General features: G+C 51.3%; 193 protein-coding genes, 6 tRNA genes, 2 rRNA genes and 1 other RNA gene (2 of these 202 cut by a window edge). 133 read left to right on the plus strand and 69 right to left on the minus strand.

What is annotated here, in order from left to right; genetic code table 11:
* From KFE80_10665 to rfbD, 27 genes are all read left to right on the plus strand, one after another.
* Positions 1 to 1,286 (plus strand): 23S ribosomal RNA (locus tag KFE80_10665) (it extends 1,592 nt beyond the left edge of the window).
* Positions 1,287 to 1,456: 170 nt separating this feature from the next.
* Positions 1,457 to 1,572, plus strand: a 5S ribosomal RNA gene (gene rrf, locus KFE80_10670).
* Between the two features lie 610 nt (positions 1,573 to 2,182).
* A complete protein-coding gene (locus KFE80_10675; GenBank protein UTW46702.1) occupies positions 2,183 to 3,001 on the plus strand; it encodes a sulfite exporter TauE/SafE family protein in 819 nt (272 codons plus the stop codon).
* Positions 2,991 to 3,974: a bifunctional biotin--[acetyl-CoA-carboxylase] ligase/biotin operon repressor BirA gene (gene birA / locus KFE80_10680; protein UTW44843.1), complete on the plus strand. Its 984-nt coding sequence runs from the start codon at positions 2,991 to 2,993 to the stop codon at positions 3,972 to 3,974. The genes KFE80_10675 and birA overlap by 11 nt, the downstream gene beginning before the upstream one ends.
* A complete protein-coding gene (locus tag KFE80_10685) occupies positions 3,974 to 4,678 on the plus strand; it encodes a type III pantothenate kinase (protein ID UTW44844.1) in 705 nt (234 codons plus the stop codon). Before birA ends, KFE80_10685 begins: the two co-directional genes overlap by 1 nt.
* 10 nt (positions 4,679 to 4,688) lie before the next feature.
* Positions 4,689 to 5,117 (plus strand): hypothetical protein, encoded by a 429-nt coding sequence (locus KFE80_10690; protein UTW44845.1) that lies wholly within the window; start codon positions 4,689 to 4,691, stop codon positions 5,115 to 5,117.
* A 57-nt stretch (positions 5,118 to 5,174) separates the two neighbouring features.
* Positions 5,175 to 5,250: transfer RNA gene (locus tag KFE80_10695), tRNA-Thr, on the plus strand.
* 145 nt (positions 5,251 to 5,395) lie between these two features.
* Positions 5,396 to 5,479 (plus strand) — tRNA-Tyr (locus KFE80_10700).
* A gap of 309 nt (positions 5,480 to 5,788) precedes the next feature.
* Positions 5,789 to 5,862 (plus strand) — tRNA-Gly (locus KFE80_10705).
* 54 nt (positions 5,863 to 5,916) lie between these two features.
* Positions 5,917 to 5,992, plus strand: a tRNA-Thr gene (locus tag KFE80_10710).
* A gap of 136 nt (positions 5,993 to 6,128) precedes the next feature.
* A tRNA-Trp gene (locus KFE80_10715) sits at positions 6,129 to 6,204 on the plus strand.
* A gap of 63 nt (positions 6,205 to 6,267) precedes the next feature.
* A complete protein-coding gene (gene secE, locus KFE80_10720) occupies positions 6,268 to 6,651 on the plus strand; it encodes a preprotein translocase subunit SecE (protein UTW44846.1) in 384 nt (127 codons plus the stop codon).
* Positions 6,652 to 6,675: 24 nt separating this feature from the next.
* On the plus strand, positions 6,676 to 7,209 hold the full coding sequence (gene nusG / locus KFE80_10725) for a transcription termination/antitermination protein NusG (protein UTW44847.1): 534 nt from the start codon (positions 6,676 to 6,678) through the stop codon (positions 7,207 to 7,209).
* Between the two features lie 128 nt (positions 7,210 to 7,337).
* A complete protein-coding gene (rplK, locus tag KFE80_10730; protein ID UTW44848.1) occupies positions 7,338 to 7,769 on the plus strand; it encodes a 50S ribosomal protein L11 in 432 nt (143 codons plus the stop codon).
* Complete coding sequence (gene rplA / locus KFE80_10735) at positions 7,770 to 8,465, plus strand: 50S ribosomal protein L1 (GenBank protein ID UTW44849.1); 696 nt, start codon at positions 7,770 to 7,772, stop codon at positions 8,463 to 8,465. It abuts the gene before it with no gap.
* A gap of 281 nt (positions 8,466 to 8,746) precedes the next feature.
* On the plus strand, positions 8,747 to 9,274 hold the full coding sequence (gene rplJ, locus KFE80_10740) for a 50S ribosomal protein L10 (GenBank protein UTW44850.1): 528 nt from the start codon (positions 8,747 to 8,749) through the stop codon (positions 9,272 to 9,274).
* 64 nt (positions 9,275 to 9,338) lie between these two features.
* Positions 9,339 to 9,719, plus strand: coding sequence for a 50S ribosomal protein L7/L12 (rplL, locus tag KFE80_10745; GenBank protein UTW44851.1), 381 nt, complete (start codon positions 9,339 to 9,341; stop codon positions 9,717 to 9,719).
* Positions 9,720 to 9,930: 211 nt separating this feature from the next.
* Positions 9,931 to 14,010, plus strand: a complete 4,080-nt coding sequence (gene rpoB, locus KFE80_10750; protein ID UTW44852.1) for a DNA-directed RNA polymerase subunit beta — start codon at positions 9,931 to 9,933, stop codon at positions 14,008 to 14,010.
* 83 nt (positions 14,011 to 14,093) lie between these two features.
* Positions 14,094 to 18,320: a DNA-directed RNA polymerase subunit beta' gene (gene rpoC / locus KFE80_10755; protein UTW44853.1), complete on the plus strand. Its 4,227-nt coding sequence runs from the start codon at positions 14,094 to 14,096 to the stop codon at positions 18,318 to 18,320.
* Between the two features lie 327 nt (positions 18,321 to 18,647).
* Complete coding sequence (gene rpsL / locus KFE80_10760) at positions 18,648 to 19,022, plus strand: 30S ribosomal protein S12 (GenBank protein UTW44854.1); 375 nt, start codon at positions 18,648 to 18,650, stop codon at positions 19,020 to 19,022.
* Between the two features lie 103 nt (positions 19,023 to 19,125).
* Positions 19,126 to 19,596, plus strand: coding sequence for a 30S ribosomal protein S7 (gene rpsG / locus KFE80_10765; GenBank protein UTW44855.1), 471 nt, complete (start codon positions 19,126 to 19,128; stop codon positions 19,594 to 19,596).
* Between the two features lie 95 nt (positions 19,597 to 19,691).
* Positions 19,692 to 21,797: an elongation factor G gene (fusA, locus tag KFE80_10770; GenBank protein UTW44856.1), complete on the plus strand. Its 2,106-nt coding sequence runs from the start codon at positions 19,692 to 19,694 to the stop codon at positions 21,795 to 21,797.
* 70 nt (positions 21,798 to 21,867) lie between these two features.
* Positions 21,868 to 23,091 carry an elongation factor Tu gene (tuf, locus tag KFE80_10775; protein UTW44857.1) on the plus strand — a complete coding sequence of 408 codons (1,224 nt, stop codon included), beginning with the start codon at positions 21,868 to 21,870 and terminating at the stop codon, positions 23,089 to 23,091.
* Between the two features lie 167 nt (positions 23,092 to 23,258).
* Positions 23,259 to 24,329 (plus strand): dTDP-glucose 4,6-dehydratase, encoded by a 1,071-nt coding sequence (rfbB, locus tag KFE80_10780; protein UTW44858.1) that lies wholly within the window; start codon positions 23,259 to 23,261, stop codon positions 24,327 to 24,329.
* 44 nt (positions 24,330 to 24,373) lie between these two features.
* Positions 24,374 to 25,252: a glucose-1-phosphate thymidylyltransferase RfbA gene (rfbA, locus tag KFE80_10785; GenBank protein ID UTW46703.1), complete on the plus strand. Its 879-nt coding sequence runs from the start codon at positions 24,374 to 24,376 to the stop codon at positions 25,250 to 25,252.
* 1 nt (position 25,253) lies between these two features.
* Positions 25,254 to 25,790 (plus strand): dTDP-4-dehydrorhamnose 3,5-epimerase, encoded by a 537-nt coding sequence (gene rfbC, locus KFE80_10790; protein UTW44859.1) that lies wholly within the window; start codon positions 25,254 to 25,256, stop codon positions 25,788 to 25,790.
* Entirely contained in the window at positions 25,787 to 26,656 is an 870-nt protein-coding gene (rfbD, locus tag KFE80_10795; GenBank protein UTW44860.1) for a dTDP-4-dehydrorhamnose reductase, read from the plus strand. Before rfbC ends, rfbD begins: the two co-directional genes overlap by 4 nt.
* On the opposite strand, the gene KFE80_10800 is transcribed toward rfbD, so the two are convergent.
* The 4 genes from KFE80_10800 to KFE80_10815 are packed head-to-tail and all read right to left on the minus strand — an operon-like array spanning position 26,649 to position 30,979.
* On the minus strand, positions 26,649 to 27,953 hold the full coding sequence (locus tag KFE80_10800) for a hypothetical protein (GenBank protein ID UTW44861.1): 1,305 nt from the start codon (positions 27,951 to 27,953) through the stop codon (positions 26,649 to 26,651). The two genes, rfbD and KFE80_10800, sit on opposite strands and share 8 nt — an antisense overlap.
* Positions 27,954 to 28,004: 51 nt before the next feature.
* Positions 28,005 to 28,799, minus strand: coding sequence for a polysaccharide biosynthesis protein (locus KFE80_10805; protein ID UTW44862.1), 795 nt, complete (start codon positions 28,797 to 28,799; stop codon positions 28,005 to 28,007).
* A 5-nt stretch (positions 28,800 to 28,804) separates the two neighbouring features.
* Positions 28,805 to 30,319: a hypothetical protein gene (locus KFE80_10810; protein ID UTW44863.1), complete on the minus strand. Its 1,515-nt coding sequence runs from the start codon at positions 30,317 to 30,319 to the stop codon at positions 28,805 to 28,807.
* A gap of 15 nt (positions 30,320 to 30,334) precedes the next feature.
* Complete coding sequence (locus tag KFE80_10815) at positions 30,335 to 30,979, minus strand: polysaccharide biosynthesis/export family protein (protein ID UTW44864.1); 645 nt, start codon at positions 30,977 to 30,979, stop codon at positions 30,335 to 30,337.
* Positions 30,980 to 31,402: 423 nt separating this feature from the next.
* On the opposite strand from KFE80_10815, the gene KFE80_10820 reads away from it, so the two are divergent.
* From KFE80_10820 to KFE80_10915, 20 genes are all read left to right on the plus strand, one after another.
* Positions 31,403 to 32,551, plus strand: a complete 1,149-nt coding sequence (locus KFE80_10820; protein UTW44865.1) for a glycosyltransferase — start codon at positions 31,403 to 31,405, stop codon at positions 32,549 to 32,551.
* Positions 32,552 to 32,697: 146 nt separating this feature from the next.
* Positions 32,698 to 37,371, plus strand: a complete 4,674-nt coding sequence (locus tag KFE80_10825; protein UTW44866.1) for an LLM class flavin-dependent oxidoreductase — start codon at positions 32,698 to 32,700, stop codon at positions 37,369 to 37,371.
* Positions 37,372 to 37,462: 91 nt separating this feature from the next.
* Entirely contained in the window at positions 37,463 to 43,963 is a 6,501-nt protein-coding gene (locus KFE80_10830) for an SDR family NAD(P)-dependent oxidoreductase (protein UTW44867.1), read from the plus strand.
* 39 nt (positions 43,964 to 44,002) lie between these two features.
* Positions 44,003 to 44,986 carry a glycosyltransferase family 2 protein gene (locus tag KFE80_10835; GenBank protein ID UTW44868.1) on the plus strand — a complete coding sequence of 328 codons (984 nt, stop codon included), beginning with the start codon at positions 44,003 to 44,005 and terminating at the stop codon, positions 44,984 to 44,986.
* A gap of 36 nt (positions 44,987 to 45,022) precedes the next feature.
* The gene (locus KFE80_10840) at positions 45,023 to 46,021 is read left to right on the plus strand and encodes a glycosyltransferase (GenBank protein UTW44869.1); all 999 of its coding nucleotides are present in this window, start codon (positions 45,023 to 45,025) and stop codon (positions 46,019 to 46,021) included.
* Positions 46,021 to 48,219 carry an NAD-dependent epimerase/dehydratase family protein gene (locus KFE80_10845; protein ID UTW44870.1) on the plus strand — a complete coding sequence of 733 codons (2,199 nt, stop codon included), beginning with the start codon at positions 46,021 to 46,023 and terminating at the stop codon, positions 48,217 to 48,219. The genes KFE80_10840 and KFE80_10845 overlap by 1 nt, the downstream gene beginning before the upstream one ends.
* Before the next feature lie 37 nt (positions 48,220 to 48,256).
* Positions 48,257 to 49,162, plus strand: a complete 906-nt coding sequence (locus tag KFE80_10850; GenBank protein ID UTW44871.1) for an NAD(P)-dependent oxidoreductase — start codon at positions 48,257 to 48,259, stop codon at positions 49,160 to 49,162.
* Between the two features lie 83 nt (positions 49,163 to 49,245).
* A complete protein-coding gene (locus KFE80_10855) occupies positions 49,246 to 50,445 on the plus strand; it encodes a glycosyltransferase family 4 protein (GenBank protein UTW44872.1) in 1,200 nt (399 codons plus the stop codon).
* Positions 50,438 to 51,571, plus strand: coding sequence for a Gfo/Idh/MocA family oxidoreductase (locus KFE80_10860; protein UTW44873.1), 1,134 nt, complete (start codon positions 50,438 to 50,440; stop codon positions 51,569 to 51,571). Before KFE80_10855 ends, KFE80_10860 begins: the two co-directional genes overlap by 8 nt.
* 9 nt (positions 51,572 to 51,580) lie before the next feature.
* On the plus strand, positions 51,581 to 52,876 hold the full coding sequence (locus tag KFE80_10865; GenBank protein UTW44874.1) for a glycosyltransferase family 4 protein: 1,296 nt from the start codon (positions 51,581 to 51,583) through the stop codon (positions 52,874 to 52,876).
* Positions 52,877 to 52,884: 8 nt separating this feature from the next.
* Entirely contained in the window at positions 52,885 to 54,390 is a 1,506-nt protein-coding gene (locus KFE80_10870) for an O-antigen ligase family protein (protein UTW44875.1), read from the plus strand.
* On the plus strand, positions 54,387 to 56,024 hold the full coding sequence (locus KFE80_10875; protein UTW44876.1) for a cellulose-binding protein: 1,638 nt from the start codon (positions 54,387 to 54,389) through the stop codon (positions 56,022 to 56,024). The genes KFE80_10870 and KFE80_10875 overlap by 4 nt, the downstream gene beginning before the upstream one ends.
* A 38-nt stretch (positions 56,025 to 56,062) precedes the next feature.
* Complete coding sequence (locus KFE80_10880; GenBank protein UTW44877.1) at positions 56,063 to 57,163, plus strand: acyltransferase; 1,101 nt, start codon at positions 56,063 to 56,065, stop codon at positions 57,161 to 57,163.
* A gap of 277 nt (positions 57,164 to 57,440) precedes the next feature.
* Positions 57,441 to 58,553 (plus strand): DegT/DnrJ/EryC1/StrS aminotransferase family protein, encoded by a 1,113-nt coding sequence (locus tag KFE80_10885; GenBank protein ID UTW44878.1) that lies wholly within the window; start codon positions 57,441 to 57,443, stop codon positions 58,551 to 58,553.
* 51 nt (positions 58,554 to 58,604) lie between these two features.
* Positions 58,605 to 59,855: a glycosyltransferase gene (locus KFE80_10890; GenBank protein ID UTW44879.1), complete on the plus strand. Its 1,251-nt coding sequence runs from the start codon at positions 58,605 to 58,607 to the stop codon at positions 59,853 to 59,855.
* Between the two features lie 35 nt (positions 59,856 to 59,890).
* Positions 59,891 to 61,939 (plus strand): acyltransferase, encoded by a 2,049-nt coding sequence (locus KFE80_10895; protein ID UTW44880.1) that lies wholly within the window; start codon positions 59,891 to 59,893, stop codon positions 61,937 to 61,939.
* Positions 61,936 to 63,507: a GMC family oxidoreductase gene (locus KFE80_10900; GenBank protein ID UTW44881.1), complete on the plus strand. Its 1,572-nt coding sequence runs from the start codon at positions 61,936 to 61,938 to the stop codon at positions 63,505 to 63,507. Before KFE80_10895 ends, KFE80_10900 begins: the two co-directional genes overlap by 4 nt.
* Before the next feature lie 46 nt (positions 63,508 to 63,553).
* Positions 63,554 to 64,294 (plus strand): SDR family oxidoreductase, encoded by a 741-nt coding sequence (locus KFE80_10905; GenBank protein UTW44882.1) that lies wholly within the window; start codon positions 63,554 to 63,556, stop codon positions 64,292 to 64,294.
* 53 nt (positions 64,295 to 64,347) lie between these two features.
* Positions 64,348 to 65,730: an oligosaccharide flippase family protein gene (locus tag KFE80_10910; GenBank protein UTW44883.1), complete on the plus strand. Its 1,383-nt coding sequence runs from the start codon at positions 64,348 to 64,350 to the stop codon at positions 65,728 to 65,730.
* Positions 65,731 to 65,736: 6 nt separating this feature from the next.
* Complete coding sequence (locus KFE80_10915) at positions 65,737 to 66,900, plus strand: glycosyltransferase family 4 protein (protein ID UTW44884.1); 1,164 nt, start codon at positions 65,737 to 65,739, stop codon at positions 66,898 to 66,900.
* 49 nt (positions 66,901 to 66,949) lie between these two features.
* On the opposite strand, the gene KFE80_10920 is transcribed toward KFE80_10915, so the two are convergent.
* On the minus strand, positions 66,950 to 68,020 hold the full coding sequence (locus tag KFE80_10920; GenBank protein ID UTW44885.1) for a T9SS C-terminal target domain-containing protein: 1,071 nt from the start codon (positions 68,018 to 68,020) through the stop codon (positions 66,950 to 66,952).
* Between the two features lie 233 nt (positions 68,021 to 68,253).
* Between KFE80_10920 and KFE80_10925 the strand changes: the two genes are divergently transcribed.
* Together KFE80_10925 and KFE80_10930 are read left to right on the plus strand one after the other, a co-directional pair.
* Positions 68,254 to 69,495: a glycosyltransferase family 4 protein gene (locus KFE80_10925; protein UTW44886.1), complete on the plus strand. Its 1,242-nt coding sequence runs from the start codon at positions 68,254 to 68,256 to the stop codon at positions 69,493 to 69,495.
* Positions 69,496 to 69,514: 19 nt separating this feature from the next.
* Positions 69,515 to 70,561 (plus strand): acyltransferase, encoded by a 1,047-nt coding sequence (locus KFE80_10930; GenBank protein UTW44887.1) that lies wholly within the window; start codon positions 69,515 to 69,517, stop codon positions 70,559 to 70,561.
* Between the two features lie 2 nt (positions 70,562 to 70,563).
* Here the strand turns inward: KFE80_10930 and KFE80_10935 are convergent, their stop codons facing one another.
* From KFE80_10935 to KFE80_10950, 4 genes are read right to left on the minus strand one after another with little or no spacing between them, the layout of a single operon-like run.
* Entirely contained in the window at positions 70,564 to 71,739 is a 1,176-nt protein-coding gene (locus tag KFE80_10935) for a glycosyltransferase family 4 protein (GenBank protein ID UTW44888.1), read from the minus strand.
* Entirely contained in the window at positions 71,736 to 73,502 is a 1,767-nt protein-coding gene (locus KFE80_10940; protein ID UTW44889.1) for a phospholipid carrier-dependent glycosyltransferase, read from the minus strand. The genes KFE80_10935 and KFE80_10940 overlap by 4 nt, the downstream gene beginning before the upstream one ends.
* Before the next feature lie 29 nt (positions 73,503 to 73,531).
* Positions 73,532 to 73,894: an EamA family transporter gene (locus KFE80_10945; protein UTW44890.1), complete on the minus strand. Its 363-nt coding sequence runs from the start codon at positions 73,892 to 73,894 to the stop codon at positions 73,532 to 73,534.
* 3 nt (positions 73,895 to 73,897) lie between these two features.
* Complete coding sequence (locus KFE80_10950; GenBank protein UTW44891.1) at positions 73,898 to 75,340, minus strand: UbiA family prenyltransferase; 1,443 nt, start codon at positions 75,338 to 75,340, stop codon at positions 73,898 to 73,900.
* 312 nt (positions 75,341 to 75,652) lie between these two features.
* On the opposite strand from KFE80_10950, the gene KFE80_10955 reads away from it, so the two are divergent.
* The 34 genes from KFE80_10955 (at position 75,653) to KFE80_11120 (ending at position 100,123) form a co-directional block, all read left to right on the plus strand.
* A complete protein-coding gene (locus tag KFE80_10955) occupies positions 75,653 to 77,512 on the plus strand; it encodes a hypothetical protein (GenBank protein ID UTW44892.1) in 1,860 nt (619 codons plus the stop codon).
* A 389-nt stretch (positions 77,513 to 77,901) separates the two neighbouring features.
* Positions 77,902 to 82,275: an Ig-like domain-containing protein gene (locus KFE80_10960; GenBank protein UTW44893.1), complete on the plus strand. Its 4,374-nt coding sequence runs from the start codon at positions 77,902 to 77,904 to the stop codon at positions 82,273 to 82,275.
* A gap of 122 nt (positions 82,276 to 82,397) precedes the next feature.
* The gene (locus KFE80_10965; GenBank protein UTW44894.1) at positions 82,398 to 83,150 is read left to right on the plus strand and encodes a hypothetical protein; all 753 of its coding nucleotides are present in this window, start codon (positions 82,398 to 82,400) and stop codon (positions 83,148 to 83,150) included.
* A 262-nt stretch (positions 83,151 to 83,412) separates the two neighbouring features.
* Positions 83,413 to 83,724 carry a 30S ribosomal protein S10 gene (gene rpsJ / locus KFE80_10970; protein ID UTW44895.1) on the plus strand — a complete coding sequence of 104 codons (312 nt, stop codon included), beginning with the start codon at positions 83,413 to 83,415 and terminating at the stop codon, positions 83,722 to 83,724.
* A 115-nt stretch (positions 83,725 to 83,839) separates the two neighbouring features.
* Entirely contained in the window at positions 83,840 to 84,472 is a 633-nt protein-coding gene (rplC, locus tag KFE80_10975; GenBank protein ID UTW44896.1) for a 50S ribosomal protein L3, read from the plus strand.
* An 11-nt stretch (positions 84,473 to 84,483) separates the two neighbouring features.
* Entirely contained in the window at positions 84,484 to 85,101 is a 618-nt protein-coding gene (gene rplD / locus KFE80_10980; protein UTW44897.1) for a 50S ribosomal protein L4, read from the plus strand.
* Positions 85,098 to 85,394 carry a 50S ribosomal protein L23 gene (gene rplW / locus KFE80_10985; protein UTW44898.1) on the plus strand — a complete coding sequence of 99 codons (297 nt, stop codon included), beginning with the start codon at positions 85,098 to 85,100 and terminating at the stop codon, positions 85,392 to 85,394. Before rplD ends, rplW begins: the two co-directional genes overlap by 4 nt.
* 13 nt (positions 85,395 to 85,407) lie before the next feature.
* The gene (rplB, locus tag KFE80_10990; protein ID UTW44899.1) at positions 85,408 to 86,232 is read left to right on the plus strand and encodes a 50S ribosomal protein L2; all 825 of its coding nucleotides are present in this window, start codon (positions 85,408 to 85,410) and stop codon (positions 86,230 to 86,232) included.
* A gap of 26 nt (positions 86,233 to 86,258) precedes the next feature.
* On the plus strand, positions 86,259 to 86,537 hold the full coding sequence (rpsS, locus tag KFE80_10995) for a 30S ribosomal protein S19 (GenBank protein ID UTW44900.1): 279 nt from the start codon (positions 86,259 to 86,261) through the stop codon (positions 86,535 to 86,537).
* 18 nt (positions 86,538 to 86,555) lie between these two features.
* A complete protein-coding gene (gene rplV, locus KFE80_11000) occupies positions 86,556 to 86,885 on the plus strand; it encodes a 50S ribosomal protein L22 (protein UTW44901.1) in 330 nt (109 codons plus the stop codon).
* Between the two features lie 10 nt (positions 86,886 to 86,895).
* Positions 86,896 to 87,591 carry a 30S ribosomal protein S3 gene (gene rpsC / locus KFE80_11005; GenBank protein UTW44902.1) on the plus strand — a complete coding sequence of 232 codons (696 nt, stop codon included), beginning with the start codon at positions 86,896 to 86,898 and terminating at the stop codon, positions 87,589 to 87,591.
* Between the two features lie 12 nt (positions 87,592 to 87,603).
* Positions 87,604 to 88,017, plus strand: coding sequence for a 50S ribosomal protein L16 (gene rplP, locus KFE80_11010; GenBank protein ID UTW44903.1), 414 nt, complete (start codon positions 87,604 to 87,606; stop codon positions 88,015 to 88,017).
* On the plus strand, positions 88,017 to 88,208 hold the full coding sequence (gene rpmC / locus KFE80_11015) for a 50S ribosomal protein L29 (protein ID UTW44904.1): 192 nt from the start codon (positions 88,017 to 88,019) through the stop codon (positions 88,206 to 88,208). The genes rplP and rpmC overlap by 1 nt, the downstream gene beginning before the upstream one ends.
* Before the next feature lies 1 nt (position 88,209).
* The gene (gene rpsQ, locus KFE80_11020; GenBank protein UTW44905.1) at positions 88,210 to 88,473 is read left to right on the plus strand and encodes a 30S ribosomal protein S17; all 264 of its coding nucleotides are present in this window, start codon (positions 88,210 to 88,212) and stop codon (positions 88,471 to 88,473) included.
* A gap of 32 nt (positions 88,474 to 88,505) precedes the next feature.
* A complete protein-coding gene (gene rplN, locus KFE80_11025) occupies positions 88,506 to 88,874 on the plus strand; it encodes a 50S ribosomal protein L14 (protein UTW44906.1) in 369 nt (122 codons plus the stop codon).
* Positions 88,875 to 88,910: 36 nt separating this feature from the next.
* A complete protein-coding gene (gene rplX / locus KFE80_11030; protein UTW44907.1) occupies positions 88,911 to 89,225 on the plus strand; it encodes a 50S ribosomal protein L24 in 315 nt (104 codons plus the stop codon).
* A gap of 15 nt (positions 89,226 to 89,240) precedes the next feature.
* Complete coding sequence (gene rplE / locus KFE80_11035) at positions 89,241 to 89,780, plus strand: 50S ribosomal protein L5 (protein ID UTW44908.1); 540 nt, start codon at positions 89,241 to 89,243, stop codon at positions 89,778 to 89,780.
* Positions 89,781 to 89,791: 11 nt separating this feature from the next.
* A complete protein-coding gene (gene rpsN / locus KFE80_11040; GenBank protein ID UTW44909.1) occupies positions 89,792 to 90,097 on the plus strand; it encodes a 30S ribosomal protein S14 in 306 nt (101 codons plus the stop codon).
* 12 nt (positions 90,098 to 90,109) lie between these two features.
* Positions 90,110 to 90,502 carry a 30S ribosomal protein S8 gene (gene rpsH / locus KFE80_11045; protein ID UTW44910.1) on the plus strand — a complete coding sequence of 131 codons (393 nt, stop codon included), beginning with the start codon at positions 90,110 to 90,112 and terminating at the stop codon, positions 90,500 to 90,502.
* A 12-nt stretch (positions 90,503 to 90,514) separates the two neighbouring features.
* Positions 90,515 to 91,048, plus strand: coding sequence for a 50S ribosomal protein L6 (rplF, locus tag KFE80_11050; GenBank protein UTW44911.1), 534 nt, complete (start codon positions 90,515 to 90,517; stop codon positions 91,046 to 91,048).
* 8 nt (positions 91,049 to 91,056) lie between these two features.
* On the plus strand, positions 91,057 to 91,407 hold the full coding sequence (gene rplR / locus KFE80_11055; GenBank protein UTW44912.1) for a 50S ribosomal protein L18: 351 nt from the start codon (positions 91,057 to 91,059) through the stop codon (positions 91,405 to 91,407).
* 11 nt (positions 91,408 to 91,418) lie between these two features.
* A complete protein-coding gene (rpsE, locus tag KFE80_11060) occupies positions 91,419 to 91,931 on the plus strand; it encodes a 30S ribosomal protein S5 (protein UTW44913.1) in 513 nt (170 codons plus the stop codon).
* A 55-nt stretch (positions 91,932 to 91,986) separates the two neighbouring features.
* Positions 91,987 to 92,178: a 50S ribosomal protein L30 gene (gene rpmD / locus KFE80_11065; GenBank protein UTW44914.1), complete on the plus strand. Its 192-nt coding sequence runs from the start codon at positions 91,987 to 91,989 to the stop codon at positions 92,176 to 92,178.
* A 2-nt stretch (positions 92,179 to 92,180) separates the two neighbouring features.
* Entirely contained in the window at positions 92,181 to 92,618 is a 438-nt protein-coding gene (gene rplO, locus KFE80_11070; GenBank protein ID UTW44915.1) for a 50S ribosomal protein L15, read from the plus strand.
* Between the two features lie 75 nt (positions 92,619 to 92,693).
* Complete coding sequence (secY, locus tag KFE80_11075; protein UTW44916.1) at positions 92,694 to 94,010, plus strand: preprotein translocase subunit SecY; 1,317 nt, start codon at positions 92,694 to 92,696, stop codon at positions 94,008 to 94,010.
* 36 nt (positions 94,011 to 94,046) lie between these two features.
* Positions 94,047 to 94,163: a 50S ribosomal protein L36 gene (rpmJ, locus tag KFE80_11080; protein UTW44917.1), complete on the plus strand. Its 117-nt coding sequence runs from the start codon at positions 94,047 to 94,049 to the stop codon at positions 94,161 to 94,163.
* Positions 94,164 to 94,304: 141 nt separating this feature from the next.
* Complete coding sequence (rpsM, locus tag KFE80_11085) at positions 94,305 to 94,661, plus strand: 30S ribosomal protein S13 (GenBank protein UTW44918.1); 357 nt, start codon at positions 94,305 to 94,307, stop codon at positions 94,659 to 94,661.
* A 20-nt stretch (positions 94,662 to 94,681) separates the two neighbouring features.
* The gene (gene rpsK, locus KFE80_11090) at positions 94,682 to 95,074 is read left to right on the plus strand and encodes a 30S ribosomal protein S11 (protein ID UTW44919.1); all 393 of its coding nucleotides are present in this window, start codon (positions 94,682 to 94,684) and stop codon (positions 95,072 to 95,074) included.
* A 15-nt stretch (positions 95,075 to 95,089) separates the two neighbouring features.
* Positions 95,090 to 95,710, plus strand: coding sequence for a 30S ribosomal protein S4 (gene rpsD, locus KFE80_11095; GenBank protein UTW44920.1), 621 nt, complete (start codon positions 95,090 to 95,092; stop codon positions 95,708 to 95,710).
* A gap of 61 nt (positions 95,711 to 95,771) precedes the next feature.
* Positions 95,772 to 96,764: a DNA-directed RNA polymerase subunit alpha gene (gene rpoA, locus KFE80_11100; protein ID UTW44921.1), complete on the plus strand. Its 993-nt coding sequence runs from the start codon at positions 95,772 to 95,774 to the stop codon at positions 96,762 to 96,764.
* A gap of 53 nt (positions 96,765 to 96,817) precedes the next feature.
* On the plus strand, positions 96,818 to 97,216 hold the full coding sequence (gene rplQ / locus KFE80_11105) for a 50S ribosomal protein L17 (protein UTW44922.1): 399 nt from the start codon (positions 96,818 to 96,820) through the stop codon (positions 97,214 to 97,216).
* A gap of 142 nt (positions 97,217 to 97,358) precedes the next feature.
* Positions 97,359 to 97,979 carry a hypothetical protein gene (locus KFE80_11110; protein UTW44923.1) on the plus strand — a complete coding sequence of 207 codons (621 nt, stop codon included), beginning with the start codon at positions 97,359 to 97,361 and terminating at the stop codon, positions 97,977 to 97,979.
* Entirely contained in the window at positions 97,969 to 98,715 is a 747-nt protein-coding gene (locus KFE80_11115; protein UTW44924.1) for a WecB/TagA/CpsF family glycosyltransferase, read from the plus strand. The genes KFE80_11110 and KFE80_11115 overlap by 11 nt, the downstream gene beginning before the upstream one ends.
* Positions 98,705 to 100,123, plus strand: a complete 1,419-nt coding sequence (locus KFE80_11120) for a mannose-1-phosphate guanylyltransferase/mannose-6-phosphate isomerase (GenBank protein UTW44925.1) — start codon at positions 98,705 to 98,707, stop codon at positions 100,121 to 100,123. Before KFE80_11115 ends, KFE80_11120 begins: the two co-directional genes overlap by 11 nt.
* Before the next feature lie 10 nt (positions 100,124 to 100,133).
* On the opposite strand, the gene mce is transcribed toward KFE80_11120, so the two are convergent.
* The 9 genes from mce to KFE80_11165 form a co-directional block, all read right to left on the minus strand.
* Positions 100,134 to 100,538 (minus strand): methylmalonyl-CoA epimerase, encoded by a 405-nt coding sequence (mce, locus tag KFE80_11125; protein ID UTW44926.1) that lies wholly within the window; start codon positions 100,536 to 100,538, stop codon positions 100,134 to 100,136.
* Positions 100,535 to 101,518, minus strand: coding sequence for a methylmalonyl Co-A mutase-associated GTPase MeaB (gene meaB / locus KFE80_11130; GenBank protein ID UTW44927.1), 984 nt, complete (start codon positions 101,516 to 101,518; stop codon positions 100,535 to 100,537). Before meaB ends, mce begins: the two co-directional genes overlap by 4 nt.
* The gene (gene scpA, locus KFE80_11135; protein ID UTW44928.1) at positions 101,518 to 103,668 is read right to left on the minus strand and encodes a methylmalonyl-CoA mutase; all 2,151 of its coding nucleotides are present in this window, start codon (positions 103,666 to 103,668) and stop codon (positions 101,518 to 101,520) included. The genes meaB and scpA overlap by 1 nt, the downstream gene beginning before the upstream one ends.
* 54 nt (positions 103,669 to 103,722) lie before the next feature.
* The gene (locus KFE80_11140) at positions 103,723 to 104,535 is read right to left on the minus strand and encodes a symmetrical bis(5'-nucleosyl)-tetraphosphatase (protein UTW44929.1); all 813 of its coding nucleotides are present in this window, start codon (positions 104,533 to 104,535) and stop codon (positions 103,723 to 103,725) included.
* A 26-nt stretch (positions 104,536 to 104,561) separates the two neighbouring features.
* A complete protein-coding gene (gene apaG / locus KFE80_11145) occupies positions 104,562 to 104,936 on the minus strand; it encodes a Co2+/Mg2+ efflux protein ApaG (GenBank protein UTW44930.1) in 375 nt (124 codons plus the stop codon).
* A gap of 80 nt (positions 104,937 to 105,016) precedes the next feature.
* On the minus strand, positions 105,017 to 105,835 hold the full coding sequence (rsmA, locus tag KFE80_11150) for a 16S rRNA (adenine(1518)-N(6)/adenine(1519)-N(6))-dimethyltransferase RsmA (protein UTW44931.1): 819 nt from the start codon (positions 105,833 to 105,835) through the stop codon (positions 105,017 to 105,019).
* 151 nt (positions 105,836 to 105,986) lie between these two features.
* On the minus strand, positions 105,987 to 106,970 hold the full coding sequence (gene pdxA / locus KFE80_11155) for a 4-hydroxythreonine-4-phosphate dehydrogenase PdxA (protein ID UTW44932.1): 984 nt from the start codon (positions 106,968 to 106,970) through the stop codon (positions 105,987 to 105,989).
* Complete coding sequence (locus tag KFE80_11160) at positions 106,970 to 108,274, minus strand: peptidylprolyl isomerase (protein UTW44933.1); 1,305 nt, start codon at positions 108,272 to 108,274, stop codon at positions 106,970 to 106,972. The genes pdxA and KFE80_11160 overlap by 1 nt, the downstream gene beginning before the upstream one ends.
* Before the next feature lie 16 nt (positions 108,275 to 108,290).
* Positions 108,291 to 110,963 (minus strand): LPS-assembly protein LptD, encoded by a 2,673-nt coding sequence (locus KFE80_11165; protein ID UTW44934.1) that lies wholly within the window; start codon positions 110,961 to 110,963, stop codon positions 108,291 to 108,293.
* Between the two features lie 182 nt (positions 110,964 to 111,145).
* On the opposite strand from KFE80_11165, the gene KFE80_11170 reads away from it, so the two are divergent.
* The 3 genes from KFE80_11170 (at position 111,146) to KFE80_11180 (ending at position 113,294) form a co-directional block, all read left to right on the plus strand.
* Positions 111,146 to 112,189 carry a phosphotransferase gene (locus KFE80_11170; GenBank protein UTW44935.1) on the plus strand — a complete coding sequence of 348 codons (1,044 nt, stop codon included), beginning with the start codon at positions 111,146 to 111,148 and terminating at the stop codon, positions 112,187 to 112,189.
* Between the two features lie 5 nt (positions 112,190 to 112,194).
* The gene (locus KFE80_11175) at positions 112,195 to 112,905 is read left to right on the plus strand and encodes a nucleotidyltransferase family protein (protein UTW44936.1); all 711 of its coding nucleotides are present in this window, start codon (positions 112,195 to 112,197) and stop codon (positions 112,903 to 112,905) included.
* An 89-nt stretch (positions 112,906 to 112,994) separates the two neighbouring features.
* The gene (locus tag KFE80_11180) at positions 112,995 to 113,294 is read left to right on the plus strand and encodes a VanZ family protein (protein ID UTW46704.1); all 300 of its coding nucleotides are present in this window, start codon (positions 112,995 to 112,997) and stop codon (positions 113,292 to 113,294) included.
* 21 nt (positions 113,295 to 113,315) lie between these two features.
* Here the strand turns inward: KFE80_11180 and KFE80_11185 are convergent, their stop codons facing one another.
* From KFE80_11185 to leuS, 4 genes are read right to left on the minus strand one after another with little or no spacing between them, the layout of a single operon-like run.
* Positions 113,316 to 114,044, minus strand: coding sequence for a DUF1223 domain-containing protein (locus KFE80_11185; protein UTW44937.1), 729 nt, complete (start codon positions 114,042 to 114,044; stop codon positions 113,316 to 113,318).
* Positions 114,045 to 114,104: 60 nt separating this feature from the next.
* On the minus strand, positions 114,105 to 115,154 hold the full coding sequence (locus KFE80_11190; protein ID UTW44938.1) for a DNA polymerase III subunit delta: 1,050 nt from the start codon (positions 115,152 to 115,154) through the stop codon (positions 114,105 to 114,107).
* 6 nt (positions 115,155 to 115,160) lie between these two features.
* On the minus strand, positions 115,161 to 115,664 hold the full coding sequence (locus KFE80_11195; GenBank protein UTW44939.1) for a hypothetical protein: 504 nt from the start codon (positions 115,662 to 115,664) through the stop codon (positions 115,161 to 115,163).
* A gap of 37 nt (positions 115,665 to 115,701) precedes the next feature.
* Positions 115,702 to 118,296 (minus strand): leucine--tRNA ligase, encoded by a 2,595-nt coding sequence (leuS, locus tag KFE80_11200; protein ID UTW44940.1) that lies wholly within the window; start codon positions 118,294 to 118,296, stop codon positions 115,702 to 115,704.
* 295 nt (positions 118,297 to 118,591) lie between these two features.
* Here leuS and KFE80_11205 point away from each other — a divergent pair, with 295 nt between their 5' ends.
* The 6 genes from KFE80_11205 (at position 118,592) to KFE80_11230 (ending at position 126,015) form a co-directional block, all read left to right on the plus strand.
* Positions 118,592 to 120,019: an efflux transporter outer membrane subunit gene (locus KFE80_11205; GenBank protein UTW44941.1), complete on the plus strand. Its 1,428-nt coding sequence runs from the start codon at positions 118,592 to 118,594 to the stop codon at positions 120,017 to 120,019.
* On the plus strand, positions 120,019 to 121,074 hold the full coding sequence (locus tag KFE80_11210) for an efflux RND transporter periplasmic adaptor subunit (GenBank protein UTW44942.1): 1,056 nt from the start codon (positions 120,019 to 120,021) through the stop codon (positions 121,072 to 121,074). Before KFE80_11205 ends, KFE80_11210 begins: the two co-directional genes overlap by 1 nt.
* Positions 121,075 to 121,089: 15 nt before the next feature.
* Entirely contained in the window at positions 121,090 to 124,179 is a 3,090-nt protein-coding gene (locus tag KFE80_11215; GenBank protein UTW44943.1) for an efflux RND transporter permease subunit, read from the plus strand.
* Positions 124,179 to 124,613: a two pore domain potassium channel family protein gene (locus KFE80_11220; protein UTW44944.1), complete on the plus strand. Its 435-nt coding sequence runs from the start codon at positions 124,179 to 124,181 to the stop codon at positions 124,611 to 124,613. The genes KFE80_11215 and KFE80_11220 overlap by 1 nt, the downstream gene beginning before the upstream one ends.
* Before the next feature lie 81 nt (positions 124,614 to 124,694).
* On the plus strand, positions 124,695 to 125,561 hold the full coding sequence (locus KFE80_11225; protein UTW44945.1) for a polysaccharide deacetylase family protein: 867 nt from the start codon (positions 124,695 to 124,697) through the stop codon (positions 125,559 to 125,561).
* Positions 125,562 to 125,643: 82 nt separating this feature from the next.
* A complete protein-coding gene (locus KFE80_11230; GenBank protein UTW44946.1) occupies positions 125,644 to 126,015 on the plus strand; it encodes a CbiX/SirB N-terminal domain-containing protein in 372 nt (123 codons plus the stop codon).
* Between the two features lie 7 nt (positions 126,016 to 126,022).
* On the opposite strand, the gene lnt is transcribed toward KFE80_11230, so the two are convergent.
* The 5 genes from lnt to KFE80_11255 all read right to left on the minus strand — a co-directional run bounded on the left by lnt (position 126,023) and on the right by KFE80_11255 (position 130,524).
* Positions 126,023 to 127,492: an apolipoprotein N-acyltransferase gene (lnt, locus tag KFE80_11235; GenBank protein ID UTW44947.1), complete on the minus strand. Its 1,470-nt coding sequence runs from the start codon at positions 127,490 to 127,492 to the stop codon at positions 126,023 to 126,025.
* Between the two features lie 95 nt (positions 127,493 to 127,587).
* Positions 127,588 to 128,427 (minus strand): CBS domain-containing protein, encoded by an 840-nt coding sequence (locus KFE80_11240; protein UTW44948.1) that lies wholly within the window; start codon positions 128,425 to 128,427, stop codon positions 127,588 to 127,590.
* 26 nt (positions 128,428 to 128,453) lie between these two features.
* Complete coding sequence (gene ybeY, locus KFE80_11245; protein UTW44949.1) at positions 128,454 to 128,936, minus strand: rRNA maturation RNase YbeY; 483 nt, start codon at positions 128,934 to 128,936, stop codon at positions 128,454 to 128,456.
* The gene (locus KFE80_11250; protein UTW44950.1) at positions 128,933 to 129,973 is read right to left on the minus strand and encodes a PhoH family protein; all 1,041 of its coding nucleotides are present in this window, start codon (positions 129,971 to 129,973) and stop codon (positions 128,933 to 128,935) included. Before KFE80_11250 ends, ybeY begins: the two co-directional genes overlap by 4 nt.
* An 86-nt stretch (positions 129,974 to 130,059) precedes the next feature.
* Positions 130,060 to 130,524 (minus strand): Lrp/AsnC family transcriptional regulator, encoded by a 465-nt coding sequence (locus tag KFE80_11255; GenBank protein UTW44951.1) that lies wholly within the window; start codon positions 130,522 to 130,524, stop codon positions 130,060 to 130,062.
* A 124-nt stretch (positions 130,525 to 130,648) separates the two neighbouring features.
* Between KFE80_11255 and KFE80_11260 the strand changes: the two genes are divergently transcribed.
* The gene (locus tag KFE80_11260; GenBank protein UTW46705.1) at positions 130,649 to 132,382 is read left to right on the plus strand and encodes a PLP-dependent transferase; all 1,734 of its coding nucleotides are present in this window, start codon (positions 130,649 to 130,651) and stop codon (positions 132,380 to 132,382) included.
* A 49-nt stretch (positions 132,383 to 132,431) separates the two neighbouring features.
* On the opposite strand, the gene miaB is transcribed toward KFE80_11260, so the two are convergent.
* Positions 132,432 to 133,790, minus strand: coding sequence for a tRNA (N6-isopentenyl adenosine(37)-C2)-methylthiotransferase MiaB (gene miaB / locus KFE80_11265; GenBank protein ID UTW46706.1), 1,359 nt, complete (start codon positions 133,788 to 133,790; stop codon positions 132,432 to 132,434).
* A gap of 167 nt (positions 133,791 to 133,957) precedes the next feature.
* Between miaB and creD the strand changes: the two genes are divergently transcribed.
* Positions 133,958 to 135,355: a cell envelope integrity protein CreD gene (gene creD, locus KFE80_11270; protein UTW44952.1), complete on the plus strand. Its 1,398-nt coding sequence runs from the start codon at positions 133,958 to 133,960 to the stop codon at positions 135,353 to 135,355.
* 54 nt (positions 135,356 to 135,409) lie between these two features.
* Here the strand turns inward: creD and KFE80_11275 are convergent, their stop codons facing one another.
* Positions 135,410 to 135,688: a SelT/SelW/SelH family protein gene (locus tag KFE80_11275; GenBank protein ID UTW44953.1), complete on the minus strand. Its 279-nt coding sequence runs from the start codon at positions 135,686 to 135,688 to the stop codon at positions 135,410 to 135,412.
* Positions 135,689 to 135,803: 115 nt separating this feature from the next.
* On the opposite strand from KFE80_11275, the gene KFE80_11280 reads away from it, so the two are divergent.
* Positions 135,804 to 136,139 carry a DUF1820 family protein gene (locus KFE80_11280; GenBank protein ID UTW44954.1) on the plus strand — a complete coding sequence of 112 codons (336 nt, stop codon included), beginning with the start codon at positions 135,804 to 135,806 and terminating at the stop codon, positions 136,137 to 136,139.
* A gap of 24 nt (positions 136,140 to 136,163) precedes the next feature.
* On the opposite strand, the gene KFE80_11285 is transcribed toward KFE80_11280, so the two are convergent.
* Complete coding sequence (locus KFE80_11285) at positions 136,164 to 136,772, minus strand: transglycosylase SLT domain-containing protein (protein ID UTW44955.1); 609 nt, start codon at positions 136,770 to 136,772, stop codon at positions 136,164 to 136,166.
* 71 nt (positions 136,773 to 136,843) lie between these two features.
* On the opposite strand from KFE80_11285, the gene KFE80_11290 reads away from it, so the two are divergent.
* On the plus strand, positions 136,844 to 137,797 hold the full coding sequence (locus tag KFE80_11290) for a virulence RhuM family protein (protein UTW44956.1): 954 nt from the start codon (positions 136,844 to 136,846) through the stop codon (positions 137,795 to 137,797).
* 52 nt (positions 137,798 to 137,849) lie between these two features.
* On the opposite strand, the gene KFE80_11295 is transcribed toward KFE80_11290, so the two are convergent.
* Positions 137,850 to 138,296: a VOC family protein gene (locus tag KFE80_11295; GenBank protein UTW44957.1), complete on the minus strand. Its 447-nt coding sequence runs from the start codon at positions 138,294 to 138,296 to the stop codon at positions 137,850 to 137,852.
* A 273-nt stretch (positions 138,297 to 138,569) separates the two neighbouring features.
* Here KFE80_11295 and KFE80_11300 point away from each other — a divergent pair, with 273 nt between their 5' ends.
* Positions 138,570 to 138,770: a hypothetical protein gene (locus KFE80_11300; protein UTW44958.1), complete on the plus strand. Its 201-nt coding sequence runs from the start codon at positions 138,570 to 138,572 to the stop codon at positions 138,768 to 138,770.
* A gap of 23 nt (positions 138,771 to 138,793) precedes the next feature.
* Here the strand turns inward: KFE80_11300 and KFE80_11305 are convergent, their stop codons facing one another.
* On the minus strand, positions 138,794 to 139,276 hold the full coding sequence (locus KFE80_11305; protein UTW44959.1) for a flavin reductase family protein: 483 nt from the start codon (positions 139,274 to 139,276) through the stop codon (positions 138,794 to 138,796).
* 58 nt (positions 139,277 to 139,334) lie between these two features.
* On the minus strand, positions 139,335 to 139,817 hold the full coding sequence (locus tag KFE80_11310; GenBank protein ID UTW44960.1) for an Lrp/AsnC ligand binding domain-containing protein: 483 nt from the start codon (positions 139,815 to 139,817) through the stop codon (positions 139,335 to 139,337).
* 169 nt (positions 139,818 to 139,986) lie between these two features.
* On the opposite strand from KFE80_11310, the gene pepQ reads away from it, so the two are divergent.
* Together pepQ and putA are read left to right on the plus strand one after the other, a co-directional pair.
* The gene (pepQ, locus tag KFE80_11315; protein ID UTW44961.1) at positions 139,987 to 141,330 is read left to right on the plus strand and encodes a Xaa-Pro dipeptidase; all 1,344 of its coding nucleotides are present in this window, start codon (positions 139,987 to 139,989) and stop codon (positions 141,328 to 141,330) included.
* Positions 141,331 to 141,461: 131 nt separating this feature from the next.
* A complete protein-coding gene (putA, locus tag KFE80_11320) occupies positions 141,462 to 145,367 on the plus strand; it encodes a bifunctional proline dehydrogenase/L-glutamate gamma-semialdehyde dehydrogenase PutA (GenBank protein ID UTW44962.1) in 3,906 nt (1,301 codons plus the stop codon).
* 35 nt (positions 145,368 to 145,402) lie between these two features.
* On the opposite strand, the gene KFE80_11325 is transcribed toward putA, so the two are convergent.
* The 4 genes from KFE80_11325 to KFE80_11340 all read right to left on the minus strand — a co-directional run bounded on the left by KFE80_11325 (position 145,403) and on the right by KFE80_11340 (position 148,599).
* On the minus strand, positions 145,403 to 145,792 hold the full coding sequence (locus KFE80_11325) for a DUF971 domain-containing protein (GenBank protein UTW46707.1): 390 nt from the start codon (positions 145,790 to 145,792) through the stop codon (positions 145,403 to 145,405).
* A gap of 93 nt (positions 145,793 to 145,885) precedes the next feature.
* A complete protein-coding gene (hslU, locus tag KFE80_11330) occupies positions 145,886 to 147,211 on the minus strand; it encodes an ATP-dependent protease ATPase subunit HslU (GenBank protein ID UTW44963.1) in 1,326 nt (441 codons plus the stop codon).
* Between the two features lie 128 nt (positions 147,212 to 147,339).
* Complete coding sequence (gene hslV / locus KFE80_11335) at positions 147,340 to 147,879, minus strand: ATP-dependent protease subunit HslV (protein UTW44964.1); 540 nt, start codon at positions 147,877 to 147,879, stop codon at positions 147,340 to 147,342.
* 99 nt (positions 147,880 to 147,978) lie between these two features.
* Positions 147,979 to 148,599: an arylesterase gene (locus KFE80_11340; GenBank protein UTW44965.1), complete on the minus strand. Its 621-nt coding sequence runs from the start codon at positions 148,597 to 148,599 to the stop codon at positions 147,979 to 147,981.
* Here KFE80_11340 and KFE80_11345 point away from each other — a divergent pair.
* Together KFE80_11345 and KFE80_11350 are read left to right on the plus strand one after the other, a co-directional pair.
* Complete coding sequence (locus KFE80_11345) at positions 148,598 to 149,302, plus strand: ATP-binding cassette domain-containing protein (GenBank protein ID UTW44966.1); 705 nt, start codon at positions 148,598 to 148,600, stop codon at positions 149,300 to 149,302. The two genes, KFE80_11340 and KFE80_11345, sit on opposite strands and share 2 nt — an antisense overlap.
* On the plus strand, positions 149,299 to 151,746 hold the full coding sequence (locus tag KFE80_11350; protein ID UTW44967.1) for an FtsX-like permease family protein: 2,448 nt from the start codon (positions 149,299 to 149,301) through the stop codon (positions 151,744 to 151,746). The genes KFE80_11345 and KFE80_11350 overlap by 4 nt, the downstream gene beginning before the upstream one ends.
* A gap of 102 nt (positions 151,747 to 151,848) precedes the next feature.
* Here the strand turns inward: KFE80_11350 and KFE80_11355 are convergent, their stop codons facing one another.
* A complete protein-coding gene (locus KFE80_11355) occupies positions 151,849 to 152,976 on the minus strand; it encodes a hypothetical protein (GenBank protein ID UTW44968.1) in 1,128 nt (375 codons plus the stop codon).
* Positions 152,977 to 153,061: 85 nt separating this feature from the next.
* Between KFE80_11355 and KFE80_11360 the strand changes: the two genes are divergently transcribed.
* Together KFE80_11360 and KFE80_11365 are read left to right on the plus strand one after the other, a co-directional pair.
* Positions 153,062 to 153,847, plus strand: a complete 786-nt coding sequence (locus KFE80_11360) for an alpha/beta fold hydrolase (GenBank protein ID UTW44969.1) — start codon at positions 153,062 to 153,064, stop codon at positions 153,845 to 153,847.
* A 115-nt stretch (positions 153,848 to 153,962) separates the two neighbouring features.
* Complete coding sequence (locus KFE80_11365) at positions 153,963 to 156,476, plus strand: esterase-like activity of phytase family protein (protein UTW44970.1); 2,514 nt, start codon at positions 153,963 to 153,965, stop codon at positions 156,474 to 156,476.
* Positions 156,477 to 156,551: 75 nt separating this feature from the next.
* Here the strand turns inward: KFE80_11365 and KFE80_11370 are convergent, their stop codons facing one another.
* The 3 genes from KFE80_11370 to rpmE all read right to left on the minus strand — a co-directional run bounded on the left by KFE80_11370 (position 156,552) and on the right by rpmE (position 158,514).
* Positions 156,552 to 157,268, minus strand: a complete 717-nt coding sequence (locus tag KFE80_11370; protein UTW44971.1) for a porin family protein — start codon at positions 157,266 to 157,268, stop codon at positions 156,552 to 156,554.
* Between the two features lie 221 nt (positions 157,269 to 157,489).
* Entirely contained in the window at positions 157,490 to 158,290 is an 801-nt protein-coding gene (locus KFE80_11375; protein ID UTW44972.1) for a thermonuclease family protein, read from the minus strand.
* A gap of 8 nt (positions 158,291 to 158,298) precedes the next feature.
* On the minus strand, positions 158,299 to 158,514 hold the full coding sequence (gene rpmE / locus KFE80_11380; GenBank protein ID UTW44973.1) for a 50S ribosomal protein L31: 216 nt from the start codon (positions 158,512 to 158,514) through the stop codon (positions 158,299 to 158,301).
* 141 nt (positions 158,515 to 158,655) lie between these two features.
* On the opposite strand from rpmE, the gene KFE80_11385 reads away from it, so the two are divergent.
* Both KFE80_11385 and KFE80_11390 read left to right on the plus strand, forming a co-directional pair.
* Positions 158,656 to 160,854 (plus strand): primosomal protein N', encoded by a 2,199-nt coding sequence (locus KFE80_11385; protein UTW44974.1) that lies wholly within the window; start codon positions 158,656 to 158,658, stop codon positions 160,852 to 160,854.
* Positions 160,855 to 160,961: 107 nt separating this feature from the next.
* Complete coding sequence (locus KFE80_11390) at positions 160,962 to 161,615, plus strand: SPOR domain-containing protein (GenBank protein UTW44975.1); 654 nt, start codon at positions 160,962 to 160,964, stop codon at positions 161,613 to 161,615.
* A gap of 43 nt (positions 161,616 to 161,658) precedes the next feature.
* Here the strand turns inward: KFE80_11390 and KFE80_11395 are convergent, their stop codons facing one another.
* Positions 161,659 to 162,273: a trimeric intracellular cation channel family protein gene (locus tag KFE80_11395; GenBank protein ID UTW44976.1), complete on the minus strand. Its 615-nt coding sequence runs from the start codon at positions 162,271 to 162,273 to the stop codon at positions 161,659 to 161,661.
* 112 nt (positions 162,274 to 162,385) lie between these two features.
* Between KFE80_11395 and KFE80_11400 the strand changes: the two genes are divergently transcribed.
* Positions 162,386 to 164,428, plus strand: a complete 2,043-nt coding sequence (locus KFE80_11400) for a bifunctional metallophosphatase/5'-nucleotidase (protein ID UTW44977.1) — start codon at positions 162,386 to 162,388, stop codon at positions 164,426 to 164,428.
* Positions 164,429 to 164,476: 48 nt separating this feature from the next.
* On the opposite strand, the gene KFE80_11405 is transcribed toward KFE80_11400, so the two are convergent.
* Entirely contained in the window at positions 164,477 to 165,382 is a 906-nt protein-coding gene (locus tag KFE80_11405) for a LysR family transcriptional regulator (GenBank protein UTW44978.1), read from the minus strand.
* 132 nt (positions 165,383 to 165,514) lie between these two features.
* On the opposite strand from KFE80_11405, the gene KFE80_11410 reads away from it, so the two are divergent.
* From KFE80_11410 to KFE80_11420, 3 genes are read left to right on the plus strand one after another with little or no spacing between them, the layout of a single operon-like run.
* Positions 165,515 to 165,979 (plus strand): nuclear transport factor 2 family protein, encoded by a 465-nt coding sequence (locus KFE80_11410; protein ID UTW44979.1) that lies wholly within the window; start codon positions 165,515 to 165,517, stop codon positions 165,977 to 165,979.
* Between the two features lie 28 nt (positions 165,980 to 166,007).
* A complete protein-coding gene (locus KFE80_11415) occupies positions 166,008 to 166,652 on the plus strand; it encodes a glutathione S-transferase (protein ID UTW44980.1) in 645 nt (214 codons plus the stop codon).
* A gap of 30 nt (positions 166,653 to 166,682) precedes the next feature.
* Positions 166,683 to 168,695: a pyridoxamine 5'-phosphate oxidase family protein gene (locus KFE80_11420; protein UTW44981.1), complete on the plus strand. Its 2,013-nt coding sequence runs from the start codon at positions 166,683 to 166,685 to the stop codon at positions 168,693 to 168,695.
* A gap of 57 nt (positions 168,696 to 168,752) precedes the next feature.
* Here KFE80_11420 and fabA read toward each other — a convergent pair whose 3' ends face one another.
* The 10 genes from fabA to KFE80_11470 all read right to left on the minus strand — a co-directional run bounded on the left by fabA (position 168,753) and on the right by KFE80_11470 (position 179,509).
* Positions 168,753 to 169,280 carry a bifunctional 3-hydroxydecanoyl-ACP dehydratase/trans-2-decenoyl-ACP isomerase gene (gene fabA, locus KFE80_11425; protein UTW44982.1) on the minus strand — a complete coding sequence of 176 codons (528 nt, stop codon included), beginning with the start codon at positions 169,278 to 169,280 and terminating at the stop codon, positions 168,753 to 168,755.
* Between the two features lie 119 nt (positions 169,281 to 169,399).
* Positions 169,400 to 169,475, minus strand: a tRNA-Phe gene (locus KFE80_11430).
* A gap of 88 nt (positions 169,476 to 169,563) precedes the next feature.
* On the minus strand, positions 169,564 to 169,836 hold the full coding sequence (locus KFE80_11435; GenBank protein UTW44983.1) for an oxidative damage protection protein: 273 nt from the start codon (positions 169,834 to 169,836) through the stop codon (positions 169,564 to 169,566).
* 8 nt (positions 169,837 to 169,844) lie between these two features.
* Positions 169,845 to 170,882, minus strand: a complete 1,038-nt coding sequence (gene mutY / locus KFE80_11440) for an A/G-specific adenine glycosylase (GenBank protein ID UTW44984.1) — start codon at positions 170,880 to 170,882, stop codon at positions 169,845 to 169,847.
* A 95-nt stretch (positions 170,883 to 170,977) separates the two neighbouring features.
* Positions 170,978 to 173,104: an AsmA family protein gene (locus tag KFE80_11445; protein UTW44985.1), complete on the minus strand. Its 2,127-nt coding sequence runs from the start codon at positions 173,102 to 173,104 to the stop codon at positions 170,978 to 170,980.
* A gap of 133 nt (positions 173,105 to 173,237) precedes the next feature.
* Entirely contained in the window at positions 173,238 to 175,316 is a 2,079-nt protein-coding gene (locus KFE80_11450) for a TonB-dependent receptor (protein ID UTW44986.1), read from the minus strand.
* Between the two features lie 97 nt (positions 175,317 to 175,413).
* Positions 175,414 to 175,809: a hypothetical protein gene (locus tag KFE80_11455; protein UTW44987.1), complete on the minus strand. Its 396-nt coding sequence runs from the start codon at positions 175,807 to 175,809 to the stop codon at positions 175,414 to 175,416.
* Between the two features lie 148 nt (positions 175,810 to 175,957).
* A complete protein-coding gene (locus tag KFE80_11460; GenBank protein UTW44988.1) occupies positions 175,958 to 176,875 on the minus strand; it encodes a radical SAM protein in 918 nt (305 codons plus the stop codon).
* Between the two features lie 190 nt (positions 176,876 to 177,065).
* Positions 177,066 to 177,857 (minus strand): universal stress protein, encoded by a 792-nt coding sequence (locus KFE80_11465; GenBank protein ID UTW44989.1) that lies wholly within the window; start codon positions 177,855 to 177,857, stop codon positions 177,066 to 177,068.
* Between the two features lie 104 nt (positions 177,858 to 177,961).
* Positions 177,962 to 179,509 (minus strand): AbgT family transporter, encoded by a 1,548-nt coding sequence (locus tag KFE80_11470; GenBank protein ID UTW44990.1) that lies wholly within the window; start codon positions 179,507 to 179,509, stop codon positions 177,962 to 177,964.
* 311 nt (positions 179,510 to 179,820) lie between these two features.
* Between KFE80_11470 and ssrA the strand changes: the two genes are divergently transcribed.
* From ssrA to KFE80_11495, 5 genes are all read left to right on the plus strand, one after another.
* Positions 179,821 to 180,174: a transfer-messenger RNA gene (gene ssrA / locus KFE80_11475) on the plus strand.
* 198 nt (positions 180,175 to 180,372) lie between these two features.
* Positions 180,373 to 181,980: a hypothetical protein gene (locus KFE80_11480; protein UTW44991.1), complete on the plus strand. Its 1,608-nt coding sequence runs from the start codon at positions 180,373 to 180,375 to the stop codon at positions 181,978 to 181,980.
* A gap of 561 nt (positions 181,981 to 182,541) precedes the next feature.
* On the plus strand, positions 182,542 to 184,944 hold the full coding sequence (locus KFE80_11485) for a DUF2075 domain-containing protein (GenBank protein UTW44992.1): 2,403 nt from the start codon (positions 182,542 to 182,544) through the stop codon (positions 184,942 to 184,944).
* Between the two features lie 49 nt (positions 184,945 to 184,993).
* The gene (locus KFE80_11490) at positions 184,994 to 185,989 is read left to right on the plus strand and encodes an HNH endonuclease (GenBank protein UTW44993.1); all 996 of its coding nucleotides are present in this window, start codon (positions 184,994 to 184,996) and stop codon (positions 185,987 to 185,989) included.
* A gap of 80 nt (positions 185,990 to 186,069) precedes the next feature.
* Positions 186,070 to 187,197: a hypothetical protein gene (locus KFE80_11495; protein ID UTW44994.1), complete on the plus strand. Its 1,128-nt coding sequence runs from the start codon at positions 186,070 to 186,072 to the stop codon at positions 187,195 to 187,197.
* A gap of 91 nt (positions 187,198 to 187,288) precedes the next feature.
* On the opposite strand, the gene KFE80_11500 is transcribed toward KFE80_11495, so the two are convergent.
* From KFE80_11500 to katG, 5 genes are all read right to left on the minus strand, one after another.
* Positions 187,289 to 188,335: an HlyC/CorC family transporter gene (locus tag KFE80_11500; protein UTW44995.1), complete on the minus strand. Its 1,047-nt coding sequence runs from the start codon at positions 188,333 to 188,335 to the stop codon at positions 187,289 to 187,291.
* 205 nt (positions 188,336 to 188,540) lie between these two features.
* Positions 188,541 to 188,912 (minus strand): VOC family protein, encoded by a 372-nt coding sequence (locus tag KFE80_11505; GenBank protein ID UTW44996.1) that lies wholly within the window; start codon positions 188,910 to 188,912, stop codon positions 188,541 to 188,543.
* A 153-nt stretch (positions 188,913 to 189,065) separates the two neighbouring features.
* Complete coding sequence (locus KFE80_11510; GenBank protein ID UTW44997.1) at positions 189,066 to 189,353, minus strand: XRE family transcriptional regulator; 288 nt, start codon at positions 189,351 to 189,353, stop codon at positions 189,066 to 189,068.
* The gene (locus KFE80_11515) at positions 189,350 to 189,700 is read right to left on the minus strand and encodes a type II toxin-antitoxin system RelE/ParE family toxin (protein UTW44998.1); all 351 of its coding nucleotides are present in this window, start codon (positions 189,698 to 189,700) and stop codon (positions 189,350 to 189,352) included. Before KFE80_11515 ends, KFE80_11510 begins: the two co-directional genes overlap by 4 nt.
* Positions 189,701 to 189,815: 115 nt before the next feature.
* Positions 189,816 to 192,050, minus strand: coding sequence for a catalase/peroxidase HPI (gene katG, locus KFE80_11520; protein UTW44999.1), 2,235 nt, complete (start codon positions 192,048 to 192,050; stop codon positions 189,816 to 189,818).
* A 265-nt stretch (positions 192,051 to 192,315) separates the two neighbouring features.
* Between katG and KFE80_11525 the strand changes: the two genes are divergently transcribed.
* Positions 192,316 to 194,370 carry a dihydrofolate reductase gene (locus KFE80_11525; GenBank protein ID UTW45000.1) on the plus strand — a complete coding sequence of 685 codons (2,055 nt, stop codon included), beginning with the start codon at positions 192,316 to 192,318 and terminating at the stop codon, positions 194,368 to 194,370.
* A 371-nt stretch (positions 194,371 to 194,741) separates the two neighbouring features.
* Here KFE80_11525 and KFE80_11530 read toward each other — a convergent pair whose 3' ends face one another.
* The 4 genes from KFE80_11530 to epmB form a co-directional block, all read right to left on the minus strand.
* Positions 194,742 to 196,448 (minus strand): hypothetical protein, encoded by a 1,707-nt coding sequence (locus tag KFE80_11530; GenBank protein ID UTW45001.1) that lies wholly within the window; start codon positions 196,446 to 196,448, stop codon positions 194,742 to 194,744.
* A 210-nt stretch (positions 196,449 to 196,658) separates the two neighbouring features.
* Entirely contained in the window at positions 196,659 to 198,779 is a 2,121-nt protein-coding gene (locus KFE80_11535; protein UTW45002.1) for an EAL domain-containing protein, read from the minus strand.
* 72 nt (positions 198,780 to 198,851) lie between these two features.
* Complete coding sequence (locus KFE80_11540) at positions 198,852 to 200,579, minus strand: hypothetical protein (GenBank protein UTW45003.1); 1,728 nt, start codon at positions 200,577 to 200,579, stop codon at positions 198,852 to 198,854.
* A gap of 223 nt (positions 200,580 to 200,802) precedes the next feature.
* The gene (gene epmB / locus KFE80_11545; protein ID UTW45004.1) at positions 200,803 to 201,819 is read right to left on the minus strand and encodes an EF-P beta-lysylation protein EpmB; all 1,017 of its coding nucleotides are present in this window, start codon (positions 201,817 to 201,819) and stop codon (positions 200,803 to 200,805) included.
* A gap of 52 nt (positions 201,820 to 201,871) precedes the next feature.
* On the opposite strand from epmB, the gene efp reads away from it, so the two are divergent.
* Positions 201,872 to 202,444 carry an elongation factor P gene (gene efp, locus KFE80_11550; protein UTW45005.1) on the plus strand — a complete coding sequence of 191 codons (573 nt, stop codon included), beginning with the start codon at positions 201,872 to 201,874 and terminating at the stop codon, positions 202,442 to 202,444.
* Positions 202,445 to 202,532: 88 nt separating this feature from the next.
* Positions 202,533 to 203,480, plus strand: a complete 948-nt coding sequence (gene genX / locus KFE80_11555) for an EF-P lysine aminoacylase GenX (protein UTW45006.1) — start codon at positions 202,533 to 202,535, stop codon at positions 203,478 to 203,480.
* A 2-nt stretch (positions 203,481 to 203,482) separates the two neighbouring features.
* Here genX and trmY read toward each other — a convergent pair whose 3' ends face one another.
* From trmY to KFE80_11570, 3 genes are read right to left on the minus strand one after another with little or no spacing between them, the layout of a single operon-like run.
* On the minus strand, positions 203,483 to 204,076 hold the full coding sequence (gene trmY / locus KFE80_11560; GenBank protein ID UTW45007.1) for a tRNA (pseudouridine(54)-N(1))-methyltransferase TrmY: 594 nt from the start codon (positions 204,074 to 204,076) through the stop codon (positions 203,483 to 203,485).
* A gap of 6 nt (positions 204,077 to 204,082) precedes the next feature.
* Positions 204,083 to 204,856 carry a hypothetical protein gene (locus KFE80_11565; protein ID UTW45008.1) on the minus strand — a complete coding sequence of 258 codons (774 nt, stop codon included), beginning with the start codon at positions 204,854 to 204,856 and terminating at the stop codon, positions 204,083 to 204,085.
* Positions 204,856 to 205,902 (minus strand): 3-deoxy-7-phosphoheptulonate synthase, encoded by a 1,047-nt coding sequence (locus KFE80_11570; GenBank protein ID UTW45009.1) that lies wholly within the window; start codon positions 205,900 to 205,902, stop codon positions 204,856 to 204,858. The genes KFE80_11565 and KFE80_11570 overlap by 1 nt, the downstream gene beginning before the upstream one ends.
* 146 nt (positions 205,903 to 206,048) lie before the next feature.
* On the opposite strand from KFE80_11570, the gene KFE80_11575 reads away from it, so the two are divergent.
* The gene (locus KFE80_11575; GenBank protein ID UTW45010.1) at positions 206,049 to 207,446 is read left to right on the plus strand and encodes a sodium-dependent transporter; all 1,398 of its coding nucleotides are present in this window, start codon (positions 206,049 to 206,051) and stop codon (positions 207,444 to 207,446) included.
* Positions 207,447 to 207,550: 104 nt separating this feature from the next.
* Here the strand turns inward: KFE80_11575 and KFE80_11580 are convergent, their stop codons facing one another.
* Positions 207,551 to 208,798: a PAS domain S-box protein gene (locus KFE80_11580; protein ID UTW45011.1), complete on the minus strand. Its 1,248-nt coding sequence runs from the start codon at positions 208,796 to 208,798 to the stop codon at positions 207,551 to 207,553.
* Between the two features lie 189 nt (positions 208,799 to 208,987).
* On the opposite strand from KFE80_11580, the gene KFE80_11585 reads away from it, so the two are divergent.
* From KFE80_11585 to KFE80_11605, 5 genes are all read left to right on the plus strand, one after another.
* The gene (locus KFE80_11585; protein ID UTW45012.1) at positions 208,988 to 209,947 is read left to right on the plus strand and encodes a cytochrome-c peroxidase; all 960 of its coding nucleotides are present in this window, start codon (positions 208,988 to 208,990) and stop codon (positions 209,945 to 209,947) included.
* Positions 209,944 to 212,175 carry a PAS domain-containing protein gene (locus KFE80_11590; GenBank protein UTW45013.1) on the plus strand — a complete coding sequence of 744 codons (2,232 nt, stop codon included), beginning with the start codon at positions 209,944 to 209,946 and terminating at the stop codon, positions 212,173 to 212,175. Before KFE80_11585 ends, KFE80_11590 begins: the two co-directional genes overlap by 4 nt.
* 16 nt (positions 212,176 to 212,191) lie before the next feature.
* Positions 212,192 to 213,370 carry an HDOD domain-containing protein gene (locus KFE80_11595; protein UTW45014.1) on the plus strand — a complete coding sequence of 393 codons (1,179 nt, stop codon included), beginning with the start codon at positions 212,192 to 212,194 and terminating at the stop codon, positions 213,368 to 213,370.
* Positions 213,363 to 214,502, plus strand: a complete 1,140-nt coding sequence (locus KFE80_11600) for a response regulator (GenBank protein ID UTW45015.1) — start codon at positions 213,363 to 213,365, stop codon at positions 214,500 to 214,502. The genes KFE80_11595 and KFE80_11600 overlap by 8 nt, the downstream gene beginning before the upstream one ends.
* Positions 214,503 to 214,627: 125 nt before the next feature.
* Positions 214,628 to 215,146 carry a TlpA family protein disulfide reductase gene (locus KFE80_11605; protein ID UTW45016.1) on the plus strand — a complete coding sequence of 173 codons (519 nt, stop codon included), beginning with the start codon at positions 214,628 to 214,630 and terminating at the stop codon, positions 215,144 to 215,146.
* Between the two features lie 79 nt (positions 215,147 to 215,225).
* On the opposite strand, the gene gatB is transcribed toward KFE80_11605, so the two are convergent.
* The 3 genes from gatB to gatC are packed head-to-tail and all read right to left on the minus strand — an operon-like array spanning position 215,226 to position 218,424.
* Positions 215,226 to 216,671 carry an Asp-tRNA(Asn)/Glu-tRNA(Gln) amidotransferase subunit GatB gene (gene gatB / locus KFE80_11610; protein UTW45017.1) on the minus strand — a complete coding sequence of 482 codons (1,446 nt, stop codon included), beginning with the start codon at positions 216,669 to 216,671 and terminating at the stop codon, positions 215,226 to 215,228.
* Entirely contained in the window at positions 216,668 to 218,137 is a 1,470-nt protein-coding gene (gene gatA, locus KFE80_11615; protein UTW45018.1) for an Asp-tRNA(Asn)/Glu-tRNA(Gln) amidotransferase subunit GatA, read from the minus strand. The genes gatB and gatA overlap by 4 nt, the downstream gene beginning before the upstream one ends.
* The gene (gene gatC / locus KFE80_11620; GenBank protein ID UTW45019.1) at positions 218,137 to 218,424 is read right to left on the minus strand and encodes an Asp-tRNA(Asn)/Glu-tRNA(Gln) amidotransferase subunit GatC; all 288 of its coding nucleotides are present in this window, start codon (positions 218,422 to 218,424) and stop codon (positions 218,137 to 218,139) included. The genes gatA and gatC overlap by 1 nt, the downstream gene beginning before the upstream one ends.
* Positions 218,425 to 218,662: 238 nt before the next feature.
* Here gatC and KFE80_11625 point away from each other — a divergent pair, with 238 nt between their 5' ends.
* From KFE80_11625 to KFE80_11670, 10 genes are all read left to right on the plus strand, one after another.
* Positions 218,663 to 219,697: a rod shape-determining protein gene (locus tag KFE80_11625; GenBank protein UTW46708.1), complete on the plus strand. Its 1,035-nt coding sequence runs from the start codon at positions 218,663 to 218,665 to the stop codon at positions 219,695 to 219,697.
* 144 nt (positions 219,698 to 219,841) lie between these two features.
* Positions 219,842 to 220,678 carry a rod shape-determining protein MreC gene (gene mreC, locus KFE80_11630; GenBank protein ID UTW46709.1) on the plus strand — a complete coding sequence of 279 codons (837 nt, stop codon included), beginning with the start codon at positions 219,842 to 219,844 and terminating at the stop codon, positions 220,676 to 220,678.
* Complete coding sequence (gene mreD, locus KFE80_11635) at positions 220,675 to 221,154, plus strand: rod shape-determining protein MreD (protein UTW45020.1); 480 nt, start codon at positions 220,675 to 220,677, stop codon at positions 221,152 to 221,154. The genes mreC and mreD overlap by 4 nt, the downstream gene beginning before the upstream one ends.
* On the plus strand, positions 221,154 to 221,750 hold the full coding sequence (gene maf, locus KFE80_11640; GenBank protein UTW45021.1) for a septum formation inhibitor Maf: 597 nt from the start codon (positions 221,154 to 221,156) through the stop codon (positions 221,748 to 221,750). Before mreD ends, maf begins: the two co-directional genes overlap by 1 nt.
* Positions 221,751 to 221,853: 103 nt before the next feature.
* A complete protein-coding gene (rng, locus tag KFE80_11645) occupies positions 221,854 to 223,347 on the plus strand; it encodes a ribonuclease G (protein UTW45022.1) in 1,494 nt (497 codons plus the stop codon).
* A gap of 78 nt (positions 223,348 to 223,425) precedes the next feature.
* Positions 223,426 to 227,343, plus strand: a complete 3,918-nt coding sequence (locus tag KFE80_11650) for a TIGR02099 family protein (GenBank protein UTW45023.1) — start codon at positions 223,426 to 223,428, stop codon at positions 227,341 to 227,343.
* Between the two features lie 2 nt (positions 227,344 to 227,345).
* Positions 227,346 to 228,164 carry a carbon-nitrogen hydrolase family protein gene (locus tag KFE80_11655; protein ID UTW45024.1) on the plus strand — a complete coding sequence of 273 codons (819 nt, stop codon included), beginning with the start codon at positions 227,346 to 227,348 and terminating at the stop codon, positions 228,162 to 228,164.
* A gap of 400 nt (positions 228,165 to 228,564) precedes the next feature.
* Positions 228,565 to 229,497 (plus strand): hydroxymethylbilane synthase, encoded by a 933-nt coding sequence (hemC, locus tag KFE80_11660; GenBank protein ID UTW45025.1) that lies wholly within the window; start codon positions 228,565 to 228,567, stop codon positions 229,495 to 229,497.
* Positions 229,494 to 230,300 carry a uroporphyrinogen-III synthase gene (locus KFE80_11665; GenBank protein ID UTW45026.1) on the plus strand — a complete coding sequence of 269 codons (807 nt, stop codon included), beginning with the start codon at positions 229,494 to 229,496 and terminating at the stop codon, positions 230,298 to 230,300. The genes hemC and KFE80_11665 overlap by 4 nt, the downstream gene beginning before the upstream one ends.
* A gap of 30 nt (positions 230,301 to 230,330) precedes the next feature.
* Positions 230,331 to 230,686, plus strand: partial view of a uroporphyrinogen-III C-methyltransferase gene (locus tag KFE80_11670; protein ID UTW45027.1) — the start only. It continues 1,069 nt past the right edge of the window; only the first 356 of its 1,425 coding nucleotides appear in the window; its start codon is at positions 230,331 to 230,333; the stop codon falls past the right edge of the window.

Raw genomic sequence — 230,686 nt, forward strand, 5'->3', positions numbered from 1 at the left:
GGTGGTCAGGTAGAGAATACTCAGGCGCTTGAGAGAACTCGGGTGAAGGAACTAGGCAAAATGGTACCGTAACTTCGGGAGAAGGTACGCCGGTTTTGGTGATGGGACTTGCTCCCTAAGCTGAGGCTGGCCGAAGTGACCAGGTGGCTGCAACTGTTTATCAAAAACACAGCACTGTGCAAACACGCAAGTGGACGTATACGGTGTGACGCCTGCCCGGTGCCGGAAGGTTAATTGATGGGGTTAGCACTTGTGCGAAGCTCTTGATCGAAGCCCCGGTAAACGGCGGCCGTAACTATAACGGTCCTAAGGTAGCGAAATTCCTTGTCGGGTAAGTTCCGACCTGCACGAATGGCGTAATGATGGCCACGCTGTCTCCACCCGAGACTCAGTGAAATTGAAATCGCTGTTAAGATGCAGTGTACCCGCGGCTAGACGGAAAGACCCCGTGAACCTTTACTACAGCTTTGCACTGAACTTTGAGCCTATTTGTGTAGGATAGGTGGGAGACTTTGAAGCGTGGACGCTAGTCTGCGTGGAGTCGCCCTTGAAATACCACCCTGGTATGTTTGAGGTTCTAACCCAGGTCCGTTATCCGGATCGGGGACAGTGTATGGTGGGTAGTTTGACTGGGGCGGTCTCCTCCCAAAGAGTAACGGAGGAGCACGAAGGTACCCTCGGCATGGTCGGAAATCATGCTATGAGCGCAAAGGTAGAAGGGTGCTTGACTGCGAGACAAACTCGTCGAGCAGGTACGAAAGTAGGTCTTAGTGATCCGGTGGTTCTGTATGGAAGGGCCATCGCTCAACGGATAAAAGGTACTCCGGGGATAACAGGCTGATACCGCCCAAGAGTTCACATCGACGGCGGTGTTTGGCACCTCGATGTCGGCTCATCACATCCTGGGGCTGAAGCCGGTCCCAAGGGTATGGCTGTTCGCCATTTAAAGTGGTACGCGAGCTGGGTTCAGAACGTCGTGAGACAGTTCGGTCCCTATCTGCCGTGGGCGTTGGAGATTTGAGGAAAGCTGCTCCTAGTACGAGAGGACCGGAGTGGACGAACCTCTGGTGTTCGGGTTGTTTCGCCAGAAGCATTGCCCGGTAGCTATGTTCGGACAGGATAACCGCTGAAAGCATCTAAGCGGGAAGCCTCTTCCAAGATGAGATCTCCCTGGGAACTTGATTCCCCTAAAGGGCCGTTAAAGACTATGACGTTGATAGGCGGGGTGTGGAAGCGTTGTGAGGCGTTGAGCTAACCCGTACTAATTGCCCGTGAGGCTTGACCATATAACTGAGGCTGCTGATTGCAGTGACGTTCGGACAAGCATGTAGAAAAGCAAAAGACACGCAAGAACGAAAGACACAGACAGTAAAAGCTTAAGAATCTGCCACCCTATTTGGACATGGCACAACGCAGTCATACAGACATAAGACGACAGCCAATCCAAGCCAGTTTTCCTGGCGACCATAGAGCATTGGAACCACCTGATCCCATCCCGAACTCAGTAGTGAAACGATGTATCGCCGATGGTAGTGTGGGGCTTCCCCATGTGAGAGTAGGTCATCGCCAGGATTTAATTTAAAACGCCTCAACCAGAAATGGTTGAGGCGTTTTACTTTGTGCCGGAAACACCACCGCGGGCTGGCGATGACCAACGGCAATGGCTCGGTGCATCCATGCACCTCGGGCTGCGCCCGTCAAAGACGCCCAAATCCGCTTCCTGCGGATTTGTCGCCAGGATTTAAATAAAAACCCCCAGTCGCACAGCGGCTGGGGGTTTTTATTTATATGCCCAACGACCTTCTACCCCGTTAAAGCAAGCCGAAGGCTTGCCATGTGACAAAATCGTCGGGAACGATTTTGGGCGCTGTAGCGAAGCGCAGGCGGGCGCAGCCCGAAGGCCAGGATGGCCTGAGTCATTGTAGGTCATCAGATCCGAACTTCCTTAGTGGTACTATGTCTGCCTGCGGCTGTGCAAAAAGGCCTCCTGCCTTTTTGTCCCCATGTGAGGCACTTCGTAGCTAGAAACTTAAAAAAGCACAGTCATTTTAATGCCTTGTTAATTTCCAACCGCTGATTCCATACCGTAAACTTCCTTCTTTTGTTGGGTTGGGGAAAGCGTCATTAACGCCATTGTTTTTTTATTCAGAATTGCGCCCTATCAGTGCTGTGAGGTTCAGTGATCGAAGGCTTACTGCTTTACGTCATTCTGGGCATTGTCGCTGGCCTGATAGGTGGTCTGTTTGGGCTCGGTGGCGGGGTGGTAATCGTTCCCTTGCTGATTATCTCTTTTACTGCCCAAGGTTTTGATGCTGAAATACTGACTCACTTGGCCATTGGCACATCGCTGGCGACGATTGTGGTTACTTCTATTAGTGCTACCTGGGTGCACCATCAAAAAAAAGCGGTGCTGTGGCCGGTGTTTGTTCAGTTGGCGCCGGGTATTGCTATAGGTGCTGTTCTGGGAGGTGTCATTGCGGCAATGCTTTCCGGCGTGCTGCTGCAGCTGGTGTTTGGGTTGCTGATGGTGGCAGTGGCGATTCAATTTGGCTTGGGGGTCAAGCCCCATGCACACCGTGAACTTCCTGGTGGCTGGGTAAATGGTGTGGCGGGTAGTGTTATCGGGGTTCTGTCTGCGCTGTTTGGCATTGGTGGTGGCTCTCTAACGACGCCTTATTTGTTGTGGTGCAATGTTTCCGTTCACCGCTCTATTGCCACCAGTGCCGCCTGTGGATTGCCAATTGGCTTGTTTTCCGCATTCAGCTTTATGGCTGCTGGCTGGAGTATTACATCTCTGCCGCAAGGGGCTGTTGGCTATATCTATTTGCCGGCTTTTATTGGCATCTCTTTGGCGGCTACGGTCAGTGCCCGCTGGGGTGCACAGCTGGCACATCGTTTGCCAGCACTGCTGTTGAAGCGGCTGTTTGCTTTGGTGATATTTGTATTCGGTGTGCGCTTTATCTGGCTTAATGGTTTGGCCTTGTGGGGTAATGGTGGTTGATTCAACAGATAATTTGATCGCGGTATTGGCAGATGGCCAGTTTCATTCTGGCGAGGAGCTGGGTACCCAGCTTGGTGTAAGCCGTACAGCGGTCTGGAAGCAAGTGCAAAAACTCGTAGAACTTGGATTGGATGTAGAAACAGTCAAAGGGCGCGGCTATTGCGTACCTGGCGGTATCGAGTTGTTTTGCAAGCACGGCATATTGTCAGCGTTGTCAAAGGGGGCCAAAGAGCAGTTAAGCCAATTGGATATTCTGAGTAGCACTGATTCCACCAACAGTGTTGCCCGGCTACGGGCGGAGCATAATGATGCTAGCGGCTATGTGGTGCTGGCGGAGCAGCAAACCGCCGGGCGCGGCCGGCGTGGGCGCCGATGGGTGAGCCCGTTTGCCCGTAACCTATACCTTTCTGCAGTTTGGGGGTTTGATGGCGGAGCGGCTGCCCTGGAAGGGCTAAGTTTGGCCGTTGGTGTCGCAGTGAAGCGCGCTTTGGCTACTTGTGGTGCTGTTGAGGCGGAGCTTAAGTGGCCCAATGATGTGCTTTATAAGGGACACAAAGTTGCGGGCATACTGTTAGAAATGATTGGTGATCCAGCGGGTTTTTGCCAAGTTGTCGTGGGAATAGGGGTGAATATTAATATGCCTGCGAATCAGGTATCAGGTATTGATCAGCCCTGGACTGACCTTAGCAAGGTATGTGGCAAGTCGATATCCCGCAATCAGGTGGCGGCTAGCCTACTGGATGAATTACTGCCGATGCTGGCGAGTTATCACCAGCAGGGTTTTGCCCGCTATCGTGATGAATGGCAAGGCAGCGACGCTTTTCGTGGCAAGCCGGTAGAGTTGATTACTGCTAATCGATCAGTAGTTGGCACAGCCAGCGGTGTTTCTGAGGCAGGTGCTATCGGCTTGAGGGTTGATGGAGAGTTACATTACTTTAATGGCGGTGAAATCAGCTTGAGGAGTGCCAGTTAATGGCGGTTATGGATATTGATATTGGCAATACCCGGGCGAAGTGGCGTTGTGGGGAGCAGCGAGGTGCACTGGTAAATGGTGGAGACTGGGAGGATTCTTTTTCTGGCTTGGTTGAGGGCCCTGAGCGCGTGCGTGTGGCCAATGTCGCCGGCAAAGATATCGAAAGTGGGCTAGCTCAGTGGGTGATGAACCGTTGGGGTCTTGAGTTAGAGTTGGCGGTAACCAATAGCCATGCGGCAGGTGTGCAATGTGGTTACCCGGATCCTGGCCAGCTAGGAGTCGATCGCTGGTTGGCAGTGTTAGCGGCTTCCCGTGAAAGTAGTGGTGACACTGTTATTGTCAGCGCCGGTAGTGCCATAACTGTGGATTTGTTGAATGAGCGCCGCCAGCATCTGGGGGGCTTTATCGTTCCAGGTTTGGAAATGCAGCGCAGGGCGCTTTTTTCAGGTACCAGCCAGGTCAAAGTTGAAAGTTTGTGGAAAAACGCAATTACAGATCCTGGCAGTAGTACAGCTCAGGCGGTTATCAATGGCTGCCTTAAAATGGCAATACAATTGATACAGTGCGCACGGCAAGAGTTGAATTCCAGTGCCCCTGTTTTCCTGGGAGGCGGTGATGCTCAATACTTGTTGCCCCACCTTAATGGTCAGGTTTTCCTCAAGGAGGAAATGGTATTGGATGGACTGTCGGTGTTGATGCCCTAAGGAATGCAGTATGCGTTGGCTATTTGCCATTTTGATGTTGATGAACGGTGTAGCGCTTTACTGGTTTTCATCGCAGCAACCAGCTTCTACTCCTCAGCCGGCTTCTCTTAATGAAGCATCTGGACTCATATTGTTATCAGAGCGGGAGCCCGGTGATCTCCAATTATCCGGTGAGTGTCTGGTTGTTGGGCCTGTTCGTGAGTTGGAATTAATCGAGTCGTTGTCCGGTGGTTTGAGTGACTTGGGTGTGGCTCACCAACGCTGGTCTTTAGCTCCATCTGGTTTGGCCGAAGAACAGGAGTACTGGCTTCAATTTGCCGCTTCCCTGCAGGCGAAAGTCGGGCGGCGCCTGTGGTTTGATATCCTCTCAAAAAGCCCAAGTACGGAAATTTTGCAAAAAAACTGTGCGGTGGTTGCTTCGCACGGCGACTTCCCATAGAATCCCGCCTCCGTTTATGCGCAGAGCCCAAAACTCAGGGCTGTTGAAACGGTTTTAGCTGGTGTAGCTCAGTTGGCAGAGCAGCTGACTTGTAATCAGCAGGTCGTAGGTTCGACTCCTATCACCAGCTCCATTTTTTATAGCGCTTTGAAGCACTTAGGTGTTGACAGGGTGTGGTTGGATAAAGAAAATGTCCGGCCGTTTTTGCTGGGCTTCCTTGGGTTTGAGTGACCAAAAGGGCTTGCTTGGCATTGAAGCAGTTTTTTTGAAGTAAGTTTGCTGGGGTTCCCGAGTGGCCAAAGGGATCAGACTGTAAATCTGACGCGAAAGCTTCGGTGGTTCGAATCCACCCCCCAGCACCATATTCGAAGGACAAATGCTGAAAAGCAGTGAACGGGATGTTCAGGGTCGGTAGGTCTGTTAGTGGATTTGAACCTGGTTCGACAAATTTGCAGGAGCAAATTTGAGCAGCGCACAGCGCTGACCCGCAGGGCGTAGAGCAGGATGCCCGGAGTAATCCACCCCAGGATGGGGTTTGGTAAAAGATTTTATGCTACGGCTCCCGAGTGGCCAAAGCGATCAGACTGGCTTTTTATGCGCCGCAGGCGCTCTGACGCGAAAGCTTCGGTGGTTTGGAGTAATCCAGCCCAGCACCATTTTAAGTAAGTTCGGCGGGTATAGTTCAGTGGTAGAACGTCAGCCTTCCAAGCTGAATATGCGGGTTCGATTCCCGCTACCCGCTCCAGTTTTCTCTGTATAGAGAGGCTGGAAGGAAGCAAGACTTTTTATACAGGTTAATGCTCTTGTAGCTCAGTTGGTAGAGCACACCCTTGGTAAGGGTGAGGTCGGCAGTTCAAATCTGCTCAAGAGCTCCAGATTTTCCCGCGAAGCAATAGGCTTCGCTGGGATTTTTTGGCACTTAAAAATTTGTCTGAGGTGGCAAATGCTGCCCAAGTAACTGATTTTTAAGGGTTGGGCTTGGCGTCGAGTGATGCCAGGTAATTGCTTTACAGGCCAGTAGTTCAATTGGTAGAGCGTCGGTCTCCAAAACCGAAAGTTGGGGGTTCGAGTCCCTCCTGGCCTGCCATAGTTTGTTGCAACACAGAGTTGCAAGGTAAGCGACCATAGACAGCGGAGTGCGAAAGCGTTGATGAGCGCAGCGAGCGAAGAAAAGCAGTATCAATTGGACGGACTGAAGTGGCTATTGGTGGTTGTCCTTTTGGTGGCGGCTATCGGTGGCAACTATTACTTTGCCAATTTGGCTGAAAGTGACCCCGGCCTGCTTTATCGAGTGCTGGGTGTGCTGGTTCTGTTTGGCCTCGCCGGTGTTGTGGCGGCGCAGACTGCTAAAGGGGCTGGCTTTGTCGCCCTTTTCCGTGGTGCCCGCACTGAGCTACGCAAAGTGGTATGGCCTACTGCCCAAGAGCGCAACCAGACGACGTTAATGGTGTTGGCGGTTGTGATTGTTATGGCGCTGCTGCTGTGGGGCTTGGATGCACTGTTTGGTGCATTGGCCAAGCTGGTGATTGGCTAAGGTTCATCTAGATAGGAATTGAATATGGCCAAGCGTTGGTATGTGGTACACGCCTATTCCGGCTACGAAAAGAAAGTGGCAGGTTCGCTGAAAGAGCGCATTGAGCTGCATGGCATGGAAGAGCAGTTTGGCGAAGTGCTGGTGCCCACCGAAGAAGTGGTGGAAATGCGCGGCGGTCAAAAGCGTAAGAGCGAACGCAAGTTTTTCCCCGGTTACGTGCTGGTGCAAATGGAGCTCAGTGACGATACTTGGCACTTGGTAAAAGAAACCCCTCGAGTGATGGGTTTTATTGGCGGCAAGGCGGATCGCCCTGCGCCGATTACTGAACGTGAAGCGGAAGCCATTCTGCAACGTATGCACGATTCGGAAGAAAAGCCAAAGCCCAAGACCATGTTCGAACCGGGCGAAGTGGTGCGCGTTATCGATGGCCCTTTCAACGACTTCAATGGTGTTGTTGAAGAGGTCAATTACGAGAAGAGCCGCTTGCATGTGGCGGTATCTATCTTTGGTCGCACCACGCCGGTTGAGCTGGAATTTACTCAGGTCGAAAAAACCTGAGCCTGAAAAACTGAATTTTAAATGCTTCGCCGAATGGGTCGGTGGAGCGGGGAGCCTGAGACGGCTCTGTTTTGCGTTTTGGCGCAGGGCGGGGTTTGAGGCGCTAATCACCCATCTGGAGTGAAACCATGGCTAAAAAAGTCGAAGCTTATATCAAGCTGCAAGTAAAGGCCGGTCAGGCCAACCCAAGTCCCCCTGTTGGTCCTGCGTTGGGTCAGCACGGTGTAAATATCATGGAATTCTGTAAGGCGTTCAACGCTCAGACTCAAGGCATCGAGCCCGGTCTGCCAGTTCCTGTTGTGATTACTGTATACAGTGATCGCAGCTTCACTTTCATTATGAAGTCGCCGCCTGCCGCTGTACTGCTGCGCAAGGCTGCTGGCATCAAGAAAGGCAGCGGTCGCCCCAACAGCGACAAAGTGGGCAAGGTGACCCGCGCTCAGCTGGAAGAAATTGTAAAAACCAAAGAAGCCGATCTGACAGCTGCCGATATGGACGCTGCAGTTCGTACCATTGCTGGTTCTGCCCGCAGTGCTGGTATCGAAGTGGAGGGTGTGTAAATGGCCAAGTTGTCTAAGCGCCAGCGCGCTATCCGTGAAAAAGTAGAGATTGGCAAGCAGTACCCAATGGCCGACGCTGTTTCCCTGCTGAAAGAGCTGTCTACCGTGAAGTTTGCCGAAACCGTTGATGTGGCGGTGAACCTGGGTATTGACCCCCGTAAATCCGACCAGGCTGTTCGCGGCGCAACTACCCTGCCTAACGGTACCGGTAAAGACGTTCGCGTTGCTGTATTCACCCAGGGTGAAGCGGCTGAAGCGGCCAAAGCGGCCGGTGCCGACATCGTTGGTATGGAAGATCTGGCTGAGCAAGTGAAAGGCGGCAACCTGGACTTTGACGTGGTGATTGCTGACCCCGCTGCTATGCGTGTTGTCGGTGCCCTGGGTCAAATTCTCGGCCCTCGCGGCCTGATGCCTAACCCAAAAACTGGCACCGTAACCCCCGATGTAGCCACTGCGGTTAAAAACGCCAAGGCCGGTCAGGTTCGTTATCGCGCCGACAAAGCCGGTATTGTTCACGGCGGCATTGGCCGAGTGAGCTTTGAAGAAGCGGCTCTGAAAGAAAACCTGGAAGCGCTGATCGCTGACCTGAAAAAGGCCAAGCCCGCTTCTGCCAAAGGTGTGTATTTAAAGAAAGTGACCCTGTCCACCACCATGGGCCCAGGTATCACTATCGACCAGTCTTCTCTGGAAATCTAAATTTTTTAGGAAAGAGAAGCGTAAAGAACTTTGGGGCTTGCCTTTTGTTGTTGCCCTTCCAGGGTAAAAGGCGGGCCGTCAAAGACCGTAGGTGAGGCGCAGATCAGCAGTAGCTTCTTTATGAGAAGTTTGAACCGCAACTCTTAATTTCCTACGCAGACGTGTGACCCAAATCAGCATTCTTGTAACGTAAGTTGCAGTTTAAGAACGCTGGATTTGATCACCGAAAACGGGGTTGGGAATGTTCCCAATCTTTAACTTCAAATCCAGGAGAGAAATAAGTGGCTATTGGACTCGAAGACAAAAAAGCGATCGTCGCTGATGTTAACGAGACTGCAGCTAACGCGCTGTCACTGGTAATTGCCGACGCACGCGGTGTGTCTGTCGGCGCTATGGACGCCTTGCGTAAGCAAGCTCGCGAGAATGGTATCAACCTCCGTGTTGTACGTAACACTCTGGCGAAGCGCGCTATCGAAGGTACTGAGTTTGAATGTATCTCTGAATCACTGAAAGGCCCCAGCCTGTTTGGATTTTCCATGGAAGATCCAGGCGCTGCCGCTCGACTTTTCAAAGACTTCGCTAAAGAAGAAGAAAAGTTTGAGGTTAAGGCCCTGTCTGTAGGTGGCAAAGTGCTGGACGCCGGTCAAATCGACGTTCTGGCGAAAATGCCAACTCTGGAGCAGGCCCTCGGCATGCTGGCCAACGTTATGTTGGCGCCGGTTACCAAAGTGGTTCGTACCTTCAACGAAGTACCCAGCAAGGTTACTCGTGTTGTTGCAGCTGTTCGCGACCAAAAAGAAGCCGCCTGATTTATTTATTAAGTCGGCAGCTTTTTGTTAACAAACTTTTTTATATTTTTTAGGAGAATGAGTAATGGCTCTTTCTAAAGACGATATCCTGAACGCAATCGCCGAAATGTCCGTAATGGACGTTGTTGAGCTGGTTGAAGCCATGGAAGAAAAATTTGGCGTTTCTGCCCAAGCCGCTGTTGCAGTTGCTGCTGCTCCTGCCGCTGGTGAAGGTGGTGAAGCCGCTGCTGAGAAGACTGAGTTCGACGTAGTTCTGTCTTCCGCTGGCGACAAGAAAGTAAACGTGATCAAAGCCGTTCGCGCTATTACCGGTCTGGGCCTGAAAGAAGCCAAGGCTATGGTTGACGGTGCACCTTCTGCGGTTAAAGAAGGCGTTTCCAAAGACGACGCTGAAGAAGCCAAGAAGCAGCTGGAAGAAGCTGGCGCAGTTGTCGAGCTCAAGTAAGTTCGACTCTGTGTACGCGGCCTAACTTGTTTTAGGCGCGAGGCTGGTGGGCATTTTGCCCACCGGCCTTTTCCCGCTTCAGGCAGGGCACTTTTTGTCCACCTCTGAAGCGGCGATATTCAAGACGTTATGGCAGTGATGCGGTAACGAATGGGCTCGGCCACTGAGGCCGGACTCTACACAAGCACAGTAGTACGTACGGGGAATGCAGATGCCTTACTCATATACTGAGAAAAAACGTATTCGCAAGGATTTCGGCAAGCTGCCGCAGGTAATGGAATTGCCATACCTGTTGGCCATTCAGCTGGACTCCTTCCGCCACTTCACACAATTAGGCCTGCCCGTCGAAGAACGGCAGAAAACCGGTCTGCACGCCGCTTTGAATTCCGTATTCCCCATTGTCAGCTACTCTGGCAATGCCGCACTGGAATACGTTGACTACCAGCTGGGCAAGCCCGTCTTCGACGTGGAAGAATGTAAACTGCGTGGCGTTACCTACGCTGCCCCGCTGCGGGTGAAAGTGCGCCTGGTGATCTACGACAAAGAGTCGTCCAACAAAGCCATCAAAGACATCAAAGAGCAGGAAGTCTACATGGGCGAAGTGCCCCTGATGACCGACACCGGCACCTTTGTGGTCAACGGCACCGAGCGGGTAATTGTTTCCCAGTTGCACCGTTCCCCCGGCGTGTTCTTCGACCACGACAAGGGCAAGACGCACTCCTCCGGTAAATTGCTGTACTCCGCGCGTATCATCCCTTACCGCGGTTCCTGGCTGGACTTTGAGTTCGACCCCAAAGATCTGGTGTACGTACGTATCGATCGCCGTCGCAAACTGCCGGCGACCATTCTGCTGCGCGCCCTAGAATACAGCTCCGAAGAAATTCTCGACCTGTTCTTCGACACCACCAACTTCAGTGTGGATCTGAAGAAAGAAGTCTTCAAAATGGAGCTGGTGCCTTCTCGCCTCCGTGGTGAGATTGCCGCTTTCGACATTAAAGCCGGTAAAAAAGTACTGGTTGAGCAGGGTCGTCGTGTTACCGCGCGCCATATTCGCGAGTTGGAAAAAGCCGGTACCACCGAGCTGGAAGTGCCCAACGATTACCTGTTGGGTCGTGCCCTGGCGAAAGACATTATCAACAAAGAAACCGGTGAAGTGCTGCTGGAATGCAACACCGAAATTACCGCCGAAGTACTGACCCAGCTGGCGGAAGCGGAAGTAACCGCCATCGAAACCCTGTACACCAACGACCTGGATTGCGGCTCCTTTGTGTCTGATACCCTGCGTATCGACCCGTCTCGCACCCAGCTGGAAGCGTTGGTAGAAATTTATCGCATGATGCGTCCGGGCGAGCCCCCCACCAAAGAGTCTGCAGAAGGTCTGTTCCAGAACCTGTTCTTCAGTGCCGATCGCTACGATCTGTCTGCAGTTGGCCGCATGAAGTTCAACCGTCGCCTCGGTCGTGAAGACGAAACCGGCGGCGGTGTACTGGATCGCGAAGACATTGTTGCTGCACTGAAAACACTCATCGATATCCGCAATGGTAAAGGCACAGTCGACGACATCGACCACCTGGGTAACCGCCGTATTCGCTCTGTGGGTGAAATGGCCGAAAACCAGTTCCGTATCGGTCTGGTTCGCGTTGAGCGCGCCGTGAAAGAACGCCTGTCCATGGCGGAATCTGAAGGCCTGATGCCTCAGGACATGGTCAACGCCAAGCCCGTTGCTGCGGCCATGAAAGAGTTCTTTGGTTCCAGCCAGCTGTCCCAGTTTATGGACCAGAACAACCCGCTGTCTGAGGTAACTCACAAGCGTCGTATCTCCGCGTTGGGCCCAGGTGGTCTGACCCGTGAGCGCGCTGGCTTTGAAGTGCGTGACGTACACCCAACTCACTACGGTCGTGTATGTCCTATTGAGACGCCGGAAGGTCCAAACATTGGTTTGATCAACTCTCTGGCCACCTACGCTTGCACCAACAGCTACGGCTTCCTGGAGAGTCCGTACCGCAAAGTGGTCAACGGCAAGGTCACCAAAGACATCGAATACCTGTCCGCCATCAACGAAGGCGAGACCGTGATTGCCCAGGCCTCTGCTGAAGTGGACAGCAAAGGCAAGCTGGTGGAGGAACTGGTTTCCGTACGTCACCAGGGCGAATTTACCGTTAAGCCGCCGGTGGACGTTCAGTATCAGGATGTATCTCCGCAGCAAGTTGTGTCTGTGGCGGCGTCGCTGATTCCGTTCCTGGAGCACGATGACGCCAACCGCGCCCTGATGGGGTCGAACATGCAACGTCAGGCGGTGCCGACTCTGCGTGCCGACAAGCCTGTAGTGGGCACCGGTATGGAGCGTTTTGTGGCCCGCGATTCCGGCGTATGTAAGGTGGCCAAGCGCGGCGGTGTGATCGAAAGCGTTGACGCTGGTCGTATTGTGGTTCGCGTTAGCGATAAGGAAGTAGACGCCGGTGACGCTGGTGTGGATATCTACAACCTCACCAAATACACCCGCTCCAACCAGAACACCTGCATCAACCAGCGCCCCATTGTGCGCACCGGTGACAAAGTTGAGCGTGGCGACATTCTGGCCGACGGCCCGTCCGTTGACTTGGGCGAACTGGCCCTGGGCCAGAACATGCGCATCGCGTTTATGCCCTGGAACGGCTACAACTTTGAGGATTCCATTTTGGTATCCGAGCGCGTGGTAAAAGAAGATCGCTTTACTACCATCCACATTCAGGAACTCACCTGTGTGGCTCGCGACACCAAGCTGGGTTCTGAAGAGATTACCGCGGATATCCCCAATGTAGGCGAATCTGCTCTGTCTCGTCTGGACGAGTCCGGCATCGTGTACATCGGTGCTGAGGTAAATGCTGGCGACATTCTGGTGGGCAAGGTAACGCCAAAAGGCGAAACCCAGCTGACTCCGGAAGAGAAGCTGCTGCGCGCCATCTTCGGTGAAAAAGCCTCCGACGTAAAAGACACTTCCCTGCGTGTGCCTTCCAGCACCAAGGGCACAGTGATCGACGTACAGGTATTCACCCGTGATGGCATCGAACGTGACGCCCGCTCTCTGGCCATCCAGAAAGCCGAGCTGGATCAGTTCCGCAAAGACTTGAACGACGAATACCGCATTATGGAAAACGCCACTTTCGAACGCCTGCGCTCTGCGCTGGTGGGCAGCAAAGTGGTGAAAGCACCCGGCCTGAAGAAGGGCGACGAGCTCACCGATGCGGTAGCCGCCGATTACGACAAAGACGCCTGGTTCAGCGTGCGTATGGCCGATGAGGCTCACAACGAGCAGCTGGAACGTGCCGAAGAAGGTTTGAAGGAGCGTCGCGCCATTTTGGACGACCGCTTTGAAGACAAGAAAGGCAAGCTGGAAACCGGCGATGACCTGGCGCCTGGCGTACTGAAAATCGTCAAGGTGTACCTGGCGGTTAAACGTCGCATCCAGCCCGGTGACAAGATGGCCGGTCGCCACGGTAACAAAGGTGTTATCTCGGTAATTATGCCGGAAGAGGATATGCCTCACGACGCCAATGGCGAGCCGGTAGACATCGTTCTCAACCCGCTGGGTGTACCGTCTCGTATGAACGTGGGTCAGGTACTGGAAACCCACATGGGTCTGGCTGCCAAGGGTCTGGGTCGCAAGATCGACAACATGATTAAAGAGCAGAAGAAAGCCGCTGAACTGCGCGAGTTCCTGCAAGAGATTTACTCTTCTGGCGCCAGCGCTGCCCCGGCGGATCTGAAGAAGCTTAACAACGGCGAAATCATGGAGCTGGCCAACAACCTGCGCGGCGGTGTGCCTATGGCCACCCAAGCGTTTGACGGCGCCAAAGAAAGCGAAGTGAAAGAGCTGTTGAAGCTGGCTGACCTGCCGGAATCCGGTCAGATGACCCTGTTCGACGGCCGTACTGGTGACGCCTTCGAGCGCCCGGTAACCGTTGGCTACATGTACATGCTCAAGCTGAACCACCTGGTGGACGACAAGATGCACGCCCGTTCCACCGGTTCTTACAGCTTGGTTACCCAGCAGCCGCTGGGTGGTAAGGCGCAGTTTGGTGGCCAGCGCTTCGGTGAGATGGAGGTGTGGGCACTGGAAGCATACGGTGCCGCTTACACCCTGCAAGAGATGCTGACTGTGAAGTCCGATGACGTGAATGGTCGTACCAAGATGTACAAAAACATCGTGGACGGTGACCACCGCATGGAGCCGGGCATGCCGGAATCCTTTAACGTACTGGTTAAAGAAATCCGCAGCTTGGGCATCAACATCGAGCTGGAGAGCGAATAAGCCCAGGCTTGTTCACGCTTAAGAATATAGCCCCCGCTACTTAACGTAGCGGGGCAACTAGACTACCCACTGGAGGAAAGACCTTGAAAGACTTACTGAATCTTTTGAAGTCTCAGGACCAAACTGGCGAATTCGACGCAATCCGTATCGGCCTGGCGTCACCGGACATGATTCGCTCCTGGTCGTTTGGCGAAGTCAAAAAGCCGGAAACCATTAACTACCGCACCTTTAAGCCGGAGCGCGAAGGCCTGTTCTGCGCCAAGATTTTTGGCCCGGTTAAGGACTACGAGTGCCTGTGCGGCAAGTACAAGCGCATGAAGCACCGCGGTATCGTGTGTGAGAAGTGTGGCGTTGAAGTTACCCTTGCCAAAGTGCGTCGTGACCGCATGGGCCACATTGAACTGGCTTGCCCGGTTGCCCACATCTGGTTCCTGAAATCCCTGCCGTCTCGTATCGGCCTGCTGCTGGATATGACCCTGCGCGAAATCGAGCGGGTGCTGTACTTTGAATCCTATGTTGTGGTCGATCCGGGTATGACCACTCTGGAGCGCGGTCAGCTGCTCAACGACGAGCAATACTTCGAAGCTCTGGAAGAGTTTGGCGACGAGTTCACCGCTCTGATGGGTGCCGAGGCTATCCAGCAGCTGATGAAAGACATCAGCCTGGAAGACGATATTGCCGAGCTGCGTGAAGCGATTCCCGCCACCAACTCCGAAACCAAGATTAAGAAGTACTCCAAGCGCCTCAAGCTGCTGGAAGCCTTCTACAACTCCGGCAACAACCCGGAGTGGATGGTGATGGAAGCACTGCCGGTTCTGCCGCCGGATCTGCGTCCGCTGGTACCGCTGGACGGTGGCCGTTTTGCCACGTCTGACCTGAATGACTTGTACCGCCGCGTGATCAACCGTAACAACCGTTTGAAGCGCCTGTTGGAGCTGAATGCCCCAGACATTATCGTGCGCAACGAAAAGCGTATGCTGCAGGAATCTGTAGACGCACTGCTGGATAACGGCCGTCGCGGCCGTGCCATCACCGGCTCCAACAAACGCCCGCTGAAATCTCTGGCCGATATGATCAAAGGTAAGCAGGGTCGCTTCCGTCAGAACCTGCTGGGTAAGCGCGTGGACTACTCCGGCCGTTCCGTGATCGTGGTTGGCCCCACCCTGCGCCTGCACCAGTGCGGCCTGCCCAAGCGCATGGCTCTGGAACTGTTCAAGCCGTTTATCTTTGCCAAGCTGGAAGGTCGTGGCCTGGCCACCACCATCAAAGCCTCCAAGAAAATGGTGGAGCGTGAAGAGCCCGTTGTTTGGGACATCTTGGACGAAGTAATCCGCGAACACCCGGTACTGCTGAACCGTGCACCGACCCTGCACCGTTTGGGTATCCAGGCGTTTGAGCCAGTGCTGATTGAAGGTAAAGCCATTCAGCTGCACCCGCTGGTGTGTGCCGCCTATAACGCCGACTTCGACGGTGACCAGATGGCGGTACACGTACCGCTGACCCTGGAAGCCCAGCTGGAAGCCCGCGCGCTGATGATGTCTACCAACAACATCCTGTCGCCCGCCAACGGTGAGCCCATTATCGTACCGTCTCAGGACGTGGTTCTGGGCCTGTACTACATGACTCGCGAGCGCATCAATGCCAAGGGCGAAGGCACCCTGTTCACCGACGTGAAAGAAGTGTCCCGCGCTTTCTACAGCAAGCAAGCTGACCTGCAAGCTCGCGTAAAAGTACGTATCGACGAAGTCACCTTCGACGAAGACGGCGAGCGCCAGGAGCGCAGCTTTGTGGCGGACACCACCGTGGGCCGTGCCCTGTTGTGGGACATCGTGCCCCAAGGCCTGCCGTTTGAGTTGGTGAACAAGGCGATGGTGAAGAAAGCCATCTCCAGCATCATCAACGAGTGCTACCGCCAGGTTGGCTTGAAAGATACGGTTATCTTCGCCGACCAGCTGATGTACACCGGTTTTGATTTCTCCACCAAGTCCGGCGCCTCTATCGGCGTGAACGACTTTATGATTCCCGACGCCAAGGCGGAAATCATCGGCCGTGCGGAAGACGAAGTGAAAGAAATCGAAGCCCAGTTTGCTTCCGGCCTGGTAACCCAGGGCGAGAAGTACAACAAGGTGGTGGATATCTGGTCTCGCGCCAACGACCTGGTGGCCAAGGCGATGATGGAAGGTATTTCTTCCGAAACCGTCACCAATCGCGACGGCGACGACGAAGATCAAGATTCCTTCAACTCTGTATTTATGATGGCCGACTCTGGCGCCCGGGGTTCACCCGCACAGATTCGTCAGCTGGCGGGTATGCGTGGCCTGATGGCCCGTCCGGACGGCTCCATTATCGAGACGCCCATTACCGCCAACTTCCGTGAAGGTTTGAACGTACTTCAGTACTTCATCTCCACCCACGGTGCCCGTAAAGGTCTGGCGGATACCGCCCTGAAAACCGCCAACTCCGGTTACCTGACCCGCCGTTTGGTGGATGTGGCTCAGGACGTGGTTGTGGTGGAAGACGACTGTGGCACCAACAAAGGTCTGTTGATGACGCCGGTAATTGAAGGCGGCGACATTATCGAATCTCTGGGTGATCGTATTCTGGGCCGTGTTGTGGCGCAGGACGTGCTCAAGCCCGGCAGCGACGAAATCGCTCTGCCTGCGGGCACTATCATCGACGAGAAGTGGGTTGAACGCATCGAAGCCCTGGGCATCGATGAGGTTCTGGTTCGCTCACCGATCACCTGTGACACCCGCTACGGCATCTGTGCCGAGTGTTACGGTCGCGACCTGGCCCGTGGCCACAAGGTCAACTCCGGTGAAGCGGTGGGCGTTATCGCCGCCCAGTCCATCGGTGAGCCCGGTACTCAGCTGACCATGCGTACCTTCCACATCGGTGGTGCGGCGTCCCGTGCTTCGGCAGTGGACAGCATCCAGGTGAAGCAGGAAGGTGTAGTTCGCCTGGTGAACGCCAAGGTGGTTGAGCGCGAAACCGGCGAGCTGGTTTCTGTGTCCCGCTCCGGCGAGCTGGCGTTGGCTGACAAAAACGGTCGCGAGCGCGAGCGTTACAAGCTGCCTTACGGTGCTGTGATCAAGGTGAAAGAAGGTGCCTCTGTTGCCGCTGGTGACGTGGTGGCCAACTGGGATCCGCACACTCACCCGATTATCTCGGAAGTATCCGGTAAGGTGCAGTTCTCCGGTATGGAAGATGGTCTGTCTGTTCGTCGCACTACTGACGATATGACTGGCTTGACCAGTACCGAAGTGCTGGACCCCAACGAACGCCCGGCGGCTGGTAAAGACCTGAAGCCTCTGGTGACTCTGCTGGATGATAAAGGTAAAGAGTTGTGCTTCCCGAACTCTACGGTTCCGGCGCACTACGCGCTACCTGCCAAGGCGATTGTGATGTCCACCGACGGTGGCCAGATCGGCGTTGGTGAGGTGATTGCCCGTATCCCGCAAGAAAGCGGCGGTACCAAGGACATCACAGGTGGTCTGCCCCGCGTGGCCGACCTGTTCGAAGCCCGTAAGCCGAAAGACCCTGCCATTCTGGCGGAAATCTCCGGTACCGTGAGCTTCGGTAAAGAGACCAAAGGCAAAAATCGTCTGGTTATCACACCTAAAGACGGTCAGCCGTTGCCCGATGGCAGCACCCACTACGAAGCACTGATTCCCAAGTGGCGTCAGCTGGGCGTGTTCGAAGGTGAGCACGTGGAGAAGGGTGAGGTGATCCCTGAAGGTCCGGATAACCCCCACGATATTCTGCGCCTGCTGGGTGTGGACGCGCTGGCCAAGTACATCGCCAACGAGGTGCAAGACGTTTACCGCCTGCAAGGTGTGGGCATTAACGACAAGCACATTGAGGTGATTGTTCGCCAGATGCTGCGCAAGGTGGAAATCACCGATATGGGCGATTCCCCGTTCGTGAAAGGCGAGCAGGTGGAGTTCAACCGGGTGATGGAAGTGAACGAGCAGCTGGAGCTGGACGGCAAGATTCCCGCCAAGTTCGAGCGCCTGTTGCTGGGTATCACCAAAGCGTCGCTGGCCACCGAATCGTTTATCTCTGCGGCCTCCTTCCAGGAGACCACCCGTGTACTGACCGAAGCTGCCGTAACCGGCAAGCAAGATGGTCTGCGTGGCCTGAAAGAGAACGTGGTTGTGGGTCGTCTGATACCGGCTGGTACCGGTCTGGCGCACCACAAACAGCGTCGCGCCGAGCGCGAAGCGGAGCAGGCCGAAGGTCTGGCCGTAACCGCCAGCGATGTGGAAGCAGCGCTGAGCGAAGCACTGAGTTCCAGCGGCGAAGAGTGATTCGGAGCCCATCGTCATTCCCGCGAAGGCGGGAATCCATTGGGTTTGGAGTGTAGTGTAGAGCGTTAACCCTCGCGGGATACGCAGCAAGTACATCCCTGTATGCTCGTCGACAGCATCCCTGCTGTCGGCGATCCCGCAAGGGCCAACACTCTACACTTGAAAGTGCCTTCCGATTCGCTTGACGTCCGGTAGCGGTGTCATTAGAATGCCGCTCCCGCCTGTAGCCCCCCCAAAGATATTGTGGGGTCAGGGGTTATTTGTGTTGGGTTTTTAAGAACAGTCTATTGTTAAATAGACAATATTTAAGGTTTTGGAGTTTATTTAATGGCAACGATCAACCAGTTGGTTCGTAAGCCGAGAAAACGCAAAGTAGCCAAGAGCGACGTACCGGCCCTGCAGGCCTGCCCGCAGCGCCGCGGTGTGTGCACTCGCGTCTACACCACTACCCCGAAAAAACCAAACTCTGCACTGCGTAAGGTTTGCCGTGTTCGTCTGACCAATGGTTTCGAAGTAACTTCGTACATTGGCGGTGAAGGCCACAACCTGCAGGAGCACAGCGTGGTATTGATTCGCGGTGGTCGTGTTAAAGACTTGCCGGGTGTTCGCTATCACACCGTTCGTGGCGCCCTGGACACCTCCGGTGTTGAAGGACGTCGTCGCGGCCGTTCCAAGTACGGAGCCAAGCGTCCTAAGTCTTAATGACTTGACGACAGATAGCTATTTAATGCGTACCTCGCGTACGAATAACTAGTAAGGCCGGGTCAGGCATATGTGCCCGGACTAACCTGAAGAGAGCAAAGACATGCCAAGAAGAAGAGTTGTCGCCAAACGCGAAATTCTGCCGGATCCTAAATTCGGCAACGTAACCCTGGCGAAATTTATGAACCACGTAATGGTCAGCGGCAAGAAATCCCTGGCTGAGCGCATCGTATACGGCGCGCTGGACACCGTGGAAAACCGTGCTAAGAAAGACCCCATCGAGGTGTTTGAAGAGGCGCTGGAAAACATCGCTCCATCGGTAGAGGTTAAATCTCGCCGTGTGGGTGGTGCTACCTACCAGGTTCCCGTAGAAGTGCGTCCTGCCCGTCGTACTGCACTGGCCATGCGTTGGCTGGTGGACTACGCGCGCAACCGCAGCGAAAAATCCATGGCCCAACGTCTGGCTGGCGAAATTGTAGACGCCTCCCAGAACAAGGGCGCCGCGGTGAAGAAGCGTGAAGACGTTCACCGTATGGCCGAGGCCAACAAGGCCTTCTCCCACTTCCGGTTCTGACGACTGTTATCGAACAGGTTTTGGGCTTTTCACAAAAAGGTGGCTATTTAGCTGCCTTTTTGTGACTTAAGAATCCACAGAAATAGAGAAAAATAGTGGCTCGTCAAACTCCAATCAGTCGTTATCGCAATATCGGTATTTGCGCGCACGTGGATGCGGGCAAAACCACGACGACTGAGCGCGTGTTGTTCTACACCGGCTTGTCTCACAAGATCGGTGAAGTGCACGACGGTGCCGCTACCATGGACTGGATGGAGCAGGAGCAGGAGCGGGGAATCACCATTACCTCGGCTGCAACAACTTGCTTCTGGGCTGGCATGCAGCAGCAGTTTGACCAGCACCGCATCAATATTATTGATACGCCGGGGCACGTGGATTTCACCATTGAGGTGGAGCGTTCTCTGCGGGTTCTCGATGGTGCGGTGGTTGTACTTTGCGGTTCCTCCGGCGTGCAGCCGCAGACGGAAACCGTATGGCGCCAGGCCAACAAGTACGAAGTCCCGCGTATGGTGTTCGTCAACAAGATGGATCGCGCCGGTGCCGATTTTATGATGGTGGTCGACCAGCTCAAAGAGCGTTTGGGGGCCACCCCCGTGCCGTTGCAAATGACCATTGGTGCGGAAGACGAATTTAAAGGTGTAGTCGACCTGGTCAAGATGAAGGCCATCCTGTGGAACGAAAGTGACATGGGTATGACTTTCGACTACGCCGATGTGCCCGCTGACCTCGTGGATCAGTGCGAGGAAATGCGCGAATTCCTGGTGGAATCCGCCGCAGAAGCCAGCGATGAGCTGATGGATAAGTATCTAGAAGGGGAAACCCTGACAGAGGAAGAGATTAAAGCCGGTATTCGCCAGCGCACTCTGGCCAATGAGATTGTGCCAGTGTTGGGTGGTTCTGCTTTTAAGAACAAAGGCGTGCAGGCGGTTCTGGATGCGGTAATTGAGTACTTGCCGTCGCCGGAAGAAGTAAAAGCCATTGAAGGCGTGTTGGACGATAAAGCGGAAACTGTCGCTACCCGTGAAGCCGACGACGGTGCGCCCTTTGCGGCGCTGGCGTTTAAAATCGCCACCGACCCCTTTGTGGGCACGCTGACCTTCTTCCGGGTGTACTCCGGCACCTTGAAATCCGGGGATATGGTTTATAACCCGGTGAAGGGCAAGAAAGAGCGCGTTGGCCGTATGGTGCAAATGCACTCCAACAACCGCGAAGAAATTAAAGAAGTACTGGCGGGGGATATTGCCGCTGGTATTGGCCTGAAGGACGTCACCACTGGTGATACGTTGTGCGCTTCGGAGTCGGTCATCACTCTGGAACGTATGGAGTTCCCAGAGCCGGTGATCTCGGTAGCGGTAGAGCCGCGCTCCAAGGCAGACCAGGAAAAAATGGGTGTTGCCCTGGGCAAACTGGCTCAGGAAGACCCGTCGTTCCGCGTCAAAACCGACGAGGAAACCGGCCAGACCATTATTTCCGGTATGGGCGAATTGCACCTGGATATCCTGGTGGATCGCATGCGTCGGGAATTCAGCGTCGAAGCCAATATTGGTAAGCCGCAAGTGGCCTACCGGGAAATGATTAAAAACACCTGCGAGATTGAAGGCAAGTTTGTGCGTCAATCCGGCGGTCGAGGCCAATACGGTCACGTGTGGGTGAAATTTGAGCCTGGCACCGAAGGTGCCGAAGAGCTGGAGTTCGTCAACGAAATTGTTGGCGGTGTGGTACCGCGGGAATACATTCCGGCGGTGGAGAAAGGCATCAGCGAACAGATGAAGAATGGCGTGCTGGCGGGTTACCCCCTGCTGGGCCTGAAAGCCACTCTGTACGATGGGTCTTTCCACGATGTTGACTCCAACGAAATGGCCTTTAAGATCGCTGCATCAATGGCAACCAAGAAGCTGGCCCAGGATGGTGGTGCTGTGCTGATGGAGCCAATGATGAAAGTGGAAGTCGTTACTCCGGAAGAGAACATGGGCGATGTTGTGGGTGACCTCAACCGTCGTCGTGGTCTGATCCTGGGTATGGACGATGGCACTATGGGCAAAGTAGTAAATGCCGAGGTGCCTCTGGCGGAGATGTTCGGTTACGCGACCGATCTGCGCTCTGCAACTCAGGGTCGTGCGACCTTTACCATGGAGTTTGAGAAGTACGCCGAAGCTCCAAACAATATCGCTGAAGAAGTGATTGCCCGCACCCAGCGCTAGCTGGTTGGGGTAAACGCTTGTGAGGCTGTTTTTTTCAATCCTAAAAATCTGAAGCTAAGAGGATATTACAGTGGCTAAAGAGAAGTTCGAACGGAACAAGCCCCACGTAAACGTGGGCACCATCGGTCACGTTGACCACGGTAAAACCACCCTGACCGCAGCCCTGACTCGCGTTTGTGCTGAAGTATTCGGCGGTGAAATGAAAGACTTCGGTGAAATCGACAACGCACCGGAAGAGCGTGAGCGCGGTATTACCATCGCTACTTCTCACGTTGAGTACGATTCCAACGATCGTCACTACGCGCACGTTGACTGCCCAGGGCACGCCGACTACGTGAAAAACATGATCACCGGTGCTGCCCAGATGGACGGCGCTATTCTGGTTTGTGGCGCCACTGACGGCCCTATGCCTCAAACTCGCGAGCACATCCTGCTGTCTCGCCAGGTAGGTGTACCTTACATCGTTGTATTCCTGAACAAAGCTGACCTGCTGGCTGAAGACTGTGGCGGTGTTGACTCTGAAGAATACGCCGAGATGCTGGAACTGGTTGAAATGGAACTGCGCGAGCTGCTGGATACTTACGAGTTCCCAGGCGACGACACTCCAATCATCGCTGGTTCTGCTCTGATGGCTCTGGAAGGCAAAGACGACAACGAGCTGGGCACCACTGCCGTTAAGAAGCTGGTTGAAGCTCTGGACAGCTACATCCCTGAGCCCGAGCGCGCCATTGACCAACCGTTCCTGATGCCTGTGGAAGACGTATTCTCCATCTCTGGCCGTGGTACTGTTGTAACTGGTCGTGTTGAGCGCGGTATCGTTACCGTTGGTGACGAAATCGAAATCGTTGGTATCAAAGAGACTACCAAAACCACCTGTACCGGTGTTGAAATGTTCCGCAAGCTGCTGGACGAAGGCCGCGCTGGTGAAAACGTTGGTGTTCTGCTGCGTGGTACCAAGCGCGACGAAGTTGAGCGCGGACAAGTTCTGGCCGTACCTGGCTCCGTAAACCCGCACACCAAGTTCGAAGCGGAAGTTTACGTACTGTCCAAAGACGAAGGCGGCCGTCACACTCCGTTCTTCAAAGGCTACCGCCCTCAGTTCTACTTCCGTACTACTGACGTGACTGGTAACGTTGAACTGCCCGCTGGCACCGAAATGGTAATGCCTGGCGACAACGTTCAAATGACCGTTACCCTGATCGCTCCGATCGCTATGGAAGACGGCCTGCGCTTCGCTATCCGCGAGGGTGGTCGTACTGTAGGTGCTGGTGTTGTTGCTAAGATTATTGAGTGATCGATTGTTTAGTTAACACCTGAAGCATCGCTTCGATAAAAAGCCCCGCATTGAGAGATGCGGGGCTTTTTTTATATCTGGATGGTTTGTATTTGCTTCTGTGTGTGAGCAAAACGGAAGGAGAGTTATGTTAATGTAGAAACATCATAGCAGTGGAAAATAATAAGATGAAAATATTGGTTACAGGGGGAGCTGGCTTTATTGGTAGCGCCGTTGTTAGGCATTTGCTCTCAGACACTGACCATAGTGTTATCAATGTAGATTGCCTCACCTACGCTGGGAATCTTGATTCGATTCCTGAAAACCTTCACTCAGAGCGCTATGTTTTTGAGCGTGTGGATATTTGTAATACAGAACAGTTAAAAAGAGTTTTTTTTCAGCATACGCCGGATGTAGTAATGCACTTGGCTGCAGAGTCGCACGTAGACCGCTCTATTGATGGCCCGGCTGCATTTATTCAAACCAACTTGGTGGGCACATTCTCTTTGCTGGAAGTGGCAAGAGAGTATTGGGCCGGGTTGTCGGAGGAACGGCAGAAAAAGTTTCGTTTTCATCATATATCTACCGATGAAGTGTATGGGGACCTTTCACTAAATAACGAGCTGTTTACTGAACAAACCAAATATGACCCCAGCTCCCCTTATTCTGCTAGTAAGGCTGGCTCAGATCATTTGGTGAGGGCATGGGGAAGAACTTACAACTTACCCATAGTGATAACCAACTGTTCAAATAATTACGGCCCATACCACTTCCCCGAAAAGCTGATCCCTCACATGATTTTAAATGCTTTGTCCGGAAAGCATTTGCCGGTTTATGGTGACGGACAGCAGGTGAGGGACTGGTTGTACGTGGAAGATCACGCGAGAGCTTTAACAAAAGTTGCCACAGAGGGACGTATTGCCGAAACCTACAATATCGGTGGTCACAATGAGAAAAAAAATATTGAAGTAGTGGAAGCCATTTGTACTCTTTTGGAGGAGTTGGCTCCTGAAAAACCTCAAGGTGTTGATAGGTACAGCGATTTGATCACCTATGTTACTGACCGGCCAGGGCATGATGTGCGCTATGCAATTGATGCTTCAAAGATCGATCAAGAGCTGGGCTGGAGGCCGGAAGAGAGCTTTGAATCAGGCATTCGAAAAACAGTGTTATGGTACTTAGAAAATCGTAATTGGTGGCAGCGAGTCTTGAATGGCAGCTACCGGTTAGAGCGAATCGGTGTTGATAGTGGTAACTGATGTCTTTTGCGTATTTGTGATTACTGGATGTTCTTGAAATGAATATGAATAAGTATAAAGGAATTATTTTGGCTGGAGGGTCTGGAACCCGGTTGCATCCGTTAACGCTAGGTGCGTCTAAGCAATTAATGCCAGTTTACGATAAACCGATGATTTATTATCCCCTGTCAGTATTAATGCTGGCGGGGATCCGTGATGTGTTGATCATTACGACGCCTGATGATTTGGAAAGCTTTCGGAGAGTTCTTGGAGATGGCTCAAAATATGGTATTGAGCTCAGATACGAAGTTCAACCATCACCTGATGGTCTTGCTCAAGCATTTCTTATAGGGAGTAAATTTATCGGTGAAAATAATGTTGCTTTAGTTCTGGGAGATAACATATTTTTTGGTCAGCACTTCAGTGATAAATTGGTTGCGGCTGCCAATAGAACCAGAGGAGCTACTATTTTTGGCTATCATGTAACCGACCCTGAGCGTTTTGGTGTGGTTGAATTTGATTCAAAAGGAATGGCTTTAAGTATTGAAGAAAAACCAGTTCAGCCTAAATCAAATTATGCAGTAACAGGTTTGTATTTTTACGATAATGATGTGGTTGATATTGCTCGCTCAATTAAGCCTTCTTCCCGCGGAGAGCTTGAAATTACGGATGTAAATAACGCCTACTTACAGCGGGGAGATTTAAACGTGGCTGTACTTGGGAGGGGGTTTGCTTGGTTAGATACAGGAACTCATGATTCACTATTAGATGCTGGCAAGTTTATTCAGACCGTGGAACATCGCCAAGGCTTCAAAATCGGTTGCCTAGAAGAAATTGCTTTTCGCAACCAGTGGATCGATGAATCATCCTTGATGAAGCAGGCAGAAGTTCTTGGGAAAACTGGTTATGGCGCTTATCTAAGGCGAGTAGCAGAAGGGTATTAATGTGATTGTGACGGCGACATCAGTCGACGGTGTGTTGATTATTGAGCCCAAAGTTTTTGGGGATGATCGCGGCTTTTTTTTAGAAACCTTTCAGGCGGAGAGGTATAAAAAAGCGCTGAATGTCAATTTTGATTTTGTTCAAGATAATCACTCTCGTTCTGCGAAAGGGGTGTTGAGAGGGCTGCACTACCAAAAGGAACGGCCACAAGGAAAGCTGGTGCGTGTGGTTAAGGGCGAAGTTTTTGATGTGGCCGTAGATGTTCGACGAGGTTCATCGACTTTTGGCCACTGGGTTGGTGTTACGTTAACTGAAGAAAATAAAAAGCAGCTTTGGGTTCCACCAGGTATGGCTCATGGCTTTGTGGTGCTGTCAGAAAGCGCTGATTTTGAGTATAAATGTACAGATTATTATGATCCCGATGATGAATGCTGCCTAGCTTGGGATGATAAGGAGGTGGCAATTGATTGGCCTGTTGAGCAGCCTGTTCTTTCTGAAAAAGACCGTTTGGGGAAAACCCTAAAGGAGTTATTTCCTTGACGGTTTTAATAGTTGGTGCTGGTGGCCAGCTTGGCCGTTGTTTGTGTGATTTGTTGATCAGTCGATCAATAGAGTTCTCTTCCTATAACTCGAAAGAATTAGACGTCACAAATTTAAAATCAGTGGAAGATGTAATTTCTCTAGAGCGCCCTGCTGTTGTCGTAAATGCGGCAGCTTACACAGCTGTTGATAAAGCGGAAGAGCAAAAAGAGCAGGCCTTTTCAGTAAATGCGACTGGCGCTGAAAACCTTGCCCGTGCCTGCGAAGGTGTTGGGGCTGCTCTTGTGCATGTATCTACTGATTATGTTTTTGATGGTAAATCGGAGCGACCTTACACAGAAATAGATACAGTCAATCCGATCAACGTGTACGGGAGTTCAAAGTTATTGGGTGAGCAGTTGATCGCTCAGAGAATGGAGCGATATATTGTTGTTCGAACGTCATGGGTTTTTAGCGAATACGGAAGTAATTTCTTTAAGACTATGAGCCGGCTGGCTTTAGAAAGAGACCAGGTTTCAGTGGTTGATGATCAGTACGGTTGTCCCACTTATGCGGGTGACTTGGCTTTAGCGCTGTTAAAGTTTTCTGAGCTTTCGGTAGATGAAAATTTTGATGGCTGGGGGGTGTATCACTATTGTGGGGCTGAGCAAACTAGCTGGTTTGAGTTTGCTAAATCTATATTTGAATTACATGCCTCAAAGTCTTCCAAAAGTGTTGCAACATTATTGCCACTGCCTAGTAAAAATTACCCGACGCCTGCTGAACGTCCGCAATATTCTGTGATGAGTACTCAAAAAGCAACTGAATTAGGTATAAAGGCGGCCGACTGGAAGGCCGCCATCAAAAAAATGATAAGTGTTAGTTAATTCGGTAGGTAATTCCTAATACAGCTCGTTTTTCATCAAAGCTGTCTTGAAGAGTAGATCCCGTGCGTTCGTTTTGGCTGACTAGAAATGAAATATCCAGGTTTTTATTCAGCTCTTTACTGTAGTGCAGTGACACGATGTCTGCATCAAAACTCGATAGTGTGCTTCCGGGTTCATACGTTGCCTCTTGGCGGGATAAAGTAAGTCCTACTTCAGAAGAACGGCTCAACCGATATGTGCCACCTAGTATGATAAAAAGCTCATCGTTGTCTTCCTGTATCTGAATATTGTACTTCTCTTCCGATGCGCTGACTGTAAAAGATAAACTGCATAGTTTGCAGAGGCTGGAGGTGCGGTAGGAGAAAGTGTGTGCAATTCGATTGTACTGATCTACGATAGCCGAAAAGCCATTGCCCAGTGCAACTTGGTCCAGTCCGTCCTGCAGGATTGAGTTTTGATTGCCACGAGATGGGTCAGTTAGGTACGACTCGCTTAAAAAAGTGACCTGATGAACGCCATTATCGAAAGCTGCTGACAGTTCCCACTGAATGGCATTATCTTTTGATCCAATAGAAGGGTCGACAGAGTTATAGCCAATGGCGATGGAGTAATCCAGTTGTCTTAAATTTGTTGAATAGCGAAGTAAAGCACTTTGGTAATCGTATTCCACCGAGATGTCATCATATTCAACTTCCAGTTGCTGTATTACGGCACTAATAGTGTCAACACGACTGATGTTTCTCGAGTACAGTAACTCAACACCGGTGCTGGTGCTGTCAAACGAATCTTGTGTCGATTGGTTTTGATCAAAATTAACAGCACTGTATATTCCAGCGATAGAGAACTGGTCTGCTTGATTTTGTATGATGTTGAACCGTGGGAGGATCGAAGTAACATCGCGAGTTTGTTGGTTATCTGCACTTGGTGTTTCGCTGGCATTTCCCAACACTTGACGCTTAGAATTGTTGATGGCGACATTGAAGCGCCCGTCTTCGGCACCGAGTAATAAATTTGCGGTGCCATCTAGTTCAATGCGATTATCTTGAGAGTCTTTATCAAAAAGTAGCTGACTTATCCGGTAGTCAATATCGCTGCTCAGCCAAGTATTTTTATACTCCCCAGTAGCCCTCACTGTCAGGCGGTCTTGCCGCTCAGAAAGTGTATTTGAAAAGCTAAAGTTTGCATTGTCCGTGTAGGCTGTTTCGAGTCCCAGTTCAATATTAAGCTGATTTGCAGAAGTGCCGGTTGCTAACAGTATGCTTGGGAGCAATATTAGGGTTATTTGATTTTTCTTCACGATGAGCTCTCTGTATTGTCATGTCTCTTGGGGGGCTCTCTTTGGTAATAATCAGCTGTTAAAAACCACCCCGGCCACTTTTTCCTCTCCAATGATTTGTATTGCTTCCTGAAGATCTTTTTGCGTTATTTTCTTGGCTGGCACAACTAAAACAACCATGTCGACCTTCTCTGCCAGTATAGCTGTCTCTGGGTAATGTCTTACTGGAGGAGTATTCATAATAACAAAGGCATTGGGCATAGAGCACTTTATGCTACTGATGATTACTTCCATTTTAGGGTGGTTGTAATGCTCTGCGGCACTTTCTGTGGTGTTTCCTGTGGGTATCAGTTTTAGACGATTTATGCCGGAAGGATAGGTAATATCTGATAAGGATACACTGGAGCTAGTTAGATAATCTGTAAGGCCAAATTGCATATCACGAATGGATAGTGCGTCTGTCTCTTCTGCATTTGGGTTGCAGTCTATAAAAAGTGCAGTTTTACTCTCATCCAAGGCAAAGCAGGTGGCAATATTAAAAGGGATCATAGTGTTATGATCCGTAGCTTGTCCTACCGACGTCACAGCAATTACAGCTCCAGAGCCTTGAGATTTTTTTACAATCTTGGTGCGAATGCCGCGATATGCGGACAAGATGTCACTTTGTTTCATGCCTGGATAAATAATCTCTTTTTGTTGGCATGTATCGGGCAGCCAAAGTTTTTTTTGCTCTTCTTCGTCGAGTGTAAACGTTAAGCTTCGCTCAACATATTGATTAATCTGGTTGATTTTCGAGCGTGTATCTGAGTCGGCTAAGCGAATAACCGATGGCTTTGCGTTAGTGATCCTGCTTGATGAGTCAGCCATAAGGTTCAATCCATGATAAGAAGAAATGAAGTATAACCGTAAGCCAGCATGGCGACGGCTGCAATAATAATGATGGGTGTATTGACCCGGAGCCAACTCGTTTCGCTGCTTTGTGCTTGAAAGGCAGGAATGCTGCCAAGCAGCTCAATGCCTTCTGGAAGTTGAGTGCTAAGTGCCTCACCATTTCTGATTCTTGGATCCAGGTAAACGTAAACAAGCATTAGGCCTATTGGAGCCAGTATTGCCAGTAAAGGGCCAATAAAAATGAAATGGCGAGCTTGTAGCCCAGATGGTCGCAAAGGTAGTACAGGGCTCTCGCGCAGTCGGTAAGTCATGCCTTTGCCTTCGCGACTGATTGAGGCAGACAAATCGGCGTTTTGCCGTCTTTCCAGCATTTCCTCATAGATTTGCTTAGTAGTGTCATAATCTCGAGTCAGCTCAGCGAGTTCAGCTTGATTGGAGGCGATTCTTTCTGCCCGCCGTTGTTCGTTAGTCAGTAAGGTTTTCAGTGATCGCTGTCGCTGCTGCATACCCTGGAGGTTGACTTCGGCTTCGGCCTGCTGTCGCCTGAGTACTTCAAATAAAGCCACTTCTTCGCTGGCGTTGCCACTGTTAAAACTGCCTGGAACTGTTTTTTGCAGTTGAGTGATTTGTTCATCTAGTGTGGCCAGTTGACTGCGGAGTAAGATGATATCTGGATGTTTTTCGGTGCCAATCAGCAAGAGCTCATCCAGGTCTCGCTGCATTTCAGTTCGTTGCTCAGCCAGAGCAGCAAGCTTTACTTTTGCTTTTTGATATTCCCTTTCGTTATTCAACTTTCCTTTAATGGAGCGAATTTTAGTTTTGGTTTCATCAATATCGATGACAAGTGTGTCTAGGTCAGCACGCAATTCATTGATGCTGTCGCTGACGCCTGATTCTGTGCCATCCATATTTTGTTTTTTAAAGTCGGATAGCTTTTTTTCTGCCATTTCTAGCTCGGCTTTATACTTTTGAGCTTCACTATTAATGAAATTATAGGCATCAAGACTTTCATTTTGTTTTTGCTGAGAGGCGCTATTGATAAAAGAATCAATCAACGTATTCAGTGAAGAATATGAGCGTTGAGGGTCTTGGCTCTTTAGGCTAATTCTTAAGAGGTTATTGTTGAGTGGCTCAGTTTCAAAGGAGGCAGACAGCCCATTGATAGCTTCGTCAATGTCGTACTGAGAGCTTTTTTCATCGATAGTGCCGAGCTCCTTGGCTGCTCCAGTTAATATAAGGCGGGAACGTATAATGTCTTCTGCAATATTTACAGGGGCGATTTCTTGTATGGCTGCCCGGCCACGCAATAAGTCGGTTGTTACGCTTTTCCGGTCAGCCTGGATTAGCGCACTAGTTTTATAGGTATTGGGCCATTTGGCGGCTAGCAGTAGGCACACACCCATAACGACAACAGACAGTGCCAAGCACAGCTTAATGTTAGCTTTTAGCTCCTCCAGAGTAGAGAGTACGATTTGCCGAATAAAGTCTAAGTTCATGATGCTATGCCTACTTCAAAAGCGTCGCTCTGGTACTGTTATTTGGTCTGAGGGTTGTAGAGGGTAGTTCGCGTCAAGCTTGCCTCTGTTTAGCAAGTCGTCAAGGTTTATGTCGTAAACCTCGACCCCATTTCCTGTGCGGCGATAAAGTTTTGCTCTGCTGAGCGCCGCATAGTCGTTAGGGCCTTCGGCCAGCAATACCAGATCTAGGACAGTCATACCATCCCTAAAGGCGATAGATTGCGGCGAGTTGACTGCACCTGTAATACGAACACGCCGTTGAAAATCAGTGCTGCCAGGGTTGCTGACAATAACCGTTACCTTTGGTGTTTTAAGGTATGTTGCCAATATGTCAGTAATATTGTCAGCAAGCTGCTCAGTAGTTAAGCCTGCGGCAGCAACGTCTCCAGCCAATGGTGTAGATATCATACCGTCGGGCCTAACAGGTACCGTTCCGGAGAGCTCTTCATTGCGCCATACATTAATCTGCAACTGATCCCCGACACCAATCTTGTACACTTCTGCAACGGCTGGAGCCGTACGAATTTGTTTTTGTATTGGGCTCGATGTTGAGCAGGACGCCAGTATTAAGCATAAAAGTGCTAGTGTTAGCGTGCTAAGGGGAAGTGATAACAACGAACTAGGGAGCAGCTGTCGCATGGTTTATAACCTTTTTGTATACACTTGGCGGGTGTTTACCAGTCTTTGGTGAATTTGAGTGGTAACTTACTGTGATCCAGTAGACAATTTTAGCCCACTACAGAGGGTGTATGTAGGCTGGTGTTATCTTGGCGTAGCCGGTTTCTGGGGAGCATGAACTGCTAGAGACCAATGTTTAGAGATTTTGATTTTTGTAAGTTGTTGATTTGATTTGCTTTGTTGGGTTTTTTTTGAGGGAAACGAGCTGCTTTCTGTGGTGCTGATCGTTGAAAAAGTTCATCTACAAACTCTATGTGTTGGATAAGCGGCCGCTTTTGGTGATGCTTGGTGTGGGGCCTGTAGGGAAATATGACTAATTATTAGTATTAGGTGGTGACATTGAGTGGAGTAGTTTGGTGGTTTTTTTGCCTTGTAGGAGCATGCTTGGCTGTGCTCTTTGTTTACGTATTGCTTCTTGTGGCGGCGTCCTGGTGGAATCGGTATAGGCCCAAAGTACCTGCCGTTGATGATGCTGTTACGTCGATTGCCATTTTGATCCCTGCTCATAATGAAGAGTCCTCCATAGTTGCCACCATTCGTTCCATTCAACAGGCTGACTATAGTGGGCCCTTTGAAATATTCGTTATTGCTGACAACTGTACAGATGCCACAGCCAGTCTGGCGTTGAGTGGAGGTGCGCGTGTTTGGAAGCGATTTGATACTTTAAATCCGGGTAAGGGGCAGGCTATTCAGTGGGCTATTTCAAATCATCAAGCAGTTTTGGATGGTTTTGATTGCATCGCTTTTGTGGATGCGGATACACGGGTAGATCCGCAATTTTTGTCCAAAGTGAATTCCGCACTCAATATTCAGGGAGCTGGTGCCGTTCAGGGGTTTCATGGTGTTCTCAATGGAGAAGATAATTGGCGTGCATCATTCACTTATCTGGGGTTTGCTGGGGTAAATCACGTGCGCCCCTGTGGTCAGTACGTTTTGGGAGGAAGTGCAGGCATTAAAGGCAACGGCATGGCTTTTCGCCGAGAGCTGTTACAGCAATTTGGGTGGCCAGCTCATTCGATAGTGGAAGACTTAGAGATGACGTTGAAGTTATTGCTGTCGGGGCATCGGGTGGCGTATGAAGGCAATGCAGTTGTTCGTTCTGAAATGCCATTGACGGCACGCCAGGCGTATTCTCAAAGAGAACGTTGGGAAGGAGGGCGTCATCAAGTGGCTAAGGAGTACTTGCCCCAACTGCTGAAGCGCTTTTTTGCAACCGGTCAATGGCGATACTTGGATGCGGTGGTTGATCTCATGGTACCCCCGTTTACTTTAATGCTGATGTTGGCCTGCTGTGCGTTGCTGGTCGGTTTATGGGCTTCTCATGGGGTATTGATATGGGTGGGCTTTGTGGGCATGTTGTGCGTAATGGCCTATTCCTGTAGTGCTCTCTTGCAAACGGGGGCTTCGCTGAAAGTGTGGCGGAATTTGTTGGCTGCGCCCCTGTTTTTGCTATGGAAGGTGCCGTTGTCTTTGAGGTTGTTGGGTAGTCGTCAGCGTGCCTGGAAGCGAACTTCTAGAAATTCTGAGCAATAACAACGAGTTAATTGGTGCTTGGTTTTGCACTTTTATGCCTCTTATCCATCGATTAGTGGCCTGTGTCGTGTTGTTATTGCATGTCATGCCCCCTTCCTTTGTGATTGACTTCAATTTGCTTATTAAAACTAATGGTTCTCAATAAAATGAATGCTGAAGGTACATTCAGTTGCTTCCTTATCGGGGGCGACACACTGCTGCTGGAATGCGGTGATCTACTGATTGAATCAGGTCACTCTGTTTTGGGTGTTATCACAAGAGCTCCACGCATTGCAGAGTGGGCTAATGGCCGATCCATCCCTGTTATCCCTCTGGATTCAGACTATGAAGTTGAGTTGTCGAAGCAGCCGTTCGATTACCTGTTTAGCATTACCCACCTAGAAATGATCTCTGAGAGCGTGCTTGGGTTGCCCAAGCAGCTGGCTATAAACTTCCATGATGGCCCATTGCCTCGATATGCGGGCCTGAATACCCCCGCCTGGGCGTTGATGAATGGTGAATCTGAATACGGGATCAGCTGGCATGTGATGGCCCCCGGGGTGGACCAGGGGGATTTGCTCAAGCAACAACTATTTGGCATCTCTGCCAATGAGACGTCGCTGTCTATCAATACCAAGTGTTTTGCGGCTGCTTTGGATAGCTTTCCGGGTCTAGTGGACGATTTGGTATCTGGCACTGCTCAGCGCACTGCGCAAGATCTTTCAACAAGAAGCTATTTTGGCAAATACCAGCGCCCCGCTGGGGCCGGTGTATTGGATTGGCAGCGCTCTGCGCAGGTATTAGAAGCGCAAGTTCGTTCCTTGGATTTTGGCATTTATCTCAACCCTTTGAACTGTGCTAAAGCGGTGATTGTCGGCGAGGTATTTGTGGTGGCTTCCGCCACGGCTGTAGATGTTGAAGCCACTTCGGCGGCTGGCACTGTATTGGCTATCAGTGATGAGTTTATCCAGGTTGCTTGTAGTCAGGGCGCTTTGAGCCTGACGGGCTTCAGTAGTGTGGGTGGAGAAGAGCTGTCTCCTGCGCAAGTGGCAGAACAGTGCCGGCTTGAGCCGGGCTGTGTTCTGGCTGTACCAAACATGGACGCTTTGGATAGTGTGAATGCCAAGTGCAGCAGAGCAGAAGCCTTTTGGGTTAAGCGTTTGGTATCCCTGGAGTCGACTCCAGCGCCTTATGCCTCTGAGGTTTCCAGCCACCAAACAGCAAACAGTCAATTCCTGGTCGTTGATGTGCCTGCTGGATTGGGGGCAGGTGATGCCCGTGATTACGCTATCGCCGCTTTTGTGTTGTTGCTTGGTCGTCTGGTTGGCCGAGAGCAGGTCGATATTGCCTTTTCCAATGAGCAACTGCGGGCTGATGCACTGATTGCTTCTGGTTTGCTGAGCGCCAATTCAATACTTCGGGCTACTGCTGAAAGTAATGGCAGTTGCCATCAGCTGATTGAGCGCGTTGGGCGGGAAATATCTGAAACTGCCTTTCAGGGAAGTTGGTTACATGAGGTGGCAGTACGTTATCCGGAATTGCGCACCATTGCTGAATTGAAATTGCCAGGTTTGTTGCCGGTGGGTGTTTCGGTTGGTAATGACGGTGCCGATGTGGTGCTGGAGCAGGGCAGGGTGCTGACGTTGCTTTGCACGTCATCTGGGCAGGTGCACCTGATTTATGACGAAAACCGGCTTGCCAGTGATATGGCCAGCAAATTGGCAGGGCAGTTGGCAGCACTGATTAACAGTATGGCTGCCAATCCTGAACAGCTTGTCGCCAGTTTGGAACTGCTGTCACAGGAAGAGAAAAATCGAGTATTGGTGGAGTGGAATGATACTGAGGCGTCTTATGATAAGACCGCCTGTGTCCACCAATTGTTTGAACAGCAGGTGCAGCGCAAGCCAGAGGCCGCTGCGTTGGTGTTTGAAGATAAAAAGCTCAGCTACAGTGAGCTGAACCAGCGCGCCAATCAGCTTGCTCATCACTTGATGGCATTGGGTGTTGGGCCAGACACCATGGTGGGAGTGCATATAGAACGCTCTTTGGATTTGATGGTAGCGACCCTGGGGGTGATGAAGGCCGGTGGTGCCTATGTGCCGCTGGACCCGGCGTTCCCGGCAGATCGTATTCGCTTTATGATCGAGGATTCCGCTATGCCGGTGATCCTCACCCAGTCGGCCATTGAGCCTCAGTTGCCCGCACATCAAGCGAAAACCGTATCTATCGATTCCAGCTGGTCTCAAATAGCCGAGCATCCAGCGATTGAGCCTTCCGTTGAGGTTGCCTCCTCAAACCTCGCCTATGTCATCTACACCTCCGGTTCCACCGGTAAGCCCAAAGGCGTCATGGTGGAACACCGCAATGCGGTGAATTTCTTTGTTGGGATGGATCGAGTCATCCCTCACGATGACAGCAGTGCCTGGTTGGCTGTCACCAGCCTCTCTTTCGATATATCGGTGTTGGAGCTGTTCTGGACGCTCACCCGCGGCCTGAAAGTGGTGATCTACCTGGATCGTGATAAGAAGCTATCGATGCCAGATGCGTCTTCAGTGCCTGCATCGGTGAGTGGGCGCCCAATGTCCTTTGGCCTGTTTATGTGGGGCAATGATGATGGCCCCGGTGAAGCCAAATACCGCCTGATGATGGAGGGTTCCAAATACTTTGATGAGAACGGCTTTAATGCGGTTTGGACGCCAGAGCGCCATTTTGGTGCTTTTGGTGGGCCATACCCCAACCCGGCAGTAACCAGTGCAGCCATTGCCGCTGTTACCAAAAATATCTCTATTCGCTCTGGCAGCTGTGTATCGCCCTTGCACCACCCTATTCGTATCGCTGAAGACTGGGCGGTTGTGGATAACCTCTCCAACGGGCGAGTGGCGCTGTCTTTTGCTGCTGGCTGGCAGCCGAACGATTTTGTGATCAAACCTGAAAACCACAAAAACAACAAACAGGTGATGATGGAACAGATCGAAACCGTGAAGAAGCTCTGGCGCGGTGAAAAGGTGGCTTTCGAAAATCCCATGGGACAAATGGTGGATATTGAGACTCTGCCACGCCCGGTGCAAAAAGAGTTGCCGGTTTGGTTTACCACAGCGGGTAATCCGGAGTCCTACCGCCAGGCTGGTGAACTGGGCGTTAATGTGCTCACCCACCTGCTGGGGCAGTCAGTAGAAGAGTTGGCAGAAAAGGTCAACATTTACCGCGAAGCACGGGCCAAGGCCGGCCACGATCCGGCTGCGGGCAAGGTCTCCCTAATGCTGCATACGCTGGTGGGTGATAACACCGACGAGGTTCGCGAGTTAGTCCGTCAACCCATGAAGGACTACCTGAGCTCGGCCATGAAACTGGTGCTGGATTTTGCCTGGGCGTTTCCGGCCTTCAAGCGCCCCGGCGGCGCAGACAGCAATCCGGAAGATATCGACATCAAAAACCTCAGTGCTGAGGATACCGACGCTATTTTGGAATTCGCCTTTGAGCGCTATTTTGAAACCAGCGGATTGTTTGGCGATGTGGCTACCTGTGAAGCCATGATTAATCGTTGTAAAGCGGCGGATATCGACGAAATTGCCTGCTTGATGGACTTTGGTGTGGATACCAACGTGGTGATGGATAGTCTGCCGCTGTTGAAGCAGGTCAGGGACTTAACCAACCCATCTGTTGATACGAAAAACGCCACTGCCGATCAGTCTCTGGCCGCACAGATCCGCAGGCATGGAGTGACCCACTTCCAATGCACACCTTCAATGGCACGTATGCTTACTTTTGATGACGATGCCAAACAGGCGTTGGGAGAGATCGATTACATGATGGTGGGTGGTGAAGCATTGCCTACCAGCCTTGCCCAAGAGCTGAACGGCATTGTTAAACGCCGCGTGACCAATATGTATGGCCCCACGGAAACCACGATTTGGTCGACCACTCAGGTTATTGGTGATACAGAGTCTGTCGCTATTGGGCGGCCTATTGCCAATACCCAGATCTATATTCTGGATGAACATCGCCGCCCGGTGCCTCCAGGGGTGCCAGGGGATCTGTTTATTGGTGGCGATGGTGTGGTGCGCGGCTACTTGAATCGACCGGATTTGACGTCGGAACGTTTTATCACCAACCCCTTTATGGAACAGGGCACTATTTACTGGACGGGCGATATGGCTCGCTACCAGGAAGATGGTGTTATCGATTTCCTTGGCCGTGTTGACCACCAAGTGAAAATTCGTGGCTATCGCATTGAGTTGGGCGAAATCGAGACGCGTATAGGCCAGTACGCTGGCGTTCGCGAAAATGTAATGCTACTGCGGGAAGATAGTCCCGGAGACCAACGCTTGGTGGCCTACTTGATGGTGGGGGATCCTGCTTTCGATATGGCAGCGCTGAAATCCCATTTGCGGGAAAAACTGCCGGAATATATGGTGCCCAATGATGTGGTGATTCTGGACGCCTTTCCGCAAACCCCCAATGGCAAGATCGACCGCAAGGCACTGCCATCACCGCAATCTTTGCAGAAGGCTCAGGTTGCAGAGTATGTGGCACCGGAAGATGGCATTGAAAAAACCATCGCCAAAGTCTGGCAGGAGACGCTACAGCTTGACAAGGTGGGTATTAACGACAACTTCTTTGACCTCGGTGGCCATTCGCTGTTGATTGTGAAAGTGCACTCGCAGCTGAAAGCAGAGCTGGATCAGCCTGTATCGCTGACGGATCTGTACCGTTGCCCGACGATCAAGTCGCTGACCGCCTTCCTCAATACAGATGGGGCCGGGGAGTCGATGAAGAAAAGCTCCGATCGTGCCCAGCGCCGGCGTGCCATGATGGGTGGCAGGCGGCGTCGTGCCAGGTAGTCCTAAAAGGTAACGTCACAGGACAATAATAATAAAATAGGGATTCAACAGCGGCTTGCTTCCGCGGTAACTCAGTAAGTGATTGATACAAATGGCTAATACAGAAGAAACAGCGGGCTACGATATCGCCATCGTAGGTATGGCATTGCGTGTACCCGGAGCAAACACTCCGGAAGCGTTTTGGAACAACCTGCGCAATGGCGTGGAGTCAGTAGAGTTTTATGACGAAGCTGAGTTGGCGGAACGCGGCGTTAATCCGGCGCAGCTGAAAAACCCCCATTACATTCGTGCCGGGGCGCCGTTAGACAACATGAAAGGGTTTGATCCGGAATTTTTTGGTTTTAGCCCCAAAGAAGCCGGTATTTTGGACCCTCAGCATCGTCAGTTTTACGAGTGCGCCTGGGAAGCATTGGAGCGCTCTGGGCATATGCCAGGCAGTGATCAAAACGCTTTCGATGGCGCCATAGGGGTTTTTGCGGGTTGTGGCATGGGGGCCTATTTTGCCCAGAATATCCTGACCAATCAGGACTTGTTGGATTCTGTGGGCCTATTCTTGTTGCGCCATACAGGCAATGACAAAGACTTTCTTTCTACCCGAGTCTCCTACAGTTTTGACCTGAAAGGCCCCAGCGTCAACGTACAAACCGCTTGTTCCACGTCATCAGTAGCCACTCATATGGCCTGCCAGAGCTTGATTAGTGGCGAGTGCGATATGGCATTGGCTGGTGGCGTGACCATTGAGCTGCCTCATAGAGTGGGCTACCTCTACAAAGAAGGGGAAATCCTCTCTCCAGACGGGCACTGCCGTGCTTTTGATCACCGCTCCAAAGGTACGATATTTGGTAGTGGCACAGGCGTCATTGTGTTGCGCCGCTTGGAAGATGCCCTTGATGACGGCGATCACATCCACGCAGTCATTTCTGCTTCTGCGGTTAATAACGATGGTTCTGGCAAGGTGGGCTATTTGGCTCCCAGCGTCGAAGGCCAGGCCGAAGCGATTAACGAAGCACTGGCTATGGCGGATCTGTCGGCGGACGATATCGACTACGTGGAGTGTCATGGCACGGGCACGCCAGTAGGTGACCCCATTGAAGTATCTGCCTTGACGCAAGCATTTCGTGAATCATCTGAGCGCAATGGCTATTGCGGTATTGGCTCGGTAAAAACCAATATCGGCCACTTGGATACCGCTGCCGGTGTTGCCGGTATTATCAAAGCGGCGTTGGCCATTGAACACGGCGAAATACCGCCGAGTCTGAACTACGAGGCGCCGAACCCCACCATCGACTTCGACAGCAGCCCATTTTATGTCAACGACAAGCTGCGCCCTTGGCCAAAGAAAGACGGTTTGCGTCGGGCGGCAGTCAACTCATTGGGGGTGGGAGGTACGAACGCTTTTGTGTTGCTGGAGCAAGCCCCGGAACCCGACCCCGCCAGCGAGCCAGCTCGTGATTGCCAACTGCTGGTTATGTCTGCTCGCAACCGTAAGGCCCTGGATGGGGCCAGTGAAAAACTGGCTAACTGTTTTCAAACTGGCGCTAACGACTCTTTGGCAGATATAGCCCATACGTTGTTCGTTGGCAGAAAGCCTTTTGAACATCGCCGAGTGCTTGCGAGTGGTAGTTTGGCTGAAGCATCCCGTTTGTTGCAGGATAATGACCCCCGCCGCGTATTTACCCATATCGCCGATGAAGACGATAAATCGGTTGTCTTTATGTTCCCAGGTGGCGGTGCTCAGTACCTCAATATGGGGCGAGACCTGTATGACACGGAAGCCGTATTCCGAGAGCATTTGGATAAAGGCTTTGAGTTGCTGAAACAACGCAATGGTATCGATTTAAAACCATTGTTATTTGTTGATGAGGCAGACCAGCAGCAAGCGGCGATAGAGTTGCAAAAACCGTCCATTCAGCTGCCGGCCATCTTTATGGTGGAATATGCACTGGCTCAGTTGTGGATAAGCTTGGGGGTCGAGCCCAAAGCGTTAATTGGTCACAGCATGGGCGAAAACACTGCAGCCTGTGTGGCAGGTGTGCTTTCTTTTGAAGATGCGCTGGGCTTGGTGGCACTTCGTGGCAAACTGATGGATGGCGTGCCAGAAGGAGGGATGTTGAGTGTGCCCCTGTCTGCGGATGAGCTGCGACCTTACCTGTCTGATGAGCGGTTGGAGAATAAACTGGAGCTGGCTTGTATCAACAGCCCTATGCTGTCCATTGTATCTGGCCCGGTTCAGTGGCTAGAGCAGCTATCACAAATTTTGGCGGCTGATGATGTGGAAGCCAAGCGTGTGCCCATCAATATTGCCGCTCACTCATCGATGCTGGATGGGATTCTTGATGCGTTTGGCGATTACCTGAAGGGTATTAGCCTGAGCAAGCCACAACTGCCTTTTGTGTCCAATAGAACGGGCACCTGGATTACGGATGAGCAGGCCACAAGCCCACAATACTGGGTAGAGCACCTGCGTAATACCGTGTTGTTTGCTGCGGGTATCGATACTTTGCTGGAACAGCCCGGCCGAGTATTTTTGGAAGTAGGGCCGGGTAATATCCTTGGCTCCCTGACTCGGCAAAACAGTAACGCCCCGGCACAGCGAGTGTTTTCATCACTCAGGCACCCAGACGAAGACGTGAGTGACGATGCCTACTTCTTAACCGTGCTTGGCCGCCTGTGGGCGGTTGGTGTTGATGTGGATAAGAATAGCCTGTGGCCTGATGAGCATCGCCACAGGGTGCCTTTACCGACTTATGCTTTCCAGCATAAAGATTACTGGATTGAGCCAGGCAAGTTGGCTGATACCTCCCAGCGCGCGTTTGCTCAGCTGGAAAAAATCGATGATTTTGAGCAGTGGTTCAGCCAGCCAGTTTGGGTTCAGCAGGGTTTGATGCCTTCCTCTCAAATTGAGCCCAGTACCTATTTGGTGTTTGCTGACGACGGGCCAGTGTGCCAGCCATTGATTGCTCGGCTGCAAAACGCTGGCCACGAAGTCGTGACTGTACGCGAAGGTGATGCTTACTACCAAATAAGCTCTACGGAGTATCGCCTTTCACCAGAAGCGGGTGGTGAAGGTTATAAAGCGCTGGTCAATGATTTGGTGGCCAGTGGGAAAGTGCCTAACCGCATTGTTCACCTGTGGTTGGTAACTCAGGACGAAGTATTTCGGCCTGGCTCCAGCTTCTTCCACCGCAACCAGGAATACGGCTTTTATAGCCTGTTTTTCCTGGCCAGGGCACTGAGCGAACAGGGCGTTGCTGATCGTGAGATACATATGATTGTTGCATCTAGCGGGATGCAACAAGTACAGGGTGAGGAGCTGCCTTACCCTGAAAAATCCACAGTGCTTGGTCCCTGTAAAGTGATTCCTCGTGAATTCCCCGGCGTCACTTGCAGCAGTGTCGATGTTTTACTGCCTCAAGCTAAGTCGCAGCGTTTTACTTTGCTGGGCAATGGTGAGCAGGGTCGCGATGGAGAAATCGAAAATCTGGCAGAACGAATATTTGCCGAGGCTCAGGCTCCGGCCACTAATGGAGTGTTTGCCTATCGGAACGATAGTCGCTGGCAACAACACTACGATCACTTGCCAGCGAAGGGGGCAGAAGCTCCGGCATCCCGGGTTAAACAGGGAGGTGTCTATCTGATTACCGGTGGTTTGGGTGGTATTGGCTTTGAAATGGCCAAGTACCTGGCAGTAAATGCCAATGCACGCCTGGTTTTGGTTAACCGCAAGCCCTTGCCTGCGCAGGAAGAGTGGGCTCAATGGCTGACAACACACCCACATGACGATGCAATCAGTGTCGGTATTCGCCGAGTAAAAGAGTTGCAAGGCAGTGGTGCAGAAGTACTTGCGTTGAGTGCGGATGTAACTGATGTAGACGGCATGAGGCGAGTGTTAACAGAAGCCAAAGAGCATTTTGGTTCTATTAATGGCGTGATTCACGCTGCCGGTGTGGTGAAAGACAACCTGATTCCTGTTAAGACTCAAACTGAAATTGAAGACGTCTTTGCGCCCAAGGTTTATGGCACCTTGATATTGGATGAATTATTCCGTGATGAACCATTGGAATTTATGGTGCTGTTTTCTTCCACAAGTACCGCCATTGCGCCAGTTGGACAAACAGATTATGTGGCTGCAAATGCTTTCCTCAATGCCTACGCACAAAGCCGCAATAGTGGTAGCCAATATACGGTTGCCATTAATTGGGGAATCTGGAATGAAGTTGGCATGGCGGCAGCAACCGCTCGGGATATGGGCTTTGCCCCACAAAAGGCGGAGTCGCACAGTGAGTCGGCGAGCCACCCATTATTTGAACAGCGTGTGGCTGTTATTGATGGTGGTCAAGAAACGCAAATTCTTCTCGGCCACTTTTCACCCAAAACCGACTGGTTTCTGGATGAACATCGAACGGCTGATGGTCAGGCTATTCTTCCCGGTACGGCCTACATCGAGCTGGCAAGGGCGGCGTTGGCAGAGTGTGGCGAGCAAGCGCCTTTTGAAATTCGTGAGCTAATGTTTTTTCGGGCTCTTTACATTGCCGATGAAGAGTCTCGCCAAATACGTGTGAAGTTGCAAAAAACTGAGCGCGGTTACCAGTTTGAAGTTCAAAGTGAGCAGACTCAAAGCGATGGGACCAAAGGTTGGCAGCGCCATGCCCAGGGCGCAATTGTTTTTAAATCTGTTATGCAGCCACAATCAGTTGTGCTTGAAGATATTTTGGCTCGCTGTGATTTACAGCCTGGTAACAACAATGCCCCTGCGATACGCAGCCGACAGCAAGATCATTTGGATTTTGGCCCTCGTTGGCATGTGATACGCCAACAGGCTTATGGTGATAACGAAGCTGTAGCACAGTTGAGTCTGGACTCTGAATACAACAGTGACTTAGAGCATTTTAAATTGCATCCAGCCTTGCTGGACTTGGCTACTGGCCACGCCATGGAATTGATTTCCGGCTACGCCAGTGGTGGCAAAGCAGCGAATTTATGGGTGCCAGTTTCCTATGGCAGCTTCCGGTATTTCCGCCCTCTCGGTGACAGTTTATTTAGCTGGGTGCGTACCCCGCGCTCAGTGAGTGTGGATGACGATTTTGCCAGTTTTGACGTCACCTTGCTGGACGCAGCGGGCCAGGTACTGGCGGAAGTATCACAGTTGACCATTAAAAGGCTGGAAGAGAAGGTGGATTTTTCTGCCACAGCGTCGCTGTCCTCTGAAGAATTAGAGTTGGAGCCTGATGCAAGTGCTGCCAGTGAAGTACGCCAGTTGTCTCCTGCAGAGATGGCCTTTCAACACAACCTTTCCCAGGGGATTCTGCCGGCGGAAGGCACTCGGGCACTGTCGAGCATATTGCAGTCGCACAGCGCTCCGCAGGTTATTGTCAGTTCTTTGGATATCGAGGGTTTAGTGGAAGAAGCTGGAGCCGCTGCTGCGTCTTTGCAGGCTGATGGTGATGCGACCAAATTCGCTCGTCCGGACCTCGATAACGACTACGTGGAGGCGAGAGACGAGATTGAGCGCACCCTGGTTGGCTTCTGGGAAGAGCTGCTGGGTGTTGATCAGGTTGGCGTAGAGGACAACTTCTTTGACCTTGGTGGCCACTCTCTGGTAGCCGTGCGACTGTTTTCAAAGATTCAGCAAACCTTCGATTTGGATTATCCGATTTCGGTGTTGTTTGAAGCGCCAACGATTGCCGGTTGTGCGGAGATGATACGACAGGTAATTGGAGATGTGCCTGGCAATGACTCCGCCGAGGCAAGAGAGCCCAAACACCAGACCCGTTATACCCATTTGGTGCCTATGCATTCTGGTAAAGCCGGAGAAAAAACGCCGTTCTTTCTGGTTGCAGGCATGTTCGGCAATGTTCTTAACCTTCGTCACCTGGCACACCTAGTTGGTCAAGATCGGGCCTTTTACGGTTTGCAGGCGCGTGGCCTCTATGGAGACCACGAGCCACATGAAACTTTTGAGGAAATGGCGAGAGATTACATTGCCGAAATGAAAGCGGTGCAACCTCGCGGCCCCTATATGTTGGGTGGATTCTCTGGTGGCGGCATAACAGCATTCGAAATGGCCAGGCAATTGATGGATCAAGGAGAGGAGGTGGAAAAGCTTATCCTCCTTGATACTCCACTGCCTTGGATGCCAGCATTGAGCTCCGTGGATCGCGTGGCTATTCATTGGCAGAAGCTTAAATCCAAAGGACCTGCCTATTTTGCTGAGTGGGCTGTAAGCCGCTACAAATGGGAATTGGATAAGTTCCGGAGGCGTTACGACTCTCCGCAAGAAACGCAAGCCCCTACAGGCGATTTCCAGTCGGAAAGAATCGCCGTCGCATTTTATGAAGCGCTGGATCGCTACGATTTGAAACCCTTGGACCTTGACGTCGTATTGTTCAGGCCCAAACCAGAAAAAGCCTTTGATCTGCCTGGTGGCCGTGTATTGAAATCTGACATGAGATTGGCCATTCATGATAACGGTTGGAACGACTACGTAAAAAGCGTAGAAGTGCATGAAGTGCCTGGAGATCACGACGGTATGGTTTTGGAACCAAGTGTTAGAGTTCTTGCAGCGAAATTTCAACGGTGTCTAGGCGCTTAAAAGTATGATGAAAACTTTTGCTTCAAAAAGGGGCGAGCAATGAAAGTTGCGGTTGTCACTGTAAACTACAAGACCGCCGATATGACGCTTGAGGCTGTAAGTGCAGCAATTGGGGCGCTAGGTCATATTGATGATGAGTGGTCGATAACCATTGTCGATAATGACTCAGGCGACCGCAGCTACGAGAAAATGAAAAACGCTGTCGATCAAAAACGCTCTGATGGATTGGCGGGCTGGGAATCGGTTTCTGTTCTGCAATCCGGAAATAACGGGGGTTTTGGCGCGGGAAATAATTTTGCAATTAAAAAATATCTCGACTCAAAAAACCCGCCTGAGTACTTTTATCTGCTGAACTCTGATGCTTTCCCAGATCCCGATGCTATCCAGAGATTGCTGGATTATATGGATGAAAACCATAAACTTGGAATGGCAGGTAGCTATATTTACGGTGTTGATGGAAAACCACATATTACCGCATTCCGGTTTCCATCTATTTGGGGAGAGCTCGAAGGCGGAGCCTGTCTTGGCATAATTACCAAGCTGCTAAAAAACTATACAGTGCCTATTGGAATTCCAGATCAACCAGCCCAGGTTGATTGGGTTGCGGGGGCCAGCTTGATGATGCGCAGAGAAATGTTGGAAAAGGTGGGTTTGTTTGATGAAACTTTTTTCTTGTATTTTGAAGAAACCGATCTGTGCCGGCAGGCGGCGTTAAAAGGCTGGAAGACTCACTACGTGCCTGCGAGTAAGGTGGCACATATAGGATCTGCATCCACCAAAATTAAAGAGTCATCAGATGATGCCCAAGAAGGACGCGCCAATACTGTTCGGCTACCTTCATATTGGTTTGAATCAAGAACACACTACTTCAAAAAAAATCATGGCAAGCTATATACAATTGTAGCGACTATATTCCGTGTTTTGGGATGTGGTATTTGGTTTTGTAAACGCTTGATTTCCAAAGATCGAAATCACGTGCCGCCGCACTTTGTTCGCGATCTCATTGCTCACACGAAGGTTTAGCTTATGTCGGAGCCAAGCGTATCAATGAGTAGCTCTGTGAACACATCTAATGCCCTGGGCTTTATTGCTATCGGCCGTAATGAAGGCGAGCGTTTAAAAAACAGCCTCTTGGCAATGCGTAAATATGCGGTTAACTCACCGATTGTGTATGTTGACTCAGGCTCAGAGGATGGCAGTGTAGCTTTTGCGCTATCACTGGGCGTTTTAGTTGTAGAGCTGGACACCTCGATACCATTTACTGCGGCTCGAGCGAGAAATGCAGGCTTTGAAAAGTTACTGTCTGCATTTCCAGAGCTGGAGTTTGTTCAGTTTATGGATGGTGACTGTGAGCTTGAACCTGGTTGGATCGAGTACGCTTTGGCTGAATTTTCCAGGAATACAGACATGGCCATTGCCAGCGGCCGTCGTTCTGAAAAAAACCAAGATGTTTCTGTTTACAACCGACTAATGGATGTGGAATGGAATACGGCTATAGGAGAAGCTAAGGCCGTGTTGGGAGATATGATGGTTAAAGTCGATATCTTTCGGGAAGTGGGCGGGTTTTCAGATGAAATTATTGCTGCTGAAGATGATGATTTCTGTATACGTACCCGTGCGCAGGGGTACAAGGTGTACCGACTGGACTGTCCGATGAGTCGGCACGATGCAAATATTCTTCGCATACGCCAATGGTATAAACGCGCGGTGCGCGGGGGTTACGGTTTTGCCAATATCTGGCATCTACATGGTCGTGGGCCAGAGAAGTATTTTTTCAGAGAAGTGTTAAGCGCTTTATTCTGGGGTGCATTAATACCATTGTTGTTATTAAGCTCCTTGTTTTTATCCCCATTTTTCACCCTATGTGTATTGTTCTTATACGGTATATCCATTGGCAAAATGCTGCTAGGGAATCTTAGAAAGAAGTTAGGGTTTCGTACGACTTTTGTTTATGGGTTTTTAATTTTAACTGCGAAAATCAGTGAGTTTGCCGGAATGGCCAATTATATGGTGGGGCAGTTGTCTCGCCGCCGGCAAGAGCTGATTGAGTACAAGTAATGGATGCTAAAGAAAATAAGTTAAGGGTTGGCTTTATTGGCGTAGGTAATATATCTAGCCATCATAAGCGAACCGTTATGATGCTGGAGAATGTTGATCTGGTTGCGGTCTGTGACTTCAATAACCACGCTGCTAACCAATTTATATCCGATTGCCAGAATGTTCAGGTGTTTGATGATGCCGATAAAATGCTGGCAGAAACAAACCTCGATGTTGTGCATGTACTTACTCAGCCAGATAGCCATTATCTTTTGGCTAAAAAAGTACTTGAGGCGAGATGTCATGCGGTAGTAGAGAAGCCTATCGCACTCAATTGTGAAGATGCTCGTGAGCTAATTGAAGTCGCTGAGAATAATGGCGTCACCATTAGTGTTAATCACAATTTTATTTATTCCACACCCTATAAAAAACTGCAAAAGATTGTAAATAGTGGAGATGTTGGCCCAATAAAATCTATTCGCGTGGTATGGAAAAAGCATCTGCCACCGATTGATACTGGCCCTTGGAATTTATGGATGCTAAGGCAGCCAGGTAACTTGTTGTATGAAACAGCAGTGCATACTGTGTCGGAGTTGCTTGGGGTGCTTGGTGGCGACTCCAGCGAAACAATGGATATTGAGTTTGTTGACCTGTTTGGGCGCAAGAAATTCCCCACGGGAGGTTTGTACTATAGCCGTTGGAGTATTGCCGGTAGACGGGGGCAAACGGCCATTAAAATAGATATTGCCGTCGATCAGGGTTATGAAGAGCACTATGTAGAAGTGGAAGGTTTATTCGGCGTAGCTCGAGCTGATATAGAGAAAGATATTTGCACCCTTGATCGGCACTCAGGTAAATCTATAGATGGTGAGCGTTTGGCCGTTAACTGGCGCTCGGCGTTTAGCCGCTTAGCGCAATCGACACAAACCTATTTTCGTTATGCAGCCTCGAGAGTTATTAAGTCTATTGGGGGTGGGCCATACGAGATATGTATGAGTAGTGGTATCAAAGCTTGCTACGAAACGATTCGATCTAACACGCATGATTGCCAAGGATCGACAGGTTTATTTGCTCTTCAAGTTATTACTATGCTCGAGCGAATTCGAAAGTTCGCTAATCCGACCATTCAAGCAGATGAAAAAACCTTTCTGGAAGCGTTTTCGCCGAGTGTGACGGATCAGAACTCTGCCTCAAGTGCTACTCCGACGGTTTTGGTTATTGGCGCTACAGGCTTTATTGGTAAGGCACTTTTGAAAAGCTTTGTTCGCCAGAAAATATCTGCACGGGCCTTGGTGAGAAATCCATCTGCTCTAGCTGGGGTAGTGCCTCAGGAAAGTATTGACGTTGTTGTTGGGGATTACAGGGATGAAAGTATTTTGCGAACAGCCCTCGAGGGAGCTGAGAGTGTTATTCATCTTGCGGTTACCCCTGCAAATAGCTATCCAGGTTATGTTGCAAATAATGTTGACCCCACTAAAAAATTGATTGATCTGTGCCAAGAATTAGGAATAAAACGATTTGTCTATTCAGGAACGATTGACTCTCTGCACCTTGGTCCTTCAGCCGGTTTAATTAGCGAGAACGACGGTATTGATAAGCAAATTCAACGCCGCAACAACTATGCGCGCAGTAAAGCTGATATAGAGCAGTACTTGGCTAAGAAGTACCGTGATGAAGGGTTTCCAGCAGTGGTAGTTCGGCCTGCAATAGTCATTGGCGAAGGTGGAGCGATAACACACTTAGGTGTTGCGAATTGGTTTGGCCTCGGCGTTTGTCGTTACTGGGGTAAAGGCGAAAACCTTCTTCCCTTTGTTTTGGTTGATGATGTGGCAGATGCTATCGCTGCAACCGTCCATACAGAAGACGTAGTGGGGAAAAGCTACAATTTGTCTGCAGAGCCAGCCCTCAGTGCGCGTGATTATGTTCAACAAGTAGAGGCCATGCTGAAGAGCCACATTGATGCTAAATCCAGCCGGGCTTGGTTGTTGTATACCCAAGATATGATCAGATGGGTTGTTAAGCGTTTGGTGGGTCACCCGGATGGTGAACGAACGCCTTCATTACATGATTGGCAATGTCGTGGCCAATACGCTCACTTTGATACCAGCAATGCTCGCCAAGATTTGAATTGGCAGCCCGAAAGCCGTCGTGAAGAGCTGATTCGTAAAGGAATTGAAGAGCCATTGTCTCAGCAATACGGTGACAAACAGTGGTCGTAAGTATTCCTTGTCTCAATATGCTTCGGGTATTTGCTTTGTGAATATACTTGTAACCGGTGCAGCAGGCTTTATAGGCCAGCAAGTGGTGAGAAGGGCATTGGATGCTGGCCATGGTGTTGTCGGTGTGAGTCGAAAGGATGTGTCTCAACTTCCCCAGCATGAAAACCTGCAGTGGATAAATGCTGATCTAAAAACGGAGTTGTTGGATGTTTCGGGCAAGAACCTGGATGTTGTTATCCATTTGGCTGCTGACCTGTCCAGCAACCAAGAACAGAGTGATGTTATAAACGCTGCAATCACTAAAAATATATTGGACTCCATGGATAAGGCTGACCTAAAAAAATTAGTTCTAATGGGAAGCATCTCTGTCCTGGATTACAAAGGATTGCCAGCGCTTTTTACGGTCGATGAGAATGTTCCCATATGTGGAACTGATGAGAATTTAGGAGATTACGCTTTGATGAAGCGTAATGAAGAGTTGACTGTAAAAAAATGGGTGAGTGGCGATAAACACGTAACGGTGCTTCGGGCTGGGTTGGTTTATGACGCAGAGAATTTATCCACAGCTCATGCTGGTCTGTTAGCCGGTAGCCTTGGAATAGTCGTTTCTCATGAAGGGCAGGTTCCGCTGATAAATGTTGAGAGGTTGGCTTCCGTAACAATCGCTGTTGCAGAAAACACAAGTGTGACACAGTGTGAAGCTTTGCACGTCTTGGATGATGAACTGCCGAACCAGAAGCAATATCTCTATGAACTCAAGAAAAGAGGTTTGCTATCTCGCTTCATAATACCTTTACCATGGTGGCTATTCTCTACATTTTGTGCATTTGTTAGGTGTGCTTTAGGCTTTTCTGGACGCAAAAAATTACCCGATAGTTTTTGTGGGAATAGCGTTAGTGGTCGTTATAAACCATTGCAGTTTTCTTCCCAGAAAGAGGCATAATTTTTGGATGATTTCGGTTGCAGTAATACAAGTATTAATTATTGATCAAGAATTTAAAGTTTTTATAAAGTGAAGGTGGCTTAGTGCGTCTAGCGTATTTTACCAATAGTTACCCAAGAGCAACTGACACATTTATTCGTCGAGAAGTTGTTGGTCTGCGTGAAAGGGGCTTTTCTGTAAGCACATTCTCTGTCCATAAGGTGGGGCTGGCCCACGATGTGGATGAAGAAGTTGTCAAAGAAAAATCCAATACACACTATTTATTGCCTACCAATTACTTATTTTTATTATTAAAAAATATTCAGCTATTGGTTCGTTCTCCAGTGCGTTACTTGTCAACAATATTGTTAGGCCTGAAAACCGCTCGGCCAGGGGCGAAAGGTTTTTTGTTGCAAGTGTTTTACTTTCAAGAAGCTGTTCTTTTGGCTTGCGAGCTCCGAAAAGGCGGCATAGAGCACCTGCATAATCATTTGGGTGACAATAGTGGAACAGTAACGCTACTGGCATCAAAAATGACCGGAATACCATACAGTATCAGTATTCACGGCCCGCACATTTTTTTTGATGCTTTTCATTGGGCTTTGGCTGAAAAATTAGCTAATTCAGAATTTGTTTCTTGTATAGGGCATTTTTGCAAGAGCCAAATGATGCTTTATACGCAGGAAGATTCTTGGAATAAACTAAAGATAGTTCGCTGTGGTATACGCCCGACAGAATTTCCTTTCTTGCCTCCAGAGACCAGTGCTAAAAGGATGTTGTATGTCGGACGGCTTTCTTCTGAGAAGGGACTGCCAATTCTTTTCGAGAGTATGGTTTCTCTGCTGAAGTCGGGGCGCGACTTTGAACTGCATATTCTTGGCGATGGTGAGGAGCGTGCAGGTCTTGAGACTTTGGCGATTGAGTTGGGCTTGTCGGAAAGGGTTATATTTCACGGCTTTGCCAATCGATCGCAGGTGAGAGAGTGGCTATCCATGGCGGATATTTTTGTGCTACCCAGTTTCGCAGAAGGGATACCGGTTGCTCTTATGGAGGCAATGGCCTGTGGAACTCCGGTGATTGCTACATACGTAGGCGGAGTGATTGAACTTGTGAGAGACCGAGAAACAGGTCTTGTTGTATCGCCGTCAGATGTTTCTGGCCTGTCAGAAGCAATTGCCAGCTATTTGGATGATGATGAGCTTTGTCAGCATGTGGCAAGCAACGCCAGACGAGTAGTCTGTGAAAAATTTGATATAGATAAGCAAGTAGATAAATTAGCTGCGCTATTTAAAAAGTATGAATAATTCTGAAGAAATGTCAGTAGCTATCGTCGGTTGTGGTTTTGTGGCTGACTACTATATGGCAACCATTGAACATTATCCGCACATCAATATAGCGGGCGTGTTTGATATTGATACCAAGCGTTTGAAGACGTTCTGTGATTTTTACCAGCTAGATGCTTATGAAAGCTTCGAAGCCATTCTCGCTAATTCGAATATCAATATTGTTTTAAATCTGACAGATCCTCGATCTCACTACGAAGTGTCTAAGCAATGCTTAGAAAAAGGTAAAAATGTATACAGTGAAAAACCCCTGGCTATGTCCTATGAGGATGCCAAAGAGCTTGTTTGTTTGGCAGAAAAAAAAGGGCTTCATATACATTCTGCCCCCTGTAGTTTGTTTGGTAATTTGGCACAGACGCTGAAATCTGCGGTGTCTGGAAAGGTTTGTGGTGATATTCGCTTGGTTTATGCTGAGTTAGATGACGGAATGATCCACAAGCAGCCTTATAAAATGTGGGTTAGCAAAAGTGGTGCTCCCTGGCCTTATAAAGATGAATTTGAGGTGGGTTGCACCCTTGAGCATGCAGGGTATTACCTGACATGGTTGGTTGCTATGTTTGGCCGTGTCGAAAAAGTCATTGCCTTTTCAGATTGTCTTATAAAAGAAAAAGTGCATGACCAAGAATTAACTCCCAAATACACGGCAGATACATCGCTAGCAACTCTGGTGTTTTCTGAGGGCGTTGTTGCTCGATTGAGCACTACAATTGTTGCTCCTAGCAAGCGTTCTCTGCAAGTGATTGGTGAAAAAGGAGTTCTGGAGGTGGATGATTGCTGGAATAATAATGGATCAGTCTATTTTAGGCGCCTAATAACTATTCGTCGAAAAACATTTCTTTCTCCGATTCGCAAAAAACTGAAGAGTGTGTGCGGAGAGAAAATGCCGACCACGTCTAGCGGGAAAACCAAAATGGATTTTTTGTTGGGCGTTGACGGCCTGAGAAGAACCGTTTTAGGCGAGAGAAGTAAGGCAGATAGTCAGTTTGCTCTTCACGTGAATGAAGTCGCGCTTGCGCTTCAATATTCAGGGCGGGATGGTGTGCTGTATCGTCCTGAAAGTGAATTATCTTCTCATTGTAAGAAATAAGGAAAAAATGTGGCTGAAGCACGACTAAAAGTCTTACTAATTGTGGAGCAGTGTAACCCTGATTGGTTTTCAGCTCCACTCGTTGGCTATCGGCTTTATGAGTCGATTAGGCAGCATGTTGATGTAACCTTAGTGACCCATGAAAGGAATCGAGAAGCGCTTGAGAAAGCATGTCCAGATGCGAATGTTTTTTTTATTAAGGAAAGTCGACTAATTAGTGCTTACGAACGAATTGTTAAGCGTATTAGTACAATAAGGGATCGAATTATATGGCCGATTTACAACTCCTTTGGTTATTTTATATACGGTGATTTCGACAATAAAGTGTATCGCACCTTTAAGCGTGATATCGAAAAAGGCAAGTATGACGTTGTTCATTCATTAACTCCAGTGATGCCTCGCTACCCAGTGAAAATAGCGAAAGTGTGCGATGAAACACCATTTGTTATTGGCCCAGTAAATGGCGGTGTTCCCTTCCCTAAAGGATTCAAAAAAGTAGCGAGTCAAGAATTTGCCTATTTTAATTTTATTCGTATTTTTGGCCGATTTCTGATTCCCGGATATAAGAGAACCTATAAAAAAGCTCGTTATGTGCTTTCCGGGTCTAGTTATACCAAAGGATTGGTTGAGAGGACCTTCGATTTAAACCCAAAGAAAGTGGGGCTATTTTTTGAAAATGGTGTAACGGAAGAGTTCTTGTCGCAAGGGAGGAAGAATTTATCTGAGAGAAGCTTTAACCCCGAAAGGGTTACCTTAATATTTGTTGGCCGCCTAGTGCCATATAAAGGTGCAGATATGCTGCTAGAAGCAGTCGGTCAGTTAGATTCAGCAGTTAAAGAAAAGATTAACTTACTGATTGTAGGTGATGGGCCAGAGATGCCGAAACTGCGTGAAATGGTTAAGGAGCTAGGTCTTGAAGAATTTGTTGAGCTGTGTGGTTGGGTATCACAAAGCCAGACGCTGGATTACTACCGAAGGTCGGATATTTTTTGTTTCCCCTCTGTTCGAGAATTTGGCGGCGCAGTTGTGTTAGAGGCAATGGCGAATGCTCTTCCTTGCATTGTTGTAAATAACGGGGGTATCGGAGAGTTTGTTAACGAAAAAGTAGGCTTTAAGGTAGAGCCTAAGTCGAGGGAGTATGTGATTAGTGAAACAGCAGCTTCTATAGAGGTATTAGTTAGAGACGCTGAAATGAGGCTGTCGATGTCTCGTGAGGCGATGCGTTATGCTGAAGATCAGTCATGGAATAAAAAGTCTAGGTTTGTAGCTGATGTGTATAAGTCGGTTGTAACGGAAACGGTATGAGTCTCTAAATGTTGGTGTATATAAAAGCTTTTGTTGTTCTTTCCGGGTTTTTTGTTATTGCATCAACTCTTAATCGATTCTTTCATGGAAAAGATCTGGATGAGTTGGGATTCTTTGGTGTCAACACTAAAAAGATAATAATTGTTTGGCTGTCAATTACGGCTTGTGTCTTTGTTTTGCAAAGTATTTGGTTGTTATACATTGGTGTAATTGTTGCTTCGCTTTCCTTAAGAAAAAACCCAGATAATGATGTTTTGTGGTTTGTATTCTTCCTGCTAATCATGCCACTTTATGAGGCTCATATACCAGGTTTTGCCGGAATTGAGTATCTACTAGGGGTTAGTTATCTATCGATAGTCTCTCTTTGTTTCTTATTTCCGAAGTTCTTGGAGTTCAAGAACGATAAGTCAAAAACCCCATTCGGCCAGCTATTTCAAGATAAATGCATCGTTATATTATATCTCTTGGTTATTTTTCAAGGGTTTAGAGATAATGCCAGTGTCACAGGTTCTGTGAAGCTGGCGCTTGTCGCATTTTTTGAAGTTATTGTTCCGTACGCTGTTATCAGTAGATTGTCTATTGATAAAAAAATTCTGGACTCTGTATTCGTTGTGATCCTTTTAACAGGGTTGTTTGGGGCTCTAGTAAATGTCTTTGAGTTTCTAAGAGGATGGCAGCTGTATCGAGGAACAAGCTTTATTGTTGGATCTTCATCAATTACAGAGTCAACTTTCATGTACCGGGGAGGGTATTTAAGAGCATCTTCCTTGTTTGTTCATTCCATTGTTAATGGCTATTTTATGGTGGTTTCACTGGGTGCTTGGTACTTTTGTGCCAAACGATTCTCGCCCAGTTTCTTATTCAAATACGGAACGCTCTTTTTACTATTAGCAGGCTTGTACTGTACCTCTTCTCGAGGTCCCTGGGTTGGGGCGGCATTGTTCTTTGTTGTAGTCACTGTATTTCTTGGTAAGAATAGGTTCAGAAACTTAGCTTATTTAGGTGTGTTTGGTCTGGTTTCTGTATTTGGCCTGATTCTTTTGGGACAGAAAGAGCGTTTTTTAGAGTTGCTCCCGTTTATTGGTAAGGAAGGTGTGGATTCATATCGATCCAAGCTTATTGAGAATGGGTTAGAGGTCTTTTACAGGAATCCACTTCTGGGGCAATCAAGTGGGAAATACTTAAATGAACCCGAAATGTTGGCGCTGATTCAGGGGGAAGGCATTATCGATATTGTCAACAATTACATAGCTCTTCTTTTGGATTATGGGCTTTTCGGGTTCCTTCCCTACGTGCTTTTGTTTTTATCTTTGATGATCGCAGTTAACCGTGTGAGAAAAAATTCTGATGATAGAACTTTTTTGGTTTCTTCAGTGCTCATAGGGTTGTCAATTTCCCACCTTTTTATTATGGGAACGGTTAAGGATCTTGGGCATATCAAACCATTGTCTTACATGATACTTGCGATGATGGTTGGTGTTGGGGTGCTTCCAAAATTAAGAGGTGCAAAGTGAAATCTGCTGCTGAGAGATTGTTTAGGGCCCTATTGTTGCTTGTTTCTGCAATGGGGCTTTTTGCTATGCAGTCTGCAGCAAACCCCTCGCTCAAAGATCAGAGTTCGATAGGGATGGGGTTGAGCGGGATTGCAGATTGGTCAACACAGTTTCCTTTTCTGAATATCATGCGATCCTCTAGAGAGTGGTATGACTGGGATAGGAATAGCCCTGAAGGGATTGTTGTAGACGAGTATGGTGAGTTGGTTAGTGTAGAAGCAGGGGTTCGGCCGGCTGTTGTTTTTTTAACAAATATAGAAGAGCACCCAATTGTTTATGACAGATACATTGTTCGCTGGAAAGGTGCTGGAGGTATAGAGTATGACTGGTGTGCAAAGAAAGTAGGGGAGTCGAATGGTGGAGATGTTATTGAAACTAGAGAAGATAGCTGCCTGATTCGTGTTTCAAGCTTTGATCCTTCAGACCCGATTAGAGAGATAGAGGTTGTTCCAGCAAAATTTATAGAAAACTATGACAGAGGCGAGGTTTTCAACCCTGATTTTCTGGCAAATATTGGAAGATTTCGCGCATTGCGTTTTATGGACTGGATGATCACGAATGGCTCTACTCAGAACCTGTGGTCCGACAGGCCGACACCTAAACACAGGAGTTTTGCGCAAAAAGGTGTTCCGATTGAATATATGGTGCGATTAGCTAACGAACTTGGTTCAGATCCATGGTTCAACATGCCGCATTTGGCTACTGACCAGTACATCAAAAATTTTGCCAAAGTTGTTCAAAATAGCCTAGATAAAAACCTGACGGCTTATGTCGAATACTCAAATGAGGTTTGGAATTGGTTATTTCCCCAGTCTCAATACGCATTAAAGGCATCTAGGGAGCTTTGGGATAAAGAAGGTGATGCCTACATGCAGTGGCATGGTATGAAAACAGCAAACATATGCAAGATCTGGAAAAACGAAGTATTTCTAGAGGAAAAGCATCGAGTCAATTGTGTCTTAGGTGCACATGCTACATGGCCTGGTCTTGAAACATCATCTTTGGATTGCCCTTTGTGGAAGGAGAATAAAGGCTCTTGCCAAGATCATGGTATAGATTCTGTCGCGATAGCCGCATATTTCACGGGTTGTATCAATACTTATGAGAATGACTTGGGTCAACGCAAAGTAGAGGAGTGGCTCAATGAAAGCGATGGCGGCTTGCAAAAGGCATTTGAACAAGCGTTTGATAGCCGTCATTTTCCCTGTGAGTTCAGTGCTGCAGAGATGGAGAAAGTATATGCCTACCATGTTGGTGTTGCCAGGAGTCGTGGGTTGCAAGTACTAGCTTATGAGGGGGGGCAACACATCACTGGTAATTTTGAAGAAACACAGACAGATCAGCGCTTTATTGCACTCCATATCGGTTTAAATAGAGATGAACGGATGCGTCGTCTTTATGAGAGAAATTTTAAGAGTTGGAGAGATGCTGGTGGAGGGCTGTTTTTCCATTTTGTTGATGTTTCGGTGCCAGGCCAATATGGCAGTTGGGGAGCTTTAGAATACGTTACTCAGCCTACATCACCTAAGTGGCAGGCCCTACTGAATATGAACGCTCAGCCTTGCTGGTGGGATCACTGCGTAGAGAATAAATAGTAGGGTAATGAGTGATAGAAGTGGTCTGGGAATAAATAATGAGAATTGAAGAGTTAACTTTTTTTAGATTTCTGGCAGCTTCTATCGTAGTTATCTTTCATTTTGGGAAAGACTTGGAGGGTATCCCTGGTTTTTTAAGATCAGGCCCAGAGATGGTGACCTTTTTCTTCGTGCTTTCTGGTTTTGTTATGGGGATATCTTATTTCAATAAGCCGGTGGTTGCTACGAAGTATTTGTGGGCTCGGTTTTCTCGTATTACACCAGTATATTTCTTAGCCCTTGGGCTTGTTTTGGCATCAATGGTGCTATCTCATCAAAGCATTAACCCTATCGCACTATTGCTTAACGTCACTTTTCTACAGTCTTGGGTTTCGCCTTTTCCTCTTTCATTGAATGGGCCTGGTTGGTCTTTGTCGGTTGAGGCGTTTTTCTATTGTGCCTTTCCCTTAATTTTAATTTGCATTAAACAGTTATCTCTCACTTCAAAGGCGGTTCTTGGGATTGGATTGGGTTTTTGGGTGGCTGTGCATTTGGCGACAACCTATGTTTTATCGAGTGACGGGTATGAAGGCTACCCATCCTTTTCTCATGACATGATTTACTATTTTCCGCCCACTCACTTGTGTAGCTTTATCTTGGGAATTGCTGGTGCTATTTGGATTTATGAACAGAAAAGTACGGTCAATAAAAGTTCATGGTTAACAATAGCTGTTGTAGTGGTGTGTTTTTCTATTGTTGTCATATTGAATAATAAGCGACCTATAGAGGAATATTTTGGCCTAAGCTTGGCTTTTGGATCGAGTCTTCTGTCACCACTATTTTTGCTCTTTATTGTTTTAATCGCTTGGTGTGATTTAAGGCTAATTGCTCTTTTTAGAAGCTACCCTTTGGTGCTTCTGGGGGAGGCCAGTTATGCGTTTTATATTTTACAAAAGCCAGTGCATATACTGTACGAAAAATACATGCCGAGAGAGATTTTGACGAATGAATGGATAAGCTTTAGCGTCTTCTTTTTATTGTTAACAGGAGTATCCATTTGTGTATTTTACTTTTTTGAAAAACCAATGAATAATTTTTTACGACATAGGGTTCCCGCCTGGTTTTCAAAGCAGAAAAGTGTGGTTACTGAAGCACCTTAAACCGCGTAGTTGTCTATGTCCTGATAGCCTTAAAGTGGGCTATACTTCTAGCCGCATTTTTCAGTGCTGAAGTGGTGTTGCCTCACGCTTATGGTCTGGGAAATAGTTAAAATAAGAGAGCAGCCAAGATCACATGGTGCTTCATGGTGTCCAGATAAGCATATAGCTGCTATTTATCATTAAGTTCTTATCCAATCTTCCGGGTGATAACGGCGGGAGATTCAGTGTGGTTTATCTTTAAATCACACTAGTTAGCTTTTATGGGGAATAATTAGATATGGCTGACAAGGGTGTTGGTGTTGTACGCGCGCCGGTATGTAATAAAAAACCTGCTTTAAAAACAATGAGTAATGATGGGTTGGCTGGTAAGGATCTACGTTATGTAGAGAGTAAGCGTGTTGATATAGAAGCAGTCAAAGGTTATCTAGAGATTAGCTGCGAGCATAACCACTGGTCTAACTTTGGCCCGGTCTCCCTGCTGTTGGAAGAATACATCGCTGAGTTACTCGGGCTAGAGAGTGGCTTGAAAGTTGTTATGTGCGCTAATGCAACAGCTGCTATGCACGCTTTGGTGACCTTAGAGGAAGTTAAGCAAGGGAGTAGCCAGCGATGGGGGGTATCTTCGTTTGGTTTTTACAGCTGCATTCAAGGGCCACTTCAGAAAGCAGCCGTTTATGATTGTGATGAGGCGGGCCTTCTTGATTTGAATATGGTGGGAGCAGATTCCGTTGACGCTCTCATCATGACTAATATGTTTGGTGCGAATAGAGATATTGAAAAATATCATAAATACGCCAATGATAATAATAAATTTTTATTGATAGATTCTGCACTGGCCTTTGGTTCACATAAGCACGTAGCGAATGAATGTATAAGCTTTCACCATACAAAGCCGTGGGGATTTGGAGAGGGTGGCTGCGCGATTGTTCTGGCCGATGACGAAAAACTGTTTCGTTCGTTGATTAACTTCGGGTCCGGCTTGGGGTCATCCCTGAGCCGCCATGCTGGCAATGGCAAAATATCAGATGTTTCTTGCGCATATATACTAGCCAGGTTAAGGCAGATGGAAGTGCTTTCGCCACTTTACCAAGCTGAATATGAAAGGATCAAAGCTATTGGAACGGCTCTTGGTCTACAGGTTTTAGGTGGTAATGTTCAGCACCCAGGTACACCTTCGAATGTTCCCTTTATATCGCAGGCACCTTTAGGTGATATAGAGCACCCGGTATTGCCGACAGCTCGCTATTATCAACCATTGGAAAATACGCCAGTCGCCTCTTCTATATACGAGCGTATACTGAATATTCCATGCCACCCTCAAATGGCGACGCTTTCTGACGATGCAATATATTCTTCCTTGGAAGGAATTCTAGAGAAATCAAATGGTTGATGTTTGGTTTTTGATCGGTATGGAAAAGTTAATAATAAAATGAAAGTTCTAATGCTCGCTGCTGAGTGCAACCCTAAATGGCACTCGTTACCAGCTTTAATATATGAATATTACTGTGCCCTCAATAAGTTAGTAGATATTACACTCGTTACACATATTCGTAATAAAGAATATTTGCAACCCTGCCTGCCTAAAAGTGCTTGTGTGACATATATAGATACAGAGGTGATTTCCAAGCCCCTTCACAAGTTATCAATGGCTCTTAGCGGTGAAGAAAATAAATCGATGACGTTGCAAGTAGCTATGGGTTATCCGGGTTATATATATTTTGAGCATCTAGTATGGAAAAAATTTGGCAAGGCCATTCGATCCGGTGAGTACAGTCTGGTTCATCGTGCAAGTCCGATGTCGCCTACGTTGCCAAGTTATATAGCAAAGCGCTTGCCGGTACCATTTGTTATTGGTCCAATCTTAGGTGGTTTGCCCTGGCCTAAAGCTTTTCGTCGAGAAATGCTGCGTGAAGGAGAGTGGATGAATTTTTTCCGATGGCTGCATCGCTGGATGCCCTACTATCGGTCGACCTATAAAAAAGCATCAGCAGTTTTGGCGGCCTACGAGCACACTATAAGTGACTTGCCCTGTGCTGATGCTGAAAAAATTATTGATTTTAGCGAAGGCGGAATCCACAAGTCAGACTACCCAGTGCGCCGCTTTGTCGAAAATGAAACGAAAAAGGTGCTTTTTGTGGGTCGATTGGTACCCTTCAAACAGCCAGAAGTGCTCATTCAAGCTTTCGCCGAAAGTGATCTGTTGCAGAAGCATCAACTTATTATTGTGGGGGATGGCCCAGATGCAGAGCGCCTAAAGTCGTTGGTTAAAGGCTTGAATATGGAGCACTGTATAAAGCTAACAGGTCGGATTCCCCATCAAGAAGTTGTTAGTTTGATGTATGAGTCCGATATCTTTGCATTTCCGTCAATACGAGAGCAGGGTGGTGGTGTTCTAACTATGGCTTCGATGGCATCTATGCCGAGTGTCGTTGTTGAATATGGTGGGCCGTCTTTTAGGGTTCCAGATTCTTGCGGCATAAGGGTTCCTATGGGAGAGCAGGAAAATTTGGTTGAAGGATTTATTAAGAGCTTGGAGTATCTGATCTTAAATCCAGATGAGATAAAACGTAGAGGCATCAAAGCGCGTGAGTTTGCTGAAGGGCACTATCGTTGGTCTTATAAGGCGGAAAAAACAGCAGAAATATACGATTGGGTTCTGGGCAATAGGTCAGAAAAGCCATTGTGTCGGTAAAGTGATATCAATAAAAAGTGCAGACTTTAGCGAATATGAAATATAGGTTAGACATCGATGGTTTGAGAGCCTTGGCTGTTTTGCTGGTCGTTTTTTTTCACTATGAAATCAGTGGATTTTCTGGCGGATATATAGGTGTCGATGTATTTTTTACATTGTCAGGGTATTTGATAGGTGGGATCGTTTTTTCACAGTTAGAGAAGAATAGATTTTCTTTCTCGGAATTCTATATGCGCCGTGTGAGACGTTTGTTTCCTGCGTATTTTGTCGTCATGTTGGTGGCAGCAATTGGTGCATACTACTTACTGCTGCCTTCGGATTTAAAGGATTTTGGGCAAAGTTTAGCATCATCAACACTGTATGTTTCAAACATGCTTTTCTATATAGAAGCAGGATATTTTGATACAGCTTCCCACACAAAGCCTTTACTTCATACGTGGTCATTATCTGTAGAAGAGCAATTCTATTTATTCTTCCCTGCCATTGCTTGGATTTGTTATAAATTCGGTAAAAAAATAGTTATAGGCAGCTTTTTCACGCTGACAGTCCTGTCATTTATAGGGGCTGTCCTAATGATGAAACATGATACAAGTGCAGCATTCTTCCTTTATCCATTTCGTGCCTGGGAATTATTTATAGGTGTTATTCTTGCAATGAGAATTGCCCCGCAGTCAGAGAGCCCATCGACTATAAATACACTTTCTGTACTGGGCTTGCTGATGATTCTCTTCTCGGCGATTTTTTATGAGCAGTCCACCGACTTTCCAGGCGCTTCTGCACTGGTTCCATGTTTTGGTACGGTGCTCTTGCTGTATGCCGGTCAGTTGGCGACAAGAGATTGCTATGTTCAGAAATTTCTGTCACTAAAGCCTTTTGTCTTCTTAGGGAAAATATCTTATTCGCTATACTTGTGGCATTGGCCACTTCTGGCATTTTACAGCTACTCTTTTCATGAACTGCCCAATGGATGGACGAAAGTTTTCATTTTGTTGATTACAGTGGGTCTTTCTATCCTGTCGTGGCGTTATGTTGAGCAGCCCATTCGGGAAGTAAATCTGCCTCTTGTTAAAAAGAAGAGCGCAGTTTTTGTTGCGACATCAGCTTTATCAGTTGTTTGTATACTTTTTGGTTACAACCTGCATCGTACGAATGGGATGCCAGATCGGCTAGATGACAATGTTGCAACATTTGCGAGTGTGGCCAACGATTTTATTGGGTGGGACGGAAACTGCCATGATAAAAACAATAGCATCCTGAATGGTATTCGACACTGTACAGCAGGCGACCCATATGTCAGCGATAATATCATGGTTGTTTGGGGTGACTCTCATGCTGCTGCACTGCAAAGAGGACTGGTTTCTGCCATAGAGGAGCAAGGTGTAAACGCAGTTATATTGTGGGAAGCTGGCTGCCCACCGGTATTTGGCGTGTTGAAGGAGGAAAACTCTTATGGGTTTTCTGATACCGAAAACTGCCGTAAACATATAGAGAGTGTTAAGGAATACCTGAGTAATAATAAACACCGGATATCAAGCTTTATGTGGATTGCCAGATGGAGTTATTACTTCTCTGGAGAGGGCTATGGCATAGATAGAAAAAATACGATACAGGTTTGGCCTGAAGATGGAAGCTATGATAGAGAGCCCCAGAGTATAGTGCTTAGAAACGCTATGCTTGATACAGCGAAATTCTTAAAAGAGCTGAGTGTGCCCATTTATCTTCTGGAGCAATTTCCAGAGTATAAAAATTACCATTCGAAAAGAGCTGCCATATCTCTGCTCAATAATCAGAGAGAGTTGTTAGAGATAGAGAGTAATGAATCTATAGAAGACTATCGGGATGTTGAACTGCGCCAACGTTTTGTTCAGGATTCTTTCGAATCGCTATTAGATCATGATGACTTTCGTATTCTAAAAACTCACACCATCTTTTGCGATACAAAAAATTGTTCGGCGTTTTATCGTGGAGTTCCTGCTTATGCCGACAATAATCATTTGTCGACTGAAGCATCCAAAAAAGTGAGCTTTGTATTTCAACCAGCGATAGACGCAGCCAAGCATCATAGAGCGGTAAGTCAAGAATGAATCATGTTGATGCGAAGATCGTTACTCTTGATAAGTGTGTAGAGAAACAATGGGATTTTGTGATAGCCGGCTCTGGTATAGGGGGTGGGGCAACAGCCTATGCATTAACGAAAAAAGGCTTTCGTGTGCTTATGCTGGAAAAGGGGTGCTTTAACTTATTAAGCGGCGATGTCTCACAAGAGCAAGAGAGTCCCAACGAAAGGATCAAGCATGGAAAATGGCCTTATCAAATCAAGAGTATTATTGATGATTCAGAAAGCCATATCTGGCCGCCGCTAGGATGTGGAGTCGGAGGAACAAGTCAGCTATATGCGGCTGCTTTGCAGCGATTTGAAGCGGTTGATTTTAAACAAACTTGCCGTGACGGAAAGGCATTATTATGGCCCTTTGGGTATTCAGATATAGAGCCTTATTACCAGCAGGCTGAAGCTCTTTTCTCCGTTAGTGGTACCAAAAACCCCCTCAGTCCTGATGAATCTTATGATCTTAATGACCCTCAAGCTATGTCTGAGGTAGATGGTTGCTTTTTCCAGATGTTCAGGGAAAAAGGATTAAACCCTTACAGACTGCATGTTGGGATTGATTATAAAGATCAGTGCTTCGAATGTGGCGGAAAAGTCTGTTTAAAAGACTGCAAGAAAAACTCATACAACAGTTGTATAAAGCCTGCGATGAATACCGGCAACCTATGGTTGGCGACAGAGTGTGAGGTGTCTACTGTTTCCGCAAATGCAAAGTCTGCCGAGAGCCTTGATGTTGTTCAGAATGGAAAATTATTTAGGATTCATTCGAAAAATATAATCCTATCCTGTGGGGCCTACATGTCACCGGTCATTCTGAGACGCTCCAAAAATAAAAACTGGCCCAATGGCATTGGGAATGATCATGATCTGGTTGGTCGAAATTTAATGTTTCACGTTTCTGATTTTATTGCTATTTGGAGCGGGTCGAAAAAGTCGAAAAGTGGCGCGAGAAAAACGATCGCTATTAGAGACTTCTATCAGCATGGCGATCTTAAACTTGGTGAACTTCAATCTTCAGGGTTGGATGCAGATTATGGAAATATCTTGTATTCACTCATAATGAAATTTGAGCAAAGCAAATTTTCAAAAATAAAGCTATTCAAACAGTTGCTTAGAATTCCCGCGTATCTTGGCTCAAAGTTGTTTGGTGGCGCTACGGTTTTTGCAACCATTCTTGAGGACTTTCCTTATAAAGAGAACAGAGTGGTGGACTGCAAGGAGGAAAAATCAGGATTTTTTGTTGAGTACTCTATTCACGATGAGTTGAAGCATAGACTCAAATATATGAGAGAGAAAATCAGGCATTCAGTCGGTGTCAAAAGAAGCATGGTACTTAGCTCGGGTGTTCCCCTGAATTTTGGACATCCATGTGGCACCTGCCGAATGGGTTCTGATCCCAGCTCTAGCGTTCTCGATGAAGATTGCAGGGTACATGGGCTGAATAACCTTTATGTTCTAGATGCTTCTTTTATGCCTACTAGTGGTGGAACAAACCCAAGTCTGACCATTGCTGCTAATGCCCTGAGGGTGGCGAGCAAGTTGTAATAACCAATGATGATCGTATAAATGATGAATTTAAAGAGGTTTTGTTATGGCTAATAGCAAAGTTGTTGTTATCACAGGTGCTGCTAGGGGCCTTGGGAAAGAGCTGGTTCAAGAATTTTCTGCTAACGGCTATTCAGTTGCAGCTATCGTTCGAACCCCGGAATCACAGGAAGCGTTAAGTGACCTGATGAACTCTAACAAGTCAATAACTTGTCATGTGGCAGATGTTTCTCGTGCGGAGCAGGTAGAGCATGCTTTTGAGGAAATTTTGTCGGTTCATAAGCACGTTGACGTGCTATTCAATAGCGCAGCGGTATATCCAAAGATAAATTTTTTAGATGAAAGTAGTAACGATTGGGCCGAAGCTCTTGCAGTAAATGTGAATGGCGTTGTCAATTGCTGTAAGACTGTATTGCCGTCTATGTTGGAAAGAAATTATGGGCGCATATTTAACGTTGGCAGTTGGGCTCACATGGGGCCAATAGAAAACAGTGCCGTCTACTCTGCATCGAAGGGTTGTGTAAGGGCGCTCACAAAGGCCATAAGTGTGGATATTTTAACTCGAGGTAAAAATGTTCAGGTTCATGAGTGGATACCTGGGCACTTGAACACAAGAATGAGCGATTTCACCGGTATAGACCCAAGAGAGTCGGCACGTTGGGCTGTGAACATGGTAGAAAATCACAGCACACAATCAGAAAGTTCTATATTCGATGGGGCTGAGCTCTGGGTGCCCCCAAAGTCGTTAAAACGACGCGTGCTAGATAAACTGCTTTTTTGGAAGTAAAAAATTCAGGAAGTATCTATGTGTGATTGCACTTCAAATTGCTGGTTCGCTTTGTGAAAGATGTCTTGAATACAAATAGAAGAGCTCTTTCCGATATTTATCGAAGAGCATCTTCTCTTGCCTCAACTTCTTTAGCAAATAGTGCTTTTTGGGTATTTGTAGGAAGCGGGGGCTATCAGGTAATACGCTTGCTGGGCAATCTTGTTCTTACACGATTACTTTTCCCTGAAGTTTTTGGTGTTATGGCTATCGTTACTGCGGTGATGATTGGCTTAGGACAGTTGTCGGATGTCGGGCTTCGTCAGGGGGTTGTAAACAGTGATCGCGTTAATGACCCTCGTTTCATGCAGACCGCATGGACCCTACAAATTGTAAGAGCTGGGTTTATTGGTTTGCTGGGTATTGCTATCGCGTACCCAATAGCAAGTTTTTATGACGCATCAATAATTGCTCCGGTACTAATCTGGATTGCACTTTCTGCATTTATTACGGGCTTTAAATCGATTGCGCCATTGGCCTACGACAAAAGATTGGATTTAAAAACCCAGATGTTAGTAGATCTGGGGATTCAGGTTTTAGGTTTAGCGGTAGTTATCGTCTGGGCGTACATTTCTCCAACGCTTTGGGCCCTGGTCGCGGGGCAAGTAGTTTCATCCGTTCTTGAAGTTATAACCAGTTACTATTTGTTTTCTGGGCATCACAGTCGCTTCGCCTGGGATAAAGAAGTTGTTAAAAAATTATTTAATTTCGGGAAATGGATATTATTGTCGTCGATTATTTCGTACTTGGCTGTGCAAGGTGATCGATTGATTCTAGGCGCCTTCTTGTCTATGGGAGAGCTTGGTAAATATTCGGTTGCAGCAACTTGGGCGGCTATTACATCGTTATTCTCTGTGAACATCTCAACAAGAGTGTTGCACCCCTATTTCAAAAAAGCTATTGATAACCATTCTGACTATGGGAAAATTTACAGGGTTCGCAATTTACTGAATGTTCTTTATGTCGGTATCTGTATTGTTTTGGCAGCTGTCGGGGATCATTTAATTTACTTTTTGTACGATGATCGGTACAGCGATGCAGGTTGGATGTTGCAAATATTAGCTGTTGGCCAAGTAGGCAGAGCGTTAACAGGAACTTTGATGCCTTTTATGATTGCCAGTGGCGATTCGTTTAGCCAAATGAAATTTAGTACAGCAAATGCGGTAATTCTTATCGCCTCACTTCTTCTGGGTGGGTATCTTGCGGGTACGGTAGGTATTGTGGTTGCAATTACAATATCTTCGCTGCTTGCTCATCCTGTCATGATCGCTTATGCAAACCGCCATGGCTATCGGTGCTTTTTGTCAGATATGTCATTAATTGTCTTTTCAGTCTTGATCTGTATTGCGCTATGGTGGCTCATGGATTCAAGCGTTATTAATGTTTTGTTTAAATAGAAGCATATGGATGAGAGACGTTTAAAAGTTGCCTATTTGTGTGAAACTGATCCTGTACATGCCTGGGCGCATTCCGGTGGCAATCAGCGTTTGTTTCGGACGATAGATAAACACCTTGGTGATACAACCTACATCGAATATCACTGGGGGTTCTTTCAGTGGGCTAAGGTTTTAATAGATAAGCTACCTCTGAAAATATCTATGAGGCTTCGATTTCGAGTGCATTTATTATTGTCTCGGTTTGTTTCTCGAAGAACAGCGTCAGAATTACGAAAAGGTAATTATGATGTCGTATTTTGTACGTACAGTTTTTATTGTCTTGCGAACTTGAGGCTTCCACATCCTTCGCTTCTGGTTTTTTCATCTGACGCAACATATACAGTGTATAAAAACTCGGAGATTGGTGCTGCTTTTGGGTCGTATCTTTCATTATCGCGTAAGTTCGATTCTTATATATACAAGTTGGAGAAGAGGGTATATCAGAATGTGGATTTGGCACTTTGGCCATCTGCATGGCTAAAAAATAACGCAGATAAATTGTATGGCCTTTCGAATAGTCACTCTTATATGCTGCCTTGGGGGGCAAATGTTGAGGATCCTGGTCAGCCAGTATTTCCAGAGGCGGCTGACATCAGCGAGCAGGTCAATCTACTATTTGTTGGCAGGGACTGGTTTCATAAGGGTGGCCCCCTTGTGATTGAGGTGTTGAATTTACTGCTCGAAAGAGAGCAAGACGCTCATTTAACAATTGTGGGCTGCAACCCTCCGGAGTTACTTAATCATGAAAATGTAACAATCCACCCATACCTTGATAAGGCCGCCCCTGAGCAATTAGCGATTTTTCAACGTTTGTTTTCCAGGTCTCACTTTTTCGTGATGCCTTCCTATGAGTCCTACGGTTTTGCTTTTTGCGAAGCCAGTGCTTACGGATTGCCAATTTTGTGCATAGATGTTGGGGGGGTGCCCGTCGAGCAGGGCGTCAATGGGTTTCGTTTGCCTATTGATGCAGGGAGCGAGAGCTTTGTCGATAAAGTGCTTTATTACAAGAACAATATCGATGCATACCTAAAGCTAAGGCAGACATCCAGAGAGTATTACAAGGATTTTCTTAACTGGGATGCTTGGGGCTCGCGAATGCGAGCCTTAGTTCTAGAACGCCTGAAAGGCTAACGCGTCTTCTGTTGATATAGCCCCTGACTCCAGGGGCTTTTCGGGGAGATTACTTCTCTTCGAACCAGACTCGGCTCTGACCATCCTTGAAGGTGTATAGAGACAGCTGGTTCCATATATGTTGAGATATGTTCTGGTAATGCTCTTTTACAAGTGGGTGTATGCTCGAAGGGATTTTCAGGTTGTCAGGGCTTTGTTCCCCATAGATTCCCATGTAAGTAACCAATGCGGCAAGAAAATAAATAGTCGGTTTGCCATGAGGGGCATCATCCTCATATAACTCGGTGGCAGGTATAGTATTCAAAGGATCTAGCTGAAGTACGCTGGCTATAACTGGCCCAACTGGTAACATTTTTACCTGTTTCTGAGGTCGAGCTTCGCGAATCTGATCTTGATACTGAATCCACCACTTATGGAATTCACCAAGCGTTTTGGCGTGATATCGCGAGAATTCTCGCTTAGAAGGCGGAAAGCTCGAGATGTACTGAGCCATATCTGGCCAATTTTCATAGATATAAATATCACTCGATGGGGAGTGGAGGCTTATCCAGTCAATGATCTCCAGTGTCGACGTTAAGGGGGTGCTTCTTGTTGGATTATCGCCATCAAAGGGGGTATTTGGTGACTGGTATTGAATAAAGTTGGCTGCTGTCAGTATAACGCTCGTAAAGCCTACATCAGAGAAACTTTCTCCATTCAAGTCAGGGTCCCAAGCAGTAGGAACTTCGCTGAACCCCCACTGAGATTTTGGTGGTAACTCAGCATGGTTTCGTAAAAAACCGTATTGGCCGGCAGTGTAATATTTGTTCCCTGCTGCCTTGGCGAGTTTTTGTAACCAATGTGGTACAGATGTTTCGTTGTTCCCGGCGGGTGCTTCAGGGGAAACATGGTTAATTAAACTGTGCCCGAACAAATAGTTCTTGATACTAGATTGACGCTTAATTTTTAGAGTGGGTGTATTTGACGATGTTTCGCCTCCATCAAGCTCAGGTTGGCTATCTACTGAGTTGACCGTCGCTTCATGGTCTTTTGATATGGCGCCAGTTGAGTCCGCTTTGCAGGATACTAGGCATAAAAAGCTGCATATAAGAGGAATGAGGAAAGTCTTTTGAGATTTCATGGCGAATGATTTCCGTTGTTTATAAAGTAAAGCTCTGGACTCAGGGATTAGAGGATTATACATTTGCTGCTTCAGATATATACCACACATACATAGGATTATTCCCTTTAGGCGAAAATGCATGCTTATGTGGAAATACAGAGTCTACTATGTAGACTTTATGTGTTCGTAGCAATCTATGCTACGGGTATCTTGGGCGAGTTCACCGTATAACTAATAATTGTGAAGCAAATATGACGTCTATTGGTTTCCTTATTCCAGAGTTTCCAGGCCAAACCCATGCATTCTTTATGAGAGAGCGTGCAGAATTGGCCAATCTGGGTATTCATGCAGAATTGATCTCTACTCAGAGGCCTGTGGAAGGAGAGGGGATGGCTCAGCACTCTTGGGCAAGTGAGGCAGCAAAGGATACACACTATTTGTTTCCAATAGGCGTTAAAAGTATTGCAAAGGCGTTGTTCTATATTCTGATGTCTGGCCCAGCTGCTTGGTGGCGGTCGGTAAAGTCAATTTTATCGAGTTCAGAGTTGACTTTTAAGGAGCGTTTACAGCTCCCAGGGTTACTGCTCATCGGAAGCAATTTAAAACAATGGGCACAGAAAACAGGTGTAGAGCATATCCATGTCCACAGTTGTGCTAATTCGGCCCATGTCGCTATGTTTGCTCGTTTGTTGGGTGGGCCGTCTTACAGTATAACTCTGCATGGCCCCATGCAAGATTATGGTGGTAATCAGGCTGAAAAGTGGCGCCATGCGAGCTTTGCTATCATCATTACTAAGGAGCTTGTTGGAGAGGTCAAAAATAAGTTGCCGGCTTGCTCACTTCCCCCTATACATCTGGCTCCCATGGGCGTGAATACAGACTCATTTCGACGCTCTTCAACATACCTTCCCCCTCAGCGGGATCAACAAGTCCATTTGGTGTCCTGCGGCCGTTTAAATTTTGTGAAAGCTCATGACGATTTAGTGCGCGTTGTTGCTCTTTTGCGTGACAAGGGTGTCAAGGCGCACCTGAGAATATGTGGTGCTGCTGACTCTCAAAGTGCTACAGATGGAACTGGCTATGTAGATAGCCTCGAATCGTTAATTGCTGAGCTTGATGTAGAGTGTTCCGTAGATTTGTTAGGGTCTATTTCTGAAGAACGAGTAAAAGAAGAGTTGGAAAACGCACACTTCTTCTGTCTTGCAAGTTTGAAAGAGCCTTTGGGTGTGGCAACTATGGAAGCCATGGCTATGGAAATGCCCGTTATCGTTACTCGAAGCCCTGGAGTGTTGGACCTGATAGAGAGTGGCAAAAATGGGGTTTTGGTTGAGCCTCGTTCCCCTACTGAATTTGCAGAAACAATAGAAAAGTTGCTAGAGGCCCCTGATGCTATTGAGAGTCTCCGCAAACAAGGGCGTTTGACTGTCTTGCAACGCTTTAGCTCAAAGGTCAGTGCAAAAGCAATATTTGATGGTGTTCGTCAAACTAGCTAATGGGGAGCATAGATGGGCCGTGCGTGCGCAACTTAATAACGAATTACAAGAGAATACAGAACGGCAAAACTGGGTAGATTATGCCAAAGGCATAGGGATCATCTTGGTTGTTTATGGCCATGTTGTGCGAGGTTTATACAGTGCTGGAATCCCTATTTCAGAACGCTTCTACCAAATATCTGATAGCGTTATATATAGTTTCCATATGCCGCTGTTCTTTTTTCTATCTGGGCTTTTCTTCCTAAGTACTTACAATAAATACAAAGCGGGCAGAAGCGTTTTAAAAAAAGTGGATGTTGTTGTATATCCCTATATTATCTGGTCTTTGCTTCAAGGCTTTATAGAGGTTTTTTTAGCTCAATACACTAACGGTGATGTTAGTGCTTCGGAGGTTTTACGGCTTTGGGATCCGAGAGCGCACTTTTGGTTTTTGTATGCGTTGTTTTTAATTTTTTCCTTATGTTGCGTAATATTCTGGGCTTTTAAAGAGGTTGCTATATATGTTGCCTTGCTATCGTCTTTGGTTATTTATTTATGGCCGTCAATATTGCCTGAATCAACAGCATCCATTCATATTTCTCAGAATCTTGTATTTTTTATAGCTGGCATCGCTTTTTCTCGCTTCAGTTTCCACGATTTTTGGCGCAAGAAATGGCTGCTTTATATTTCAATAGTCGCTTTTTTTCTTAGTCAGTATGTATTTCATGTAATTTGGGGAGGGCATTACGGCGACCGGGGTATCAACACGTTGTTGCTGGCCTTAGTCTCTATTACTCTGATTGTTTCACTTTGTCATAGGCTGCCAGATAAGGGGTTGTCATGGCTTCTTACACTGGGTGTTTCTTCAATGGCGATTTATCTTATTCACATTTTATCTGGAAGTGGTGTAAGAATTTTATTGCAGTCATTACTTTCCATAAACAATTTTTGGGTTCACCTTGCCTTAGGAATGGTTTTCGGGTTGCTGCTGCCTATAGTGTTTTCTAAAGCAGTGGAAAAAATAGGATTTAAATATATTTTCTCTGCGCCGATTAGCCGATGGGTTCAAAGGTTTGGGAAGAAATAGAACTATGCCAAACAAGATTCGTAGATAGAGCTCAATTTTTCAGATGCAAATTTTGTGGAGTAACGTTCTTCCATGCGGAGTTTTGCTGCTTTGCCCAATTTCTGGCAGTAGTCAGGCTCGTTTAAAAGTTTTTCAAGGGAGTTACTTAATTGTTCTGCAAGGTTGTATTGCATCGGCATAAATAGCGAGTTCATATCAGGGCGATTTATTCCTTCCCAGCGATTTGTGTTGGAGTTTAATGGAACGTTTAATAGTAAGCCTGATTGTTCATGTTCGATAGATTCAGGTATGGCGAAAATATTCGTACAAACGCTGGCAGTTCCTTCCATGCCCGCTTCTATGGGAACCCAACCTAAAGATTCATCCAGAGTGGGGAAAAGCAGCATATCTGTACCTTTCATGAATTCTTTCACGGTGGCATTGGGTTGAGCCCCAAGTAACTTTATCCACGGATTACTCTGGGCGCGCTGCATGATTTTTTTCGACTCTTCCGATTCCTCGCCACAGTATGTGTGCTTATCCAAGCTGGAAATGACAGATAACTCGATATCTGCCCCTTTTTCCTGTAAGTTTTCCACGGCTAGTATACAAGCCAATAACCCTTTCCGAAGGTAATCATTGCCAACAAAAAGCAGCTGCAGTGGTCTATTGGAAACAGGTGGCTTTGGTGGGGTGTCAATTATTGTTGAGCTGCTGATGCCTCCTCGAAAAACACGTATCTTCTTTGCAATTTCATATTCACCTGCTGCCTCAAAACCTTGAATGGCAAGCTTTGCGGCACTGTCTGATAAGCCCAATAATGCTGTGCAGCGATCAGAGCGCAATGCTTTTCTAGTCAATTCGGTTTGCCAGTTTTTCACTGGACCAAAATGCCGGGGAAACTCAAGCTCAAATGAGACGATAAAGGGTGGCCCATTCATCGGAACCTTGTTAAAGGTGTGGATAAGGTCAGTTCTGGTTGGAAGTAAAATGCGGTTGTTTTCATAAAAATTATGGCGGGATGAGATCCCTTCCCAGGGTACTGTTCTCAGCTTATAGAAATTATAGTTATCTGGTTTCAGCGCATAGCTAACTTTTTCGAGTCCATAACAAGGACTAACTATTCCGATGTTGATGCCACCTGGGGCAAGGTTGATAGGTTCTCTATCAGGTATTTTAATGGCATTTAACGAGGTCATTTTTGGCCTTCTTTCAGCGCTGAAAGGTCTTTGTGGTCCGTGCAGTCAAATACAGTAACGTTAGGCTCTAGAAAGAACGGCTTTCTGGCATCGAATGATACTGCTTTGGAGCAGTTTTTTTCCAGTTCGCTGTAAAAGTTAAAAAACTGTGGTACACCACTCTCATTCAAAAAATACTCATAATTTGATACGACCAAGATGCTGAACCCTTTCGATGTCCAGTATTTTAAATGCCACTCTTCATCCTGAAGGGGCCATGCGAAAGGTTTTACTGCGCCTTCTAGGCTGTCGTCGTCCGCCTTTTCCAAGCCAAACATTACTCCAGGCAACCCATAATAATAAACTGCATCGGGGTCAGACGATTCGATTAAGCGCTCTTGAGCTTGTTCGGGTAGCGTGATGCCATATTTGTCAGCAAGGTTTTGATGTCTCCTTCGCTCATCGGTTTGCGCTATTTTTTGCTTGGGCAAGCGGATTTCAAATGAAGTTAAAATTTTTCTATCTTTGTAGTTAGCATTAATGAAATCTGCTACTTCATCAGCGATCGGCTTTGAAAGTGCTTGCCGCCATATCTCTATTGAGCCAAGTAAAGAAACAGACAAAAAAGCCGCTAATGTCAAACCGCATGCCAGCTTTGTTCGCTTGGGCCGATCTTTGTGAAATATCGCATCTGTAATCACTAGAGCAGCAAAAAGCTGCATACACGTGAAGTAAGGTATCCAAAGACCTGAGTGTTGTCGCGATCCAGAAATCACAATAACAACAATCATTGAGATAAATGTGGCCGTCCAAAATAAATTGATTAAGCTCTTCGAACCTATCGCACAATACTTTGAGTTTATATAAAAAGGTGTAAGCAGGAACAGGACTGTAGCTATCCAATTGATGCCATAGGATGGGTGTCCGGCCCAGTATGCCCATGCGGAAAAGCTGCTTACTAGCCCTTCCTCGCTTCTGACGGACATTTGCGCTTGAATTTTTTGATAATCAATAAAATTTTGTATGTCTAATAAAATTCCGATATTTAACACGCACCATATTGGTAGCATGAATGCGGACGAAATAAGAATTGTTTTAACGCCCAGCTGAGCACCATATCGGAGAGAGAAGAGTATTAAATGGCCGAGCATAAGTGGTGCGGCCATAATAACGTAAGAATGTTTAAAGCTAACTGCTAAGGCGATGCTTACACCCAGGAAGAAATCATATTTTAGGCTATGAGGATTATCGTTTTTTTTCAGAATGGCAATGAAAACCAGCACTGAGCAAACGGATAAAGGAATGTCGCTCTTGGATATGTGACATAGAAATATCATTGCTGGAATTAGCAATCCAAGAATTCCGATAGTAAGACAGCTCTTTGAAGATAATCGTAACGACTTCGCGAAAATATAAAACAAAGGAGCGATAATTGCTCCCATGGCAGCAGTAACTGTGCGAGCTGTTAAATAAAAGGCTGTTGGATCCGCAAAGTATTGTGCGCGAAATTCTGCGGTGCTGTGCCAAATAGGGATGATTCGGCCAATAGCATAAAGAATGCCAAGAAAAACTGCATTTATGTAGTTTAGTAAAGGAGGGTAAAAGTGCTGACCAGGTATCAGTTGCCCAGTTAGAACCTTTGCTGCTTCATTGACTCGCTCGTCCCCGTGCCAGTAACCGTAGTTCACTCCGATAAGACGAAGCGCAAAAGCCAGTATAAAGAGGAATAAGAAGATTCTTTTTGGTGGCGCGTCGGCAATGTGTTGGAAATAACGACTGAGCATTCGCTTTTTCTCTTAGATATGCGGTGTTTTTAGCGTGTCAGCAGAAATAGCCCGGCAACAATGATAAGGGTTCCTGCTATCTTGTTGACGCTCACTGTTTCGCCAAGTAATCCGACGCCCATAAAAAGAACCATAATAAAGCTGATTCCGACAAAGGGGTAAGCGAGGGATAGTTCTGTATTTTTTAAGGCAAAAAGCCATAACACAGTTCCTACTCCATACAATGCAAGACCAATTAGAACGAATGGAGAAGTCAATAGGTGGAAGGCGCGAACAATAGTACTGTCATCGTGCATATGAGTTATGGTAGATACACCATACTTAAAAGAAACCTGTGCGATGGCAGACAAAGTGACGCTGCTAAGAATGATCCATAAATTGCTCATACTCATAATTTAAAAACTCACGGGGATCAATTTGGCGGTAATTACAGCGATGCCCGCTAACAGTACAGATACCAAGCTGATTTTATCTTTCAGGGCGAAAACCACGGGGTCCATGCTTATTTTCCCGCGCTTTGCCCATAACCAAGCTCGGTATATCCAGAATAGAAGGAGTGGGCAAATTAGCCATAAAATTTGAGGCGACGCGTAGGACTCCACTACATACTCACTGTTTAGGTAAAGGCTTAATGTCAACGTTGCCAAGCCGCCATTGACAATGCCTGTTGTCATAATTACGTCAATCTCATCTTTCTTGTAATTGCGGCCATTCACCTTTTCTTGGTCGGACAGTGAAGATACTTCTATATAGCGCTTCATGTAGGCAAGGCTAAGGAAGAAGAAAACCGAGAAGTTGAGCAGCCAAGGAGATAGGGGAGCTGCTATGACAGTACTTCCGGCAACAATGCGGATAGTGTAGAGGCAAGTTAATGAAATGACATCAATGGTTGAATAGTGCTTTAAATAAAACGAATAAAGGTTCGTAATTAAAAAGTAAACGGAAAGCACAATGACGGTTTTTGTATTTAGCAGCAGGCTGCACGCCAAGAAGGCAGATAAAATCAAGATAGCACTACTAATGGCGCCAGCTCTGATCGAAAGGTTGCCCGAAGCGAAAGGCCTGTTTTTCTTTTCCGGGTGTGTTCTATCGGACTCAATATCGAGAAGGTCATTTACGATATAGATTCCAGATGCACAGAAAGAGAATGCGAAGAAAGCGACAACAGAAAGGCCGACAGAGGCAATATCCAAATATTGGTGGGAGAAAATAAGCGGAACGAATATTAGACAATTCTTGGCCCACTGGTGAGGCCTGGCTGCTTTGCAAATTATTTTTAGCAAAGGGGGTTTGTTTCTAACGTCAACAGTTGTTTTGCTGTGATCTTGCGTAAGCTGGCTAATATTGGCTGACGGGTTAACAAATCCCCGGTAACTGGCGGCTTCCCAGATTGGGAGGTCGGCTTTGGAGTCCCCAATGTACTCAAATTCTCCCGTCCCTGCCATTTCCTGAATTTTTGCTAGTTTGGCATCACCTTTGAGGTTTTTCCCAGGAGAAGATGCAATCACTGCATCGAAAATGCCTAAGTGGTTGGCAACCTGTTGTGCAATGGCTTCATCCGATGCTGTTGCCAGAATAACCTTTCTCCCCAAAGCCTTTTGTGTCTTTAAGTATTCCACAACCTCAGAGTTATAAGGGAGGTACTTGGCTGAAAAGCTGTAATGGTCGGCTAGGTATCTCTTGAAGTCCGAGCGTCCTTTGAATAAGGCCTTCAGCAGTGCGGCAAACCGGTTTAAATGTTTCAAGCTGCGCGCAGCCAACTCCAGAGCAATATCGCCCTTTATAAGCGTGCCATCCATATCAACGAATATGGGGGCTGAGGTCTGTGGGTGTGACATGATGTATTAGTCGGTGGCTCTGTTTTTAGGTGTTTAGGGGCGAGCGCATACTGTGGTCGAATTGTACCAGTGGCTTGAATGATGTGACACCGCACTACGGTGTGAGGGTGTTAATGGTCGATATGGCAGATTAATTATGAGTGTACTGCTCTGAATTTCAGAGGATTAAGGTGAGAGTGTCGGTGTCAAGGCTTGTGTTGCAGTTCTCATTCTGTGAGTGCGTTGGGTAGTTGGTGGCCTAAGACACTGACAACATCGGCAAGTATTCTCTATAATCGCGCACACTTTGTGACAAATTTTTCAGGACGTAAAATGCGACTCAAGCAGTTGAACGCCGGTGTTTTGTTGGCGGCCTCACTTATTGTTTCATCTTGTGGCGGTGGTGGTGGCGGTGATCAGCCAACACCGGAAAACCGGGCGCCGGTGGTGTCTTCAGCAAATACAGATCAGGTGGCAACCGTCGGTAGTGCGTTTAGTTATGACGCAACACGGGGAGGTACAGTATTTCGTGATGCAGATGGCGATCGCCTGACATACAGTGTTGGTTTCAGCCCCTCCAGTAATGGCTTGGCTGCGAGCGCAGGTGCAATCAGTGGCACGCCGCAAAATGAAGAAACCACCATGGTGACCATTACCGCGAATGACGGTAACGGGGGAGTTGTAAGTGATACTTTTGCTGTTGCCGCCTCGTCTCCCGCTTCGCCTGTGAATCGAGCCCCCCAGTTATCTTCCCCTAATTCTGACCAGGTGGCCATAGTGGGTCAGTCTTTTAGTTACGATGCCACACAAGGGGGGGCGACGTTCGTTGATGCTGATGGTGACGCTCTCACTTATACAGTAGTATTTTCACCTTCAGATAATGGTTTTGCCCATAATGCTGGCCAAGTAAGTGGCATTCCTCAGGGGGTGGCGACTACTACGGTGACTATAACGGCGGATGATGGCAATGGTGGAGTGGCAAGTGATACCTTTGCAATTACGTCTTCAGCTGTCCCACCTCCGTCGAATCGCGCTCCAGTTCTATCCTCCCCCAATGCTGATCAAGCGGCAACTGTAGGGCAGGGGTTCAGTTATGATGCCACCCAAAATGGCTCTACATTCACTGACCCTGATGGGGATGCCTTAACTTACACTATCGCGCTAAGCCCCGGCTCTAATGGCTTGTCCAGTAACGCAGGCCAGGTTACGGGTACTCCTCAGAGTGTAGAAACTACCACGGTAACTATTACGGCAGATGATGGTAGAGGGGGGGCTGTCAGTGATAGTTTCACAATTACTTCTACTCAGCCTACTAGCGGAAATCAGATTCGGAACTATATCTTTGGACACAGCCTGATTAACTTCACGGTACCTGTTCAGCCGGTTAATAGTAATGAAGCATCTGTGCCCCACTGGATGTATTTGCTTGCCCGAGAGGCGGGCCAGGAATATAGCGTTTCAGGCCAATACGGCTTTCTGAGAGAGCACGCCAATTTGCCTCCTATTGCAGATTGGGGCTTCGATATTGTGCCTACGGCCTGGGACCCAGATACGACTGGGGCGTCGTTTGCTGATGCGGATTTCACCACCGTTTTGCTAACAGCAGGAAACTTTATTCAGCATCGCCCATCAACCAGCCCTTATGAGGGTAATAATCCTTCTGGTACTACCCCTGTTTTGGAGACCTTGAAGATTGTCGATTGGTTGCGTCAGCAAGAGCCCGGCATTGATATATACATCTATGAAAATTGGCCAGATATGGGGCCTTATGCCGCTAGCTTTCCGCCCACTAGCCAGGAATTTGCTGATTACAATGCATATGTGGTGGGGGGGTTTAATACGTGGTGGATAGACTACCATGATGCTGTTATGGCTGCTCGGCCAGACGCCAATGTGAAAATGATACCAGTCGGCCCTGTTATTACTACGGCGTTGAGCAATTCGGCATTGCAGGGTATCCCCGTTACAGAATTGTATGAGGATGGCGCACCGCATGGTCGCCCCACCATTTACTTTTTAGCTAGCCTGGTTACGTATATGTCGGTATATGGGGTAGAGGCGCCAGGGAATTTTCAGGTTCCGTCATCTATTCACCCTTTAGTAAGGGACAACTACGCGGATATTGTCAGATTGATGTGGTCTGAGCTGCAAAACTTTAATGATGTGAACGGTAATAGCCGAGTTTTTAATTGATTTTTATATAAATATTTGATTTTAAAAGATTTTTAAATAAGAGGCGCAGGCCATTTTTATGCCTGCGCCTTTTTGTTTGGTGTGGCCTTGCTTGTGGCGAGAATTTTGCCTTTAGAAAATTTGAGAGATGGTGGAGCCAATTTTGTGGCGTTACTTGAATGTCTCTGAATGTGTGAAGTTATTGGGTTTTGTGAGGCGGTTCAAATTATTCTCCCGTGAACGATACGGTCGTCACAACAATGTAGTTCCTTCGTGGTATTTCACTATTTGATAGATAACAATTCCGCCTAGCTACTGGGTAGTAAAGTCCTACCGCTTGGCGGCGAATTGCAGGACTTGGCTTGCGCCCAGGTTTCTTTAATAAGAGCGAACTGATTTCTAGACATCTTATGAACGTTAAACATTTTTTAGCACTTAAGTATTCAGCTTTTCTGGCAACCATTTTTGTGGGTGCTTCGTTTGCTGATGTTCCTAATGTGCAACAGGGGCAGCCTGGAACTTTCTTGGCTGGCCCGAGCACCCATCCCGAGTTGTCTCAACAGGGCCGTTTGGCCATTATGGAGTCTTTAGGGGGGTATATTGTATCTATCCCGGAGGGTCCGGGTAGCAGCGCTGGCAGTAATCTCAGAAATCAGGTGTGGGACTTTTCTAATTTGTCGAACCCTGTTTTGATTGAGGCTGACTTTGGCCAGACCTCAATGCCATATCAGGCGCACGGCACAGTAAAAAGGTACGATGTGTCGACAGGGCAGGTGCAGGTCGATCTCGGCAACCAGGAGGGTGCCACTTTGGATTCAGGAGGGCAATTAAGTGTTCGTGCCTGGCGTGGTCCAAATACTGGTCCTCAGGGTGCGAATAAGTCAGCACTTCACTATCCATGGACCGCAACCACTTGGGGCTTTTATGAGCCAATTCAAAGCCTTGGTGAGCTCTACTTTGAGGGTCAGCGTACGGCTACTTGGGATCACTGGGGAATTACCGGAAACTTGATTGGTATGCCCAATTTCATGGGCAATTTGATGATTTACGTAAGTGATCAGGCTAACCGAGGTGTGGCAGCTTATGACGTTTCTGACCCATCAAACCCTGTCTTACTTGATCTTCTGCAAGATAATGTTGGTGTTATTAATCCCGACAATTCAGAAGGTGCTACTAACGTTGGTACAGTTGTTACTGCCCAGAACCAGGGCCAAATTACACGCTCTCGCCCAATTGGTGGCTACTGGCAAGAGGTGCACGGTCACCATGTGGTGATTGCGTCACGCGCTAATGATGTCAGCGTGTTGCGCGGCGGCATTATCGTTGTGGACTTTTCGGATCCAACTAACCTGGAAGTGTCTTGTTACATTGAGCTGGATAACGACCCAATGTACGTCAACTTTCAGGATGAATACGCTTTTGTTGATCGTTACAAAGTGAATATTGAAACCTGTGAGGTGGCTGTTGAGTTTGATGAGGGTGCTCATGATGCTGAAATGAGTCAGTTTGCCTTGCCGTTAGGTAATATATTGATTGCCGGAGGCATCACCCGTGATACCTCTAACGAGAGTGTCGATGAGCAGGGTATGTCTGTGTGGGTTCACCAGTCGGCACCAGATACTCGCCCGCCATCTGTGGCTTACCATGTGCCAAGGGATGGACAAACCAACTACCCTACTTTTGCGCCGGTCAGCGTTTCAATTCCAGAGACATTGCGTGGCCGCACTCTGGTTCCAGGGCAAAATATCATCATTCGCCAAGTAGATTCCCAGGGTAATCTTGGGCAGCCTCTTGGGCTTGATTACCGCCTCAGTCACGCTGGGATGTTAACCATTGACCCAGACGGTGAACTGACGGCGAATACTACCTATCAAGTGACTTTGGTGGGCATCGAAGACTATATGGGCAATGCAATGCCTTCATACAGCTTTGCGTTCTCCACGGGCAGTGGTGTTGTTGATCCTGGCCCCAACCCTGATCCAGAGCCAACCAATCGTCCGCCGGTTATTGGTGGTGTTAGCCTGTCACCGGGAAGCAGCGTTGATGTTGGCGAGACTGTGGTATTGACTGTAAGTGCCACGGATCCTGATGGTGACTCACTTACCTATCGCTTTACGTCTGGTGACGGCTCTTATACCTCTGGCTGGATTGGTTCCAGTAGCCATGGAATATCTTATTCGGCTGCGGGAAGCTACACAGCTCGAGTGGAAGTCCGTGATGACTCCGGTAGCATCGTGAGCACAAGTCGTGTGATATCCGTGGCTAATGTTTCCCCTCCTCCAAGTGATGGCGTTGATTTTGCTAATGCCAGTTCTCCACTGCACTGCTCTGTGGAAGATCAGCTAATTTGGGTTGTAAATCCAGATAACGACTCGGTAGTAAGTCTTTCGGCTCAGGGTGGTGGCATCATCGATACTATCTCGGGTGTTGATGACCCTAGAAGTGTATATCAGGGTGCTGATGGTACTGTTTGGGTGGCCTCAAAAGGCTCTGACAGTGTTCGTGCATACAGTAGCAATGGTGGGCTGATTGCAACAATTAATACTGGCTATGGCTCCGCACCATCCGGTTTGGTGGCAAGTCATAACGGTGCCGATATATATGTTGCTCTTTATGGTAGCGGCGAAGTAGCAAGAATTAATGTTGCCACTCGTGCGGTTGCTGACCGGATTTCCGTTGGGCCGACACCGAAGGCAATGGCCATTACAAGAGACGATCGTCGTTTGTATGTGACCCGCTTTATATCACCAGAAAACTGGGGTGAAATTTGGGAAATTGACCTGGCAACGTTCAGCCTTCGCAATACCATTCGCCTGGTTAAGAGTGATGAGCCAGATACCATTATCAATGGCCTTGGTGTGCCAAATTACCTGTCGTCTATTGTTATTGCACCTTCTGGTGATTACGCCTACTACACAGGTAAAAAAGATAATACGGATAGAGGGCTGCTAACTGGTACCTCTGATCTGGATGATGACAACAGTGTCCGCCCTCTGATTGGCAAGATTAACCTGGTGTCTTCGAGTGAAGAATACGACAGCAGGGTAGACCTAGATAACCGTGAGGCTCCCTTCGCTTTAACGTTTTCTGCGGATGAGCGCTATCTGTTTGCTGCTTTGCAGGGAAACAATGAGGTGATGGCCCTGGAGTTGAATAGTCAGGGCAATGTGGCTGAATTTACCGGTTTCTTTGCTGTTGGATCTGCGCCTCAAGGCTTGTGCATGGATGCGACAAATAACGCGCTGTATGTGAAAAACTTCCTGAGTCGCGATGTATCGAAAGTTGACTTAACTGCCTTTCTTTCTCAGGGAACCTTAAATCCACCTATTGAAGTGTTCTCTACTGTGACTAATGAGGCGCTGACCCCAGAGGTATTGGCCGGTAAGCAAATTTTTTATCACGCTAGCGATGATCGCATGAGTGCAGAGGGCTATATTAGCTGTGCGTCTTGCCACGCCGATGGTGGCCATGACGGTCGCACTTGGGACTTTACTGGTCGTGGTGAGGGCTTGCGCAATACAACTTCCCTGGTTGGCAGAGGTGGTGCCCGTTTTGGCCGGATCCACTGGTCTGGAAATTTTGATGAGGTCCAGGACTTCGAGCACGACATAAGGAATGCTTTTAGAGGTCGTGGCTTTATGTCAGATAGTGACTTCGATCAAGCGGATACGCCCCTTGGGCCCACCAAGGCGGGCAGTAGCCAGGATTTGGATAACCTTGCTGCTTATGTTTCCTCTTTGGGGCAAGATTCTTTGCCTCGCAGCCCGCATCGGAACAGTAATGGTTCTATGACTGCTGCTGGGGAGCGTGGCAGGAATGTATTTAGCCAGTTAGGCTGTGCCCAGTGCCACGCTGACAAGGCATTTACCGATGGTGTTTCTCACGATGTGGGCAGTCTAAGAAGTTATTCTGGTCAACGCCTCGGTGGTGAGCTAACTGAAATCCGTACCCCCTCGTTGCTGGGTGCTTTTGCGTCCGCTCCTTATCTTCACGATGGGCGGGCGGCAACACTAGAAGATGTATTTGAGCTGCCTGGCGGGGTGGTATATCAGGCGGAAGATGCTGTAGATGCTGGTCTAGTGGTGAATAATGGTGTTTATTCGAACTTGAGAGGCGAAAGGGCTGCTCGCCTGGCAAGTCAGTCAGATCAGATTGTTCTTAACGATGTGGATGGTGGTGCGACCGGAGGTCAAGGTCTGTTGTACTTGCGAGCAATGGCTGAGTCCGCCGGTAGCTCTTTAATTGTGTCAGTGAATGGTACGAACGTCGGTGCAGTTGACGCTCCTGCGGCAGCATTGATTAATGGAGAGCAGGCGGCAATGGCTGAGTCTGCGGTTCTTGAAATTCCACTAAATGCAGGTACTGGAAATACGGTTGTCATTGCCCTTCAGTCTGGCGTGTCGGTTATGGTGGATGACATCACGGTTAGTAGTTTTGATGCTGTTGAGGCGGCATCGGCTCATACGGTTGCTCGTACGGTGTCTAGTGCAGAGTTTGCGGATTTGATGGCCTATATTCGTCAAATTGATCGTCAAGAGGCGCCGGCAGACAGTGATGTAATCGTAATAGGTGAGCGCGACCCTGTTGTTGTGCCAACACCAACGCCAACGCCAACGCCAACGCCAACGCCAACGCCAACACCTGAGCCGCCTGTAACTACGGTGCCTGCGCCTCAGCCAGAGTCTGGTAGCTCTGGGGGTGGTGGTAATGTTGGGGGTATCTTGCTGCTTGTACTTGGAGTTTTATGTCTGGCTCGGAGGCGGTCGCTTGCAGTGACCCGATGAGCTTTAAGAATGAAAAAATATAGCCACACATTGTGTGGCTATATTTTTATGTAGGTCTTGTGGAGTTTGCGGGACATGATCTATTGTGTTGTAAATCGTTATTTTCAGGATAAGACTTTGAAATGAACTTTATTAAAAAGTTAATAAGAAAGTTAATTCTTCTTTCGACATGCAACCGAATCCCTCTCAGGCCGCCTGCAAAAAGAGTTGCGACAAAAATCCCTCAACGAGCCCATTTCGTTTTTGGCTTGTGGAGTGACGATCCATTGCCGCCGGAGTTTCAGCAAACAATCGAGCGATGGCAGCAGCAGGGGTGGGAGGTCAAGCTATGGGGGCGCAGTGAGGTTGATGCATTGATCTCCAAGTACCCAGAAGTGGAGGCCGTTTATAGGCAGGTACCAAGGGATGTTCAGCGAGCAGATATAGCCAGGTATGTCATTGTATGGGAGCACGGAGGCTTCTATATGGACTGTGACGCGGGGCCTATCCATTTCTCTTTGTTGAACTTTTTGCAGAAGAAGAAAGAAGCAGAAGCTGTGTACTTTGTTGAAGAAGTTTTGGCGCAAAAGTGGATTGATTGGCGCAGTCAGCATCATATGCGGCAACACATACCTGAAAAGCACCCAGAAAAAATATGCAACTATTTATTTGGCTCTGTGGCGGGGCATGCTGTTATTCGGGCGTGTCTTGATGAGGCATTGAGGCGTTGTAATCTCTTTGCTGGCCAAGATATAGACGATTTGGGTGTGCTGACTACGACTGGCCCTGAAGTGACAACCGATGTTGTTCAGTCCAGAAGGGGTGAAGTGGTAGTTAGGCATAGCAGGTATTTTTGCGATCACGGGCGTACAGGAACGTGGCGAAATGAGTCGTGATTTGATGACCTACTTGGGGTTTGTGTTGTCGCGCTACCCGTGTGTAAATCCAGGCCAAGTGAATACTCGACACTCAGAACATTTTTCATCATTTGTTTGCTTGACATAGTCTTCCCACATCACTACCATTGCGCCTCCATTTTTCCCGGTGGGGCTCCTTGTGTGCCCAAATCACCATTAAAAATGGAAAGCAGTAGATGGTTTCGGAAGTCTCAAGCAGGCTTCTTGGGTTCTTTATTCTTTTATATAGGATTTTGATTCCATGCAGAATCAACGAATTCGAATTCGTCTCAAGGCGTTTGATCACAAGTTGATTGACGCTTCGACGCAGGAGATTGTCGAGACGGCTAAGCGTACCGGTGCCCAGATTCGTGGCCCGATTCCTCTGCCAACTCGCAAAGAGCGCTACACGGTTCTGATCTCGCCGCACGTCAACAAAGACGCGCGTGACCAGTACGAAATCCGCACGCACAAGCGTCTGCTGGATATCGTGGAGCCCACCGACAAAACTGTCGACGCTCTGATGAAGTTGGACCTGGCCGCTGGTGTAGAAGTACAAATCAGCCTGGGTTGATAGCAGTAACTTTTGTTACAAACAAGTAAGTTAAACCGAAAGCCCAATGGGCTGTGTAACACTCTGAAATGGGTGGCCGTAGCGGGTAATAGCCCCGTACACAAGAGGTTATAAAATGACTATAGGTATTGTCGGCCGCAAATGCGGCATGACTCGTGTATTCACTGAAAACGGCGAGTCCGTTCCAGTGACCGTGGTTGAGGTAGAGCCCAACCGCATTGCACAGGTCAAATCTGACGACGTCGATGGGTACACTGCCGTTCAGGTAACTACCGGTGCCCGTCGCGCATCCCGAGTAAGCAAATCCGAAGCGGGCCACCTGGCTAAAGCTGGCGTTGAAGCTGGTCGCGGCCTGTGGGAGTTCCGCGTTGACGATTTGGGCGAGCTCAAAGCCGGTGATTCTTTCACTGTTGAAGGCTTTGAGGCTGGCCAGAAAGTTGACGTTACCGGCACTTCCAAAGGTAAAGGCTTCCAGGGCGGTGTTAAGCGCTGGAACTTCCGCATGCAGGATGCCACTCACGGTAACTCTATTTCTCACCGCGCTCCCGGTTCTATCGGTCAGTGCCAGACCCCAGGTCGTGTCTTCAAAGGTAAGAAGATGGCGGGCCATATGGGTTCTGAGCGCGTTACCGTGCAAAGCCTGGAAGTGGTTCGTGTCGACACCGAGCGCAATTTGCTGCTCATCAAGGGTGCCGTTCCAGGTGCTCCCGGTGGCGACGTGATTGTTCGTCCTGCAGTGAAGGCTTAAGGGGAACGTTCATGGAATTAAATATTGCATCTGCTGAAGGCAAGGCTGCGGGCACAGTAACTGTGTCTGAGCAAGCGTTCGGCAACGAATACAACCAGGATCTGGTGCACCAGGCAGTTACTGCTTATTTGGCAGGCGCTCGTCAAGGCACCCGCGCCCAGAAAAACCGCTCTGCGGTTTCTGGTGGCGGCAAGAAGCCCTGGCGTCAAAAAGGCACTGGCCGCGCCCGTGCCGGTACCATTCGCAGCCCGCTGTGGCGTACCGGTGGCGTAACTTTCGCCGCCCAGCCTCAGGATCACAGCCAGAAGCTGAACCGCAAGATGTATCGCGGTGCACTGCGCTCCATCCTGTCCGAGCTGGCCCGCCAGGAGCGTCTGGTGGTGGTTGAGTCTTTTGACCTCGACGCCCCCAAGACTAAAGGCCTGGTGGCCAAGCTGTCTGGCTTGGGTCTGCAAGAAGCTCTGATCGTGTCTGAAGAAGTGAACGAGAACCTGTACCTGGCTTCTCGCAACCTGCATAAGGTTGACGTTCGCGACGTGAGCGCCATCGACCCGGTTAGCCTGATCAAGTTCGACAAAGTGGTTGTCACAGTGTCCGCGCTGAAAAAGATTGAGGAGATGCTGGGATGAATCAGGAAATTGTCTTTAAAACCCTGCTTGGGCCTCACGTTTCTGAGAAAGCCGCCGTTGTTGCCGAAGGCAGCAATCAGGTGATCTTTAAGGTTGCCAAAACGGCCACCAAGCGCGAAGTGAAAGCCGCTGTTGAGCAGCTTTTCAAAGTAGACGTGCTGGATGTTCGCACTGTAGTCACCAAGGGCAAGGCCAAGCGTACTCGTTACGGTATGGGCAAGCGCTCTGACTGGAAAAAAGCGTACGTCCGGCTGGCCGAAGGTCAAGAAATTGACTTTGCGGTAGCGGAATAAGGGGATTGTTGCGATGCCAGTAATCAAGAGAAAACCGACATCTCCGGGTCGCCGCCACGTTGTTAGTGTGGTCAACCCGGATCTGCACAAAGGTGCCCCTTACGCGCCTCTGTTGGAGAAGAAGTCCAAAAGCGGTGGCCGTAACAACGCCGGTCGTATCACCACCCGTCACATCGGCGGTGGCCACAAGCAGCACTACCGCATTATCGACTTCAAGCGCAATAAAGATGGTATCCCGGCTCGCGTAGAGCGCCTGGAATACGATCCCAACCGCACCGCGTACATCGCGCTGGTTTGCTACAACGACGGTGAGCGCCGATACATCATCGCCCCTAAAGGCCTCAAGGCTGGCGATGTGATCAGCTCTGGTGCCGACGCCGACATCGCTGTGGGCAACACCTTGCCGCTGCGTAATGTGCCTGTAGGTAGCACCGTTCACTGTGTGGAACTCAAGCCAGGCAAAGGTGCGCAAATCGCCCGCTCTGCCGGTGCTTCTGCTCAGCTGGTTGCCCGCGAAGGCAAGCACGCCACCCTGCGTTTGCGCAGCGGTGAAATGCGCAAGGTACTGGTTGAGTGTCGCGCGACTTTGGGCGAAGTGTCCAACAGTGAGCACAACCTGCGTTCCCTGGGTAAAGCTGGTGCCTCCCGCTGGCGCGGTGTTCGCCCGACCGTTCGTGGTGTTGCCATGAACCCGGTTGATCACCCGCACGGTGGTGGTGAAGGTCGTACCTCTGGTGGTCGTCACCCGGTATCGCCTTGGGGTACGCCAGCCAAAGGTTACAAGACCCGCAAGAACAAGCGTACCGATAAGCTCATCGTACGCCGTCGCGGCAAATAATCCACATTGATTGAGAGGAAATAACAGTGCCACGTTCTTTAAGAAAAGGCCCGTTTATCGATCTTCACCTGCTCAACAAGGTGGAGAAGGCCGTAGAGAGCAAAGACCGTCGTCCCATCAAGACCTGGTCTCGCCGCTCTATGATCCTGCCTGAAATGGTTGGTCTGACCATCGCCGTTCACAACGGCCGCCAGCACGTGCCGGTGGTTGTGAGTGAAGAGATGGTTGGTCACAAGCTGGGCGAATTCGCGCCAACACGTACCTATCGCGGTCACGTGGTGGATAAGAAAGCCAAGAAGCGCTAAGCAAGAGAGGAATTAACTGTGGAAACTACAGCAAAACTGCGCGGCGCAAGGCTTTCTGCCCAGAAGGCACGTCTTGTCGCTGACCAGATTCGCGGTAAGTCCGTTGAAGACGCTCTGGATATTCTGAAGTTCAGCCCCAAAAAAGGCGCTGACATCATCCAAAAAGTGTTGGAGTCTGCGATTGCAAACGCCGAGCACAACGATGGTGCGGATATCGACGAGTTGAAAGTGTCTACTGTCTTCGTCGACGAAGGTATGACCATGAAGCGCATCATGCCGCGCGCCAAGGGCCGTGCAGACCGCATCCTGAAGCGCACTTGCCACATCACCGTCAAAGTAGCGGTTTAGGAGACGAATAATGGGTCAGAAAGTACATCCCGTCGGCATTCGTTTGGGCGTTGTTAAAAAGCACAATTCTGTTTGGTACGCCAATTCCCAGAATTACGCAGACAACCTCAATAACGATCTGAAAGTGCGCGAATACATCGAGAAAAAACTCGATAACGCCTCGGTCAGCAAAGTAGAAATTGAGCGTCCAGCGCAAACGGCTCGCATCACCATTCATACCGCACGTCCCGGCGTGGTTATCGGTAAGAAAGGTGAAGATGTCGAAAAACTGCGCAACGAAGTGGCTCGCATGATGGATGTGCCTGTGCACATCAACATCGAAGAGATTCGCAAGCCAGACCTGGACGCCAAACTGGTTGCCCAGAGCGTTGCTCAGCAGCTGGAGCGCCGCGTTATGTTCCGTCGCGCCATGAAGCGCGCTGTACAGAACGCCATGCGCCAAGGCGCCAAGGGCATCAAAATTCAAGTGGGTGGTCGTCTCGGCGGTGCCGAAATCGCTCGCTCTGAATGGTACCGCGAAGGTCGCGTGCCGCTGCACACTCTGCGTGCGGACATCGACTACGCAACTTACGAAGCCTCCACCACTTACGGCATCATCGGCGTAAAAGTGTGGATTTTCAAAGGCGAAATTCTGGGTGGTGAAGAGCAGGTGGAAGCACCGGCTCCGAAGAAAACCAGAAAGCCTAAGAAAGCAGCGGATAAATAAGGAGTACGCACGATGTTACAGCCTAAGCGTACCAAGTTCCGGAAAATGATGAAGGGTCGCAACCGCGGCCTGGCACTGCGCGGCAGCAAAGTGAGCTTTGGTGAATTCGGCCTCAAGGCCACCGGCCGTGGCCGTATCACCGCTCGCCAGATTGAAGCGGCTCGTCGTGCCATGACTCGTCACGTAAAACGTGGCGGTAAAATCTGGATTCGTGTTTTCCCAGACAAGCCAATTACCAACAAACCCCTGGAAGTTCGTATGGGTAAAGGTAAAGGTGCAGTTGAGTACTGGGTGGCCCAAATTCAGCCGGGCAAGGTTCTCTATGAAATGGAAGGTGTATCGGAAGAGCTGGCGCGTGAGGCATTTGCCTTGGCCGCTGCCAAACTGCCGGTGCAAACCACCTTTGTGAAACGGTCGGTGATGTGATGAAAGCTAACGAACTTCGCGAAAAGTCTGTTGACGAGCTGAATACTGAGCTTAACGCTCAGTTGGAAGCCCAGTTCAAGCTGCGTATGCAGCACTCTACCGGTCAGCTCCAGCAGAGCCACAAACTGAAAGAAGTGCGCCGCGATATTGCGCGCATTAAAACGCTCTTGACTGAGAAAGCAGGTAACTGACATGGCCCAGACAGAAAAAGCACGTACTCTGGCAGGTAAAGTTGTCAGTGACAAAATGGACAAAACCATTACTGTTTTGATCGAACGTCGCGTAAAACACGAGATGTACGGCAAGATCGTAAGCAAGTCCAGCAAGATCAAGGCACACGACGAAAACAACGAGTGCAAAATCGGCGACGTAGTAGAAATTGCCGAGACTCGTCCGTTGGCCAAGTCCAAGTCTTGGAAACTGGTTGAAATTGTGGAGCGTGCCACTGAGGTATAAGCCTCGGTAGCGCTCGGATTCGGAGTGAAACCATGATTCAAACACAAAGCTACCTGGATGTTGCCGATAACTCTGGTGCCCGTCGCGTGATGTGCATCAAGGTGTTGGGCGGTTCCCACCGTCGTTACGCCGGTGTTGGCGACATCATTAAGGTTACCGTGAAGGAAGCCATTCCCCGCGGCAAGGTGAAGAAAGGCCAGGTGCTCGACGCCGTGGTTGTACGCACCAAAAAAGGCGTTCGCCGTCAGGACGGATCATTGATCAAGTTCGACGACAACGCTGCAGTAATGCTGAACGCATCTCATGCCCCTATCGGCACCCGTATTTTTGGGCCGGTAACCCGCGAGCTGCGCAGCGAAAAATTTATGAAAATTGTCTCTCTGGCTCCAGAAGTTCTTTAAACGACTGGAAAGCGGAAAGCAAAGAGGAAAATGGCTATGCGTAAGATCAAGCGTGATGACGAAGTAATCGTGATCGCCGGGCGCGACAAAGGCAAGCGTGGCAAAGTGCTGCGTGTGCTGGACGAGCAGCGCCTGATCGTCAGCGGTGTGCAGCTGGTGAAAAAGCACCAGAAGCCCAATCCGCAACAGGGTATTGCCGGTGGTATCGTGGAAAAAGAAGCCCCTATTCAGGTTTCCAATGTCGCGATTTTCAATGGCGCAACCAACAAAGCAGATCGTGTGGGCTTTAAAGAAGAAGGCGGCAAAAAAGTGCGCATCTTCAAGTCTACAGGCGAAGCTGTTGACGCCTAACCGGAGATATCTGAAATGGCAAAGTTGAAAGAAATTTACAAAAACGAACTCGCCCCCAAGTTGAAAGAAGAGCTGGGTCTGGCGAACGTAATGGAAGTACCTCGCATCAGCAAAATCACCCTCAACATGGGTGTGGGCGAAGCTCTGGGTGACAAAAAGATCCTAGAAAACGCCGTTGCTGATCTGGAGAAAATCTCCGGTCAAAAGGTCGTGGTAACCCGTGCACGCAAATCCATCGCCGGCTTTAAAGTCCGCGAAGGTTGGCCGATCGGCTGTAAGGTAACTCTGCGTTCAGATCGCATGTATGAGTTCCTGGAGCGCCTGATCAGCATTGCGATTCCCCGTATTCGCGACTTCCGTGGCATCAGCCCCAAGTCGTTTGACGGTCGTGGGAACTTTGCCATGGGTGTAACCGAGCAGATCATTTTCCCGGAAATTGATTACGACAAGGTCGACACGCTGCGTGGTCTGGACATCACCATCACCACCACCGCTCGCACCAACGATGAAGGCCGCGCTCTGTTGCGTGCATTCAACTTCCCGCTGAAGAACTGAGGGCAGGTTAGATGGCTAAGAAATCCATGATTGCGCGCGAAACCAAACGCGCCAAGACCGTTGCTCAGTACGCCGCCAAGCGCGCCGAACTGAAAGCGATCATCAAGAATGCCAACTCTTCCGATGAAGAGATTTGGGAAGCGCAACAGCAGCTGCAAAAACTGCCTCGCGATGCCAGCCCGGCTCGCCAGCAGCGCCGCTGTCGTGTCACCGGTCGCCCGCACGCGGTGTACCGCAAGTTTGGCCTGTGCCGCAACAAGCTGCGTGAAGCAGCCATGCGCGGTGACGTACCTGGCCTTGTTAAAGCCAGCTGGTAAGGAGCGAATACGATGAGTATGCAAGATCCGTTGTCAGACATGCTGACTCGCATCCGCAACGCCCACCAGCGTAGCAAGGTTGCGGTAAGTATGCCCTGTTCCAAACTGAAGGTCTCTGTGGCCCAAGTATTGGAAAGTGAAGGTTACATTTCCGGTTTCAGCGTTACTGAAGGCGCCAAGTCTGAGCTGACTGTTGACCTGAAATATTTTGAAGGCAAGCCGGTAATCGAAGAGATTGCCCGTATCAGCCGTCCCGGCCTGCGTAAATACGCTGGTTCCGGTGAGCTGCCTAAAGTTCGCGGTGGCCTGGGTGTCGCTATCATCTCCACCTCCAAAGGTGTGATGAGCGATCGCGCAGCACGCGAAGCGGGCATCGGCGGCGAAGTGCTCTGCACTGTTTTCTAAGGAGTTGCCGACATGTCACGTATAGCAAAAGCCCCAATTGAGATTCCTGGCGGCGTTACCGTTACCCTGAAAGACGGCGCAATTTCCGTCAAAGGTGGTAAGGGTGAGTTGAGCCACAGCATTCACGGCGACGTGGAAGTGAACCAGGACGACAATGTGCTGACTTTCGCCCCTAAAAATGGCGGCAAATCAGCTAACGCCCTGGCGGGTACCACCCGTGCATTGGTCAACAACATGGTTACCGGTGTCAGCAATGGCTTCGAGAAGAAGTTGCAATTGCAAGGTGTTGGTTACCGTGCTGCCCTGCAAGGCAAGAAGCTCAACCTGACTCTGGGTTTCTCCCACCCGGTTGAGTACGAACTGCCGGAAGGCGTGAAAGCCGAGTGCACCAGCCAGACTGATATCGTGCTGAGCTCTGCCAACAAGCAGTTGCTGGGCCAGGTTGCCGCAGAAATTCGCGCATACCGTCCGCCAGAGCCTTACAAAGGCAAAGGTGTTCGCTACGCCGATGAGCATGTGCGTCGTAAAGAAGCGAAGAAGAAATAGGTTTGATTATGAGCGACAAAAAAGACTCCCGTTTGCGTCGTGCGCGCCGCTCCCGGATGAAAATCCGCGAGCTGGGCGAAAACCGCCTGTGCATTCACCGCACTCCGCGCCACATGTACGCACAAGTAATCGCGCCGGAAGGCGATCGTGTATTGGCCAGCGCCTCCACGCTGGACAAGGAATTGCGCTCTGGCGCTACTGGCAACATCGAAGCGGCAAGCTCCGTTGGCAAGCTGGTGGCTGAGCGTGCCAAGGCTGCCGGTGTTACTCGCGTTGCCTTCGATCGTGCCGGATTCAAATACCACGGTCGCGTTAAAGCGCTGGCAGATGCTGCCCGCGAAGCCGGACTGGAATTCTAAGGGTTATTGAGATGGCTAGAGATCGAGATCAAAAAGGTCAACAGGAAAGCGATGGCCTGCAAGAGAAGCTGGTTCAGGTTAACCGTGTTGCCAAAACCGTAAAAGGTGGTCGTATCTTTGCTTTCACTGCACTGACCGTAGTTGGTGATGGTAACGGCAAAGTGGGCTTCGGCCGCGGCAAAGCCCGCGAAGTGCCGCAGGCAATCCAGAAAGCAATGGAATCCGCGCGCCGCAATATGATTCAGGTTCACCTGGACGGCGACACCATTCAGTACCCCACCAAAGCCAACCATGGCGCCTCCAAGGTGTACATGCAGCCGGCTTCTGCGGGTACCGGTGTGATTGCTGGCGGCGCCATGCGCTCCGTGTTGGAAATCGCTGGTGTACAGAACGTATTGGCCAAGTGTTACGGCTCTACCAATCCGGTAAACGTGGTTCGTGCTACGTTCAAAGCGCTGCAAAACATGCGCTCTCCGGACGAAGTGGCGGCCAAGCGCGGCAAAGCGGCTGAAGAGATTGTTTGATTCTTTGTTGCCTCCGCACGGTCGGGGGTGACGAAATGCACAGTGAGAAAGAATCATGGCTAAAGCAAAGAAAATGATGAAAGTGACCCAGATTAAGTCCGTTCACGGGCGTCTGGCTGCTCACAAGGCGTGCGTTGCTGGCCTCGGCCTGCGTCGCATTGGCCACACTGTTGAGGTGGAAGACACACCGTCCACTCGCGGTATGGTTAACAAAGTGAACTACCTGGTTAAGGTTGAGGGAGAATAATCGTGCGACTGAATGAATTAAGTCCCGCTCCCGGGCGTATTAAAGAAGGCAAGCGTGCTGGCCGTGGTATCGGCAGTGGTTTGGGCAAAACTTGTGGCCGCGGCCACAAAGGCCAGAAGTCTCGTTCCGGCGGTTCTGTGAAGCCCGGTTTCGAAGGCGGCCAAATGCCTTTGCAGAAGCGTCTGCCCAAGTACGGTTTTACCTCACGTATCTCTCGCGTTAGCGAAGAGATTCGTCTGGCGGAGCTGAACAAAGTTGATGCTGACGTTATTACCCTGGAAGAGCTGCGCAAGGCGGGTTTGGTGAATGCCAATATCAAGCGCGCCAAAGTGTTCCTGTCTGGTGAAATCACCAAGGCTGTGACTCTGAAGGGTATCGCTGCGACCAAAGGTGCTGTGGCTGCTATTGAAGCGGCTGGCGGCAAGGTTGAGGCGGAATAAATCGGCTATACGTGATTCTCGCCTTTGCGGGAATGACGGCAGTCTTTAACGGACAGTTAAGAGTTAGGAAAGATCATGGCCAAAGCCGGTAATATGCCGATGGGAAGCCAAAAAGGCATGGGCGAGCTGTTAGCTCGCCTTCGCTTTTTGTTCCTGGCAATTGTGGTTTACCGCATCGGTATTCATATCCCTATTCCGGGCATTAATCCGGAGCGTGTTGCTGAGTTTTTTAACAGCAACCAAGGCACCATTCTCGACGTGTTTAACATGTTCTCCGGTGGTGCACTGGCAAATATGAGTATCCTCACTCTGGGTGTTATGCCTTATATCTCTGCGTCGATCATTATGCAGTTGATGGGGGCGGTAGTACCCAGTTTGGAACAGCTTAAGAAAGAAGGTGACTCTGGCCGCCGCAAGCTTAACCAGTACACCCGTTACGGTACGGTATTGCTGGCGTTAGTTCAGGGCTCAGGTATTGCTGTTGGCCTTGGCAGTCAGGGTTTTGCGATGGATCCCGGCCCGGTCTTTTATGTGGGTGCTGTGGTTTCACTGGTTACCGGTGCAGTCTTTATGATGTGGCTGGGTGAGCAGATCACCGAACGTGGCGTGGGCAACGGCATTTCCATGTTGATCTTTGCCGGTATTGTGGCGGGTTTGCCCAGTGCCATTGGCGGTTCCATTGAGATGGCGCGTCAGGGCGAGATCCACGGTGTGGCATTGCTGTTTATCCTGATTCTGGCCATTGCCCTGATTTACTTTGTGGTATTTATGGAGCGCGGTCAACGCCGCATTACCGTGAACTACGCGCAGCGCCAGCAAGGTCGCAAGGCGTATAACGCCCAGACCAGCCATCTGCCGCTGAAGGTGAATATGGCCGGTGTTATCCCGGCGATTTTTGCCAGCAGTATTCTGCTGTTTCCCAACACCATTACCACCTGGTTTGGTGAGGGCAGTAATGCACCGGAATGGGTGAGCCAGATCGGTTTGTTAATTGGCCGCGGTCAGCCGCTGTACTACTTGCTGTTTGCCGGTTTGATTATTTTCTTCTGCTTCTTCTACACGGCGTTGATGTACAACACCAAAGAAATGGCAGATAACCTGAAGCGCGGTGGGGCCTACTTGCCTGGGATTCGCCCTGGTGAGCAGACGTCCAAGTACATCGACACAGTAATGACTCGCCTGACTGTGGTTGGCGGTATTTATATGGCCGGTGTGTGTATGTTGCCGGAAGTGCTGCAAGTGCAATTTAATGTGCCGTTTTACCTGGGTGGCACCTCGCTGTTGATTGCGGTGGTGGTAACCATGGACTTTATGGCCCAGGTTCAGTCGCACTTGATGTCGTCTCAGTACGACTCGTTGATGAAAAAATCCAATTTGAAGGGCAAGCGGTAATTTCTGCCGCTTGTTGTAGAAACTGAGGTAAGTGTAATGAAAGTTCGTGCATCGGTTAAAAAAATGTGCCGCAACTGCAAAATCATCCGTCGCAACGGTGTTGTACGGGTAATCTGTAGTGCGGAGCCGCGCCATAAGCAACGCCAGGGCTGATTCTTAGCTGAACAGTCAGGCACTTGCTTTTTAGTGCAAGCAAAGCTATCCTTTCGCGCCTTTTTTATGGCCTTCCGCCAAAGGTGCGGCGGGTAGTATTTTATTTAGACTTTTTATAAGTAAACACTGTGGAGAAACTCAATGGCCCGTATTTCCGGTGTCAATATCCCCGATAACAAGCATGCGGTGATTTCCCTCACCTATGTTTTCGGGATCGGCCGCCCAACCGCTAAAGCAATCTGCGCTGAAGTCGGTATCGCGGAAGATGTAAAGATAGCTGATCTCTCCGACGCGCAGATGGACACTCTCCGTGAGGCAGTAGCCAAACACACGGTAGAGGGTGACTTGCGTCGGGAAATCAGTATGAATATCAAACGTTTGATGGACCTTGGTTGCTACCGTGGCCTGCGCCACCGTCGCAGCTTGCCGCTGCGCGGCCAGCGTACCAAGACCAATGCCCGTACTCGTAAGGGTCCGCGCAAACCCATCAAGCGCTAATTGATAGGACATAACTGATCATGGCAAAACCTGGACAAAAGACCGCTCGCAAGAAGGTCAAAAAGACAGTTGTTGATGGCATCGCGCACATTCACGCGTCGTTCAACAACACCATCGTTACTATTACCGACCGCCAGGGCAACGCCCTGAGCTGGGCCACTGCAGGTGGTTCCGGTTTCCGCGGTTCTCGCAAATCCACTCCCTTCGCCGCTCAGGTGGCTGCTGAGCGTGCCGGTGTTGCCGCTCAAGAGTACGGTTTGAAAAACCTGGAAGTGGAAGTGAAGGGCCCTGGCCCCGGCCGTGAATCCGCTGTTCGCGCACTGAACAACGCTGGATTCAAAATTACCAACATCACCGACGTGACGCCGATCCCCCACAACGGGTGTCGTCCGCCGAAAAAACGTCGCGTATAAGGCAGGGCTTAGATCATGGCAAGATATATTGGACCAACTTGTAAACTGTCCCGCCGCGAAGGAACCGATCTGTTCCTGAAAAGTGGCGTTCGTCCTCTGGACTCCAAGTGTCGCGCAGAGAGCGCCCCTGGCCAGCACGGTCAGCGTCGTGGCCGTCTGTCTGACTACGGTGTTCAGCTGCGTGAAAAGCAAAAAGTTCGTCGTACCTACGGTGTTCTGGAAAAGCAGTTCCGCAACTACTACAAAGAAGCTGCTCGTCTGCGCGGCGCAACCGGTGCCAACCTGTTGACTCTGCTGGAACAGCGCCTGGATAACGTGGTTTACCGCATGGGCTTTGGTGCCACTCGCGCTGAATCCCGTCAGCTGGTATCTCACAATTCCATTCTGGTGAATGGCAAGAAGGTGAACATCGCCTCTTACCAGGTCCAGGCTGGCGACGAAGTGAGCATCCGTGAGAAGTCCAAAACTCAGCTGCGTATTTCCAGCGCTCTGGCACTGGCTGCCCAGCGCGGTGAAGTTGAGTGGATTGAAGTCGACGCCAACAAAATGGCCGGTACTTTCAAGCGCGTTCCTGACCGCAGCGAACTGCCTTCCGACATCAACGAAAACCTGATTGTTGAGCTGTACTCCAAGTAATAAGTAATTACTTGGAGCACTTTTCACCTTTAGGTTTAACTGAATAAAGACAGGTACGGATATGCAAACATCTGCGACAGAACTTCTGACTCCGCGCACCATCGACGTTACCGAGCTGGGTCCAACCCACGCCAAAGTGGTCCTGGAACCACTGGAGCGTGGCTTTGGCCACACTCTGGGTAATGCTCTGCGCCGCATTCTGCTTTCCTCCATGCCCGGCTGCGCCGTGGTTGAGGTAGAGATCGACGGTGTACTGCACGAATACAGCAGCGTTGAAGGCGTACAGGAAGACGTGATCGAAATCCTGCTCAACTTGAAAGAAGTTGCCGTGGTTCTGCACGGTAAAGACGAAGTTGAGCTGACCCTGAGCAAAAAAGGCAAAGGTGCGGTAACTGCTGGCGACATCCAAGTAGACAGCAATGTCGAAATCATGAACCCGGAGCTGGTGATCGCCAACATCACTGGCAACACTGAGCTGAACATGCGCTTGCGCGTTCAGCGTGGTCGCGGCTACCAGCCCGCCGACGCTCGCAACAGCGATCAGGAAGAGACCCGCGCTATTGGCCGCCTGCAACTGGATGCTTCCTACAGCCCGGTTCGCCGTGTTGCCTATGTGGTGGACAGCGCTCGTGTTGAACAACGCACTGATTTGGACAAGCTGATTATTGATCTGGAGACCAACGGTACTTTGGATCCGGAGGAAGCGATCCGTCGTGCGGCCACCATTCTGCAACAGCAGCTGGCGGTATTCGTCGACCTGGAGAGCGAAGCCCAATCCGAGCCGGAGGAGAAGGAAGAGGAAATTGATCCGATTCTGCTGCGTCCGGTAGACGATCTGGAGCTGACTGTTCGCTCGGCCAACTGCCTGAAAGCGGAAAGCATCTACTACATCGGTGACCTGATTCAGCGCACCGAAGTAGAGTTGCTGAAAACGCCGAATCTGGGCAAGAAGTCTCTTACCGAAATCAAAGACGTTCTCGCCTCCCGCGGCCTGTCCCTGGGAATGCGCCTTGAGAACTGGCCACCTGCCAGCATCAAGCAAGAAGAACTCTAATTGTAATTGGCCGTTGCTCGCTGAGCGATGGCCCAATTTAAGGAATACGAACCATGCGTCATCGTCAAAGTGGCCGCCAACTGAACCGCAACAGCTCGCACCGTCGGGCCATGTTTCGCAACATGACTGCGTCGTTGGTCGAGCATGAACTGATCAAAACCACACTGCCCAAAGCCAAAGAACTGCGTCGTTACGCCGAGCCGCTGATTACTCTGGCCAAGCAAGATAGCGTTGCCAACCGTCGCCTGGCGTTCGACCGCCTGCGCAACAAAGAAACCGTTGGCAAGCTGTTCGGCGAACTGGGCCCGCGCTACGAAGAGCGCCCCGGCGGCTACATCCGCATCCTTAAATGCGGCTTCCGCGCTGGCGACAACGCGCCTATGGCGTATGTTGAGCTGGTGGATCGCCCGCAAGTGGAAGTGGTTGAAGAAGTTGAGAGCGACGAAGAGTAATGCTGCTCTAGCCTTTGGCTTTATACACTGAAAAAAGCCCCGGCCGGTTGGTCGGGGCTTTTTTTGTGCTTCTATTGTGTTAATTTTCTCGAATTACAGTGTTCTTTGCTGATCAGATTGATTTTTCACGGGTGAGAAAGGTATGTCACTTCTGGAAGATGTTTGGGGCGCGATAACTTGGAGGCCAGGAATTGGTGACCCATCCTTAGTAGGCTGGTTGACAGTTTTAGCCTATGTTTTTGCTTGCGCTGCCTGCATATCGGTTTATTACAAATCTGTTTCTTCGCCGAAACGTTACCGCTATTTTTGGCTGTACTCTGGAATTCTGTTGTTGTTTTTGTCAGTGAATAAACAGTTAGATTTGCAATCGCTGTTAACGGATATAGGGCGTCAAATAGTTGTTATAAACGATTGGGTCGCTAAAAAGCACTTAATACAGAAGAGCTTTATTGCGGTGATTGCATCGCTGGGTGCTTTGGGGTTTTTATTAATATTTACTTTGTATAAAAGTTATTTCAGATTCCTGAGTGGTGCGTTATTGGGATTTACCTTTTTACTTGTGTTTATATTGGTGAGAGCGTCTTCTTTTCATGGTATGGATGTGCTGATATCAAGTTCTTGGTATGGAATTAAAGTGAATTGGTTGCTCGAGTTATCAGGCATTGCGGCAATTTTTTTGAATGCGCTGTATCTGCTTGTTTACGGCATTATGCCTGCAAAGAGTGGGTTGTACGCAACTGGGAGAAATGGTGTTGGATCATAGACAACATATTTTTAATCTTCCGTTCGATCTGCTAACAAAAAAGCAGATACTCATGCGGCTTGAGCAGTGCTGGTCAGAGGGTGCTGGTTTTGAGTATTGTGTCACCCCTAATGTCGACCATGTTGTGAGAGCTAATAAAAACACTGAATATCTCCCGTTATATGAGAATGCATGGATCAGTGTTTGTGACAGTCGAATTTTGCAAAAGCTGGCGCGGTTTTGTGGTGTTTGTTTTCCAGAGGTTGTTCCGGGTAGCGATTTAACCAGCGAGTTATTTTTAGGCGGAGTACAAAGCAACGATTCAGTGCTGATAATAGGCGCAAATGATGAACTGGTTGCGAGGCTCTTATCTCGTTTACATCTGGATAATGTGACCCATTACAACCCCCCAATGGGCTTTATGAATAACAGCGATGAGGTGGAAAAATGCCTTGCGCTCGCAGAGAGTAAGCCATTTAAATATTTGTTTTTTGCAGTAGGTTCTCCTCGGCAAGAAATCTTGGCTTATGAACTGAAATCCCGAGGAAAGGCTACAGGTATTGGCTTTTGTATTGGTGCCTCAATTGACTTCTTAGTAGGAACGGAGAGTCGTGCGCCTAAATGGGTTCAGGCGTTGAGTTTCGAATGGTTTTATCGGTTTTTACAAAATCCCAGGCGCTTGTGGCGTCGCTATTTTGTAGATGGTTTAAGAATATTCCCCATTTTTATAAAGGAGTTGTTAGAACGTGGAAAGTAACAAAGTAATTCCGGTCGTCCTCTGTGGAGGTTCTGGTAGCCGATTGTGGCCGTGGTCACGTGATGGGTACCCAAAACAGTTTCTGAATTTGCAAGGAAGCCACACCATGTTGCAGGAAACCATTCTGCGGTTGGGTGAGCATGTTGATGAGCCAATAATGATTTGCGGGGAAGAGCACCGCTTTTTGGTCGCTGAGCAAGTTCGTGCGCTGGGCTCTAAGCACAATGGTATTTTATTGGAGCCAGAGGGTCGCAATACCGCACCAGCCATTGCCTTGGCAGCGCTGCATGCGGCCGAGCAAAACGAAGATCCTATGCTTCTGGTGTTGCCAGCAGACCATGTTATTTTGGATAAGGCTGGTTTCCAGTCAGCGATTAAAGAGGCAGCAAGCGTGGCCCAAGCTGGCAGTTTGGTTACCTTTGGTATTGTGCCTCAAAGCCCAGAAACCGGCTATGGCTATATTCGTGCAGGCAAGCAAAAGAACTTAGCTTTTGAAGTGTCGGATTTTGTAGAGAAACCAGATCAACAGACGGCTCAGCAGTATCTGGATAGCGGCGACTACTATTGGAATAGCGGCATGTTCCTGTTTCGGGCAAAACGGTATCTAGAGGAGTTGCAACAGCATCGCCCAGATATATATCGAGCTTGCCAGGATGCCATGGCGAATACGGAAAGAGATTTGGATTTTGTACGTGTTGAGCGCAATGCTTTTCTCAGTTCCCCCAGTGACTCCATAGACTATGCAGTAATGGAAAATGCCCAGGATATTTCGATGCTGCCGCTGGATTGTGGTTGGAGCGACCTGGGTGCTTGGTCAGCGCTTTGGGAGATTTCTGATAAAGATTCACAGGGTAATTCATCTTCAGGGAATACTATTTTTCACAACAGTAGCAATTGCTTAGTTCGTTCTGGCGATAAATTGGTGGCCACCGTTGGCCTTAATGACGTCATTGTTGTGGACACAGTGGATGCGACTTTGGTGGCCGCTAAAGATAGTGCTCAGGATGTTAAGGCCGTTGTACAGAAGCTGAAGGAGTCTGGTAGCGAGCTGTTGCAGAATCATCGCAAGGTTTATCGGCCTTGGGGTAACTACGATTCGGTAGACGAGGGCGAGCGCTTTCAGGTGAAGCGTATTGTCGTTAATCCCGGTGCAGAACTGAGTTTGCAAATGCACCATCACCGTGCTGAACACTGGATTGTTGTGCAGGGAACCGCTCTGGTTACTAAGGGAGAAGACGAGTTTCTGGTGACAGAAAACCAGTCCACTTACATTCCACTGGGCGTAAAACACCGTCTTAAAAACCCCGGTGAAATCCCCCTGGAGTTAATTGAAGTGCAGTCAGGCTCTTATCTTGGTGAAGACGATATCGTTCGTTTTGAAGACCATTACGGTCGAGCAGAAAGATAACTAGCGAGAGTTATATCTGTTCCAGCTCAATTAAAGTGCCGCAAAAGTCTTTTGGGTGCAAAAAGAGCACCGGTTTGCCATGGGCGCCTGTTTTGGGAGCTCCGTCTCCTAAAACAGTTGCCCCATCGGCAACCAACTTGTCGCGAGATGCCAATATATCATCCACCTCGTAACACAGGTGGTGCATTCCACCTTGAGTGTTTTTTTGCAAAAACTTTTCGATAGGAGAGTTATCTCCCAAGGGCGCTATAAGTTCTATTTTGGTATTGGGTAGATTGACAAAAACGGTAGTAACGCCGTGCTCAGACAAGTCTACAGGCTCGGAAATCTCTGCGCCCAGTGTATCCCGATAGATACGGCTGGCGGCTTTTATGTCTGTTACCGCAATGGCGACATGGTTTAGTTTGCCAATCATGTTTTGCTTCTCTTAAAAATATCTAACAACTTTTCTGCAGCTATCGTCGGTGGTATATCACCCTGTTTTACAGACCTTTCAAACGATTTGGCAGCAGACTTTACGTTGGTGTTGGTACGCAACTCAGTTACCAGTCGCTCAGCCATTTCGCTCCATAGCCACTCAATATTTTGTGTGTTTCGCTGTTTTGTGATGTGCTCTCCTAGGGAGGAGAAATACGTTTCTATCCGTTGCCAAACAGTTAAGAACTGTGTGCCGTTAAGGGCTGATAAGGCTTCTACTACTGGACTCCAGTGTTCACTTTTTGGTTGTAGCAGCCCCAGAACAGATTGATAGTCACGGCTGGTTTTTTCAGCCAGCTTAGTGGATGCACCGTCCGCTTTATTAACTAAAATCAAGTCCGCCAGTTCGATCACACCGCGCTTTATACCTTGCAGATCATCACCGCTCCCCGGTTGCAGCATCAATACAAACATATCCGTCATATTGGCCACTGCGACTTCAGACTGGCCAACCCCGACTGTTTCCACAAGGACAGTATCAAAACCGGCTGCCTCGCACAGCAGCAGATTTTCGCGAGTGCGCCGTGCTACTCCGCCCAATGTGTTGCCCGCGGGCGAAGGGCGAATATAGGCGTTGGTTTGCAGCGCCAGCTTTTCCATCCGGGTTTTGTCGCCCAGAATGGAACCGCCATTGAGGGTGGATGAAGGGTCTACTGCCAGTACCGCCACTTTGTGGTCTTTTTCTACAAGGTAGCAGCCAAGAGCTTCAATAAAGGTGGATTTGCCTACACCAGGTGACCCAGAAATTCCAATGCGTCGGCTGTTGCCCGTGTGGGGCGTTAAAATTTCCAGCAGTTGCAACGCTTGCTGGCGGTGATTAGGTAGAGTCGATTCTACCAGCGTAATCGCTTGTGCCAGTGCACGGCGATCACTGTTAAGAAGCCGCTGCGCCAGTTGTTCAGGAGTCTGGTCAGGCATCAGATAGACAGGCGTTCACGGAGCAAGGTGACAATTTCCTGCGCAGCGCTGGGAATATGAGTGCCGGGGCCATAAATAGCCGCTACCCCGTGGCTGCGTAGCTCATCGTGATCCTGTGGCGGAATTACCCCGCCGCAAATGACCACAATATCTTCAGCGTTTAGCTCTTTAAGAACTGTGATAAGTTGCGGCACCAGGGTTTTATGGCCCGCGGCCTGGGACGATACCCCGACAACATGCACGTCGTTTTCGATAGCCATGCGCGCCGCTTCTTCGGGGGTTTGAAACAGTGGGCCGATATCGATATCAAAGCCCATATCCGCAAATGCAGTGGCGATAATCTTGGCGCCGCGGTCGTGGCCATCTTGCCCTAACTTGGCCACCAACATGCGCGGCCGGCGGCCAGTTTGTTCGGCGAATTCTGCCACCAATTGTTGTGTTTTATGCACCTCGCTGCCCTCTTGAAAATCGGAGCTGTAAACGCCACTGATGGATTGTATATCCGCTTTGTGCCTGCCCCATACTTTTTCCAGTGCCAGGGATACCTCACCCACGGTTGCCTGCGCGCGCATGGCATCCACCGATAGCGCTAGCAAATTTCCAGTGCCACTTTCTGCTGCTTCGGTAATTTTTTGCAGTGCCGTCTGGCAAGCGATTTCATCTCGCTGCTTGCGTATTTGGGTTAGACGAGCTACTTGGGCTTCCCGTACTGAGCTGTTGTCGATATCCAGCAGATCAACATCTGGCTCTTGCTCCAGCTGGTATTTGTTGACGCCGATCACCACATCCTCGCCACGGTCGATGCGCCCTTGCTTTAGGGCTGCTGCCTGTTCGATACGCAATTTAGGCATACCTGACTCAACGGCTTTGGTCATGCCGCCTAATTGCTCTACTTCCTCGATAATTTTAAGTGCTTCATGTACCAATGAGTCCGTAAGGGATTCGATATAGTAAGAGCCAGCCAATGGATCCACCACATTGGTCAGACCGGTTTCTTCCTGAAGTATTAACTGGGTATTGCGGGCGATGCGGGCAGAAAAATCCGTAGGCAGTGCCAGTGCTTCATCAAACGCATTGGTGTGCAGCGACTGGGTGCCACCCAGTATCGCAGACATCGCCTCCACCGTGGTGCGCACAATATTGTTATAGGGGTCTTTGCTGGTCAGGCTAACACCGGAGGTTTGGCAGTGAGTGCGCAGCATCAGCGACTTGGGGTTTTGCGGATTGAAGTTTTCTGCCATTAATTTTGACCACAATACCCTGGCGGCACGTAGCTTGGCAGCTTCCATAAAGAAATTCATGCCGATGGCGAAGAAGAACGATAATCGTGGCGCGAAGCTGTCCACATCCAGGCCGCTGTTAACGGCGGTGCGCACATATTCAATGCCGTCGGCAATGGTAAATGCAAGCTCCTGAGCCGCAGTCGCACCCGCCTCGTGCATATGGTAACCGGAGATGGATACCGAGTTGAACTTGGGCATCCTCACAGCGGTATAAGCAATAATATCCGAGACGATGCGCATGGACGGTTCGGGCGGGTATATATAGGTGTTGCGCACCATAAATTCTTTGAGGATATCATTTTGCAGAGTGCCGGAAAGCTGAGCGACTTCGACACCCTGTTCCTCCGCAGCAACAATATAACTGGCCATAATTGGCAATACCGCGCCATTCATGGTCATGGATACCGAGACTTTATCCAGTGGAATATCGTCGAACAGAATCTTCATGTCCTCGACGCTGTCGATAGCCACCCCGGCTTTACCCACATCGCCGGTAACCCGTTCGTGGTCGGAGTCGTAGCCTCGGTGGGTAGGCAGGTCAAAGGCTACCGAGATGCCCTGTTGGCCCGCTGCCAAATTGCGTTTGTAGAAGGCGTTGGATTCTTCGGCGGTGGAAAATCCGGCGTACTGGCGAATGGTCCAGGGGCGGCCACGATACATGGTGGCGCGGGGGCCGCGCAGATAGGGTGGGGAGCCAGGGTAGCTGTTCAGATGTTCAATGCCATCAAGGTCGCTGGCGGTGTAAAGAGGTTTTATGGCAATGCCTTCAGGGGTATTCGTTGACTGATCATCCACAGAGCTGGAATGCAGCTCTTTTGTGGCGGCTTGTTGCCATTGTTGCTGTGGAGATTTGTTTTGCTCAGTCATAGTGAGTTCCGTTGTTGTTGATCCCCGCTGAATGCAATATTACCTCAACAGCTGCTAACCACAGTTCTCGCAGGTCACCTCAAACAGCGCTTCGTCTTCAAGCCGCATCATGCGCAGCTTGCCGCCCCACACACAGCCGGTATCCAAGGGGTAAAGATTGGTACCACAGTCCTGACCTTCCAAAGCTGCCCAGTGGCCAAAGATGATTTTATCGTGGGCTGCTTTGCGGTTTTCGTGAAAGAACCAAGGGGCGTAGCCTTTGGGCGCTTGTTTGGGGCCGAGCTTTTGGGTGAGTTCCAGTTTGCCCTTGGCTGTACAGAAGCGCATTCGGGTGAGGTAGTTAGTAATTACCCGCAGGCGATCTGTACCTTGCAAGTGCTTTGACCACTTGGCTGGCGTGTTGCCATACATGGCTTCGAAGTAGGGCAGTGGGTTTGGGCCGCGCAGCACTGCTTCCACTTCCTCCGCCAGGCGCTTGGCCTTTTTAATACTCCACTTGGGTGGGATACCCGCGTGTACTAAGCAGTAGCCCTGATCGTGGATAAGCAGCGGTTGCTGTTGCAACCAGTGAAGCAGATTGTCCCGGTCTGGTGCGTCGAGTATTTCTTGCAAGGTATCTTTCGGGCGCAGAGTGGCGGCGCCAGATGCTACCGCCAGCAGATGCAGATCGTGATTGCCCAATACCATGCGGAAAGCGTCGCCGAGTTTGTACAGATAGCGCAGGGTTTTTAATGACTTGGGGCCGCGGTTGACCACATCACCAGCGGCCCAGAGTTGATCTTGTGTGGGATCAAAGTCGACTTTTTTAAGCAGTTTTTTCAGGGGCTTTAAACAGCCCTGTAAATCACCAACAACGTAAATAGCCACGGGTCATATTCCTTGATGAGGCCAATTCAATGTACTGCTCCCGGTGCGGCTAATACAAACAGTGGGATAGTGGCGTCAAAGGTGTCGCCATCTGGAGTAGTCATCTGGTAGCTGCCCGCCATAGTGCCCACCGGGGTTTCCAGAATCACACCGCTGGTGTAGTGGTAGCTGGTGGCCGGGCTGATATGAGGTTGTTCCCCAACCACGCCAATGCCCTGTACTTCCTGACGTTGATTGTTGCCGTCGGTGATATGCCAGTGGCGCGATAACAATTGCACACTCTCATCGCCAAGATTGGTAACGGTAATATGGTAGGCAAAGGCGTAGCGGTTGCGCTTAGGCTCCGATTGGTTGGCTAGATATTCGGTTTGTACAGTTACTTGTATCGGGCAGTCGCTCATGGCTGGATTTATGTTGTTTTCCCGGGTTCCGCTTTGAAATTTGTAGCCCGGGTGCAGCGTAGCGAAACCCGGGGGTCGTTTTATGATTTGAAATTAGCCAGCTCGTTACTGAGGCTTACAAAGTCTTTAACTGCAAGTACTTCTGGCCTCAGGTTCAGGTCGATAGCCAGTGTAGCCAGTTGTTCTGCCGGGGCAAAGTGTTTGAGGCTGTTGCGCAGGGTTTTGCGGCGCTGTTGAAAACAGGTGCTGACCAGTTTATGCAGCAGTTTAGGGTCTGCTGCGACATAAGGTGGTTGCTTGTAAGGCAGCAAACGAACAATAGCGGATTGCACTTTCGGGGCGGGGTGGAAGGACCCCGGTGGTACGACAAACAGCGGCTCTATCTGGCAATGATATTGAGCCATCACCGTGAGGCGGCCGTAGGTTTTGTCACCGGGGCTGGCGGCCAGGCGATCCACAACTTCCTTTTGCAGCATAAAGTGCATATCACTGACGTTGCCTGCATAGCCTAGCAGGTGGAAAATCAATGGCGTGGAGATGTTGTAGGGCAGGTTGCCGACAATCCGCAGAGGTGTTTCATTGCACTTGAATTGTAGAAAGTCAGTTTTTAGAGCGTCGCCTTGGTGGAGCTTGAATTCCGGATAGTTGTGAAATTTATCCGTCAGCAGAGCGGCCAGATCTCTATCCAATTCCACCACTTGCAGCTGTGGGCAGCGGTCTAGCAGAGGTCTTGTTAGTGCACCTTGCCCTGGGCCAATTTCGACCAGATTGTCGCCATCTTTGGGGTTAATGGCGGCGACGATTTTTTCAATAATATTGTCGTCCACCAAAAAATTTTGGCCAAAGCGCTTGCGGGCGCGGTGGTCGGTTAAGTCAGTGTGGCGGGTTCTGCTATGCAAAGGTGTTTGCTCGGTATAAAGCAGGTTATGGAGAGTCTTTCAGAACCGCTGACGGCATGGATGCCGTCGACGAGCTTACATGGATGTATTTACAGCGAGTTCTGAAAGACTCTCCATTGCCTGCGATGGATTGGTAAGAGCGTCAATTTTGTCAGTTGTCGGATGACGCATTAAGCATGGTTGCCGCATATTCTATCGCAGTCTCAAGACTGCCGCAGTCGATGTTGCCAGTGCCTGCGAGATCCAAGGCAGTGCCGTGGTCGACAGAGGTACGAATAATGGGCAGGCCCAGAGTGATATTTACTGCGGCACCAAAACCCTTGTATTTCAATACCGGCAATCCTTGATCGTGATACATGGCCAATACTGCGTCAGCGGATTCCAGGTATTTTGGGGTGAATAATGTATCGGCAGGTAGCGGGCCAACAAGATTTATTCCTTGTTGCCGCAGCTTTTCCAGGGTTGGTTCAATAACGTCTATTTCCTCTCGCCCCAAGTGCCCGCCTTCTCCCGCATGGGGGTTGAGTCCACATATCAGGATTTGGGGGTGGGTCAGCCCGAATTTTTGCTGCAGGTCGGTGTGCAAAATGGCTATCACCTGTTCCAGCAGCTCACTGGTTATGGCATCAGCGACGTTTTTAAGTGGTAGATGCGTGGTAGCCAGCGCCACTCGCAAACCTTCAGTGGCCAGCATCATCACCACTTTCTCGGTGTTGGTTTGTTCAGCCAAAAACTCCGTGTGGCCGGAGAAAGCAATACCCGCGTTGTTAATAACACCTTTATGTACTGGGCCCGTAATCAATGCATTGCAATCACCCTGGATGCATTGAAGGGTCGCCTGTTGCAAGCAAGCTAATACATAGGAAGCGTTATTAGGGTTCAGTATTCCTGAGGTACAGGGGGTAACCAGTGGGACAGGGTATACAGCCAGTTCCCCCGGTTTTAAAGGCCGCGGCTGATTGCCGGGTTGTCGCAGGTTGAGTGGCAGGCCTAGGGTTTCTGCCCGTTGTTGCAGTAGTTCTGGATCGGCAAAAACTACGAGCTCGTGGGGTGATGCCTGCTGAGCTAATAAAATGGCTAAATCAGGCCCGATCCCGGCAGGTTCGCCGGGTGTGAGGGCCAAACGCAACGTCATTACAACTTTAACTCGATGTAAAAGTCAGAACGCATTTCCTGCAACCAGATAGCTTTCTCTTCATCGAACTTGCTGTTGCGAATGACGTCGGCAAACCGGTTTTGCATCGCAACTTTGCCGAAGTCCTTCTCTCGGCGCTCGGTCACTTCCAGAATGTGCCAGCCGAACTGGCTGCGGAAGGGAGAGCTGATTTCATTGGTTTCTACCGATTGCATTACCTGCAAAAATTCCGGTACCAGCAAGCCTTCCTCTACGGTTGCCCAGCCCAGGTCACCGCCTTGTTGCTTGGAACCAGGGTCTTCGGAAAATTCTTTGGCTAAATCAGCAAAATCTTCGCCGTCGGCAATACGTTGGCGCAGTGCTGACAGTTCTTCGTAAGCGGCCTCGTCGTCGCGGATGGCGTTGGTGGGTACCAGAATGTGACGGACCTTGTGCTGTTGCAACATCATCTGAGGTTCGCCGCCTTTGCGATCATGCACTTTCAGAATATGTAAGCCAGCGTCACTGCGAATGGGATCAGAGATATCGCCACTGTTCATATCAGCAACCGCCGGGCGGAATTTCGCAGGTAATTGCACCGGTTTTTTCCAGCCCAGGTCACCGCCTTTCAGGGCGTTCGGGCCTTTGGAGTGGGTAATCGCCAGTTGCTGGAAATTGGCGCCTTCACGCAACTGTTTCACGAGGTTGTCAGCGTCTGCCGTGGCGGATATGACTTCTTCTTTGCTGGCACTTGCAGGCAGAGGCAACAAAATATGGCCGATTTGGTAGCTGGCAGCAGTAGATGCCTGGCCTTGCTCAGAGGCCATTAGTTGTTCAATTTCCTGCAAGGATACGGGAATGCTGGCTTTGATCGCCTGTTCTTCGATGCGACGAATCACCAGTTGGTCGTGAATGTTGCGCCGCAGATCCGCCAGGCTATCTCCCTGTTGGTGTACCAGCTCTACCAATTGATCCAAGGTGATGCTCTGTTGAGAAGCGAGGGTTTGCAGGTGCTGGTTGATTTCCTGGTCGCTGACTCGCATACCACGTTCTTCCGCAAAGTTCAGAAGCAAACGCTCGTCCACCAGTTGTTCAAGAATCTGCTTTTTCAGCTCATTTTCTGGCGGTGGATCAATATTTTGCTGTTGTAAGCGCTTCAATACGTCTTGCAGTCGGTTTTCCAGCTCGCTCTGCATCACCACATTATTGCCGACAATAGCCACTGTTCGGTCCAGGAAAATCTCCTGAGCCTGACTTGAGATGCTGAAGGTGAGTGCACTGGTCAGTGCCAAAGCGCATATGTGCTTGTTGAGTACGATTTTCATAGCGGTATTCTTTAGATCATTGCTCTTCGGGTTGATAGCCGTAAATGCCTTCTTCCAATAGATCATCTACTCGACTACTGGTTCCTGCCAGGCCTTTTAGCTGTATTTGGAAAAAGATACCCTCATCTTCTTCCAGGTTGCTGCTGGGCAGCAGGCGCAGATCGTCGCGCTGGATCCAACGCCGCGCCACAACACTGGCACGCCAACAGCAACTGTTGTATTCCACACCGGCAAAAGTTTCAAGGTTACGGCTATTGGTAAAGTCGTAATTCCAACGAGCGATCAGGCTCAGATTGCCTACCAGTGGGTAAATTGTGGAGATGTCACCTTGCTCAATATTCTGGTCTTGTAAGAAGGTAAACGCGGGATCGGTAGCGCTGCGTACAACCCGTGCAGTATTGCGAGTGTAACGGTAGCCCAGATTGAAAATACGGTTGTTGCCGTCATTGTAACGGAAACCCACACTGCCTCGATCAATGCGGTCCAGGTCAGTATCCCAAGTGGTGTCGCCAAGGAACTGCCAGCGGTCGGAGATTTGCCAGTTTAGCTCTGCAGCGATGGGAGAGCTATTACGGGTGAGGTTGTTGATATCGATCGCAGACCTTTCATTGATAGTGTCATCATTTTCATTCACCACGCCATCGCCATTGCTATCCAATTGCAAAATATCAGTAAGAACAGCGTTTTCAATTTCCTCATTAAGGGTAGTAGTGCGATCTTCAAAATAGAAAATCTGGCCAATGCTAGCACTTAACCACTCCCGGCCATTGGTGTCGATAAAGCGTGTTGTCAGGCCAAAGCTCGCTTGTTTGCTGTCACCCAGGCGATCACCGCCGCTAAAACGGTCTTTGCGCCACAGTGAACTAAAGCCAAATGTCTGCTCGCTAGTGTCAAAATCCGGTAAATCAGTTTGGACCTCTTGTTCCGCGTAGAGCAGGAATAGCCTCGGTTCCAGAGTTTGTGTGTGACTGTCCGAATCGCGCTCAAAAAACAGGCCGGTATCTATGTAGGCCAGTGGTGCTGTTGCTGATGGTGAGGTGTCCGGTAATTGCCCAAGATTCTCATCCAGGTTGTAGCTGATATGGCGCAACTCGACGCCGGGGGTAAAGAAGCCCCATTGCCACTGGTTTGCCCACTCCAATCCCCAGTCAAATCGAGCACGATCGCCAGTTTGGAAGCTGGTTTCATCGCTGTGTTCAAAAGCCACCGCGTGTTGATTCAATGTCAGGGTAACGCCACCACCCAAGTTGTAGGTGCCGTTGGCGTCGATTCGAGGCAGTTGTTTAAACGGCTCACTAAACGGCTGATCGGGGTCGATAAATATGGTCTGAAACTGCTCCCCTTTAAAGGAAAACTGCCAGTTATCGGTGTTGTAGCCCAATTGCACTTTCTGCGTCAGGTGGGTGGTGCTGTTGTCTTCCAGGGTGTTTATGCCCAGGTCGCGAATAAACAGATTATCGCTGACCTTGGTGTAATCCACTTCGGTGGTAAATGTGCCATTGCCCAAAGGTAATGAGCCATTATGACGAAGGATGCGCGACCAGCGATCTTCACCGATGGTGCTTTCCAGGGAGTTATTGCTGCTATCTCCGCCGTCGTCGTCACCAAGCCAGGAAGCCTGCAGTTCTGTATAGCCCCAGCTGGACAGGTGGCGAAACTCGGCTTCAATCATATTGCCCCGCTCCTGAATGTAACGGGGTGTCAGTGTCAGGTCGTAGTTATCCGCCAAGTTGATGTAGTAGGGCACCGAAAAGTCTGCGCCATTGCGGCCGCCAACTCCAAAGTTGGGGAATAACAAGCCGGTCTGGCGTTCATCCCCCAGCGGAAAGCGTACCCATGGCAGGTAAATAATGGGAATGTCTTTTACTTCAATGCGCACATTGCGTGCGGTAGCGGTATTTTTTTCGGTGTCGATGTCCACACGGCCAGTCACCAGTTGCCAAGCGTTGCTGTCGGGGGGGCAGCTGGTGTAAGTCACGTCCTCAATTCGGTAGTTTTCATCTTCGCTGCGAACCAGTTGGCTGGCGGTACCGCGAACCCTGGCTTCTGGAAACACAAAGGCCGCGTTGTCCACTTCAACCGCGCCGGACTCCATATTGAGTTTGGCGCTGTCGCCCATCAACAGCAGGTTAGGCTCGCTGATACGGATATTGCCGTCGAAGTTCGCGGTATTGTTGGGGGCGTCAATCACGCCTGTGTCACTGTTGAGCGTGCGGTTGCCTTGGGTGATATCGACATTGCCCTTCAGGGTAATCAGCTTTTGCGATTCCTGTTGCCAATCGGCCTGGACATTTACCGGTGCAGTGTCCGGATTGTCACTGCCGTCCACGGATTTCTGTGGAGCCACATAAATGCCGCAACACCCGGTGGCAATTTGCTGTTGTTGCTCTTCGGTCAGCTGGGACTTTTCTACCCAGCCCAGGCGTTGGGCCAGAGGTGTAGATGAGGCAGTCGGCTGCGATTGACTGGGAGCGGGCAAACGGACTGGATTAACACCAGCGCTGGGTGCCCGGCTGTCTTCGCCCAGCTGTCGACAGTCCCAACCGCTACCGTCTTCACTGGGCTGGCAGTCCCACTCGACGTCCTGTTGGGCAACAGCAGGCAGTGTGATGGCCGATACCGCCAGCAGGCTTAAATATCGGGTTACGGCTAAATGAAGTGGCCTGCGAGAGAGAGCGGGTAAAGGCATGAGTTGCGACTTGTCGGCTGTTGTTATGGGTAATGGTTATGGACAATTGTTATACGCGATACAAACGACCATTGTAACCGAACGGTATACAGATGACAGGTCGCAAACAAGGATAAATAGAGTTGTTAACACGTCTCAACAGAGAGGGTAGAATCAGTGCCCTTTTAATGAGCTGTTACATCATGGCCCCTGACACTCAGGCCCTTGAGCGCTGGCTTTTGGACTACATTCCCATATCCGTATCACTGGACCAGGCGTTGCGGTTGTCGCCCCTAGCAGGTGATGCGGGCTTTCGGCGTTATTTTCGCCTCAATACCCAGCCGTCGTTGATCGCAGTTTGGGCACCGCCAGAGCAGGAAAATACCCCGAATTTTGTCAGCAAGGCACTGGCTTTACAGGCGCAGGGTGTTTATACCCCGCGGGTATACGCCGTAGACTACTGCCGTGGCTATTTGTTGATTGAAGACTTTGGCGATCATCTGTTTGCCCACCAGCCTGCTGAACATCTGGATAAGCGTTGCTACAAAGCGTTTGACACCCTGCAGGCAATCCAGTCCATGGATATCCAACCCCAGGTGTTTTCGCTCTATGATCGGCAACTACTGACTCTGGAACTGTCTCTTTTTCCTCAGTGGTTTCTCAGTGAGTTGTTGCACCTGGAGCTGCGCTCGGATGAGCAGCAACTGTTGGAGCAACAGGGCGAGCTGTTGATCCAGAATGCCCTTGAGCAGCCTCAGGTAGTGGTTCACCGGGATTTCCACTGCCGCAATTTAATGGTGTTGGCGGATTCACAGGTAGGGGTGATCGACTTTCAGGATGCGGTGGTGGGTGCTGTTACCTATGATTTGGTATCGCTTTTGAAGGATTGCTACCAGCGCCAGCCTGTAGAGTGGGTGCAGCAGCAAGCGCTGGCTTATGCCGAGCGGCTTCGTCAACAGGGTCAGTTAGCTGGGGTTGGTGATTCCCAGTTTTTGCGTTGGTTTGACTGGATGGGGCTGCAGCGTCACTTGAAGGTACTGGGTATTTTCGCCCGCCTGTCACTCCGGGATGGAAAGCACCATTATCTCAATGATTTGCCACTGGTGATTCGCTATACCCTGCAGGTAGCAGAGCGCTACCCGGAATTGGAGCCGTTGAATCAGTGGTTCCGTGAACGTGTACTCCCAGCATTGCCTCAACACAGCTGGTACAGCGACTGGAATGTGGCAGGCCAAGGGAGAGCATAAAACGTATGAAGGCAATGATCTTAGCGGCGGGTTTTGGCAAACGCCTGAGACCGCTGACTGAAACCACGCCCAAGCCGCTACTCAAAGTGGGTGGCAAGCCGTTAATTGAATATCACATCGAACGCTTGGCCACTGCCGGTATCCGTGAGGTGGTGATTAATACGGCTTGGCTGGGGCAACAAATTGAAGATTACATTGGCGATGGCAGTCGCTACGGTGTACGTGTTCAGTGGTCACCGGAAGGGCAGCCCTTGGAAACCGGTGGCGGTATTTTTAAGGCGCTGCCCCTTCTGTTGGATGACCAGCTGGGTGAACAGCCCTTTTTGGTGGTCAATGGGGATGTGTGGACGGATTACCCGTTTCAGCAGCTAATCGATCGTGGTCTGAACCAAAACGAAGAGGCCCATCTGGTGCTGGTGCCAAATCCGCAGCAACATCCCAATGGGGACTTTATTTTGACGGATGGCCACAGGGTTCACTACCCGCAGCAGCCAGGTAAAGACACTCGGACATTCAGTGGTATTAGCTTGCTCAGCCCAACTCGCTTTTCTCAGTATTGCCCTACAAACCCTGCTTTCCCCCTTTGGGAGGTGCTGCGCCCGGTTATGGAAGATGGACAAATTACTGGTCAGGTATACGATGGCCAATGGTGGGATGTGGGTACCGTTGAGCGGCTTCGCACCCTGGATGCCCTGTTGACCCCGGGGCAAGACTAATGACATCCCTGCTGTTGCCTGGAAGGCAGTTTTGGACGTGGACATTTGCAGGCTCGCTGGCGCTGATTGCAGCGTTGTCGCTGGCCCCCATGTCTGGTGGTGAGCCCTGGTTTCCCCACCAGGATAAACTGCACCATGGTCTTGCGTATGTGTATTTCTACGGTCTGGGCTGGTGGGCGCTATTTTACAACCGGGGCTTTTCTGGGCAAAGAAATTTGGCGTTGCTGTTACTGGGCTATGGGATACTGATCGAGCTGTTGCAGGGGGCAACGGGGTACCGCTCAATGGAGTGGTTGGATTTATTGGCCAATATCCTCGGTATTGGTACAGGCTGGTTGCTCGTCAGAGCAGTGGCAAAGCAGCTCTTTCAGCGCTTAGCTCATCGGTAATTCGGCGCAACCAATGCCCTGTCATCGACCTTCTGGTGTGTATTCTCCGCCAACCACCTGAATAGGCTGTTGAGACGTGCCGTCGGTCACCCAGGCGGCAATCGCGTAATTATCTGATGGGTGCATAATCATTGGCAGGCGACCGTTCCAGCCATGCTTGCCGACTGGATAGCTGCCGAAACCCACCACCACAAAATCGTGAGCCAGGGTTTTATTGCGGTTTTCTCCGCGAGTCACTTTATTGTTCAGGCCCATGCCCAATATGGCGATATTGAGTTCGCGACCATTTTTGCCATCAAAGCTAGCACTGAATGTTTTACCGTCGATCGACAGTGCCAAATTACCAGCTTGTACTGGCTTTGCTGTTGGCAGCGCGCTTTGGTGTTGGAAAAAGCCTCGCCATTCTCTGCCATTCAATAAAAACCCAGGGGTGTAAATATTGGAAATCGCACCGGTGCTGGCGTAGTTGCGTTGGCGTTGGTCGTACTTTTCGCTGGCGAAATCATCTTCCCAGCCAATCCAGTCCCAGTAGGCGACATGAAAGGCAACGGGTACAAATTGGGTCCACAAGCCACTGTTTTGCTTCTGTCGAGATAGCCAACGATCTGCCGGAGGGCAGCTGCTACAACCTTCAGAGGTGTAAAGCTCCAGCAGTTGCACCTGCTGTTTGCCACTTTGGTAGGTTTCTGCGCTGGCAAATCCGCAGGCAAGTGCCAGCAGTACAGCCGCCAGGATTGTTTTTGGGTGCATGGGTATCTCCGCTCAATGCACCTTAGTACCTGTCGGGCCGCGGTGGTTCCGTTAACTTTGTTAGTTCTGAGGTGTTACTGCCATTTTTACAGTGGCACCGGACAAGGCAGGGGTGCCAGAAAGGTTGAGTACCAACTCGGTGAGGTTTTGCCAGGGGTCGTCGCCAGCGAGACCTTTTATGGATTGGTCGGTATTGCGGCACAGGCGCAACATGGCTCGCAGCTGGGGCCCCTGCAGGCGTCGCAGTGCTTGTTTATAGACGGGTTGGCGTTTGTCCCATACCCCGGCGCTTTTTAGCGCTCGTTCCAGGTGTTCACCGTTGCGATGGGCGTCACTGGCTTTTAATAAGATACGGATTTCCCGGCTCAATGCCCAGAGTATTACCGGCGGCTCGGAACCTTCCTCTCGCAAACCACGGAGAGTACGAGCCGCACTTTGGGCATCCCCCATAAGGATTTTATCCACCAAGGCGAATACATTGTATCGAGCACTGTCTGCCACAACCGTCGACATGGTGGTGGCGTCCACTTCGTTGTCACTGGTTAGCAACTTCAGCTTTTCAATTTCTTGCACCGCGGCCAACAGGTTGCCTTCCACTCGGTCAGCCAGTATCTCCACTGCCTGCTGGCTCGCTTTTATTCCGGCTTGTTGAAGGCGCTGGCCAATCCAGCGAGGCAATTGGTTGGGTTGTACGGGCCAGGTTTGTACCAATACTCCGCAGCTGTCTAATGCTTTTACCCATTTACCCCGCTGGGTAGCCGCGTCCAGTTTGGGGGCAATCACCAACAGCAGGTTATCGGCACTCGCATGTTGGCAGTACTCCTGAATAGCCTTGCTGCCTTTGTCGCCAGGTTTGCCGGTAGGGATGCGCAGTTCAAGAATTTTTTTGTCGGCAAACAGGGACAGGCTGTTGGCTTCGGTAAGTAACTGATTCCAGTCGAAACCCACTTCACCGTGAAACAGTTCCCGCTCGTTAAAACCCTGGGCACGAGCGGCAGCACGAATGGTGTCGCAGGCCTCCTGTACCAACAGTGGTTCTTCGCCAAATACCAGGTATACCGGCGCCAGTTGTTGCAGGTGGCGGGATAACTGTTCAGGCTTGATCTTCACAGTGGCTCAGGGAGTCTGTTTGGACAATGCCAGTAAGCGGCGAGTAAGCTGACGCACCAGATCAGATAGCAACTCTTGCTGCACCAGTTCGGACTCATCGGCTTTGCCGATAATCTGACTTTCATCAAAGTCCAAAGAGCGCTCTGCACGCAGAACCGTATCGGGAAGCAGTACATCGCCGTTACTGCCCAGTACGGTGACGGTCACTTCTTCCACCACAGTTTGTTCCGCAGCACGAGCACTGCTGGTAATACTGGCGGTGCGGCTGTCGCTGGATTCTCTTACAACAACCACTTGGTATTGGGCGTCTTCCGGCTGTTCAGTGATGGTAATGCCCTGGCTGTTGAAATCGTTCTTCAGCAAGCGGGCAAAACCACTATGGGGCATAGCGGAGCGTATATGAACACTTTCCAGCCCTGCTGCATCCAAGCCGCCGCGGAGGTGCCAGCCGCAGGCAGTGGTAAGCAGCAAACCAGTGAGGATTAGCCCGTTAATCACTATTTTTTTCATGTTTTGCACCTGTCTTTTGCCACCTTGAGCTGCGAGGTTACTTAACACCAAACGTCACCAGTTTACCCGGAATCACTTTGCACATCTTGATCTCTTTGCCCTCCAGGAATTTCTGCACGTTGGGGTCGGCTTTGGCCAGATCAATAATGCTATCTTGATCGGCATCGGCGGCCACTTGCAGTTTGGCGCGTACCTTGCCGTTGACCTGTACCACCATTTCGATGCTGCTGCGCACCAGCGCTGCTTCGTCATGGTTTGGCCAGGAGGCATCGATCACGGTGCCATCGTGGCCAAAGGCATTCCACAGAACATGGCTGATATGAGGGGCTACCGGAGCCAACAATAGAACAGCTGCTTCCAGTGCCTCACGCTCGACTGCCAGCCCTTGTTCCGACTCGTCACTGAATTTACCCACTTCATTCATCAGTTCCATTACGGCGGCGATGGCGGTGTTAAAGGTCTGACGGCGACCGTAGTCATCGCTCACCTTCTTAATGGTTTCGTGAGTTTTTCGGCGCAGGTCTTTTTGCGCGTCTGATAATGCATCCACATTCAGTGTGGCCACTTCACCTTTAGTGAGGTGTTCCTGAGCATTCTTCCACAGGCGGCGCAAAAAGCGGCTGGCGCCTTCCACACCGGAGTCGTGCCACTCCAGGGTTTGCTCTGGGGGTGCAGCGAACATGGTAAACAGGCGCACGGTGTCGGCGCCGTACTGATCGACTGCAGTTTGCGGGTCGATGCCATTGTTTTTGGATTTGGACATTTTGATGGTGCCGCCAACTTGCAGCTCATCACCGGTAGCGGTTTCCACGGCTTTGATCGTGGCGCCCTTGTCGTCTTTTTCCAGAGTCACGTCTACCGGGTTCACCCAGGTTTTGCTGCCGTCGCTGTTCTCTTTATAAAACGACTCCGCCAGTACCATGCCCTGACACAGCAGGCGCTTAAACGGCTCATCGCTGTTGACCAGGCCTTCGTCGCGCATCAGTTTGTGGAAAAAGCGCGCGTACAGCAGGTGCAAAATGGCGTGTTCGATACCGCCCACGTACTGGTCTACCGGCAACCAGTAGTTGGCCGCGTCCGGGTTTAGCATCGCCTCTTCGTAGTTGGGGCAGGTGTAGCGCGCGTAGTACCAGCTGGACTCCATGAAGGTGTCGAAGGTGTCGGTTTCGTGCTCGACCGCTTGGCCGTTTAATTCCGCCTTGCACCATTCTCTGTCCTGCTTGATGGGGGAGTGAACGCCGTCCATCTCCACATCTTCCGGCAGCAGCACTGGCAGTTTTTCCAGCGGCACGGGAATCTCGCCACCGTCCGGCAGGTTAAACATGGGAATCGGTGAGCCCCAGTAGCGCTGGCGAGATACGCCCCAGTCGCGCAGGCGGTAGTTGGTGGTGACTTTGCCTTTGCCCAGTTCCACCAGTTTGGTGGAGATGGCGTCAAAGGCGGCGTCGAATGCCAGATTGTCAAAGTCGCCGGAATTCACCAGTACGCCTTTTTCGGTAAAGGCTTCTTTGCTGAGGTCAATCTGCTCGTCGCCAGCTGGGGCAATTACTTGCTCAATGGGCAGGCCCATTTTGGTAGCAAACTCCCAGTCCCGTTGGTCGTGGGCGGGCACCGCCATTACTGCACCGGTGCCGTAATCCATCAGTACATAGTTGGCTACCAGCACCGGCACTTCGCGGCCAGTGATGGGGTGAATCGCCTTCAGGCCCAAATTCATGCCTTTCTTTTCCATGGCCGCCATATCCGCTTCCGCCACGGGCTGGGATTTGCATTCTTTAATAAAGGCGGCCAGCTCGGCGTTGTCTTTCGCCAGCGCCAAACTGATGGGATGTTCGGCAGCGATGGACACGTAGGTCACGCCCATTAGGGTATCTGGACGGGTGGTGTACACGTCAAAGCTACTGTGCCCGGCAACATCAGCCGTCAGATCAAACGTCATCTCCACGCCGCGACTTTTGCCAATCCAGTTGCGCTGCATGGTTTTGACTTGCTCGGGCCAGCTTTCCAGAGTGTCCAGATCGTTGAGCAGTTGTTCGGCGTAGTCGGTGATTTTGATAAACCACTGGGGAATTTCCTTGCGCTCCACCAGGGCCCCAGAGCGCCAGCCGCGGCCGTCAATGACCTGCTCGTTTGCCAGTACGGTTTGGTCTACCGGGTCCCAGTTCACCGTGGCCATCTTTTTATAAACCAGTCCCTTTTCGTACAGACGGGTAAAGAACCACTGTTCCCACTTGTAGTAATCCGGGGCGCAGGTGGCCAGCTCCCGGCTCCAGTCAAAACCAAAACCCAACGCCTGCAACTGACCCTTCATGTGGCCGATATTGCTGTACGTCCACTTGGCGGGGGCGGTGTTGTTGGCGATGGCGGCGTTTTCTGCGGGCAGGCCAAAGGCGTCCCAACCCATGGGGTGCAGCACGTTCTTGCCCTGCATGCGTTGGTAGCGGGAAATCACATCGGTGATGGTGTAGTTGCGTACGTGCCCCATATGCAGGCGGCCACTGGGGTAGGGGAACATGGCAAGGCAGTAGTACTTCTCCCGGCTCGGGTCTTCGGATACTTCAAAGCACTGGTTGTCAGCCCAATATTGCTGGACTGCCTGTTCAATGGATTCGGGGGTGTATTGCTCTTGCATCGCTCTTGTTCGCTGTTCGCCCGGACTGGGTTTGAAAGTGGGGAGTTAAAAAGTAAGCGGGCAATTATACGGGCAACCATGGGGGATACATAGGCCTTGAGACTGAAGACTTGTCGTACTTTCGAAATGGCTTAGTAGATTACAACCTGCAGCTGATTAAATATCTTTTTATTTACATTTATTGTGTTTAATGTAAATAAATTATTGACATTAAATAATTATTGGGTATATTTCGCGCAATTGTTCATATCGCTGGCGGAATTGATCCAGCGTTGTTCGTACTTGGGAGAGACTGATGATCGGGGTACACCCTAAAAAACTACTTGGTCCCATTGTGGGATTGGCCACGCTGGTGCTCGCAGGTTGCGCAGTCGTTGGTCCAGACTACGATGCCCCTCCAAAAGTCGATGTGCCGGATGCCTGGAATCATCAGCTGGGCGGTTCCGCACAGGATCTAAGCCAGTGGTGGCAGCAGTTAAATGACCCGGCTTTGGAGTCCCTGATTGCCCGCGCCAATAGCAGTAGCCTGGACTTGCGCATTGCCTTGGCGCGAATTGAAGAGGCGAGTGCTCAATATGGGGTGGCGTCTTCGGCCTCTTATCCCAGCGTGGATGTGATTGGCAGCGCCAGGCGCAGCAGTGTAGGTGGAGATGTGGTGGACATTCCGGTAAGTACGGACGACTTTGAAGCCATTGGTTCGTCCCTCGCTTGGGAAATTGATCTGTTTGGCCGCATCCGTCGCCAGCAACAGGCGGCAAAGGCACAGTTTGAAGCGACTGTTGAGGGTTTTCGCGGAGTGCAAGTGTCTCTCAATGCTGAAGTTGCGCAAACCTACGTCGAGGTAAGAACACTGCAAAAGCGCCTGGAGTTGGCTAGTAAGAACGTATCCAATCAACGTGAAACGCTTAAGGTGGTGAAAGCGCGCTATAAAGCAGAGCTGACTTCAGAGTTGGATGTAAATCAGGCTGAGCAAAATTTGGCTGGCTCTGAGTCCTCCATTCCACAATTAAATGCCGGGTTGGCTCGTGCGGTAAACCGCCTTGCAGTTTTACTGGGTCAGAACCCCGGTGCACTTAATACTGAACTGTCAAAAATCTATCCAATACCGGTGGTGCCCGATGGTATTGCCTTGTCGATTCCCCGTGAGATTTTGCGGCAGCGCCCGGATATTCGCCGCGCAGAACGGCAGTTGGCTGCTCAGACTGCCAGAGTAGGTGTGGCAACCGCCAACCTCTATCCGCGGCTTTCCTTGAGTGGCATTTTTGCCGCCACTGGCTCAAGCAGTGAATCTACCTTGTGGTCGTTTGGGCCGAACTTGTCCTGGAATATTTTTGACGCGAGTCGTAAGCGTCGTTTGATCGACATTGAAGATGCCAGGGTGGAGCAGGCTAGGGCGGCCTATGAGAAAACTGTGCTGGCTGCATTTGAAGATGTGGAAAGTGGCTTGATTGGTTATCAACAAGAGCTGCAGCGCCTGAAGTACCTCAACAAATCCGTGGGTGCTGCTCAAAAGACTGTCAATGTCGCCAAGTCCCAATACAAAAATGGTTTGACCAATTTCCAAACGGTACTGGATGCCGAACGTGTGCTGTTTGCCGAAGAAGATCGCCTTGCGAATTCGCAGGGCATGCTGGTTCGTTATCTGGTGAGTATTTATCGAGCTATGGGTGGTGGTTGGAGTCAGGCCCAAGCCATTGAACTGAATGCCAAGGAGACAAAGTAATGTTTCGATCAATCATTGTATTGCTGAGCATGTTGGTTTTTTTGACCGCATGCACAGAAGGAAACGTGCAGACTGAAAACGTGGTGCGCCCGGTTCGAGCGTTTCATGTAGGTGCTCAGGAAGAGTTCAGCAAGCGTAAATTTCCCGGCCGTGCTGCTGCGTCAAATGCCGTTACTCTGGCGTTCGAAGTGTCAGGGAAGTTGAATGAAATTCCCGTTGCTGTGGGAGACCGAGTTAAAAAAGGCGATGTTCTGGCCACGATTGATGCTCGAGATTTTCGAAACACCCTGGATCAAAGCCGGGCTGAACTGAAGCGTGCAAAAGCGCAGTACGACCGCATGTTAAACGCATTGGCGGATAACGCGGTTTCAAAGCAAGATGTTACCAACGCAGAAGCCGCTTACGAAAGCGCAAAAGCAACAGTTAACATCCACCAAAAAGCCCTCGACGATACCAGGTTGGTCGCACCTTATGATGCCATCGTGTCGTCCAAGCAGATAAAAAGCTTTGGCAATGTACAGGCCAAGCAGCCAGCTATTCGCATCGTGAACCCTGAGCGTATTGAAATGGAGACCGATATTCCATCGGACATTATTTCTATGGCTAAAGAAGGCATGGATGTTCTGGTGGTGTTCGATGATTTCCCAAACACAGTTATTCATTCAAAAATCAGCGAAATTGCCGCAGAGGCCTCCCCTGCAACGCGTACTTATTCGGTAACACTGCTTATGGATCAACCTGAGGATGTCACCATCCTGCCGGGTATGGCCGGCAAGGCATGGCGCGCACCACAAACCAAGCCTGGGAATACCCCCCTGAAATCACGGGGATTTGAAGTGCCTTTAAATGCCATTCTCGCTGGTACAGATGGTAAAAGTTACGTCTGGGTCATTGAGCAGGAAACCGGTGAGGTCAGCCGGACTGTTGTGCAGCCCGGCGAGCTGACTCAGCACGGTGTATTGGTGCAGGGTTTGAAAGGTGGTGAGTTCATTGCGTCGGCGGGTGTAAACAGCCTGAGTGATGGGCAGAAAGTCAGAATAACGCGAAATAAGTGACGCAGGGGCTATGTCATGAGTATTACAGAGTTCTCTATTAAGAATCGGGTCGTCACTTGGCTGGCCGTCGCCTTGTTGGTATTTGGCGGTGTGATGAGTTACGAAAACCTGGGCAAGTTGGAAGACCCAGAGTTCACTATTAAAACCGCAGTTGTTGCAACCCAGTACCCTGGTGCTGGCCCGGTTCAAGTTGAAAAAGAAGTCACCGAACGCATTGAAATTGCGCTGCAGGAAATTGCGGAAATCGATTATGTAGAGTCCGTGTCCCGTGCTGGTTTGTCATTGGTCAAAGTAGAGATCAAAAGCAAATACTGGTCGGACAAGTTGCCGCAAATTTGGGATACGTTGCGCCGCAAGATTCGCAATATCGAACGAGATTTGCCCATCGGAGCTTCCCGCCCTGAAATCAGTGATGACTTTGGCGATGTATTTGGTTTTGTACTGGCGGTGACAGGCGATGGCTATAGCTACAAAGAACTGGAAAAAGAAGTCAAAAACCTCAAACGTAAACTCTCCTTGGTTGAAGATGTCTCTCGTGTTGAGTTTTGGGGTAAACAGAATCGCGCGGTTTACTTGAAGGTCAGTGAAAGTCGACTGGCTGAGATGGGTATTAAAGCCGGCGATATTGCTCAGGCATTGAATCTGCAAAACAATATTCTTCCGTCGGGTAATGTTTATTACGACGAACAAGCCGCGCGTATTCAAATTACCGGCGAATTTAATAGTATCGAGGACATCGCTCACTTAAGCATTAGCCCTTCTCAGCTAAGTGAATTTGTTTCTGGAGAAACCCAGGATCAGCTAATCACCATTCGCGATATTGCCGAAGTAGAAGAAGGCTTTATTGAGCCCTCTGTACAAACCATGCGTTATAACGGTCAACCTGCCATTGGTTTGGCTATTTCTAATGTTGCAGGCTCAAACATTATTGAGCTGGGTGAACGCCTTGAAAAACGCTTAGATCAGTTACAAGCCGAAATTCCTGTTGGTATTGATGTTCATAAAATTTCCTGGCAAGCGGATGAAGTTGGCACTGCCATCGACAGTTTTATTGTCAGCTTGATTGAGGCGGTTGTCATTGTGCTTGTGGTCTTGGCCCTGGCGATGGGATGGCGTATGGGGGTGATTATTGGTACCTCCCTTGTGCTCACCATTCTCGGTACATTGATATTTATGAATGTGATGGGCATTGACCTACAGCGTATGTCTCTGGGTGCGTTGGTTATTGCCCTCGGCATGATGGTGGATAATTCCATTGTAGTGGGTGACGGCATTATGGTGCGTTTGCGCCAGGGCAAGAGCAGAATGCAAGCAGCGGTTGAGTCTGCCCGAGGCCCTTCTATGCCTTTGCTGGGCGCAACGGTTATTGCGGTTTTGGCCTTTTACCCCATCGGCGGTTCCACAGAGGATGTGGGCGAATATTGTTTATCGCTGTTTCAGGTGGTGGGTATCTCGCTGATGTTTAGCTGGTTGGTTTCCATGACGGTTACCCCCATGCAATGTGTGGCTATGCTCAAAACTGAGAGCGGTGATCACGGCGAGCGCGATCCTTATTCGTCTCCGTTTTTTAGGGGCTATCGTCATGTATTGGAAAAAGCGATTAAGTTCAGAGGGCTGACACTGATACTCATGGTCGGTTTGCTGGTGGTGTCTGGTTGGGGTTTTAAATACGTGCCAAAAAGCTTTTTTCCGGACTCCTCACGCCCTCAATTTATGGTGGATATGTACGCTCCCACAGGAACGCGGATACCGCAAACCGCCGAATTGTTGGCAAGAGCAGAAGCAAAAATTATGTCGTTCGACGGTGTAGATAGCGTCAGCAGCTTTATTGGCTCTGGGCCGCCGCGTTTTTATCTGCCGGTTGAGCCAGAGCTGTTTTTTCAGTCTTACGGGCAACTGATTGTCAATGTGGACGACTACAAGAAAATTGATGGCATTATTGAAACCTTACAACCTTGGCTCAAGGAAAATGTTCCAGAGGCACCGGTATTCCGTGTTCGAAAATATTCTGTCGGCCCGGGCAACGCCTGGAAATTCGAGCTGCGCGTTTCCGCTCCAGACGATGCTGGGTTAGACGAAATTCGAGCTATTGGCAATCGCGGCCTGGATTTGATTAAAGATCACTCGCTAGTGGCAGATGCGCGATTAGACTGGCGGGAGAAGGCGCCGAAAGTAGTGGTTGACTACGATCAGAATGAGGGCCGCTGGGCTCAAATTACTCGCGGTGATGTTGCTGGCGCCACGCGACGGGCGTTCGACGGGCTTCCGGTTGGGCAATTTCGCGAGGGAGACGATTTATTGCCAATCCTGTTGCGCAACGAAGCCGCAGAGCGTGATAACGCTTCTTCCATCTATACCGTACAGATCCCTCAGGCCTTTTCGGGAGAAACTGTGCCGTTAACCCAGGTCGCCGATGACGTGACCCTGGATTGGGAAGACCCTTTGATCTGGCGTCGGGATCGCCAGCGTACCATTACGATTCAGGCAGAACCGCTTGCCGGTGTAACCTTGCCCACGCTGCGCAACGATGTGTTGGCAACTTATGCTGAATTTGAGCGCAGTTTGCCTCCGGGTTATACCGTAGAGTGGGGTGCTGAGGCCGAAAGCAGTGAGAAGTCCCAAAGCTCTTTGATCCCAGGGCTTATTCCGGCAGTGGTGTTGATGTTTTTCATCATCGTACTGCTGTTCAATGAGCTAAAGCCGGCAATTATCATCTTCTTAACCATACCACTATCGCTGATCGGGATTGCTGCTGGTCTGCTTGGTATCAACGTGTCCTTCGGGTTTATGTCTTTGCTCGGCGCATTGTCTTTGGCAGGCATGATGATCAAGAACGCCATTGTTTTGATCGACGAGATCAAACTCAATATCAATGAAAAAGGCCAGAAAGAATACGATGCCATTATCAATGCCGGATTATCGCGCCTCAATCCCGTAGCGATGGCAGCGGCAACAACGGTGCTGGGTGTGATACCTCTGATTCAGGATGTGTTCTGGGTGTCTATGGCGGTGACCATTATGGCAGGTTTGGCGTTCGGTACCGTGTTGACCATGATCGTTGTGCCGGTTCTGTATGCACTGTTTTATAAAGTGAAGGCCCACTGATGCTTGTTCATCAATTTGCCTTGGGCTTTTTGATGATATTGCTCACGGTGGTTGTTCACGGCGTCGCTTTGGATCGGCTAATTTTTGTGCTGGAAAAATATCGGCCTTATCTTCAGCTGCCTCAGAGTCCCATGTTATTGAGTAGAGCCATCCTGGTGATGGTGGTGACGATTTTCTGTGTGTTTTTATCTCACTTGGTGCAGGTCTGGGGTTGGGCGGCCTGTTATCAGATATTGGGTGTGTTGCCAGACTTTGAAGCGGCGATGTATTTTTCCATGTCTGCGTTTACCACCGTGGGGTTTGGCGATATTTATCTAGATGAAAGCTGGCGCTTGTTAAGCGCCTTTGAGGCGGCCAATGGGTTTATTTTGTTTGGCTGGAGCACGGCATTTATTTTTGAAGTGATGAAACATGTGTACACACCTGAGGTGTAGAATGCGTGTGTATTTATTGCCAAAAGGTGTCCAGTGAAACTTTGGATAATGCTGCTTCTATTGCTGCTTGGGCCAATAGCCATGGCAGGGGAAATTGCCATCACATTTGATGATGCTCCGGCGGGAGATAGTCAACTGATGACTCGTGAACAGCGAGCCGAAAAAATTATTGGCGCCTTGCAGGCCCGTTCTGTTCCGGACACGATATTTTTCGTGACAACCAAGTACATCGACGCCAATGGCGATAGTACGCTTCGCCAATATGTGAATGCCGGGTTTCACTTGGCAAACCACAGTCACTCTCATCGGTCGGCCAATGATATGACGGTGGAAGACTATCTGGCGGATGTTCAACATGCCAAGACTGCTTTAAAGAAGTATGACAATGTTTTGCCATTGCACCGATTTCCTTATTTGCACTATGGCAAGCAAAGATCCGTGCGTGCCTTACAAAAAGGGCTTGATAACCTTGATTACAGCAACGGCTATGTCACGGTTGATAACTATGAATGGTACATCAATGCGGTGCTCGCTAAAGCGGTCTCTCAAGGGAGAGAAGTTGACCTTGAAGCCATGGGCAATCTCTATGTAGAGCTGATTTGGGAATGTATACAGTTTTATGATCGTATTGCCGTTAAGGCGCTGGGCCGATCACCTAAGCATGTATTGTTATTGCATGAAAACGATGCGGCAGCATTGTATTTGCCCAAGTTGATCGACCACATTAAAGAGCAGGGTTGGGAAATTATTTCTCCGCAGGCCGCTTACCAAGACCCTATAGCGCACAGTTTTGATAAGTCAGGGTTTCCCAGTACAGGGCTTCATTCCCAAGGGCGAGTGGCGGCTATTGCTCATGCTCAAGGTGAAGATGCCCAGAAGCTCCGGCACCCTTCTGAAGACACTGACTATATTGACGCATTGGTACAAAGCCGCAATATTGTTAAGTAATGTCGAATTAAAGTTCTTTCGTGGCTTTACAGGCTCCTGCTTCCCGAGAATAGTACTTTTAAAAAGTGTTTTAGGAATTGATATGAATGCACTGCTGTTGGTTGCCCATGGCAGCCGTCGCAAAGAATCCAACGACGAAGTGATGGTTTTGGCTGAGCAGTTAAAAAATGGAAATCTCAGCGAGTATGCCAGTGTCCATGGGGCTTTTTTGGAGTTGGCGGAGCCGTTGATTCCCGATGGCATCAAGCGTTGCGTGGATGGAGGGGCTACCTCTGTTGTTGTGCTGCCTTACTTTCTGAACTCAGGGCGTCATGTGGTTGAAGATATTCCCAGGATAGTGGCTGACAGTGCCCAGCAATATCCTCATGTCGATATACGGATTGCGCCGCATATTGGTGAGTCGGCACTGATGCAAGATTTGCTGATTCGCTCTGCGAACAGCGCCTTGGATTAGGGCCTAATCAACCTCGTTTTCTGTAAAAACAAACCACCAGGCAGAGCATCGAAAAAGCCAGCACTGGCCAGTGGCCGATATGGGTATAGGGTGTGTTTCCCTCGTAGGGGCTTATCTGGCTGATCAGAATGCCATCGGTAAACTGTGGTAGTTTTTTGGCAACTTTCCCGTTGCTGTTTATCAATGCGGTAATGCCGTCGTTGGTGGCGCGAATCACCGGTTTGCCGTTTTCCAGTGCGCGCATTTGCGCCATGGCTAGGTGTTGGTGAGGTGCCAGGGTGTCGCCGAACCAGGTGTCGTTGCTAACTGTGAGAATTAAGTTGGCTTCCGGGGTGAGTTTGCGCACAAGCCCTTGGTAGGCGATTTCGTAACAGATGGCGGTGGCGATTTTGTGTTCGCCAGTGCTAATCAATGACTGGTTGGCTGTGCCCGGTGTAAATCCAGACATGGGTAAGTCAAAAAATCCCCCCAGTTTGCGCAACACTGAAGCCAGTGGTACGTACTCACCAAAGGGCACCAGATGTTGTTTGCGGTATTCGCCGCTGGCTTTGCCCAGCCCAATAACGCTGTTGTAGAACTCGTCTTTTTCAAAGTTGTATACAGGTATGCCGGTGATAAAAGCAGTATCGTTTTGTCGCGCCAGCTGATCCAGCTGACGTACCAGCGGCATCACCCGGTGTTGGAGTTCGGGGATCGCTGCTTCTGGCCAAATAACCAATTGGTTGCCCCATAAAGGTTCTGCCAGCTGTAGGTTATTGCGGATAATTCGATCCCGATAATCCAACTGCCAGCGGTCATTTTGGGGAATATTGGGTTGTAATACGCCAATGCTGATGGGGGTGCCGGGAGTCGTCCAGTTCGCCTGTTGAAGCGCCAATCCCCCTAGCCAAAGCCCCAAGCAACTGCACAGGGCAATTATTGCAGTGCGACTGCGCTGCTTGATCATAAGAGCAGCGGTGGCTCCACAAAAGGCCACTATCCAGCTGATGCTCAATACCCCGCCAATTGGTGCCCAGCCAGCCAACCAACTGTGGATATGACCATAACCCAGATAGATCCAGGGGAAGCCGGTCAGAATCCAGCCGATAAACCATTCCGCGACCACCCAAACAGCGGGAAAGGCGAGTAACCTCATAACCGGTTTGTTGCCCACCCAGCCAAGCAGCCAAAAGGGCAGGGCGAATATCAATGCCAGTACAGCCACAAACAGGGCGGTGAGTAACAGGGCCGCGACAAAAGGCGTTTCGCTGTACACATTGATGCTGTTGAACACCCAGCTGGCGCCAACGGCAAATACCCCGAGGCCGTAAAGCACTGTGTGCCAGTAACTGTGTTTGCCGCTGTTATCGGTGAGCAATAACGCGAGTACGGCAGCACTGATAATGCTTGCTGGCCACCAAAAAAACGGTGCCAAAGACAGTGGCAGCAGGGCGCCAGCAAGGGGTAGGGCGATGCGGTGGAGAATGGTTGGTTTCACGGCGTTTTTCAGGAAAGTCGTTTAAGTTCGCCGTTGCGAGCAACCTTTCTTCATTTAAGGGAGGCTACTCGCGATGACGTCGTGTCAGTAGCGGCTCAGCTGGCGGATAACTCCAGCAAGTGAATACGGCGGCCATCGCCTTTGACCACCGAGAAGGTGAGCCCGTTAACTTGCACTTGCTCACCAATTTGCGGCAGGCGGCCAAATGCCTGCATCACAATGCCGCCGATGGTGTCGTATTCTTCTTCGTCCATTTCGGCATCGAAACGCTCATTAAATTCTTCGATGGGCGTCAACGCTTCTACCAGGAAGGTGCCATCTTTTTGTGGGCGGATTTGTTCTTCTTCTTCCTCGTCGGTTTCATCCTCGATCTCACCGACAATCTCTTCCAGCACGTCTTCGATGGTCACTAGCCCGGATACACTGCCGTATTCGTCCACCACAATGGCCATGTGGTAGCGCTGTTCGCGGAACTCCCGCAGCAATACATTGAGGCGCTTGCTCTCTGGAACAATTTCCGCTGGGCGCACCAGCTCCGCCATGTCAAAGTCATCGGTGCCTTTCAGCACCAGGGGCAGCAGTTCTTTGGCCAGCAAAATGCCCTTGATGTCGTCTTGGGAGTCGCCCACCACTGGAAAACGGGAGTGGCCGCTTTCAATCACCAATGGCAGAAACTCTTCCGGCTTTTGCTCGTATTCGATGGCCACCATTTGCGAACGCTGAATCATAATGTCGCGCACTTGCTGCTCGGAAACTTCCAGCGCACCTTCAATGATCTCCAACGCCTCGCTGTCGATAATCTGGTTGTTGTGCGCCTCCCGCAGTACTTCCAGTAGCTCTTCGCGGGTCTCCAGGTCAGATGAAAAAGCTTGGGTCAGCTTGTCCAGCCAGGATTTGTTGTCCTGCTGGCTGCCGTTGTCGCTTTCGTCGCTCATGTTGTGGCGGGTCTCTTGGTTAACAGTTAATGGGTTGTGTGATTGGGCTCGTAGGGTTCATCGAACCCGAGGCCAATAAGGATGCGGCTTTCAAGGGCTTCCATGGCTTCAGCGTCGGCATCGTCAATATGGTCGTATCCCAGCAAGTGTAAAGTGCCGTGCACGACCATGTGAGCCCAATGGGCAGCGGCGGTTTTGCCTTGCTCGCTGGCTTCCCGTTCCACCACCGGCGTGCAAATGGCCAGATCTCCCAACAGTGGCAGCTGCAATTCTGCAGGCAGTTGCGATGGGAATGAGAGTACGTTGGTGGGTTTGTTTTGATTGCGATAACGCTGGTTGAGCGCCTGGCTCTCGGTTTCGTCTACCAGGCGCAGTGACAGCTCCACATCGTTGCGTTGCTCACTGTCAGGGAGCGCGGCAAAAGCGGCAGTCAACCAGCGTCGTATGTCGGGTTCGTCGGGCACGTCGTCGTTGCCGCAGGCGTTCTCGATGTCGATAACCAGGTTCATTGGCGCTTGTCGGCTTCGCTGTCTTCGTGGGCCTCGTACGCTTCCACAATCCGCGCTACCAACGGGTGGCGGACCACGTCTTTGGGCTGGAAGTAGGTAAAGCTGATGGCGTCCACATCTTTGAGTACATCGCACACGTGTACCAGACCGGACTTGGTGCCCCGGGGCAGGTCGATCTGGCTGGTATCCCCGGTAATCACCGCAGTGGAGCCAAAACCAATGCGAGTGAGGAACATCTTCATTTGCTCGCGGGTGGTGTTCTGGCTTTCGTCGAGAATAATAAACGAGCCATTGAGCGTGCGGCCGCGCATATAGGCCAGCGGGGCAATTTCAATCACGTTGCGCTCAATCAGTTTTTCTACGGTATCGAAGCCCAGCATTTCGTAAAGGGCGTCGTACAGTGGGCGCAAGTATGGGTCTACTTTTTGCGACAGGTCTCCCGGCAAAAAGCCCAGTTTTTCGCCCGCCTCTACCGCTGGGCGCACCAGCAGAATCCGTTCTATCTCGTCCCGCAACAGTGCTTCTACCGCACAGGCAACCGCCAGATAGGTTTTGCCGGTGCCCGCCGGGCCAATACCAAAGTTGATGTCGTGGTTTTGGATGGCGCGCACGTAACCCTGCTGGTTGCCACCTCGGGGTTTGATGTTGGCCTTTTTGGTGCGAATCAGGGTAAAGCGTTCGACGTTGTCGTCATTCTCCTGATTGGGGGTGGTTTTGCTCATGGTTTTTTTGTTTCCGTGCCCGACGCTTTGCAAGGTGTGTTGCAACGACAGGTGAATGGCCTCTGGAGTGAGTTCGTGGCCGCTGGTGGCCTCCTGGTACAACGTGCGCAAAAGCTCGCTGGCGGCCTCGGTGTTGTCCGGGGCGCCGTAGAGGGCAAATACGTTGCCGCGGCTGTGAATCTGAATGTTCAGCCGTTGCTCGATTTGGCGAAGGTGTGCATCGAATTGCCCGCAGAGGGATGCCAGGTGTCTGGCGTCGTTGGGTTCCAGGGTGATGGTGTGGGTGGCACTTGTGTTCAAACTGGTCGTGTTCAAGCTGTTGCTTTGGGGCCTTTGACTGTGCGTAGGCCTCTAGCATATCGCCTTTGCGAAGCTTGGCAAAGGGGTGTTGTCACCGTTTGTCATTTGCCTGCTTCCGGCAGACTCCAACTTTTCCATTGCTGGTAAATCAATGAGGTTTCGATATGGGCCACTTCCGGGCGTTCGGTAAAGCCCGACAGCACAAAATCCCGCAGATGGTCAGTGCTCGTTACCCATACTTGCACCTGAAAGTCGCTGGCCCCGCTGGTGTGTAAAACACTAACTACTTCAGGCAGTTGCAGCAGGTGTTGGCGGAAGGAGTCCACATCCTGGCGAGAATGGCGGTGGAGTTTGACCGCCACCAGCGCCTGGATTTCACCCCCGGCTACTTGTGTGTTCAGCTCTGCATGGTAGCCCTGAATAACGCCGCTGGCGCGCAGGTGGCGCACCCGAGCCAGGCAAGAGGAGGGGGCCAGGCCCACAGCTGTCGCCAGCTCTTTATTGGATATCCGCGCATTCTTCCGCAAGTGCTGCAGAATTTCGAAGTCAGTTCGGTCAATTGCCATATTTGGTTTATTTTTCGAATTTAATTCGGAATTAAAAATAGTAATCCGACAAATACTAATATGAAGAGACGTTTTTTTGAACTAAGTTGTATAGAGGCTTGCTATGAATAACATGACTTTCCCGATGGATCGAGCCCGTGCGCTTTCGCCTGTGCGCAATAGCAGCAGCGCCATTGACCTGAATGGCTTGGTGGTGGAGCAACTGGCACACTTTAATATTGACGCCAATAGTGAGCTGGGGCGCAGCCTGGCGGATATTGCCCAAAGCCTTTACCTTTGCCAGGGCGGCGTTGACGATATATGGCAGCTGGCTCAAAGCCATATGCGCGACCTGGACCGCAGCGATCGCATTGCCCTGTTCAATGCCAAAAAATTCCTCTCATTTCAAATTGCCAAGATTCTCGACAGTTTTCAGAACAGCTTTCGGAAGAGCTACCAGCATTTGGGGGAGAGTGGCGCCACTCAGGCGGCGCGCTGTGCGTACCCGATTTTCGATAATGTGACGGCGCTGTTTTCTGCCACCCCAGTTATTGCTCGCACCGCCACCTACACCTTTGCCTGCGCCGACTGGATTGCCGATGCCTTTGAGGGCAAAGAATTTATGCTGCAAATTTACTCGCGACTGCTCAACCCCACCTCCATCGCGCTGGCCAACCATATAGTCGACCTGGAGTGCGGCCCTGAGGCCGGTGAGTACATGGCCTGGAATTACAACAGCGGTATGGCGGCCATCGACGGCACGTTGTCCCATGTGCTGGGCCATGAAGACGTGTTGATTGCCAGCCGCAATATTTACGGCGGTGCCCACCAGTTGATTCACGACTGGTTTGCCAAGCCGTCTAACCTGAATATCGGCGTGGCCCAGTACGATGGCTTTGGTGTGGACGACTTTATGGCCTGCTGGCGGCAGGCGAAACAGCAGTACGCCAAGCGCCTGGACAACGGTAAACAGGCTTATCTGTATATCGAATCACCCTGCAACCCCCACGGCTACGTGCTGGACGTGCCCGCCCTGTGCAAGGCGGCCCACGCCGAAGGGTTGCGTGTGATTCTCGATGCCACCGTGGGCACGCCGGTATTGCAGCAGCCGCTGCGCCACCCAGACCTGGATTGCCGTCCGGATTTTATGATTCACAGTTACACCAAGGATTTGACCGGCACCGGCTCGGTGATTGCCGGTGGTGTGATCGCCCGCAACGAGGATATGTTTATTCCCAAGGGAATGCCCGGCTGGGAAAACACCATGTTCTGGAACGTGTACTACATCAAGGGCGCGTTTTTGTCGGCGGATTCCGCGTTTGAAGTGTTGCAGGGTATGCGCACCCTCAATCTGCGGGTGATCAACAAAGCCATTAACACCGAGATTCTGGCCAACTACTTTGCCGCTCACCCGGATATTCGGGTGAATTGCCACGCCGTTCCCGGTAACGAAAATTATGAGTTGAAAGAGCAGCACCTTAAGCACGGTTTGCCCGCGCCGCTGTTTACCTTTGATATGGGCAGCATTCCCAAAGACTGCTTCCAACGCTTTTTTGATGCCTTGGAGCCCGCCTATTCCCACCAGATCAGCCTTGGCCAGACCAATACCATCGTTAGCTGCCCCGGTTTGACCACTCATTCAGAATTGAGCGAAGAAGACCAGAAAAAGGGCGGTATTTATCCGACCACCGTGCGTATCTCCCTGGGTTGCGAAAACCCCAAGGACTTGATCGTTCACTTTGCCGAAGCGGCCAAGCTGGCCATTGATCCGGTAGTGCCTGGGTTCAGTGAGCAGTTGATGGGGGAGCGCGAGGTGAATCGGTTGATTACCGAAACCTACATAAAGCGTCACCAGCTGTACGTGGAGTCGTTGTTGTAATTCTCCACATCCCGCCATTCCCGCCTTCGCGGGAATGGCGGCAGCGATGTTATTCTGAAGCTACCAGACTTCCACGCAACGAATTCGGTAGCGCCTCTTCAATCAACACATCGGCGAATGTGCCAATCAGGCTGTGGTCGTCGCAGCGGAAGTTCACCACCCGGTTGTTTTCGGTGCGGCTTTGCAATTGGCCGGGGTCTTTTTTGGAAATACCCGTCACCAGCACTCGCTCGGTGTTGCCCACCATATGGCGACTGATGCGCATGGCGTTCTGGCTAATGCGGTCTTGCAATATTTTCAGGCGCTGCTTTTTCACGTCCGCCGGGGTTTCGTCGGGCAAATCGCTGGCGGGGGTGCCGGGGCGGGCGCTGTAAATAAAGCTGAAGCTGGTATCGAAACCGATGTCTTCAATCAGCTTCATGGTGTCGGCAAAGTCTTTTTCGCTCTCGCCGGGGAAGCCGATAATAAAATCGGAGGAAATGCTGATATCCGGCCGAATCTGGCGCAGTTTGCGAATTTTGGACTTGTATTCCAGCGCCGTGTGGCCACGCTTCATGGCCATCAGAATACGATCGGAACCGCTTTGCACCGGCAGGTGCAGGTGGCTGACCAGCTCCGGTACTTCCGCGTAAGCGGCAATCAGACTGTCGCTGAACTCCACCGGGTGGCTGGTGGTGTAGCGGATACGGTCGATGCCATCTACTTCCGCCACGTAGCCTACTAACTCTGCCATATCACAAACATCCCCTTCCGGGGTTTCGCCGCGATAGGCGTTGACGTTTTGCCCCAGCAGGTTGATCTCGCGAACCCCTTGCTCGGACAGGTGAGCCACCTCCGCCAGCACATCCGCCAACGGGCGACTGACTTCTTCGCCGCGGGTGTAGGGCACCACGCAGAAAGTACAGTACTTGGAGCAGCCTTCCATAATGGACACAAACGCAGTGGCGCCGTCCGCTTCCGGCTGCGGCAAGTTGTCGAACTTCTCAATCTCCGGGAAGCTGATGTCCACTACTACCGTACCGTCGGACTGCTCGCTCTCGGTCATCATTTCCGGCAAGCGGTGCAGGGTTTGCGGGCCGAACACCAAATCCACAAAAGGCGCGCGCTTGGCAATGGCCTCACCTTCCTGGCTGGCCACACAGCCGCCCACCCCGATCACCACATCCGGGTTGGCCTCTTTAAATGGCCGCCAGCGTCCCAGTTGGTGGAATACTTTTTCCTGAGCTTTTTCGCGAATGGAGCAGGTGTTGAGCAGCAATACGTCCGCTTCCGCCGGATCGTCGGTGGTGACCATCTCGTGGCTCTCTCCCAGCAGGTCGCGCATACGAGCTGAGTCGTACTCGTTCATTTGGCAGCCGTGGGTGACGATATGCAGTTTTTTGACTGGCTTGTTTTCAGAGATGGTCATGCTGGTTAAATAGTAGTCAAATTCAGGGGGCGCGAAGCATACCACAAAATAAACGCTACTCATGAGCAGTACACAGCTCCATGGTTTATCCCTCGCTCTTCATAATTACTACGTCGTTTCTGCAACTTGATTATTTACAGTGCGCGCAACTGAAATCGGGAGTTGCTATGAAGCGTTTGCCGTTGTTGTTAAAGGGTGGGGTGTTACTGCTGTTGGCGCTATTACTGCTAATACCGCTGAGTATGGTTGATAACCTGGTGAACGAGCGTATGGCACGCCAGCATCAGGTGGAAGCAGAGATTGCCAATAGCACTGCTTCGCAACAATGGCTCGCCGGGCCGCTGTTAACCATTCGCTATACCGAGCGCTGGACGGAACAGAAAGAGCGTCAGAAGAGTGATGGCGATAAATTGTGGAGTGAGAGTTATAACGTGAAACGTGTTGCCAAGCGCGTTTTACGTGTTTACCCACAGCAGCTGCAGCTGGTTGGTCAGATGGCAGTAGAGCCTCGCTACCGAGGTATTTTTGCCGCTCAGGTGTACCACTTGAACAGTGCTCTTAACGGTCACTGGGAGCTGCCTGCTGTAGATACGCTTGCGACTCGGGACGGCAGCAAGGTGTCAGTTGACCGGGTGCAGATGTCCGTGCTGGTCAGTGATCGCAAGGGGTTTTTGAATCAGCCCCAGCTTGCACTGTCGACAGTGGGTGCCAAACCTCAGCAACACACCGTTCTTTTAAAGCCTGGCTCAGGCCTGGACGCCTGGAGCGCCGGTGTGCACGCAGACCTTCCTGTGAATGTGCTATCTGAAACGTCCACTTGGCAGTTTGATATCAAGCTGTTGCTCCAGGGCACCAGCCGATTTGCACTGGTGCCGCTGGCGCATAACAATCAGCTGTCGCTGGCTGGAGACTGGCCACACCCCAGTTTTGACGGTCATTTCTTGCCACTGGACAGGGCAGTTGAGGAGGCGCGCTTTAATGCAGAGTGGCAAGTCACCGCCATGGCCAGCTCCGCCCAGAGTGAACTCAAGCGGGGTTTGGCAGAAAACAACTTCTACCTGGGCAACCTTCAAAATATGGGAGTATCGTTGATTGACCCGGTTTCCGTGTACTCCAATACCGATCGTGCTCTGAAATACGGCTTCTTGTTTGTAGGGCTGACGTTTGCGAGCTTCTTTCTCTATGAACTGCTGATGCGGTTGCGTATCCACCCCATTCAATACGGCTTGGTAGGTTTGGCCCAGGCGTTATTTTTCCTGTTACTGCTGAGCTTATCGGAGCATATGGGATTTGGTGTTGCGTATTTGTTGGCCATGCTCTGCTGCGTAGGGTTGGTGGGTTACTATCTGGCCAGTGTGTTGGGCTCATTAAACCGTGGTGTGATTTTTGCGGTCGCCTTGGCTGGGGTTTACGGCATGCTCTATATGTTGCTGCAATCAGAAGATTACGCACTACTGGGTGGTTCGTTGGCGTTGTTTGGTTTGTTGGTGGGGGCCATGGCACTGACCCGCAAGCTGGATTGGTATCGGCTGGAGTCCCAGTTGGGCAAACCCTCGGTGGATTAAACGGCACTATTAGCAGTAGTCGCGCTTGCTTGCGCCGCTTTGCGGCGCTTTTTTTTATTTCTTATCGGAGTGCCCCAGGTCATGTTCTGGGGCAATGCGATCACGCACCAGTTGCTTCAGCTCGGTGATTTCCGGAAAGCGGCCCTGCTGTTTGCGAGACCATAAAGAAGCGCCATCCAGCCGAATTTCAAAGATACCGCCTTCGGTACCTGGTTTCAGGGTGAGTTGGTCGAGCTCACCTTCGAAGGTGGTCAACAGTTCCTGAGCCATCCAGGAGGCGCGCATCAGCCAACGGCAGCCGGTGCAATACTCAATTTCAATATGGTTGCTCATGGTACTCTCCTCTGATCAATGGTTCACATTTTGTCAGTGTTTGCAGGGTGACACCAGTGCTGTGGGGGTGTATCCTTCGCGCCCATTTTCTGCCAACGCGCTTTGATTGAGCTCTATGTCCAAAACACCGGTTTATCGCGTTACCTTCTTCAATCAGAATGAAGTGTACGAAATTTACTGCCGCCACGTGTATCAGAGTGATCTCTGGGGTTTTCTTGAGGTGGAAGAGTTTGTGTTTAACGAACGCAGCCAGATGATTGTTGATCCGGCGGAAGAAAAGTTGAAAACCGAATTTGCCACCGTCAAGCGCACCTTTGTTCCCATGCACAACGTGGTGCGTATCGACGAAGTGGAGAAGGAAGGCACCGGTAAAATCACCGAGGCCAAGCCCGGCTCTAACGTCAGTCAGTTTCCGTTTCCCAGCGCTGGCGGTAAGCCCGCTGCCGAGTAGCTACTACCATCTTCGTTTCTGGATTTAAAATATCCACCAGCCGTCGATCTTGTCATCCAGCTTGGCTTTACAGCTTTTGAGTTGGGTGTTGTAGCGTTCGGCCTGGCGCTTCACTTTGTTGGCCACCCCAAGTAACCATTTTTTGCTCTGGTAGCTCTTGCGGGCATAGCCGCCTCTGCCCTCGTGGTAGGCCAAATACTGATTGTAGGTATCCCACTTCGATACTTTCAGACGACGCTGGGTGGTATGGGTGTACCAGCCGATAAAGTCGATGGCGTCGTCAAAATCGTCACGATCTGCTCCGGAACGGCCGGTGGCTTTCCGGTAATCCTTCCAGGCCGGGTTCTGTGCCTGGGCATATCCGTAGGCAGAGGATTGTCGCGGTAGGGGGATAAACAGGAACCATTTGCGCTTGGGCTGAGCGTTGTGCACGAATCGGGACTCCTGATGCATGATCGCCATCATCACGTGAATGGGAGTGCCCCAACGCTTATTCGCGTCGATGGCGGCTTCGTACCAATCTGTTTCTCCATAAAAGATGTCACACAAATCATTCGGGTCGTCGGGCCGATACGCCGAACAGCCTGCCAACAGGGTAGCCATCGCCAGTATTGTGAGAGCACGTTTAATCATGGCGGCAATCATAATCCGATTTTGCACACAGGTGTGGGACGACCTTGGTATTTGCTGCTATACCTTTACCTATGGAGTATTCGAAACTCAAACATTTGGCCGGCGAACAGCAATGGTTTAGCCAGCGGCAAATTGCCCAATGGTTACAGGTAAAAACCACCATTGTGGCGGATTTGATTCGATACTTGTTCAAAACCGGCGAATTTGACCCCGATAGCCACTGTGTGAAGCAACAGATGGTACAAACTGAGGGGGCACGACAAGTACGCCGCGAGGTCAATTGCTACAGCCGTCAAGTGGTTCTAGCGGTTGCCTGGCGAGTCCATTCAGAGGCCGGTGAGGCGTTTCGATGCTGGGCGTCAGAATTGTTGGAGCAACAGCTTTGCCAAGGCTTCACGGTGTGCGAGGAGCAGCTCGCCGATTCAGCCAGTTCGCAGCGGGCGTTACGCTCTGTTCTTGAGGGGCTGCCAGTTGGCAATACACCTTGCGCAGCCGATAGCAGCGATGGGCAGTTAGCAACGCTGCTGGAAGCAGTGCATTTGACGTTGCTCAAGCTTTACGAATTTGACAGCCAGCGGGTGACGTTGCGTAACACCAGTATGTTGGCCGCCCAGCCGTTGGATTACTTCGAAGCGGATCATGGGGTTCGCTGGCTCCGTGATGCACTGTTTCCAGAGGGGGATGCAGGCGGTTTTGGTTGTGAAAAGCCGGGCCAATTGGAAGCGTTGTTGATGGTGGTGTTTGGCGCTGATAAGCCCCGCTATTCCAGTATTGAGCAAAAGGCGATCTATTTACTCTGGTTGGTGATCCACCGTCGTCCATTTGAAGAGGGCAATGTACAGCTGGCTGTATTTCTGTTTGCTTGGTTCTTGCAGCGCAACGGCTTGTGGCAGAGGGAGGATGGCAGTCGACGCCTACAAAACAGCGCTTTGGTTTCTATGGCATTGCTTATAGCGCGCAGCAGCGACGAAGAGTGCGATCTTGTGGTGTCGCTGCTGGCGGGATTGATTAACCGGGAGAATTGATTCGGCTGCGGGCGACGAGCTGCTCGCAGCCAGTAGCCCGCTGCTCGACGCTTTACTGCATGTCCTCTGGCAATTTACTGGGGTCAAACTCGCCAACCTTGGTAGCGAAGCTCCAACGATAGCCATCCAGATCTTTGGCGCTGTACATGCGGTCACCCCAGAACATATCTTCTGGCTCCATGGTCACTTCTGCGCTACTGGCGGTTGCTTGTTGGTGGTGTTTGTTCACATCTTCACAATACACAAACAGGCCAATTCCCTGGTCGCCGCCGGTACTGTTCGGGCTGCGAGCGCTGTTCTCCCAGGCACCTTCCAGGCCCAACATGAGGCGCACACTTCCGAAGATCATTTCGCAGTGAATAATTTCGCCTTTCTGTACCAAAGGCTCTCCGTCTCGCTGAAAGCCGAAGGCTTTTTCGTAGAAGTCCATGGCGGCTTCTGGGTCTTTTACCACTAAATAGGGCATCAGTTGTGGGCAATTGTCGGGCATAAAAGACATGGGGATTCCTTGTTGGTCATTACTAAATGGTGTGGAAAGTATAGTGCAGTAATAGCGTCGAGAGGTTTCGACTGATGCCTTACGTCGGCAAATATTGACAAACTTGAGTACAGCTCACACCATGAATGCGACCGCTCATTATCCATTGGCGAGTGTTTGCCAACTGGTCGGCAAAATTGCCGTGATTGGGTTACAGGACGTGCTCCGGTCCGCAGGGTATAAATTACCCCAAACATAATTACTAAATATAATTAATAGTGATCGGAGGCAGGTGTGATTAAATTGTGTCCCAAGTGTGTTCTTGCGGTAGGTGTGGGTTTATTGGCCAGCGTCGGCTTGGCGCTTTGCGTTAAAAACGCACATCTGTGGAGTGTTTTTGCGTTGGTGGCGGCCGTTGGTGCCTGCATGTTGTTGGGTGAAACCCTGCCCGCAGAAGATTCAGAGTCAAAGCAGCGTACAAGTCATAGCCACTAAATCAATTATCACTGTTAAATAATCTAATCTTTCAGTGCTTTATAGCCACCGCTGTGAAACAGTAACGGTGGTTCGTCATTGCAATCAAAATCTTCTACGCGCCCAACCAAAATGATGTGGTCGCCGCCATCGTGCTGTTGTTCCATGGTGCAGATAAAGCGGGCGCTGTAATCTTCTAGTAGCGGTGTGCCATTGTCGTCTGCCTGCCATGTGACGGCGGCAAATTTATTGTTTTCTTTGGACGCAAACGTATTGGACACACTTTGTTGTTCAGCGGTCAGTACGTGAATGGCAAAGTGCTCGGCGTTGGTAAAGCTGTGAAAACAGCTGGATTGTTTGGCGATACTCCAAAGAACCAACGGCGGCTCCAGGGATACCGATGAAAAGCTGTTGGCGGTCATGCCTTCAGGGGTGCCATCGGATTTGCTGGTGGTGATAACGGTAACCCCGGTGGCAAAGCAGCCAAGGGCGTTTCTCAATTGTCGTTGTTGGTCTGCAGAAGACATCGTTCTTTTATTGTTGATATCACGGTGGCTGGATTGTGCCTGAGGCTGATGGCAATAGCTACAGTTGTGGCAGGGAGAGGGCGGTTTCCGATTTGACCTCTTGCATGGAAACATAGGTGTGTGTTTCGCGCACGTTGGGAATGCTGGCCAGTTGTTCGCCCAAAAAGCGGCGGTAGGACTGCATGTCCTGAGTGCGAATTTTCAACAGATAGTCAAAGCCTCCAGACATCATGTGGCACTCCAAAACCTCGTCGATTTGACGCACGGCACTGTTGAAATCGTCCAGGTCTTTGGTGGATGTACTTTGCAGCGACACCTGAATAAACGCCAACAGCCCCGCTTGCAGCTTGTAGGGGTCTAAAAGGCAAGTGTAGCGTTGAATATAACCTTCACGTTCCAACCGCTTGACGCGCTCCAGGCAGGGAGGTGGCGTCAGGTGAACCAGCTCGGCGAGTTCAACGTTGGATATCTTGCTGTTCCGTTGCAGCAGCTTAAGAATCTGTAGATCCACTCGGTCCAGAGGTTTGTTTTTTCGAGTCATAGCTATCGCTGGTCTGTGTGTAGCCATCATTGTATGTGTTCTCATCGGCAACATCACCACTGCCCAGGCAGCGGTTTGGCTCTGGTAAATCCACAGCTCACTACATATCAGTAGACTTTCACGCCAATTTGCTTGTATCTTCGGGTTTTACTCGCTTGAGCCAGAAGGTATGTCAGCCAACGAACAAGCCCCACTTTCTGAACTGTTTCACCAGCACATCAGTAACAAGTTTTCAGTGTTTCTCACTACCATGGAACGCTGTGGCTGGGAGCACTTGCTGATTTCCTCCGGGGCGGAGCTGGTGCAGTTTCGCGATGATCAACATTACCCGTTTAAGGTGAACCCCTATTTCAAGGAGTGGTTGCCACTGACGGAGCGGCCTAACTGTTACCTGCTGATTTCTGAAGATGAAGTACGCCCCAAGCTGTTTGTAAAAGCCTGTCAGGATTACTGGCACAGCACCCCGGAAACCTTGCGTGATGGATACGATGGGGCCATTGATGTGGTGCCTTACCAAGACACTGCCGGGCTATTCGCCCAATTGCCCAGAGACACTCGTTGGCTGGCGTATTTGGGTCCCAAAATGACCGCCATGTCTGGCTTTAGCGATACCCAGCGCAACCCGCAGGGGCTCATGAACCAGATTGATTGGCTGAGAGCGATAAAAAGCCCTTATGAGCAAACCTGTATCCGCCGCGCCAATGAGATTGCCGCTCGCGGCCATAAAGCCGCAGAGAGGGCTTTTAAAGCCGGCAAATCGGAAGTAGAGATTCACCTGGATTATCTTCAGGCGGTGAAGTGCAGTGACCAGCATTTGCCGTACGGAGCCATTGTGGCACTCAATGAAAATGCTGGCGTTCTTCACCACACACGCTTGCAGCGCCAGGCACCGGATGAAATGCGTTCTTTTTTGCTCGATGCCGGGGTCAGTGTTAACGGTTATGCGTCAGATATTACCCGTACCTACGCGGCCAAAAAGAAATCCACCTTCCATAAACTGGTCAGCGCTCTTGATGAGGCTCAGCAAGCGCTCATAGACACCATCGTGCCGGGCATGAGCTATGTGGATTTGCACATGGATATGCATCGCCGCATCGGTGAGATTTTAATTGAGTTTGACGTTCTGACCTGTGACCTGGATACGGCCATGGAGTTGGGTCTTACCCTACCTTTCCTGCCCCATGGCCTGGGGCATTTGTTGGGTGTGCAGGTGCATGACAAGGGTGGGCACCAGCTTGCCCCTGATGGTGGTGACAGCCCGCCGCCGCTTCACCATCCGCATCTGCGCCTTACCCGTACCATCGAAGTAGGGCAGGTATTCACCATCGAACCGGGAATTTACTTTATTCCAATGCTGTTACAACCCGTACGAGATGGTGTGTACAGTGGCCATATTAACTGGGATAAAGTGGATGAGCTTATGCCCTATGGTGGCGTTCGAATTGAAGACAACGTCCTGGTTACACCGGATGGCATAGAGAATATGACCAGAAAAGCGTTTGATTGTGCTTAGCTAATAAAATTAGGCTTAAATGCTGTTTTTGTGATTTTTGAAAATATTAAACGCTGAATTTATGGAATAATTATCTAGTCTTTGTTCGATAATAGGCTTCTGTGGCTGTCAATAAATCACGGAGCCTGCCCATGACCACATTCCCCCCACCCTTATCTGAATTACGCGCCAGTATTCGTGCTAATACACACGCCGACGAAGCGGCCTGTGTCGAACGCCTGTTGGCTGCATCAACGCTTACAGAGACTCAACGTACTCAAGTTGTTGCCAAAGGCCGTGAGCTGGTAGCGGGTTGCCGGCAAGACTCCGATAAAGCCGGCACTCTGGATTTGTTTATGCAGGAGTTTAGCCTATCCAGCAAAGAGGGTGTGGCGCTGATGTGCCTGGCGGAATCCTTGCTGCGAGTGCCGGACGCAGAAACCGCCGACGAACTGATTGCGGAAAAGATTCTTTCCGGTGACTGGGGGGAACACGCCGGACAATCTGACTCCCTGTTTGTTAACGCCTCCACCTGGGGATTGATGCTCACTGGCCGTGTGGTGAGCCTGGAGTCCGAGGTCACCGAGAACACCGATAGCTGGCTGAAAAGGCTGGTAAACCGGGTTTCTGAACCCGTGGTGCGCGCCGCCGTGCGTCAGGCCATGAAAATTATGGGTCAGCAATACGTACTGGGCCGGGATATCGAAGAGGCCATTGATCGTGGTCGCAAAGAAAATACCCCTGGCACCCGTTTTTCCTTCGATATGCTGGGAGAGGGCGCTCGCACCATGAAAGACGCAGAGCGCTACTTTCACGCCTATATGGAGGCGATTCGCGAAATCGGCAAGCGGGAAGACAAGGATGATGTTATCGAGGCCAATGGCATCTCGGTAAAGTTCTCCGCCCTGCATCCCCGCTACCAATACGTTCAAGAAGCCCGCGTCATCAACGAAATGGTACCGCGCATTCGCGAACTGGCACTGGAGGCCAAAAGGTACGGTCTCGGCTTTAGCGTGGATGCGGAAGAAGCAGATCGCCTGGATATCTCTCTGGATATTTTTGAATCATTAGCTCGTGACCCAGCATTAAAAGATTGGGATGGCCTCGGCTTTGTGTTGCAAGCCTACGGCAAACGTGCGCCCTTTGTGGCGGACTGGCTGGCGGAGCTGGCCCGCGATGCCGGCCGAAAAATCATGGTGCGCCTGGTAAAAGGCGCTTACTGGGATACGGAAATCAAATTGGCTCAGGAAGAGGGTTACAAAGACTTTCCGGTATACACCCGCAAGGCGAACACCGATCTCAGCTATCAAATTTGTGCCACCAAATTGCTGGAAGCTCAAGACGTTATCTATCCGCAATTTGCCACCCACAATGCTCACACTGCCGCGTTGATTCTGGAACTTGCTCGAGGAAAGAATTTTGAATTCCAACGCTTGCACGGTATGGGCGACTTGCTGCATATGCAACTCGCCAAGGGTGTAGATGGCCACCCAGCCCCAGTTCGCGTATACGCCCCGGTGGGTGCCCACAAAGACCTGCTGCCCTACTTGGTGCGCCGCCTGCTGGAAAACGGCGCCAACAGCTCTTTCGTCAATCGCTTTATGGACAAAGAGTGTCCGGTGGAGCAGGTGATTACCGATGTGCAAACCGATGTGGAAAGCAGCTCCGCACGGCGCCACGGGGCTATTCCACTGCCGGTGGATATCTTTCGCCAAGCCGGGGAAATGCGTTCGGATACTCATGGTATCGACTTGGCCAATGCCGATACGGCCAACCGCTTGCTGCAAGTGGTGGAATCCATGGCTGACGAAACCTGGACTACCGGCCCCATTATCGGTGGCAAAGAAAATACCGCCGATGGTCAGGATGTGGTGAGCCCTACGGACAATACCATTGTCGTTGGTACCTGCCGCAGGGCCTCTGTCGAGGAGGTGAGCAACGCTCTGGAACTGGCCCACAACGCGCAGCCTGCCTGGGACGCTCTCGGTGGCGAAGCCCGCGCCGAGATTCTGGAAAAAGCCGCCGATATGATGGAAGCGCGTATGGCGCAGCTGATTGGCGTGATCACCTATGAAGCGGGTCGTACCCTTAACGACGGTGTGTCTGAAGTGCGAGAGGCGGTGGACTTCCTGCGTTACTACGCCCTGCAAGCCCGCAAGCGATTCTCCATAAACAAAGAGTCGGCACCGGAGAAAGTCACCGGCCCCTTGGGTGAAGTGGCAGAGCACAGCCTGCACGGTCGCGGGGTGTTCTTCTGCATCAGCCCGTGGAACTTCCCGCTGGCGATTTTTGTGGGTCAGATAGCAGCGGCATTGGCGTCTGGTAATTCCGTTATTGCCAAGCCTGCGGACCCCACGCCCATTATCGCTTCTGAAGGCATCAAAATTCTGCACCAAGCAGGCGTACCCGGCGACGTACTTAATTTTGTGCCAGGCCCTGGCTCTGTGCTGGGTAATATTCTCAATAGCGATTCCCGTGTGAAAGGAGTGGCCTTTACGGGCTCTACCGAAGTGGCTATGGAGATACAGAAAACTCTGGTTTCTCGTGGAGGTGTTCCCAGTGACAAAGAGGTGCCGGTATTGATTGCCGAAACCGGCGGCCAGAATTCCATGATTGTGGACTCCTCTTCCTTGCCGGAGCAGGTGGTGGACGACGCCATTCGCTCCGCGTTCCTCAGCGCAGGGCAGCGCTGTTCGGCGTTGCGGGTGATGTACATTCAGGATGATATCGCCGATGGTGTGATCGACATGCTCAAAGGAGCCATGCAGGAACTGACCATCGGCAACCCCTGGGAACTGGCTACCGATGTCGGCCCAGTAATCGATGACAGCGCCCGTCAGGGTCTGTTGCAACATATCGATAACATGAAACAACAGGCTCGTCTGCACTACGCCTGCAACGTGCCCGAAGGTTTTGAAAACGGTACCTTTGTCGCCCCTCATCTGTTCGAGTTAAACACCGTTGAACAACTGCCTGGCGAAGTGTTTGGCCCCATTCTGCACGTTATTCGCTTCGATAAAGACGACTTTAAAAACGTTATCGACGAAATCAACGGTACCGGTTTTGGCCTTACTCTGGGGGTGCACAGTCGCATCGAACGTTTTGCCAGCGATGTGGTGAAAATGACCCGCGTGGGCAACAACTACATCAACCGCAACACCGTGGGTGCTGTGGTTGGGGTAAACCCTTTCGGTGGTCAGGGGCTCTCCGGCACTGGCCCCAAAGCGGGCGGTCCCAATTACATGACCCGTTTCTCCAGCGAAAACATCAACATCATCGAGGCGGGCATTGAGAAAGTGCCGGTGCAACCTGGGGATGCTGTACCTGCGGCCAACGCCATTATCGGTGGTCAGGAAATGACTCAAGTGGGCGCTGAGGAAGTATCTGCTGCCATGGACATGGCCAGCAATGCTCAGCTGGGGTGGAATCTGTCTCGTGGCGATGCGCGCGCGTTGATCCTGGAAAAAGCCGCCGATCTGATCGGACAGCGCATGTGCGATCAACAAGCTGCTGCCACAGCGTGCCGCTACTACGCTCAGCAGTCTCGTGAAAAATGTCAGGCTCCGGTTATGTTGCCAGGGCCAACCGGTGAAACCAACGAGCTAACCCTGAACGGCCGCGGTGTATTTTTCTGCGCGGTGGAAGATGGCATAGGCGTTGCCCAATTCGTAGAACAGATAGCGGCTGCGTTGGCCGCCGGTAACGGTGTAATTGCCAAGCCCGCCAGTGAGAATGCCCTGCTGGCAGCGGAAATGGTGAAAGCCTTGCTGGATGCAGGTATTCCCAACCAACTGCTGCACTTTTTGCCGGGCGACCATACCACCAAACAGGTTACCGCTGATCTCCGTACCGCGGGTATTGCTTGGCGCGGAGAGGTGGAGCAGGCTCTGCAAATGCAACGGGATATGGCTGAACGCGGCGGCGCCATCGCACCCATGGTAGTAGAGGCGGGTGGTCCCAACTATTTGGTGCGCTTTGCGGTGGAAAAAACCACCACAGTAAATATTGTGGCAACGGGCGGAAACGCGCTGTTATTAAATCTGGATGAATCTGTGTAGCTTTAGTGGGATGAGGCGCAGCCTGGAACGGTCTGTCATTTGGGGTCTATCAGCTGAACCACCTGAATGTTCGCCTCTCGGTGTTTGCCAGCGGCGCGTAGTTTATTCAGGTACTCCTGCCAAAAACGGTCGTGGTGCTGGCCCAGCTCGTACAGGTAGTCCCAGGTGTAAATGCCAGAATCGTGGCCGTCGTCAAAGAACAGTCGCAGAGCGTAGTTACCCGCCCGCTGTATTCGCTCAATGGCCACACCTTTCTTGCCGTGCTGTAGCACTTCCTGGCCGGGGCCATGGCCTTTGACTTCTGCACTTGGAGAATACACCCGCAGGAATTCGGCGCTCAGCTCAAACTGCGCGCTGTCGCTGTAGGTGATGGCCAGGATGTTACTGGCTTTGTGCAGCTTGATTTTAGTGGGAGTCATGTTGATTCTCGTCATTGCGAGCGAAGCGCGGCAATCTCGATCAGTTTAGCAGTGACTTGATGGAGATTGCCGCGCTTCGCTCGCAATGACGCGGTTTATTTAAAGAATAAACCGCGACAAATCCTCATCCTGACTGAGTTCGCCAAGAGCGTCATTGACGTAGTCCGTATCGATGGTGACCTTGTCGCCTTTGGCGGCCAGGTCGGCGGCTTCAAAGGAGACCGCTTCCAGTAACCGCTCCAGCATGGTGTGCAGGCGGCGGGCACCGATGTTTTCAGTTTTTTCGTTCACTTCAAAGGCCAGCTCCGCCAAGCGACGAATGCCGTCGTCGGCAAACGCCACAGCCAAACCTTCGGTGGCCAACAATTCCCGGTACTGCTCGGTAAGAGACGCGGTGGGCTCGGTGAGGATGCGTTCGAAATCGTTGGCGGTGAGGGATTCCAATTCTACGCGAATCGGCAGGCGGCCCTGCAATTCGGGAATCAAATCCGACGGCTTGGTGAGGTGGAAAGCGCCGGAGCCAATAAACAGAATGTGGTCGGTTTTGATCATGCCGTATTTGGTAGTGATGGTGCAGCCTTCAATCAGTGGCAGCAAGTCACGCTGCACACCCTCGCGGGATACATCGGCACCGGAGGTGTCGGCGCGTTTGGCCACTTTGTCGATCTCATCGATAAACACAATGCCGTTTTGCTCCGCTGCTTCAATGGCCCGACTTTTGATGTCTTCTTCGTTCACCAGTTTGGCGGCTTCGTCGTCGCGCAACATCACCAGCGCTTTGGAAACCGGCATCTTGGCTTTTTTGGTTTTGTTGGAACCCAGGTTGGAGAACATGCCCTGCAGCTGGTTGGTCATTTCTTCCATGCCGGGAGGGGCCATAATCTCTACGCCCAGTGCGGCGCTCACTTCAATTTCAATTTCCTTGTCGTCCAGCTGGCCTTCGCGCAATTTTTTACGAAACACCTGGCGGGTGCTGGATTCTTTGTCTTCCTCACCTTGAGGGCTGCGGGCGGGGGGCAACAGAATATCGAGAATGCGTTCTTCGGCGGCGTCGGTGGCACGCTGTTGCACCTTCTGCATTTCCTGTTCACGCACTTGTTTAACAGCGGTTTCCACCAGGTCGCGCACAATGGAGTCCACCTCGCGGCCCACGTAACCCACCTCGGTAAACTTGGTGGCTTCCACTTTGATAAAAGGCGCGTTGGAGAGTCGTGCCAGGCGGCGGGCAATTTCGGTTTTACCGACGCCGGTGGGGCCGATCATCAGAATATTTTTTGGGGTCACTTCGTTGCGCAACTCTTCGTTCAGTTGCATACGGCGCCAGCGGTTGCGCAGGGCAATAGCGACGGCGCGCTTGGCTTTGTCCTGGCCAATAATGTGTTGGTCCAGTTCGGAAACAATTTCTCTTGGGGTCATATTGGACATGTAATGAGTAATCCTGTGGTTTGTCATTGCGAGCCTGGCCGAGCAACCTTCATCAAATTGGCACAGACGTTGAGAGGCTGGTGTTGCCTTTTCTGAGAAGAAGAGGCGACTCGCAATGACAGAATTTTTTAGTAGTCGATTTCTTCAATAGTGCGGTTTTTGTTGGTGTAAATACACACGTCACCAGCGATATCCAAGCCTTTCTCGACAATCTCGCGGGCGCTCATTTCAGTGCAGTCCAACAGGGCGCGGGCGGCAGATTGAGCAAAGGCGCCGCCGGAGCCGATGGCGATCAAATCGTCTTCCGGCTGCATCACATCACCGTTGCCAGTGATGATCAGAGAGGCGGTTTCGTCGGCCACGGCCATCAGCGCTTCCAGGCGACGCAGCATGCGGTCGGTGCGCCAGTCTTTGGCCAGCTCTACGGCGGCGCGGGTGAGATTGCCTCGATGTTCTTCAAGTTTGGCTTCAAAGCGTTCAAACAGGGTAAAGGCGTCGGCGGTGCCACCGGCAAATCCGGCGATGACTTTGCCGTTGTGCAGGCGACGCACTTTTTTGGCGTTGCCTTTCATCACGGTGTTACCAAGAGTTACCTGGCCATCGCCGCCAATAACGACTTTGCCGTTACGACGCACGGAGAGAATAGTGGTGCCACGATACTGTTCCACGTGGTGTTGCTCCAGTCAGTTTGTGATGGAGACTATTTGGGGGTGAATATGGGAAATTCAACTGGGCTCGTCATTCCTGCCTGCGCGGGAATGAATACCTCAATGCTCTATTAACGGCTCCAAGTGCGGCCACACATTGGCGAGAATAACCGGCTGCGCTTTGGCATTGGGGTGCAAACCGTCCGCCTGGATAAACTCACTGACGCCGCCGACATTTTCCAGCAGAAAGGGAATCAGGCTCAGGTTGTAGTCACTGGTCAGATCTTGATACACCTGGTGAAATTGCTGGGTATAGCGCTGGCCGTAGTTGGGGGGAATGTGCATGCCGGCGAGAATCACCTGGGCGTTGTTTTCCTGGCTTAACTCGATCATACGGCTCAGGTTGTTGCGCATTTGTTTTAACGATAAGCCGCGCAAACCGTCATTGCCGCCCAGCTCAATAATCACCACCGCAGGTTGATGTTGGCTCAGCATCGCGGGCAGGCGGTTGAGGCCCCCTGCGGTGGTGTCACCGCTGGTGCTGGAGTTGATAACCCGGTAATTGCCACTGGGGTATTCGTCTGTCAATTTTTGTTGCAGCAGGTTGACCCAGCCCTGCTGCTGACTCATGTTATAGGCCGAACTGAGACTGTCCCCCAACACCAAAATGGATTGCGCGGGGACAGTGGCAGACAGTGACGCTACCAATAAAAAAATTACGGAAAAAAAGACTTTCTTCATGGGCAATTCACAAACCGATGCAGTTATTAATGCCAGTCACCTCAGAAAAGTAGTTCCTACCGGGGATGGCCCTTTGACCATTCTCAATGATGTCAGTTTCGCCATCAAGAGTGGAGAGACAGTGGCGGTGGTCGGTGTCTCTGGTTCTGGCAAGTCCACGTTGCTGAGTTTACTGGCGGGGCTGGACCTGCCCAGTAGTGGCGATGTAGCACTGTGCGGGCAGTCTCTTGCTGAGCTGGATGAAGACGGCCGTGCGGCCCTGCGTGCCGATTTGGTGGGCTTTGTATTTCAGTCGTTTCAATTGTTGCCCAATCTCACTGCTCTGGAAAATGTCACCTTGCCCATAGAAGTATTGCGCGGTGCCAGTGGCGCTGAACAAGGTCGCCAGTTGTTGCAACGGGTGGGCTTGCAGGATCGCCTCAGTCATACCCCGGCGCAATTGTCTGGGGGCGAACAACAACGAGTGGCCATTGCCCGGGCGTTTGTGACCTCACCCCAATTGTTGTTGGCGGATGAGCCCACCGGCAACCTGGACGCTGCCACCGGCGAAAAGGTCATCGAGTTGCTGTTTGAACTGAACCGGGAACAGGGCACAACCCTGGTGCTGGTCACTCACGATGAACATCTGGCCCAGCGTTGTGATCGCCAGATACGTCTGTCCGCCGGTTGTGTGGTGGATGATGAGCCCGAGGCAACGCTTTGAAACCGGTGATGTTGGCAGGCCAGATGCTGCGCCGGGATTGGCGCGCGGGTGAATTGCGAGTGCTGTTATTGGCACTGATCGTCGCAGTGATTGCGGTGACCACCATTAACCTGTTAACCGACCGTTTTGCCCGCTTGCTGCAACAACAGAGCGCGCAATTGGTGGGCGCCGACCTGATTTTAACCAACAGCCGCGAGCCAAACCCCGATTGGTTACAGCAGGGGCGAGATTTGGGGCTGGATACCGCTGAAACCACCGAATTTGCCACCGTAGTGGCATTCAATGACGAGTTTTTGCTCACCAATATCAAGGCGGTCAGTGACCGTTATCCATTGCGAGGTGAGCTACGCACGGCGTTGCGCCCCTACGGTGAAGAGTACGGTGTTAACCATCCACCGGAACCGGGCAGTGTGTGGGTGGATGTGCGGGTCTTGACCCGTTTGGGTGTGGAGCTGGGAGATACGGTGTCGCTGGGTGCCAGTGAGTTTCGCATCGACCGCATATTGACCTACGAACCCGACAGCGTGGGTGGCCTGTTCAACTTCAACCCCCGGGTATTGATGAACGCCGCAGATCTGGCCGCCACAGAAGTGGTTCAGCCGGGCAGTCGTATTACCTATAGCTACCTGTTTGCTGGCGATAGCAGCCAGCAGCTGCGTGCTCAGCTGGAACCACAGCTGGGGCCAGGGCACCGCTTTCGTTCGGCACGGGGGGCCAGTGGCCGCACCGGTAATATTGCTGATCGGGCGGAGCAGTTTCTCGGGCTATCGGCGCTGCTGACGGTATTTTTGGCGGCGGTTGCCATCGCCATGGCGGCGCGGCGTTACAGCGAACGGCATTTCGATGTCAGCGGTTTGCTGCGTTGCTTGGGGCTTCAGCAAGCGGCATTGGTCAAACTGTATGTTTGGCAGTTATTGCTGCTGGCTCTGCTGGCGGGCGCCATAGGCACTGTGTTGGGTTGGTTGGTTCACCTGGGTTTGTTGGATGTGATTCAAAGCTTGCTGACCACCCAGGTACCTGTAGCCAGTGCTGCTCCTTATTTCACCGGCATTGCCACCGCATTACTGTTGGTGCTGGGTGTTGCTTTGCCGCCGGTGCTGCGCCTCAAAAGCATTCCACCACTGCGGGTGTTTCGCCGCGAGTTAACCCCGGTGCCGCCATCCGCCTGGCTGGTTTACGGCGTCGCGTTTGGAGCACTGGCGGGGCTGTTATTAATGCTGTTCGACAACATTGCCGAAGTGCTGTTAATCCTCTGTGTGGCCGCGGTAGCCATCGGTGTTCTAGGGGCTTTGGTATTTGTACTGCTGCGCTGGTTGAGGGGTTCGCTGTCGGCGTCAGCGGCCGCAGGCAAACTGTGGTTGCGCAGTTTGCGCAATCTGGTCGGCCATACCGGCACCACCACCGGCCAGCTTCTGGCTTTTGGTTTGACCGCCATGGTGATGGTGATTCTGGTGCTGCTGCGCACAGACCTGGTTAACGAATGGCAGGCGCAGCTGCCCAAGGATGCGCCCAATAAGTTCGTGTTTAATATCCAGCCGTTTGAACGTCAGGCTTTTCAGCAACAGCTGGCTGACGCCGGCCTGGAAACCAAATTGTACCCCATTGTTCGCGGTCGCCTGTTGTGGGAGGGAGAAGAGGGCAAGGATAACTCTGCCCCCAACCGCGAGCTGAATTTTACCTGGCTGGAACAATTGCCAGAGAACAACAAAATAGTCAGCGGCGAGTGGCGTAGCCAATCCGTTCAGCCGGAAATATCGGTGGAGCAAGACTTGGCAGAACGGCTGGGCATTCAGCTGGGGGACTCCCTGAATTTCGACATTGCCGGTACCCAAATCAGTGCCACAGTGACCAGCCTGCGCACGGTGAACTGGCAATCGTTTTCTCCCAATTTCTACATTATTTTCCAGCCCGGTGTGCTGGAAGATTTTTCCGCCTACTACCTCACCAGTTTCCGTTTGCCGGAACAGCAGCAACCTCTGTTGCTGGACTTGCTCAAGGCCTTCCCGTCCATATCGCTGATCGAGGTCGATGCCATTGTGCGTCAGGCAAGGCAGATGTTGGGGCAGGTATCGCTGATGGTAGAACTGATGCTGTTATTCGTTTTGGTGGCCGGTGTCACCGTGCTGTTGGCATCGATTCAATCCACCTTGGACGAACGTTTGCGAGAGGGGGCATTAATGCGTGCCTTTGGCGCCAGCCGCCGCTATCTGCGTTCTGCCACACTGGCGGAATACAGTTTGCTGGGTGTGCTCGCAGGGGTGTTTGCCGCACTGGGTGTGGAACTGGCGTGCCAACAGCTGTATCAGCGGGTGTTTGATATCAGCTACCAAAGCAGCTTGTTGCTCTGGCTGTTACTGCCGCTGCTGCTAGGTAGTATCACCGGCTTGTGCGGTTACCTGAGTACCCGCAAAGTATTGCAAGTGTCGCCCAGGGCGTTGTTGTAGTTCAGCCTCGGGCTTCGAGCAGATCGCGCGTAATTGCTTTTACGTGCTCAGCTTGAAACTCGCTGGATCAGCTCGCCGCCCGTAGCGCGAAGCCCGCAGCTGTTAAGGAAAAAACGTCTCCACCGCATCCACAATATGGCCGTTCATAATCGCTCGATCCCCCTGACCCATACGAATATCAAAACTTTGTTCAATATGAATAAAGCGTCGGCTATTGGCAGTGGCGGGCTGGTCGCAAAGGCTTGGTGAACTGTTGTTAAAACGCCCCTGGGTGTTGAGTGTGCCTCCCAGGCTGGAGGTAAATCGATCGTTGATGTCCACGTCCTGGCTGGGTGAATAGAGGCAGGAGGTAATGCTGCCGCCGGCCATAATCTGTGCATCCAACTCATGAATAAATCCACCCAAAACTGGGTCGGACAGATCGTTAACGCTCTCACTTAAATTCACCAAAAAGGCATTGGCGGTTGGGTCGCACTGGCTTTGCAGGGTAGCTCTGGTGGAACTGCCAAATCCATGCAGCTGTAAAAACAGAGTGTCACCGCTGTCCAGAGCTTCGTGGGATACCTGAAAAAGGTGCTCGATATTGTGGGAGGCATCAGAGTCGGCAAAGCCCGCCTGACAGGTGCCAACGGACGTTGAGCTGTCGCGGCGAGTGCCCGACAGCAGCAGCGCCTTCGCCCCTGTGGCCAGATACAGCTCAATGCCTTGTAATTCCGTGTTGATATCCGACAGAGGGTGGGGTGACTCAATCACCAAATCCCGACCGTTGTTGTCGAACACATATGTGCCACCACCGGTAGACGCACTGGCGGGCACCTGCTGTACCTCACGCAGAATATGGTGAACCCGGTTTGGGGTGACGTCGGTATCGGTAAACACCACCACTTCGTAGCCTATGGTCAGGGCTTCAGTGTGGGCGTCATCGATGCGCTGGTTGATGATTTCGTCGATCACCGAGGCCAGCGTGCTGCGAATCTGGCTGCTGGGGCGCTGCCACTGATTGTCGTTGGCGGTGCCGTATTCAATGGCAACCAATTCTGCTTCCAGACTGCCCATTTGCACGGGTGGCGTGGGCGCCGGTGGCGGAGATGGCGGAGATGGGGGTGGTGCTGGTGCAGGTGGTGGACTCGGGGGGGTAGGGGTGGAACCGCCGCCACCTCCACCGCAGCCACTGCACAACAGAGCCAGGCTCAACACAAAATAGGCAAAACGATGGACTCTGTGGGGCATTGCAAACTCCTCAAGGCTTCGGACGGTTGCTAAAATAGCGTGTTAGACCTTAGCATTTTTTGACACAGACTTCAGGAAGCCCATTATGTCCGCCACAGTAAACCTGCATAGCCAAATAGCCGGTGATGGCTCGCAAACGGTTGTTTTGATTCATGGTTTGTTCGGTATGTCAGACAACCTTGGGCAGTTGGGCAAGTATCTGGAAAGCCAGTATCGGGTGCACCGTCTGGATTTGCGCAACCACGGTCGCTCCGGGCGCAGCGACAGCATGACGTTATCAGAAATGGCCAGCGACGTAGCTCAGTACATGGAAGCCAATACTATCGAAAACGCCGCCATCGTCGGTCACTCCCTGGGTGGCAAAGTTGCTATGCAACTGGCGTTACACGGGAATGAGCGTGTGGCGGCACTGGTGGTGGCGGATATCGCCCCAGTGGCTTACCGGTCACACCACGATGCGGTGTTGGCAGGGTTACAGAACTTGCGTCTGGATCAGGTGTCCAATCGCTCTGAGGCAGATCGACAGCTGGCGGAGTACGTGGTTGAGCCCGGTGTTCGCCAGTTCTTGCTCAAAAATCTCTACCGCAATGAACACCAGCAATTTGCACTGCGCTTGAACTTGCCAGCGGTATTGTCTTGTTACCCACAAATATTGGCGGCACCGGAAGGCAGCGCAAGTCAGTGCCCGACGCTGTTTATTAAAGGTGAAAGTTCCGACTACATCACCGCTGAGCACGCCGATGCCATCAATCAGTTCTTCCCCAATAAACGTTTCAAAATGATTGCCGGTACCGGCCATTGGCTGCACGCGGAAAAGCCGGATATTTTTAATCGCCTTACCGGTCAGTTTTTGCAGGAAGTGTTTGTTTAGACAGACACCGGGCAGTCATATAACTGTCACTCCACGGATATTTATTTGTCACCTCCAGGTCATTTTTCTGATCAATAGTTCCCCCTCTTAACCACACAGATAGGGGAACTCTTTCATGTCTAACAGTTTGTTTAAAAGCTCGCTGCTGGCGTTAGCCTGTGCCGGGCTTGTTGCTTGCGATGGTGACGACGGTGCAGATGGAACTAATGGCACGAACGGCACCAATGGCCTTACCAGCCTGGTACAGCAAACCACGTTGCTGCAAGGCAACAGCAACTGCTTCGCCGGTGGTGTGCAGATTGATTCCGGTGTTGACGACAACAGCAACGGCGCGCTGGACAGTGGGGAAATCGACGATACCTCTTTTGTGTGTAACGCCGCAGTATTGGATAACAGTAAAAATTTTAATCGCATCGCGTCGTTCCCGATCTGTACGTTGACCGATGCCAGCTGTGATACCGACACAGAAACCGCAGCAGAGATCGTAGCCGCCAGTACTGACGGCATGACGTTGGTGTATACCGACAGCCCGGAAGATCAAGTGGGTTTTGTCGACATTAGCAACCCCGATGCCCCTTTGGGTTTGGGACTGCTGGGTCTGGCCGGTGAGCCGACTTCGGTAGCGGTGGTTGGCGACAACGCCATTGTGGGTGTTAACACCTCGACGGACTTTATCAATGTGTCCGGCACACTGGATGTGATCGATATCGCCACACGCACTTCCATACGCTCTATCGATGTGGGTGGTCAGCCGGATTCGGTAGCGGTGAGCCCGGACGGCAGTTTTGCTGCGGTCGTGATTGAAAATGAGCGCGATGAAGACCTGGGTGATGGCGCTCCTCCGCAGGCTCCTGCGGGAAGCTTGGTGATCGTTAGCTTGAGCGGTGATCCATCCACCTGGGCTGCGAGTACTGTTGATCTCACCGGCGTCGCCGATCTGTTTCCCGGTGACCCAGAGCCGGAATACGTAGATATCAACGAAAATAATATTGCCGTGGTGACTCTTCAGGAGAACAACCACATCGTTCTGGTTAACCTGGCTGACGGCAGCATTGTTAATGACTTCTCTGCGGGCAGTGTGGATCTCGATCAGATTGATGCCACCGAAGAAGACCCGGCGATTATTTCCCTGACTGAATCCCAAAGCGCAGTAGTGCGTGAGCCGGATGGTGTTGCCTGGATCAACAGCAACTATTTTGCCACCGCCGATGAAGGTGACCTGGATGGCGGCAGCCGCGGCTTTACCGTATTCAACACCAACGGTGATGTGGTGTTTACCTCTGGCAACAGCCTGGATCATATGGCAGTGCGCTTTGGTCATTACCCGGATGATCGCTCTGGCAACAAAGGCAACGAACCGGAAAACGTCGAAGTGGGCGTTTACGGCAACAGCCGCTTGCTGTTTGTTAACTCTGAGCGTTCCAGCCTGGTGTTTGTTTACGATGTGGCCGACCCTGCCAATCCGGTGTACAAGCAAACCTTGCCTACGGGCGCTGGCCCGGAAGGGGCACTGGCGATTCCGTCTCGCAACTTGCTGGTAGTAGCCAGTGAAGAAGACGATCGCGGCGACAAGATTCGTTCGGTGCTGAATATTTACAACTACACCAACTCTGATGCGTCTTATCCCACTCTGGAATCTGCCGACCGGCTTAATGGTACGCCGATCCCCTGGAGTGCTCTGTCGGGTTTGGCGGCGGACAGTCTGAACGAGGACACCTTGTACGCAGTGGAAGATTCTTTCTACGGCAGCAACCGCATATTCTCCATCGACCTGGGCGCAGAACCCGCGCGCATCAGTGCCGAAATTACCCTGCGTGACAGCAATGATGTGTTTGCCGGTACTTCTACGGTGGCGGTTGCCGATGGTACGGCGGAAGACGACGCCACTCGCGTGGATGTGTTTGATTCCGAAGACCTGGAGTTGTTAATCAATACCGATAAAACCGTCAATATTGACCCGGAAGGTATTTCCGTGGCCAGCGATGGTGGTTTCTGGGTCGCCTCTGAAGGTTCTGGCACCGTGGGCGACGCCAGTCGGCCGGTCAACAGCCTCAACTTTATTTTCAAAACCGACAGTCAGGGTGTGATCGAAGATGTGGTGCGGCTGCCCAATGCGGTCAATAACATTCAGCTGCGCTTTGGTTTTGAAGGCGTGGCCGAGTACAACGGTTCTGCCTACGTGGCGTTCCAACGCGCATGGACCGGCGAGACCAACCCGCGTATTGGTGTTTACAATGTGGCTGGCGGAACCTGGACGTTCTTCTTCTACCCGTTGGATGCGGTCGCATCGCAAAATGGTGGCTGGGTTGGCTTGTCCGACATCACCTCACTGGGTGGCGGTGACTTCCTGGTGGTAGAACGTGATAACCAAGGTGGCCCGGATGCGGCGATCAAGCGCTTGTACCGCTTTAACGTCAATGCTCTGAGTGACGGAGATACTATTACCAAAACCTTGGTGAGAGACCTGATTGCCGAAGGCGACCTGACCGCTCCCGGCGGTTTGGTGTACGAGAAGATCGAAGGCAGTGCGGTGTTGGACGGCGATGTGTTTATCGTGAATGACAACGACGGTGTTGATGACAACAGCGGTGAAACTCAGCTGATCAATTTGGGTGATATACTCAACTGATCATCGGCCTAACTGCTGAAAAACAAAAAGGGTAGCCTTTTCGGGCTACCCTTTTTTATTGCGCGTTTTGCCGCTTTAGAAGTGGTAACGCAGGCCCAGCAAAATGCTGTCGCTGGTGTCGAAGTCAGAATCCTGAACCGTCAGCTGGAAACCACCGGGGCCGCCACCGGCGCGGGTCAGGTCAGCGTCTTCTGTACCCTGGAAGCGATATTCCACAAAGGCTTTCAGCGGTTCAGTGATGCTGTAATCCAATCCCAAAAACGCCTGATAGGCAAACACGGTGTCGCTGTCGTTAATGGAAGCGCCCAGTGTGGGGTTGTACTGGAAGTTGGCGTCGATGTCCTGAATGCCAAGGCCAATGCCCACGTAAGGGGTAAATTTGTCCCACTGGGCCAGCTCTTGGGTCACGTTCACCATGTAGGAATCAACTTCTACGTCACCGGCAACGGTGCCAGCACCGCGAGTGAATACGTTGCCGTTAAAGTTAACCACCTCGGCGTCGTTGTCGTAATTCTGGTATTCAAATTCGACGCGAACATTGCCCCAGGAATTGCCTTTGAACTGGTAACCAACCGCAAGGCCAAAGCCGTTGTCGTCGTCAAAATCGGCGGCAACGTTGCGGCCGTCGCTGTTGGCATCCACGGAATCGATGTCATAAATGCCGTAATTAATGCTGGCGTAAACGCCTTCGTCATCACTGGCCAATGCGGAATTGCCGGCGATCATCAGGCCGGACGCAATGGCGGTTAAGAGAATTTTCTTGCGGCTGTTTTTTAGAAAATTAGGCTTCATTTCGAGATCCTGTTACAAGGTTTAAATACATCAACGACCACTTGTAAAGTGATGGCAAACGCTAAACAGCAATGTAAAAAATGCGCTTAACGTGAACTTCAAGGTTCGGAAAATAGAACGCTGTGTAAACGTTTTGTTCCGAAACTGTTTGCAAAGTTTTGTATTTGAAAAGATAGGTAAAGAGGGGAACTAAATCGGGTGTGGCTGGTGGATTGAGCCGCTCAATTTTCCAACCCGTAAGGGGTTTCCAGTTTTATGCGCCAAGGCTGGTATTTGGGGTTTTTCGATCGGTACACCCAACCGCGTAGGGTGATGGTTTGGCCTTGTAGTTGTGATAGGTGTTGGCGATTAAATCGATGTTGATGTTCTGGGTAGATCACTACAGACAGCTGAGGGCCGAAATCCAGCCACCAACCGCGTTTGCCAAACTGAATGTTGTTAAGCTCGCCGCTGATGCGCTGAAAGCCACCTTGAGCCACTTTCGATGCTTGGGTTATGCGTTGCTGCTGCCAAAGACCCAGCTTGCGGTGGCGGGCCTGCTGTTCCGCGCTTTTCAGGCAGCTTGCCAAGCTTAGGTTCGGGGGAATGGCTACATGCCAGGCAAGGCCGCTGCGCAACAGGTAGGCTTCGGCGCTTTGGCCTTTTGAATTGTAGAGGTGTGCTAGTGTACGGCCGTGGTTGTCTCGCCGATCCTGGTCATATAACAAACCCCCGCCGCTGCCTAGAAATTCCCTCAATGCAAGGGTCGCCTGCCGGGCGTAAGCTTGGTCGGGTTTTCCGTTGCGACCTAATTCTGGCGCGTTAATGCCCAGCAGGCGCACCTTGCGACCATCGTTTAGGTGAACAGTGTCGCCATCCACCACGGTTTTGATGGTGACTTTTTCAGTGGTGGCAAAGGGTGGGCAGTGGTTGTTTTCTGCAAAACACCCGCTGCATAGGAGCACAAAAAAAGCGTTGCAGATAATCACTGCAACGCTTTTTGTTTGGGCGTGTTCCCGTTGTACAGACAGTACAGAGAACATCTGAAAGCTTACTTCTTGGTAGAACGGCCACCAAAGCGCTTCTTGAACTTGTCCACGCGGCCACCAGTGGTAGCGGCTTTTTGCTTGCCGGTGTAGAACGGGTGGCAGGCAGAGCAAACATCCAGGTGGATGTCGCCAGTGCGAGTGGAGTTGATTTCAACGACGTTGCCGCAGCTGCAGGTGGCTTTCAGCAGGCCGTAGTTAGGGTGAATGTCAGCTTTCATTTGTATTGCCTCAAGTATCTTGCATACCGCCACCTGGTCGCTCAGACTTCAGCCTTTGCTGGGCCTTATCGCGCCGGGCACCGTATACCCTGAAAAATGGATCGCGAATACTACTCGCAAAGCCTAACGAATTCAACCGCCATGTTGTACCGAGTTGCTGTGCCGTCACCGTTGCGGCGAAGCTTTGATTATCTGCCCCCGGTGGGGAGTGATAGCCCGCTGTTGCCGGGGGTGCGGGTACGGGTGCCATTTGGCAATCGCCAGGTTGTGGGGGTGGTGATCGGCAGCGTTCAGGGTACCGATGTACCGAGCCATAAGCTCAAGGCGGTTACCGAGGTATTGGATGAGCAACCGCTTTTCCCAGAAAAGCTATTTAAGCTGTTTTTGTGGGCCGCTGGCTATTATCAACACCCCATCGGCGAAGCCTTGCTGCACACCTTGCCGGTGCTACTTCGCAAGGGAGAGTCATTGCTTTGCAATCGTCAGCAACGTTGGCGTTTGACCACCCGAGGTAAGGGCTTGCCTAAAGGCGGGTTGAGCAGAGCCCCACGCCAGCAAGAGTTGCTGACCCTATTGCAGCAACACCAAAGCGCTGATCGCCTACTGTTGGATGAAAATGGCATTTCCCGAGAGGCGTTGCGCAGCTTGATAAAAAAAGAACTGCTGGAAAGCTACTGGGCTGAGCCTGATTTGCCAGACGCCCCGGAAGAAAACCTGCTGGGGGAGCAGCCCCTGCCGCTTTATGAGGGCCAGCAGCAGGTTATTGCAGAGATTGAACTGCACGGTTACCACAGCTACCTGTTGGATGGTGAAACTGGCAGTGGCAAAACCGAAATTTACTTGCAGGTAATCGAAAAAGCCCTGCGCTATGGTCGCCAGGCATTGGTACTGGTACCGGAAATCAGTCTGACTCCGCAAACGGTTAAACGCTTTCAGCAGCGCTTCAATCGCCCCCTGGCGGTCATTCATTCTGGCTTGACCGACCGCGAACGGCTGCAAGCCTGGCAGCAGGCCCGCAGTGGTGAGGCGCCGGTAGTTATTGGCACCCGCTCGGCCATTTTTACGCCGTTGCTCAACCCCGGTGTGATTATTGTGGACGAGGAGCACGACAGCTCTTTTAAGCAGCATGAAGGGTTTCGTTACCACGCCCGGGATTTGGCGGTGTTGCGAGCCCATCGGGAAGGCATACCGGTGATTTTAGGCAGTGCCACTCCGGCTTTGGAAAGTCTGCAAAACAGCGCTGTTGGTCGCTATCAAAAGTTACTGCTGCGGGGCCGCCCCGGTAGCGCGGTGCCCCCCAGTTGGCAGGTATTGGATATTCGCAAAAAACCCCTTAGTTCGGGTTTTAGTCCCGAGCTGGTGTCCGCTATTGCCAGCGAACTGAAAGCCGGCAATCAGGTGTTGGTGTTTCTGAATCGGCGTGGGTTTTCACCCACACTGATGTGTCACGACTGCGGCTGGAGCGCTAGCTGCCATCGTTGTGATATGCCCATGACCGTACACCTGAGTGATGGCAAGCTGTGGTGCCATCACTGCGACCATCAGTCTTCCATTCCGGCCGCATGCCCTAACTGTTTTGGCAGCCAGCTGCAGTACCTGGGGCAGGGTACTGAACGTGGCGAACAGGAATTGCAGGCACTGTTCCCGCAAGTGCCGGTGATCCGAGTGGATCGAGATACCACTCGCCGCAAGTCCTCAATGCAGCAAGTGGTGAAAACTGTTAATCAGGGCGACCCTTGTGTGCTGGTAGGTACCCAGATTCTCGCCAAAGGCCATCATTTTCCGGATGTGACTCTGGTGGCCATCCTCGATGCAGATGGCGGTTTGTTCAGTGCGGATTTTCGCGCCGCGGAAAAAATGGGTCAGCTGATTGTTCAAGTGGCCGGGCGCTCTGGGCGTGGTGACAAGCCGGGGAGAGTAATTCTGCAAACTCACTACAGTGATCACCCGTTGATTCAAATGCTCAGCCAGCAGGGTTATCCGGCGTTTGCTGCACAGTTACTGCGTGAACGTCAATTGGCGGCGATCCCCCCTTTCAGCCACATGGCGCTGCTGCGCGCAGAAGCCAAAAACCCCAGCGATGTAGAAATGTTTTTGCAACAGGCGCGCCAGTGCGCGGAACAGATGGTTCCAGCCAGTGAGCACTGCCGCTATCTGGGGCCTCTGCCTGCGCCCTTGGAAAAACGCAGTGGCCGTTATCGCTATCAGCTGAGCCTCACATTTTCGCAACGGCCACAATTGCAGCAGCTGTTGGCCCAGTGGTGTCAGCAGTTGGCCAATGTGCCTGCGGCCAGAAAAGTGCGTTGGTCAGTGGATGTGGATCCGCAGGATATGACGTAACCGGATTTCGTTGCGATTTGTCGACAGCTGAGTAGTCAGCAGCGGGCTGCTTCTGTACTATGCGCGCCCCTGTTATGATCTGGCGGCGAAAACGGAATACACAACTGATGAGTCGAGACTACTCCAACTACGGAAAAGGCAAAAAGCGCAGCAGCAACTCTCGCAGCCAAACCACCCGCCGCAAAGCACCCACTGCCCGCAAAAATTCTCCGTCTGGCAGGAATGGCGGTATGTTCTGGTTTATTTCCGGGCTGGCGGTGGGCAGCTTGGCGACGGCGATGATTCTGGTGCCCGGTATCCGCCCGGATATACCCGTTACTGCGACTCGTCCGGCACCGGTGGAGCAAAGTGAGCCGGAGTTTGAATTCCACAGCTTGTTGCGCCACGACGAAGTGGTAGTGCAGCAGGAGGCCCCGGTCACTGAGCTGCCAGCACAGCCTCAAACTCAACGAACTCCGCAAAGCAGCCCAACGGTTGTAACGTCCACGCAAACACCTAAGCCGTCCAGGCCCGCTGCCAGCGGCGATGTGTTTTTGGTACAGGCGGGTTCGTTTTCCAAGCAGCAGGATGCGGAAACCCGTCGGGTTCAACTGATGCTGATGAACTTTACCAATGCCGCTATTGAAAACGTACGCTCCGGCTCTGGGCAACGCTATCGGGTAATTGTTGGGCCTTTTGACAGTCAGCGGCAGATGACCACAGCACTTAACCGTATCTCATCCCAGGGCATCGAAACGCTGCCCTTAAAACGCAAGAGATAGTTCTCCTTTGATTGCGCTGCTCGCAGTCATACCAACAGACCCGCTATTCAATTCCCTTGTGCGCAGGAAGGCTTAACTTAAAGGCAATCGCCAGTGCGCGAACCGCGAACGCAGTAACACAGCCAGCGAGAATGCAGAATAGGGGCGCAAACCCAAACAGCGTTGCGGATACGGAATAACCCAAAGCCCCCACCAGCGACGCGGTAATGTACACTTCCCGCTGAAAAACCATGGGCACCTCATTCAAAATTACATCCCGAATAATGCCGCCCACACAGGCACTGAACATACCCATGATGGCGGCCACCGGTATGCTCATGCCCAGTGCTGTGGCTTTTTGGGCACCTAATACGCTGAACAGCGCCATACCCACCGCATCCGCCCACAACAGCGCTTTTGAGCCACGGTTGATAGAGCGACTGGCAAAATAGGTGATCATCGCGGCCACGGTACAAGTGGTTACGTAGTGCCACTGATCCAGCCAAAATACAGGGGTATCCAACAATAAGTCCCGCAGGGTTCCGCCGCCGATACCGGTAATGTTGGCGATAAACACAAAGCCAATAATATCCAGGCGCTTGCGCGCTGCCAGTAGCGCCCCAGAGGTGGCAAAAGCAGCGGTGCCAGCAAAGTCGAGAAAATCAATAAGAACAACCATGGCGCCATTATGACTCTGAACTGTCTCTAAATGTTTATATTTTGGTAACTGCCTCGTCATCGAAAATTTTTAATGTCGCCTGTCTCACACAAATACATTCAGGAGTTTTCGCATGAACAAGGCCAAGTCATTTTTTGTGGCGGGTGTGGCCAGCCTCGCGTTAGCGGGTTGTGGCTCTGACGAGCAGAGTGATTTTGAACTGCAGCTGTTGCACTTTGCCGATGTGGATGGCGGCCGCGACATTATCAATAATGCGGTGCGTTTTTCTGCATTGGTGGACGATTTTCGCGGTGACTTCAGCAACACTTTGTTGCTGAGCTCAGGCGACAACTGGATTCCCGGCCCCGACTACAACGTGGCCAGCGACAGCGCTCTGGCTGGGGTACTTGGGGTTCCCGATACCGGTCGTGCTCACGTGGCCTACCTGAATGCCCTGGGTGTACAGGCCTCTGCGTTTGGCAACCACGAATTTGATTTGGGCACCGGCGATGTGGCGGATCTGTTGCAGTCGGAAACCGATGGCGGCGCTACCTGGCCCGGCGCACAGTTCCCTTATTTGTCAGCCAACCTGGATTTCTCCACCGACGCTGATCTGGCAGGTCTGGTCGGAACCGATGGCGCTGAAGCGCAAACCCTGAGTAACCAGATTGCCGGTCGCACCGTGATTACAGTTGGTGGTGAGCGTATCGGTGTTGTTGGTGCCACCACCCCGACGCTGAATACCATCTCTTCACCCGGTGACGTCACCATTGCCCCGGCAGACAGCACCGACATCGATGCGCTGGCGGCGATTATCCAGCAGGATGTGGATGCCCTGACCGCAGACGGTATCGACAAGATTATCCTGCTGGCTCACATGCAACAGATTGCTATCGAGCGCCAGCTGGCCACTCGTCTGAACGACGTAGACATTATTGTTGCCGGTGGTTCAAACACGATTCTGGCCGACAACAACGACCGACTGCGCGATGGCGACAGTGCTGCCGGTGAATACCCCCAGCGCTTTAGAAGCCCGACCAATGAACCGGTTCTGGTGGTGAATACCGACGGCGATTACACCTACCTGGGGCGCTTGGTAGTGAACTTCGACAGTCGCGGCATTTTGCTTACTGGCCAGTTGGACAGCACCGTCAACGGCGCTTACGCCACCGACGATGCGGGCCTCGCCGAAAACAATCTGGGCCTCGCCGATGCCATTGACGGTGTGGTTGAAATCTCCAATGCCCTGACCACCGCGTTGACCGCTCGCGCCGGCAACGTGTTTGGTTCTACTTCTGTGTACCTGAACGGTGAGCGCGGCTCTGTGCGTACGGAAGAGACCAACCTGGGCAACCTGACCGCCCAGGCCAATCTGGAATACGCTCAGGCCAGCGAGGCCAACGTGAGTGTGTCCATTAAAAACGGCGGTGGTATTCGTGCCCCCATTGGTGCCTGTAATGTACCGGCTGGTGCCACTGGCGATGACGCCCTGGTGTGCAACCCACCGGTGGGTGTACCGGGCATCAGCAACCCCGGTGAGATTTCCCAGTTGGACCTGGAAATCGCCCTGCGCTTTAACAACAGCTTGACCTTGCTGACTCTGACCGGCGCCCAGCTTAAAGAAGTTCTGGAGCACGGTGTTGCTGCTACTGCTGACGGCGCCACCCCAGGCCAGTTCCCACAGGTGGCCGGTATTCGCTTTAGCTTCGACCCCGCTCAGGTTGCGCAAACCGTTGATGACAGCTTGAGCCCCTCGATTGTTGCCACTGCCGGCTCGCGGATTCGCAACCTGGTGGTACTTGACGACAACGGCGCAGAAGCTGGTGGCAACCAAGTGGTTGTGGTGCGCGATGGTGTACTCGACCCTACAGCGGCCACCCAGACGTTCCGCATTGTGACCTTGGGCTTTCTGGCGGGCGGTGGCGACCGCTACCCATTCCCATCTGCCAGTGTCGCCAACTTGGTAGACCTGGAAGTGGAAGGTCTGCAGTTGGGTAACGTGACGTTTGCTGACGAGGGCACGGAACAAGACGCCCTGGCGGAATTCCTGTTTACCAACTTCCCGGCGGACACTGATCCCAGCACGCCATCCTTTAGTGATGAAGACAGAGAAGCGGTGAACGACACCGTGATTCAAAACCTGTCTATAGTGCCTGCGGATACAGTACTTAACTAATAGTCGTTATGTAAAAAAGGACGTATTGGTGTGCCAATACGTCCTTTTTTATGAGTAATTGATAAAGGGGTTTTGTCGTAGCTGCTCCACCGCCAAGTCAACAAACGCCCTCACTTTGGCGTTGGCTTTGCGGCCATCGATATAAACGATGTTGATGGGCAGTGGCTCACTTTCGTAATCTTGTAGCACACGCACCAGCGAGCCCTCTTCAAACTCTTCGCCCACTTGGTAAGACATCAATCGGGTGATTCCAAAACCGCTTTTCGCTGCGCTAATGGCTGCGCCGTTTTGATTGCAGTGCAGGCGCGGCGATACTTTTACTGTGGTTTTGCTCTTGCCTGAGTCGAAGCGCCAGGTGGCGGATGATTCAGCAATAGGAGCCTGTATTACACTGTGCTTAACCAGGTCGGTGGGGGCATCAGGCTTGCCGTGTTGTTCAAAATAACTAGGTGAGCCGCACACGACCTGCCGGATGGTGCCCACCTGGGTCGCGTACAGGCTGGAATCCTGCAAGTGGCCGATGCGAATGGCCACATCCAATCCCTCATCAAGAATATTGCAAACACGGTCATAGAACAGCGCGTTCACATCCACCGCTGGGTTTTGTTGCAGGTACTCTGCCAAAAGGGGAGCGATGTATTTCTGCCCAAACATCACCGGCGCGGTTACTGATAAAACACCTTTTGGCTTCGTGTACACACCGGATGCGGTTGATTCTGCCTGCTCAACCAAGTCCAGAATCTGGCGGGCGTCGTCGTAATATCGTTTTCCTGCATCAGTGAGCCGAACACTGCGAGTGGTTCTGTTAAACAATCTCACACCCATAGTGTGTTCAAGCTGGGCGATGGCTCGTGTGGCCGCAGGCGCTGAAAGGTTGAGCTTGCGGCTTGCTGCCACAAAGCTCTGGCACTCCGCGACTTCCGTAAATACCCGCATGGTTTGCAATTTATCCACTGTGGCTCCATGGCTGGTTATTGCTTAACTGTTTCATTTTTTGAAATAGATAATTATTGAAATGGTTAATTATTTATTTAAATGGTAATTGTATGGTGGGCGCACCTCAACTCCAACACAAGACGCTTAATCATGCCCAGACCACCGCTACCCCCCTATACCGAAGAAACCGCGCGGGAAAAAGTTCGCCTGGCCGAAGATGGCTGGAATGGCCGTAACCCGGAAAAAGTCTCCCAGGCTTATTCACTGGATACCCAGTGGCGAAATCGCTCCCAGTTCATCACCAGTCGTGACGAGGCTCAGGCTTTTCTCACAGAGAAGTGGAACAAGGAACATGAGTACCGGTTGGTTAAAGAGCTGTTTGCCTTTAAAGACAACCGCATTGCGGTGCGCTATGCCTACGAATGGCACGATGACAGTGGTAACTGGTTTCGTTCCTACGGCAACGAAAACTGGGTGTTTGACCAGGAGGGTTTGATGACCCATCGATACGCCAGCATCAACGACCTGCCCATTACCCAACAGGAACGGAAATTCCATTGGCCACAAGGGCGCCGTCCGGACGACCATCCCGGTTTATCAGAGCTGGGACTTTAAAAAAGTATTTAATGATCAGGAGCAAATCATGAACCCCAAATTTTCAGAATCCAATGATCCCATTAAGCTGTATCGAAACCCTTTGTCCGGTCACTGCCACCGTGTGGAATTGATGCTGTCTTTGCTCGACCTTCCTTACGAAACCGTCGACCTGGATATGGTGAACGGCGCACACAAAGCGCCCGAGTATCTAGAAATCAGCCCTTTTGGCCAGGTGCCTGCTATTGACGATAACGGCACTACACTTTCTGATTCCAATGCCATCATCACTTATCTGGAAAGAAAATATAACGATGGCTACGAATGGCTGCCGCAAGACCCGGTTCAGGCTGCAGAGGTACAACGCTGGCTGTCAGTAGCCGCCGGTGAAATTGCACACGGCCCCTGTGCGGTACGCCTGGTCAAACTGTTTGGTGTTGAGCTGGATTACGACGTTGCCAAGCAAAAAACCGAAAGGTTTTTTGACGTGCTGGAGCCCCTGCTGAAAGAGCGTAGCTACTTGGCTGGTGACAACATCACCTTGGCGGATATTGCTGGTTACAGCTATATCTCTCACGTGCCGGAAGGTGGTGTCAGTCTGGAGCCTTACCCTGCTATACGCGATTGGCTTCAGCGTGTTGAAGCGCAGCCGCGTTTTGTGGGTATGGCTCGGTCGCCTTTGCCTGACGCCTGAGTCGGCTGGATTTTATAGCGGAAGCAAAAAGTGCCCAAAACGCAAACCTCAAAATTTCATGCGGCGGAAATCGCGGTGCAAAAGCGCCGCGGTGTTGCTGAAGTGGTTGCAGAATACGGTGAAGACTTTATTCGCGAAGCCATGCCACAGCAGCACCGCGATTTTTTCAGCGAGTTGCCGTTTGTTCTTTTGGGGCTTGTGGATCAGCGAGGCTATCCTTGGGCAGTGCCATTGTTTGGCCCGCGGGGGTTTATCTCTTCACCCAGTAATACCCGCTTAGTCTTGAATGCTTTACCTACGTTGACCGGCTTGCTTGATTTGGATTTTAAGCACGGGCAAAAAATTGGCCTGCTGGGAATTCAATTGGAAACCCGACGCCGTAACCGTATGAATGGTGTAATCGACTCTATTGGAGAAAACAGCTTTTCCATCGAAGTTGAGCAGAGTTTTGGAAACTGCCCCAAGTACATCCAAAAGCGAGAACTGGTTTGGATGGAGAGTAACGCCTTTGAGGATGTCAGTCGCGCCAAAATTCATTCATGCATAAACAAAAGTGTAAAAGCACTTATAGAAGGTGCAGATACTTTTTTTATCACTTCACGAACAAAAGCGTTTAATCAAAATGCCTCCAGTGGAATTGACGCCTCTCATAGAGGTGGAAAGCCGGGTTTTGTCAGAGTCGATGGAAGTAAACTCTATTTTCCTGATTTCAGTGGCAATAACTTTTTTAACACTTTAGGCAATATTCAATCCGATGGCCGTGTTGGCCTTTTCTTTCCTGATTTTGTATCGGGCGACTCTGTGTTTGTGTCGGGGGTTGCTCAAATACTGTGGGACGACAGCCTGAAAAATCGTTTTGAAGGCAGCCAATGTGTGATTCAAGTGGACGTTGAATCTGTGGTTCACATTCCTGGTTTTATGCCGATGCGCGGTGAACTTGTTGAGCGCTCTCCCGCTATTGAGCAAACTGGAGAATGGCGTAGCGTTGATGATATTGAGTCAGACCCCTACCGTCAGTTTCAAGTGGTCGAAATAAAAAAGGAAAGTGATGCTATTACGTCTTTTTTTCTTGAGCCACTAGAGGGTGCATCGATTGAGAAATACACTCCAGGTCAGTTCCTGCCAATTCGATTGTATATACCCGGGTCAAAACAGCCCGTACAGCGTACTTATACTTTGTCGCGAGCACCGGTTGAAGACGGCTATCGCATATCAGTAAAGCGGGAAGAGCAGGGGCTTGTTTCCAAATACCTTCACGATCAAGTGGGTATTGGCACGGTGATTCAAGCGGGTGTGCCATCCGGCCAATTTACACTGCAAGCCAATAATTGCCCTGTTGTGCTGATCTCCGGTGGTGTTGGGATTACCCCAATGATTGCCATGCTTGAAGGTGTCGTGAATGATATTGAGCAAGGTGCTGAACCTCGCCCGGTGTGGTTTATTCATGCAACCCAAAACAGCAAGACCCAGGCTTTTGCCAAGGCGCTTACATTGTTTAGCGGTTACGAGTGGCTAACTATTCACACTGTATTTAGTCAGCCTCTGCCCACAGATAGGCTTGGCCGTACGCATCAGTCTGAAGGACGTATTTCTGCGGAGTTGCTAAAACAAATTCCTCAACTGGATAAATGCGACGTTTATCTGTGTGGCTCAGAAGGGTTTATGCGAGCTATTTATGCTGATCTTTTGGATATCGGTATTTCTCAAAAACATATCCGCTACGAATTTTTTGGTGAAGGCTCTATCAGTGCCAAAGAAACAACAGAAGAAGTAGCTGATAAAGCCGTCGTCACTTTTTCTGAATCGAAAGTTATCCACCAATGGAAACCGAGCGATGGCACTCTGCTGGAGTTTGCTGAAAAGCAGGGCTTGGCACCCCTCTATAGCTGCCGCTCAGGCAACTGTGGTGCCTGCATTTCTAAACTGAAATCCGGCGAAGTGAGCTATGGGCGACAACTTGGCTTTGCCCTCCAAGAGGGCGAAGTACTGATTTGCTGTGCCAAGCCAGCCAAAGATTGCTCGGAACTTACAATTGAAGTGTGAGTGCTTGCGGGTGTGAACCAGCAAGCACAGTAGGTATTTGAATGCGCTTTACAGTGTTTAGAAGCTGTCGGTATTGGTAAACAAGCCAACCTTGAGGTCGGTGGCGGTGTAAATTTCCCGGCCGTCTACCAGTACGCGTCCGTCGGCAATGCCCAGAACCAGCTTGCGTTCAATCACCCGCTTGAAGTCGACCTCATAGGTGACTTTCTTGGATGTGGGTAGCACCTGGCCAGTAAATTTCAATTCCCCGGCGCCCAGTGCACGACCGCTGCCGTGATTGCCTTTCCACAGCAGGAAAAAGCCAGTGAGCTGCCACAGTGCATCGAGCCCCAGGCAGCCAGGCATCACCGGGTCTTCCTGGAAGTGACAACCAAAGAACCAGAGGTCGGGGTTGATATCCAGCTCTGCCACTAGTTTGCCCTTGTCGAATGCGCCGCCCTCAGCGGTAATTTGGGTGATGCGATCCAGCATCAGCATGTTGCCTTTCGGCAACTTGCCGTCTTCCGGATTGAACAGACGGCCTTCACCGCAGGCAATCAGCTCTTCTTTGCTGTAACTGTTTTGGCTTTGGGGGGTAAAGACCATGGCTGCGTACTCTCGTCAGGCAGTGCAATGTGCATGCGGGTGGTTGATCGTACGCCGATGTGGCAAGGCTGACAATCGGGCAATAAAAAAGCCGCTGGGTGGAGCGGCTTTTTTGTGTATGGTGCCCAGAGACAGAATCGAACTGCCGACACGAGGATTTTCAATCCTCTGCTCTACCGACTGAGCTATCTGGGCTTGGGTAGCTGTCTCGCGTTGCGAGAAGGCGCGTATTAAACCCGCTCGCCCTCTCGCCGTCAAGCGGGTGATGGATAAAATTTTGCGCTTATTCCGACGGTGGCACATAGCCTTCGGCGGCGTCGTAATTTTGCCCGGACAGAAAGCGATCGCGCTGTTCGGCCAGGTAGTTGCGGGACTCTTTGTCCATCATGTTCAGATGTTTCTCATTAATCAGCATGGTCTGGTGGTTCAGCCATTCCTGCCAGGCCTGTTTGGACACATGGTCGAAAATATCCTGCCCTTTGGGGCCGGGGAAGGGTAGAGCGTCCAGCCCTTCCAGTTCCTGGTTGTGTTTGCGGCAGTGTACGGTGCGGGTCATGTCTGTACCTAAAGTGCGTTCAGTATTTTGGCAATCGGGGCAGCGGTGCCCAGAGTGAGTTCGTTGGCAGGGTTATACCAGACCTGCCGCTGCGCATCCATGGCCTGACTGGCGGCGTTTACCTGAACATAAACCGGGGTGTAGTCCAGATGGTAGTGGCTAAACGTGTGGCGCTGGGGTTCTGAGGCCTCCCAATCCAGTGGCTGACATTGGTAGCGGGTACAAACGCTGTCGATATCAGCGGTAGTGTCGCATTCCGGAAAACCCCACAGGCCGCCCCAAATACCAGTGGAAGGGCGCTTTTCCAGCAAGACATCGCCAGCGATATTACGAAGGATCAGAAAACAGGCTTCCTTCACCGGCTTTTCCTTTTTGGCCTTGCGATGGGGGTAGTCGGTGGGATTGCCCTGAGCGTGGCCCAGGCAGTCTTCCTGCATAGGGCATAACAGGCAGGCGGGCTTGCTGCGGGTGCAGAGGGTGGCACCCAAATCCATAATGGCCTGGGTGTAGTCTGCTACCCGCTTGTTGGGGGTGAGTTGGTCGGCCAGCTCCCAAAGTTGGTTGGCCACAGCGGTGGTGCCTGGGTAGCCTTCTACTGCCCGGTAACGGGTTAGTACCCTTTTAACGTTGCCATCCAGAATCACCGCCCGCTTTTTGAAAGCGATGGAGCGGATCGCACCCGCGGTGGAGCGGCCGATACCAGGTAGGTCGCTCAGCTGTTCTACGGTGCTGGGGAATTCACCATTGTGCTCCACCATGACCTGTTGCGCCGCTTTGTGCAGATTGCGAGCGCGGGCGTAGTAGCCGAGGCCGGTCCAGTGGTGCAGCACATCGTCTTGGGGGGCTTCTGCCAGCGCTTGCACACTGGGAAAGCGGGCCATAAACCGTTGGTAGTAGGGAATAACCGTGGCCACTTGGGTTTGCTGCAGCATGATCTCCGACACCCACACTCGGTAAGGGGTAATGTCTTGTTGCCAGGGCAGGTCGTGGCGGCCGTGCTGGTCGAACCAACGGAGCAGGCGTGTGGCGAAGGTGGGTTTGGGCATCAACTGGTATTATTTGAAATTAGAAAATAGCCTCGCATTGTATATCGAGACTAAGGCGTTTCGCTCGCTTCCCTGCGATGGCGAAAACCTATTGTCTAACGTTTTTTGAGCAAGTCTTTCAGCAGGCCTTTGAGTTGGTCTTTGCTGTTTTGTGGCGGTTGTTGTTCTGGTGTTTGTTCCGGTGTTTGCTCACTTTCTTGCGGCTGCTCACTGCCAAGCAGCTTATCCAGCAGCCGCTGCTTTTGCCGGTCTAGCAGGGTGCGGGTTATCAGGTCGGTCATGGCGTTGGTCATCACGCCGTTGATGTCCGCCACCGGGCCTTTCAAGTGCAGGGGAATGTCGCGGTTCTGAATCGATTTACTGCGCAGTACACAGCCTTGTTCACTGGATTTGGGGTTGTTGATCGCCAACACCACGTGCAAATCCATCAGTTGATCTTGAAGTTGCAAATTACCCTGGCTGCGTAGTGTCAGGTTGCCGACACCGCTGTTCAGGCTTTGCAGGGTTAGGGTTTGGCCATTAAGAGCAAAGGTGCCCGCCGTATTGTTTAGTTGAGTGCCCGGCTGCCAGGATTCCGGCTGCTGGTTTTTGTCACCGGCGACGGCACAGAATTGTTGCTCGATATTGGTGGCACTGTAGTGGCCATTGGTCATGGCAAAGTTGCCGGAGCCTTTGATGTTATTGCTCAATGCATCGCCACTGTTGCCCTGGGTAGTGCCGCTGAATTCCAGATTGCCGCGGCCGCTCAGCTCGTTGAAGTCCGCCAGGGTAGACAGCGCTTGCCCCAAATCTACGGACTTGCCTGCAACCGCAAACGCCAGTGTGGGTTCCTTGGGTGCCATGTCGATGCGGGCATTGGCGCTAAGGGTACCGCCAAAACCGTTGGCGGACGCGCTGGCCAGTTGCAGTACCTGGCCATTGCCAAAGGTATTGACGCGCAGGTTATCCAGTTGAACGCCGCTGGCGGTCAACTGATTAAGGCTGAATTCGATCTGCCCGCGGCCGCCTTGCAGTGCCGCCAAGGGTGCCAGCAGTGGTGCAAAGACCGCCTGATTGGGGGTAGCGGGTTGTTCAGTTTTTTGGGTTTCTGTTTCGGTTTCCGGGAAGTAGCGATCCAGATTCAACTGGGTGCCGTTGAGTTGCGCGTTGATTTTGCGCTGCGCTGACAAGTTGGCGGACAGCTCGCCATTGAGCGTAAAGTCATCCACCACCAGTGCCAGCTGGGATACCTGGTAATCATCGCCGCTGATATTGAATTGGGCGTCCAGCGCCAGTTGGTTAATGGCTGGGCTGTCTGGTGCCAATGTTGCCAGTAGGTTGCTGGGGTCAAAGTTCGGAATGCTGAGTTGCCCATCGACCACCGGGGTTTTACTCAAGTCTTTGACGCTGGCTGTCAAGGTCAGGGGAATATCGTCTATGCGGGCGTTGGCTTGAGACAGCGCCAGTGTATCCTTGAGCAAATCCAGCTCGGCGGTAAAGCCAATGCTGGCCTTGTGGTTGCCATATTCACTGCTGTTGGCGGTGAGTTCCAGTTTGCCGTCCTGTAAGACGATGCGTTGCAGGTTTTCGTTGAGTACCGATGCGGTCAGCTCAACCGTTGCTCGGTCGGCTTCGTCTTTAATGGTTGTGGTAAACGCCAATTGAATGGGGAAGCCGCGATTTTCCAGATTGATGCCTTGGCTGGCCACAGTGAGATTATTCAGGCGCCGCTTAAGTCGGCCATTTTCCAGCAGCTCCAGAGTGCCATTGGTTACCGACAAATTGTCGATCGCCAGGGGAGTGGGTGCCTGTTCAGCGGTATTGGCGGGGGTCGCCTGAGTGGCGGTGGGTGTTGCGGCAATGGCTGCGGCTTTCTGACCAGCGTTGCTGTCGGTCAGCTCCAGTTGAACCAACGGCTTGTCTACGGCGATTTTTTTCACTGCCAGCTCGCCCCGTATCAGGCTGGCCAGTTCCAGGGCCAAATCCGCTTGCTGAATGTGTATGTCTGGCAGCTGTTGGCCGTGAATGCGGGTGTCGGCAATGGTAATGGCCACATCTGGCCACAGTTGCCAGCTCAAGTCGCCGTTGATGTTCAGCTTTACCTGATTGTCTTTGGCCAGTTGTTCCAGCTGTGGCTTGTACTGGTTTGGGTCTACTGCGAACAGCAGTACGGCAGCCCCGATCAGTACCAGGGCAATGACTGCGAGAGGAAGGCCAATGGCCCACTTGAGGGTCTTTTTCACAATGTTCTCCATTCTTCGTACTGGCTGTCGCAAGCGCGTGCAGTGTAGCGAATAGGACTGGAGAAGTTAGAGAAAGTTTTCACGGCCCTGCACTGGTAAATAGGGTGCAGGGCCGTGAAAGGGGTGGAGCCGATTAGAAAGTAGTGCGAATGCCTACTTGAATATGACGGCCCGCTGCCGGTGCTTCATTACGCAGGAATGAAGTGGAGTGGCGAATCTGTTCGTCCAGCAAGTTGCCTACTTTCAGGAACAGGGTGTGGTCGCCGCCAGCGGCGTTCAGTTTGTAGCTGATGTTGGCGTCTACATCGGTGTAACCGGGAGTGGTGGTTTCACCTTCGCCAGCGCGGTTTTGGTCGTCCACTTCGGTCCAGCGCAGTTTCGCGCTCCACTGGTCCTGCTGGTATTCCAGCTCAGCGCCGTAACGGGTTGGCGTGATGCGGGGGACATCGCGGCTGATGCCAAGGCCTGAGTCCAGAGAGGCGCGTACCTGATCGCCAAACACATTCACTGTCAGTGTGTCAGTGATGGGCTTGCTCGCGGTAATTTCAAAACCGGTGAACACCGCATCCTGCTGTATGTAGTTAAATACCGGCAGCCCTTCCATTTCTTCACCAGTGCGTAGCTGGTAAATAAAGTCACGGATGTCGTTCTGGTAGACGATGGCCGACAGCTCGAAGTCGCCGTGGTAGTGGTAGCCCAGCTCAAAGTTGGTGCTGGCTTCTTCTTCGAGGCTGGTGTCACCAAAAATAAACTGGCGAGTCGCCAGGTGAGCGCCATTAGAGAACAGCTCTTCTACGGTGGGAGCACGCTCGGCACTGGTAAGGCTGATGCTAAAGTGCTGGTTGTCGGCGAACAGCCACTGGGTGGCCACAGACAGTGTGGTGGTGTTGTGGGCAACCTGCGGTGAATTAACCGGGGTGATTTCCTGGCGTTCGGTACGCACACCGAGCTCCAGGTGCCAGTTTTCCGTTTGCAGGTCTTCCAGCCAGAAAAAGCCGTAATTGCTGATTTCGACAGGGGCTACAAAAAAGTCTTCTTCAAAAAAGGCTTCTTCGCCCACTGCGGCAAAGTCGGTCATTTTGAGTTGCAGGCCAATAGCGCCGTGCCAATTTTCCCAGGGGTTGTGCACCGCTTCTATTCGGCCTTCCCAGCCGTCGACGGTAAAACGGGTGCCCACTTCGTCACCTTCCAGCTCAACGTGCTCGTAGTCGTTGTAAGCGATGTCGATGTTAAGGGATTCAAAACCGCCCCAGGGATCAGCTACTTGAGCTTTGAAGTCATAGCGGGTTTGCTCCAGGTCGATGCGGATGATTTCTTCCTCTTCTTCCTCGCCTTCCTCTTCTTCACCCTCTTCGTGGGCGTGGGCACCAGGGGGGATACCGTAGTTGTTTTCCAGGCGGCTGATGCTGAAGCCGGCGTAGTTGTCTTCATCTACCCAGGCAAAGCCAGCAGAAGCACTTTTGGTGTTGGCGTCACTGTTGTCCACGAAACCAATAGTGGTTTCTTCTTCCTCGTGTTCCTCTTCCTCTTCTTCGTGCTCTTCCTCTTCCAGCAGAGCAGGGCCGTCAATGCTGATGTTGTTGCTGCTGCGGTACACGCCATCCAGGTGCCAGGCAAAATTGCCTTCGCCACCGTCGATTTTGAACACGGCGTTGTCGCCGTTGTTGGCGCTGTTGTGCCGTAGCTCAAGCGCGCTTTCGATACCCTCAGGCACGGTTGTGGGGATGCGGTTGTCGATAACGTTAACCACACCGCCGATAGCACCGTTACCAAAACGCAGGGTAGAGGGGCCGCGCAGTACTTCAATGCGCTCTGCCAGCAGTGGCTCGGTGCCGCTGGCGTGGTCTGGGCTGGTGTTGGAGGCGTCCAGAGTGTCGATGTTGTTTTGCAGCACTTTCACCCGGTTGGCGTTTTGCCCACGAATCACCGGCAAACCAACGCTGGGGCCAAAAGAGGCGGTACTGATGCCGGGCTGGTTTTTCAGGGTTTCGCCAATAGACGCAGCGGCGGTTTCCAGTAATAAGTCACCGGAAAGTACTGTGATTCCCTGAATGACCTTGTCCTGGTCATTGTGCACCGGCGACGCAGTGGTGATGATTTCTTCTTGCGCTTTATCGGTGTTTTGCTGTGCGTCTTCGGCAGCAGCGGGGAATGCAAAAGTGCCTACCAGCAAAAGTGGCAAACTGTTGCTAATGCTTAGTGTGTGATTCATGGTTCTACCTTGGTGTTGAACCTCCATAGGGAGGCATAAACGATCTGACGGTATAGCACCGCCTAACTCTACAAATTAGTTACAGGAGGGGTATTTATCAGGAAATAACAGGTGGTGCGCGAGCACCGAAGGGCAGCTGCAGGCGCTCTTGTAGGGCCTTCGCTACAAAGGTGGAGCGATAAAATTCCGGTGATACAGCAATGCTTGGCAGTACCGTGGCAGCAATGACTTTGCTTTTGTCGGCAGCAAGGCATAAGGGGCAGGAGCTTTCTGAGCCTTGTTCCTGAGAATGAGGCGAATCCACATCAGTGCTGTGGTAGTGGTCAGCGCTTATACCAACAACAGAGCCAACGTCAGTGATGTTGGTGCTGTGAATATGACTGGCGGACCCGATGGTTGCGCACAGGAACAGCGCCGACAGCAAATATATCAGGGCTGCTTTACGGCCCCGATGGTTGTCACGTTGTGATTGCCTGTGCGTGTAGATGCCCAATGGCCCGAACCGTCTTTGTGCTGCGAACTGCCTGCAAGCAGCGTTGCAAGAAAAGGGCGGCTATTGTCCATAAAACCGCCCCAAACATCAAATGTTATATCATAACAATTGATGCTTGGGGTATTCCGTACAGTGGGCCTGTTGATTCTTAGTTGGAAAGGCCGTTAGAGCTGGGTACCTGGAACAATGTTGTATCCAGTAACGGCAGGCCGGTGTAGCTCAAATTGAGTTTTTGGCAGCAGAGCTGAAAGCGCTGTTGCACCATGCGGGCAAACTCTGCCGCACAGCTGTTCACATTGGCTTGGCTGAGCCTGAGAATACGCTCTGCCTGCTCGGGATAATGTTTTTCCAGCCAGTGCTGGAAGTCGCCCAACGCTTCGGTTGGCAAATCCAGGTATTGGTACCCGGCCGCCCAGGCCCCCGCTTTTTTGGCGGCTGACAACAGCTGTTCCATGTCGGCGTCGTTCACCACCGGAATCAGTGGGGCCACGTTGGCACCTACGGGAATGCCAGTATCGCTCAGCCGGGAAATGGTTTTCAGGCGAGCTGTGGGGGAAGAGGTGTTGGGTTCAATTTGCCGGCTGAGCTGGGTATCCAGAGTGTGCAAGCACACTTCTACGGTGCATAACCGCTGTTCTGCCATTTCGGCCAAGATATCCAGATCTTTCACAATCAAATGGCTTTTGGTGATGATATGCACCGGGTGTTTGTGGGCCAATAGCAGCTGCAAAATACCGCGAGTTTGCTCCAGGCGCTTGCTGCCAGCCTGATAAGGATCCTGAGTGGTACCCAACGTCAACGGGGTGGGGTGATACCCCGGACGATTCAGTTCACGAGCTAGGCGGCGAACAGGCTGGCTTTTTTCCAGCAGTGCATTCAATGGGTTGCCGCAGTGGTGGTGGATCGGTTGCTGCATGGGGGCAAGCGACACCTTGATCGGCTTTTTGGAGGCGTTGGACGTTTGGCGAAACCGTTGAGCCATGCCAGGGGTTGTGGCTGTGCCCAATAGCTGGCGAAAAACACCGATGGCTCTGTTGCTGTGATAGCGATGGTTGCTGAGTATCATTGCTGCGCCTCCAAAAAAGAGATACTGTATTTGTGTACAGTTTCGAATACTGTATACAAATACAGTTTAAAGGTAAAGCCTTTATTGTGAGTGGCGGTGAGTGCCTGGCGGGTTCTGTGGTGGCGGCATAAAAAAGGCCCCTCTGCATAACAGAGAGGCCTTGGTTCTCGGCGCAGTAACGTTGGAGTTGTTACACCAGCATCATCACATCCTGAGGCAGGCCGCCAATAATCTTCTCAACGGTGTTGCCGCGCAACGCACCTTTAAGCCCGGTACGGCGTTGGGTGCCCATCAAAATCATATCGGCGTCGATGTCTTTGGCTACGCGGGGGATCACTTGGTCCGGGTCGCCCTGCTGTACGTGAATGCGCTCGTTGGGCACATCCGCCAGACGGGCAATGGCGCTGCGGTCGGGGAAGTGCATGGAATCGCTGTAGCAGTTCACCAGATGCAAGTCGGCGTTGTAGCGCTGTGCCGCCCACTGGCCGCGGGATGCCACGGTTTGGTTAAGCTGCTGGTACTTGCTGTCTTGCACTTTAATGGCCGCCAGCAGTTTTTTGCGGGGGCGGTTGTTCTCCGGGCGGATCAACAGCACTGGAGTTTGGGCGTTGCGCAGGAAGTTCCAGCGGTCGTCGTTCAACACTTTGTCATTGCCGTTTTTGTAGAGCGGCAACATCACCAGATTGGCTTGGTACTTTTCCACGGCGTTGTGTAACACCTGTGGCAGAGAGGCACCCCAGCCCAATTCCAGTTGGTATTCCACCTTGTCTTGAAATGCCATGGACATCAAACCGCTGAGCCAGCCCTGACCCTTGATGACCGGAGTTTTGGCCAGGTCGTCGGTATCCGGGGTAACCAGAATCACCAGCCGGGAACGCTCTTCTGGCTTACGGATTTTGGCGTTGGCGATGGCGCGGTCCATCGCCGGGTGGGTTTCTTGTTGAGGGTCGACAACGACCAGTACAGTTTCTTGGGTGGACATGGCTGTCACTCCAGTAGGTTAAAAGTGGCGCCATTATAGAAATCGCCAACCCACAGAAACTGATCTGGATCAGGTAAACATAAGGAGATTTTGTGAACCTTTACTCACTGTGGATAGGTATAACCCGCACCGAACCCCAACGGAATACCAAGCCCCCAATAAGCCAGCAGGAACAGTGACCAACACACCAGGAACACCAGCGAGTACGGCAGCATCATCGACACCAGATTACCGATGCCGGTTTGCTTCACATAGCGCTGACAATACACCACCACCAGCGGAAAGTAGGGCATCAGCGGAGTGATGATATTGGTGGAAGAGTCCCCCACTCGGTAGGCCGCCTGGGTGAGTTCGGGCGAGAAGCCCAGCTGCATCAGCATGGGCACAAAGATGGGGGCCAGCAGCGCCCATTTGGCGGAGGCAGAACCCACAAAAATATTAACAAACCCCACCAGCAAAATAATACCGAACAGAGTAACGCCGCCGGGCAGGGCAAAGCTCTTTAATACCTCGGCGCCTTTTACCGCCAGCAGTGCGCCGATGTTGGAATCCCCGAAGGCTTTGACAAACAGGGCGCAGAAGAACGCCATCACAATGTAATAGCCCATGCCAGACATGGATTTACTCATGGCATCGATCACCGCTTTGCCGTTTTCAAAGGTACCGGCAATGCGGCCGTAGACCACACCGGGGATTAAAAACAGCAGTAAAATCAGCGGCACGATGGACTGCATAATCGGCGCCTGGAACGAGTTCAACGAGCCGCTGGCATCGCGGAACGGGGAGTCGGCGGGCAGCAATACCAGCACCAGTAAAACCATCCCTGCCAGCATGGTGAATGCTGCGGCCAAAAAGGCCTTTTTCTCTCGGGGGGCGACGGTGCTTAAATCTTCTGCGGGCTCGATATCGTCGTTCAGCGCCGCGGTTTTTTGCAGGCGTGGCTCTATCACTTTGTCGGTTAAAAACCAGCCAAGGGCGATCACCAATACACTGGAAACCGCAGTAAAGAAGTAATTGCCCAGCGGGTTGACCTCAATACTGGGGTCAATAATTTGCGCGGCAGGTTGGGTAAAGCCCTGCAGCAATGGGTCCAGCGCTGAGGGTGCCGGGTTGGCGCTAAAACCACCGGATACTCCGGCAAAGGCCGCGGCGATACCCGCCAATGGATGGCGGCCAGCGGCGTAAAAAATAATGCCGCCCAGGGGAATCACCAGCACATAGCCGGCATCGATGGCGCTGTGGCTGAGCAGGCCAATCAAAATCACCATGGGCGTTAACAGCGCAGTAGGCGTGCGCCGCAGCATCAGCTTCAGGCCGGTGTTAATGAACTTGGACTCATCCGCAACCCCCACACCCAGCATGGCCACCAGCACAACCCCCAGCGGCGCAAAGCCGGTAAAGGTCTTCACCATATTGGACAGGAAGCTGGCCAACTCCGTGCCGGTGAGCAGGTTGACTACCTCAAGGGGCGCCCCGGTTTTAGGGTGGTTAATTCCAAAGTCCACGCCGGACAGCAGCCAGGACAGTAGCCAGACAATCACCAGTGCGTACAGAAACAAAATGGCCGGGTCGGGCAACTTATTGCCCACCAGCTCAACCTTGTTGAGCACGCGGTTCATCAGGGTAGGGGAAGCATCGGTTGCGTTTGTCATTATTCTCGCCTCTGCAAATAGTTGGCTTATTTAAGCCGAAGGGCTGTGGCGAGGCAAATCTCTGCTACAATCGCCCACGTTCGTGGATGACACCCGCCCAGAGATAAGCGCCTGGCCCCGGGAAAACGTGCGAACATCGAGCAACCTGTTGTAGCAATGCGGCGAAGCCGCGAGCAAATAGAACCGCCGTAGAGCGAAGGCTATTGTTCGTAGGCAAGGCGCCCGAGGTGAGCGGCGAGGAGCATACAAAAGTATGTGACGAGCAGCGAACCCGAAGGGTAACGCAGCATACGGACAATAGACACAGCTCTGGGGGCGTTTTGGATTCGACGCCGGTGACAAAACCCAAGGTGCATGTCGTGATGACGACCAATCACGTAAATCCAAAGTCGTATTTTATTAGTTGCCAACGACGACAACTACGCTCTGGCGGCATAAGCCCGCTAGCAGAAGCCACTGGATGCCAGTAAACGGGAAGCTTCTGTCAAATAGAACTGGACCGCAGTGAGGTTGGCTTAGGGCACCACTGTTAAACTTTACTAAGATCGCCGACCTCGTCCTGCCTATCGGGCTGAGTGAGGCTAAATTAATTGATAGGGTCTAAGCATGTAGAGCCGAGGGCGGAGTGCTGACGGACGCGGGTTCAACTCCCGCCGCCTCCACCATTACTAAGTTCTGGGAAGATTCAAAGCAACGATAAGCCTCTGAGAAATCAGGGGCTTTTTCGTGAGTATTACATAAATAAAATTTGATGTGTTCGTGATCGTCATCTTAACAATTGGCTGGTAAGACTAGTGGAGAAATAGTTGCTTACCCAGTATGCTCAGATACTTGGGATTTAGAATAATGGTAAGGATGAATAAATGGCTTCTGATGATGTTCCTTTCGATGGTTTTGTCTGGGGTAGCAAACCTGATCCGGAATTGGTGATCGGGCTAGTTGGAGCTGTTGGAACAGACCTTTCACTCGTTCAAGAAGAGTTAGGTAAAGTCCTTGATACGCTCGAATATCAACACACTGAGATTCGCATGAGCGCAATTTTACGTGAGTTGGAGAAAGGGGACGAACTATCTCTACTTGAAGGAGGGTGTGAGAACAAACGAATAGATGCTTACATGGAGGCGGGAGACTCTCTTCGTAGACACACCGAAAGAGGTGACATCTTGGCCATCTTGGCAACTCAGGCCATATTTAGTGTGCGACGTACCTTAGATAGCGAGAGCGAACGAGGAAGAGGTGGTTGCTCGACGCCGCACCCGGTTCCGAGGCAGGCGTATATTCTTAATTCACTAAAGCACCCGAATGAAATCAATACGTTAAGAAACGTGTACGGCGATTCATTTTTGGCAATATCTGTATATTCGCCCAAGTCAGTTCGAGTAGAGGCGCTTTCCCAAAAATTCGCGAGCACAAATTATTGCGGTTCTGATACGTCCCAATTTATTGGAGAGGCGGAGCGGCTTGTTCAGAAGGACGCTAAGTCTAAAGTCGAGGGGTTTGGTCAAAATGTGAGTGAGACTTTTCCATTGTCCGATGTATTTGTTCGAGAGGGCAAAAGAGATGAGTTGAAAAGACAGCTAACAAGGGCAATTGAAACTTGGTTTCAGTATCCGTATCACACACCGAGTATAGATGAGTTTGGGTTGTTCCAGGCTCATGCAACGTCTCTCCGATCTGCCGATTTGTCACGACAAGTTGGTGCAGTGATTGCTTCTCGCGATGGAGAGATTCTTGCAACAGGCTGTAATGAAGTCCCCAAATCGGGTGGGGGTCAATACTGGGACGGTGACGAGGGAGATGACCGAGAGTTCGTTTTAGGTAAGGACTCTTCCGTTCGGGTGAAAGAAGAAATTGTTGGTGAAATGCTACAGCGAATGTCCGAGAACGAATGGCTTGAGAAAAAAAAGGCTAAGGAAAAAGTTGGAGATTTGGTGGAAGCAATCTTATATGGAGATGAGAGCAAGGTTTTAAAGGGTACTCGCTTAGCAAGTTTGATTGAGTTTGGCCGAATTGTACATGCTGAAATGGCGGCAATATCTGATGCTGCTAGAAGAGGCGTTTCTCTCAAAGGTGCAACTCTGTATTGCACGACATTTCCGTGCCATATGTGTGCACGCCACATAATTGCGGCTGGTATTTCGCGTGTTGTTTTTATTGAGCCTTACCCAAAAAGTATGACTAAGCAGTTATACAGTGGCTCAGTCTTGATGGATGGGGAAAGTGGTGATTTTAAGGTTGCATTTGAGTCCTTTGTGGGTGTCGCCCCAAGGAGGTATATGGAATTTTTCTCTATGCCGAAACGTAAGGATGATCGAGGTAAAGTAGTAGAATGGGATGGAAAAACAGCGTATCCTCGCGTCCCGGAGGATTTCGGTGTCTATATTGATTCTGAGCAGGCCTGCAGCTATTGGCTTGACAAGTCGAACATTTTGGGATTGGATGAAAGCGACAAGGAAGAAAAATCTAGATGAGGCGGGGTGTATTATGAGTCAAGACAAGGGTTGGTTGAAGGAGCAGTTGGAGTACACTCGGAGTCAGACGGAGAGCTGGCCGCAGTGGAAAAAAGAGACCATTTACTCTTCTAGCGACAACCGAAGGTCACAAGATAGCGCATCTGAACGGAGCAGTGAGTATAGGCGTACCCGCAGATGACAAAATGGGAGCAAATGCTCCCATTTTTTTTGCCTGGAATATATTACTGAAGTACTCGCGTGATCGGCTGTGTAATGTCATAGCGTATGAGACGCATTATTAAGTCCGGATAGTAACCGTCAGGAAAATCTAAATTGTTCGCTACTTGTAGTGGACTGGGCAAAGCTGCCATTAGGGTTAGTTTCAATAAAATCAATATATTATGGGTATTTAAGACATGAGTTTTATGCACGCTGCTTGGCTTTTGTATCTTAATCTCATGATCTAAGGTATTCCCCCTGAGAGCCATTGACCCTATCTAAGCGATAAGCCAATCTATGTGCTGATCATGGAAGGGTACTGGGAATGTACATAAAACAATCAAAAGATATTGCGGGCTGATGATTGTCTACTTTGCCACCAAGCGTGAGTTTGTCGAAGATACGGTCAGCAACACTATTCATGAGAAGATAGTCGCCGAAGTAACGCGGCGTGGTATCAGCGGTGGCAGCGAGAGTGAAATCTCCTCGTGGCGCAACTCCATGCAATTCATGCTCAATGTTGTAAATGATAGTGAGCTGCCAGATGATGCCGGCGTCTCTATTGAATATGTCATTCCCCTTACCAGCAGACGAGTCGACTTTATCCTGACTGGCAAAGACCAATATAGGCAGGATACTGCAGTCATTATCGAGCTCAAGCAGTGGAGTTCGGTAGCCGTTACCAATAAAGATGGCGTGGTCAACACCTTATTGGGTGGTGGTTTGCAGGATACCAGCCACCCCTCGTATCAGGCCTGGACCTATGCAGCACTGATTGAAGACTATAACGTGACTGTTCGTGAAGAGGCGATTGCCCTCAAACCCTGTGCATACCTGCATAACCTAGATTCAGATGCTGCAATCAACGACCCCTTTTATCAAGCCCACACCAACAAGGCGCCGGTCTTTATCTCCAAAGATGCCCTCAAACTCAATGCCTTTTTGAAAAAGTACGTTCGATATGGCGATACCGATGACATCATGTATCGAATTGAACACGGCAAGATCAAACCCTCTAAAAGTTTGGCGGATAGTCTGGCGTCGATGCTCAAGGGTAATACCGAATTCTTGATGATCGATGACCAAAAGCTGGTATATGAAACAGCGCTGGATCTAGCCTGCAATGCGAGTACTAATAGTAAACAAGTGCTGATCGTCGAGGGTGGTCCGGGCACGGGTAAATCCGTAGTTGCTATTAACCTGCTGGTTGAACTCACCAAGAGACAACTGGTGGCGCAATATGTGTCCAAGAATGCCGCCCCTCGAGCTGTTTACAGCGCACACCTCAAGGGCACTGAGAAGAAAAGCCGAATAGACAACCTGTTTAAAGGCTCTGCCTCGTATACCGGTGTTGAGCCCAGCTACTTTGATGCGCTGATCGTCGATGAATCACACCGCTTGATTGAAAAGAACCGCTACAACAAGTTCAGTGAAAACCAGGTCAAAGAGTTGATCCATGCTGCCAAGCTAACCATTTTCTTTATTGATGAAGACCAAACAGTGACTTGGAGTGATATTGGCAGCAAGGCCGAGGTTCACAAATGGGCCGAAAACTTGGGAGCTAACGTTCAAGAGCTAAAGCTTGAATCCCAATTTCGCTGCAACGGCTCGGATGGTTACCTGGCCTGGGTGGATGATGCCTTGCAAGTGAGACATACGGCTAACACCTCACTTGAGGGAATCGACTACGACTTTAGGGTTTTTGACGATCCCAACGAGATGCGACAAGCCATTAGGGAAAAGAACCTACTGGCCAACAAGGCAAGAATGGTGGCGGGTTACTGTTGGGATTGGATCAGTGATCCGAACAAGAAAGGCGGCGATGTCGCCGCGATGGATATTGTGATCCCGGAGCACAGCTTCGAGGCCCAGTGGAACCTCAACAAAGACGGTTTTACCTGGATCATCGCCGGTAACTCCGTCAACGAAGTGGGTTGTATTCATACCTGCCAAGGGCTGGAGCTGGATTATGTGGGAGTGATTCTCGGCCCGGATTTAGTCGTGCGTAATGGTGAGGTAGTTACCGAGGCCACTAATCGTTCGAAAATGGATTCCTCAATTAAAGGTTATAAAAAGCTATTTAAAGAGCAGCCGGACGCTGCCAGAGAAAAAGCTGATCGCATTATCAAGAACACCTATCGGACGCTGATGACTCGGGGGCAGAAAGGTTGCTATTTGTATTCGACAGATCCTGAAACCAATGAATATTTTAAAGCTGCTGTGCATCAGATGGCTGTAGAACAGCAGCAAACCAGCCAATCCAAATACCTTGATATGCCCCTAAAGTTGGTCGACACAGACCAAGTAATCCCATACGAAAACGCCGTGCCAATCTTCGACCTGAAAGCGGCGGCGGGTGAATTCAGCGAAGCTCAGTTGGTGGATGGCTGTGACTGGGTTGAGTTACCTGAGCCCTTTGCTCACAAACCCGGATACTTTGTGGTGCAGGTGGTTGGCGAGTCCATGAATAAACGGATTCCCAATGGCTCCTGGTGCTTGTTCAAGACTGATTCTGGTGGTAGCCGCCAAGGCAAAATAGTACTGGTACAGCACAGCAATATCCAGTGCCCCGAATTGGGCGGGCAATACACGGTGAAGAGTTATCACAGCGAGAAGGTGGTCAGTGATGATGACACCTGGGGGCATCAGAAGATTGTATTGAGGCCACTGACGACTGTGAATGGGTTTGTGGATATAGAGTTGATAGGGGATGAGATTGGTAGCTTGGTGGTAGTTGGTGAGTATGTGGCGGTAGTGGGGTGATCTACATTCGAAGAACACTTCTTAAAAATCACAATAGAGAAGGCTTCTGATGAGGTACTGGTGGGTTAACCAGAATCAAACTTATAAGCACGAGTTGGCTGGTGGCTATCTGTGGTCTCCCAAAGTCAGTGCGAATGGAAGACGAAATCCATTCTATGAGTTTATGCGTGAGGTCGCTCCAGGGGATCTGATTTTCTGTTTTGCAGGGACCTATATTCAGTCCATTGGTGTTGCCCAGAGTGTCGCGGTTGGTATGCCAAAGCCAACTGAATTTGGTTCTACTGGCAGCTATTGGGGAGATGTTGGCTGGAGGATTGATGTTAAATACCATCAACTTGACCACAAGATCCGCCCGGCAGACTACATAAATGTTCTTGAGTCATGCCTACCAGAGAGGTACTCGCCATTGCAGAGGACAGGGCGCGGGAATCAAGGTGTTTATTTGACAACAGTCAACCCTATGCTAGCCACAAAGCTAATTGACCTTATCGGTGAAGAGGCAAAGCTGCTTTCTAGCTATCTGGGTGGTGTTAAGGAAACAAAACTCACCGAAGACTCTGCAAGCAAGCTGGATAGTTTGACTCTTTGGGAAAACTCACTTGTCCAGAGCCTAATGCTTGATGATTCATTAGAGCAAACAGAGCGTGAAGCCCTGGTGGTTGCTCGTAGGGGGCAAGGAGAGTTTAAAAGTAGAGTCAGGAGAATTGAGAGCAAATGTCGATTGACTCATGTTGATCGAATAGAGCACTTGCGTGCTAGCCATATCAAGCCCTGGAGATATTGTGGTAATAGTGAAGAACGTTTGAGTGGCTGTAACGGCTTGCTGCTGACTCCTACTATTGATCATCTATTCGATCGTGGGTTTATTTCGTTTGAAAATTCAGGGGAGCTACTCTTGTCACCGGTCGCGGACCTTTTGTCTTTGGAGAGAATGGGAGTGGAAACTAAAAGGCGCGTGAATGTTGGCGGGTTCTCAGAAGAGCAGGTTAAATATCTGGAATATCATAGGGGTAATGTGTTTTTGCAGGCACGGATAAAGCTCTGATTTAGAGCGCGATTATGTTTGATCTGACCCTTTCTTTTACCCTAGATGCTGAATTGCTTGAAGCCTAGGTGTTTTGACTAATGGATTTCGAGGCGAGGCTGGCATATGCCCAAGAGACAGGCGACATTTGGTCTAGTCAGTGGTGGTTGAAACCAACCTGGCGCAATCAGATTGCTTTGAGTGATGACGAGTTGGAGTCGAGATTCTCGCGTTTGGCAGATACCTTCAATTCAGATTGGGTTCAGTCGCTGGGTGGTGAAATTTTCTCTCACCCGATAGCTCGGAGCCAAATTGCTCAGTTTGGTATGCCTGATATATCAAACTTACTGAGGGTCTCGGGCTATTTGTCAGATTTGTCATCCTTGGTGGGTTTTGGCCGCGTACTGCGTGATTATAAAACTGTCCAACACAGCCACAGCTCGGAGCTTGAGCTATTCATGGCGAACTGCCTGCAGAAGATTGGGTGTGAGGTTAGCTTTATTGTCCCTAAGCCAAATGGAGGGAAACGGCCTGATATTTCAGCTAGGTTTAATGACTGTGGTTTTGTGGTCGAATGTAAAAGGCTGGCAAGGGGGCCGGGGGAGCCTTGGATTGAAAATTATCAGCGTGTGTTCTCCCAGATTCTCTCTGATGCTACACCCGATGGAATAACGCTAAATTTCCAACGAGACTTAGAGCCGCTAGATATTCATGACTATGGTTACCCCTATCAATTGACACCCTATCAGTTGGCTGCACAGATGGATGCTTACCCTATAGTTGCCAAGATAAAAGAATCGCTGAAATTTGGTCGAACTTCAGCGTATTTCGAGGTTGCAGGAAGAGGCAAGTGCCAACTGTTCTCAGATAACGATAGCTTTAAGGATAGGATTGAGATTCCGGAATTCTCGGAAAACTTCTATATTAAACGGCTATTTCTAAATGGTATTTTTAAAGCGAATGATCAGATATCCGAATATGGCCATTCTGGCATAGTTGCAGTGTTTCAAGAGTATCCAGCAGACTTAAATGCTGTTAAACGAGAATTGCAAAAATTGTTTTCCAAGGAGGCTCGTTTCAAGCTCTTAATGGGAGTGCTTGTGTTCCCTGCACAAAATATTTTGAAGTATATTCAACCTTATTGGATTCAGAACCAACATGCTGACGTTTGCGCCAAAGAGGTAGGGCTGGTGGAAAGGTTAGAGCCATTACTTAGGCCGCTTACTTAGATGTATGCGAATCTTGCTTGGTTACACTCTCTGTCGTGCGTTTATTTGCCCAAAGATCAATTGAATTCTCAAGAGCTTGAGCCAGCGGTCTTTAGTCAGACTCATCCTCCTTAACCTTCCTCAACCGATCCCGAAACTTCCTTTTCGCCAATTCCTGCATATCCTCAACCGGATCACTCTCATCAACAATCTCACGGCCAAGCAGGGTTTCAATGGCATCTTCCAGTGTCACTACACCTGACGTTTGACCGAATTCATCTTCTGCCAGTGCAAGATGGATTTTGCGTTTAATACACATATCCAGCATTTTGTAGACGGGCAGTTTTTCGGAAACACGGGTGATATTTTTTGCCAGTTCTCTAATGGCTTTGTCGCCGTCGCCACTGCGTTCCGCTTCAAATAGGTCTGTACGAAATACACAGCCGGTCACTTCATCGGTGGTCTTGCCATAGGTGGGGATGCGAGAGAACTGGCGGCTTTTGGGGTTGTCCAGTGCTTCGGTGACGGTCAAAGATTCTTGCAGCATGTGCACAACGCTTCGCGGCGTCAGAATATCTTCCACGTTCACGTCTCTCATGCTCAAGAGGTTGGACAAGTATTGGTTTTCCTGGGTAAACAAGGTGCCGTCTTTATGGCTGATTGAGGCCAATGCAATAATTTCATCTCGGGTGATTTCAGCGCCTTTGTTTTTGCTGAACAGGTGGGTGATGCGCGTCGACAGCCACACCAGTGGATAGACAATTTTTACCAGCCAGGAGATGGTATAGGCAGACGGCACCGACAGTGGCCGCCAGAAGGTTGCCCCCAGAGTTTTGGGGATGATTTCTGAGAAGTACAGAATGGCCAGCGTCAGTAATATGGCAATTAATGTTTCCCATTCCGGACCAAACACTTGCAGTGCTTGAGAGCCAACACCCGCTGCACCCATGGTGTGCGCGAACGTGTTGAGTATCAAAATGCTGGACAGCGATTCATCGATATGGGTTTTTACATGAGCCAGTTGCTTGCCCCGGCGCGGGCTCTTTTCGCGGACTTGTTCAACGTAGCTGGGGGTAACCGATAGCAGCACCGCTTCAAGGATCGAACAGAGAAAAGATACTCCAATAGCGATGGTCAAGTAGATTAATAGCAGTGTCATGGTTGCCTTGAGCCCAGGTAGTTTGCAGTGCCCGATTACAGGGGATAGGCATTATAGGGAATAACGGGAATCAAGTCGCAAGCGGCGGCTGGTGCGCTTGTTTTTACAGGGAAGGGGGGTGATTGCTTGTGGTTTGGCTGGCTTGCCAGAGGATGAGTAATCCCGCCCTGAAACCATTCAGCAGTTTCAGGGCGGGGGAGGGCTTTTACAAGTTCATGTGATAAAACGAGATCTTGTTGCCATCCAGGTCGCGAACATAGCCGCCGTAGAAAAAGTCGGTACGCCAGCCGGGTTTGCCTTCGCAGGTAGCGCCCAGTTCAAGTGCTCTGTTGTACAGGGCGTCAGCACCTTCTTCCGAGCCGCCGGGTATGGCGATCATTTGGCCGTTGCCGCAGCTTTGCTCGCCGCCGTCGGAGGGGGTGCAAACCGCCAGCATGGCGCCGCCTTTGCCGTCGCCGTAGAACTTAATACGATCCAGCCCCATCAGCTGCTTGCCGCCAATTGGCTCCAGCAGTGCGTCGTAAAAGGCGGTGGCTTTGGCCAGGTCTTTGGTGCCAATGGTTGTGTATCCCAGCATGGTGATTCCTCATGTGTTGGTACTTGTTGTTGGTATTAGTTCCAGGGTGGGTCGATAAACAGATCAGCTATAGACAGATGTGGGCGGCGAATTCTCCGCAGCGTTGCAAAAAAAGGTGTGCCCAGGTGCGTGAGTAATGAAGTTCCGGAGCAGTTAAGCGGCAATTTGCAAGGGGTGGAGCCCAACACGAGCTGCCATGGCCACCAAGGCATCAATCGTAAACCCTGCTGTTTTGCCTCGGCAGATGTCACCAACACGTGAACGTTGCACGCCCATTGCGTCAGCGGCCTGTTGTTGGGTCAGGTTGTGTTCTTTCATGTGGTTGACGATGGTGTCGAACAGGGCTGCTTTGAGTTTTAGCTGCTCTGCTTCACCTGGGTCGAAATCAAGATCGTCGAAAACACTGCCTGTGGTTACTGTTTCAGTTGCTTTATTTGTCATATCGCCAGCCTCTGTTTGGCTGCTTTGTAGCGGTCAGTAATGGTTTTTATGTCTGGTTTGGCAGTGGCCTGTGTTGTTTTTTGCCAGCAGTGCAATACGGTTATTCCGTCTTTCAGCTTTGTGACATAGGCGACCCGATAAGTCCCATCGTCTGCCCAAATCCGTATTTCATAAACACCACTGATTCCTTTGCCCAAATTCTTTAACGGCTTCCAGTCCAGAGGGTCGTTTCCTTGTTGAAGGCGATGAAGCTGATAGCCCGCAGCCTGCTTGGCATCGTTTGGGAAACCAAGCAAATCGGATTTGCTGGTTCCCTCCCAATAAATTGGCTTTAGAATCCTTTCCATAAAAGCATTGTATAAAATTTTATACAGAATGCAACAAATGCTTATATCGGGATATTAAAAAACCCCATCCTTACGGGCGGGGCTTTGGGGTGGTTGAGTGATAGAGGGCTTTTACTTATTTGCCCGCCACATCAAACCGGTCCAGCATCATCACCTTGTTCCAGGCGGCCACAAAGTCGCTGAGGAATTTATCTTCCCCGTCGTTGGCGGCGTACACTTCGGCGATGGCGCGCAGTTCGGCGTGGGAGCCAAACAGCAGGTCAACCGGGGTGGCGGTCCACTTCACGTCGCCGGTTTTGCGGTCGCGGCCTTCGTACAAACCTTCACCGGATTTTTTCCAGTGGGTAGACATATCCAGCAGGTTGACGAAGAAGTCATTGCTGAGTGTGCCAGGCTTGCTGGTGAATACGCCGTGCTTGGCGCCACCGGTGTTGGCATCCAGTGCTCGCAGGCCGCCTACCAATGCGGTCATTTCCGGCACCGTGAGGTTCAGCAGGTTCGCTTTGTCAATCAGCATATTGGTGGGCGAGTGGCTGCTGCCGTCACTGTAGTAGTTGCGGAAGCCGTCAGCTTTGGGCTCCAACACGGCAAATGAGGAGACATCCGTTTGCTGCTGGGAAGCGTCGGTGCGGCCTGGGGTAAACGGCACGCTTACCTTGTGGCCCGCGTCTTTCGCTGCCTGTTCAACTGCAGCACTACCAGCCAGCACAATCATATCCGCCAGAGAGATTTTGCGGCTCTTGGATTTGCGGTTGAAGTCACTCTGGATTTTCTCCAGCTTGGCTAGCACGGTTTCTAATTCCGCCGGGTTATTGGCCGCCCAGTCTTTTTGTGGAGCCAGGCGAATGCGTGCGCCGTTGGCGCCACCGCGCAGGTCGGTGCCACGGAAGCTGGCGGCAGAGGCCCAGGCGGTTCTTACCAGCGCCGGTACGCTAACGCCGGATTTCAGTACTTTGGCCTTCAGTTTTTTCACATCGCTGGCGTTCACCAGAGCGTGGTCAACTGCCGGTACCGGGTCTTGCCACAGCAGGGCTTCGCCGGGCACGTCGCTGCCCAGGTAGCGGGCGCGGGGGCCCATGTCGCGGTGGGTGAGTTTGAACCAGGCTTTGGCAAAGGCCAGTTCAAATTCTTCCGGGTTGTCCAAAAAGCGCTTGGAAATCTTGCGGTAGCTTGGGTCCACCTTCAGCGCCAGGTCACTGGTGAGCATGATAGGCGCGTGACGCTTGCCGGGAATGTGGGCATCGGGTACCAGAGTGGATGCCTGGCCGTCTACAGGTACCCATTGGATAGCACCGGCGGGGCTGCGGGTTTTTTCCCACTCAAAGCCAAACAGGTTTTGCAGGAAGTTGTGAGTCCATTTGGTGGGGTTTACCGTCCACGCACCTTCCAGGCCACTGGTGATGGTGTGTTCGGCGTTGCCGCTTTTGTGGCTGCTGGTCCAGCCAAAGCCTTGTTCTTCAATACCGGCAGCGGCGGGTTCGGGGCCGACTTTGCCTTCGGGCTTGGCGGCACCGTGGGCTTTACCAAAGGTATGGCCACCGGCAATCAGGGCCACGGTTTCTTCGTCGTTCATGGCCATGCGGCCAAAGGTTTCGCGAATGTCGTTGGCCGACAGTTGTGGGTCGGGCACACCGTTGGGGCCTTCCGGGTTGACGTAAATCAGGCCCATTTGTACGGCGGCCAGGGGTTTTTCCAGCTTGCGGTCGCCGGTGTAACGTTTTTCAGCGAGGAATTCATTTTCCGGGCCCCAGTACACCAGGTCGGCTTCCCAGTCGTCTTCGCGGCCACCGGCAAAACCGAAGGTTTTAAAGCCCATGGATTCCAGTGCTACGTTGCCGGTGAGTACCATCAGGTCGGCCCAGGACAGATTGCGGCCGTACTTTTTCTTGATGGGCCACAGCAGGCGGCGGGCTTTGTCCAGGTTTGCGTTGTCGGGCCAGCTGTTCAGCGGCTCAAAGCGCTGTTGGCCACCGGCGGCACCACCGCGGCCATCGGCCACACGGTATACACCGGCGCTGTGCCAGGCCATGCGAATAAAGAACGGGCCGTAGTGGCCGTAGTCAGCGGGCCACCAGTCCTGGGATTCGGTCATCAGTTTTTCGATGTCGGACTTCACCTCGTTCAGGTCGAGCTGTTTAAAGGCTTCGGCGTAGTTAAACTGGTCGCCGAACGGATTGGATTCAATACCGTGTTGGCGCAGAGGGCTCAGGTCGACTTGGTTGGGCCACCAGAATTGGTTGGACTTGGGTTTTCCAGAGTGGTGACCGTCTGCCTCAGCCGTGTTGATGGCCGCCAATGGGGTTAGGGCTACCGCCAGGGCGAGGGCCAAGGGTTTCATCTTCATTAACATGGGGACTACCTCCTGTTTATTCATAAATACCGCAATTTGGTGTGGAACAGCGCGTGATGAAAGTATTGGTTTCCGCCATCCATAAATGAAATCGATTTTGTTTATTTTGCAGATAGGTTTGTTTTATCGAGGGGGTTTGCGGTGGTGAAACTGTCAATAATTCCTTACGTAGCAATCCCTGCCGAGTTGCCCAGATGGCTTTGCCCAGCTGGGCTCGGCTACCTACAATGGCCCGTCATTCTTAGAGCAATAAAACGATAGCCTTATGAAAAACTTGAAAATTTTGTCTTTGGCGGCAGCGGTCGCCCTGGTAGGTTGCGACGCATCTCAAACTCAACAGTCGGCACCGGCGACTGCCCAGCCTGCCAGTGAGCAGGCTCAGGCTGAACAAGCATTTGTGTGGCAGACCGAGCAGTTTGCCGACCTGAAAATTCTGCGTTACCAGATTCCCGACTGGGATCGTCTGAGCCTGCAGCAGAAAAAACTCGCCTATTACCTGACCCAGGCGGGTTATGAAGGCCGGGATATTTTCTGGGACCAAAATTACCGCCACAACCTGGCCATTCGCCATGCTCTGGAAGCCATTGTGCGCAATTACAACGGTGATAAATCCGCTGCGGAGTGGCAGGCTTTTATGACCTACACCAAGCGGGTGTGGTTCTCCAATGGCATTCACCACCACTACTCCATGGATAAGTTTATTCCCGAGTTCAGCCGCGATTACTTTGTGCAGCTGCTGCAGGAAAGCGGAGCCTCGCTCAATGATGGGGTGTTAACCGCGATGTTCGACCCGGCGGTAGACGCCAAAAAAGTGAGCCTGGACCCCAGCAAGGATTTGCTGCTGGCTTCAGCCACCAACTTTTATGGCCCGGATATTACCCAGGCAGAAGCGGAGGCATATTACGCCGCCAAAATTGATAAAGCCGACCCCGAGCCGATTTCTTATGGTTTGAATTCGAAACTGGTGCGCAATGCCAACGGTGAGTTGGAAGAAAAAGTTTGGCACCTGAATGGAATGTACGGGGAGGCCATTGCCAAAATTATTCCCTGGTTGGAAAAAGCGGTGACGGTGGCGGAAAACCCCGCTCAGGCAGACGCGTTGAAGTTGCTGATTGAGTACTACCGCACCGGTGACCTGAAAACCTGGGACGCCTACAACATCGCCTGGGCTGGGGCCACCGAGGGGGATATCGATTACATTCACTCGTTTATCGAGGTGTACAACGACCCCATGGGCTACCGCGGGTCGTTCGAAAATATTGTCGAAGTCAACGACTTCGCCGCCTCTGAGCAAATGGCAGTAGTGGCGAACAATGCCCAGTGGTTTGAGGATCAGTCGCCCATCGACGCCGCCCACAAAAAAGAAAACGTAGTGGGTATTTCCTACAAGGTGGTGTCTGTAGCGGGCGAAGCGGGGGATGCGTCGCCCTCTACCCCCATCGGCGTCAACCTGCCCAACGCCAACTGGATTCGCGCCAAGCACGGCTCCAAGTCCGTGAGCTTGGGCAATATTGTTGCCGCTTACGACGAGGGCAAAGGCAAGGGGCTGCTGGAGGAATTCAGTTTTAGCGAGGACGAAGTAAAACGTGCCAAGACCCATGGCCGCCGGGCGGGCAAATTGATGACCAGCCTGCACGAAGTTATTGGTCACGCATCGGGCAAGCTAAACCCCGGTGTGGGTACGCCCAAGGAAACCTTGAAAAACTACGCGTCTGCGCTGGAAGAGGCTCGTGCCGATCTGGTAGCGCTGTATTACATAACCGATCCCAAGCTGGTGGAAATCGGTGTGCTGGACAGTATGGAAGTAGGTAAAGCCGCTTACGAAAATTACATCCGCAATGGCTTGATGTTACAGCTTCGCCGTTTGGAACCCGGTGCCATTATTGAGCAGGCCCATATGCGCAATCGCCACATGGTGTCTTCCTGGGTGCTTGAAAAAGGCGCTGCCGACAAGGTGGTAGAGCGCAAAGTGGTGGATGGCAAAACCTACTTTGTGGTCAACGACTACGACAAGCTGCGCACTTTGTTCGGCCAGTTGCTCAATGAAATTCAGCGCATCAAATCCGAAGGGGATTACGACGCGGGCCGCAACTTGATAGAAACCTACGGCGTACAGGTAGATGAGAGCCTTCACAGCGAGGTGCTGGCGCGTTCCGAAGAGCTGAATATTGCTCCCTATGGCGGTTTTATCAACCCGCGCCTGGTGCCGGTGATACAGGATCATGAGATAGCTGACATCAAAGTGGAATACCCAGACGACTTTACCCAACAGATGTTGGATTACGGCGAGCGTTATTCCAACCTGCCGTTGGTGAATTAACCGCTGAAAAGCTTAAATATGCTGTCATCTCCGCGTAGGCGGAGATCCATGCTGAATGCGAGACTAAAGCTTGAAACACTGATGTGTCTGAATGCCCGCCTGCGCGGGCATGGCGGTGTGGAGATACTGTCGCACAGTAATGCGCGCACGAATTTGGTCACCAAACGCCATAACCTAAAACGGCCACCCTTGCGGGTGGCCGTCGATGGTTTGTTATCCTTAACAGTCGTCCTTGTGGATTCCTTTTCCTATCCGGCAACCTCCCTGGCTGCTAATCCTTAAGTCCTTACGCTTCCTGCGATGGGTCTATAATTCCACAGTGGCCCCGGTGAGACTATTGGCAAAAAACGGATTTTTTTGTAGGAAATATCTTACCGTGCTGGATCTACCCCCGGTTCGCAGTAGCAAGAGGAGTTGGGGTGGGTGTCTGCTTTGGCCCACGCGCTGTAAAAGCGTTTGCCAATCTGATTGGCTTCCGTTTCTTTCATTTGTGCCGCCAGCGCCTGGCGCAAGCCGAGCAGTGCCCAGCCGTTATTGCGGTTGTGCTCCAGGTCTTCGCGGTACACGCTTTCGGCTTCTGCAAAGCGTCCATCGGCCATTAATAGCGCGCCTAACGCGTGGCGTACTGGCAGCATCCAGCCTGGCGGCTCGTCGTACACCAGGGAGTCTTCGACAGCTATGCCTTCTCGCAACAGTTGGTAGGCCTGTTCCCGTTTGCCTTCGCGAAACAGCAGTTCGCCTTCAATCATGGTTTTGGCAATGGGCAACACTTTGCCAACCGGGTTGTTAAAAATGTGCCACTCGCTGGGTATTTTTGCGCTGGCGTCATTGAAAGCAGCCATTTCTTCCCGCGCCAGGCTGGTTTGGCCGAGAGCGGAATAGGCGATGGAGCGGGCGTAGCGGCGCACCGCCCGGCTGACCAGCCGATACTCCGGATAGTCGGGCTCCTCCAGCACCTGCTCCCATTTCCCAAAGCGAATCAGCACATGAAACGTGGTGGGCATAATGCCTTCGATCAAGCCGGCGAATTCCCGCAGTGGCTGCTCAGGCATTTCCGCTTCCAGTGCGCGAGCGGCGGTGATGGCGTCTTGGTAACGGCCAGACATCATCGCCGCGTAAGCCAGAAAGTGCAGATTGTGTGCGTAGTAGATGGCGTACATCTGCGGTTCTGGAGCACGGGAAAAATAGGCTCGGTCTGCTCCCACGGCAGCGGCATTGGAATCCACCGCATCGGCGTAGCGGCCCACCCGAATGTAAATATGGGATGGCATATGCACCAAGTGTCCTGAGCCAGGTACCAGTGATCGCAGGGTGTCAGCTGCAGGTATTGCCCGGTCTGGATTGGTAGAGGCTTCTACCGCATGAATGTAGAAATGGCTGGCGCCGGGGTGATTGGGGTCTTGTGCCAATACGGTTTCCAGGGTTGCGATGACTTCGTTGATGCGGCCTTTGGGGTTGCCCTGTCTGTCCCAGTAATCCCAGGGTTGCAGGTTCATCAGGGATTCCGCGTACAGTGCCGCGACGTCATTGTCACCGGGGAATTGCTGGTTGGCTTTGCCCATGGCGTCGGCATAAGCCTGATCCAGAGGCGTGCGATCCTCCGGAATGGGCAGGGTGTAGCGCACATCCACCGCGGTAATTAAGGCTTTTTCCACCGCCGAGGCGTTGTCGATTAATGCCATGGCTTGATCCGCAGCGGCTCGTGCTGCCAAAGAGCGTTGCTCGGTCATTTCAGGGTCGTTGATGTTAATGCCGTTGGCATAGGCAATGCCCCAGTGGGGCATGGGGTGAGTGGGATCTGATTGGGCTGCCGCTTCAAAGGAGCGGATGGCTTCGTCGTGGTTAAAACCGTAGAGCAGTTGCATGCCCTGGTTAAACCAGCGTTGGCACTGCTCAGATTGGGTGCTGATCACCCGTTGGTAGTTGCCAAACCCCTGGTAGAGTTGTGCTTCATTTGGGTTGGGCGCATCTGCGGTTTTTACGGTGGTGGTGTCGTTACCTCGGGACGAATCCTGACTGCAGGCAGACGGCAAAAACAACAATACCACCGCCAGTAAAGGGCGATAGATCGGTTTCATAGTCTGGTCTTCTGTGTGGAAGGTGGTTATGAGTATAGACAAGCATAGAGCTGCTTGCCGCGGGTCACGGATAAGGCGATCGTCATCCCCGCGCAGGTGGGGATCCATAGCTGTTATGGCGCTGAGGCCTCGGAATATAGTGGCTTCTGGATTCCCGCCTGTGCGGGAATGACGGCAGGGGGATAATGACGGTCGTAATCCGTAGCCGAGTTACTGTTCCCCAGTAAAATCGTAATTCATATGGGGTTGCGGGGCTTGCAGGTAGTGCCCCTGGATGTAGTGAACGCCCATTTTCCACAGGGTGGGCATCATCGCCGGGTTTTCGATAAAGGGCACGATGATGCGTTCTTCTCCGGCGCGCAGTTGGTTGATGGTTTCTTCAATGGCTTCCTGGCCGCCCTCGCCCTCCTGGGCTTTGTCCACCAACATGCGATCCAGTTTCACGTAATCCACCGACAGCCGTTCCAGCATGGTCATCGGGTCGAGAGACAGGCCAAAGTGAGACAGGGAAACCTGGCTGCCCAGTTCGCGCAGCGCCTGGCACACTTCGGTGGCCTGGTTGAGGTAGCGACCAATATCCAGTTCCCGCAGCTGAAAGATCAGCGAGGCGGTGGCGATGCCCGCCTGAGCGATGGCGTCTTTGATCCAGGCGATAAATCCGGGGTCGCAAAAGGTGGCGCGGCTGAGGTTGATAAACAGGCGTGTTTCCGGGATGGCGACCTGTTTTTCCCGCAGTTCGGTCAGCGCCTGGCGAATCACCCAGCGGTCAATATCCGAACCGGCGTCGGTTTTGAATATCTGGGAAATAAAGTCCACCGGGTAGTTTTTGGGGTTGGCTTCCGGGCGGATGTGAATCAGCACTTCATAAAACGGTTCGCCCGCACCGTGCAGGTTGATAATGGGCTGGAACAACAGTTCGTATTGTTCGTTGCCCAACAGACGGCGGCCCATGGTTTCGGTATTGGCACCAATCTCCTCGATGGAGGGTGAAAATTCCAGTTCGTACAGCCGGGCACCGTTGCCCATATTGGCACTGCCTTGTTCGTCGCGCAGTTTGCCAATGGCGTCTGCACAGCGGCCAATGGCGCTTTCCACGGTGGTGACAGTTTCAGAGATGACGGTGATGCCAATGCTCAGAGTGGCCGCGAAGGTTTGTTGGCCAATAGTGATGATTTCCTGGGCCAGCTCGCTGCACAGGCTTTCCCCCAGTCGCAGGCCGTTGTCGGCATCTGTAGCGGGCAGCAGCATGATAAAGCTGTCTTCCTGGAAGCGGCTCAGGGTGTGCTGATCGGGGGTGTGTTTTTCCACTAGCTCGGCCACGGTGTGGAGCAGGTCTTCCGTCAGCTTGATGCCGTTTTCTTCCCGCAGGGTATCGAACTGATCCAGTTTGATCAGCATCAGCAATGAGTCTTTGCTCATTTGCGCTGCCCGGCGTATGGCGCCGTTGATGTGCTCGATCAGCTTGTGCAGGCGAATTTCGGTGTAACCGCCTCCGGTGCTGGGTTCTTGCGCCGGAGCAGGGGCGTTGTGTGCCGCCGGAATCGGCTGGCCACCCACGTTGAAAAAGCTGTGGTTGATGCAAAACTGCAGCGCAGGTTCGTCTTCATACTCGATTTGCGATACCTGCACAGTCAGGTCGATGGGTAAATCATCGCTGCGCATACCTTGAAAATAACGTTCACTGCTCTCCCAGGTTTCATCACTGTACTGGGTTTTTAGCAGGGCTTTGATTTGTTCCTGATCTTTGGGGGCGATGGTGTCGATCACCGGCAGACACAGCATTTCGTCTTTGTCCATGTAGCCGAACAGCTGAGCGTAGCTGTCGTTGCTGTACATGTAAGTGCCTTCCTTGATGATGGCAATCGCGTCCCGGGAGTTGTCCAGCAATTGCTGGCAGCGGGTTTCTGCCTCGGAGTAGCGCCGTTTCCAGTGGCGCAGACGCCGCCGTTGGCCCAGGTTGTACAGTGCTCGGGACACCACCAGCAACAGGTGTTGGTCATCGTCCACGGTAACCACATCCGACGCCCCCAGGCGTAACCCTTCCAGGCGAGCGGTATCCGGCTGTTCGGTGATGGTAACAACGGGAATGTCCCGGTTAAGGCGACGGGTGTTGTGAAAAATCGCCTGCATGCTGATGTTAGTGCACTCGTACTGGGCGAGAATCAAATCCCAGTGGTTGTTTTGCAGCAGTTGTGGCAATTCACCTTCCGATTCCACGTGCTTGGGGGATACCTTGTAGCCCGCGTTGCGCAGCAAACTGGCCATGCGGTCTGCCTCGTCCACATGGTCGTGAATAAACAGGGTTTTCAGGGTGTTGTCTTGTGATTGCATACAGGGGTAACCGTTACTGCATTAAATGGTTGGCTAATAGATATCGGACGTTGTTGTGGGTTTCTTTACAAATCACGATTCCTGGCGCCCAGTGTCTTCCAAAGTAAATCGACTGACGTGGCTGGTGGCATCGATGGGCACCGACAATGTGGCGACTGCGCCGCGTTTGCCCCCCAGTAAATGCACCCGATCTCCCTGCTTGAAAGGCATAACTGGCAGCAGCACCTGGGGTGGCTGGATGGCCCCTTGAGTGGCGCTTAATAGCAATGCGGGCAGGTAGGGCCCGGCGGCCTTATTTTCCCGAAGAATGCGCGCAGCCCTGGGGTGCGGCTTCATGGCCAGCAATTCAATGCCCAGTTGCATTTGCAAGCCGGGGGTAATGCGCTTCCAGCGCACCAGGCCCAATTGCCAGGGCTGATCTTCCTCATAGCGGCAGCACACCACTTCTCCGGGCATGACTTTGGGGTGCTCGCCTTTGGCAAAGCCAAGGCAGGCGCCCTGAGGGCTGCGATTAACCAGAGTGGCGTACAGGTGGTTGCGTTGTTCTTCCGCTTCGTTCGACTGTGCGGCACCAGACAGGCTCATGGCACTGGCGCTGGGTAAGGCGGTGTTTTTCTGGCGGGCCACATCCGGTGCGTTACGCCAAACATCATTTTGATGGCTGGCTACCCGCTTGCCCCGTGATTCGCCTTGGGGCTGCAGCTGAAATTTTTCCGGGGTGGCTTCTTCCTGCGAGCTCAAGCTGCGCAGAAACTGCTCAAAGTTCGCCTCTGCGAGGGCGGTATGGCTGTAGGAAAGGCCGTACACCAATTCAACCGATTGGGCGTCGTCGCTGTTCCTTTCCGATTGTCTGGCGCTTTCGATGCTCCACGCCTGGCTGAGGTTGGTCACCAGGCGACGGGCAAAATTATCGATCAGCGCCGCATCCGGGTTGTTGTAGAGCTTGCCTTCCAGGTAGTTGACCAACCGATCCAGATTCAGCGCGCGCAACCCGGTGCTGGAGGCATCGTCCAATTGGGAGCGGTAAAAGGGTGGCAGGTCATCGTCGGTATCTACCACAAACACGCTGTTGCCTTCGATATCATCCTGAAACTGCACGGTATCCACCCAGCTGGGCAGGCCGTTGAAAATTCGTTTCAGGTCGCTGGCGGGAAATTGGCCGGGGTTGCTGCTGGCAACCAACAGCAGGCGCATGTAATCGCAACGAACCGTAAAGCTGCCTTCGCCGTGGTGTTCACGTTGCTTTTTGGGGATGCTGCAGTGTTCGGCAATGCGGTAAAGCAGGTGCACATCGGCCCAAAATTGAGGGGGTGTGTCCAGATAAAATTGCAGTGCACGCAGGTACATGATGCCCGCCACTTCTATGGCATGGGCTATGGCTTGTATCAGCTGAGGCTCTGGCAGGTTGTCGTAATTTTCCTGGCCAATACCGGATACCACGGTACGAAAGCCGGCGGCCAAGTGCTTCAGCAGTGCTTGGGAGAGGGCAATATTCTTGGCGGTTTTTGGTGTCAGGCGAGTGCGGCTTAACTGATCGGCACACTCAATCACCAGCGGGTAGGTCAAATTCAGCAGCGCCAGTTTTTGCAGTGCCGGCACATTGAGGGCGGGTAATTCTTTGACTAAACCGTAGAGTGTGCTGCTGATGCGCGCCGGGTCGTCGCCGTCCAGGCGCTCGATAAACAGCGCCATAATGTCTGGGTTATGGTCGCACAGGGAGAGGTGATCAAGGGATTGCGCCGGGCCGGAGAGGCGCCGACACAGGGCGATCAACTGTTCATCGTGTTGGGGCGTATCCAAGCGCGCTCCTTGTTGCGACAAGCCTTTTTATGGCCAGTATAGCGGTTCCCCGCCGCCAAAGGCACTATTCGCCGGGCAATGAAATAAATGCCCTGTGTATTTGATTGTGTGGCACTGCAAAATCTGGTGATGCTGCGCGGTGCTTCTTTATTATTCGGGCCCGCGCCGTTTTTGCTGGCGGCGGCACATTGCTGTGCTGGTTGTTTATCACAAGTGCCCTTAACTATAACAACGGTTGCAGTGGTGTTTTTGAGGTAAAGCCCGCATCTTCGCGTACCAATTTAGGTACCAGATAGCCGGGTAGGCGGCTGAGCAATGCGGCGGCCAGCTGTTGGGCATTGGCTTCTGGTACGTCAAAGTGGGCGGCGCCTTGCACTTTATCCAGTACATGAAGGTAGTAGGGCAGCACACCGGCTTGGAATAAGCGTTCGCTGAGTGCTGCCAAGGTGTCGCTGTTGTCGTTGATGCCGCGCAGCAGCACGGTTTGGTTCAGCAAGGTCACGCCAGCTTCCCTCAGCTTGGTCATAGCGCTGGCGACGGCGTCGTCTATTTCGTTGCTGTGGTTGCTGTGAATCACCATCACCGGTTGCAGGCGGCTGTTGGTCAGCCAATCCAGGCACTCTTCGGTGATTCGTTGAGGAATAACCACCGGCAAGCGGGTGTGCACCCGGATTCGTTTTACGTGGGCGATGGCCGCCACTTGTTCGGTGAGCCAGGCCAGTTGCCGGTCTGATGCAGCCAATGGGTCGCCGCCGCTGTAGATCACTTCCTCTATGGATGTATCACCGGCGATGTAATCCAGCGCCTGTTGCCATTGCGCCCGGCTGGGTTTGTTGTCGCTGTAGGGGAAATGACGACGAAAGCAGTAGCGGCAATTAATCGCACAGGCCGGGCTGATAATCAGCAACACTCGACCACGGTATTTGTGAATCAGCCCTGATGCCGGGTTAGTTTCGCTTTCACCCACCGGGTCGCGGTTGTAACCGGGGGCGGCAATCAACTCGTTGCCAAGCGGTAAAACCTGTTTGAGCAAGGGGTCGTTGAGATCGCCTTTGGCAATGCGCTGCAGGTAGGGTTGGGGCACACGCAGGGGGAAGTCACGGCAGGCGGCGAGAGCGGCTTCCATTTGGTGAGGTGGCAGTTCCAATAGCCGGAACAGTTGTTCCGGGTCGGTGATGCAATTGGACAGCTCCTGTTGCCAGGGGGTGGGCTCCAATACAAGCTGAGTTCGAGGTATCATAGGCGGCTTTCAAATAACCAGTACAGTAAGTAACCAGTACATAGAGGCAACAATGGCAAACTATTCTACCAACGAATTCCGCAGCGGTCTGAAAGTTATGTTAGACGGCGACCCCTGTTCCATCGTGGAAAACGAATTCGTTAAGCCTGGTAAGGGCCAGGCGTTTAATCGGGTGAAACTGCGCAACCTGAAAACCGGCCGGGTGTGGGAACGCACCTTTAAATCCGGTGAACAGCTGGAAGGTGCCGATGTGATGGATACCGACATGCAGTACCTCTATAACGACGGTGAGATGTGGCACTTTATGGAGCCCAACACCTTCGAACAGTACCAGGCGGATGAAAAAGCTGTGGGCGATGCGGCTCAGTGGCTGAAAGAGCAGGATACCTGCATTGTTACCTTGTACAACGGCGCGCCCCTGTCTGTAACACCCCCTAACCACGTTGAGCTGGAAATTGTTGAAACCGATCCAGGCCTGCGTGGTGATACTGCCCAAGGCGGCAACAAACCCGCGACTCTCAGCACCGGCGCAGTGGTAAAAGTACCGCTGTTTTTGAACATCGGTGAGGTGGTGAAGGTGGATACTCGGACTGGAGAGTATCAGGGCAGGGCCAAGGCAGATTAATACTTTTGGCTTCGGGCTTCGGGCTTCGGGCTTCGGGCTTCGGGCTTCGGGCTGCTCGTAGCCTGTGGCCAGTAGCTTTTTCCTACCTATGAACTGGCAACCGTCTGCATCCATCGACACCCTGCGTACTCGCGCCCATCTGCTGGCAAAAATTCGAGATTTTTTTAACGCCCGCAGCGCCTATGAGGTGGATGTGCCGGTGCTGGGTGCCCGTGCAGTGACTGATCTTCATATTGACAGCGTCGAAGCCCGTTGCAACGGCGGCAGCTATTTTCTGCAATCGTCCCCAGAGTATTTTATGAAGCGCCTGCTGGCGGCGGGCAGTGGTGATATTTATTGTCTGGGCAAAGCCTTTCGCGATGGTGAAGCCGGCGGCCGCCACAATCCAGAATTTACTCTGTTGGAATGGTACCGGCTGGGTTGGGATGACCATCGTTTGATGGATGAGGTGGCGGAGCTTGTCGGTGCGCTGTACCCAGAGCCTTTAGCGATACAAAAAGCGTCTTATGGTGAGCTGTTTTACGAGCACATTGGTATCGACCCTCACCGTGGTGAATTGTCCCAGCTGCAAACTGTTGCAGCGCAAGTTGCGGGTTGTGACGCATTTAATGAGCCTCGTGCTACTTGCCTGGATTTAATATTCAGTTTGCTGGTTGAGCCCAACCTGCCTGACGGCTTGGTACTGGTATACGATTACCCCGAGTGCCAGGCGGCGTTGGCGCGTATTGCGGAAGATGAAAATGGCCGCCGGGTAGCCCGCCGCTTCGAAGCGTTTTTACACCGTATGGAGCTGGCTAATGGCTATTGGGAATTGGTCGATGCTCAAGAGCAAACACAACGATTTGAATGGGATTGCGAGCAGCGGCAAACGGCCGGTAAAAAAGTGGTTCAGGCCGATACCAAACTGTTGGCGGCCCTACAAAGCGGCTTGCCTGAGTGTGCCGGTGTGGCGTTGGGGGTGGATCGTTTGCTAATGGCTGTTTTGAGTAAAAACAATATTGGTGAGGTGTTGCCGTTTTCCTTTGATCGCCTTTGAGGCTATTGGCTATCCAGATAGTGATGAATCAAGGTCACACACTGGGAAGCAAACAACATGGTATTGCCCAAGCTGATTTTCTCCGCTCCCAAACGCTTCAGGCTGTTAAAGCTTTTTTTCGGCATGGGAATATGGTCGGTGAGTAAAAAGCACGGGTTGTCGCCAAAAGTTGTGTCACCGATGTCTTCTCCTTTTTTATCCATGACATAGAGCTGATGATTTTCCGAAAGCTGTTGCACCAGTTTTTCAAAACTCAGAGTGCGTACGGTAATTCCCGGCTCAACCGTTTTTTGCTGTTCTTTGCCCATACCCTGTGACGCATCCAGTGCAGCCACAACTTTGGCTAGCAACGCTTGCTCGTGAAAGCCACCGATATTTTCCAGTTTATCTGCCACAAAACTGATAGTGCGGGAGAAATCCTGGGTGCTTTCCAATACCAGATGAACCCTGACATCTTTGCGGTGAGATTGCGCCACAAAAATGCCGTTCATCAAAGTGTGCGCCAGAATTTCACTGTGAGCATCGCCGCCGACACCGGCCAACAATTTTTGGCTGTTGGTGGGTGCGGCGCGGGCACGGACAACAAAGGTGCGCATGCTTGGTTACTCCCCTTTTGCGAACTGTTTGAGTTGCGCCAATTCGCTGTGGTATGACTGCAATTGCTTTTGCGCACGCTTATAAGTGCCTTTGAGATGACCTTTTAGATGTTGGAACAGGTGGCGGTTATCGATGCCTTTCAAATGGCAGAAGATGGCCAGGGCTACCAGCGATTCCCGCTCAGACAATACCGCATTGCGATTGGCCGCCGGGTCGTAACAGCTGCCGCAACCGGTGCGAAATTGGTATGCGGAGTTGGTGATTAACAAGCCAAAGCCCATAAAAATAGCCACTACTTCCGTCGCCTGTGACAAGTAATCATTGCCTCCTGGGGGTGTTTGCCCGGATTGGTACACCAGGTGTTGTGCCACCAAATGACTAAAACTGGCTGCCATGGCCTGAGGCTGTTTGGTTTGCTGGGGCTGATAGCTGATGATTAACTGGGGGCTGTGTGGGTCACTGGCAGCCTGAATATCACCGCGCTGATGAGTATCCAGCGATAGCCGCGGCACCGGTGCAGGAATAAAATTTTCCGGGCTGACCAAAATAAACGGCCAGTGGTTGAGCCCGGCGTACTGAGTCACCCGGCTAAAAATGGCCTGGGCCATACCATGGACGCTGTTGACCCGATCCGGGAAAAAATCATTGCTGGGCAGCACCAGCGGACACTCCTGAAAGGCCTGTCGGTCGTACTCACTGATGGCCCAGTGAAAGCAATCCAACAGCCAGCTAACACTGTCGTCGTCGATAACTGGTTTGGGTTTGAGCAGTGACAACATCAGCGCACCGTTGCCGCCAGTCGTTCCAGTACGGGCAGGGTATTTGCCAATGACAGGCAGCCGTCAGTAATACTCTGCCCATACGTTAAGGGTTCACCGGTCACTTGTTTTTGGTTGCCGCCCACCAGATGGCTCTCCAGCATTAACCCGCGAATGGCGGTTTCTCCGGCTTCCCTTTGCTGGGCGATATCTTCTGCCACCAGTGGCTGGTTTTCCGGATTTTTAAGGCTGTTGCCATGGCTGCAATCAATAATCAGGTTGCTGGTAATGCCGCCTTTTTCCAATACGGCTTTGGCGGTGTTTACGGATTCGGCGTTGTAATTCGGCCCGCTAACATTGCCGCCGCGCAGAATCAGATAACAGTGCGGGTTGCCGCTGGTTTCCAGAATGGCGGGGGAGCCCTCTTTGGTGAGTGACGGAAACCAGTGTGAGTGGCTGGCAGAACGGATGGCGTCTACCGCTACTTGCATGTCGCCGTCGGTGCGGTTTTTAAATCCTACTGGCATGGACAAGCCAGAGGCCAGTTCCCGGTGTATCTGGCTCTCCACCGTACGCGCGCCGATGGCGGCAAAGCTCACCAGGTCGGCGTAGTATTGGCCAATCGTCGTATCCAGAAATTCCGAAGCAGCGGGCAAGCCCAACTCCGCCACATCCAGCAGCAGCTGGCGGGCGATTTTCAAGCCTTTGTTGATTTGGAAGCTGCCGTCCAGGTCCGGGTCATTAATCAGCCCTTTCCAGCCCACCACGGTACGGGGCTTTTCAAAATACACCCGCAACACAATAAATAACTTGTCGCTGTACTTTTCAGAGGCTTCCTTGAGCTGGCGGGCGTAGTCCATGGCCGCTGCCGGGTCGTGAATGGAGCAGGGGCCAACCATCACCAGCAGACGTTTATCTTTACCGCTCAGAATATTTTCGATGGTAGTGCGCGATTGGGCAATCAACTGGGCGCTACTGGCGGGCACCGGCAGTTCACTACTGAGAATGGCCGGCGCCAACAGCGGCTGGCTGTGACGAATACGCAGGTCGTCCGTACGGCTGGACATAAGAGTTTCCTTCAACAAAGACAACGGCGACGGATTGTACCATCGCCGGCTGAGGGTTGGTGGCAGTGCTTTGTTTCGCTTTGTTATAGCTGATAAAGTGGCCGAATTAATGGGTACTTAGACAACAATAATTAGAGGGTTTTGCGATGGCGGCGGTTGCAGGGCAACACGAAAACTGGTCATCCCGTTTTGGTTTCTTGATGGCGTCGGTGGGCTTCGCCGTTGGCCTGGGTAATATCTGGCGCTTTCCTTATATGACCGGTGAAAATGGCGGCGCCGCTTTTGTACTGGTGTATTTGGTTTGCGCTTTTGCCATTGGCGTACCGATCTTGATGGCGGAAGTGATGATCGGTCGACGTGGCAAGCTGTCGCCGCCGGCTTCAATGGCGGCGGTTGCCGAGCAGGAAGGCACCAGCAAGGTGTGGGGTGCCGCCGGTGGTATGAACCTGCTTACCGCTCTGACCATCCAGGTGTTTTATTGTGTGATTGCCGGCTGGGTGCTGAGTTATTTCTGGAAAGCCCTGAATACCGGTTTTGTGGGCATAGATGCCTCTGTTGCCGAATCGACCTTTAATGCCACGGTGCAGGACGTGCCGGGTATGTTGTTGTGGACGGCCATTGCCCTTGGGGTCACCGGGTTTATTATTTACCGGGGTGTACAGGATGGTATTGAGAAAGCCGTCAAGGTGATGATGCCCACCCTGTTCCTGCTGTTGGTGGTGCTGGTGATTTACCACATGTTTGCCGGTGGTTTTCCCGAAGCGGTGGATTACCTGTTTAGCGCGGACTTCAGCAAGATTACCGGAGCGGTGTGGCTGGCGGCCATCGGTCAGGCGTTTTTCTCCGTAGGCGTGGGCATGGCCGGGATGATGACCTTTGGCGCTTATCTGCCCAAATCCATTTCTATCAGTAAGTCGGTCTTTATTATTGTTTTGGCCGATACCTTTGTTGCGCTGCTCGCCGGCTTTGCGATCTTCCCCGCCGTATTCGCCAATGGGCTTGATCCTCAGAGTGGCCCTGGTCTGATATTTAAAACTCTACCGGTGGCGTTCTCCCAAATGCCCGGCGGCTACGGGGTGAGCATTGTCTTTTTTATGTTGTTGTCGGTGGCTGCTATTACCTCCATGGTGGGTTTGTTGGAGCCGTTGATTTCCTGGGCGGAAGAGCGCAAAAATACCAGCCGCCAGAAAAGCGCGGTGATTATTACCCTGATTACTGCCGCTATTAGTGTGCTGTCTATTTTGGCGTTTAGTGGCAAAATGACTTGGACGCTTTCAGATATTTTTGCTATCAAACCAGAGGATCCAGGCTCGTTCTTATATCTTACATTTGGCGATCTGATGGATGCGTTCTCCAGCCGTTTGTTGTTGCCATTAGGTGGATTGTTTATCGCTATCTTTGCCGGTTGGTTTATTAGCCGCAAGTCCAGTTTCGAAGAACTGGATATTCATAATCCTTTGGTCTATCAGGCCTGGCGTTTCTTTATCCGTTTTGTGGCGCCAGTGGCGGTGCTGATTATTTTGTTTAGAGGCATCACGGAATAAAGGTAGCGCTTAATTCCTCCGATTGAGTGCCGCCTGTAGTGACAACTGGCATCTGTTAGCAGATGCCAGTTTTTATTGGATGGCCTGACACATCAAATCATCAATTACGAACCAAGGTGTGCCTCCGTGATCGGCAGTTTTATAGTAAAAGTGGTGCCTTTGCCAATGGCGCTGTTCACCTCAATAGAACCATGATGTTTGCCCACAATAATTGAGTGGGCAATGGCCAAGCCTTGGCCTGTTCCTTTGCCCACACCCTTGGTGGTAAAAAAGGGCTCAAAGATTTTGTGTTGAATGTCACTGGGAATGCCCGGCCCAGTGTCTGCTATACGGATCAATACCTTGTCGCTCTCGCTACGAGTGGTGGTGATGGTGATGCGATCTTCACAATTTTCCATGCCTTCACTTTTCCCGGAAATCGCCTGCATAGCGTTAAGGATGATATTGATCCAAACCTGATTCAACTCTGCTGGAAAGCCCAATACTTTAGGGAGTTTGCTATCCAGGTCTGTCTCAATATCAATGCTGTCTTTGCACTCATTGCGCACGACTATCAGCGTATTTTCTATGGCGCAATTAATATCTACGGGCTGCTGGTTATTGTTGCCTGGGTGGGAAAAGCCTTTCATGGCAGAAACTATCTCAGCAATGGCTTTCATGCCGCCGCACGATTGCTGCAGAGAATCGGGTATCTCTTCGGCCAAAAATTCCATGTCGGCCTCTTCCAGCAGTTGGTTGAATTTTGAAGCCAGAGCTTCGGGCGCGCTTTGTAGCAGTGCTTGAAACTGTTGCAACAGTTCCATTAGTTCACTGAAAGAACGTTCCAGGAACTCCAGGTTGTTGTGCACAAATTGCACAGGCGTATTGATTTCATGGGCGATGCCAGCTGCCAGCTGACCGATAGCCTCCAGTTTTTGCGCCTGCAACAGTTGTTGCTGCAATTGTGCTTTTTCTTCAATGTCGCGGAATACCACCACTGCGCCAATTTGCTCTCCACGGCTGGACATAACTGGAGCGCCACTGACCTCAAGAAGGATCGAGTGGGTTGCTCCTCCAGGCTTTTGGATACACATAGTGATGTTATGGGTTGTTTCACCACCTATGGCGCGAGCCAGTGGCAGTTCTTCCGGTGGGAATGGTGTTGTGCGGTCGGTTTTGAATATGCCGTATGTATCGCTCCAGCTGTCTGGGCCACCGGAAGAAGCGCCAACTCCAAGGATCCTTTCTGCAGCCTTGTTGAAGTGTGTGAAATGACCATCCATATCACAGACTACAAATCCGTCGTTAAGGCTCTCAATAATGGCTAACAGAGTGTCTTTGTCTCCTGGCATTCCAGGATGTTGATATGACATTGCAGTGCCTTTGATTATTTAGTGGAGGCTATTCGAGAAAGAATAACCATGAAAAACTAAAGGTTATTGATTAGGTTGCCGATGTAGAGACAGTTGTAAAAAAAATAATACAAATAGAGTCTGCTCTTAACTAAGACCACGAAATCGTAAGGCAATCACCGGCAGTTTGCTACACAAAGGAGAGTGGTAATGAAACGTTTGGTGTGTTGTGGAAAAAAGTCCCTGTATATCGGTCTTTCCTTCCTGTTCGTACCTCTTTCTATCAGTGAGCCTATTACGCCAATATTGACCCCTCACGACTTGGATGAAGGCGCAGTTCAGCTTGGTAAGCGTTTGTTCCACAGTGTAGAGCTGTCCGGTGACAACAGCGTTTCCTGTGCTTCCTGTCACAAGGTTGATGGTGGTGGTGATGATGATCTGCGCTTTTCAATTGGTGTGGGTGGTCAAATTGGGCCAATCAATGCTCCTACCGTACTCAATAGTAGCCTTAATGCATTTCAATTTTGGGATGGTCGGGCAGAAACGCTAGAGCAACAGGCAGAAGGCCCTATACACAACCCTTTGGAAATGAACAGCTCATGGCAAGAGGTGATCCAGAAATTGTCGGTGAACCGGGATTGGGTGGAAGAGTTTCGGGATATCTACCCAGACGGTATAACGGCGACAAACATCGCCCGTGCCATAGCATCGTATGAAAAAGCTTTAGTGACACCAGGTTCTCCCTTTGATCGCTACTTGCTGGGAGAAGAGTCGGCTATCACCGATCGTGCCAAAGAGGGTTATCGCCTGTTTATACAAATGGGGTGTGTATCCTGTCATCAAGGCCAAAATGTTGGAGGCAATATGTTTCAGCAGTTCGGCATTATGGGGGACTATTTTCGCGATAGGGGTGCTGTTACAGAAGCGGATTACGGGCGTTTCAATGTGACAGGAAAAGAGAGTGATCGATTTAAATTTAAAGTGCCAGGGCTGCGCAATGTGGCGAAAACAGCGCCTTACTTTCACGATGGCAGCGTGGAAACGTTAGCAGAAGCTATACGGACTATGGCTCGGTATCAATTAGGGCGAGGCATAAGCGATAGTCAAGTGCAGGCGATTGAGGCTTTTTTAAGGTCACTCTCTGGTGAAGTCAGGGAGGACTTACAATGAAAAAAACAGCTTCTCTTTCTGTGTATGCCAAGATGATTATTGGCTTCTTTTTTATATTACTGGCGAGCTTTTCCCTTCTGAGCATCAATAAATACAGCGCCAGTTATGATCACCAGAAGAGTCTGGTCTCAGAGATCAGACTGAGATCGCAGGAACTTCACGCCAAACTATTGGAGGTTCGTGGTGGTTTTGTGGTGGATTACGATGGCTTGGTGGAAAAAACATCGACACTCAATCGGCTACTGTCTGCTCTGGCAAAGAAGGAGCAGCAGTACCAACAAGCGGAAGGTGAGGAGGGCCTTGCTTTTGGCAGTTGGTTGTTCGGAAAAGAAACAATAGATATTTCTTCTCAGGAATTGGAAGTATCTCTTATTAGCCGTATGCAGATTGTTGAAGAGTTTAAATCTAATTTTTCAGTATTCAGAAATTCTCAGCTTATCGTTTTTCAGCTCATAGCTGATCTTCGTCAGATGTATGCGGACAACCAGGCGTTGAATGAAGATCTTGACGTATTGGAAGCGGATGCTTTGAAAGCTATTCACGCAATGGTTGACGATGACCATGACGTGTTAAATGCTAGCCTTTCTACCATACGCGAGCGACACAGAAACTCCTTTGAAGATATTGATGAATTTTTGGGATTTATCATCGGCCATTTCAAAATTATTAATGGCAGGGAGTCTGTGATCAGCCAGATAGTCAGGGAGGAAGTATCATTATCCAGCCAGTTTGAGCAACAGCTAGACGTGTTCGAATACAAATTGGACAGTGAGTATAGGCAACATGATGAGCGCTCATCAATGTACCGATACAGTTTTGCTGTAGTGGCTTTGACCATTCTTTTTTATGGAATATTTCAGGCCAGAAATTCGAGTCGTTTAGCTAGCCAGCTTCTGGTGCAAAATGAAAATCTAGAAAGTATGGTCGAAGAACGTACAAAAAATTTGAAACTCGCTACAGATAATTTGCAGGCTGAAAAGAAAGAGCGGGAAAAAAATCTGGTTGAATTAAAGGAATCCAGAGAAAGATTGAACGTTATTATCAATAACTTGCACGGTTGTGTTTATGAATACGATGTAGTGAATGATGCAGTGGCTTACATGAGCCGGGGAGCAGAAGAAATTTGGGGGTGCAGTTCAGGGAAAATTTCTAGTCAAGAAGATTTGAGGCGGCAGATCCATCCAGATGACCAGCAATCCACTTGCACCGCTTTTGATGACGGCGTTGCTGAGCATTCTCCATTTAATATGGAATATAGAATTATAAGGTCACTGGAAGATGAGCGCTGGGTTAGGGAGGTCGGAGTGCCTATTGTTGAAGATGGTGCTGTTAAATCCGTCGTTTGCTTGGTGTCTGATATTCACGAATTTAAAAAGGCTGGAGAAGATAGGAAACGGATTCAGGAAGAGTTGAATCACGCTCAAAAGATGGAATCGGTTGGCCAGCTGGCCGCTGGTGTGGCTCACGAAATTAATACTCCGGCCCAGTTTATTTCCGACAATCTTGTATTTCTTCAGGAATCGGCAGGGGATTTGATAACCCTAATAAAAGAAATGGAAGCTGAGGTTGGAAGATCCACTGAAGAGTCGACCAAGAAAGTAGTAGAAGATCTATTGGATGAGGCGGATATGGAATATCTCGCTGAGGAAATTCCACAAGCACTGTCTCAATCTGCAAGTGGTATGGAGCGAATAGCTACCATTGTTCGCGCCATGAAAGATTATTCTCACCCAGGTGAATCTTTGGAATTAGCCGATATTAATGGAGCACTGCAGAGCACTATTATTGTTTCCAAATCAGAGTGGAAATATTTTGCCAAACTGGAGACTGACTTCGATGATAATCTTCCATTGGTAGAATGTGTGGTGGGTGATGTTAATCAGGTAGTGCTTAACATGATTGTTAATGCTGCGCATGCCATTGTTGATAAATTTGATGACCCCGATGATTTAGGTGGGCTAATTACCGTTCGCACCAGAGGAAGTGGGGAACAGGTATCTATAGAAATTAGTGATAACGGTGCCGGTATGGCGGAGTCGGTCAAAAGTCGTATTTTCGATCAATTTTTTACCACCAAAGAAGTGGGTAAGGGCACTGGTCAAGGTTTGAGTATTGCTTATCGACTGATTGTTGAGAATCACAACGGCAAGATAGAAGTAGATAGCGAGCCAGGCCAAGGTACTACTTTCCGTATTCTCTTGCCTGTATCACAACCGAAAACTGCGTAATTAAAAAGGAAGTGCAATGAAACGGATTGCTTTTGTAGACGACGATAAAAATGTTTTGGATGGCTTGCGCAGAATGTTGCGTTGTAATCGCAAAGAATGGCAAATGAGTTTCTTTTTGTCTGGCGATGAATTTCTGTCGTCATTGGATGATAATTCTTTCGATATCATCGTCAGTGACATGCGTATGCCTCATATGAATGGTGGGGAGTTACTTGCAAAAGTAAAAGAGTTGTCGCCTTCTACCTTGAGGATTGTGCTTTCGGGGTATGCGAATGAAGAGATGATTCTCGAAAGCCTGCACGCTACCCACCAGTTTATTTCCAAGCCTGCAGACAGTGACAGGATCACCAAGTCGATCAACCGCGCACTTCGTTTGCAGGAATCCTTGTGCGAGAGGGAATTAAAATCTCTAATGGGCTCCATTGGATCATTGCCGGCTTTGCCGGTGGTTTACGATGAGCTGATGCGAGAAACTTGTTCGGACGATTCTTCTTTGGAGCGTGTCGGAGACATCATATCCAGAGATGTCGGCCTCTCCGCTAGCATACTAAAAATTGTCAACTCGGCATTTTTTGCGTTGGTAAGGCATATTGAATCGCCGAGCCAGGCAGCCTCCATACTTGGCATGGACACTCTTAAAAACTTGGCATTGTCTACCAGTGTATTTTCCTGTTTTAGTTCGGGCCAAAGCGGAGTAGAGGAGATCGAGCGGCTCAATCGTGACAGTCAGCGAGTGGGCGTTTTGTGCGGGAAAATAGCCAAAGAAAGTAACTTGTCCGCCAGGGCGATCGATCATGGGCAAATTGCTGGGATGATGTGTAATCTGGGTGCGCTGATTGCCCTTGTGTATCCGTCGCTGATGGTCGGTTTGGGCGATGATGAATCCAGATTGCCGCATATTGGTAGCTATTTGTTGGGTATTTGGGCGATGCCATTTCCGGTCGTGGAAGCAGTGCGCTGGCATCAGTGCCCTGCAGACAGCCAGATAGAAGAAATGTCCCCCTTAGCTGTGCTGCACTTTTCTTGGGCTATGTTAACGGCTCATGGAGAAGGTGGAGAAGGTGTCGAAATTACACTTGAGAACGACAGATTAGATCTGGATTACCTGGGTGCCGTTGTGGGTGCGGAAACACTGCGCCAATGGGTACGCGTGACTGAAGAATTCTGTGATCAGGTAGATTGTAAAGATGACTGAAAAAATACTGTTTGTCGATGACGAGCCCAGCATTCTGCAGGCTTATCGGCGTACCCTAAGAAAGCAGTTCACAGTGGTGACTGCCGTTGGTGGCAAAGAGGCTCTCGACTTAATGGAGGCCGAGGGCCCTGCACCAGTCGTAGTGTCTGATATGAATATGCCAGAGATGAACGGCGTTGAATTCCTTTGCCAAGTAAAAGAACGCTATCCCGATACAGTACGGTTAATGCTTACTGGCAACGCCGATCAACAAACTGCGGTGTCGGCTATCAATACCAGCGATGTTTATCGGTTTTTGAACAAACCCTGCCCACCTGATCAAATGGCGCAAGCGATCAATGCGGCATTGGATCATTACAAACTGCTCAAGATGGAGCAGGAGCTTTTGGAGAATACGGTAAAGGGAAGTATCGATGCATTAGTGGAGATACTATCCCTGGTAAGCCCGAAAATTTTTGGTCACGCCTCTGTTATCAGTGGTTATGTTGCCAAGTGCGCCAAAAAAATGGGTGTAGTATCAACCTGGGACCTGGAAGCGGCAGCATTGCTGGGGCAGGTGGGTAAGGTCACTTTGTCAGATACTGTGCTTGAGCGCGCGCTCAAAGGTTCACCTCTGAGTGAGGATGAGCAGCAGGTATATGATGGCTACCCAGAGGTAGGTGCCAAGCTGATTAATCACATTCCCCGTATGGAAGGAATTTCTCAGGCAATACGTTATCAGAACAGGGCCTACGATGGTTCGGGGCTGCCCAGCGATGGCGTTTCAGGAGAGCAAATACCTTTGGGAGCTCGCCTGCTCAAACCGGTAATGGATTTGGTATCCGGAGAAGCGCGGGGGCTGTCTGCTGAGGAGGCTTTTTCCAAAATTAAGGCCAACGGTCACTTGTATGATCCTCAGATATTGGCGGTGCTAGAACAGGTGGTCAGTGTCTCAACAGAGAAAGTGGTTAAAGAGATTAATGTCGCACAATTGGTGGAGGGAATGGTGGTTGCCAGCGACATTATTGCTTCTTCTGGCACGCTGTTGGTGGGCAAGGGGCAGGCAATTTCTGCATCCATGATTACTCGCTTGATAAACTTTTGCAGTAATGGATCAGCCCCGGGTAAGGTTGATGTGCTTGTGAGTAAATAACCTTGGCTGATCAAAAACGGGGGGCACAGGTTTATCCTTGGTTGTTTGGTCTCTCCTCCTTTGAATAAAGAATTCTAGAAGCCAGTGTGAAGAAGTGTGAAAGCAGCAGCCATATTCAGGCTGCTGTGGCAGACTGCCGCCACTTTTTGTGGAGGTTTGCTGTGAAGAAATGGGTCTTATGGGTTGGTTTTTTGATGTCCTGGTCTTGCCTTACTCAGGCACAGTCCATTGACTTTTCCTTCCCTGATCGCGATGGCAAAACACACAACCTTTCGGACTTTCGCGGCAACTATGTGTTTGTGGATTTTTGGGCTTCCTGGTGCGTACCCTGTCTTGCACAAATTCCCCATTTGAAAAAATTTGAATCGGAAAATCACTACGATAATTTGGTGGTAGTTGGCATTTCTCTGGACGATGATAAAGCTGACTGGATAGACGCGCTGAATAAAGAGCAACCGTTAGGCGTTCAGTTATTTAATGAGCAAGGTTTCGACGCACAAATAATTGCAGCATTAAATGTTGTCGGCCTGCCCCGCTTTGCGCTGTTGGGGCCGAATGGCGAATTAGTCAATGGCGATATGCCTATGCCCGGTGATGAAGATTTTAAAAGTACAATTGAAGCCTACTTGAAAGCGACGAACTAACGAGAAACGGTTTACATGATTAAAAAAGCCCGGAGATAAACAGCTTAAAATCTCCGGGCTTTTTTAATGGCTGTGGCTACTAAAGCAGTGCAGACAGTTTTTGCGCCAGTACCTGGTTTACCTGTTGCGGATTGGCCTGGCCTTTGGATGCTTTCATAATTTGGCCGACAAAATAGCCCATCATTTTGGGCCGTTTGGCTTCGTCCGCCTTAATGTAGTTTTCCACCTGCTGTGGCGAGTTGGCAATGACTTCATCCACTAAGGCTTCGATAGCGCCAGAGTCGGAAACCTGTTTTAAGCCGTGCTTGTCGATAATGGCGTCCACATCGGTTTCGCCTTTCCATAGATGATCGAATACTTGTCTGGCCATTTTATTGGACAAGGTGCCATCGGAAATGCGCGTCACCAATGCAGACAATTGTTCTGCTGCAATCGGGTTGTCCGAAAATTCTTTTTCTTCCGCATTCAGGCGTGCGGCCATCTCGCCCATCATCCAGTTGGCCACCAGTTTTGCATCGCTTTGTTGGGCGGCGCTTTCAAAGTAGTTGGCGGTGGTTGCGTCTGCTGACAACAGATTGGCGTCGTAGGCGGACAGGCCGTAGTCATTCTGGAAGCGGGCGCTGCGAGCGTCTGGCAGTTCTGGCAGAGTTTTACGCAGGGCTTCGATGTAGTCGTCTTCAATCACCACTGGCAGCAGGTCGGGGCAGGGGAAGTACCGGTAATCGTTGGCTTCCTCTTTGCTGCGCATGGAGCGGGACACTTTGGTGGCGCCGTCATAAAGGCGGGTTTCCTGCACGACCTGGCCGCCGTCCTCAATCACATCGATTTGCCGTTGTACTTCCCGGGCAATGCACTCTTCCATAAATTTGAATGAGTTGAGGTTTTTGGTTTCGGTGCGGGTGCCCAGGGGTTCGCCGGGGCGGCGCACGGAAATATTGACGTCAAAGCGCATGGAACCCTGCGACATATTGCCGTCGCAAATGCCCAGTGAGGTGACAATGCTGTGCAGCTTTTTGGCCATGGCCACCGCTTCGGCGGCGTTGGACATATCTGGTTCGGTAACTACTTCAATCAACGGTGTGCCGGCACGGTTTAAATCGATGCCAGACATTCCATGGAAGTCCTCGTGGAGTGATTTCCCTGCATCTTCTTCCAGATGTGCATGATGAATCCGCACATCTTTAGTGCTGCCGTCATCCAGTGCAATTTCCACACGGCCGGGGCCAACAATGGGTTTTTCCAGCTGCGTAGTTTGATAGCCTTTGGGCAAATCCGGGTAGAAGTAATTTTTGCGCTCAAACGCCGACTCTTTGCCAATTTCGGCGTCGATAGCCAAACCAAACATCACCGCGTATTTAAAAGCGGCCTCGTTGGGTACTGGCAGGGTGCCGGGCATGGCCAGGTCAACGGCGCTGGCTTGGGTGTTTGGCTCGGCGCCAAACGCAGTGCTGCTGCCGGAAAAAATTTTGCTTTGGGTGGCCAGTTGCACGTGCACTTCCAGACCAATTACGGTTTCCCAACTCATGGCTGCACCCCCTGTGGAGCTTGCTTGTGCCAATCGGTTACCTGCTGGAAGCGGTGGGCAATATTGAGCATACGCGCCTCATCAAAATAATTGCCGGTGATTTGCAGGCCCACCGGTAAACCACCACTGAAGCCTGAGGGAATGGACATACCCGGCAGTCCCGCCAGATTGGTGGAAATGGTGTAAATATCTTCCAGATACATGGCCACCGGGTCGGCGGTTTTCTCGCCTAATTTGAACGCCGGATTGGGGCAGGTTGGCCCCATAATTACGTCTACCTTCTCGAAGGCATCCACAAAATCTTGTTTTATCAGGCGGCGCACTTGTTGGGCCTTTTTGTAGTAAGCGTCGTAGTAACCGGCGCTCAGGGCATAGGCACCCACCATAATTCGCTGCTTCACTTCCTGGCCAAAACCTTCGGCGCGGCTGCGGGTGTACAGGTCCATCAAATCTTGCGGGTCTTCGCAGCGGTAGCCGTAGCGCACCCCGTCAAAGCGAGACAGGTTGGCAGAGGCTTCTGCCGGGGCAATCACATAGTAGGCAGGTACCGCCAGGTGGGTGTGGGGCAGGGTGATTTCCACCAGCTCGGCGCCCAGCTTTTCGTATTCCGCCAAGGCAGTGCGTACGGCTTTTTCCGTGTCCGCGTCCAACCCCGCTTCAAAATATTCTTTGGGTACGCCAATTTTCAGGCCATTCAAATCATCGCCAAGGCCGGCAGTGTAATCCGGTACTTCGCGATCAATAGAGGTGGAATCTTTAGGGTCGTAGCTCGCCAGAGTGTTGAGCATAATCGCCGCGTCTTCGGCACTGTGGGTGATAACGCCCGCCTGATCTAGGCTGGAAGCAAAGGCCACCATGCCGTAACGGGATACCCGGCCATAAGTGGGCTTGATGCCGGTCAGGCCACACAGGGATGCCGGCTGGCGAATGGAGCCACCGGTATCGGATGCGGTAGTGGCCACCGCCAGTTGCGCGGCCACCGCCGCGGCGGAGCCACCGGAAGAGCCGCCGGGTACGCGCTCGGTGTCCCAGGGGTTTTTCGCCGGGCCGTAAAAGCTGTTTTCATTGGAGGAGCCCATGGCGAACTCGTCCATATTCAACTTACCCAACATCACCGCGCCATCGCGCTGGTAGTTCTCCACAATGGTGGCGCTGTAGGGGGGCACAAAGTTGTCGAGCATTTTGGAGCCGCAGGAGGTTTTTACGCCGGCGGTGCAGAACAGGTCTTTGTGGGCGATGGGAATGCCACACAGCAATGGCGCATCACCACTGGCAAGGCGTTGGTCAGCCTGTTTGGCCTGCTCCATGGCCAGCTCCGGCGTCACGGTAATAAAACTGTTATAGCGGCTGTCCAGCTGCTCAATGCGCTGCAGGTAGTGCTCGGTCAGTTCGACGCTGCTGAATTCACCGGCGCGCAAGCCTGCCGCCAGTTCAGCGATGGTTCTGGGAAAGGTTTTCTGGGACATCAGTCAATCACTTTGGGAACGAGGTAAAGGCCATCTTCGGTGGCTGGCGCGACAACCTGAAAGGCGTCGCGCTGGTTGTTTTCGGTGACGTTGTCGGCCCTCAGGCGCTGCACCGCATCCAGGGGGTGAGCCATGGGGGCAACGCCTTCGGTGTCGGCCGCCTGGAGCTGGTCCACCAAGTCGAGAACTTTGTTGATGCGCCCGGTGGTGTCGGCGATTTCCGCTTCGGAAACCGCCAGTCGGGCCAGGTTGGCTACCTTGGCAATGTCGCCTTGTTCAATACTCATGGTCGAGACTCATTATTTGAAAAACTGCCCCTTCTGCAGGGGTGCTTGAGAAAGCGGCGTAAGTTATCACAAAACACTCACTAATCGCACGGTTGTTGTTGCTCTGAACCCCGCTGATTGTTACAGTCGCGAGTTAAATTTACCGGGGGCCAAACCTTCCTTTCGGTACCCTCTACGAGATGCTTTCAGCGGCGTAACTGATCGACCAGTCAGCCGCACAAGGAATAAAAAACAGATGGTGTTCAAACGACTGCGCGGACTCTTTTCCAATGACTTGTCCATTGACCTTGGAACCGCCAATACCCTGATTCATGTCCGCGATAAGGGCATTTTGCTCAACGAACCGTCCGTGGTGGCTATTCGCCATCACCACGGTCAGAAAATTGTCGAAGCGGTGGGTGTGGAAGCCAAGCGCATGCTGGGTCGTACCCCTGGCAATATCACCGCGATCCGCCCAATGAAAGACGGCGTAATCGCCGACTTCCAGGTGACTGAAAAAATGCTCCAGCACTTTATCAAGAAAGTGCACGAGAACAGCTTGATTCCCCCCAGCCCCCGGGTGCTGATCTGTGTGCCCTGTTTGGCGACCGAGGTGGAGAAGCGTGCCATTCGTGAATCCGCCGACAGCGCCGGCGCCCGCGAGGTGTACCTGATTGAAGAACCTATGGCGGCGGCCATCGGTGCTGGCTTGCCGGTAGAAGAAGCCTGCGGCTCCATGGTGGTGGACATCGGTGGTGGTACTACCGAGATTGCTATTCTGTCATTGAACGGCGTGGTGTACTCCGATTCCGTACGCATCGGCGGTGACCGCTTTGATGAAGCCATTACCAACTACGTGCGCCGCAACTACGGCAGTGTGATCGGTGACTCCACTGCCGAGCGCATCAAAATTGAGGTGGGCAGTGCCTACCCGGGCAGCGAAGTGCGCGAAATCGACGTGCGCGGCCGCAATCTGGCAGAAGGGGTGCCCAAGAGTTTTACCCTCAACAGCGATGAAATTCTTGAAGCCCTGCAAGAGCCCCTGGCGGGCATCGTGCAGGCGGTGAAGCGGGTGCTGGAACAGTCGCCCCCGGAATTGGCATCGGACATCGCCGAGCGCGGTATTGTGCTTACCGGTGGTGGTGCCCTGTTGCGCGATATCGACCGTCTGATTACCCACGAAACCGGCTTGCCGGTGATTGTGGCTGAAGATCCGCTCACCTGTGTGGCCCGCGGCGGCGGCCGCGCCATGGAAATCATGGATAAGCGCAATCTGGATATACTGTCGCCCTGACGGCTTTTAGTTTGTCATCCCCGCGCAGGCGGGGATCCATGTTGCTACGGAACAGCCGAGCGCATGGCGCCTCAATCTCTGGATGCCCGCCTATGCGGGCATGACGATGTTGATCAATACCACTGAGGACTCGCTATCAAAACCCTGTTCGCCCGTGGCAGCTCTCCTTCCCGCCGAATTTTGGTGCTGGGGCTGCTGGCGCTGGTATTGATTGGCGTTGACCGCTACACCACCTGGCTGAAGCCTGCGCGAAGCTATCTGGAAGAAGTTATCTACCCACTGCACTGGTTGGCAGATTTGCCCGGCCGCATGGCGGACTGGGGTGAGGACTCCACCCAAGGTCGCACGGAGTTGATTTCCGAAAACGAGCGCCTGAAAACCCAGTTGTTGGTGCTGCGTGCCCAGCAGCAGCAGATGGCGGGCCTGGAAGCAGAGAATGTGCGCCTGCGCAGCTTGCTGAATGCCACCGAAATGATTAAAGACCGGGTGCAGGTGGCCGAGCTGATCGGGGTGTCTCCAGACCCGATGTCCCACTCTTTTACCATTAACCGCGGCAGCAGTGACGGTGTGTTTAACGGCCAGGCAGTGATCGGTGCCGATGGTTTGATGGGCCAGGTAGTGGATGTGTTTAGCAACCACAGCCGGGTACTGTTGATTACCGACAGCCGCCATGCCCTGCCGGTGCAGGTCCGCCGCAACGGGTTGCGCGCCATTGCTGAAGGCATTGGCGATGGTCGCCTGAAGCTGCGTTACATCTCGCCGACCATGGACATTAAAGAGGGCGATGTCCTTGAAAGCTCTGGGTTGGGCGATCGCTACCCCGTGGGCTACCCGGTGGGTACGGTGTCCAGTACCCTGCGCGATCCCGGGCAACCGTTTCTCGATATTGTGGTGACTCCTGCCGAGCCCTTGAATCGACGCCGCACGGTGTTGTTGGTATTTCCGCTGGAAGAGCAATTGACCACGGGTATGACACCGTGAAACCGCGCCGCCCGCCGCAGCGCAAAAGCCTGTTCTTACTGATGCTGTTGATTGCACTGGTGCTGCAGCTGTGGCCTCTGTTTGGCGGTGTGGCTTTATGGCGTCCACATTTTGTGCTGCTGGTGTTGGTGTTCGCCCTGATCTATCGGCCCAACAATTACGGCATTATGTTCGCCTGGTTTGCCGGGCTGGCAATGGATGCCGCCACCGGTGGCACCTTTGGCCGCTATGCACTGGCGTTCTGTATCAGTGCTTACCTGTTGAACCTGCTCCGGCAGCGCCTGCTGCACGCCAGTGTCTGGCATCAAAGCGGTTTGGTGTTGCTGTTGGTGGTGGCCGCGCAGCTGGTGGTGATGGGCGTCAACGCCGCCACCGGCATTGATACCAGCTGGTCTTTGGTTTGGTATCCGGCGATTACCTCTGCTCTGGCGTGGCCATTGTTTTATACCCTGATGATGCGCCTGGTGCGGCATTGATGAGCCAGTTACCTCCAGACTTTATTCTTGCCTCTGCCTCCCCCAGACGCCGTGAGCTACTTCAGCAAGTGGGTGCCTGTTTCCAGGTGGTGGCGGCCAATGTGCCGGAGCAGCGTTTGCCCGGCGAGGCACCAGAAGACTACGTCACTCGTCTGGCACTGGCGAAGGCTCGCGCAGGATTTGCGGCTCAGGATGGGGCTGCCCTGCCAGTTTTGGGGTCAGATACCACGGTGGTTTATGGGGATCAGGTGCTGGGCAAACCCCGTAATCGGGAGCATGGCATCGATATGTTGTCGATGCTGTCCGGCAGTACCCATCGAGTCTTGTCCGGGGTGGCCATGGTGGCCGCTGGCAAAGAGTCGCTGCGGCTGGTGGAAACCCTGGTGACGTTTCGTACTCTTAGCAATCTGCAGTGCCAGCAGTACTGGCAAACCGGCGAGCCCGCTGATAAGGCCGGCGGTTATGGTATTCAGGGGCTGGCTGCGGTATTTGTGAAGCGTATAAAGGGCAGCTACTCTAATGTAGTGGGGTTGCCACTGGCGGAAACCGCGGATTTGCTGGCGGAATTTGGGATAGCGGTTTGGAAGGGTACTTGAACGTGTTTGACGTCACAGGTTTGATGCTTGACGGGGTATCACACTCGAATTACGGATTCGTTAAACGTCCCATATCTAAGGTCAAACAAAAGGCCAAATGCCAATGAGCGCCGAAATTCTGATCAACATTACTCCTATGGAAACCCGCGTGGGTCTGGTGGAAAACGGCGTGCTTCAGGAAGTGTCCATTGAGCGCACCATGAAGCGAGGCGTGGTCGGCAACATCTATCGCGGCAAGGTGGTGCGGGTGATGCCCGGTATGCAGGCTGCCTTTGTGGATATTGGCCTGGAAAAAGCCGGTTTTATTCACGTGGATGACATCCATGTAGACAGTGACCCTCAGACCGGTGAGAAAACCGCAGACATTCGCCAGCTGTTGCACGACGGCCAGGGTGTTACGGTACAGGTGGCCAAGGACCCTCTGGGCACCAAGGGGGCTCGCCTGAGCAGTAAGCTGTCGGTCTGCTCCAAGTACCTGGTGTACATCCCCAGGGAATCTCACATCAGTATTTCCCAGCGCATTGAGTCCGAGCCCGAGCGAGAGCGTTTGCGCGCTGAGCTGGCTGCGGCGCTGACTCAGGAAGGCGATCCGAAAATGATCTCTGGAGAGGCCTCTCCCAGTGGTGGTTATATTATTCGCACCGCCGCAGAGGGCCTGAGCGCCGAAGAGCTGCGTCGCGATGTGCACTTTTTACACCGTTTGTGGCAAGACATTGGCGAGCGGGCGGTGGTGACTCCGCTGGCCAGCAATGTGTTTGAAGACCTGCCTCTGCACCTGCGAGTGTTGCGCGAAATGACCCGGGACGGGGTGGAAAAAATTCGTGTCGATTCCAGGGAGTGCTTTGAAAAAATGCACCGCTTCGCCACTAAGTACCACCCGGATCTGGTGCCACTGATTGAACATTACCCAGGGGAGCGGCCCCTGTTTTACCTGTATTCCGTGGAAGACGAAATTCAGAAAGCGTTGCAGCGCAAGGTGCAATTAAAATCTGGTGGCTATCTGGTGATCGACCAAACCGAAGCGATGACTACAGTGGATGTGAATACTGGCGCCTTTGTTGGCCATCGCAATCTGGAAGAGACCATTTTCAAGACCAATCTGGAGGCCGCAGCGGCCATTGCCCGACAACTGCGCCTGCGCAATCTGGGTGGCATAATTATTCTCGACTTTATCGACATGCACGATAAAGAGCACCAGCGCCAGGTATCGCGCACTCTGGAAAAAGCCCTGGAGCGGGATCGCGCCAAAACCAGTGTGCTGACCACATCGGAGCTTGGGCTGGTGGAAATGACCCGCAAGCGCACCAGCGAAAGCCTTGAGCACATGCTCTGTGAGCCCTGTGAAGTGTGCGATGGGCGCGGCCGGATCAAATCCGCAGAAACCGTGTGTTACGAAATGATGCGCGAGATACTGCGGGAAGCCCGTGCCTTTGAATGCGACAAGTTCCTGGTATTGGCATCGCAAGTGGTGATTGACCGCTTGCTGGACGAAGATTCCGCCAATGTGGCCGACCTGGAAGAGTTTGTTGGCCGGCCAATCCAGTTCCGGGTGGAGACCATGTATTCTCAGGAACAGTACGACATTATCCCGGTTTAGGCGTTATATGGAAGATATGAGGCGAGAGCCCAATGTTACAAAGCTCTTGCCTCGGGATTCCCACCTCGTGGTTGTTGAATGAAAGCACTGAAATTACTTAGCAAACTGACGCGCTGGCTGTGGTTCGCCATGGCCGCCATCGTGGTCAGTTACTCGGTGATTGTGGTGCTTGGCCGAACGCTGTTGCCAACACTGGATAACTACCGTCCGCAGGTGACCGAGCAACTGTCGAAGTTGCTGGGGGCAGAGGTGCAGGTGGCGCGCCTTTCTGGTACCTGGCCGCGATTGACGCCTACCTTGTCTGCGGATGGCGTCAACATTGCCACTGAGCACGGTGGCATGATCGCGGTTGGCCGTGTCAGCGCAGAGTTGGAGCCGTTTGCCACCATCTGGCATGGCCAGCTGATTTGGCGCAAGCTCAGTCTCAGCGATGTCACCCTGCATTTGGCCGAAGACTCCCAAGGTCACTGGAGCCTGGCGGGCTTCCCGCTGGCAGGCGGTGGAGGCGGTGGTGTTCGGCCTCTGGATATGTTGTTGTACAGTTCGTTGATCGACGTGGACGATGTGTCTTTGGCACTCAACTTTTACTCCGGCACGGTGGTGGAGTTCAGTGCCGATCGAATCCTGGTAGAGAATAACAATCAATTTCACCGTATTGTCGCGGGCATTGCTTCTGACGAAGAGCAGCTGGCGCACTTTGTGTTTGAAGCCACCGGCGACTACCAGGACTTGGAAAACTTTAACGCCAGTGCACACCTGGAATTGCAGGCTCTTAACCTGACCTCGTTCGGAGGTATTTTTGCCCAGTTGCTGCCGGCGTACCGGGAGAAAATTGCGGCACTGGATGGCAGTGTTGCCGCCCAGCTTTGGTTTGATTGGGACGAAGGTGGGCGCATCAATATGAGCGGCCGTTTGCAAACCGATCAGTTACCTCTTAATCGTGCCATGGCGTTGCCCAAAGTCAGTGAGCTGAATACCGACATTACCGGTTGGTACCAGCCCGGCGATGACTGGGGCATGGCTTTGCAGGGCCTGCAGTTTGACTGGGGGGAGGAAACCATACTGCCCCTGGATATTCGCTTTAGCCAAAAAGTGGGTGAACGCTGGGGCGAGTTTGGCGTGGATATCAATTACCTGGCGGTGGATGCGGTTCGACAACTGTTGGTGAACAGCGAACTGCTGCCCGAAAAAATTGCTGAAGCCATCGCGGCTATTCGTCCCACTGGCCATGTGGATCAGCTCAGTATTGACGCGGTACTCAGCGACCAACCGCTGCCAGAGATTACCTTAAAAGCCAATTTGCGGGACGTGGGCATCAGTGCCTATCAGGGTGCACCGGCAGCCACTGGCGTAGATGGCTATGTGGAGACCACGGTAGAGGGCGGAATACTGGCTTTGAATAGCAGTGACGCCAGTGTTCACTTTGAAAAACTGTTTGCTAAACCCATTGAAGCGCAGCAGGTTTCCGGCACCATCGGTTGGAGTTGGGATCGGCCGGGCAATCGTATCTTCCTGGTGAGTAGCTTATTGCAGGCCAACGCCGATGCGGGCCAGGTAAAAGGGCACTTCTATTTGAAGCAGCCTATTTATCGAACCGAAGAAGCCGCGGAGTTGTTTTTGCAGCTGGGTGTTGTGGATAGCCACTCACGGCATCGAGCCCAGTTTGTGCCCACTACGCTCAACCCCCAGCTGACCGATTGGCTTAACCGCGCACTGGATAATGTGTCGGTTGCGGAAGCGGGGGTGATCTATCGGGGTTCGGTGCGTGCCGGCCAGGAAGATCGTCGCACTATTCAATTGCACGTGGTCGCTGATGGTGAGCGCCTGGCTTATCACCCGGAGTGGCCCGCCCTGGAACAGTTTTCTGGCCGAGTGTTGTATCACGCTGGACAGCTTGAGGGGAGTATCCAGCGAGCCAAGATGGGCGGTATGACCATCAATAACGGTGAGTTGGTGATGGATGCCTTGGGCGACCAGATCCTCAAAATCCGTGCTCAAGGCACTGCAACCGCCCAAGGTGCCTATGGGCTACTGAGTCAGTCACCGTTGAAAGATCGTGTGGAAGGCTTGGCGGAATGGCAATTGGGCGGCCGCGTAGATGCCTCTGCCGATTTACAAATACCCTTGATCGGAGATTGGGAGAAGGGTCAATACAGCGTAGTGGCCGACGTCGCCGACGGCATGATGGTACAGCCGGAATTTCACCTTGAGATCGACGATATCGCTGGTCGGGTTCACTTTAATCTGGACGATGGCTTGTACGGTAGCGGCCTTGCTGGGCGATTGTGGGGGATGCCTGCAGAGGCGGATTTAAAGACAGTGGATGAGCGCCTGCAATTACAGGTACAGGGGGCGTTTCAACCGGGCAAGCTCGGGGATTATTTTGGCGTAGATATAGAAGAGCAAATCCTCGGAGAAAGTCGCTACCAGGCCACCATTACCCTCCCCGGAGAAGATGACAAACAGCCTGGCTCAGTGGTGGTGAGTACTGATCTGCAGGGCATCGATATCGATTTGCCAGACCCACTGGCCAAGCTGGCGTCTCAAAAACAGCCGCTGGAGGCTACTCTGCTGTTGGCGGATACTGCGATTTTGACCGCCACTTATGGCGCGTCTGTGCGTGTGGGTGGCGAGTGGGTTGATCAAAGCCTGCGGCGGGGGTACCTGGGTATTAATCGCTCAGACCTGAAACTGCCCAACTCCAATGTACTGCTGGTGGCAGCAGATGTCAGTGATGTCAATCTGGTGGATTGGCAATCCAGTCTACTGTCGTTGTTCGACAGCCCAAACACCAGCGCCGATGCTAGCAGTACCGATATCAGCAGCAGTTGGTTGCCTCCGGTGGGTATTGATGTGCGGGTGGGCGAGCTTGGGGTGTCGGCGCTGAAACTCGACAATGTACACCTTACTGGCTCTCTGGTTAACTCGGTGTTGCGTACCCAACTCGAGTCTGCGGATGCCGCTGGCCGCCTGGATATTCCATTGGACAACCGCAAGGCCATGACCATTGACCTGGACCATCTGCGGTTGCCGGAATGGCAGCAAGATAACAGCCAGGGTGCGTCGGTTTTTGACCCCCGCACTCTGCGCAGTATGGCTTTTTCGGTGGACAAACTGTCACTTGGGGAGCGGCAACTGGGCAGTGTCGCGCTGCAGCTCAAGGCCAGCGACCAAGGGCTGGATATCACTGAGTTGAACGCCGAGCTGTTGGGTCTGGTATTGCAGGGCGATATGCACTGGAGCTTTGATGGCTTTGTTCACCGCAGCAGTTATATCGGCACCGTTCAAACCGACACCATTTCCACGGTACTGGAAAACTTTGAGCTTGAGCCCATTATCGAGAGCGACAACGCGGCGTTTCAGAGCGAGCTGAGCTGGCGAGGCCGCCCCTGGGAGCTGGGGGCAGACAATCTCGCTGGGCAAGTCACCTTTACCTTAACCGATGGCACCATCAAACAAGCCAGCAGTGGCGCCAATGCTTTTTTGCGGGTGGTTGGGCTGTTTAACTTTGGCAGTTGGCTGCGACGCCTGCGGCTCGATTTTTCCGATGTGTTTAGCAAAGGACTCAGCTACGATCGCATTGGTGGTAGCTTGATCTTTGACCAGGGAATACTGCGCTTCCCTGAGCCCATCGTGGCCAAGGCGCCCTCTGGAACCATGAAAATGTACGGCAACATTGACTTGGTGAATGAGCAGATAGATGCACAGCTGGTAGCTACCCTGCCCGTGGGCACCAACTTGCCGTGGGTGGCGGCATTGGCCGTAAATTTACCGGCAGCTGCAGGTGCCTGGGTCATCAGCAAAGTCTTCAAAAAACAGGTTAACAAACTGTCCAGCCTCAGTTATAAAATCAATGGCTCATGGGATGATCCGGATTTTGAAATCGAAAAAGTGTTCTCCGATAAGAAAAAGGTTTTCGACGAAGGCAATCCACCAATAGCCAGTGGCGGCGATTCGCTGCCCGGCGATTCACAGCAGACCCAAAAACAGGAATAACCATGGGCTCTACCACCAAAGTCGCTGCCATCCAGATGTGCAGCACCGGCGACCTGCAACACAATTTGCAGCGGGCAGAAGTATTGTTATCTGAAGCCGCCGATTGTGGCGCTCAACTCGTGGTGCTGCCAGAAAATTTTGCCTATTACGGCTGTAAACAATTGCTGGCTGCCGCGGCTGAGGAGGCCAGCGCCGGTGGACCTGTGCGCAGTTTCTTAAAGCAGCAGGCGAAACGGCACAATCTGTGGATTGTCGCCGGTACTCTTCCAGTGGCAGACGAGGATGATCAACGGGGCTATGCGGCCTGCTTGGTCTACGACAACCACGGCGCTGAGCACGGTCAATACAACAAAATCCATCTGTTCGATGTGGACGTGGGCGACGCCCACAAGCATTACCGGGAATCGGATGACTACCGCCCCGGTAATGAGCCTCTGGTTATTGATACGCCTTTTGGCAAGCTCGGGGTGAGCATTTGTTATGACCTGCGCTTTGCCGAACTCCATCGGCAATTGGCGGATCGCGGTGCCGAGATAGTCGTAGTGCCCTCGGCCTTTACCGCGGTCACTGGCGAAGCCCACTGGCAATTGCTATTGCGCGCCCGAGCGGTAGAAAACCAATGTTTTGTGATCGGTGCCAATATGGGCGACCGCGACCACCGCAAACGCCCTACCTGGGGTGGCTCGGCCATTGTTCACCCCTGGGGCAATGTGCTGGCAGAGCTGGATGGTGGTGAAGGGGTAATTTGTGCGGAGCTGGATTTGGGGGAAATTCAGCGCTTAAAACAGAATATGCCAATTGCCCAGCATAGGCGGCTTTAACTGGCCAACCTCTGCTGTCATTCTGAGCGTAGCGAAGAATCTTGTACTTTGTCGTAGTCTTATTGGTAAATTTTTCTTTAGATTTCGCCCTGCTGGGCGAGTTACTTCTTTTGCTTGCCCAAAAGAAGTAACCAAGAAAAAGGCACCCCCGTTCCATTGGTTGCTGCGCAACTCCCCTCGCTCTGCACAATTGCCACGGGCCGGTCTTACTCGCATCCCTGCTCGATCGACCTAACGCGCACATCCGTGTGCGCGTTTCCCTACCAATTGCACTGCGCTCGGCAATTTCAAGGGGGATAGGTGTTCTCCGTAGTTGGCCATTTGCTTACCCGCCGCCCGTGGCGTGCCGCTCGCCGCTTTGCTATGGTTGCAGCCCGAAACACACAACCAGAAACCAGTCATGACCCAACCCCTTAGAATTGCCACCCGCAAAAGCCCGCTGGCTTTGTGGCAGGCGGAATATGTTAAAGCCGAACTGCAAAAGCACCATCCGGATCTGGCGGTGGAGCTGGTGGGCTTTACTACCAAAGGTGACAAAATTCTTGATACGCCACTGGCGAAAGTGGGCGGTAAAGGATTGTTTGTTAAGGAGCTGGAAGTGGCCATGTTAGAGGGGCATGCGGATATCGCGGTGCACTCCATGAAAGATGTGCCCATGGAATTTCCCGAGGGCTTGGGTCTGACCACCATTTGCCCCCGAGAAGATCCCACTGATGCTTTCGTTTCTAACCATTACGATGATTTATCGCAACTGCCTGCGGGCAGCCGAGTGGGAACCTCCAGCCTGCGCCGTCAGTGTCAGCTGCGGGAAGCCCGGCCGGATTTACAAATTCTCGATTTGCGGGGCAACGTCAACACTCGCCTGGCCAAGTTGGATAGCGGTGATTACGACGCCATTATTCTGGCCACAGCGGGTCTGGTGCGTCTGCAAATGGCTCAGCGTATTCGCAGTCGTATAACCCCGGAATCCTCTTTGCCCGCCGGAGGCCAGGGTGCTGTGGGTATTGAGTGCCGCAACCACGATCAGCGCACCGTGGATTTATTGGCACCACTGCACCATCACAATACCGCGGTTTGTGTCAGCGCCGAGCGGGCTATGAACCGTCGCCTACAGGGTGGCTGCCAGGTGCCAATTGCCTGTTACGCGGTATTAGAATCTGACAACCAGCTGTGGCTGCGCGGTTTGGTAGGTGCGGTGGATGGCTCCCGTATTCTGCGCGACGACATTCGCGGCCCGGCCAGCGATGCTGAGCAGCTGGGCATTGTGCTGGCGGATCGACTGCTGGCCAGTGGCGCTGATGCCATTCTCGCTGATGTCTATGGAAGTCAATGAGCCTCGCCGGAAAGAAAATTCTGGTTATTCGCCCCAAGGCATTGCCGCAGCTGGGGCCCGATCAATTTATTGAGCAACTAACCGCCACCGGCGCAGTGCCCTTGCACCTGCCGGTAATGGCTATCGACCCTTATAACGTGCCGCTGACCGGTGAATCTGTTAGTGGGTTGGTGGAGCAGATCAAAACCACGGTGATGGGCCTCGCCAATTACCAAACGGTGATCTTTGTCAGCCGCCCGGCAGCACTGCTCGGCGCCGATTGGATTGACCACTATTGGCCGCAGCTGCCAATGGGTGTGCAGTTTTTTGCAGTGGGCGACAGCACTCGTCAAATTTTGATAAACCTAGGGATCAATGCTCTGGCGCCTTCTCATGCGCAAACCAGCGAAGGGCTATTGGCATTGCCAGAATTGCAACAGTTGCAGGGAGCTCGAATACTTATCGCCAAAGGGGAGGGCGGCCGCGATTTACTGGCCACAGAGCTGCAACACCGAGGTGCTCAGGTGGATGAGTTAAACCTGTACCGGCGCTGTTCCACCAGTCAGTATCAGCAGGAGATTGTCAGCGCTGTGCAAAGCGGCTTTGACGGCGTGGTGGCACACTCTGTTGAACTGATTGAAAGCTTGCTCAATCTGATGCCCAGTGCACTGCATCCAGGCCTGTTCGCACTGCCTTTGGTGGTGCCCAGTCAACGCATCGCTGATATTGCCCTGAGAAGTGGGTTTGTGAATCTGCAAGTCGCCAACTCCGCTGTGCCGGGCGACATGGTTTCGGCTGTAAGCAGGTGTTACATTAGCGACTGACAACTCACATTTTCGCAGAGAAATGGGCCAGTGACGGATAAAGACCAAAAAACACCGGAAACCTCTAAACCGGACACTTCTAAACAGGAAGACCCCGGAAAAAGCAGCCCTGAAAAATCTGCGGCCGATAACAGCCAGCAGCCTCCCACGCTGACCAAGCGAGCTGAACCGCAAGCGGATAGCAAGGCCGATAAGTCCCCCCCTGAAAAAACCGCGACGGATAAGAAAGCCGGCAAGTCCAAATCCGAACCCAAGCCCCAGCATTTGCCAGAGCCGTTGGATATTGATGACTTGTCCACAGATAAAAAGTCCGTTGGTAAAAAATCCGCCGCCAAAGCAACTCGCCGCCACACTACTGGCAGTCGCCGCAGCGCTTGGCCTGCGCT

This window comes from bacterium SCSIO 12696 (assembly GCA_024397955.1).
Taxonomy (GTDB): Bacteria; Pseudomonadota; Gammaproteobacteria; order Pseudomonadales; family Porticoccaceae; genus SCSIO-12696.

Bases quoted from the DNA above. Each gene is read 5' to 3' on its own strand.
- birA (UTW44843.1), top strand. From the start codon at position 2,991: ATGGTGGTTGATTCAACAGATAATTTGATCGCGGTATTGGCAGATGGC.
- KFE80_10685 (UTW44844.1), top strand. From the start codon at position 3,974: ATGGCGGTTATGGATATTGATATTGGCAATACCCGGGCGAAGTGGCGT.
- KFE80_10690 (UTW44845.1), top strand. From the start codon at position 4,689: ATGCGTTGGCTATTTGCCATTTTGATGTTGATGAACGGTGTAGCGCTT.
- secE (UTW44846.1), top strand. From the start codon at position 6,268: ATGAGCGCAGCGAGCGAAGAAAAGCAGTATCAATTGGACGGACTGAAG.
- nusG (UTW44847.1), top strand. From the start codon at position 6,676: ATGGCCAAGCGTTGGTATGTGGTACACGCCTATTCCGGCTACGAAAAG.
- rplK (UTW44848.1), top strand. From the start codon at position 7,338: ATGGCTAAAAAAGTCGAAGCTTATATCAAGCTGCAAGTAAAGGCCGGT.
- rplA (UTW44849.1), top strand. From the start codon at position 7,770: ATGGCCAAGTTGTCTAAGCGCCAGCGCGCTATCCGTGAAAAAGTAGAG.
- rplL (UTW44851.1), top strand. From the start codon at position 9,339: ATGGCTCTTTCTAAAGACGATATCCTGAACGCAATCGCCGAAATGTCC.
- rpoB (UTW44852.1), top strand. From the start codon at position 9,931: ATGCCTTACTCATATACTGAGAAAAAACGTATTCGCAAGGATTTCGGC.
- rpsL (UTW44854.1), top strand. From the start codon at position 18,648: ATGGCAACGATCAACCAGTTGGTTCGTAAGCCGAGAAAACGCAAAGTA.
- rpsG (UTW44855.1), top strand. From the start codon at position 19,126: ATGCCAAGAAGAAGAGTTGTCGCCAAACGCGAAATTCTGCCGGATCCT.
- rfbB (UTW44858.1), top strand. From the start codon at position 23,259: ATGAAAATATTGGTTACAGGGGGAGCTGGCTTTATTGGTAGCGCCGTT.
- rfbA (UTW46703.1), top strand. From the start codon at position 24,374: ATGAATAAGTATAAAGGAATTATTTTGGCTGGAGGGTCTGGAACCCGG.
- KFE80_10805 (UTW44862.1), bottom strand. From the start codon at position 28,799: ATGGCTGACTCATCAAGCAGGATCACTAACGCAAAGCCATCGGTTATT.
- KFE80_10810 (UTW44863.1), bottom strand. From the start codon at position 30,319: ATGAACTTAGACTTTATTCGGCAAATCGTACTCTCTACTCTGGAGGAG.
- KFE80_10815 (UTW44864.1), bottom strand. From the start codon at position 30,979: ATGCGACAGCTGCTCCCTAGTTCGTTGTTATCACTTCCCCTTAGCACG.
- KFE80_10825 (UTW44866.1), top strand. From the start codon at position 32,698: ATGAATGCTGAAGGTACATTCAGTTGCTTCCTTATCGGGGGCGACACA.
- KFE80_10830 (UTW44867.1), top strand. From the start codon at position 37,463: ATGGCTAATACAGAAGAAACAGCGGGCTACGATATCGCCATCGTAGGT.
- KFE80_10835 (UTW44868.1), top strand. From the start codon at position 44,003: ATGAAAGTTGCGGTTGTCACTGTAAACTACAAGACCGCCGATATGACG.
- KFE80_10845 (UTW44870.1), top strand. From the start codon at position 46,021: ATGGATGCTAAAGAAAATAAGTTAAGGGTTGGCTTTATTGGCGTAGGT.
- KFE80_10860 (UTW44873.1), top strand. From the start codon at position 50,438: ATGAATAATTCTGAAGAAATGTCAGTAGCTATCGTCGGTTGTGGTTTT.
- KFE80_10870 (UTW44875.1), top strand. From the start codon at position 52,885: ATGTTGGTGTATATAAAAGCTTTTGTTGTTCTTTCCGGGTTTTTTGTT.
- KFE80_10880 (UTW44877.1), top strand. From the start codon at position 56,063: ATGAGAATTGAAGAGTTAACTTTTTTTAGATTTCTGGCAGCTTCTATC.
- KFE80_10885 (UTW44878.1), top strand. From the start codon at position 57,441: ATGGCTGACAAGGGTGTTGGTGTTGTACGCGCGCCGGTATGTAATAAA.
- KFE80_10890 (UTW44879.1), top strand. From the start codon at position 58,605: ATGCTCGCTGCTGAGTGCAACCCTAAATGGCACTCGTTACCAGCTTTA.
- KFE80_10895 (UTW44880.1), top strand. From the start codon at position 59,891: ATGAAATATAGGTTAGACATCGATGGTTTGAGAGCCTTGGCTGTTTTG.
- KFE80_10900 (UTW44881.1), top strand. From the start codon at position 61,936: ATGAATCATGTTGATGCGAAGATCGTTACTCTTGATAAGTGTGTAGAG.
- KFE80_10905 (UTW44882.1), top strand. From the start codon at position 63,554: ATGGCTAATAGCAAAGTTGTTGTTATCACAGGTGCTGCTAGGGGCCTT.
- KFE80_10915 (UTW44884.1), top strand. From the start codon at position 65,737: ATGGATGAGAGACGTTTAAAAGTTGCCTATTTGTGTGAAACTGATCCT.
- KFE80_10920 (UTW44885.1), bottom strand. From the start codon at position 68,020: ATGAAATCTCAAAAGACTTTCCTCATTCCTCTTATATGCAGCTTTTTA.
- KFE80_10925 (UTW44886.1), top strand. From the start codon at position 68,254: ATGACGTCTATTGGTTTCCTTATTCCAGAGTTTCCAGGCCAAACCCAT.
- KFE80_10935 (UTW44888.1), bottom strand. From the start codon at position 71,739: ATGACCTCGTTAAATGCCATTAAAATACCTGATAGAGAACCTATCAAC.
- KFE80_10940 (UTW44889.1), bottom strand. From the start codon at position 73,502: ATGCTCAGTCGTTATTTCCAACACATTGCCGACGCGCCACCAAAAAGA.
- KFE80_10945 (UTW44890.1), bottom strand. From the start codon at position 73,894: ATGAGTATGAGCAATTTATGGATCATTCTTAGCAGCGTCACTTTGTCT.
- KFE80_10950 (UTW44891.1), bottom strand. From the start codon at position 75,340: ATGTCACACCCACAGACCTCAGCCCCCATATTCGTTGATATGGATGGC.
- KFE80_10955 (UTW44892.1), top strand. From the start codon at position 75,653: ATGCGACTCAAGCAGTTGAACGCCGGTGTTTTGTTGGCGGCCTCACTT.
- KFE80_10960 (UTW44893.1), top strand. From the start codon at position 77,902: ATGAACGTTAAACATTTTTTAGCACTTAAGTATTCAGCTTTTCTGGCA.
- KFE80_10965 (UTW44894.1), top strand. From the start codon at position 82,398: ATGAACTTTATTAAAAAGTTAATAAGAAAGTTAATTCTTCTTTCGACA.
- rpsJ (UTW44895.1), top strand. From the start codon at position 83,413: ATGCAGAATCAACGAATTCGAATTCGTCTCAAGGCGTTTGATCACAAG.
- rplC (UTW44896.1), top strand. From the start codon at position 83,840: ATGACTATAGGTATTGTCGGCCGCAAATGCGGCATGACTCGTGTATTC.
- rplD (UTW44897.1), top strand. From the start codon at position 84,484: ATGGAATTAAATATTGCATCTGCTGAAGGCAAGGCTGCGGGCACAGTA.
- rplW (UTW44898.1), top strand. From the start codon at position 85,098: ATGAATCAGGAAATTGTCTTTAAAACCCTGCTTGGGCCTCACGTTTCT.
- rplB (UTW44899.1), top strand. From the start codon at position 85,408: ATGCCAGTAATCAAGAGAAAACCGACATCTCCGGGTCGCCGCCACGTT.
- rpsC (UTW44902.1), top strand. From the start codon at position 86,896: ATGGGTCAGAAAGTACATCCCGTCGGCATTCGTTTGGGCGTTGTTAAA.
- rplP (UTW44903.1), top strand. From the start codon at position 87,604: ATGTTACAGCCTAAGCGTACCAAGTTCCGGAAAATGATGAAGGGTCGC.
- rpmC (UTW44904.1), top strand. From the start codon at position 88,017: ATGAAAGCTAACGAACTTCGCGAAAAGTCTGTTGACGAGCTGAATACT.
- rpsQ (UTW44905.1), top strand. From the start codon at position 88,210: ATGGCCCAGACAGAAAAAGCACGTACTCTGGCAGGTAAAGTTGTCAGT.
- rplN (UTW44906.1), top strand. From the start codon at position 88,506: ATGATTCAAACACAAAGCTACCTGGATGTTGCCGATAACTCTGGTGCC.
- rplX (UTW44907.1), top strand. From the start codon at position 88,911: ATGCGTAAGATCAAGCGTGATGACGAAGTAATCGTGATCGCCGGGCGC.
- rplE (UTW44908.1), top strand. From the start codon at position 89,241: ATGGCAAAGTTGAAAGAAATTTACAAAAACGAACTCGCCCCCAAGTTG.
- rpsN (UTW44909.1), top strand. From the start codon at position 89,792: ATGGCTAAGAAATCCATGATTGCGCGCGAAACCAAACGCGCCAAGACC.
- rpsH (UTW44910.1), top strand. From the start codon at position 90,110: ATGAGTATGCAAGATCCGTTGTCAGACATGCTGACTCGCATCCGCAAC.
- rplF (UTW44911.1), top strand. From the start codon at position 90,515: ATGTCACGTATAGCAAAAGCCCCAATTGAGATTCCTGGCGGCGTTACC.
- rplR (UTW44912.1), top strand. From the start codon at position 91,057: ATGAGCGACAAAAAAGACTCCCGTTTGCGTCGTGCGCGCCGCTCCCGG.
- rpsE (UTW44913.1), top strand. From the start codon at position 91,419: ATGGCTAGAGATCGAGATCAAAAAGGTCAACAGGAAAGCGATGGCCTG.
- rpmD (UTW44914.1), top strand. From the start codon at position 91,987: ATGGCTAAAGCAAAGAAAATGATGAAAGTGACCCAGATTAAGTCCGTT.
- secY (UTW44916.1), top strand. From the start codon at position 92,694: ATGGCCAAAGCCGGTAATATGCCGATGGGAAGCCAAAAAGGCATGGGC.
- rpmJ (UTW44917.1), top strand. From the start codon at position 94,047: ATGAAAGTTCGTGCATCGGTTAAAAAAATGTGCCGCAACTGCAAAATC.
- rpsM (UTW44918.1), top strand. From the start codon at position 94,305: ATGGCCCGTATTTCCGGTGTCAATATCCCCGATAACAAGCATGCGGTG.
- rpsK (UTW44919.1), top strand. From the start codon at position 94,682: ATGGCAAAACCTGGACAAAAGACCGCTCGCAAGAAGGTCAAAAAGACA.
- rpsD (UTW44920.1), top strand. From the start codon at position 95,090: ATGGCAAGATATATTGGACCAACTTGTAAACTGTCCCGCCGCGAAGGA.
- rpoA (UTW44921.1), top strand. From the start codon at position 95,772: ATGCAAACATCTGCGACAGAACTTCTGACTCCGCGCACCATCGACGTT.
- rplQ (UTW44922.1), top strand. From the start codon at position 96,818: ATGCGTCATCGTCAAAGTGGCCGCCAACTGAACCGCAACAGCTCGCAC.
- KFE80_11110 (UTW44923.1), top strand. From the start codon at position 97,359: ATGTCACTTCTGGAAGATGTTTGGGGCGCGATAACTTGGAGGCCAGGA.
- mce (UTW44926.1), bottom strand. From the start codon at position 100,538: ATGATTGGCAAACTAAACCATGTCGCCATTGCGGTAACAGACATAAAA.
- meaB (UTW44927.1), bottom strand. From the start codon at position 101,518: ATGCCTGACCAGACTCCTGAACAACTGGCGCAGCGGCTTCTTAACAGT.
- scpA (UTW44928.1), bottom strand. From the start codon at position 103,668: ATGACTGAGCAAAACAAATCTCCACAGCAACAATGGCAACAAGCCGCC.
- apaG (UTW44930.1), bottom strand. From the start codon at position 104,936: ATGAGCGACTGCCCGATACAAGTAACTGTACAAACCGAATATCTAGCC.
- pdxA (UTW44932.1), bottom strand. From the start codon at position 106,970: ATGACGTTGCGTTTGGCCCTCACACCCGGCGAACCTGCCGGGATCGGG.
- KFE80_11160 (UTW44933.1), bottom strand. From the start codon at position 108,274: ATGAAAATCGTACTCAACAAGCACATATGCGCTTTGGCACTGACCAGT.
- KFE80_11165 (UTW44934.1), bottom strand. From the start codon at position 110,963: ATGCCTTTACCCGCTCTCTCTCGCAGGCCACTTCATTTAGCCGTAACC.
- KFE80_11170 (UTW44935.1), top strand. From the start codon at position 111,146: ATGGCCCCTGACACTCAGGCCCTTGAGCGCTGGCTTTTGGACTACATT.
- KFE80_11175 (UTW44936.1), top strand. From the start codon at position 112,195: ATGAAGGCAATGATCTTAGCGGCGGGTTTTGGCAAACGCCTGAGACCG.
- KFE80_11180 (UTW46704.1), top strand. From the start codon at position 112,995: ATGTCTGGTGGTGAGCCCTGGTTTCCCCACCAGGATAAACTGCACCAT.
- KFE80_11185 (UTW44937.1), bottom strand. From the start codon at position 114,044: ATGCACCCAAAAACAATCCTGGCGGCTGTACTGCTGGCACTTGCCTGC.
- KFE80_11195 (UTW44939.1), bottom strand. From the start codon at position 115,664: ATGAAAAAAATAGTGATTAACGGGCTAATCCTCACTGGTTTGCTGCTT.
- leuS (UTW44940.1), bottom strand. From the start codon at position 118,296: ATGCAAGAGCAATACACCCCCGAATCCATTGAACAGGCAGTCCAGCAA.
- KFE80_11205 (UTW44941.1), top strand. From the start codon at position 118,592: ATGATCGGGGTACACCCTAAAAAACTACTTGGTCCCATTGTGGGATTG.
- KFE80_11210 (UTW44942.1), top strand. From the start codon at position 120,019: ATGTTTCGATCAATCATTGTATTGCTGAGCATGTTGGTTTTTTTGACC.
- KFE80_11215 (UTW44943.1), top strand. From the start codon at position 121,090: ATGAGTATTACAGAGTTCTCTATTAAGAATCGGGTCGTCACTTGGCTG.
- KFE80_11220 (UTW44944.1), top strand. From the start codon at position 124,179: ATGCTTGTTCATCAATTTGCCTTGGGCTTTTTGATGATATTGCTCACG.
- KFE80_11225 (UTW44945.1), top strand. From the start codon at position 124,695: ATGGCAGGGGAAATTGCCATCACATTTGATGATGCTCCGGCGGGAGAT.
- KFE80_11230 (UTW44946.1), top strand. From the start codon at position 125,644: ATGAATGCACTGCTGTTGGTTGCCCATGGCAGCCGTCGCAAAGAATCC.
- KFE80_11240 (UTW44948.1), bottom strand. From the start codon at position 128,427: ATGAGCGACGAAAGCGACAACGGCAGCCAGCAGGACAACAAATCCTGG.
- ybeY (UTW44949.1), bottom strand. From the start codon at position 128,936: ATGAACCTGGTTATCGACATCGAGAACGCCTGCGGCAACGACGACGTG.
- KFE80_11255 (UTW44951.1), bottom strand. From the start codon at position 130,524: ATGGCAATTGACCGAACTGACTTCGAAATTCTGCAGCACTTGCGGAAG.
- KFE80_11260 (UTW46705.1), top strand. From the start codon at position 130,649: ATGGATCGAGCCCGTGCGCTTTCGCCTGTGCGCAATAGCAGCAGCGCC.
- miaB (UTW46706.1), bottom strand. From the start codon at position 133,790: ATGACCATCTCTGAAAACAAGCCAGTCAAAAAACTGCATATCGTCACC.
- creD (UTW44952.1), top strand. From the start codon at position 133,958: ATGAAGCGTTTGCCGTTGTTGTTAAAGGGTGGGGTGTTACTGCTGTTG.
- KFE80_11275 (UTW44953.1), bottom strand. From the start codon at position 135,688: ATGAGCAACCATATTGAAATTGAGTATTGCACCGGCTGCCGTTGGCTG.
- KFE80_11280 (UTW44954.1), top strand. From the start codon at position 135,804: ATGTCCAAAACACCGGTTTATCGCGTTACCTTCTTCAATCAGAATGAA.
- KFE80_11285 (UTW44955.1), bottom strand. From the start codon at position 136,772: ATGATTAAACGTGCTCTCACAATACTGGCGATGGCTACCCTGTTGGCA.
- KFE80_11290 (UTW44956.1), top strand. From the start codon at position 136,844: ATGGAGTATTCGAAACTCAAACATTTGGCCGGCGAACAGCAATGGTTT.
- KFE80_11295 (UTW44957.1), bottom strand. From the start codon at position 138,296: ATGTCTTTTATGCCCGACAATTGCCCACAACTGATGCCCTATTTAGTG.
- KFE80_11305 (UTW44959.1), bottom strand. From the start codon at position 139,276: ATGTCTTCTGCAGACCAACAACGACAATTGAGAAACGCCCTTGGCTGC.
- KFE80_11310 (UTW44960.1), bottom strand. From the start codon at position 139,817: ATGACTCGAAAAAACAAACCTCTGGACCGAGTGGATCTACAGATTCTT.
- pepQ (UTW44961.1), top strand. From the start codon at position 139,987: ATGTCAGCCAACGAACAAGCCCCACTTTCTGAACTGTTTCACCAGCAC.
- putA (UTW44962.1), top strand. From the start codon at position 141,462: ATGACCACATTCCCCCCACCCTTATCTGAATTACGCGCCAGTATTCGT.
- hslU (UTW44963.1), bottom strand. From the start codon at position 147,211: ATGTCCAATATGACCCCAAGAGAAATTGTTTCCGAACTGGACCAACAC.
- KFE80_11345 (UTW44966.1), top strand. From the start codon at position 148,598: ATGGGCAATTCACAAACCGATGCAGTTATTAATGCCAGTCACCTCAGA.
- KFE80_11340 (UTW44965.1), bottom strand. From the start codon at position 148,599: ATGAAGAAAGTCTTTTTTTCCGTAATTTTTTTATTGGTAGCGTCACTG.
- KFE80_11355 (UTW44968.1), bottom strand. From the start codon at position 152,976: ATGCCCCACAGAGTCCATCGTTTTGCCTATTTTGTGTTGAGCCTGGCT.
- KFE80_11360 (UTW44969.1), top strand. From the start codon at position 153,062: ATGTCCGCCACAGTAAACCTGCATAGCCAAATAGCCGGTGATGGCTCG.
- KFE80_11365 (UTW44970.1), top strand. From the start codon at position 153,963: ATGTCTAACAGTTTGTTTAAAAGCTCGCTGCTGGCGTTAGCCTGTGCC.
- KFE80_11370 (UTW44971.1), bottom strand. From the start codon at position 157,268: ATGAAGCCTAATTTTCTAAAAAACAGCCGCAAGAAAATTCTCTTAACC.
- KFE80_11375 (UTW44972.1), bottom strand. From the start codon at position 158,290: ATGTTCTCTGTACTGTCTGTACAACGGGAACACGCCCAAACAAAAAGC.
- rpmE (UTW44973.1), bottom strand. From the start codon at position 158,514: ATGAAAGCTGACATTCACCCTAACTACGGCCTGCTGAAAGCCACCTGC.
- KFE80_11385 (UTW44974.1), top strand. From the start codon at position 158,656: ATGTTGTACCGAGTTGCTGTGCCGTCACCGTTGCGGCGAAGCTTTGAT.
- KFE80_11390 (UTW44975.1), top strand. From the start codon at position 160,962: ATGAGTCGAGACTACTCCAACTACGGAAAAGGCAAAAAGCGCAGCAGC.
- KFE80_11395 (UTW44976.1), bottom strand. From the start codon at position 162,273: ATGGTTGTTCTTATTGATTTTCTCGACTTTGCTGGCACCGCTGCTTTT.
- KFE80_11400 (UTW44977.1), top strand. From the start codon at position 162,386: ATGAACAAGGCCAAGTCATTTTTTGTGGCGGGTGTGGCCAGCCTCGCG.
- KFE80_11410 (UTW44979.1), top strand. From the start codon at position 165,515: ATGCCCAGACCACCGCTACCCCCCTATACCGAAGAAACCGCGCGGGAA.
- KFE80_11415 (UTW44980.1), top strand. From the start codon at position 166,008: ATGAACCCCAAATTTTCAGAATCCAATGATCCCATTAAGCTGTATCGA.
- fabA (UTW44982.1), bottom strand. From the start codon at position 169,280: ATGGTCTTTACCCCCCAAAGCCAAAACAGTTACAGCAAAGAAGAGCTG.
- KFE80_11435 (UTW44983.1), bottom strand. From the start codon at position 169,836: ATGACCCGCACCGTACACTGCCGCAAACACAACCAGGAACTGGAAGGG.
- mutY (UTW44984.1), bottom strand. From the start codon at position 170,882: ATGCCCAAACCCACCTTCGCCACACGCCTGCTCCGTTGGTTCGACCAG.
- KFE80_11450 (UTW44986.1), bottom strand. From the start codon at position 175,316: ATGAATCACACACTAAGCATTAGCAACAGTTTGCCACTTTTGCTGGTA.
- KFE80_11460 (UTW44988.1), bottom strand. From the start codon at position 176,875: ATGATACTCAGCAACCATCGCTATCACAGCAACAGAGCCATCGGTGTT.
- KFE80_11465 (UTW44989.1), bottom strand. From the start codon at position 177,857: ATGTCCACCCAAGAAACTGTACTGGTCGTTGTCGACCCTCAACAAGAA.
- KFE80_11470 (UTW44990.1), bottom strand. From the start codon at position 179,509: ATGACAAACGCAACCGATGCTTCCCCTACCCTGATGAACCGCGTGCTC.
- KFE80_11480 (UTW44991.1), top strand. From the start codon at position 180,373: ATGGCTTCTGATGATGTTCCTTTCGATGGTTTTGTCTGGGGTAGCAAA.
- KFE80_11485 (UTW44992.1), top strand. From the start codon at position 182,542: ATGATTGTCTACTTTGCCACCAAGCGTGAGTTTGTCGAAGATACGGTC.
- KFE80_11490 (UTW44993.1), top strand. From the start codon at position 184,994: ATGAGGTACTGGTGGGTTAACCAGAATCAAACTTATAAGCACGAGTTG.
- KFE80_11495 (UTW44994.1), top strand. From the start codon at position 186,070: ATGGATTTCGAGGCGAGGCTGGCATATGCCCAAGAGACAGGCGACATT.
- KFE80_11500 (UTW44995.1), bottom strand. From the start codon at position 188,335: ATGACACTGCTATTAATCTACTTGACCATCGCTATTGGAGTATCTTTT.
- KFE80_11505 (UTW44996.1), bottom strand. From the start codon at position 188,912: ATGCTGGGATACACAACCATTGGCACCAAAGACCTGGCCAAAGCCACC.
- KFE80_11510 (UTW44997.1), bottom strand. From the start codon at position 189,353: ATGACAAATAAAGCAACTGAAACAGTAACCACAGGCAGTGTTTTCGAC.
- KFE80_11515 (UTW44998.1), bottom strand. From the start codon at position 189,700: ATGGAAAGGATTCTAAAGCCAATTTATTGGGAGGGAACCAGCAAATCC.
- katG (UTW44999.1), bottom strand. From the start codon at position 192,050: ATGTTAATGAAGATGAAACCCTTGGCCCTCGCCCTGGCGGTAGCCCTA.
- KFE80_11525 (UTW45000.1), top strand. From the start codon at position 192,316: ATGAAAAACTTGAAAATTTTGTCTTTGGCGGCAGCGGTCGCCCTGGTA.
- KFE80_11530 (UTW45001.1), bottom strand. From the start codon at position 196,448: ATGAAACCGATCTATCGCCCTTTACTGGCGGTGGTATTGTTGTTTTTG.
- KFE80_11535 (UTW45002.1), bottom strand. From the start codon at position 198,779: ATGCAATCACAAGACAACACCCTGAAAACCCTGTTTATTCACGACCAT.
- epmB (UTW45004.1), bottom strand. From the start codon at position 201,819: ATGATACCTCGAACTCAGCTTGTATTGGAGCCCACCCCCTGGCAACAG.
- efp (UTW45005.1), top strand. From the start codon at position 201,872: ATGGCAAACTATTCTACCAACGAATTCCGCAGCGGTCTGAAAGTTATG.
- genX (UTW45006.1), top strand. From the start codon at position 202,533: ATGAACTGGCAACCGTCTGCATCCATCGACACCCTGCGTACTCGCGCC.
- trmY (UTW45007.1), bottom strand. From the start codon at position 204,076: ATGCGCACCTTTGTTGTCCGTGCCCGCGCCGCACCCACCAACAGCCAA.
- KFE80_11565 (UTW45008.1), bottom strand. From the start codon at position 204,856: ATGTTGTCACTGCTCAAACCCAAACCAGTTATCGACGACGACAGTGTT.
- KFE80_11570 (UTW45009.1), bottom strand. From the start codon at position 205,902: ATGTCCAGCCGTACGGACGACCTGCGTATTCGTCACAGCCAGCCGCTG.
- KFE80_11575 (UTW45010.1), top strand. From the start codon at position 206,049: ATGGCGGCGGTTGCAGGGCAACACGAAAACTGGTCATCCCGTTTTGGT.
- KFE80_11580 (UTW45011.1), bottom strand. From the start codon at position 208,798: ATGTCATATCAACATCCTGGAATGCCAGGAGACAAAGACACTCTGTTA.
- KFE80_11585 (UTW45012.1), top strand. From the start codon at position 208,988: ATGAAACGTTTGGTGTGTTGTGGAAAAAAGTCCCTGTATATCGGTCTT.
- KFE80_11590 (UTW45013.1), top strand. From the start codon at position 209,944: ATGAAAAAAACAGCTTCTCTTTCTGTGTATGCCAAGATGATTATTGGC.
- KFE80_11595 (UTW45014.1), top strand. From the start codon at position 212,192: ATGAAACGGATTGCTTTTGTAGACGACGATAAAAATGTTTTGGATGGC.
- KFE80_11600 (UTW45015.1), top strand. From the start codon at position 213,363: ATGACTGAAAAAATACTGTTTGTCGATGACGAGCCCAGCATTCTGCAG.
- gatB (UTW45017.1), bottom strand. From the start codon at position 216,671: ATGAGTTGGGAAACCGTAATTGGTCTGGAAGTGCACGTGCAACTGGCC.
- gatA (UTW45018.1), bottom strand. From the start codon at position 218,137: ATGTCCCAGAAAACCTTTCCCAGAACCATCGCTGAACTGGCGGCAGGC.
- gatC (UTW45019.1), bottom strand. From the start codon at position 218,424: ATGAGTATTGAACAAGGCGACATTGCCAAGGTAGCCAACCTGGCCCGA.
- maf (UTW45021.1), top strand. From the start codon at position 221,154: ATGAGCCAGTTACCTCCAGACTTTATTCTTGCCTCTGCCTCCCCCAGA.
- rng (UTW45022.1), top strand. From the start codon at position 221,854: ATGAGCGCCGAAATTCTGATCAACATTACTCCTATGGAAACCCGCGTG.
- KFE80_11650 (UTW45023.1), top strand. From the start codon at position 223,426: ATGAAAGCACTGAAATTACTTAGCAAACTGACGCGCTGGCTGTGGTTC.
- KFE80_11655 (UTW45024.1), top strand. From the start codon at position 227,346: ATGGGCTCTACCACCAAAGTCGCTGCCATCCAGATGTGCAGCACCGGC.
- hemC (UTW45025.1), top strand. From the start codon at position 228,565: ATGACCCAACCCCTTAGAATTGCCACCCGCAAAAGCCCGCTGGCTTTG.
- KFE80_11665 (UTW45026.1), top strand. From the start codon at position 229,494: ATGAGCCTCGCCGGAAAGAAAATTCTGGTTATTCGCCCCAAGGCATTG.